The following is a 227,122-nucleotide window of genomic DNA, read 5'->3' on the forward strand; positions in this document are numbered from 1 at the left end:
CGATACGTGACCTCGGCGCCGGGGAACACGCCCCCGGAGGCGGCGAAGTCGGCCCGCACGGTGTAGCCGCGGTCCAGGACCTCGTCCACCAGGCCCGTGTACTCGGCGCCGACGTACGACACACCCACGGCGGTGAGGGTGGCGAAGGCGATCAGTTGCGCCTTGACCGTACGGGTGATCACGGCTGGACCCCCTTCAGCATCAGCTCGGCGAGTTCGAGGTTGATCCCCTCCGGCCAGTCGCCCCCGGTGCGGTAGCCGCTGGAGCCGTGGCCGGCGGTGCACACCGGCGGGCACAGCGGGTCGCCGGCGCCGTCGGGGGCCGACGGGGACGACGGCACGCTCGGACCGCTCGGCAGCGCGGTGGGCTTCGGCACGCGCGGCACGTCCGGGAGGTCCGGCGCGTCCGGGAGGTCCGGTACGTCAGGCAGGTCCGGGGTCTCGGGAAGCCCGGGCCCGGTGTCCCCGCCGTTCCCGCCGCCCGGCTCGTCCGTCAGGTTGCCGTAGATCCCGGCCAGATCGAGGTCCGCCGTGATGTGCAGGTTGACGTAGTCGCCCTTGATGGCGTCCACCACGTTGCGCGGGAACGGGTACGTCGTCAGCAGTTCGAGGGAGTTGGGCAGGTCGCTGCCCGCCTTGTTGAGCTGTTGCAGGATCGGCCGCAGCTGCTTGAGGTTGGCGACCGTGTCGTCGTGCGAGGCGTTGACCACCTTGGTGCCGGTCTTGCCCAGCTTGGACAGGGCGGTGAGCATCTTGGTCAGGTCACGGCGCTGGTCGGCCAGGACCTTGAGGGCGGGCGGCATCGCGTCGACGGCCTCGGCGATCGTCCTCTTCTCCTTGCCCAGCCGTTTGGCCAGCCGGTCCACGGCCTTCAGCGCGCGGACGATGTCCTGGCGCTGGTCGTCCAGGCCGCCGATGAAGGTGTCGAGTTCCTTGAGCAAGGATCTGACCCGGTTCTCCCGGCCCTCCAAGGCCTTGTTCAGCTCGGTGGTGATCGTCTTGAGCTGGGCCACGCCGCCGCCGTTGAGCAGGGCGGACAGCGCGGACAGCACCTCCTCGACCTCCGGGTTGCGGCCGCTGCGGGACAGGGGGATCACATCACCGTCGCGGAGCCGCCCGACCGGTGTGCTTTCCGGCGGCCTGGACAGCGCCACGTACTTCTCGCCGAGCATGCTGGTCTGCCGCAGTTCGGCGATGGCGTTGGCGGGCAGCTTCACCGAGTCGGCGACCCGGAGGCGGACCCTCGCGTGCCAGCCCTCCAGCTCGACCTTCTCCACCGCGCCCACGGTGACGTTGTCGACCTTGACCGCCGACTGCGGAACCAGGTCGAGGACGTCGCGGAACTCGACAGTGACGTGGTAGGCGTGGCCGTCGGCGGCGGCTCCGCCGGGGAGCGGCACGTCGTACCAGCCGTTGACCTCGCAGCCGGACAGGAACAGCGTCCCTACGGCCGCCCATGCGACGGCCCCGCCCTTGCGCAGTGGCCTCATGCGCTCGCCCCCAGGATTCCGCCGAGGGTGCGGTCGACCGTGCCGGTGACCGCGGTGCCCCGGGGCACTTGAGGCAGGGAGTCGAAGAGGTCCCTCAGGTCCCCGCAGTCGGTCTTCTCCCCGGTCGTCTTCAGGATCGAGCACAGCAGTGAGGCCGGATCCTGCGGATGGCCGGGGTTGTTGCGGGTGTCGAGGGTGCCGGCGGAGGGGTTGTAGGCGTTGTTCAGGTTCGACATGCCCGTGGGCGCGACCTCCAGCAGCTCCTCCAGTGCGGCCCGTTGAGTGACGAGCACCTTGGTCACCTTGCTCAGGCCCTCCACGTTCGACGTCAGCGACTTCTTGTTCTTCTTCACGAAGGCGGACACGTCACCGAGCGCCGTGCCGAGGTGTTTCAACGCGACCGCCAGGTCCTTGCGTTCGCCCGCGAGTTGCTCGGCGACCTTGGCGAGGCTGCTGTTGAACGACCGCACGCTCTTGTCGTCCGCCGCCAGCGCCGCCGTGAACACCTGGAGGTTGCGGACCGTGCCGAACAGGTCCGTGCGGCCGTCGGAGAGAGTCGTGACCGCCTCCGAGAGGTCCTCGACCGTCCGGTGGAGGTTCCCGCCCTGGCCGTCGAGGTTGTCGGCGCTGACGCCGAGCAGCCGTGACAGGGCGCCGTCCTTGTTGGCGCCCTCGGGGCCGAGCGCCTCGGCCGTGGTGTGCAGGCTGTCGAAGACGCGGTCCAGTTCGACGGGTACGGCCGTACGCGACTCGGGGATCTCGTCCCCGTCCCGCAGCACCGGACCGCTCCGGTACACCGGCAGCAGCTGCACGTAACGGTCGCTGACCACCGAGGAGTTGATGATCGCGGCCTGCGCGTCCGCCGGGACCTTGCGGTCCGCGTCGTACTCCAGCTCCACCCGCACCCGGCCGCCCTCCGGCGTGATCTTCTTGACCTCACCGATCCGCACGCCCAGCACGCGGACGTCCGAGCCGGGGTAGATGCCGACGGTGCGGGGGAAGTACGCCGTGACGCGGGCCGGCTCGGTCCGCGGCCACAGGACGTAGGTGAGCGCGGCGACCAGGGCCAGGGCGGTCAGCAGGGCCGCGCCCTTCTTCCAACGGTTGCTCACTGCGCGCCTCCCGTCCGCGTCCGCGGCACCACCGGGGCGGCGACCAGGTTCTGGACGTAGGAGTCGAACCAGCGGCCGTTGCCGAGAGTGTTGGTGAAGACCCGCACGTAGGGGGCAAGGAGCTTGATGCTCCGGTCCAGGCTTGATTGGTTCCGTTCGAGCATCTTCACCACGGTGTTGAGGCCCTTGAGCGCGGGCCCGACCTCCTTCTCGTTGTCCTGGACCAGGCCGGAGAGCTGGATGCCGAGCGCGGCCGAGGTCTTCAGGAGCTTGTGGATCGCCGCACGCCGCTTGCTGATCTCCTTGAACAGCTTGTCGCCGTCCTCGACCAGGGCGGTGAAGTCGCCCGACCGGTCGGCGAGTACGCCCGTCACGCCGTTCGCATGGTCGAGGAGCTCCCTGAGGGCCTTGTCGCGCGAGGCCACCGTCCGGGAGATCTTCGACAGGCCCTTGATGGACGCCCGTACCTCTTCCGGTGAGTCCTCGAAGGTCGTCGAGACGGTGTCCAGCGCCTTCGCCAGCTGGTCGGTGTCGACCTTCTCCGTCGTGGTGGTGAGATCGCTGAACGCCTGTACGACGTCGTACGCGGGGACGGTCCGCCGCAGCGGGATCTCGCTGCCGGGCTCCAACCGGCCCCGGCCTTTGGGGTGCAGGGCGAGGTACTTGGCGCCGAGGATCGTCTTGACCCGGATCGACGCGCCGGTCTCGGTGCCGACCCCCGGCTCGCCCTTGATCTTGAAGGTGACCTTGACGTGGTCGCCGTCCAGGTCGACCTCCTCGACCTTGCCGACCTTGACCCCGGCGATCCGCACCTCGTCGCCCGGCTTGAGACCGCCCGCCTCCGCGAAGGCGGCGCTGTACGTCTCGCCGTCGCCGATCACCGGCAGGCGGTCGGCGTTGAACGCGGCCACGGTCAGCAGCGCGAGGACGGTGAGTCCGACGGCGCCGATGACGATCGGGTTCCGCTCGCGGAAGGGGCCGAGGCGCGGACGGCGGAGCCGTATCCTCGGCAGCTTCGGCGGCTCGACACGGACCTTGATCAGCGGCTGCGGACGCGGCTTGCGGCGCGGCAGGAGCCGCACCTTCGGCAGTCGCACGCGAGGCAGCTTCGGCGGCTCCACGCGCACCTTGACCAGCGGCTCCGGGCGGCGCTTGCGGCTCATGCCCCACACCTCGCCCTCGCCACGTGCGTCTCGGGCGTGAGCACCTGCTTCGTCTTCGGCAGTACGATCCGGCCGTCGAAGTCGCACAGGTAGAAGTTGAACCACGAGCCGTAGGACGCCGTCCCCGTCAGCTCGCCCAGCTTGTTCGGCAGCCGCTTCAGCACGCCCTCCACGGTCTTCTCGTTGTCGTTCAGCGTCCCGGTGAGGTCGGTCAGTTCCGCGATGTCGTCCTTCAGCGGCGGACGCGCGTCCTTCACCAGGCCCGACGTGGCCTCCGTCAGATCGCCGATGCTCACCAGCGACTTCCCGATGGGCTTGCGGTCGGCGGACAGGCCCGAGATGACCCGGCGCAGTTGCTTGAGCAGTCCGGAGAAGCGGGCGCCGCGCTTGTCGAGCGTCTCCAGCACGGTGTTGAGGTTGTCGATCACCGAGCCGATCAGCTTGTCGCGGCCGGCCAGCGTCGTGGTGAGCGACGCGGTGTGCGTCAGCAGGCTGTTGACGGTGCCGCCCTCGCCCTGGAGGGTCTTGATGATCTCGGTGGCGAGCTGGTTGACGTCCTTCGGGCTGAGCGCGGCGAACAGCGGCTTGAAGCCGTTCAGCAGCGCGTTCAGGTCGAGGGCGGGCTGGGTGCGCGCGAGCGGGATGGTGCCGCCGGGGCGCAGCCGGGTGCCGTCGCCGGCGCCCTCGGTCAGCGCGACGTACCGCTGCCCGACCAGGTTGCGGTAGCGGATCACGGCGCCCGTGCTGGTGAGCAGCGGCCGGTCCTGGCCGGCCGTGAAGGTGACCTCGGCCAGCGTCCGGTCCTTGATCCGGATGCCCTCGACCTCGCCGACCCGCACACCGGCAACCCGGATGTCGTCGCCCTCCTCCAGGCCGGTGACGTCGCTGAAGACCGCGCGGTACTCGTGCTCGGGGGTGAAGGAGATGTTCACGATGGTGGCGGCGAGCAGGGCCGTCGCCACCACCGTCACCAGCGCGAAGAGACTGAACTTGATCAGCGGGGCGGCGGTCTGCCGGGCTCCTGTGGTGCTCATGCGACGCTCACCGCCGTCCCGCGCGCCATCGGCCCGAACAGCAGGGTCGCGACCGGCGGCACCTCGTCCGCGGGCACGCCCAGCACCGGCGCCACGAGCGAGCCGACGGCCCGCTGCTCTGCCCGGGTGGCGGAGGCGCCGAGCGGACCGCCCGAGGACGGACCCGCCTCCTTGGAACCGTCGTTGAGATGGGCGCCGGGCGCCGGCACCGGAGGATGCGGCAGATCACGGCAGTTCGGTCCCGACCGCTCGCCGTAGCGCGGTTCCTCACCCGGTTCGTAGGCACCCTGCGCCCGTACGACCTCCAGCGTGATGTGCATCTTGCCGCCCCGGAACGCCTCCTCGGACGCCTTCTCCTGCCGGACCAGGCCGGCCAGCAGGCAGGGGTACTGGGGTGAGTAGCGGGCGAACAGCTCCAGCGTGGGGCGGGAGACCCGGCCGAGGGTGATCAGCCGGTCGCCGTTGGCGTCGAGGAAGTCCTCGGCGGTGCCCGCGACGGTGGCCGTGGACTTCAGCGCCGCGGCCAGCCGGTCCTTCTCCACGACGATCGTGCGGCTGGTGGTGACGGTGTTGCGCAGGATCTCCATCAGGTCGGGCGCCGCGTCGCCGTAGACCTCGGCGACGTCGGCGAAGCGTGCGATGTCCTCTTTCAGGGACGGCAGGTGGGGATTGAGGCGGCGCAGGTAGGCCTCCACTCGCGTGAGGTTGTCGCCGATCCGGTCGCCGCGGCCGTCGAGGGCGGTGGCGAACGCGGAGAGCGTGGCGTTGAGCTTGCCGGGCTGGACCGTCCGCAGCAGCGGCAGCAGGTCGTTCATCAGCTGCTGGACCTCGATGCCGACGCGGGTGCGGTCCTGGGTGATGACGTCACCGGCACGGATGGGCCGGGCCGAGGAGCGCTCGGGCGGCACCAGGTCGATGTACTTCTCGCCGAACAGCGTCTTGGGCAGCAGGCGCGCGTGCACGTCGGACGGGATGTGGGCGACGTGCTCCGGCTTGAGCGCGATGCCGAGCGTCGCCTTCGTCCCGTCGGCCCGCACCTCGCGCACCTCGCCGACCAGCAGCCCGCGCAGCTTGACGTCGGCGCGCGGATCGAGCTGGTTGCCGAGGCTGTCGGCCTCCAGCGTGATCCGCACGACCGGCGTGAACGCCTGCCGGTAGACGGCGACGGACAGGGACAGCAGCAACGCGAGCACGGCGATGAAGACGACGCCGTACAACCGCAGTCTCAGCACCCTCATACGGCGGCTCACCCCGCGATCCGTACGGTCGTGCTGGCACCCCAGATCGCCAGCGACAGGAAGAAGTCCAGGACGTTGATCGCCACGATCGAGGTCCGCACCGCACGGCCGACGGCGACGCCGACGCCCGCCGGGCCGCCGCTCGCGTAGTAGCCGTAGAAGCAGTGCACCAGGATGATCAGGACGGCGAAGACCAGCACCTTCCCGAAGGACCACAGGACGTCCACCGGGGGCAGGTACTGCTGGAAGTAGTGGTCGTAGGTGCCCGTGGACTGCCCGTAGTACCCGGTGGTGATGGTGCGGGCGGCCAGGTACGAGGACAGCAGGCCGATCACGTACAGCGGGATGACGGCCACGAACCCGGCGATCATCCGCGTCGTCACGAGAAACGGCAGCGAGGGCACGCCCATGACCTCCAGCGCGTCGGTCTCCTCGCTGATCCGCATCGCGCCCAGCTGGGCGGTGAACCCGGCGCCGACGGTCGCCGAGAGCGCGAGCCCGGCCACCAGCGGGGCGATCTCACGGGTGTTGAAGTACGCCGAGAGGAACGCCACGAAGTTGGAGGTGCCGAGCTGGTTGAGCGCGGCGTACCCCTGCAACCCCACTTCCGTGCCGGTGAAGAACGACAGGAAGGCGATCACGCCGACCGTGCCGCCCACGACGGCGAGCGCGCCCCGGCCGAAGCTCACCTCGGCGAGCAGCCGCAGGATCTCTTTCTTGTAGCGGCGCACGGTACGGCCGGTCCAGGCCAACGACCGCCCGTAGAAGGACAGCTGGGCTCCCAGTTCCTCCAGGCCTTTCAACAGCGCCATGCCTCAGCCCCTCTGGGGAACGACTTGGAAGTACACGGCGGTCATCACGAAGTTCGTCACGAACAGCAACATGAAGGTGATCACCACCGACTGGTTCACGGCGTCGCCAACCCCCTTGGGACCGCCCTTGGCCGTAAGCCCCTTGTACGAGGCGACGATCGCCGCGATCGCTCCAAAAACCAGCGCCTTGATCTCCGCGGCCCACAGGTCGGAGAGCTGGGCGAGCGTGGTGAAGGAGGCCAGATAGGCGCCCGGGGTGCCGTTCTGGAGAACGACGTTGAAGAAGTAGCCGCCCGCCACGCCGACCACCGACACCAGGCCGTTGAGCAGCACCGCCACCAGCATCGACGCCAGCACGCGGGGGACGACGAGGCGGTGGATGGGGTCGATGCCCAGCACCTGCATCGCGTCGATCTCGTCGCGGATCTTCCGCGCCCCGAGGTCGGCGCAGATCGCCGTGCCGCCGGCACCCGCGATCAGCAGCGCGGTGACGATCGGCGAGGCCTCGCGCAGCACGGCGAGCACGGAGGCGGCCCCGGCGAAGGACTGGGCGCCGAGCTGCCGGGTCAGGCTGCCGATCTGCAGCGCGATCACCGCTCCGAAGGGGATCGACACCAGGGCCGTCGGCAGGATGGTGACGCTCGCGACGAACCACGTCTGCTGGATGAACTCCCGCGCCTGGAAGGGCCGTCGGGGGATCGTGCGGACGACGTCCAGCGCCATCGCGAAGAGGCTGCCCGAGTGCCGCAACGCTCCCACCGGTGACAGGCTCACGCGCCGGCCACCTCCTTCTGGTGCAGCGCGGCCTCGCGCCGGGCGATGGCCTCCCAGCGGGGTGGCCGGGCGATGCCCGGCCCCGGCAGCAGGCGGGGAGCCGGCTCCTGAACGCGCCCGCTGTCGTCGATCTGCGCGAGCTCCTGCTCGACCTGCGCCGCGTCCTTCTCCTCCGCCATGCCGATCGGGCCCTGCATCCGGCCGTTCAGGAACTGCCGTACGACGGGCTCGTCGCTGGCCAGCAGCTCTTCGCGCGGCCCGAACATCACCAGCTCGCGGCGGAACAGCAGCCCGATGTTGTCCGGCACCTGGCGGGCCGAGGCGATGTCGTGCGTAACGATGAGGAAGGTCGCGTCGATCTGGGCGTTGAGGTCGACGATGAGCTGGTTGAGGTAGGCGACGCGGACCGGGTCGAGGCCGGAGTCGGGTTCGTCGAAGAGGATGATCTCCGGGTCGAGGACGAGCGCCCGGGCGAGCCCGGCCCTCTTCCGCATCCCGCCGGAGATCTCACCGGGCAGCTTCCCCTCCGCGCCGATCAGCCCGACCATGTCCATCTTCTCCAGCACGATGCGCCGGATCTCGCTCTCGGACTTACGGGTGTGCTCGCGCAGCGGGAAGGCGATGTTGTCGTACAGGTTCATCGAGCCGAACAGCGCGCCGTCCTGGAACAGCACGCCGAAGAGCTTGCGCACCTCGTACAGGTCGTGCTCGCGGAGCTTGGTGATGTCCCGGCCCTGGATCGTGATGGAGCCGCGCTCCGGCTTGAGCAGGCCGACGAGCGTCTTGAGGAACACCGACTTGCCCGTACCCGAGGGCCCGAGCATGACCGAGACCTCCCCGGCGGGCAGCGTCAGCGAGACGTCCTGCCAGATGACCTGGTGACCGAAGGACTTGGTCAGCCCTTCCACACAGATCTCGACACCCATCCGGTCCACCCTTCAGCCCGTGGAGCAGCTCTGACATCTGCTCTACGGGGAGGGGCGGGGGGTCCGTCGCTCGAGTGGCGGATTTTTTTCGAGCGGGTTTCCGGACAGGTCTCCGGTCGGGTTTCCGGGCGCTACGGAAGCGGGCTCGGCGTGGGCACGGGGAGTGAGGGGGACGGTGTGGCGGGTGCCTCCGGAGCTTCCGGGACCGCAGGGACCTCTGTGCCGGTCGGCACGGCGAGGGGCTCCACCGGCAAGTCGGGGACGTCGGGCACCTGCGGGACCTCCGGCGCGGACAACGCGGGCAGCGGCGACACCGGGACCTCAGGAACGTCCGGGACCTCCGGCAGTGACGGCACCGACGGCACCGACGGCACCGACGGCACCGACGGCACCGACGGCACCGACGGCACGGACAGCGGCAGGAACGATTCGCCCACGGGAGACTCGGCCGCTCCGCGCTCGGCTGCCGCAGCCGTGGGCCCATTCCCCCGAGGCGTACGATCCCCTCCACCGCTGTCCGGCCGGACCGCCTCGGCATCCGGAGAGGCAACGGCGGGCCGAGGCGGCCTACCACCCCCGCCCCCGTCTCCGCTGCCGTCGAGGGCGTACGGCAGCACGAACCCCGCCACCGCCAGGGACGCCGCCGTCGAGGCGACCGCCACCGTCTGCGCCCTGCCGACTCCGCGCGGCCGTCCCCACCCGATCAGGAACAGCGCGAACCCGAGCGTGGCGGACAGCGACTGCCGCAGCGTCCGCCGGGCCCGGGCCAGCAGCGACTCGACGGTCCGGTAGCTCAGCCCCATCCGGACGGCGACCTGGCCGACGTCCAGGTCCTCCGACTTCAGCCGCAGCGCCTCGGCCTGCCGCGCGGGCAGCTCCCCACTGCGCACCGCCAGCCACTTCGCCTCGGCACGGTCGCACACCGCCTCCTCGACGGGCACCGGACCGGGGGCGATGAGCGTCGGGCTGGTACGCACCTCGGCCTCGCGGTTCACCTGCCGGTACCGGTCGACGCACAGCCGCATCGTCACCGTCGTCAGCCAGGCCGCGAGCCGCTCCTCGTCCAGGTCGGGCCGCTCGGCGGCGCGCAGCATCGCCTCGTGCACCGCGTCCTCGGCGTCCTCCGGGCTCATCGACCTGCGCCGGGCCACCTTGAGCAGGTGCTCACGGTGGCTCCACATGCGCCGCCATCGCTCGTCGGCCGCGGTCACCTCCGCAGGTGTCTCTGCGGGCATGTCCGCAGGCGTGTCCGTCGCCATGAGGGCCCCTTCGCGCTCACCCACCGGTCTCGTGCTGTCCGGCGGTGGGCGACATTACCGCCCAGTATCGGCGGTTGTGGAGGGGGCGGCGGTCATCGAGTCCGCGTTGTTACTGGTCAGTGGGGCGGCGCTGGGCAGCAGGTCGTCGACGGGGCGCTCCATGTCCGGGTCGGGGACGGTGAGTTGCGGCTCCTCCGTCTCCGGGGGCTCGGCGGCCGGACGGGACGAGGTGGGGACCGGTGAGGCGGGGGCCGACGACGGGCGGGACGGGATGGCGGTCGGACGGCCGGAAGGGGTGGATGCGGCTCGTTCCGGCTTCGAGGGCGATCGTGACGGCTCGGAGCGCGCGGAGGCGGACCCGGCGGAGCGGTCCGGCACCACCCGGTGCCCTTCCAGGAAGTACGCGTACCAGGCCCGGACCGTGCGCAAATATGCCGCCGAGTGGTTGTAGCCCAGGATCGCCCGGTCCAGCGCGGCGGGAACGGAAAGATCCCGCCCGCCCGCACACAGATACCGTCCGGCGGCGAGTGCCGCGTCGAAGACGTTGTTCGGATCCGTACGCCCGTCGCCGTTGCCGTCCGCGCCCCAGCGGGCCCAGGTCGACGGGATGAACTGCATCGGCCCGACCGCGCGGTCGTAGGCCGTGTCCCCGTCATGAGCGCCGCCGTCGGTGTCCCGGATCAGCGCGAAGGCCACGCCGTCCAGCCGCGGCCCGAGGATCGGCGCCAAGGTCGTACCGTCCGACGCCACCCTGCCGCCCCGCGCCTGTCCCGACTCCACCTGCCCGATCGCCGCCAGCAGCTGCCACCGCAGCCGGCAGCCGGGCGCCTCGCGCGCGAGCCGGTCCTCGGCCCGCAGATAGGCGGCGAACACGCTCGCCGGCAGCGCACCACCCACCTCCACCGCCGCCCCGCCGCCTGTGGGCTTCCCGGTCCGCAGCGGCGGCAGCTCGGTCCTGTACGGCGCGTCACCGGACATGCTCGGTCCGTCCTGGGCAGGTGCCTGACCGCGCGCCGCTGCGGCTGCCCGCGCCGGGACGGCCCCCGGCGCCTGTGACGCGGTGAGCGCCACCATCGCCGCCACTGCGACCGCCGCACCTCTGACGCGTCCGCCCCTGTGCCCTGCCACGTCCTGCTCCCCTCCCTTTGAGCTCTTCTCGTCGTCTGCTCTACGGGGGAGGGCGGGGGGTCCGTCGCGGGGTTTGCGCACGTTTCCGCCACGGCGGTTCCCGAGGTCGGATCGGTGGCCATCGGCGACAGCGACACCCGCATCGTGCTCGCCGAGGGGCAGGACCGGCCCGTGGACGTAGCTTCGACGCGCACGGGCGCTGTCACGTCAGCGACGAGCGGCTCGGCGCGGTGCTGCGGCTCGAGGAGGACGGGGAAGCGGGGGCGTCGTGGACGGGCTCGGAGGGCCTCAGGGGCTTGCGGTCGGGCCGGACGGTGCGCTGCTGCGCAGAGTTCACCCCCACGTCGTCCGTCGTCCCAGTGGAGCCACCCCTGCCCCCGCACCAGCAGCGGCAGACGAGTGACTTGTGTGGCTACCTTGATGGCTGCGTAAAGAGACCCACCGCCCTGGAGCCGTCCTGGACGGGGGCGTCGTCACTTCCTGCCGCGGAGTCCGGCTGGGCATTTCCAGGGCCGTGGTCCCTCCGTGTCTCTCGACGCGTTGGCCGACGCCTGGGTGGGTGAAGCCATGCTGCTGTACGTCGGCAAGGCAGCCACAGGCAGGAGCGGTCGGCGCGGACTCCGGAAGCGGCTCGATGAGTACCGGTGCCACGGCGCCGGGGAAGCGGTTGGCCACTGGGGACTCAGACTCGCTGCTGGTCGGATGGCTGCCGACGCCGGACCGAGACCCTGGCGAACCTGAAGCTCAGCTGCTCACCGAGTTCATCGGACTCTACGGGAAGCGGCCCTTCGCGAACCGCAACAGGGGCCGCCGCCTCACGTAGCTTCCCGAGTGGTTGCGTGGCTGCCGCCGTTACACCGCTCGGGGTGCCTCCGGCGAACGCCGGAGGCACCCCGAGCGGAGTCAGCCCATACTGAGGGCGAACTGCTCGCGCAGGAGCGCCGTTCCCCATGCTCAGGCCCTCGACGCCGATCCTAGTGGCTGCCTGTGGCGAGAAGAGGCTGTGAAGGACGGGACTACCGGACATACGGACTCGCATGGCCAGGAAGCTGGTACGCCACGCCACGGAAGGTGCCGTAGAGCGACGAGCCACCACGACGGCGATCACGGTGGCCGAAATTGGCTACCGACATTTTGGTGCTGCACTACGTTGTTTCCCGCTGCGCACCTTCCCGGAGGGTACGTCGGCGGCGTTCAGGCGCCGGTCCTCGGCTGTGACTGACGAGTGGTTTCCACCGCGTGCTGCACGTGGTGTGAGTGCGGATGCCCGGTAGGGCCGTCCCTGCCATTCCCAGCTCACGCCAAGGAGTGGTTACCCATGAACCCCGTTGAGTACAAGCCTGCACGTCGTAACCGGCTTCGCGAGATTCTGGTCGACGTCGCCGTAGGTGTCATCGCCAATCTCGTGGTGGCGGCCCTGACCGCGGCAGCGCGCCTGGTCCTCTGACCAGACATGTGGCGGGCCCGGAGAGCCCGCCACTCCGCGTCAGTGCCGGCACCCGTCAGAACAGACGCAGATCGGATCCCTCCGAGCCCGGCGTGTTCCGGTTCCTGCGGCGGCTCTTTCCTCTCCGGGGCCGGGGCAGGTGCGGTACGCGCGCTTCCCTCGGCAGGTTCTCCCAGGTGGGGCGCAGTCCGTGGATCTGGACCTCGCCGACGAGTTCCTTCAGGTAGGTCCGGGTCTCCTCGTCCGTGGAGTAGAGCACCGTCGCACGGCTCGCCCGAGTCATCAGCACGTGGTAGGCATGCCGGACCAGTCGGGCGAATTCCCCGTCGTCCACACTGCCGGCCTTCACTTTCGGGTCGAACGACCCCGGCGTGGCGACGCGCTTGATTCCCGTTTCCGGCTCCTCGTGCTCCTTGCCCCGCCGGAACACCCACTGGCCGTCGCGGCGCATCATGTCCTCACCCATGATCACGCCGCACCAGTCCCATTCGAGACCCTGCGCCGTATACACACAGCCGATCTGGTCGAGACCGTTCTTGTGCACGGACCAGATCTTCGACGGTGGCGCGTCGTTCTCGCAGAAGCTGTCGCTGTCCGCGTTCCACGGCCTGTGCCAGTCGCCGATGCGGACGTCGGCCTCCAGTCGCTTCTCCTCGCCGAGAGGCTTCGTCCAGGGCCAGCAGTAGCCGCCGACCATGCGCGCGGAGGCGCCGGCCAAAGCTTCGCTGCGGATGATGCGTTCGAGTTCATCCGGGGTGTCCGCCACCTCCACGTGCATCAGTCCGTCCGGTGTCCACCGCCCCGGTGCGTCGTCCGTCACCCCGAGCACAGCGCGCACCCAGCGGATGTAGGCGTCGCTGCCACCACATCGGAACTGCTCCCGAAGGCCGTAGCGCACGAGTTGGGCGTTGCGTCGCCTGGCCGCGTCCTCGATCAGGCCGACGGTGCCGACCTCGTTCGGTCGCACGGACTGCCCCTCGTCCAGGAAGAAAACCGTCAGCCGGGACGCGTCGAGCAACTCGTCCACCTGGGGCTGGGTGCCCTGCTGCTCGGGCTTCCAGAAACGGTTCGTCGAACGGTCCCGGATGCGGTGCGCCTCGTCGCAGATCAGCACGTCCAGAGGCGGATCCGGCGGGGTGACGAAGCTGCTGAAGTAGGTGAAGGTTTCGCGGAACTCCCGCTCTCCATAGCCGACATGCTCCTGGATGGCGCCATTGAAGGCCCTGCTGCCGCTGGCGTACTTGACCGTCTGGCCTCGAGCTTCCAACTCCGCCTTGATCTGCAGTCCGATGGCGCTCTTGCCGGTCCCGGCGCCACCTGTCACCAGGAAGACCACGCGCCGCTCGTCGGGGACGAGGGCTGGATTCAAGGGGTCGGGGAGGACCTTGGAGGCCGTGTCCAGGATCTGGTCGGCGACCTCCTTCTGCCGCCCGCGCAAGGTGAACACAGTGTCCTCTCCGCGCGACCAGATCATGGCGTCGAGCAACGGCGTGTTGCGTAACCCCATGCTCCGCATGAGTACTTCGGCCGCAGAGGCGCCACCTTCCTCGGCGAAGTTCTCGCGGAGGTCGGTCAGCAGCTTCCCTCGCCCGTCATTGGTGTACACACGGGCGTAGGAGCCGGTCGGCATGTCGATGTCTATCAAGGGCCGTACGGACTCGTCCGTGGCGTTGTGCAGGTAGGCGAAGCCGCCGCATTCGAAGTCGAGTCCGCTCAGCGGCCCGCCGGTGCCCGTGAAAGCCTCGTAGTACTCGCGCAACTGCAGTGCCGGGTGCTTCTTCCTGCCCATCCCCGGTACGTGCACGAGGTCAGCGGTTGCCTGCTCCACCCTGGTCACCATCGACCAGCGCTTCAGTTCGACGAGTTGCACGGACAGCTGACGCCGGTGTGGATGATGGCCCACGAGAACGACATCGATGAGCCGGGGGCCATCCGGGCGGTCACTCTCGCTGAGGGTGGCAGCACACTCGACGATCATCTCCACGTTCCCGCGACCGGCGGCGACCAGGTCGTTGGCGAGGCTCACCAGGCTTTCCGCCCAAGCGGAACGCTCCGTCAGCGACGCATCCGCTCCCCGGAAATGCCGCCACCTGGCGGCTAGATGCGGCACCATGCGGCGTCTGGCGTTCAAGGTGAGCAGATCCTGCGCTGCCAGCTTCAGCAGGAGCATGGACACGAGGTGGTTCCCCCAGGGCACGAATGACTCGTGCGGATGGGGGCGTGTCCTCGTGAGGAAGCCCGTCGGGCCGCAATTGGTACCGATGATCTTAAGGAGGCGATGGCCTACAGGGGGGCGACAGAGCGGCTGTCGGCCTGAACCGCAAGGACCGTGGCCGGATCACGCTGTCAGTGCCGTGGGCACGAGATCGCGAAAGCGGCAGAGAGGATGGGCTATCCGTTCCGCCTGCCGCTCCCGCCGGGCTTCCCGCTGCCCCGTCAGACCGTGGCGGGTTCCCGGTCCCGGTGTCCGCCCGCCAGCTCCCGTAGCTTCTCCCGTGTCTCCGGGTCCGTCGAGTACACGATCGTGCCGACCATGCCCCGGGTCAGCAGCACCTTGTATGTGTTACGGATCAGGCGGTCCACGTCCGTGTCGGGCGTGGACTTCTTGAAGACCGGGTCCTTCGATGCCGTGCGGTCCGTGATCCAGCGGTCGCCGCGCCAGACCAGGTCGGGACCGATGATGACGCCGGACCAGTCGTACTCGAAGCCCTGCGCGGTGTAGACGCAGCCGACCTGTCCGAAGCCCGCCGGGTCGGTGGCCCAGAGCGCGGCCGGGGGCGCGCCGGAGACGGAGCGGTCGCCGCGCAGGTTCCACGGGCGGGCCCAGTCGCCGATGACGACATCGGTCGCGAGCGGCTCGCCTGGCTTGGGTTCCGGGGACCAGCGCCAGCAGTAGCCTGCGGACATACGGGCCCCGTAGCCCCGGGACCGACGGGCTTCGAGGAAGGCCTCCATCTCCTGCGGGCTGTCGGCCACCAACAACTGCATACGGTCGTCGGGCTCCCAGACGACCGGCCCGCCCGGCTCCAAACCGAGGAGGCATACCACCCAGCGCAGGTAGGCATCACTGCCACCGCAGCGGAACTGACTGTCGAGCGGGACGACGTGGCACGGGATGTCCCGCTTCGCTGCCGCCGCCTTGATCTCCGCCACGGTGCCCATCTCGCCTGGGCGCACGACCTGATGCTCGTCGAGGAAGAACACGGGCACGTAGGCGACGTCGATGAGCTCGTCGATCTGTGCCCTGCCAGTGCGGAGTGCTGCACGGGTGTAGCGGTTGGCCGAGGTCTCCCGGATGCGGTGCGCCTCGTCGCAGATCAGCGCACCCAAACTGTTCTTCTCAGCGGTCATGAAACTGTTGAAGTACTTGAACAGGTCTTGGACTTCCCGCTTGCGAGCTCCGGCGACCTTCCTCATTGTCTTCGTGAACGACTGCGAGCCGGTCGCGTGCAACGTGGGAACTCCGCGGCGGTACAGGTCACCGAGCAGTTGGAGCGCGATCACGCTCTTACCGGTACCGGGGCCGCCCGTGACGATGACGACCTCTTTGCGGTCGGCCTGCTTCGCCTTCTCCACCGCGTTGAGCACCATGCGGTACGCCACCTGCTGCTCGTCGAGGAGGATGAACTGCTGGCGTTCGCGCACCTCCTCGGCGGCCACGGACATCAACTGCTTCGACGGCACGGTGGCTCCTGCCCGCAGTTGGTCCGCCGCCTGGGCCCCCGAGTGTTCGTCGCTCAGCCTCGTACGGAGATGGTCGAGGAAGGCGCCCCGCCGTTCCGCGGTGAAGAGCAGTCCGTGGCCATCGCGCTCGATCTCCCGCAGCCCGGTCACGCCGAACTCGGTGGCGTTGTGCAGATATGCCGCTCCGGCCACCCGATGCCGGTGTTCGGCTACCGCCCCGTTGAAATTGACGAGGTACTCGCAGTAGCGGCGCACCTGCTCGATGGGGTTGAGGACCGGGTGGGCATAGGCGTCGACGTGGCACAGGGTGGGGTCGTCCTCGTGGGGCAGTGCCTGGCTCCACTGCTTCAGCTCCACCACGACGTAGGACGGCTCTCCCGTGACCGGGTGTACTCCGGCGAGGACGACGTCGACGCGCTTGCTGTTCAGCGGGAGCGAGTACTCCAGCATGACCTCCACGTCGCCCAGGCCGGCGTCGTTGAGGGCGGCGGCCAGGACGGGGATGCTGCGCTCCCAGGAACGCACCTCCGAGGCGCCGGGCCGATAGCCGTGCATGTGGACGAAGTTGTCGGTGAGGTGCAGGAACAGCGAACCGTCGAGTGCCATGACGGCGACCGTTTTCGCGGACGCGCGGAACAGCAAGGACTTCCCCCAGGCAGCACGAAAAGACTCGTGCGGGTGGGGGCATGTCCTTCGAGACTCCACCGGAGTGGAGCGGAAGCCCGTCGGGCCGCGATGACGATGGGTTTGAGGGTACCTGGCGGTACTCACAGTCGTACCGGTGGTCACAGTGGCGGCAGCGAATGGGGTGTCCGATCTCTCCTATCGAGGTCCGGATACCGGGTGCTTCCGGCGAATGCGGCCGTGTCAATCAGGAACCCTCGGCCGGCATCAGGCCGGGCCTCCGGCTCGATCACGTCTCCTGCAGCGATCAACGCGTCGATGTCGCCGGTCAGCGCGTCCCGAATATCGGCGCCGATCCGCGCCCACGCTCAGGCTCGAAGTACCCGGCGAGTGCCTCGCCCTGAAGCTCAAGTCACCGGCGCGAGCCGCGATCGGGCCGCGTCATCCCTCCGAGCCAAGACCAACCCCACCGCCAGCAGCTCCAGCACCATGCTCTGACGGCTGCCGCGAACGGCCAGCGCAGAGACCTTGCCCTCTAAATCTGCGCCAGGGAACGTTTCAGGGCATCCAGCCCTGCCCGAGGGACTTCCGCCGCGTAACGCGGCAAGCCCCCGAAAGATCGAAGAGGACTTCCGTCCCAGATCAGATGCCTTTCCCAAGGCAAGCCGCCAGCAGCGGCAGACGAGTCGGGCTGTACGCCGGGTTCTGTTCCCGGAGCTCCTCGCGGAGCCCCGGGCGACGGCCATCCATCTAGGGCCGGCGTTGCCACCGGCCTCGTGCGGTCTACCCGCGGACTCGGGCGGGCAGCCCTCGAGCGTCCGCGCAGGGACACCTTCGAAAAGGCGGCCCCTCTTGACCTTGCTCCGGGTGGGGTTTACCTAGCTGCCTGAGTCACCCCAGGCACTGGTGGTCTCTTACACCACCGTTTCACCCTTACCCAGTGCCGAAGCGCTGGGCGGTTTGCTTTCTGTGGCACTGTCCCGCGGGTCACCCCGGGTGGCCGTTAGCCACCACCCTGCCCTGTGGAGCCCGGACGTTCCTCGGGAAGCTCCCCGTCAGGGGGACTCCACGCGGCCGTCCGCCCGGCTCGTCTGCCGTGTCGACCATGGTACCGGGCGTGAGCGGGGGCGCGGACCGGCGGCGGTGGCGAGGACCGAGCCCGCGAGGATCAACGTGAACGCCGCCACGATGGACGCCGTCAGCTGCTCGTCCAGGAAGATCGCGCCCGCCGCCACCGCGACCGCCGGATTGACGTAGGTGAAGACCGTCGCCCTGGTCGGGCCCGCCTCCTTGATCAGCTCCAGGAAGGCCACGAAGGCGATCGCCGTGCAGACGACGCCCAGGGCCGCCAGCGCGGCCAAGACCGAGGGGGAGGGCATGGCCGACGGCCAGGTCATCGCCGCCGCCGGGGCATAGACCAGCGCCGCCAGGGCCAGGCAGGGGGCGATGAGCTGGAGGGTCGGGACGTTCTTCAGATGGCGGGCCGCTATCAGGGGCGCCGTCGCGTAGCCCACCACCGTCACCAGTACCTCGGCCAGCGACTTCGCGTCGCCGCCCGTCAGGTGCGGGACCGTGAGGACCCCTACCCCGGCCAGGCCCAGGCCGAGTCCGGTCATCCGCCTCACACCCAGCCTCTCCGTCTCGCCGAAGAAGCGGGCCAGGGCCACGCCCACGATTGGGACGCCGGCGATCAGCAGGCCCGCCGTAGAGCTGGAGAGGTGGCGTTCCGCATCGGTCAGGGTCCACCAAGGGCCGATGATCTCGATGCACGCGAAGGCCAGCATCGGGCGCCAGTGGGTCCGCACGATGCCGGGCAGGCCGCCCTGGCGTATCGCGAAGGGGAGCAGGAGTACGGCGCCCAGCGCGCAGCGCGTGAACACCACCATGGACGGGGACACGGCGTCCACCGCCACCTTGATCATCAGGTAGGGGACGCCCCAGATCACTCCCATCAGGGAGAACAGGAACCAGCCGCGTGCAGTCATGCGGCGAGTCTCGGCCGCCTCACCCCGCCGTGTCTTGAACGCTGTTGCGGTATGCCGCCGGGGTCACCCCCAGGACCCTGCGGAACCAGCGGGTGAGGTGCGCCTGGTCGGCGAAGCCGACGAGTCCGGCGACCTCGGCGGGGCGCAGGCCGGACTCCAGGAGTCCACGGGCCCTGGCGACCCGGTGCTGGGCGAGCCAGGCGTACGGCGGTACGCCCATGGTCGTGCGGAAGGCGCGCAGGAGCTGATAGCGGGAGAGGCCGAGGTCGGTGGCGAGGGCGGCCAGGGAGGGAGGGTCCAGCAGTTCGTCGGCGAGGCGGTCGCGTACGGACCTGGCGATGTGGTCGGCGCCGGGCACCGTGTCGCTCGCCGCCCGGAACGTGGAGTGGCGGCGGGCCAGTGCCGTGAGCAGCCAGGGCAGCCGGGACTCGGCCTCCAGGGGGTCGGGGCAGGCGCTGATGTCGGTGTGGGCGGCGCGCAGGGCCATCGCCAGTTCCGGGTCGTGGAGGACGGGGTCGCGGAAGTGCGGGAGACCGCCGAGGGTGCCGTCGGTGAGGAGAGCCGGTTCGGCGTAGAGGGCCTGGTAGGCGTAGCCGTCGCAGGCGGCCGGGCCACCAGTGTGCATCTCGCCGGGCTCCAGGACGACGATCGAGCCGGGGTAGGAGTGGATGTGACCACCCCGGTACGCGATGACCTCCGAGCCGCCGACCGTGACGCCGATGGTGAATTCGTCGTGGGCGTGGGGCGCGTAGACGTGGCTGTCGAAGTGGGCGGTGAGGAGGTCGAGGGGCGGGCCGGCACGGCCCAGGCGTGCCCTGGTCCAGCTGGTCTGTTCGCGCATCCCCATATCGCCCCCCCGCCCACAGGGGATCAGAGGAGGTCGGCCGTGTCCAGGTCGAAGGCGAACGGTTCCGGAAGAGCGATGGGCTTGCCGAAGGGGCGGGCGCAGTGCTCGCGGTAGTCGTCGTCCTTCGGCTCGCTGAATACCGTGACTTGGGCCGTGTCCCGGTCCACGAGCAGATAGAGCGGGATGCCCGCGCGGGCATAGCAGCGGCGTTTGGCCTCGCGGTCGGCCTGCGGCTTGGTGGAGGTCACCTCCATCACCATGGCGACGCCGTCGCAGGGCATCCAGGAGTCGGCCCCCCGGTACAGGCGCAGTTCCATGGGAGCGAACGTGCCGTCGGGGACCAAGTGGTTCTTCGGGCAGCCGCCTCCGCTGCGCAGTTTCAACCCCTTGTTGCCCGAGAACTGCATGTCAGTCCGGGAGCGTCTGATCACCTGGTTCACGATCAGTCCGATGTAGTCCTCGTGATCCCCGTCCGGCGGCGGCGTCACAACGATCTCCCCCTCGATCAACTCCGCCCGGAAACCCTCCGGGGTGTCCAGGGCGAGGAAGCCCTCCAGCAGAACCCCTTCCTGCGAGAGCGGCTCATGGGCCATGGCAGTCATGTCACGCCCCTCCTTCTGTCGCCCGTCAGACTGGGACATCGGAAGATCACCTGTCCGGTAGATCGGGAATCGCCCCTCGATCGTGGCACATGAGCGACGCCGCCGTCAGGCGGCAAGCCGGTCGCTTGACCTTGCCGCAACGTCAACGTCTTCACTGGTCCCATGCGGATCGGAGAACTCGCCGTCGCCGTGGGAGTCACCACGCGGGCTGTGCGGCACTATCACCAGCTGGGCCTGCTGCCCGAACCGGAGCGGCGGGCGAACGGGTATCGGGAGTACGGCCTGCGGCACGCTGTCGTGCTGGCGCGGATCCGGCGGCTTACCGAGCTGGGGCTCGGGCTCGCCGAGGTGCGGGATGTGCTGGCGGACGAGGCCGGGAAGGACCTGGTCGAGGTGCTGACCGAGCTGGACGAGGATCTGGCGCGGCAGGAGGAGGCCATCCGGGAGCGGCGGGGGCGGTTGCGGATCCTGCTGGAGGCGGAGGGTGGGTTGCCGGTTGAAGGGCCGGTGTCGCCCGAGCTGGCCGCGCTGTTCGCCGGGTCGGCGCAGCTGTCGGACTCGCCCATGGCCGCCAAGGACCGCGAGATCATGGCCTTCTTGGAGACGGCCATGCCGGACGAGGCACGGGAGCAGCTCGTGTCGTCGTTGGGTGAGGCCCTGGGGAATCCCGAGGCCGTGGCGCAGGCCAACGAGACGTACGCGCTGCTCGACGCGCTCGCCGAGGCGGAGCCGGACGATCCGCGCGTCGCCGAGGCCGCCCGGGCCCTGGCCGACTGCATTCCCCCGGGGCTGTTCCCGGAGGTCGGGGATCTCGACCACGACGACAGTGTCCTGCGCGCCTTCTACGCCGACCTGGCCCCGGCCCAGGCGGAGGCGATCCGCCGGACGCTGCGGCTTCTCACCGAGGAGCGACGATGAGCATCCCGTGGCTGCTGGTCCGGCCCGAGGTGTGGGCGCTGGCGCGTCTCGCCACCGAGGAGCGGCGATGAGGATCGCGCAGCTGCTCATCCGGCACGAGGTGCGTGTGCTCGTGAGTCTCGCGCTGTGGGTGGCGCGGCGTACGCACGGGGCCAGGGGTGGTCAGGCGTTCGGGTACGCGCGCGGGCAGGGCGCGATGATGTTCGGGTTCGCGTTCGTGTGTGTCGTCGAGACCGTGGCGATGTCCGTGCTGCTGCGGGACTGGCCGGCCGTGCACGCCGTCTTCCTCTTCCTGGACGTGTACAGCGTCGTCTTCGTCGTCGGGCTGCACGCCTCGTCCGTCGTACGTCCGCACGTACTGGATCCGGTCGGTGGTGAGCTGCGGATCCGGCGGTACGTCCATGTCGATCTGCGGGTGCCGCTGGAGCGGATCGCCTCGGTGCGACGCGAGCTGCGGATGACGCACGAGCCGGCTGACGGGGAGCTCAATGTCGAGGTGGGGTCCCAGACGACCGTCACGATCGAACTGACCGAACCCGTCACTCATTTCACCTTCTTCGGGCGTCGGCGGGCGGTCCGTGTCGTCCGTTTTCACGCCGACGACGCCGACGACCTCGTCCGCGCCCTCGGCCGGGCGCGAGTCTGAGGTCGAGTCTGAGGTCGGTGCAGGTCCCCGTACGCTGTCGGCGGAGTTCGATCGAAGGAGTACGCGTGCTTGTCCTGCTGCCGCCGTCCGAAGGCAAGGCCTCCTCCGGCCGCGGTGCCCCGCTGAAGCCGGAGTCCCTGTCGCTGCCGGGGCTGACCGCCGCCCGGGAGGCCGTCCTCACCGAGCTGGTCGAGCTGTGCGCCGCCGACGAGGACAAGGCGCGCGAGGTGCTCGGGCTCAGCGAGGGGCTGCGGGGCGAGGTCGCGAAGAACGCGGAGCTGCGGACGGCGGGAGCGCGGCCGGCCGGGGAGATCTACACCGGCGTGCTCTACGACGCCCTCGGCCTGGCGACCCTGGACACCTCCGCCAAGCGGCGCGCGGCGCGCTCGCTGCTCGTGTTCTCCGGGTTGTGGGGTGCCGTGCGGGTGACGGACCGGATTCCGTCCTACCGGTGCTCGATGGGAGTGAAGCTGCCGGGGCTCGGGGCGCTGGGCGCGCACTGGCGTACGCCGATGACGTCGGTGCTTCCCGAGGCGGCCGGGGACGGGCTGGTGCTGGATCTGCGGTCCGCCGCGTACGCCGCCGCCTGGAAGCCGAAGGGCGAGGTCGCCGGGCGGACGGCGTCGGTACGGGTGCTGCACGCGCCGACGCGGAAGGTGGTCAGCCACTTCAACAAGGCGACCAAGGGGCGGATCGTGCGCGGCCTGCTGACCGCCGGGGCCGATCCGAAGGGCCCGGCCGAGCTGGTCACGGCCTTGCGGGATCTCGGGTACGTCGTGGAGGCCGAGGCGCCGGCCAAGGCGGGGCAGGCGTGGGCGCTGGACGTGCTGGTGGACGAGGTGCACTGACCCAGCCGACAGCGCCTGTTGCAGCATGCGCAATGGGCTTTGCGCATGCTGCTGGGTCGGCGGCAGGATACCGCCATGGCCTCTCCCCTGCCCGCCTCCGTGCTGGACCTCGCGCCCGTCATCCCTGTCGTCGTCATCGAGGACGCGAGCGACGCCGTACCGCTGGCGCGGGCGCTGGTGGCCGGCGGGCTGCCCGCGATCGAGGTGACGCTGCGGACGCCCGCGGCGCTGGAGGCGATCCGGGAGATCGCGGGGCAGGTGCCGGGGGCGCTGATCGGTGCCGGGACGGTGATCAGCCCCGGGCAGGTCAAGGAGTCGGTGGCCGCCGGTGCCCGCTTCCTGGTCAGCCCTGGCTGGACGGGCCTGCTGCTGGACGCGATGCAGGCGTCCGGGGTGCCGTTCCTGCCGGGGGTGTCGACCACGTCGGAGGTCGTGGCGCTGCTGGAGCGCGAGGTGCGGGAGATGAAGTTCTTCCCGGCCGAGGCCGCGGGCGGTACGGCGTATCTCAAGTCGCTCGCCGGGCCGCTGCCGCAGGCCCGCTTCTGCCCGACGGGCGGGATCGGTCCGGCCTCCGCGCCGGACTATCTGGCGCTGCCCAACGTCGGGTGCGTGGGCGGGAGTTGGATGCTCCCGCAGGACGCGGTGGCGGCCCGCGACTGGGGCCGTGTCGAGGCGCTGGCCCGTGAGGCGGCGGGGCTCAGCGCAGGTGGGACGTGTCGTTGAGGAGGCGGACGCTGGCGTTGCCGTCCGCGTAGTACGCCACGACCGACAGGGACGCGGCCGAGAGTTCCATGCGGAACAGGGACTCCGGCGGGGCACCGAGGGCGAGCCGGACGAGGGTCTTGATCGGGGTCACGTGCGTGACGAGCAGGACCGTGCGGCCCGCGTACGCCGCGACCAGCTTGTCGCGGGTGGCGGCGAGCCGGGCGCCCGTCGCCGCGAAGCTCTCTCCACCGCCGGTGGGTTCGACGTCCGGGGAGGCCAGCCAGGCGTTCAGGTCGTCGGGGTGGCGCTCGCGCACCTCGGCGAAGGTGAGTCCCTCCCAGGCACCGAAGTCGGTCTCGCGCAGCCCGTCCTCGATGCTCACGTCCAGCCCGAGCCGGTCGGCGACGATCCCGGCGGTCTCGCGGGTGCGGGCGAGGGGCGATGACACGATCGCCTGGATCGTGCCGCGCCGGGCCAGCATCGCGGCGGCCCGCTCGGCCTGGTCCCGCCCGGCGTCGGAGAGGGAGGGGTCGGTGCCGCCGCTGCCGGAGAACCGCTTCTGGGGTGTCAGCGGGGTCTCGCCGTGGCGGAGCAGTACGAAGGTGGCGGGGGCGCCCATGTCGGCGGGGGCCCAGCCGGGGGAGGCGACGGCCTTGGCGGCACGAGTGTCGGCGTCCCCGTGGGCGGACCCGGTGGCGTCCCCGTGGGCGGACCCGGTGGCTTCAGGAGTCCCGGAAGGGGCTGCGTCCAGCTCCGCCGTCGACGTCGACTCCGACCACTGCTCTCCCCTGGCCCCCGCGTCCATCGCCTCGTTGGCCAGCCGGTCCGCGTGCTTGTTCTGTTCCCTCGGCATCCACTCGTAGGTGACCCGCCCCGGCGGGAACACCCGTGCCGCCTGAGCCGCCAGGGGCTTCATGTCGGGGTGCTTGATCTTCCAGCGGCCCGACATCTGCTCGATGACGAGCTTGGAGTCCATCCGGACGTGGACCGTCGCGGCCGGGTCCAGTTCATGGGCGGCACGCAGGCCGGCGAGGAGGCCCCGGTACTCGGCGACGTTGTTCGTGGCGACGCCGATGTACTCGGCCACCTCCCGCAGGGTCTCCCCCGTCGCCGCGTCGCTCACCACGGCCCCGTAGCCCGCGGGCCCCGGGTTGCCCCGCGACCCGCCGTCGGCCTCGACGATGAACTCCCGCACGGCCACCGCCCCTGTCACCTCTTACAGACCCGACTACAGACCCGACTCGGACGTGCGCACCAGGATGCGCCGGCAGTTCTCGCAGCGGATCACCGTGTCGGGCGCCGCCTTGCGGATCTCGGCCAGCTCCGTGAGGGCCAGCTCCTGCCGGCAGCCCTGGCAGCTGCGCGCGTACAGCTTCGCCGCGCCGACGCCGCCCTGCTGCTCGCGCAGCTTGTCGTAGAGCTTGAGCAGATCGGCGGGCACCGAAGCGGCGACGACCTCGCGCTCCTTGGCCGCCGTGGCGGCCTCGCCGTCGAGCTGCTCGAAGGCCGCGTCCCGGCGCGCGGTCGCGTCGTCGATCTTCGACTGGACGGAGGAGACCCGCTCGGTCAGCTCGGCCGTCCGCTCCTGCGCGGACTCCCGGCGCTCCATGACCTCCAGCACGACGTCCTCCAGATCGCCCTGCCGCTTGGCGAGGGAGGCGATCTCGCGCTGGAGGTTCTCCAGGTCCTTGGGGGACGTGACGGCGCCGGAGTCCAGGCGCTGCTGGTCGCGGGTGGCGCGCTGGCGCACCTGGTCCACGTCCTGCTCGGCCTTGGTCTGCTCGCGGGCGGTGTCGCTCTCCTCGGTCTGCGCGGCCACGAGCAGGTCGCGCAGCTGGATGTGGTCCTTGGCGAGCGACTCGATCTCGGCGTGCTCGGGCAGCGACTTCCGCTTGTGCGCGAGCTGCTGGAGGCGGACGTCGAGGTCCTGGACGTCGAGGAGTCGGATCTGGTCGGCGGGCTCGGCGTTCAGTTCGGGGCTCCCAGGGGGTCAGAAGTGGTGGCGGCCGCGTGCGCGGTCCAGGGGTCGGTGACCGTCTTCGAGACGTGGACGCGCAGGTCCCATCCGTGCCGGTCGGAGATCTCGTCGAGCTGGCTCGCGGCCAGCTCGCACCAGGGCCATTCGGTGGCCCAGTGCGCCGCGTCGAGCAGCGCGAGAGGGCTGTGGGCGGCGATGGCCTCGGACACCGGGTGGTGGCGCAGGTCCGCCGTGAGGAAGGCGTCGACACCCGCCGCGTGTACGTGGTCGAAGAGGCTGTCGCCGGAGCCGCCGCTGACGGCGACCGTGCGCAGCAGCGCCTCGGGGTCGCCGGCGACCCGGATGCCCTGCGCGGTGGCGGGCAGCCGCTCGGCGGCGCGGGCGGCGAACTCGCGGACGGTCAGCGGGTGGTCCAGCGCGCAGACGCGGCCCAGTCCCCGGCGGCCCTCGGGGTCGGTGGGGTCCGGGACGAGCGGTCCGGTGACGCGCAGGTCCAGAGCGCCCGCGAGGGCGTCGGAGACGCCCGGGTCGGCGGTGTCGGCGTTGGTGTGGGCGACGTGCAGCGCGATGTCGTTCTTGATGAGGGTGTGGACGACACGGCCCTTGAAGTGGGTGGCCGCGACGGTCGTCGTGCCGCGCAGATAGAGCGGGTGGTGGGTGACGAGCAGGTCGGCGCCCAGCTTCACCGCCTCGTCGACGATCTCCTGGACCGGGTCGACGGCGAACAGGACCCGGCTGACCTCCTGGTCCGGGTCGCCCACGACGGTGCCGACCGCGTCCCAGGACTCGGCCCGCTCGGCGGGCCACAGGTTCTCGAGCGCGGCGATGACTTCAGACAGACGGGGCACGACAGCAAGGCTACCCGCCTGATCTGTGGCGTTGCACCGCCACCGTCACCGCCACCTTCACCGCCCCCGGCACCGCCACCTTCACCGCCCCCGCCCCCGCCACCGCCACCGCCACCGCCACCGCCCCCGTCGGCCACCTGTCGCCCCGCCGAGCACAAATGCACCCTTTCCCTCAGGCGAATCGTTCCTGGAACACCCTTATGCGTGAAGCTGCAGCGTGCGGACTCCCCGCCTGTGCGTGCGAAAACTACGTTCGTCACTGGAGGTGACCGAACGATGACTGCCTGTGCGATCGAGCCTTCGGCGGGACACGAGGACGGGGACGGGGCGGAGCCGGCGCGCTGCGCGCTCTCCGCGGACGGTGCCTACGCCGCACGCCTGGCGTCGGCCGGCGACTCCTGGTTCCCGGAGCGCTGGACCCTGGACGGCCCCGAGCCGTACGCGGTGCCGCTGCCCCGCAACCAGCCGGAGGAGCCGGACACCGAGGTGCAGCCGATGGCCGACGGGCGGGTCCTCATCCACCGTCGGGTGGCCGGGCGGCACGCCTTCTCGCTGCTGTACCCGACCGGGCCCGGCACCGGCGAGGTGCCCCTGGGCGCGGTGGAGTGCCCGGACGTGGCCGCCCGGCTGCGGCTGCTGCCGCCCGCCCCCGGCGGCGAGCGGGCGTATGCCCTGGCGGTGGGCCGGCGCTCGACGACGGTGTGGCTGGTGGCGGGCGGCCCCTTCGGGCCCGAGCAACTGGCCGAGCTGCCGGGCCGCTGCTCGGGCGGGGTCTGGCTGGACCCTGCGGGGCGGCTGCTGGCCCTGGACCGGGAGACCGGCGGGCGCACCAAGGCCGTCGTGGTGGATCTGGAGCGCGGCGGCGAGGTGTCGCCGCTCTTGCAGATCGCCGCCGACAGCGACGACCGGCTGCTGCTCGCCGATCACGACAGCGGACTGCTGATCGTCCGCTCGGACGCGCCGTCGCCGGGCCAGGACCGGCTGGGCTGGGGTGTCCTGGGCAGCACCCTGCCGGTGCGCTTCCCGGAGTGCCTGCGGCTGCGGGACTGCGCGGTCACGCCGTTCGCGATCCAGCCGGGGCAGGTGCTGACCCCGGAGAGCTGTGCGGTGGCGCTGCGCGTGGACGGGCCGGCGGGCAGCTGGGTCGCCGTGTGGCGGCCCGCCGAGCGGCGGGTGCACCATCTCCCGGCGCCCGAGGGGTGGTTGGCGGGCACCGGCCTGTGGACACCGGACGGGGTGCTGCGGCTGCCGTACGCGACGGAGGTCGTGCCGTGCGGCGTGGCGCAGGTGAGCCCGCCCGCGGCGGCGGTCCCGGAGCCCGGCACCGCGCCGCCGCCCGGTCCGCGGCCGGGCACGGATCCGGGGCAGGAGGCAGGGCGGGAGGCGGACGCGCGGACCGCCGGCCCGACGGCCGCACCGGGGCACCCCCCGGAACCGGAACGGGCGGCGGAACCGGCGCCCCCGACCCCCTCCGCCCCGCGTCCGGTGCCGCTGCAGCAAGCGCCGTTGGGACGGCTTGTAACGAACTAGTGCCGGTTGGCGTGGCCGCCTGGATCCCGGGTGCGGGGTGCCGGTTAGACTCACCCGGCTGTAAAAAGATCATGTTGACGGGGTGAATTCCATCCGATGAGCGACGCCAGCACGAACCAGCTGCACGCTGCCGACGTCCAGGAGACCTCCGCCGGCCACGGCCGGCACCGTGGTGAGGTCTCCGCGCACGACGGCGAGACGGCTCCGCGCGGCCGCCACCGCAAGCCGGTGGCGGAGACCGAGCAGACCGAGACGGCGGCCTGACGGAACGTCAGTGACCGGACAGCGAACGGCCCCACCCTCGTATGACGGGCGGGGCCGTTCGGCGTTCCTCAGCCGCGTTTCAGTCCCAGCACCTCGGCCGCCGCGAAGGTCTCCCCGGCCGGCCGGTCCGCGTAGTACGGCCCGAGGGCGGCCTCCAGTTCGTCGTACGTGAAGGTGTCCTGCTTGCTGTCGAACTTGGCGGCGACCCGCGGCCGTTCGACGACGGCGACCATCCCGCCGTGCACCACGAGGAGCTGCCCGTTCACTCGGGCGGCGGCGGGCGAGGCCAGATAGCCGACGAGCGGGGCGACATGCTCGGGGGCGAGCGGGTCGAGGCCGTTGCCGGAAGCGCGCTCGACGCCCGCGAAGACGTCCTCGGTCATCCGGGTGCGGGCGCGGGGGCAGATCGCGTTGGCCGTCACGCCGTACTTGCCGAGGGCGAGGGCGGTGGACGTGGTGAGGCCGACGATCCCGCCTTTGGCAGCCGCGTAGTTGGGCTGCCCGGCGGAACCGGCGAGGAACGCCTCCGAGGAGGTGTTCACGATCCGCCCGAACACCGGCTCCCCGGCCCGCTTGGACCGCTCCCGCCAGTGGGCGGCGGCGAACCGGGTGGTGTTGAAGTGCCCCTTGAGGTGCACACGGAGCACGGCGTCCCACTCCTCCTCTGCCATCGAGAACACCATGCGGTCGCGCAGGATGCCCGCGTTGTTGACGAGGATGTCGAGCTTGCCGAACGCGGCGACGGCCGACTCGACCAGTTCGCCCGCCTGCCGGAAGTCGGAGACGTCACCGGTGTGCGCGAGGGCGGCCCCGCCCGCCGCCCGGATCTCGGCGGCGACCTCCTCGGCGGGCCCCGCGGACGCCTCGCCGCTGCCGTCGCGGCCCGCCTGCCCGTAGTCGTTGACGACCACGGCGGCGCCGAGCCGGGCGAGTTCCAGCGCCTCGGCCCGGCCGAGCCCGCGGCCCGCGCCCGTGACGACGGCGGACAGTCCCTGGAGAGGCAGCGGCATGGTGGGCGTCCTCACATCTCGATGCACGTACGCAGGGCGGTCCCGGTCCGCATCTGGTCCAGGGCCTCGTTGACGTCGGCGAACGGGACCCGGTGGGTGATCAGGCCCGCCAGGTCGACCCGGCCCGCGCGCCACAGGGCGATGGTGCGTTCGTAGGAGCGCAGGACGTCTCCGCCGCCGTACATGGACGGCAGGACGCGCTTCTCGTCGAAGAACAGCTCGAACATGTTGAGCTGGAGGAAGTCGTCCATGGCGCCCGCGCCGACCACGACGAGGGTGCCGCCGCGCCGGGTGGTGTCGTACGCGGTCCGTGCCGTGGCCGATTTGCCGACGACCTCGAAGACGTAGTCGAAGCCCTCGCCGGCGGTGACCTGCTGTTTGGCGTCGGGCAGTTCGTCCGGGGAGACGGCCCTGGTGGCGCCGAACCTGAGCGCGCACTCGCGGCGTGAGGCGATGGGGTCGACGGCGACGATCTCGGCGGCGCCCCGCAGCCGGGAGCCCTGGATCACGGAGATGCCGACTCCCCCGCACCCGATGACCGCCACCGACGAACCGGCCTCCAGATCCGCCGTGTTGAGGGCGGCGCCCAGCCCGGTCGTCACACCGCAGCCGATGAGGGCGGCGATGTCGAAGGGCACGTCGTCGGGTATCGGCACCGCGCACCCGGCGTCGACGACGACCTCCTCGGTGAAGGTGCCGGTGCCGGCGAAACCGAAGACGTCTCCGCCGGGGCGCTTGAAGTTGGGCGTGCCGGCGTTCATGAACCCGGCGAGACACAGTTCGGTCTGCCCGCGCTTGCAGGCGGGACAGGCACCGCAGGCGGGCAGCCAGCACACGACGACCCGGTCACCGGCCTTCAAGTGGCCGACGCCCTCGCCGACTTCGAGGATCTCTCCCGCCCCCTCGTGCCCGGGCACGAACGGCGCGGGCTGCGGCAGCACCCCGCTCATCGCGGAGAGGTCCGAGTGGCACAGCCCCGTGGCGCGCACCCTGATCCGCACCTTGCCGGGTCCGAACCCCACCGCCTCGACGTCGTCGAGGACCTCCAGTTTGTCCTGGCCGATCTCGTGCAGTACGGCTGCGCGCATGGTGCGGCTCCCCTCGTACGGCGTTCTGGACTCAGGTGTGTTCGACGATGGTGTCGGCGAGGACGGGCGCGTCGTCCCGCTCCACGGCGCTGACGGCGACCCTGGTGGACTCCCGCGTCTGCCACATGCGGATCCGCAGCGTCTCCCCCGGGTACACGACCCCGGCGAACCGGGTGGTGTACGACCGCACCCGGGTCACGTCCCCGCCGAGCAGCGTGTCGACGACCGCCTTGAGCGTGATGCCGTAGGTGCACAGCCCGTGCAGGATGGGCCGTTCGAACCCGGCGACCTTGGCGAACTCGGGGTCGGCGTGCAGGGGGTTCCAGTCGCCGGAGAGGCGGTAGAGGAGTGCCTGGTCCTCGCGGACGTGCCGCTCGACGACCCGGTCCGGCTCACCGGCGGGCGGATCGAGCCGGGCGGAGGGACCGCGGTCGCCGCCCCAGCCGCCCTCGCCGCGGATGAAGATCTGGGCGTCGTTGGTCCACAACGGGCCGTCGGCGTCGCCGACCTCGGTACGCAGCACGAGGACGGCCGCCGTGCCCTTGTCGTACACGGCGGCGATGCGGTTGGTCGCGGTGGCGGTGCCCGTCGCCGGGAGGGGCCGGTGGAGGACGAGGCTCTGGCCGCCGTGCAGGACCCGGGCGAGGTCGACCTTGATGCCGGGCATGGACAGCCCGCTGGTCACCCCGGGCTTTCCGGCGCCCGCGACGGTGGCGAAGCTCGGCAGGACGTGCAGCCGGGACTCCAGGGTGTAGCGCAGTTCGTCGGGGTCGGTGGCGGGGGTGCCCGCGCCGATGCCGAGGTGGTAGAGCTGCACGTCCTTGTGGTCCCAGGTGATCTCGCCGGTCCGGGGTTCGGCGGCGAGCGCCTTGGCTGCGTCGATGGGCATGGGGCTCCTGATCGCCGTGGGAAAGACCTCGGCACGGCCGTCCGCACCGTCGGCCGCGCCGAGGCCGTCTGGGACCGGGCCGGAACGGACCGAATCCAACTGGAACGCGTTCCAGTCCCGCGCCCTCTGTATAGCCCAGGCCCCCACACTTGTGAAGCCTCCTGACGCCGTGTCAGATCCCGGCGATCCGGGAGGGTCCGGGAGGGTCCGGGAGGGCGGGCACCGGTGACATTTGTCCTGCCGGACTCCGTACAACCGCCTCTGCCGCCGGGGCCGGCGGATCCGTAGCGTCACTGCCATGGCCCCACGCGGACGCGGCGGGGCGAACCGATCGAAGGCGGGGGCAGCGGGGACATGTCCTGGACACGCGAGGTCAGGTGCCACGTCGTGGCGACCCGGTCGGCCGTCCGGCAGGCCAGGGAGCACCAGCGGTACTACAAGGCCAACAGGGCGCGGCTCAAGGCAGAGTGGCGGGCCGCCCGGAAGTCGGGCGAGCTCCCCGAGAACCCCGGCCCGCCGCCCAGCGGTTTCACGCTGCTGCCGTGGCTGCTGCTGGGGATGGGCGCGTTCTCCAATCTCTTCCAGGACCGGACGACGGACCCGTGGATCGGCGGGCTGGGCCTGCTGACCTTCAACTCGCTGTACATCTACGTGACGTTCCGCGCGTTCGACCGGGAGAAGCGCGAGGCTCTCTCCACCCGGGTGGCGCTCGCCGGGCTGGCGACCGTGACCTGCGCGCTCGCGGCCGGATACGGCGGCACCTGGCTGCTGTTCTTCCCCCTGCTCGGGCTGGCGACGGGCGCGGCCCTGCGGCTGTCGCACCTGCGGCCCGCCGGTACGGCCGTGGCGGTGCTGGCGGGTGCGGTGTCCTGCTTCCACGACGGCTGGGGCGGCCTCGACATCGCGTACGCCACGTGGATCTCGGCGATGGTGACGGCCGCGATCATCCGTCTCTCCGAGGCCGTACGGGAGCTGCGCGCCGCCCGCGAGGAGCTGGCCCGCCGGGCGGTCGAGAAGGAACGGCTCCGCTTCTCCCGTGACCTGCACGACCTGCTCGGGCACACGATGTCGGTGATCGTCGTGAAGTCGGAGGCGGCCCGCCGCCTGGCCGCCCGCGACCTCGACGCGGCGCTGGCCCAGATCACCGACATCGAGGCCGTGGGCCGCCAGGCCCTGACGGAGATCCGCGAGGCCGTCACCGGCTACCGGCAGGGCAGCCTCGGCACGGAACTCGACCGCGCGCACTCGGCCCTGACCGCGGCGGGCATCACCCTCACCGTGACCCGCACCGGCCCTCCGCTCGGGCCGCAGACCGAGGTGCTGCTGGGCTGGGTGATACGGGAGGCGGTCACGAACGTCGTACGGCACAGCGACGCGGACCGCTGCGAGGTCACGCTGGCGGGGGTCGGGGAGCGGGTGCGGGTGACTGTGGCGGATGACGGGGCGGGGGCGGTCGCGGTGGGCGGGGCGGTCGGCATGGGCGAGTTCTGTGCCACTGCCTCCGGTGAGCTCGGCGGCACAGGTCTGACCGGGCTGACGGAACGGCTGGCGGTGGCGGGCGGATCGCTGACGGCGGGGCCGGGGGCGAGGGGCGGATTCGCGGTGACGGCGGAACTCCCGCTCGATGTCGATACGGCGGATACGCGCCCGGCGGTGGTGGAACCGGCGTGACGGTTCGCGGTCCGGCCGCTGGCGGCCGGCGGCACAGCAGCGGGCGGCCGGCCACGTGCCGGCGGCCGCCGGCGGCACGCCCCGGCGGCTTGCGGTCCGCCCCCCCCCGGCTCGCCGGGCCCGAGCCCGGCGAGAAGCGGCCGACCGCCCGCCTCCGTGTCCGACGGCCGGCGGCCGGCGCCCAGCGGCTCGCGGGCCGCGCCCGGGGAGGAGTGGCCCACCGCCCTCCTCCGCCCTCAGGGGGCGGGACCTCTGCGCGGGGACGCCGCCGTGTACGTTGGCCGAGGGTCCGCGCCACACGTCCAGGGCGCCGGCAACGGCTGGGGGAAATGGAGCACATGGCACGCGTCGCCGTCATCACCGCGCCGAACATCGGGTACCGCAACACCGGCATGCTGACCGTCGACTTGGCGTTCGAGTCCCTGCGGCGGCGGATGGCGACCGAGGGCGACGAGGTCGATGCCACCTGGTTCACCCTGCACACGCCGGAGACCGTGCCGCTGCGCGCGTGCGCGCAGGGCACCGACTTCCCGTTCCGCTTCCTTCCGCTGGCCGAACACCTCGACACGCTCCGCGACCATGACGCGGTCGTCTTCTGGGGCGACTTCCTGCACACCCGGCACTATCTGGCGCAGGACGCGACGAACCGTCTGCTCGACTTCGGCATCGCCGCGGACCGTGACGCCGCCCGGAACCTGCTGAACCGGACCCTGCTGTTCGCGGACCAGCCCGACGAGCTCCTCGCGCGGACCCTCAGCTACGGCGGGACCATCCTGCACAACACGCAGTCCGACTACGAGGACAAGGAGTACGGCCCCCTGTTCTCACGCCTGGTGACGCGCGGCCGCCGCACCTGGGTGCGTGACCCGCTCTCCGCGGCGAAGATCGCGCACCTGCGCGGGGACCGTACGACCGACCACTTCGGTTCGGATGCGGCGCTGCTGTCCCGCCCGGGCGACCTCGACCACCTCCCGACCACGGACTGGTCCCGGTCGGTCCCGGACGGCGGTGCGATCGGCGTGTTCCTCGGCGCCCGTACGCCCGTCCCCGCGTGGCTGCCCGCCGCCTGCCAGGACCTGTCCGACCGCCTGGGCGCTCCGCTGGAGTGGCTGCCCTGGTTCGACCGGGACGTCCCCGCTCCGGTCGGCCACATCGCGGCCCGCCCGGGCGACCACACCATCGGCGACCTGGTGCGGGTCCTGCCCCGCTACCGGATGGTCATCACGGACACCTACCACCTGGCGGTCAACGCCTGGGGAGCCGGCACCCCGGCGGTGTGTGTCGGGGCGCCCGAGCCGACCCCCAAGACCCACGACGACTACCTGACGCTGAGCGATGTGAAGAAGCACGTCTTCCACATGGCGTACGACGCGACGGACTTCTATCTGTCCACCCAGGAAGGGCACGGGCAGGACGTCGACCGGATCGTGCGGCTCGTGGAGGGCGGCGGAGCCGACACCGTCGCGACCCGTATACGCGAGCACGCCGACCACTCGGCGAAGGCCTTCACCGAAACACTGACCTCGCTGCTCGGCTTGCCCCGCCCTACCCTGGGCGCGTGACCGACAGACCCATCCGCGTGCTGCTCGCGGAGGACCAGGGCATGATGCGCGGCGCGCTCGCGCTGCTGCTCGGCATGGAGGACGACATCGAGGTCGTCGCCCAGGTGGCGGCCGGTGACGCGATCCTGGACGCGGCGCTGGCCCACCGCCCCGATGTCGCCCTCCTCGACATCGAACTCCCGGGCAGGAGCGGCCTGGACGCCGCCGCCGATCTGCGTGCCCGGGTCCCGGACTGCCGGGTGCTGATCCTCACCACGTTCGGCCGGCCCGGCTATCTGCGCCGTGCGATGGAGGCGGGAGCCACCGGCTTCCTCGTGAAGGACGGCCCGGTGGAGGAACTGGCCGCCGCCATCCGCCGTGTCCTGGCCGGCGAGACCGTGGTGGACCCGGCCCTCGCCACCGCCGCGCTCAGCGCCGGTCCCAACCCGCTGACCAGCCGCGAGAGCGACACCCTCAAGGCCTCCGCGGACGGCGCGACCGTCGCCGACATCGCCGCCCGGCTCCATCTCTCGGAGTCCACCGTCCGCAACTACCTCTCCTCCGCCATCGGCAAGACGGGCACCCGCAACCGCATGGAGGCCCTGCGCGAGGCCCGCAGCCAGGGCTGGCTGTGAGCCCGCGCCCCCGCCTCGCTGAACAAGGCCGTCCACAGAAACCCCTCCCCGAAGCATCCCGACTCCTCCGGCTGGTCCCGCATCCGCCGCAGTTCGACCTCGGTGAGCCCCGAGAAGATCCCCCGCAACGACTCGGGCGTGTACGCGAGCCCGCCCCGCAGTCCGACCGCGTCCCGGTAGAAGTCCGCGTCGGACAGCTCCGACCCCATCCCCCCGGCACCGGCGGCGAAGCACGTGAGGCCGAACAGGCCTCCGGGGGCCAGGACGCTCTCCAGCAGTGCCAGATAGCTGATCCGCCGGTGCGGAGGCAGATGGTGGAAGCATCCGGAGTCGTAGACGAGGTCGTACGGCCCGGTGAGTTCCGTGCCGGCGAGGGCGAACGCGTCACCGCAGTGGAACCGCACGCCCTCGACTCCCGCCTCCCGGGCCCGCTCCCCGGCCCAGTCGACGGCTGCCGGAGCCAGGTCGACCGCGTCCACCTCGAAGCCCCGGGCCGCCAGATACAGCGCGTTGCGCCCCGTACCGCACCCGAGATCCAGCGCACGCCCTTCGCTGATCAGCCCCCGCTCCACCCAACTCACCAGATTCTCGTCCGGCTTCGCCACGAAGAACGGCACCGGCCGTGAGCGGTCGGCGTAGAACCCGTCCCACCAGTCGGCACCCCGGCCCGTCCACCGATCGGTCTCGGGTGCGAACAGCCCGTCGAGCAGGGCGAGTACGTCGTCGACGGTGCGCATGTTCCGGTCCATCCGGCCCCCTTCCGCATCCGCCAACCCTACGCCGGGATCCGACGAAACCCCAGGTCAGAGTGTGTTCTTGGGCATCGGCGAATCGCCGTCAGCGGCTCACCGTGCCACCGGGACGCCCTCCGCCGACGCACCACTTCACCCCCGGCCCGAAACACCGGCGGCACGCCGCCCAAGGGCCACGACGCCCCCACCCCGGCCAGCGCGACGCGCGCTGATTTCCGCCGTCGGCAGGGGTCGGCGGCCCTACCGCTCCCGCGGCATCCGCGGCAGCCAGACCCACATCAGCAGCACGCCCGCGACCAGCACCCCGGTCCCCACCCGGAACGCCAGCGCGTAGCCCTCCGTCAGGGCCGCCGGTGTCGCGCTGCCCGCTGTCCGGGCCGCCGCGAGGGTGGACAGGACGGCAAGGCCCAGTGAACCGCCCATCGTGCGGGAGGTGTTGACGAGGCCGGACACCAGGCCGGCCTCCCCGGGGGCCGCGCCGGAGGTGGCCAGGGAGGCGAGCGGTGTCGACGCGAGGCCCGCGCCGAGCATCATGAGGACGCCGGGGACGAGGATCGCCGTCGCGTAGGAGCCCTCGGCGGTCATCCGGGACTGCCAGGCGAAGCCGGCCACGGCGACCAGCGTGCCCAGCACCGCCACGGTGCGCGGGCCGGCCGCCCGCATCAGCCGGGGCGCGAGCTTGGAGCCGAGGACGACGGCCAGGGAGCTGGGGACCAGGGCCAGTCCGGCCTCCAGGGGCGTGTAGCCGAGGACGTTCTGCGCGTACAGGGTCATGAAGAACCACATGCAGAACATCGCGAAGCCGCACAGGAACATCGAGACGTTCGCCGACGCCACCGACCGCAGGCGCAGCAGCCCGAGCGGCATCAACGGGCTCGCGGTGCGGGCCTCGACCGCGAGGAACAGGGCGATCAGTGCGAGCCCGGCGAGCAGCGGCAGCAGCGTGGCCGCCGCCGTCCAGCCCTCCGCCTCCGTCTGGGAGATGCCGTAGGCGAGCGTGCCGAGCCCGGTCGTCACGAGCAGCGCGCCCGGCAGGTCGAGCCGTCGCCTGTCCCCGGCCCGGCCCTCGACGAGGAACCAGGCGGCAGCGCAGAGCAGCGCGGCCCCCACGGGCACGTTGATCAGCAGCACCCACCGCCAGGACAGCGTCTCCACCAGGAGCCCGCCGGCCAGACCGCCCGCCGCGCCGCCACCGCCTCCGACCGCCGTCCAGGTTCCTATGGCCCGGGCCCGGGCCGCGCCCTCCGGCACCGACGACGTGAGGATGGTCAGCGTCGAGGGCGCCAGCACCGCCGCGCCCAGCCCCTGCACGGCCCGTGCGACCAGCAACTGCCAGTCGTCCTGCGCCAGTCCGCCCGCCAGCGAGGCCAGGGTGAACACACCGAGCCCGACGAGGAACATCCGCTTGCGGCCGTAGAGGTCTCCGGCCCGCCCGCCGAGCAGCATGAACCCGGCGAAGGCGATGGTGTAGGCGTTCACCACCCACTGCAGGCCCTGCTCGCTCAGCCCGAGCCCGGTGCGCATCGAGGGCAGCGCCACGTTGACGACGGACACGTCCAGCACGACGAGAAACTGCCCGGCACACGTGAGCGCCACCACAAGCCAGGTGGGCGGCGCGGTACGGCGCGGCGTACGGGTCCTTTCGGCGGTTTCGAGCATGGGTGTCATGCTCTCAACCAATCCACGCTGCTGGCATCGGGATTTCGGCCTAGGGCCTGGCGGGGACGGACCTAGGCCCCTCCCCCCCCCATATCCCTCCCCCTCCCCCAAGAGAAGGTCAAGAATTCGTTAGAGTGCCAAAGCAACGGAATAGTTGCCTGCACATACAAGTTCAGAGACCACGTAACCCCGTAGCTCCCGCATACTCCCGGCCTGGAGGCCCCTCTCAATGACGCAGACGACGACAGAACGTCCCGCCGGCAGAGCGAGCGGGTCCGTGGTCCCGGTGCTCGCCTTCGCGGGCATCGTTGTCGCGGTGATGCAGACCCTGCTCGTCCCGGTCATCAAGGATCTGCCGCAACTGCTGGACACCGACCCCGGCAACGCGACCTGGGTCCTGACCTCGACCCTTCTCTCGGGTGCCGTGGCCACCCCGATCATGGGCCGCCTCGGCGACCTCTACGGCAAGCGGCGCATGCTGATCCTCAGCCTCGCCGTCATGGTGGCCGGCGCGCTGCTCAGCGCGCTCACCAGCGATCTGCTGCTCATGATCACCGGCCGTACGCTCCAGGGCTTCGCGATGGGCGCGATACCGCTCGGCATCGGCCTGATGCGCGACATGCTGCCCCGGGAACGCCTCGGCTCGGCGATGGCCCTGATGAGCTCCTCCATAGGCGTCGGCGGCGGCCTCGCCCTGCCCGCCGCCGCCCTGGTCGCCCAGCACGCCGACTGGCACGCCCTCTTCTACGGCGCCGCCGGCCTCGGTGTGCTCTCCATCGTCCTCACGCTCCTCGTCGTACCGGAGTCCCCGATGCGCGCCGAGGGCTCCTTCGACCTGCTGGGCGCGCTCGGTCTGTCCGCCGGTCTCGTGCTGTTCCTGCTGCCGATCACCAAGGGCAGCGACTGGGGCTGGGCCTCCGGCACCACGCTCGGCCTGTTCGGCGCCGCCGCGGTCGTCCTGCTCCTGTGGGGCGTGATGGAACTGCGCGTCAAGGCCCCCCTGGTGGACCTGCGCACCACGGCCCGCCCGGCCGTCCTCTTCACCAACCTCGCCTCGATCATGGTCGGCGTCTCCTTCTACGTCGTCTCCCTGGTCCTGCCCCAGCTGCTCCAGCTGCCGAAGTCCACCGGCTACGGCCTCGGCCAGTCGATGGTCGTCGCGGGTCTGCTCGTCGCGCCGCTCGGCCTGACGATGATGTTCACGGCGCCCGTCTACGCCCGGCTGTCCGCGAAGTACGGCCCCAAGGTCACCCTGATCCTCGGCCTGCTGATCATCGCGATCGGCTACGGCGCCGGCCTCGGCCTGATGAGCGCCGCCTGGCAGAGCCTGGTCATCTCGGTGCTGCTGGGCGCGGGCATCGGCCTGGCCTACTCCTCGCTGCCCGCGCTGATCGTGGGCGCGGTCCCGGCCTCGGAGACGGGGGCGGCGAACGGCCTCAACACCCTGATGCGTTCCATCGGTACGTCGGTGTCGAGCGCCGTGATCGGCATGGTGCTGGCCAACACCGCGAACAACGTCGGCGGGGTCGCGATCCCGACCATGCACGGCTTCCGGGTCTCCTTCCTGATCGCGACCGCCGCGGTCGCCGTGGGCCTGGTCCTGGCCCTCTTCCTGCCCGGCCGCCGCCCGGCCGCCCATCCGCAGCTGCGGGCCAGCAGCGAGGAGGACGCCAACCTGGAGCACGCGGAAGCGGTCCTGCGCGGCTTCCGCGGCCGGGTCCTGGACGCGGACGGCGCCCCGGTCGCCCGTGCCAAGGTCACGCTGATCGACCGGCGGGGCCGCCAGGCCGGCGCGACCCTCTCCGCCGAGGACGGCAGCTACGCGCTCACCGTCCCCGACCGGGGCTCCTACGTCGTTGCCGCCCGGGCGCCGGGCCACGCCCCGCTCGCCTCGTCCGCGACCCACGCGGGCGACGACCGCCAGGTCGACCTGGACCTGCCGCTGCCGGGCGCGACGGTCCCCGCCTGACCGCCCCGCCGCTCCCTTACTCACCGGTACCCCCTGTCGCCCGTCGGCAGGGGGTACGGCAGCATGGGCGCCCATAACCGTCGTACGACCGGAAGGAACCCCATGCCGCCCGCGGCCCCGAAGCCCGAGATCCTGGCCGCGTTCGAGGCGGCGAAGGGGTTCATGCCCGTGGACGAGGGCCTGGCCCTGTACGCGGCGGCGGTGGAGGCCGGGCGGCTGGGGCTGCCGCTGCTGGAGGTCGGGACGTACTGCGGCCGGTCCACGATCCTGCTCGCCGACGCGGCCCGCGAGGCCGGGGCCGTCGCGCTGACCGTCGACCACCACCGCGGCAGCGAGGAGCAGCAGCCGGGCTGGGAGTACCACGACCCCGAGACGGTCGACCCCGAGCTCGGCCTGATGGACACGCTGCCCACCTTCCGGCGCACCCTGCGCAAGGCCGGCCTGGAGGACCACGTGGTGGCCCTGGTCGGCCGTTCCCCGCAGATCGCGGCGATCTGGGGCACGCCCGTGGGGCTGGTCTTCATCGACGGCGGCCACACCGACGAGCACGCCAACGCCGACTACGAGGGCTGGGCCCCGCACGTCGCCGAGGGCGGCCTGCTCGTCATCCACGACGTCTTCCCTGACCCGCAGGACGAGTTCACCGGCCAGGCCCCGTACCGCGTCTACCTGCGCGCCCTCGCCTCCGGCGCGTTCACCGAGGTCTCGGCGACGGACTCCCTGCGCGTACTGCGGCGCACGGGGCCGGGCGTCTGAAGCGAGCACCGACAGCGGCCTGCGGGGTGCCTACGCCGACCGGCACCCGGCGACAGTGGCGGGATCGAACGACCGCGACGGCGGGGCGTCGGGTGTCCGCGACGGCCGGCGAACCGGGCGCCGGGCGTCCGTGGAGCTCGACGGCTGGGCGGCCGGCCGGGTGAACCGCGCCCCCTCCGCCCTCTCCCGGTCGGCCCACGGGCGGCGTGGCGAGTCGGCGGGTGGCGGGCGCTGCCCGAGGATCCGGCCGCGTGGCACACACCTTCGCAGAGCTCGTGGAGAAGCAGCGCGCGGCGGACGAGGCGCACGCCCGTATGCGGAAACTGCGGGACGCCTACGGTCCGCCCACCCAGACGAAGTGGAGCGACCAGCAGACCACGACGTGGGAGACCGCCTGGCGCGCCTGGCGTGACCTCGCCCGGGACGTCCAGGCGGCGCTGACCGCGTACGCGAGGCAGGAGGACACACCCCGCCAGGAGATCGAGGCGGAGGTGAAGGAGGCGGTACAGCGCGAGGACCCCGACGGGAACGAGAGGTAGCCGCCACCCGCCCGGCCGTCCTCGGCCCGCGGCCGCCCCGGGACGGCCGCTAGGGTGAGGGACGTGTCGTACGTAGGCCCGGACTTCGAACCTCCCCAGCCCCGCCGCTCCCGCCGCGGCCCCCTGACCGTCGCGCTCGCCGCGCTGGTGCCGGGGGCGCTGCTCGGCTGGCTCGTGTACGAGACCGTGGGCGGCTCGGGGGACGGAGGCGGCTCGGATCAGGCGACCGTACGGTCCTCCCCGCCCGCCGCGTCGAGCCCGCCCGCCGACGACAGCACCGACGACGGCAAGAAGCCGGGCGCCGACCCCACGCCCACCGCGTCGTCGCCCTCCGCACCCGCCGCCTCCGGCCCGCTCAAGGGCAAGGTCGTCGTCATCGACCCCGGGCACAACCCGGACAACTTCCAGCACCCGTCCGAGATCAACCGCAAGGTGAACATCGGGACGAACTGGAAGGAGTGCGACACCACCGGAACATCCACCAACGACGGTTACACCGAGGCCAAGTTCACCCTGGACGTCGCGCACCGGATGCGCACGCTCCTCGAAGAGCAGGGCGCCACGGTGAAGCTGACGCAGGACGGCGACCGGCCGTACGGCCCGTGCGTGGACGAGCGGGCCCGGATCGGCAACGAGGCGAAGGCCGACGCCGTGGTCTCGATCCACGCGGACGGCTCGGGCGCCGGCAACCGCGGCTTCCACGTCATCCTGCCCGGCGCGGTCCACGCGGGCTCCGCCGACACCCGCGCGATCGTCGCCCCCTCCCGCGATCTCGGCGAGCGCGTCGCCGGCCGCTTCGTGGCCGTCACCGGCAGCGCGCCGTCCAACTACATCGGCGACGGCTCCGGCCTCGTCACGCGTAAGGACCTGGGCGGTCTCAATCTGTCAACGGTTCCGAAGGTGTTCATCGAGTGCGGCAACATGCGCGATAGCAAGGACGCGGCATCACTGACCAGTGGCGCGTGGAGGCAGAAAGCGGCGCAAGGGATCTCTGAGGGAATCGTGAGTTTCCTGCACGGGTAGCTCTCGACGGGCGGATCCCGGCGGACACCCTGACAGGGCGGACGATAGTGTCTCCCTACGATGAGGGGCCACCCCCGCGCTTCACACAAGGGCCTGACGGCGACATGGTGACAGCGACGCCTCTACCGACGATGAGACGACCTACGAAGGACCTGAAGTGAATATCCGCTCCCTCACTCGAGGCGATGGCGTGGTGCTCGGAGCAGCGGTGTTGCTCTTCATCGCGTCGTTCCTCGACCTCTACTCGTTCGACAATGTCCCCGACAGCGTCGACCTCCCCATGCTGTGGGGCAGCGGCCCGGTCGTGTTCAGCGTCGTGCTGGCCGGAGTCATCGGTGCCGCGCTCGTCGTCGTGGCCCGGGGCCTGCCGCAGGTCCCGAAGGTCGCGGGGCTCGACCTCGGCCAGTTCGGCGCCGCCTTCACGGTGTTCGCCGCGTGGAGCGCGCTCGGCAACATCGTCGACGTGCCGGGTGGCTTCGACAACATCGGTGACAACGCGAGCGACGGCGCCCCGAGCCCCGGCATCGGCCTGATCCTCGCCCTCGTCGCGACGCTGCTCATGGCCGCCGCCGCCATCGCCACCCCCCTCGTCCCGGCTCTCAAGGGCGCCCTCCTCCCGGCCCCCCGCCCGGCCGCCCCGCAGCCCTACGGCGCCCAGCCCCCCGGTGGTTACGGCTACCCGGGCGCCCAGCAGCCCGGCGGCTACGGTCACCCGCAGCCCGGGCAGCCGGGTCAGCCCGGTCAGCCCCAGCCGGGGCAGCCGTTCGGCGGCCAGCCCCAGCCCCAGCAGGCGCAGGCGCCGCAGGCCCCGGCCGGGGACTTCTCGCCGTTCTGGTTCGCGGTGCCGGTGCCGCGTCCGCTGTTCGCCGAGGACGGTTCGCCGACGCCGATCGCCGAACTCGCGCCGGGCACCTGGTACCTGGCCGTCGAGCAGCGCGGCCCGGCCCTGGTCGCGCAGACGCAGGACGGCCGCCGCGGTGTCCTGCAGGACACGTCGGGCATCCAGCGCGGCTGAGCCCACGCCTCCCTCACGGCCCCTCGCCCTTCCGGGCGGGGGGCCGTTGCCGTACAGTCGTCGCCCCAGTCGGCTGACACACCGTCAGGAGGCAGGCATGCGGCTCGGTCTCGCACTCGGCTACTGGGGCCGCGGCCCCTCCCCCGACCACATACCGCTCGCGCGAGAGGCCGAACGGCTGGGCTACGACTCCGTGTGGACGGCGGAGTCCTGGGGCTCGGACGCGTTCACACCGCTCACCTGGATCGCCGCGCACACTTCAACGATCCGTCTGGGCACGGCGGTTGCGCAGATGGCGGCCCGCTCCGCGACCACGACCGCGATGCACGCGCTCACCCTGGACCATCTCTCCGGCGGCCGCATGATGCTGGGCCTCGGACTGTCCGGCCCGCAGGTGGTCGAGGGCTGGTACGGCCGCCCGTTCCCCGCGTCACCGCTCACCGCCACCCGCGAGTACGTCGACGTCGTACGGCAGGTGCTCCGCCGCGAGGCCCCGGTCGAACTGTCCGGACGCTTCCACTCCCACCCGTACCGGGGCCCGGACGCCACGGGTCTGGGCAAGCCCCTCAAGCCGATCACGCATCCGCTCCGCGCCGACCTGCCGATCCTGCTCGGGGCTGAGGGCCCGAAGAACGTCGCCCAGACGGCCCGGATCGCCGACGGCTGGCTGCCGCTGTACTGGTCGCCGACCCGGCCGGAGGTGTACGGCCCGGCCCTGGCCGACCTGCCCGAGGGCTTCCTGGTCGCGCCGATGGCCCAGGCCCGGGTCTGCGACGACGTCGCCGAGGGCCTGCTGCCCGTCAAGACGATGCTCGGCTTCTACATCGGCGGTATGGGACACGCGGCCCGCAACTTCCACGCCGACCTGATGGCCCGCATGGGCTACGCGGAAGACGCCCGCCGCATCCAGGACTTGTTCCTCACCGGCCGCCGGGAGGAGGCCGTCCTCGCCGTTCCCGACGCCTTCGCCGACGAGATCTCCCTGGTCGGCCCGCGCGAACGGATCGCGGAGCGACTGGAGTCGTGGCGCGAGGGTCCGGTGACGGACCTGCTGGTGCTCAGCCCCGACCGCCACACGCTGCGCGTACTCGCCGAGTTGAACGCCTGAGCGAATCCCCGGGTTTCATCCAGAGTTCAAGGGCAACACGGAGGACATGTCCCCTCGATATCGCAACGGTGCGAATCAGGCCGGCACGATCGTCGCGGTCGTGGCCGACATCATGGCTCTCATCCTGGGTCTGTGGATCCTGATGTACCTGCTGGACGCCAACCAGGCGAACAGCTTCGTCCAGTTCATCCACGACGCGGCCCGCTGGCTCGCCGGCTGGTCCCACGACCTCTTCACCTTCGACGAAGCCTGGGCCCGAGTGGTCTGCGGCTACGGCTTGGCGGCGGTGGTCTACCTGTTCGTGGGCCACGCGATAGCCAATCGCGCACACCGGCACTGAAGACACCGCAAGAAGCTCGCCCTCACGGGCGCGGGGAACTGCGCGATCAACCACGCACAACCCGCGCCCGCAAAACCGGCGAAACCCCCCGATCCCCTAGGCGCAGCAGTCCGAGTCCAGCCCCACGGGCAACTCATCCCCACCGAACACCTGGCACGTGGCCTCATGCCCACCCAACGCGGCCACGGCCAGCAACAACGACCCGGCCGTCCACGTGGTCAACTCCCGCGGCCAGATCGCCTCGTCCTCGAAGACATACCCCGTCCAGTACAGCCCGCTCTCCGCATCCCGCAGATGCTGGATCGACTGCAGCACCTCCAACGCCCGGTCGGACTCGCCCATCGCCCACAACGCGAGGGCGAGTTCGGCGGACTCGCCCCCCGTCACCCACGGGTTGGGGACCACGCACCGCACCCCCAGCCCCGGGACGACGAACCGTTCCCAGTCCTCCTCGATACGGGCCTTCGCCTCGGCCCCGGTCAGCGCACCCCCCAGCACCGGGTAGTACCAGTCCATCGAGTACCGGTTCTTGTCCAGGAACCGCTCCGGATGCCGCCGTATCGCATGCCGCAAGGCACCCGCCGCCAGCTCCCAGTCCGGCTGCGCCTCTTCCCGCTGCTCGGCGATCGCCAGCGCGCACCGCAGCGCGTGGTGGATCGAGGAGCTGCCCGTCAGCAGCGCGTCCGCCGTGTCCGTACCGTCGTCGTCGCGCCGCCAGCCGATCTGCCCGCCCGGCTGCTGCAGACGCAGCACGAACTCCACCGCCGCGTAGACCGCCGGCCACATCCGCTCCAGGAACGTGTCGTCGCCGGTGGAGAGGTAGTGGTGCCAGACGCCCACGGCGATGTAGGCGACGAAGTTGGTCTCCCGGCCCCGGTCGGTGACGTCGCCGAACTCCCCGTCCGCGTAGGCCGCGTACCAGGAGCCGTCCTCGTTCTGGTGCCGGGCCAGCCACAGGTAGGCCCGCTCGGCGGCCTCGTGCTCGCCGGCCGTGTCGAGGGCCATGGCCGCCTCGACGTGGTCCCACGGGTCGAGGTGGTGCCCCCGGAACCACGGGATCGCACCGTCCTCGCGCTGCACGGCGAGGATGCCGGCGACGGTCGCGGCGGCCTGCCCGGCGGTGAGGACCCCGGGCAGGACCAGATGTTCCGTCCGGGGAGTGGTCACTGGGCGTCCGCCCCGGTGCCGGCCAGACGCGGCAGGTGCGGCTTGGTGGCGTACGCCACGAAACTCTTGCCGATGAGCGGGTTCAGCGCCTGCTCGGCGACCCGGGTGGCCAGCGGCTTCTTCATGATGTCCCAGACGAGGAGCTTGTGGTACGCCCGCACCGGCAGCGCCTTGTCGTTGTCGACGCCGAACGCGCACTTCAGCCACCAGTAGGGCGAGTGCAGCGCGTGGGCGTGGTGGGTGCCGTAGGGCTTGAGGCCGGCCTCGCGGATGCGCGCCAGGAGTTCGTCCGCCTTGTAGATGCGGATGTGGCCGCCCTCGACCTCGTGGTAGGCGTCGGACAGGGTCCAGCAGACCTTCTCGGGGCCGTACCGCGGGACCGTGATGGCTATGCGCCCGCCGGGCTTGAGCACCCGCACCATCTCCGCGAGGACGCCCTTGTCGTCCGGGATGTGCTCCATCACCTCGGAGATGATGACGACGTCGAAGGACTCGTCGGGGAAGGGCAGCGCCAGGGCGTCGCCCTCCATGGCCGTCGCCGTGGCGCCCTCGGGGGCCTCACCGGCCTCCTTCATCGCCGCGAACCACTTGGCGACCTCGCGGATCTCCTCGCCGTTCTGGTCCAGCGCCACGACCTGAGCGCCACGCCGGAAGCACTCGAACGCGTGCCGGCCGGCACCACAGCCGAGGTCCAGGACGCGGTCGCCCGGCGCGAGCGGGAACCGGGAGAAGTCGACGGTCAGCACGTGGCCCTGCTTTCGGAGTTGACGCCTTCTACATCTGTGGGGGCCGCGGACACGGCACCCGTGACGGCCGCGGGCTCGGCACCCGCCGAGGGCGTGGAGCGGCCGTCGCCCGCCGTGGAGCGGCCCGTGCCGGCGCCCTCGGACCTGGCGATCGCCTCGCGGTACCTGGCCACCGTTCCTTCCGCGGCCCTGGCCCAGGTGAAGTGCCGCAGCACGCGTTCGCGCCCGGCCGCGCCGAGCCGCGCCCGCAGTTCGGCGTCGCTCAGCAGCCGGCTCAGACCGGCGGCCAGCGCGCCCGCGTCCCCCGGGGGCACCGCCAGGCACGTCTCCCCGTCACGGCCCGCGACCTCGGGTATGGCGCCGCCGGTCGTGGCGAGCAGGGGCGTGCCCGTCGCCATGGCCTCCGCGGCCGGCAGCGAGAAGCCCTCGTACAGGGACGGCACACACGCGACCTGTGCCGAGCGAACCAGGTCGACGAGTTCCGCGTCGGAGATGCCCTTGACGAAGTCGACGGCGCCGGCGAGGTCGTACCGCTCCATCGCCTGGGCGACGGGCCCCTCCGTGGGCCGCTTGCCGACGACGACGAGGTGTGCGCCGGGCTGCTCCGTGCGCACCTTGGCGAGCGCCTCGACGAGATGGACCAGGCCCTTCAGCGGCACGTCGGCGCTGGACGTCGTCACGATCCGGCCCGGCACGACCGGCACCGAGGGATCCGGCGAGAACAGGTCGGTGTCGGCGCCGATGTGGACCACGTGGATCCGGTCCTGGCGTACGCCGAGGTGGTCGACGATCTCCTGGCGGGACGTGCCGGAGACGGTGAGCACGGAGGGGAGCCGGCGGGCTACGCGCTTCTGCATGCGCGTGAAGGCGTACCAGCGGCGCACCGAGAAGCGCCGCTTCCAGCCGTCCGCCGCGTCCAGCTCCAACTGCCGGTCGACGGTGATGGGGTGGTGGATCGTGGTCACCAGGGGCGCGCCCACGTCTCCCAGCAGCCCGTACCCGAGCGTCTGGTTGTCGTGGACGACGTCGAACTCGCCGCGGCGGGCCAGCAGATGGCGGCGGGCGCGCAGCGAGAACGTCAGGGGCTCGGGGAAGCCGCCGGTCCACATGGTCGCCACTTCGAGCGCGTCGATCCAGTCGCGGTACTCGTCGCGCTCGGGGGTGCGGAAAGGATCCGGCTGGCGGTAGAGGTCGAGGCTGGGCAGCTCGGTGAGGCTCTGGCCGTCGTAGCCCTCGTCGAGGACGGGGTAGGGCTGGGCACCGATGACCTCGACGCGGTGGCCGAGGCGGGACAGTTCACGCGAGAGGTGCCGGACGTAGACGCCCTGGCCTCCGCAGAACGGGTTCCCTTTATAGGTGAGGAGCGCGATGTGGAGCGGTCGCAAGCCGTCGGCGGCGGGGTCCTCCGAGGGCCCGGCCTCCCTGGCCTCAGCGGTCACTCTGGCCCCCTTCTCCCTGCACTGTCCCGCGAGATTACGCCGGGACGCTAATCTAGAACAAGTTTCAGACTTGATCGTTCGGAGGCTCTGAATCTACCGGCAGGTAGGGGCGCTGTGACCAGTGGATCAGGTGATTCACGCCACGGCCGGTGCCGTGCCATGCTGTCTGATCACTTGCCCTCACGGACCGTCACGGAACGGGATCCATGCCCGCGGAAGCCAAGGTGAACACAGTGGCCAAGGTGGAAGCCAGAGCCGCAGCCCCCGCCTCCCCTCCCCTCACGGAGCGACAGGAGGCCCGCCGTCGCCGCATCCTGCACGCGAGCGCGCAACTGGCCAGCCGGGGCGGTTTCGACGCCGTGCAGATGCGCGAGGTCGCGGAGTCCTCACAGGTGGCGCTCGGCACCCTCTACCGCTACTTCCCCTCCAAGATCCATCTGCTGGTCGCCACGATGCAGGACCAGTTGGAGCACATGCACGGCACGCTGCGGAAGAAGCCCCCGCAGGGCGAGTCGGCGGCCGAGCGGGTCGCGGAGACGCTGATGCGGGCCTTCCGCGCCCTGCAGCGCGAGCCGCATCTGGCCGACGCGATGGTCCGCGCCCTCACCTTCGCCGACCGCAGCGTGAGCCCGGAGGTCGACCAGGTCTCGCGGCAGACGACGGCGATCATCCTGGACGCGATGGGGCTGGAGGACCCGACCCCGGAGCAGCTCTCGGCGGTCCGGGTCATCGAGCACACCTGGCACTCGGCGCTGATCACCTGGCTGTCGGGCCGCGCCTCGATCGCCCAGGTGCGGATCGACATCGAGACGGTGTGCCGGCTGATCGCCCTGACGAAACCGGAAGGCCAGAAGCCGGAAGGGCAGAAGTAGAACCTACGAGACGGGTTCCCTTCGCCGGTATGGTCCGGATCAGGTACTGGGGGTCGCCTTCCGGTCGCCCGGCCTCTCGGCCTTGCGTCCTTCCGGCCTCTCAGCCCTACCGTCGCAGTCGGCACCGGCGGAAACCAACAACCTCTGGCTTCCTGCCACCGTCGGCTACTCCGGTCGGACTCCCTCACTCGCCTCGTAGGCCACTTCCAGGCTAGAACTTCTGTCCGCAGAAGAAACCCCCCTATGCCATATTTTTTGCGAATTGTACCGATCCTCCCCACGTATCCCGGTTGCGCTCCGGCCGCCGCGACGCGGCCCCGGAACAGAAGGAAGATAGGAGAACAAGAGCGACTGTTGGGACAGAGCGGAAGGTGGCCCTCATGTCGAAGTACCTCTTCAAGGTCAAGCTGACCCCGGACGGGCTGAAGGGTCTGCTCAGCGAAGGCGGCTCCGCGCGGCGTGAGGTCGTCGGACGCATGGTCGAGGGCCTCGGGGGCCGGGTGGAGACGATGTACTGGGCGTTCGGCGACGACGACGTCTACCTCACGGCGGAGCTGCCCGGCAACACCTCCGCCGCCGCCATGAGCATGGTCGTGTCGGCCGCCGGCGGGGTACGCACGAACACGGTCGTGCTGCTGTCGGCCGACGAGGTCGACGAGGCGATCCGGCAGAAGGTGCAGTACCGGGCCCCCGGCGCCTGACACACGCACCGTCCGACGCCACCTAGTCCTCCGGCGGGAAGACCGCTTCACCACCACCCCCCAGCGTGATCACGATCGCCTCCACCGGACAGCTCTCCGCCGCCTCCAGTACCCGCTCGTTCGCGTCCGTGTCCGGGGCGACCGGATGGGACTGGCGGGCCGCGTCCAGGCGGAAGCCGTCCGGGGCGTGGTGAACGCACTGGGCACTGCCGATGCACAGGGAGCGGTCGACCTCGACGTGCCAGCGGTCGCCCATCTCTACGCTTCCGCCGGGAGGTGGATCATCTTGTGCTCCAGGTACTCCCCGTATCCCTCGGGCCCGAACTCCCGCCCCAGGCCGGAGTTCTTGTAGCCGCCGAAGGGTCCCAGCATGTCCAGGCTGAAGGTGTTGACCGAGTACGTGCCCGTGCGGACCTGCCGGGCGATCTCGATGCCGTGCTCGACGTCCGCGGTCCAGACGCTGCCGCTCAGCCCGTAGTCGGAGTCGTTGGCGATCTTCACGGCGTCGGACTCGTCGTCGTAGGGCAGCAGGCAGATGACCGGGCCGAAGATCTCCTCGCGGGCGATGCGCATGGAGTTGTCGACGTCGCCGAAGAGGGTCGGCTCGACGTACCAGCCGCGGTCCAGGCCGGCCGGGCGGCCGCCGCCCGTGAGGATCTTCGCGCCCTCCTCCTGCCCGATGCGGATGTAGTCGAGGTTGCGCTGCTGCTGCCGCCTGGCCACGAGCGGGCCCACCTGGGTGGCGGGGTCCAGCGGATCGCCGACCACGAGCGCACCGGCCGCCGCGGCGAGGGCGCCGGCGAACTCGTCGTAGCGGGAGCGCGGGAGGAGGATGCGGGTCTGGGCGACGCAGGCCTGGCCGTTGTTCATCCAGGCCGCGGGGGCGATGCCCGCCACGGCCGTCTCGACGTCCGCGTCGGGCAGGACGACGGCCGCCGACTTGCCGCCCAGTTCGAGCGTCACACGGGTGAGGTTGCGGGCGGCCACCTCCATCACACGCTTCCCGGCCGCGACCGACCCGGTGAAGGACACCTTGTCGATGCCGGGGTGCCCGACCAGGTACTCGCTCACGTCCCGGTCGGCGGGCAGGATCGACAGCACACCCTCGGGCAGCCCGGCCTCGCGGGCGATCTCGCCGAGCAGATACGCGTCCAGCGGTGACTCGGGCGACGGCTTGAGGACGACCGTGCAGCCGGTGAGCAGCGCGGGGGCGAGCTTGGCGGCGGCGACGAACTGCGGGACGTTCCAGGGCACGACGGCCGCGACGACCCCGACGGGCTCGCGCCGCACGAGGATGCGGCCGAGCACGCCGTCGCGCCGCTCCTCGTAGGTGAAGTTCCGCGCGACGGTGATCGCCGAGTCCCAGACCATCACCGCGCCGAAGGCCTGGGCGAGGACGCTCCAGGAGTACGGCGAGCCGTTCTGGCCGGAGATCACGCGGGCGATCTCCTCGTGCCGGGCGACGATCCCGTCCTTGATCCGGCTCACGACCTCGATCCGCTCGTCGAGGCTCATACGCGGCCAGGGCCCCTGGTCGAAGGCCCGCCGCGCCACCCCCACGGCCCGGTCCACATCCGCGGTCGAGGCGTGCGGGACGCGTCCGATGACCTCTTCCGTGTGCGGCGAGATCACCTCGATGACGTCCTCGCCCAGGGGGTCGGTCAACTCCCCGCCGATGAACAGCTGTCCGTGTTCCACGAGCTCGGTCATGGCACATGCCTCCCGGGGACGGGGCCCGTTCCTGACGGTATTTCAGAACTGATACCAGTTCTAGTTATAGTGGGCAATGGCCGTGGGTCGTGGGGGCGGAGGGCAGATGACGAGCAGCCAGAGCGGGCCCGTGCACGATCACGGCGGAGGTGTCCGCTCCCTCCGGGTCCCCATCCCGGACAACCCCCTCGGCCACACACTCGTGTACGTCGTCGACACCGACCGGGGACCGGTCCTGATCGACACCGGCTGGGACGACCCGGAGTCCTGGGACACCCTCGCGGACGGCCTCACGGCCTGCGGCACCTCGGTGGCCGAGATCCACGGCGTGGTCATCACCCACCACCACCCGGACCACCACGGCCTGTCCGGCCGGGTCCGCGAGGCGTCGGGCGCCTGGATCGCGATGCACGCGGCGGACACCGCGGTCGTACGACGGACCCGGGAAGCCCGGCCCGAGCGCTGGTTCTCGTACATGACGGCCAAGCTCACCGCCGCCGGAGCGCCCGAGGAGCACATCGCCCCGCTGCGTACGCCCCGGCCCCGCGCCCTGCCCGGGCTCTCCCCCGCCCTGCCCGACCGCGACATCGTCCCGGGCGAACTCCTCGACCTCGCCGGACGCCGCCTGCGCGCGATCTGGACCCCGGGGCACACGCCCGGCCACGTCTGCCTCCATCTGGAGGAGACCCATCCCGCCCAGCTCCCGGGCCACGGCCGCCTGTTCTCCGGCGACCACCTGCTGCCCGGGATCACCCCGCACATCGGCCTCTACGAGGATCCGGACGACGCCACGGTCACCGACCCCCTCGGCGACTACCTCGACAGCCTCGAACGCGTGGGCCGCCTCGCCCCCGCCGAGGTGCTCCCGGCCCACCAGCACCCGTTCCCGGACGCCGCCGCCCGTGTGCGCGAGCTGCTCACCCACCACGAGGCCCGCCTCACCGCCCTGCGGGCCCTCCTCGCCGAGCCGCTCACGCCCTGGCAGCTCGCCGAACGCATGGAGTGGAACCGCCCCTGGGAGCAGATCCCGTACGGCTCCCGGAACATCGCGGTCTCGGAGGCCGAGGCCCATCTGCGCCGGCTGGTCAAGCTGGGCCGGGCGGAGGCGGTGCCGGGGAGCGAACCGGTGGCGTACATCGCTCTCTCATGACCGGGTAATTCCGCCGGTGCGCCGACGGCCGGGATGCTAGGACCGAGCCCATGGACCCCATGGAGCACCTCCTCGCCGAACGCGCCTGCGAGCGTCTGATCCTCGACTTCGTCCACCGGCTCGACCTGGGCGACCCCTCCTCCGTCGCCGAGCTGTTCACCGAGGACGGCGTCTGGCAGTGGCCGCGGGACGGGCGGCTCGTCAAGGGCCGTGACGCCCTGCGCGCCTACTTCGGCTCCCGCCCCGCCGACCGGCTCTCCCGCCGCATGATGTCCAACGTCCTGGTCACAGTGGAGTCCCCGGACACCGCCAGGGCGATCTCGTACTTCACGACGTACCGCGTCGACGGCTACGACGGCGGCATGGTCCCGGCCGGGCCGCCGGTCCAGGTCGGGCACTACGAGGATGCCTTCCACCGGGCCGACGGCAGCTGGCTGCTCGCCTCCCGGACTCTTCACCTGCCCTTCGGCGGTCCCACACCGCGCCCGAACTCGCCTTTGGCATAAGCCGGATGGGGTCAGGGCAGGGCCTCTAGGATGAACGAGCCGCGACGCCCCCACGCGTGCGGCGCTGCGTACCACCGCAAGGAGACATGCCCATGGGCACCGAAGAGGCCGCTCGAACGTCGCCCTTCAGCGGAGTCCTGGACGGGAGGTCGGCCGGGCCCATGGTGCCTCGGCTCGCGCTGGGCGCCCGGCTGCGCAGGCTGCGGGACGCGCGAGGCATCGGCAGGGCGGAGGCGGGTCATGTCATCCGCGCCTCCCCCTCCAAGATCAGCCGCATGGAGGCCGGGCGCCACGGGTTCAAACTGCGGGACGTCGCCGACCTGCTCACGTTCTACGGCGTCACGGACGAGGCCGAACGCGCCACGCTGCTGGCGCTGGCCGAACAGGCCAACACCCACGCCTGGTGGCAGTACTACAGCGATGTGGTGCCCTCCTGGACGCAGTCCTACCTCGGCGCCGAACAGGCGGCGAGCGTCATCCGCTGCTTCCAGATACAGCGCGTTCCCGAGCTGCTGCAGACCCCCGACTACGCGCGGGCGGCCGTCCAGCTCGCCCACGTCGACGCCGACGCGCGCGAGATCGACCGCCGGGTGGCGTTGCGGATGACCCGGCAGCGGATCCTGCACCGGCAGCCGGGCACGGCCCAGCTCTGGGCCGTGATCGACGAGGCGGCGCTGCGGCGCCCGGTGGGCGGGCCGGCGGTGATGCGCGCCCAGCTCAGACATCTCATCGAGATCTGCCGGCTGCCGCAGGTGACCGTCCAGATCCTGCCGTTCCTCTCCGGCGGGCATGCCGCGGAGGGCGGTCCGGTCACCATCCTGCGGCTGCCCGGCGGCCAGTTGCCCGACGTGGTCTACCTCGAGCAGCTCACCACCGCGCTCTATCCCGACCGGCCGGCGGACATCGAGCGCTACTGGGATGCCATGAACCGGCTGGTGGTCGAAGCCGAGTCGCCGGACGAGACTCCGACCATCCTGCACCGCATACTTCAGGAGACCTGAGCGAGGCCCCCGGGGTTCAGCCGGGTTCAGCGCTTGAGGGCGACACCGCCGTACTGGTGCACCTCCGCGGGCAGGCCCAGGGCCTCGGCGTCGGGACGCCAGCGCGAGCAGGACGTGACGCCCGGCTCCAGCAGCTCCAGACCGTCGAAGTAGCGGGCGATCTGCTCGGGGCTGCGCAGGATGTACGGGATGGAGCCGCCGTCGTTGTACTGCCCGATGGCCCTGACGTAGTCCTCGCTGGTGTCGGTGCTGTCGTACTGGACGAGGTAGCTGCCGGGAGGCAGGGCCTCCACCAGCTGCGACACGATCGAGCGTGCCTCGTCGTGGTCCTCGATGTGACCGAGGATGCCCATCAGCATGAGCGCGACGGGCTGGTCGAAGTCCAGCGTCTTCCCGGCTTCCCGGACGATCGTGCTCGGCTTGCGCAGGTCGGCGTCGACGTAGTTGGTGACGCCTTCCGGTGTGCTGGTGAGCAGCGCGCGGGCGTGGGCCAGCACCAGCGGGTCGTTGTCGACGTAGACGATCCGGCTCTCCGGAGCCACCCGCTGGGCGATCTGGTGGGTGTTGTCCACGTTGGGCAGCCCGGTGCCGATGTCCAGGAACTGCCGGATGCCCTCTTCGGCGGCGAGATGGCGGACGGCGCGGGCGAGGAAGTAGCGGGCGGCGCGGGCCCCGGTCTCGATACCGGGGAAGATCTCACGGAACGCGTCACCGGCCACACGGTCGACTTCGTAGTTGTCCTTCCCGCCCAGCCAGTAGTTCCAGATCCGGGCCGAGTGCGGAACCGAGGTATCGATCTTGGAGAGCGGCTCCTGCTCGGAGTTCTCCACCTGATCAGTCATGGACGCTCCTGCGTGTGGTCGTGGAGCTTCACGTTAACCGGTTTGCCCCACGGACAGGATCAACTCCTCGGCCGTGTCCAGCAGTTCAACCTCTCCACGCGTCATGGTCGGACTTGCGGCCCGGCGGCGCAGGGCCTCCGTCAGGGCGGGCCGGGTGAGCGGGGACGGGTCGGCGAGGAGGGCGGACAGCACGGCGCGGGCGGGGGTGGCGAGGGCGTCACCGGAGACGGCGGCCTGGGCGAGGACCACGGTTCCCGGTGGTGTGGTCGGCATGGGGCGAAGCTACCCTCGGGCGTTTTCCTACGTGCGGGTACAGTAGGCGGGTCGTCATCACCCGTACGGGGAGAAGCCGGTGCAATTCCGGCGCTGACCCGCAACCGTGAACCGCCCGCCGAGGCAGGCGGTGAGCCGGATCGCCCCGTACGGATCGTGACCGGCTCACGTGCCCGGCGCCCGCCGGCGCACGGCACCGTCGAGGTATACGGAGCCGAGCCGCCGGGGTGTCCCGTGCTGCCCGGCTCCCTCACAGGGAGAGGCACCCGCCGATCATGAACGTCCGCCGCAGCGCAGCGGTCCTGGCCGCCGTCACCGTGATCGGCGCCGCCACGCCGGCCGCCGCCGCTCCGTCCCCTTCGCCGTCCCAGGCGTTCCCCTCCGCCCTGTACGGAGACAAGGACCCCAAGTTCGACGGCGTCTGGCGCCAGTCGCTCGCCCTGCTGGCCCAGGACACGGTGGGTGAGAAGCCGGCCGCCAAGTCCGTGCAGTGGCTGGTCCGGCAGCAGTGCGAGGACGGCGGGTTCGCCGCGTACCGCCCGGACCCCACCGCCGCGTGCGACGCCAAGACCATGCTCGACACCAACGCCACGGCCGCCGCCGTCCAGGCCCTCGCCGCGCTCGGCGGACAGGACGCCGTCGCCGACAAGGCCGTCGGCTGGCTGAAGTCCGTCCAGAACGAGGACGGCGGCTGGGGCTACGCGCCCGGCGGCGCCAGCGACACCAACTCGACGTCCGTCGTCATCGGCGCGCTGACCGCCGCGGGCGAGAAGCCGGACCAGGTCGACAAGGGCGGAAAATCGCCCGACGACGCCCTGCTGAAGCTCGCCCTCCCCTGCGGCGGGGACGACGACGGCGCCTTCGCGTTCCAGCCGGACAAGAAGGGCGAGCTGACCGCCAACGCGGACGCCACGGCGGCCGGTGTGCTCGGCGCCCTGGGCCAGGGCATGGTGGTGAAGGCCGGCAAGAAGTCCGACGCCGGCTGCGCGGATCCCCGTACGCCGCAGCAGGCCGCGGCCAACGGCGCCGCCTATCTCACGCAGACCCTCGCCAAGGACGACGACCACCTCACCTCCGCCCTCGCCGGCTCGGACCCCCAGCCCGACCACGGCAACACCGCCGACGCGGTCGTGGCGCTCGCCGCGCAGGGCGAGACCGCGCAGGCCGGGAAGTCCGTGCGGTGGCTGGAGAAGAACTCCGCCGGCTGGGCCGAGCAGGGCGGCCCCGCCGCCTACGCCCAACTGATCTTCGCCGCGCACGCGACGGGCACGAACCCGCGTGACTTCGGCGGCACGGACCTGGTGAAGCAGCTCAACGCGACGGGCCCGGCCCCGCAGGCCCCCGAACAGCCCTCGGCGGCCGACAAGAAGGACGACTCGGACTCGACGTCGGACTTCTTCGGCGTCTGGTGGTACGTCGGGGTCTGCCTCGTCGCCGGTATCGGCATCGGCTTCCTCTTCACCGGCCGCAGGAAGAGCCGGCAGTCGTGATCCGCCGCGCCGTTCTCCTCCTCCTGGCCTCGCTCCTGCTGATCGCGGGCGCGGGCCAGGCCCAGGCCGCCGGCTACCGGTACTGGTCGTTCTGGGACCGCGACGGCGACCGCTGGGTCTACGCCACCCAGGGCCCGTCCATGGCCCGCCCCTCGGACGGCGACGTCCAGGGCTTCCGCTTCACGGTGAGCGAGGACTCCTCCGAGGCGGCCCGGCCGCGCGGCACGGCCGACTTCGGGACCATCTGCGCGAAGACGCCCGCGCGGGACGGCGAGAAGCGGGTGGCTCTCGTCATCGACTCCGGCACGACGGCGGACGCCCCCCAGGGCGAGACCCCGCCCCCCGCCCGGACGGCCTGCGCCCGGGTCTCCCCCGACGCCACCACGGCGGAGGCCCTCGCGACGGTCGCCAAGCCCCTGCGCTACGACACCGACGCCCTGCTGTGCGCGATCGCGGGGTACCCGGAGAAGGGCTGTGGAGAGCAGGTGTCCGGCTCCCGGAAGTCGTCACCGGCGGCGAAGAAGGACACCTCCGACGACAACGGCCCGTCCCTGGGCCTGCTGGCGGGCATCGCCGTGGTGACGGCACTGGGTGCGGCGGCGATCTGGCAGGTACGGCGGCGTGACCAGGCTTAGCAGCGTGGACCGGCTCAGCCACGGGCCGGCCCGCCCCCAGCGCCCGCGCCGAGCATCCCTGCACCCCGGCGCCTGGTGGCTCTGGTCCCTCTCCCTCGGCACCGCGGCCACCCGCACCACCAACCCCCTGCTCCTCTCCCTCCTCATCGCGGTCTCCGCCTACGTCGTGGCGACCTGCCGCCCCCCGACCCCCTGGTCCCGGTCCTACGGCGCCTTCGTCAAACTCGCCCTCGCCGTCCTGCTCATCCGGCTCCTCTTCGCGATCGTCCTCGGCTCCCCCATCCCCGGCACGCACACCCTCGCCACCCTCCCCGAGGTGCCCCTCCCCGACTGGGCCCAGGGCATCCGCCTCGGCGGCGAGGTCACGGCCGAGGCCCTGACCTTCGCGTTGTACGACGGTCTGAGACTGGCCACCCTCCTCGTCTGCGTCGGCGCCGCGAACGCCCTCGCCAACCCCTCACGCCTCCTCAAGTCCCTCCCGGGCGCCCTGTACGAGATGGGTGTCGCGGTCGTCGTCGCCCTCACCTTCGCGCCGAACCTCATCGCCGACGTCCAGCGCCTGCGCTCCGCCCGCCGGCTGCGCGGCCGACCGGACAAGGGCGTCCGGGGCCTGCTGCAGGTGGGCCTCCCGGTCCTGGAGGGCGCGTTGGAGCGCTCGGTGTCCCTGGCCGCCGCGATGGACGCCCGCGGCTACGGCCGTACCGCCCAGGTCCCGGCCGCGGTCCGCCGTACCACCGCCGCCCTCACCCTCGGCGGCCTGCTCGGCGTCTGCGCCGGAACGTACGGGCTGCTCACCGCCGAGGGCGCCACCTACGGCTTCCCGGTCCTGCTCGTCGGCCTCGCCGCCGCCCTCGCGGGTCTCAGGCTCGGCGGCCGGCGGTCGCTGCGCACCCGGTACCGCCCGGACCGCTGGGACGTGCGCGCCCTGCTGGTCGTCGCCTCCGGCGTGGCGGTCGCCGCGCTGCTCGTGCTCGCCGCCGTCCGTGACCCCGCGGCCCTGCACCCCGGCGTGGTGCCGCTCGTGGCCCCCACGCTCCCCGTCTGGCCCGCGGGGGCGATCCTCCTCGGCCTGCTGCCCGCGTTCGTCGCCCCCGAGCCCAAGGAATCGTCGTGATCCGCTTCGAAGATGTCTCCGTGACGTACGACGGTGCCTCCGAACCCACCGTCCAGGGCGTCGACTTCGAGGTCCCGGAGGGCGAACTCGTCCTCCTGGCCGGCCCGTCCGGCGTCGGCAAGTCCACCGTCCTGGGCGCGGTCAGCGGGCTCGTGCCGCACTTCACCGGAGGCACCCTGCGCGGCAGGGTCACGGTGGCCGGACGCGACACCCGCACACACAAGCCACGCGAACTCGCCGACGTCGTCGGCACGGTGGGCCAGGACCCGCTCGCCCACTTCGTCACCGACACCGTCGAGGACGAACTCGCCTACGGCATGGAGTCGCTGGGCCTCGCCCCGGATGTGATGCGCCGCCGCGTCGAGGAGACGCTCGACCTCCTCGGCCTCGCCGACCTGCGCAACCGTCCGATCGCCACACTCTCCGGCGGCCAGCAACAGCGCGTCGCCATCGGCTCGGTCCTCACCCCGCACCCGAGCGTCCTCGTCCTGGACGAACCGACCTCCGCCCTCGACCCCGCAGCCGCCGAGGAGGTCCTGGCGGTCCTCCAGCGCCTCGTCCACGACCTCGGCACGACGGTCCTCATGGCCGAACACCGCCTGGAACGCGTCATCCAGTACGCCGACCAGGTCGCCCTGCTCCCGGCCCCGGGCGCGTCCCCGATCCTGGGCACCCCGGCCGAGGTGATGGCCGTGTCGCCGGTGTATCCCCCGGTGGTGGCCCTGGGCCGCCTGGCGGGCTGGACGCCCTTGCCGCTGACGGTCCGTGACGCGCGACGAAGGGCAGCGGATCTACGCCGACAGCTGGACATCGCCCCTGAGGGGCGCGGGGAACTGCGCGCTCAGCCACAGACCACCCGAACCCGCGAACACTCCACGGCCGAAGTCCAAGCCCTCTCGGTAACCCGCGCCCGCATCCAAGCCCTGACCCATATCGACCTCACCATCACCCCCGGCGAAACCATCGCCCTCATGGGCCGCAACGGCGCCGGAAAATCCACCCTCCTCAACGCACTCGTCGGCCTGGTCACCCCCACCTCCGGAACCGTCCGACTCGGCGAAGCCACACCCCATCGCACCGCCCCCAAGGACCTCGTCCGCAAGGTCGGCCTCGTCCCCCAGGAACCCCGCGACCTGCTCTACGCCGACACCGTCGCCGCCGAGTGCACGGCGGCCGACCAGGACGCGGGAGCAGAACCCGGCACCTGCCGTGCCCTGGTCACGGAGCTGGTCCCGGGCGTCACCGACGACATCCACCCCCGGGACCTCTCGGAGGGCCAGCGCCTCGCCCTCGCCCTGGCCGTCGTGCTGACCGCCCGGCCGCCACTGCTCCTGCTGGACGAGCCGACCCGCGGCCTGGACTACGCGGCGAAGGCCCGGCTGGTCGGTGTGCTGCGCGGTCTGGCAGCCGAGGGGCACGCCATCGTGCTGGCCACGCACGATGTCGAGCTGGCCGCCGAGATCGCCCACCGGGTGGTGCTGCTGGCCGAGGGCGAGGTGATCGCCGACGGCCCGACGGCGGAGGTCGTGGTCTCCTCCCCGTCCTTCGCCCCGCAGGTCACCAAGATCCTGGCCCCGCAGCACTGGCTCACGGTCTCCCAGGTCCGCGAGGCCCTGCACCCCGGGGGCGGGTCATGAGCACCCAGCGCCAGGCCCGCGCCGTCCGCCTCGGCCCCCGCTCCCTCGCCTCCCTGTTCCTGGTCAGCGCGGTGGGCGTGGTCGGCTTCACCTGGCCCTTCCTCGCTCCGCCCACCTCCCGGCTCAGCGCGCACGCACAGGACGCGCCCTGGCTCTTCGCGGGCCTGCTGGTGCTGCTCGTGGCGGTGGTCGCCGCGGCGATCTCCGAGTCCGGTCTGGGCCCGAAGGCGGTCGCGATGCTCGGCGTGCTGGCCGCCACGGGGGCCGCCCTGCGGCCGATCGGCGCCGGTACCGCCGGGATCGAGCCGATGTTCTTCCTGATGGTGCTGAGCGGCCGGGTCCTCGGCCCGGGCTTCGGGTTCGTCCTCGGCTCGGTGACGATGTTCGCGTCCGCGCTGCTCACGGGCGGGGTGGGCCCGTGGCTGCCGTTCCAGATGCTGGCGATGGGCTGGTTCGCGATGGGCGCGGGCCTGCTGCCGGGCCCGGACCGGCTGCGCGGCCGTACCGAGCTGGTGATGCTCGCCGGCTACGGCTTCCTCGCCGCCTTCGCCTACGGCACGGTGATGAACATGGCGGGCTGGCCCTTCATGAGCGCGCTCGCCTCGAACGTCGCCTTCGACCCGCACGCGGCGGTCCCCGCCAACCTGGCCCGTTTCCTGGCGTACTGCCTGGCCACCTCGCTCGGCTGGGACCTGGGCCGGGCCGTCGTCACGGTCGTCCTGACGCTCACCCTCGGTCCGGCGGTGCTCAGGGCGCTGCGCCGCGCCACACGCCGGGCGGCGTTCGAGACGCCGGTCACGTTCGACACCCCGCCGACCGTGAGGCGCCCCACGTGACTCAGGTCACATACGAAGCGAGGCCGTAGGGACTACCCCCGGTCACGGGCCGGACCGTCACCCCGGGTGCGGCCACACCTAGTAAAAGGGGGCATTGCGGGCATCCGAGAAGACTGTTTCTGTGGGCGGCTGCCCCGTCCACGACGAAAGGTCACGCGTGCCCGCCGCTTCCGTCCTCCGCCGTGCCGCCACCCCGAAGAACGCTCTCGCCGGTACCGCCCTGGCCGCGGCCACCTGTGGCACCCTGATCGCCGCCGCACCCGCCCAGGGCGCGACGGCACAGGCATCCTCGGCCAAGGCGGTCGCGAAGAAGATGATCGGCGACGACGCCCAGTACGAGTGCTTCTCCAAGATCGTCGAGCACGAGAGCGACTGGGACGTGAACGCCCGGAACGCCTCCAGCGGCGCCTACGGCCTGGTCCAGGCCCTGCCGGGCGCCAAGATGGCCTCGGCCGGCTCCGACTGGAAGACCAACGCGGCCACCCAGATCGAGTGGGGTCTGGACTACATGAAGGACCGCTACGGCAGCGCCTGCGGCGCCTGGGACCACTGGCAGTCCAACCACTCCTACTGAGCCGGACCCGCCCCCCAAGACCGAAGGCGGCGGCCCCCTGATCCCCGGGGCCGTCGCCTTCGCCCTGCCCGCCGAGCCTCGTCAGCCCGTGCTCACCCGGAGTTCCTTCACGCCGTTGATCCACGCCGACCGCAGCCGACGCGGATCGTCGACCAGTTTCAGGCCCGGCATGGCGTCGGCGATGGCGTTGAAGATGAGGTCGATCTCCAGCACCGCGAGGGACTTGCCCAGGCAGTAGTGCGGCCCGCCCCCGCCGAAACCGAGGTGCGGGTTGGGATCGCGGCTGATGTCGAAGTCGTCCGGCTCGTCGAAGACCTCGGGGTCGTGGTTGGCGGAGGCGTAGAAGAGGCCGACGCGGTCGCCCTTGCGGATCCGCTTGCCGCCCAGCTCGGTGTCCTGGGTGGCGGTGCGCTGGAAGGCGGCGACCGGGGTCGCCCAGCGCACGATCTCCTCCGCCGTCGTCGACGGCCGGTCCCTCTTGTACAGCTCCCACTGTTCGGGGTGGGTGAGGAAGGCGTGCATGCCGTGGGTGATGGCGTTGCGGGTGGTCTCGTTGCCCGCGACGGCCAGCATCAGCACGAAGAAGCCGAACTCGTCCGAGTTGAGGTTGCCCTCGTTCTCCGCCGCGACCAGTTGCGTGACGATGTCGTGGGCGGGGCACTGCTTGCGGTCGGCGGCCATGTTCATCGCGTAGGCGATGATCTCCGTGGCCGACTCCGCTCCGACCTCCTCGGTGATGGCGTACTCGGGATCGTCGTACGCGATCATCTTGTTGGACCAGTCGAAGATCTTGTCCCGGTCCTCCTGCGGCACGCCCATCAGCTCGGCTATGGCCTGGAGGGGCAGTTCACAGGCGACCTGGGTGACGAAGTCGAACGGCCCGGTGTGCGTGCGGGCGTTCGCGACGATCCCCAGGGCCCGGGCCCGCAGCCGCTCCTCCAGCGCTCGGATCGCCCGGGGCGTGAACCCGCGCTGCACGATCTGCCGGACCCGGGTGTGCTCCGGCGGGTCCATGTTGAGCAGGATGAACCGCTGGGCGTCGATGGAGTCCCGGTCGATGTGCTCGTTGAAGCGGATGATCGCCGTGTTGAGGTACGACGAGAACAACTCCGGGTGCGTGGAGACGTACTTGACGTCGGCGTGCCGGGTGACGGCCCAGTACCCCTCGTCCTGGAAACCGGCGAGACCGGCCGGCTGCGGCACCCAGCAGACCGGTTCGACCCGGCGCAGCTCGGCGAACTCCGGCAGGGGCACGCGTTGATGCAGCAGGTCCGGGTCGGTGAAGTCGAACCCGTCGGGCAGCGCGGGACAGGGCATGGGCGGCTCCCACCACTCGTACCGACTCTTGTTCTGACGGCCCATCAGCTGTGCGGAGTTGCGGTGACGGTAGTAACGGGTTCTACAACTAGCAAGAGGCATGGACCCCCCAATTACCCGCACGACCCTTGCGGTCACCGAGTGGCGCTCAGCACACTGCTGACAGAACTAGAACGCGTACTAGTTCCGCGTAGCCTCCCGGAGAGGACCCGCACCCATGGCTGCCGAACCCGTGATCGTCGAAGCCGTACGCACCCCGATCGGCAAGCGCGGCGGCGCGCTCGCCCATCTGCACCCCTCCTACCTGCTGGGCGAGACCTACCGAGAACTCCTCGGCCGCACCGGCATCCCCGCCGACTGCGTCGAACAGATCGTCGGCGGTACGGTCACGCACGCCGGCGAGCAGTCCATGAACCCCGCGCGCACGGCCTGGCTGACGATGGGGCTGCCGTACGAGACGGCCGCGACGACCGTCGACGCGCAGTGCGGGTCGTCGCAGCAGGCCTCGCACATGCTGGCCAACATGGTCGCCACCGGCGTGATCGACGTCGGCATCTCCTGCGGCGTGGAGTCGATGTCCCGGGTGCCGCTGGGGTCGGGCTCCAAGCACGGACCCGGGAAGCCGTTCCCCGACGAGTGGAACGTGGACCTCCCGAACCAGTTCGAGGCGGCCGAGCGCATCGCCCGCCACCGTGGCCTCACCCGCGAGAACGTCGACGCCCTCGGACTCGCCTCCCAGGAACGGGCCGCCCACGCCTGGGCGGAGGAGCGCTTCAAACGAGAGACCTTCGCCGTCCAGGTCCCCACGACCGAGGAGGAGCAGCACGCCGGGCAGGGCATGTGGCGCCTGGTCGACAAGGACGAGGGCCTGCGCGACACATCGCCGGAAGCCCTGGCTTCCCTGAAGCCGATCATGCCTACGGCGGTGCATACGGCCGGCAACTCGTCGCAGATCTCCGACGGGGCGGCGGCGATCATGTGGGCGTCGAAGCGGATGGCCCGGGCCCTGAAGCTGAGGCCCCGGGCCCGGATCGTGGCTCAGGCGCTGGTGGGAGCCGACCCCCACTTCCACCTGGACGGACCGATCGACGCGACCAAGGCCGTGCTGGGCAAGGCCGGGATGTCCCTGAAGGACATCGACCTCGTCGAGATCAACGAGGCGTTCGCGTCCGTCGTACTGAGCTGGGCGCAGGTCTTCGAGCAGGACCTGGAGAAAGTGAACGTGAACGGCGGCGCGATCGCGCTCGGGCACCCGGTGGGAGCCACCGGGGCCCGGCTCATCACGACGGCGCTTCATGAACTGGAGCGCGCGGACAAGGAGTTCGCGCTGATCACCATGTGTGCGGGGGGCGGTTTGGCCACCGGCACGATCATTCAGCGGTTGTAGACGCCCAGTTGACGAAAGTGGCGAACGCGGCGGGATCGAGGCTCAGTATCGGTCCCGCCGGGTTCTTGGAGTCGCGTATTGCGATGGTGGTGTGCGGGGTTTCGGCGACCTCCAGGCATTGGCCGCCCTGGTCGCTGCTGTACGACGACTTATGCCACTGGATCCCCATAGCGTTCCTCCATCACGCGCCGGATGAGCTTCGCCGAGTCCTTGAGGGAGAGCGCGGCAGCTCGAAGGTGATCGTAACGGAGCGAGCAGTTCTTGACGGTGTCCGGATTCGCAGTTGGATGGCCGCTGCCGTAGCTCTCCGTGTAGACGATGGTCGGATCGCTCACAAAGTGGTAGACGTCGAATGAGCCTGTCAGCCCTGCGTGCGCACCCACCGAAAGCGGCAACACCTGGATGTTGATCCGAGGGTCGTGCTCGAAGGACAACAGGTGGGCCAGTTGCTCCCGCATGACCTCCGGGCTCCCGATCTCCAAGTACAGCGCGGCCTCGCTCAGGACCGCCCAGAAGACCGGCGGTTCCGCCTTATCGAAGACCCGCTGACGAGCCAGCCGTACCGCCGTGCGGTCTTCGAGGTCGGTCTGATCCAGCGCCCCGAGCACGGCCCCGGCGTACCCCTGGGTCTGCAGCAGTCCGAGGACCATGTGCGTCTGGAAGGAGCAGATCTCGGCGGCCCGCATCTCCAGCTCGGCCACCTGCTGGAACCAGGCCGGGAGCCGACTCCGCAGCACCAGCTCGACCAGCCGGGAGAACATCCCGTCCGTACCCAGCGCCGCATCCGCCCGTTCGCTGAACTCCGGCGTCGGAACCTTGCGCGCCGTCTCGATCTGGCCCACCAGCGAGCCGGTGTAGTTGAGGATTCCCCCGAGCTGCTTCAGCGTCAGTCCCGCCGCCTCCCTGTGCCGCCGTAGCTCGAAGCCGTAGTAGTCCAGCGGCGAGGCACCCGGGTCAAGGGCGTTGATGTTGGTCACGCAGAGCCCCTCTCACGCAACTCCGTCCACCACGGGACGGGTTGTATCCGTTCCGTAGCCGAGGGTAGTCACCGCACGTCAGCCTCGTCTCGTGAACGAATACTTTCCCGCCCAGTACACGATCCGGCTCACCGTCGGTGAACACGCCGCCCGGCACATCCGCCGTATCGTCCGCTCGTTCCTCGAAGAGTGGCGCACGCCCGAGCTGTCCGACGCCGTCGAACTGGGCGTGACCGAGCTGCTCGCGAACGTCGTACGGCATGTCCCGGACCGGCGCTGCACGCTGCTGTTGCTGCGTCAGCCGCACGGCGTGCGGGTGGAGGTGTCGGACGGCAGCGACCGGCTGCCCGTCCCCCCGCCTCGGCAGGACCCTGACGCCGAGGGCGGACGTGGGCTGCTCCTGCTCGACGCGATGGCCGACAAGTGGGGCGTGTCGGTGTGGCGTGAGGGCGGGAAGACGGTGTGGTTCGAATGCGGGGCCGAGCCGGCCACTCTAGAGTGAAGGGTCCTGCTGAACTCGGGGGACGGGTGCGATGGCGCGGATCGTTGGTGTGCACGGAGTGGGGAAGCAGCGGCTGGGAAGCAAGACGCTGCTGAAGGACTGGGAGCCGGCGCTCGCCGACGGGCTCGACCTGGCGGGCGGCCCGGAACTCACCCCCGGTGACCTGCGGATGGCGTTCTACGGCGATCTGTTCCGGCCCCCCGGGCACACTCTGGCCGTCGGCGACCCGATGTTCACGGCGGAGGACGTGGAGGACGGGTTCGAGTCGGAGCTGCTGCTGGAGTGGTGGGCGGAGGCGGCACGGGTCGATCCGGGCGTGCCGCCGCCCGGTGGGGACACCCTGGCCCGCTCCCCACGTGCCGTGCAGACGGCCCTGCGGGTCCTCCAGCACTCGCGCTTCTTCGGCGATGTGACCCTACGGGCGCTGGTCTTCGACCTGAAGCAGGTCCGCCGCTATCTGCTGGACGGGGAGTTGCGGGAGGCGGCCCGGAGCCGGGTCGAGGAGGCGATAGGCCCCGACACGCGGGTGGTGGTGGCGCACTCGCTCGGCTCGGTCGTCGCGTACGAGGCCTTGTGCGCACTGGACGGGCACGGAGTGCGCGCGCTGGTGACGCTGGGGTCGCCGCTGGGGATGCGGATGGTGGTCGACCGGCTGCGACCCGGGCCTGAGACGTGGCCGGGGACGGCGTCGTGGACGAACGTCGTCGACCAGGGCGATGTCGTGGCAGCGGTGCGGGACCTGTCGCTGTTCTTCGGGACGGGCGTGGCCGGACGGGTCGTCCACAACGGCTCGCACGCGCACGACGCCACGCTCTATCTGACGGCGAAGGAGACGGGCGAAGCGGTGGCGGAGGGCCTGGCGTGAGCGGGACCGAGCCACGGCGTTTCCTCATCGCGACCGCTGTCAGCCACTACCCGAACGCGCCTGCGGAGCTGGAGTGGGACCGGCCGGGTTTGGTGGAGGCCCGTCGCAGGGTGGTGGAGCTGTTCACCGGCGAGCTCGGCTACACGCACGTGTCCGACCTCGGCCTGAACCCCAGCAAGCACCAACTGCTGCGCGAGTTGCGCGAGTTCTGCCGTGCTCCAGAGCGGCGTCCGGACGATGTCGTCGCCGTGTACGTCGCGGGGCACGGGGAGGTCCTCGACAACGGCGACTATGTCCTGCTCACCGCGGACACCGAGCCGGACGATCTGTACGACGCGCTGTTGCCCGGCACGCTGGCGCGCAAGATCCTCGCCGGCACGAAGGTGCGGCGGCTGCTGCTGATGCTCGACACCTGCTTCTCCGGCCAGGGCGGCAACGAACTGCTGGCCGCCATGGCCCGGTTGAAGAACGACTGGCGCGAGGACGAGGCCGGTCTGGCGGTGATCACCTCGGCGCAGCCGCGGGAACTCGCCCAGACGGGTGCCTTCCCGGAGCTGCTGGCGGAGGCGGTGACCAGCCTGGCCACGGCCGGTTACACCCCGCCGCTGCTGGCCCTGGACGCGGTCGTGAACGCCACGCGCACCAACCCGAAGCGCCCGGACTTCCAGCACATCGGCCTGGAGATCATCGGCCTGACGGGCCAGATCCCGCCGTTCCTGCCCAACGCGAAGCACAGCCACCGTCTTTCCCACACCGACATGGCGCTGCAACAGGCGGCGGAGTGGGACGAGCAGGACAAGCGCCGGGACGTGGAGTTCCGGACGCGGCTGCTGCGGCGGGCGATGGGGCACAGCGACCCCAGCCGGGTGGGCTGGTGGTTCTCGGGCCGCCATCAAGCTCTCCACGACATCACCGCGTGGCTCGGCGACCCGGCGGCCGAGGCGTGCCCGGCGCTGGTGGTCACCGGGGCTCCCGGCTCGGGCAAGACGGCCGTACTGGGTCTGCTGGCGGCGGTGAGCGATCCCGAGTACCGGCGTACGGTGCCGCTGGCGTCGATCGGGCTGCGCCACACGCAGCTTCCGCCCGCGCAGGCCATCGGCACGACCGTGTACGCGCAGAGCCTCACCGACCAGCAGATCGTGCGGGCCATCTGCGCGGCGCTTCGGCTGCCGCCGGCGGAGGCGGTGGCGGACCTGCTCAACCATCTCGGCGTCCGCCCCGAACCGGACCGTCCGCAGGTCGTCCTGATCGACGGTCTGGACGAGGCGGCGACGCCGACGACCCTGTGCGGCCAGGTGTTACGCCCTCTGATGGAGCTGGCTGCCCCTCATCTGCGTCTCCTCCTCGGCACCCGCCCCCACCTCTTCGCTCCCCTCGGTCTGTCTCCGGACGGCCACATCGACCTCGACTCGCCCCTGTACGCCGACCCGGCCGCCGTACTGGTCTACACGCTCCGCAACCTCCTGGACGCCCACCGGGACTCCCCCTATCTCGAATGCGGGCACGACGTGCGGATGGGGGTGGCGAAGGCGGTCGCCGCCGCGGCCGGGCACTGCTTCCTGGTCGCCCGCATCACGGCTGGCACGCTCGCCGCGACCCCAGCCCTGCCCGACCCGGACGACCCCGTCTGGCGCCGCTCCCTGCCCAGCGCCGCGGCCGACGCCATGCACCGCGACCTGCACCAGCGTTTCGCCGAGGACGCCGACCGCATCCTCGACCTCCTCCGCCCCCTCGCCTACGCCGAGGGCCAGGGCCTGCCCTGGGAGGACATCTGGGCCCCGCTCGCCTCGGAACTCGCCGGCCGGCCGTACACCAACCACGACCTTCACCAACTCCGGCGAGACGCCGGGGCGTACGTCGTCGAAGCAGTGGAGGACGGGCGGTCGGTGTACCGGCTGTACCACGAATCGATGGCGGAGTATCTGCGACAGGGGCAGGACCCGGGGCGGGCGCACCGGGCGTTCACGGTGGTGCTGCGGGAGGCGGTGCCGTATCACCTGGACGGAACACGCGACTGGGGGCGGGCACATCCGTACGCCCTGCGGCACCTGGCCACCCACGCGGTCGCCGCCGGTTTGCTCGACACGCTGCTGGCCGACACCGAGTACCTGGTCCACGCGGACTGTGACACCCTCGCCCTCCACCTGCTGCGGGCCGAGAGCGACCTCGCGCGCCTGCACGCGGCGATCTATCTCCTCGCCCTCAACGTCCATCGCGAGCTGGACGTGGCGAGCCGGCGCCAGGTCCTGGCGGTGAACGCCGCTCGTTTCAACGTGCCGACGGTGCTGGAGGCGTTCAACAGCCGGTCGGCCAAGCGTGCGTGGAAACCCGCCACCGCGTCCGGCTGGCAGGTGTCGGCCAACATGCGGGGCGCGTTGGTCGGTCACACGGCCCCGGTGGGCGGGGTGGCTTGCACGGAGCTGAACGGCCGGCCGGTCGCCGTCACCGCTGCCCGGGACAACACCGTGCGGATCTGGGATCTGACCACCGCACGGCCGCTCGGAGAACCGCTGTCCGGGCACACCGACGCGGTCCAGGCGGTGGTGTGCACGGAGCTGGACGGCCGCCCCGTCGCCGTCACCGGCTCGAAGGACAACACGGTCCGGATCTGGGACCTGACCACCGGCCGCCCCGTGGGAGAGCCCCTGACCGGCCACACCAAGTCGGTGGAGAAGCTGGTGTGCACGGAGCTGGACGGCTGCCCGGTCGCCGTCACCGGAGCGGAGGACAACACGGTCCGGATCCGGGACCTGGCCACCGGCCGCCCCGTGGGAGTGCCGCTGACCGTGAAGGGCCATGTGATCTCCCTCTCGTGTGCGGTGGTGCGTGGCCGGCCCGTCGTCGCCGTCAGCGCGATCGGAGAAGATCTGTTTGTCTGGGACCTGGCGTCCCAGCGCAAGCTGCGCGCTCTGCAGGGCACCAGGGACCTCTGGATCCTGGCCGTGGGATGTACACGGCTGGACGACCGCCCGGTCGCGGTCGGCCACGCACGGGACGGTTCCATGCACCTCTGGGACCTGGAGACCGGCCAGTACCTGGCCGAGTGGCCAGGCCACGCCGACTGGGCGTTCTCGCTGGTGTGCGCGGAGCTCGACGGCCGGCCGGTCGCGCTCGTCAGCCATCAGGACGCGACCGTCCGGACCTGGGACCTGACCACGCGGCAGCAGGTGGGGCCGCCGCTGAAGGGGCACAACTCCGGTGTTCTGTCGGTGACATGCTCGTCACTGTCCGGGCAGTCGGTCGCCGTCACCGGATCGTTCGACGGCACGGCGCGGGTCTGGGACCTGTCGCCTCGCCAGGTCGCCGGCGAACCCGTGATCGGTCACACCAACGTGGTCACGAGCCTCGACCTGTCGTCCCTCGACGAACGACCCGTCCTGGTCACCGCCTCCGAGGACAGAACCGTGCGGGTGTGGGATCTTGCCACCGGACTGCCCGTGGGCGAGCCCATGGCCGGCCACGCGGAAGGTGTGGTCTCCATGGTCTGCACGATGCTGGCCGGTCGCCCGGTCGCGGTCAGCAGTGGCGACCTGGACTACACCGTGCGGACATGGGACCTCTTGTCGGGCGAGCCCGTGGGGGCGCCCATCCTGCTCGACTTCGAATCCGTCGAGCGGGTGGCGTGCACCGCCCTGAAGGGACGCCCGGTCGTGGTCGGCACGACGTTGAAGGCCAACGTACGGGTGTGGGATCTCGCCACGGGCGAAGGGGTGTATCCGCCCCTCAAGGGCCACAGCAGATGGGCCTCGGTCGTCGCGTGCACGGTACTGGACCGCCGCCCGGTCGCCGTCACGGCGTCCTCGGCCGACAAGACCGTGAGGGTCTGGGATCTGGCCAAGGGCCGAGCCCTGGGGGCTCCCGCACCGGGCTATTCGCAGGGGCCGATCGCCTGTACGACGCTGGGCGACCGCCCAGTGGTCCTGTTCGCCTCGGAAGACCACGCGATCCGGGTGCGGGACCTGCGCACACACCAGGACGTCGGGCCCGCGATGACCGGCCACACCCGATTCGTGACCGCCCTGGTGTGCGCCGAGTTGGACGGCCGCCCGGTCGCCGTCACCGGCTCGACCGACCACTCGGTCCGGATCTGGGATCTCCACGCCTTCAGCCTCATCGATGTCATCCACGTACCCGGAACGTGCCAAGCGGTGGCCCTGCACGAAGGCGGCCTCCTGGCCTGTGCCTTCGGTAGTGACATAGCCGTCTTCAGCAGAGAGGGCCGTCAGCTGTCCTGATGCGCCAGCCGCGGATGGACCTGGCGATCAGGGAGTAGTCGCCCGCGTCCAGGTCGGTGAAGGCGTAGGCGCCGTCCGCGCCGGTGATGGCGGTGCCCACGACGTTCCCGGCCGCGTCGACGAGGGTGACCCGCGCGTCGGATACGGGGGTGCGGCCGTTGCCCGCCGGTACAACGCCCTGCAACCGCGCGCCGGGTCGGAGCAGCACCTCGAGGCCGGTGGCCGGGGCGCCGGACATCTCAGGGAGCGCGGCCGGGCGGTAGCCGGTGGCGTTCACGCACGACCGTGAGGTCACGGGCGGGCAGGTCGCCGAAGCCGAACGCGCCGGTCACGTCGTACGGCATGTCCCGGACCGGCCCCGCCCCGGCAGGACCCTGACGCCGAGAACGGCCGTGGACTGCTCCTGCTCGACGCGATGGCCGACAAGTGGGGCGTGTCGGTGTGGCGTGAGGGCGGGAAGACGGTGTGGTTCGAGTGCGGACGGCCTCGGGAAGCTCTGGAAAGCTGATTCCCGCTCGGGCGTGGTGCGCGGACCTCACCCCGGGTCAGACCGGGGTCCCCGCCGTGCACACCCACGGCAGCCGTGAGATCAGCCAGCCGTCGCCCAGGGGGGCTCCCTCGGCGGTGAGCAGGGTTCCCGAGCGGACTCGTACGGCATCCGTCAGTGCCGTACCGCGTAGTGCGGGAGCCTCGGACAGTGCCTGCGCGAGTGGCGTGACGGCGGCTCTGACCCGGCGTCCCGCGCACATCTGGGGGTGGACGGCCCACACTTCACGGTCCGATGCCGCCTGGCGCAGCCGAGCGAAGGAGGTCAGTCCGCAGTCAGTCGGGGTGAGGACGGGACCCGCGCCCTGTGCGAAGCGCGCGAACCGGTCCTGCGGTGCCAGCACCGCCAGCGCGCCACCGGGGCCCGGCGCGAGCCCCGCCCGCCCGGCCTCCTCGCCGACCGCGAGCCCGAGCGCGGCCCAGCCGGGCTCCTCGTCCTGGGCGACGGCGAGCGCGTTCACCCCCAGGGCCAGCGCTCCCTCGACGATCCTGCGGGCCAGCGCGTCCCCGTCGGGTGCCCAGCTCAGTGCGGGCGCCCCGGCCCGTACGAAGGGCAGCAGACAGGGCAGCCCCGCGGCCTGGTACACCGGCAGGGCTCGGCGGGCCCCCTCCGCGTCGGTGTGGCCGACGACCGCCGCGTAACCGGCAGCGGCGACCGTGCGGGCGACATCCGGCGCCTCGTCGTACACATGCCACTCAGCGGCGTCCGGGCGGGCTGCTCTGACCCGTTCCAGATGGCCGAGAAGGGCCGCTCCCCAGTCCGTACGCGGACCGGTCAGCGGTGCGACGACGGCGACTCTCGGACCGGCCATCGGCTCATCCCCAGATCAGCGAGTCGCTGCTCGTGGCCACGGCCACGGCCTCGGTGCCGTTCGCCGTGGTGCTCGGCGCGCCGCCGAGGACCAGGGTCGTGACGAGCACCGCGAACAGGCCACTGAGCAGGCGAGAAGAAGCAGACATGAGGGTCCCCCTGGATTGTCGTCCGACAGGTCGTCGTTCGACGGTCGCCGAGTGTGTGGTCAGCGGCGAACGCCGGGGGCTCAGCATGGTGTGGCGAGGCCGTTCGCGCCTATGGCGGCGGGAGTTCCGGGACCGGCCATGGCCAGGGGCGGACGACGGCCGAGGGCACGGCGTGGCGGCCGTCCGGCTGTCCGTATAGCGGACTGCGGCTTTTCCGATGGAGGAAACCGTTTCTAAGATCCCTCGACGGAGCGTCAGGGGGACGGCGCTCGTGAATCTGTAGGGGGACGATTCCACGTGGACGCACGCGCCCGAGCACAGGAGCTCTACCGGCTCGCTCTCGACAACGCGGCCTGGCACCCGGAGACCCTCACCGAGAACCGCGGCTGGAGCGGGACGGAACTCGCCGAGGCGCTCCGGCTGCTCGGCGAACTCGGCCTGTTCGTACCGTCCTCGGACAACCGCAACGGCTGGACGGCGCTCGCCCCGGACACCGCGCTGCGCAAGCTGCTCCTCGACGAGGAACAGCACACGAACGCCCTGCTGAACACCGTCCGGCAGACACGCTCCTCGCTCGCCCGGGTCCTGGCGGACTTCCAGCCGGTGCACGCCCGCGACCTGGCCTCCGTACAGATGGAGGTGGTGAATGGTATGGCCAATGTATCGGCGGTTTTAGAGGACGCCTCGCGGCGGGCGGAGGAGGAGGTTCTCTCGCTGCACCCCGGCCGCGCGCTGCCCGCGGGGATCATCGAGGCGGGACTCGAACGCGACCGGATCGTGCTGGGCCGCGGCGTACGGATGCGTACGATCCATCTGAGCTCGGCGGCCACCGCCCCGCACATGACGGCCTATCTGCGGCGGCTGAACGGCGCGGGCGCCCATGTCCGCACCGCGCACACCCTGCCGCTGCGGCTGATCGTGGTGGACCACTCGCTGGCGATCGTGCCCGCGTCCCAGACATCGGACGGGGAGATCGCCGCCGTCGTGCTGCGCGGCGAGACGCTGGTCGGGGTGTTCCGGGGGATCTTCGAACACTGCTGGGCCAGTGCCACCGTGCTGACCGAGTCCGCGACCGACAGCCCCGAGGGCGACTGGCACCCGACCGGCCGCCACCGCGAGCTGGTGCGGATGCTCGCGGGCGGACTCACCGACGAGGCGATGGCCCGCAAGCTCGGGGTCTCCGAGCGCACGGTCCGCCGCCTCGTCTCCGAACTGACCGAACGGCTAGGAACGGCCAGCCGATTCCAGGCCGGTGTCTGCGCCGTCCGGCTCGGCTGGCTCGACGACTGACGTCCGCCGCGGGGCGGCCGCGCTACGGCCCCATGCCGTGCCCGCGAGCACGAGGAGCGCGCCCAGCAACCCCAGCCATCCCGGCCGGTCCCCGGCGAGCGCGATTCCGACGACGGCGGCCCACACCGGCTCGGTGCCGAGCAGCAGGCTGACCCGGGAGGGCGACGTCCGGCGTACGGCCCACATCTGCACGAAGAACGCGAACAGGGTGCAGAACGCCGACAGGTAGAGCAGTCCGAGCCAGTCCCCGGCGTCGAAGCCCGCCGTGGCCGCCCACGGGGTGCTGCCGGTACCGGGCGCCGCGAACAACAGCGCGAACACCACGACCGCGCTGCCCAGTTGAACCGTGGTCATCGACAGCGCGTCCGCGCCCTGCACCGACCGCATGCGCGACATCGCCAGGACGTGCACGGTACGGGCCACGGCCGCGCCCAGCATCAGCAGATCACCGAGGGACGGTGCGCTGAACCCGGCGCCCTGGGTGAGGAGCAGGACACCCAGCACCGAGAGTCCCGCGGCCGCGGCGAACGACCGGGAGGGCCGGGTGCCGGTGAGCCGGCTCTCCGCGAGCGGCGTGAAGATCATGGTGAGGCTGATGATGAGCCCGGCGTTGGTCGCGGAGGTGTGCACGACGCCGTACGTCTCCAGGAGGAAGATCCCCGACAGGATCAGCCCGAGGACGCCGGCGCCCCGTATCTGTGTTCCGTCGAGCGCCCGCAGCTTGCGCCACCCGGTGACGACCAGGACCGGCAGCACCACCCCGAACCGCAGGACGAGCACGGCCAGGACGGTTTGGGTCGTGGTGATGTCCTTGGCGGCGAGATAGCTGGAGCCCCACACCACCGCGACCAGCAGGACGGGCAGATCGGTCAGCCAGGCGCGGCGGGCCGCGTTGACGGTCATGAGGGGCTCCTAGGGCGGCGGACGATGAGGTGTGGGGCTGGAGCGGCGGCTCAGCGCGCGGTGTAGGCGATCACCAGGACGTCGCGATGAGCGGCGAGTTCGGAGTCCACCGGCCGCACCGGGGTCACCGAGTGCAGCGTGCGGCGGTCGTCGCCCAGCAGCAGGTCACCGGGCTCGGACAGGGTAACCGTGAGCAGCTGCTCACCCTCGTCGGAGTAGACGCCGCTCTCACCGCCGGTGACATTGGTGCGGCCGATCAGCAGCGAGGTGATGAAGGTGACGCCGTCCCGGTGCCGGCCCTCGGGCGCCGGCTGGCCCTGCTGGTCCGAGGAGGCGCTGATGCGGTACGGGTGCAGTTTCACGTTCCACGACGCGGTGCCGTCGACGGCGGTGAAGATCCGGCCGAGTTCGACGAGGACGGAACGCAGCAGCGGGTCACCGGTGAAGGACTCGGTCAGCGGGTCGAATACCCGCTCGACGCCGCCGTTGAGCGGATTGATGTCCGACTCCTGACGGTACGGCGCGTGCGGAAGCAGGGTGAGTGCGCCCTCGGCCGGGTCGAGCTCGAACTGTCCGTAGCGACGGAACCGGTACGTGCCTCCGTCGGCCATGTACGTGTCGAGGGTGAGCTCGTCCCAGTGGGCGGCGAAGCGCGCCCAGTCGGCGGCGCCGACACCGGCCAGCGCGGAGAGCTGCGCGGCGGGCATCAGATGACCGCCGGGCCCGGCAAGGGCGTTGACTGCGTCGACGGCGGCGGGGTGATGGACGGCGGCAGTGGTCATGGCGTGCTCCATGGGAGAAGAGAGGACGAGGGGAGACGATGAGAAGGGCGGGAGGGAAGACTCAGACGGTGGCGAGAACGGTCTCCGCCGCAGGGACGAACGGCGCCGACTCCGCGCTGATCGCCCGCTCCTCCCACTTCTCCCGGTCACGCAGATACAGCGGCGATCCGACGGCGATGGAGCGCGTGTCGGCGCCACCGGTGCGCAGTCGCCAGGTCACGGACCCGGTGGTGCGGGCGGCGCAGGCGTCGATGAACACCTGGGCGGCGAGCCGCAGTTCGCCGAACCAGCGGCCCTCGAGGGCCTCCCGCGTCCAGACCTGTTCCAGATGCCGCTTCTCACGGATGAGTTCGGCGTCCAGGCAGGCGCTCTCGATGTGCCGGTAGCCGCTGAGCAGGAGCCAGGCGGCGGGCATCTCACGGATCTCGAGGACCTTCTCGCCGTGATCGAGGTGCTCCAGGCCGGAGTAGCGGCCGAGTCCGTACGCGCCGACCCGCCGGTTGAGCCGCTCGACCAGCCCGGTCAGCGGCAGCGGTTCTCCGTCGAGAGCGACGGGCACCCCGTGTTCGAAGGTGACGGTCAGGGTGTCGGTGTCGCCGGGGCGGGCGGTCGGCCGGCTCCAGGTGTACATCTCCTCGGGGACCTCGTGGAGTTCGGGGTCGTCGAGGATGCCCGACTCGAACTCGCGGCACCACAGGTTGGAGTCGCCGCTGACGATCCGCCCGGCGAGCAGATCGATGCCGGCGGCGCGCAGTTCGACGAGCTTGTCGTCGCGAGTGACGGGATCGAGGTCGTACGGGCTGCCGAACGCGCCCTCGTAACCGAGCAGCGCCAGCGCTCCGTTGAGACGGCGCAGGGTGTTCTGGGAGCGGTTGGCGGTGTGCAGCACGGCCTGCGCGCCGAGCGCACGGGCCAGTCCGACCGCACTGTGGGCGATCAGTGGGCGGCTCAGCGTGGAGCTGACGGGGTGGATATTGAGGTAGACGGCCTGAGCGGCGATCGCTGGAGCCACGTACCGGTCGGCGAACTCGGCACGACGATCGAGGATGTGGATCGTCGCGCCGAGCGCTTCGGCCACCTGGCGTTTGTAGGTGCTGGACTCGTCCTCGCCGATGTCGACGCTCACGGCGTGCACCTCGCGGATGCCCATCCGCCGCAGCCGCAGCAGCAGATACGAACTGTCGAGTCCGCCGCTGAACAGGGTCACGACGGGGCGGTCCGGGTCCAGGGAGCCGAGCTGCGAGAAGGAACGTACGAGCGGGGGACGCATGGCCTCTTCAACCTCTGCACTGGTCACAGGGAAGGAGACTTCCGTGCCGGGAAGCGCACGACAACGGATTCCGGCGTCCGTGCCCGGCCATGACCGGACCCGGAAACGCCGCGGCGACAGCCCAGGATCCTGAAGAGTTGCGCAGACGCCGTCAGCTGTCCTGATGAGCCAGCTGCGGATGGACGTCGTTCGGGCTCCGGCCGTCCACGGTGACGGTCGTGGCCACGGGCGCGTATCCGCTGGCGATCAGGGAGTAGTCGCCCGCGTCCAGGTCGGTGAAGGCGTAGGCGCCGTCCGTGCCGGTGATGGCGGTGCCCACGACGTTCCCGGCGGCGTCGACGAGGGTGACGCGGGCGTCGGCCACGGGGTTGCGGCCGTCGCCCGCGCGGACGACGCCCTGCAACCGTGCGCCGGGTCGCAGCAGTATCTCGAGGCCGGTGGTCGGGGCGCCGGACGTCACGGGGAGCGCGGCCGGGCGGTGGCCGGGGGCGTTCACGGCGATCGTGAGGTCACCGGCGGGCAGATGGCCGAAGCCGAACGCGCCGGTCATGTCCGTCATGCCCGTGGCCAGGACGTCGCCGCGGATGTCCGTCACGACGACCGTCGCGCCCTCCACCGGCAGCCTGTCGTCGGCCGTGGCCACCGTGCCCGCGAGGCCGCTGCCGCCGGACAGGACCACGTCGTGGGGCAGCGGTTCCTCGCCGAGCACGAGCGTGGCGGCCTGGGGCTGGTGGCCGTCCGCCGCCGCGATCAGGACGTACGAACCGGCCCCGGGGGCGGTCAGCCGGTAGCGGCCGGCGTCGTGGGCCACGGCCCGGCCGACCTGGCGCCCGGCCAGGGAGATCAGGGTGAGCGTGGCGCCTGCCATGGCGTTTCCGGTGCCGTCGCTCACCCGGCCGGTGACGCCGGGGCCGGTCGCGGCGGCAGGCTCGGGCGCGGACCCGGAACCGGGCGCGGACCGGGACGTGAGCGCACCCCCGGACGCGGGCTCAGGCGCGGACCCGGACGCGCGCTCGGGCGCGGGCTCGCGCTCGGCCCCGGGCTCGGACACCGGCTTCGGCTTGCGCAGCAGCACCGCCCCCACCACCGCCGCCACCAGCGCCAGCGACGCCGCCACGATCAGGCAGAGCTGGAGGCCGTCGAGGAAGGACTCGGACAGGGCGCCCAGGGCGCGGCCGGTGTCGGCTCCCAGGTCCAGGCGGGACACGGCTCCCAGTCCGGCGGTGTCGACAGCGGCGGTGACCTGATGGGCCGTCGCCCCGTTCACGCCGGCGTCGGCGAGGTGACCGGGCAGGGCGTCGGCGGCCTTGGTGGTCAGCAACGTGCCCAGGACGGCGGGGCCGAGGGCGCCGCCGACCTGCCGGAAGGCGTTGTTGCCCGCCGCCGCCATACCGGCCAGGTGGTGCGGCACGGACGCGACGGCGGTGGCGGTCATCGGGGTGATGACCAGGCCCATGCCGAGGCCGAGCAGGGCCAGGCGCCAGGCCAGCGGCCCGAACGCGGTGTGCGCGTCGAGGGCGGTGAGGGACAGCAGCGCGGCCGTGGTGGCGAGCAGGCCGGTGGTGATCAGGGCGCGGGCCGGGATGCGCCGCATCAGCGGTCCGACGACGACTCCGAGGAGCAGGCTCACCGCCGTCACCATCAGCATGCGGTAGCCCGCGTCGAGGGTGTCGAGCCGCTGCACCATGCCGAAGTAGAGGCTGAGGACGAAGAAGAAGCCGATCAGGCCCAGGAAGCTGATCATCGCGATGAGCGTGGTCGCGCTGAAGGCGGCGCTGCGGAACAGCGTCAGGTCCAGCATGGGGCTGGGGCTGCGCCGTTCGGCCAGGACGAAGGCGAGGGCGCCGACGGCCGCGAGGGCCAGGGCGACGACGACCTCGGGCTCGGAGAAGGACTGTGCGCCGCCCTCGATCACGCCGTAGACGAGCGCGACGATGGTCAGCGCGGCGGTGAACTGGCCGGGCCAGTCCAGCTTGCGCGAACCGGGGGCGCGCGAGTCGGCGACCAGCGGCACGGCGACCGCCATGGTGAGGAGGGCCACGGGTATGGCGGGCAGGTAGATCCAGTGCCAGGCGGTGTGCTGGAGGATCACGCCCGCCATGAGGGGGCCGACGGCCAGCGCCAGCGACAGGGCGGCGGCCCACAGTCCGACGAACTTGGCGCGTTCGTGGGGGTTGGGCACGGCGTGGCTGATCAGCGCCAGTGTCGTGGGCAGCAGGGCCGCCGCGCCCGTCCCGGCCAGCGCCTGCCCGGCCCACAGCACCTGGACCGACTGCGCGCTCATCGCGACGGCGGCCCCGGCGGCCGAGAACAGCAGCCCGGCCTGGAAGACCTTCTTGCGGCCGTGCACGTCTCCGACGACCCCGGCCGTCAGGATGAGCGCGGCCATGGGCAGGACGAACGCGTCCGAGACCCAGGACAGTTGGGAGGTCGAGGCGTGCAGGTCCCGCTGGATCGCGGGGAGACTGACGGAGACGGTGGTGACCGGCAGGTAGGCGACGAACACCCCGATGCAGGCCATCAGGAGTGTGGCTTTCGGACTCCGCCGAGGTCCGTCAGCCGTCGTTGCCACGTTCACAGAACCCTCCATGTCGACGTTCGGGTGGACAGCGAGGCACACCTTTCAGCCACACGCGGCCGAGAGCCAGCCAGAGCCCGCCCGGGTGCGGAAAACCGACATGCGGAGGGCGCTTTCGACGGTTTTCCGACACCCTGATCCGGCCGGTGTGGAACGTCAGCCGACGGAGCTCGTCGACCGGCCGGTGCTCGGATCGGCCGCCCGGGACACCCGGCGCACGGCGGTGGCCGCCCGGGGCCCGGACAGCAGATACGTGAGCGCGAAGCCCGCCCCGACCACCACCGCTCCCCCGGCCGCGTCCAGCACCCAGTGGTTGGCCGTCACGACGATCGCGGAGCCGGTGAGCAGCGGATGCAGCAGTCCGAGCGCCTTCGTCCACCATCGGCGCGCCAGGACGGCGATCACGACGCCGCACCACAGCGACCAGCCGAAGTGCAGGGACGGCATGGCCGCGTACTGGTTGGTGACGTCCGTGAGGGTGCCGTAGTCGGGCTGGGAGAAGTCCTGGACGCCGTGGACGGTGTCGACGTAGCCGAGGCCCGGCATCAGCCGGGGAGGGGCCAGCGGGTAGAGCCAGAAGCCGACCAGGGCGAGCAGGGTGGCGAAGCCGATGGCGGAGCGGGCCCAGCGGTACTCGGCGGGGCGGCGCCAGTACAGGACGGCCAGGACGGCCAGCGGGACGACGAAGTGGAACGACTCGTAGTAGAAGTCGAAGAAGGCCCGCAGCCAGTCGGTCCGCACCACGGCGTGGTTGGCCCAGTGCTCGATGTCGAGGCGCAGGGCGCGTTCCAGGCCGAGGATCTGCCAGGCGTGCTCCTCGGCCTCGGCCCGGCCGGCCGAGATGCTGCCGCCGGTGGCGGCGAGCCGGACCTGGGAGTAGGCGGCGTAGGCGACCCGGAGGAGGAGAAGCTCCAGAAGGAGGTTCGGCCGGGTGAGGACCCGGCGCAGGAAGGGCACCAGCGGCACGTTCCGGAAGCGGGCCGGGACGGTCGGCGCGTACTCGGTCGGCAGGGGCGACTGGTAGTACGGCGAGGCGCGGGACAGGAACGGGACGGCCACGGCGGCGGCGAGGGCGGCCAGCAGGACGAGGTCGGTGCGCAGCGGGTCCAGCGCCGCCATGTCCGGCAGCAGCATCCTGCTCGGCAGGGTCATGACCAGGACGACGGCGACCGGCCATACGTAGCGGTCACGGGCGCGTCTGCCGGCCCGGCCGACGACCGCGAGCAGCACCCACAGCAGCTGGTGCTGCCAGGCCGTGGGTGAGACGGCGATCGCGGCGCAGCCGGTGATCGCGACGGCGAGGAGCAGCTGGCCGTCGGCGAAGAACCGCACGGCGCGGCGCAGGGCCAGGACGGCGACGGCCGCGCCGAGGGCCAGGAAGAGCGCGATCTCCAGGGGGCCGTTCAGGCCGAGCCGCAGCAGGGCGCCGTGCAGGGACTGGTTGCCGAGGTCGTCGGCCCGGCCGCCGAGGCCGGCACCGGCCAGGTGGTGGACCCAGTAGGTGGTGGAGTCGTGCGGCATCGCCGCCCAGGCGAGCGCGGTGCAGGCGGCGAAGGTGACGCCGCCGGAGAGGGCGGCGCGCCTGCGGCCGGTGCACCACAGCAGGGGCGTGAAGAGCAGCAGGGTGGGCTGGAGCGCCGCCGCGACACCGATGAGCAGACCGCTGGTCCGCTGGCCGTGGGCGACGAAGCAGCCCAGCAGGACGAGCAGGACCGGGATGATGCTGGACTGGCCGAGCCACAGGGTGTTGCGGACCGGCAGGGACAGCATGAGCAGGCCGATGACGACGGGGGCGGCGAGCAGTGCGGTGCGGCGGCCGATGGGCTGGGGCAGGGCACGGGCGGCGATCAGGCCGAGGGCGGCGACCAGCAGCAGCGTGCCGAAGGTCCAGCCCCAGCCGAGGGCCTCTTCGGCCGAACGGGTGAGGGGCTTGAGGACGAGCCCGTTGAACGGGGTGCCGGTGAAGCGGGTCGAGTCGTAGAGCGAGCCGTTCACATGCAGGACGCCGTTCGGCCCGACCCAGGTCTCCAGGTCCGTCAGCCGCTCCCCGCGCGGGGTGCCGAGGACGACGGCCACCTGCCGTGCGGCGAGGACGGCGACGATCAGCCACAGCCCGAGGCAGGCCATGCGCAGGCGTGCGTGAGGCCTGCCGACGGCTGTCGCTCCGAAGGCTTCCGTCGGTCGTCCGCTGCGCTCCGCATTCGTCACGCCTCGTCGGCCTTCTGACTGTTTGCACCCTTCGTCCGGTTGACGATAGTGCGCGAGGCCCGCGGTTGCCTCTCGTGGACGCGAGAAGGATCACATCAAGATCACGTGGGGACCGCCCCCAGCTGGGCATACGTGCCTGCATACACGGCATTTAGATGCACCCTGCAACGAAAGGCGTACCGCCCGTGAGCGGGCATTCTCCGCCTATCGTCGCTTTTTCGGCCCGTTCGACAGCGCCGCCGCGCGGACCGCGTCCCTGTCCCCGATGAAAGGTAGGCGAGCGAGTCTTGTGACTGCCTCAGTCATTGCTCCCACGTCCGCGCTCAAGAGCCGCACGGCGAAGGCCCACGACACCACCGTCACCGACCCCGCGCTCGTCAAGCGCGCCGTGAAGGCGGCCGCGCTGGGCAACGCGATGGAATGGTTCGACTTCGGTGTCTACAGCTACATCGCGGTCACCCTGGGCAAGGTCTTCTTCCCGTCGGGCAACCCCACCGCGCAGCTGCTCTCCACGTTCGGCGCCTTCGCCGCGGCCTTCCTGGTCCGCCCCCTCGGCGGCATGGTCTTCGGCCCGCTCGGCGACCGCGTCGGCCGTCAGAAGGTCCTCGCGCTCACCATGATCATGATGGCCGCGGGCACCTTCGCGATCGGCCTGATCCCGTCGTACGCGACGATCGGTGTCGGCGCCCCGATCCTGCTCCTCGTGGCCCGCCTCGTGCAGGGCTTCTCCACCGGCGGCGAGTACGCGGGCGCCTCCACCTTCATCGCCGAGTACGCCCCCGACAAGCGGCGCGGCTTCCTCGGCAGCTGGCTGGAGTTCGGCACCCTCGCCGGCTACATCGGCGGCGCGGGCCTGGTCACCCTGATGACCGCCCTGCTCTCCGCCGACGACCTGACCTCCTGGGGCTGGCGCATCCCGTTCCTGATCGCGGGCCCGATGGGCATCATCGGCCTCTATCTGCGGATGCGCCTGGAGGAGACCCCGGCGTTCGCGGCCGAGGTCGAGAAGGCCGAGACGAACCGGCCCAAGGTGCCGCTGCGCGAGATGATCACCGGCCAGTGGCGCGCGCTGCTGCTCTGCGTCGGCCTGGTGCTGGTCTTCAACGTCACCGACTACATGCTGCTGTCGTACATGCCGAGCTACCTGACCAGCGAGCTCCACTACGACGAGACGCACGGTCTGCTCGTCGTCCTCGGTGTGATGGCGCTGATGATGATCGCCCAGCCGTTCATGGGCGCGCTGACCGACCGCGTCGGCCGCCGCCCGGTGATCGCCGCCGGCTGTGCGGGCTTCCTGCTGCTGTCCGTCCCGGCCCTGCTGCTGATCCGCGAGGGCAGCCTGCTCGCGGTCGGGCTCGGCATGGGCGCGCTGGGCATGCTGCTGGTGTGCTTCACGGCGGCGATGCCCTCGGCACTCCCGGCGCTGTTCCCGACCCGGGTCCGCTACGGCTCGCTCTCCATCGGCTTCAACGTCTCCGTGTCGCTGTTCGGCGGCACGACCCCGCTGGTGGTGACGGCCCTGATCGGCGCGACCGGGAACATGATGATGCCCGCGTACTACATGATGGCCGCGGCCGTGATCGGCGGTTTCGCGGTGTGGCGCATGACGGAGTCGGCGGGACGCCCCCTGCCTGGCTCGGCACCGTCCGTGGCGGAATGAGACACGCCGGGTGAAATCCCCCTGACAGCGGACCGCCGCACCAACTATCTTCGACAGCGTCAGTAGTTAGGGAAGCTAACTATGCGTACGAAAGGTAGAGGCGCATGAGCGAGTCGCACGTCTGGGACGAGGTCGACGCCTACTTCACCGCCCACCTCGCACCGGACGACGAAGACCTGGCGGCGGCGCTGCGCGACAGCGACGCCGCCGGGCTTCCGCACATCAACGTCGCGGGGAACCAGGGCAAGCTCCTCCAGCTCCTCGCCCAGATCCAGGGCGCCCGCCACATCCTGGAGATCGGCACGCTCGGCGGCTACAGCACCATCTGGCTGGGCCGCGCCCTGCCCGCCGACGGGCGGCTGGTCTCCCTGGAGTACGACCCCGTGCACGCCGAGGTCGCCGTCCGCAACATCGCCCGCGCCGGTCTGGACAAGCTGGTCGAGGTACGGGTCGGCCCGGCCCTGGAGTCGCTGCCCAAGCTGGCCGACGAGAACCCGCCCCCGTTCGACCTGGTCTTCATCGACGCCGACAAGGCCAACAACCCGCACTACGTCGAGTGGGCCGTGAAGCTCAGCAGCACGGGCAGCCTGATCGTCCTCGACAACGTCGTACGCGGCGGCCGCGTGACCGACGCCGGCAGCACGGCCTCGGACGTGGTGGGCACCCGCGCCGCGATCGAACTGATCGGCAGCCATCCGAGGCTGAGCGGGACGGCGATCCAGACCGTCGGCACGAAGGGCTACGACGGGTTCGCGGTGGCGCGGGTGCTGGCCTGAGACCGGCGGGTCGGGATCAGACCTCGTGGTAGAAGCCCACGTTGACGCTGCGCGGGGCGGTGCGGTCCTGGATGATGATCTCGCCGCTGCCGCCCCGGGGGAGCGGGACGGTGCCGCCGTAGGCGAGGGGCTGGGCGTACTCCCCGACCGTCAGCCGGACTTCGGAGGACGGGTCGGGCTGGGAGCCGCGCAGCCAGGTGAGCTGCCAGGTCCCCTCGGGCCCGCACAGGAACTCCAGGTGGACGCGGGAGACGAACAGCCAGTCGTCCGGTGTCGAGAGCCGGCACACCGACTTGTCGCGGCCCACCCGCAGCACGGCACCCGGCTCGCTGGGCGCGTCGGCCATGAGCATGCCGGCCGTGGCACCCTCCTCCGCCGGGGACACGGCGGCCATGGTGAGTTCGAGCACGTGCGCTCCTCCTGAGACGTCCTGGTGGGTCTGTCAGGGCCTGTGTGTCAGACAGGTCCTGAGCCCGCCGCATGATAGAACGCCCGACTGCACGCTGTCCGGCACAATGGCCTCATGACCGAGCGAAAGCCACCCGGCGTCGACTTCGAGTCCTGGGTCGACAAGCAGATCCGTGACGCTGAGACCCGCGGCGAGTTCGAACGGTTGCCGGGGGCGGGCAAGCCGCTGCCGGCCGACGTGGACACCGCCTACGACGAACTGTGGTGGATCAAGCGGAAGATGGCCCGCGAGGGCCTTTCCGTCCTGCCGCCGGCGCTGGCGCTGCGCAAGGAGGCCGAGGACGCGCTGCCCGCGGCCCTCGCGGCGCCCTCGGAACGGATCGCCCGGAAGATCATCACGGAGATCAACGACAAGATCCGCGAGATGATGTTCAAGCCGCCGCCCGGCCCCCCGCTGGGAAAGAAGCCGTACGACGTCGAGGACGTCGTACGGCAGTGGCGGGAGCGCCGGGCGGACCGGTGAACGCCTCTCACACGTGCAGGAGCCGCTCCGCCAGCTCGCGGTAGTCCTTCAGGGCCAGCCTGAGCTGCTCGGTGTCGGCGCTCGACACCGGCTTGCCCTCGCCGCTCTCGACGGACTGCCAGGAGTGGCGCAGGGTGCGGCGGCGCTGCGCCACGGCCTCGGTGAACCGGGCCGCGATCTCCTCCAGCACGTGGTCGGCCTCCTCGACGGAGGCCCGGGGCCCGTCGACGAACCCGGCGACGGCGTGCTGCAACTGCAGGCCGAGCTTGTCGGACTCGTCGTGGGGGAAGAGGTGGGCGTGCGCGCCCTCGCGGGCGGTGCCGGGGGTGCCGGTGCCCTTGCGGGCGGTGCTTGTGCCCGTAGTGCTGGTGCCGGTCGCGCGCTCGGCGCCGACGCCGGGCGCGTCACCGCGGTCCGTTTCGATGCGGTCCGTGCGCGGGGTCGTGCCGTGGACCGTGTCGGTGCGGTCCGTTTCGATGCGGTCCGTGCGCGGGGTCGTGCCGTGGCCGGTTCCCAGGGCGCTCTCGCCTCGGGCGTCGGGGGCGGCGGCGGTGTTCTCGCCGGGCGGTCGGGTCACGTCGGACATTGCCTCAACTCTCCTTCGCCTGACGTCGGTTGATCGCCCACGGCATGTGCCCGCCGCGGGTGGTCGCGGCCTTGCGGCCGCCGTTCAGTCCGGCACGACGGTGTCCGTCCTCGTGGCGTCCGTCCTCGTGCCGTCCGGCTCCGCCGTCGTGGCGGGCCGGCCGTACCAGTTCCTCGAACAGGGCGCGGGCCGCCACCATGGCCTCCCGCATGTCTTCCGTACCGGTGCCGCCGTCGCGGGCGTCCTCCGCGCGCAGATGTGCCGCACGGTGCACGCGCCGGTAGCCGTCGACGTGATGGGCGTGGTGCACGGACAGCGCGGCGAGCTGTTCCTCGTACTGGCCGCCGTCCGGGAAGCCCCGGGCGCCGGCGAGCTCGGCGAGCAGCCGGTCCGCCTCGGCGACCGCCTCACGCGGCGAGTCGACGAACCGCTCCTGGGCGGCCGTCCAGCGCGCCTCGTACCGCTCGCGCTGCGCCGGCTCCAACGCCCGCTCGCGCAGGTCGCCGTGGCGGTGCACACGTTCGGTGAGTTCGCGCTCGGCGGCCTTGGCGTCGCCGTCGTGGCGGGCGACGACCCGGTCGTACTCGGGTCCGAAGCGCCGCTTCAGGCTCGGGCCGCGACGAGGCCCGCGGGCGCGCAGGGTCATGGCTGCCGCGATGATGACGACGACCGCCGCGATCACGATCAGAGCAATGATCAGGCCAGTGGACATGGATGCCTTCCGGGTTCTCGGCCCAACCGGCCTTCCTCGCGAGCCGGTTCGCCGACCGGGTAGCCCGGAAACCCGCCCCCAAACGGCACACGGCGGTCACACATATCCGGTTGCGGGCACGGTGCGGCACTGGCCGAGAATGCGCTCATGAACTGGACCGTGGCCCCGGAACCGTACGACTCCCCCGTCGCCGCCGCTCTGTGGCGGGCGTACTACACCGAGGTCAGCGACCGCTGGTACCTGCTGCACGAGGGCCGCCGGACCGACCCGGAGGAGCTGGAGCGGGAGATCGCCGCCCAGCCGGGTGCCGACCTCGCGCCACCGTGCGGGCAGTTGCTGGTCGCCCGGTACGGCGGTGAGCCGGCCGGCACCGCGGGCGTACGGCTGTACGACGGCACGACCGCCGAGCTCAAGCGGGTGTTCCTGCACCGGTCGAAGCGCGGCAGAGGCGGTGCCCCGCTCCTGGTCCGGGCCGCCGAGGACGCCGCCCGCACGCTCGGCGCCGCACGGCTGATCCTCGACACCCGCGGCGACCTCGTCGAGGCCCGCGCCCTCTACGCCCGGCTCGGCTACACGGAGACCGAGCGGTACAACGACGACAAATACGCCGAGCACTGGTTCGCCAAGTCCCTCATCTGAACCACCGGACGTACGGCCCCGTTCAGCCCATCCGCTCCACCCGCCGCTCCTCGTAGGGCCGTTCGTCGTACGGCCGCTCGCGCCGCGACCCGCACAGTTCGCCGTTCAACTCCCGTACGAGTTGGACCAGATCGGTCGGCCGGCCGGGCCCCCACCAGTCGCCGAGCAGCTCGGCGAGGGAGTCCTCGCGGGCCTGGGCCAGCCGCTCGGCGACCTCGCGCCCCCGGTCGGTGAGGACCAGGCCGAGGCCCTCGCGCACGGCCAGCTGCCGCTCCTCGACCTGGCGGGCGGCCTCGATGATCACGGTCAGCGGCACGGGCATGCTCTCGGCCAGCATGGCCGGCTCCACCTCGCCGTACCTCCGGATCCGCAGCAGCAGCCAGCTCGCCGCGGGCTGCAGGTCGTAGCCCGCCCGGTCGGTGATCTTCCGGTAGATCTCGCGCCGCCCCGCGCGGGTGCCGAGCACCGACAGCGCGCGGCACACCTCGTCGTACGAGGTCCGCTCGACGGGGTTGCTGGCCAGGGTCTCGGTGACGTCGGGCGCGGTGACCGAGCCGCGCAGCCGGTCCTCCTTGAGGAACCAGGCCAGCACGAAGCCGAGGAGCGCGACCGGGGCGGCGTAGAGGAAGACGTCCGTGATGGAGACGGCGTAGGCGTGCAGGGCCGGTGGGCGCAGGCCGGGCGGCAGGGCGGCGATGCCGCGCGGGTCGGCCTCCAGCGCGTCCACGGAGACGCCGGGCGGCAGCCGAGCGCCCCGGAAGGCGTCGGTGAGCTGGCCGCCGAGCCGGCTCGCGAAGATCGTGCCGAAGACGGCGACGCCGAACGAGGCGCCGATCGAGCGGAAGAAGGTCGCACCGGAGGTGGCGACGCCCAGGTCCTCGTACGGGACGGCGTTCTGCACGATGAGCACGAGGACCTGCATGACCAGGCCGAGGCCCAGCCCGAAGACGAGGAAGAAGCCGCTCAGCTCGAGGGTGGAGCTGTCCTCGTCGAGCTGGTGGAGCAGGAGCAGCCCGAGCGTGGTGACGCCGGTGCCGGCGATCGGGAACACCTTCCAGCGGCCGGTACGGCTGACGATCTGCCCGGAGGCCGTCGAGGCCACCAGCAGGCCCGCCACCATGGGCAGCATGTGCACGCCGGACATGGTCGGGCTGACGCCCTGCACCACCTGGAGGAAGGTCGGCAGGTAGGTCATCGCGCCGAACATGGCGAAGCCCACGACGAAACTGATCACGGCGGCGAGGGTGAAGGTGCGGACGCGGAAGAGTTTCAGCGGCAGCACGGGTTCGGCGGCGCGTCGCTCGACGGCCACGAAGACGACGGCGAGGACGACGCCCAGCACGGCGAGCCCGACGAGCTGCGCGGACCCCCATCCCCAGGTCGTGCCGCCGAGGGAGGCGACCAGCACCAGGCAGGTGGCGACGGCCGCGATGAGGAAGGTGCCGAGGTAGTCGATGACGTGCCGTCGCGACCGGCGCGGGATGTGCAGGACCGCCGCGATCACGGCGAGCGCGACGACGCCGACGGGCAGATTGACGTAGAACACCCAACGCCAGCTCAGATGCTGTGTGAACAGCCCGCCGAGCAGCGGCCCGAGCACACTGGTCGCGCCGAACACGGCCCCGAACAGCCCCTGGTACCGCCCGCGTTCGCGAGGCGGCACGAGATCCCCGACGATCGCCATCGACAACACCATCAGCCCGCCCCCGCCGAGTCCCTGCAGGGCCCGGAAGGCGATGAGCTGGGTCATGTCCTGCGCCGTGCCGCACAGCGCGGAGCCGATGAGAAAGATCACGATCGCCGTCTGGAACAGCCTCTTGCGGCCGTACTGGTCGCCGAGCTTGCCCCACAGGGGGGTCGCGGCGGTGGCGGCCAGCAGATAGGCGGTGACGACCCAGGACAGGTGGTCCATGCCGCCGAGGTCGCTGACGATGGTGGGCAGCGCGGTCGACACGATGGTCTGGTCCAGTGCGGCGAGCAGCATGCCGAGGAGCAGGGCGCCGATGGAGACCAGCACATTCCCCGGCACCTGTTCTGGGGCGAGGGTTTCCGCAGGTGACGGTGCGGGTGACGGTGTTGCGTCGTGCACATCCCCGGCCATGAGACCTCCCGAGGGTCCTGTGACATTTTCCATCGTGACCGGTGTGACGGGGTATGGCCTGCCGAGTCCTTTTGGAAGCGTTCATTCCGGGGGCTCCTCGACCGCACTGTGGAGAAGATCTGGATAATCTCTGGAGTTCGCGAGGGGAGGGAGGAACGCGTGGAACCGCCTAATGGCCACCCGTGCCCGGAGTGCGGCGCGCCCAGACAGCAGGACAAGTCCCCTTCCTGCGCCTGCACCCACCGAGCCGCCGAGGCCCTGCGCGACACCCGCACGGCCCAGGCGGCGGCAGCGGAGGACTTCGACCCGCTGCGGATCCGCCCGTACGTCGAACTCGACGACGGGGCGGGGCCCTCGGGGCCCGAGGGCCCGGCGGCGCAGGACGCGACGGCGACGACTCCCCAGCCAGAAGGCACCCCGCGAGGGCGTGTGACGGACCCTGCGGGGGTTCCGGGCGCGAGGGCTTCACGTACAGGGGTTCCGGGCACGGAAGCCTCACGCACCGCGGGAGCGGCACAACCGGCCTCGCCGGACACCCCGCGCACGCAGACCCCGCACACCGGAAACCCCGCGCAGGCGCCCGACGCAGCCAAGCGACACGCCCGGACGGACCCGGCGAAGGCCTCGCACACCGCAGGGGCCGCGCAACCGCCCCCGTCGACCACCCCGACCGTCCGCCCGCTCGCCCAGGCCTCGCACCCCGGAGGCCCCGCGCAGGCACCCGACGGGGCCCCGCGACAGCCCGGGACGGACCCGGCAGAGGCCGCACACACCGCAGGGGCCGCACAACCGCCCCCGTCGACCACCCCGACCGTCCGCCCGCTCGCCCAGGCCTCGCACCCCGGAGGCCCCGCGCAGGCACCCGCCGGCGCCTCGCGACAGCCACTCACGGCCCCTGTGGGAGCTTCGCAGCCGCCCTCCCCTGACACGACCGCGCCCTCGCACGCCGGCGGCGACCCCGCGCAGGCGCCCGACAGGGCCCCGCGACGGCCCCGGACGAACCCGGTGGAGGCCTCGCGCACCGCAGGCGCCGCGCAAACGCCCTCGCCCGCCGCCCCGACCATGCCCCCGCATGCCGGAGCCCCCGCCCAGGCACCCGACGGCGCCCCGCGGCAGCGGCTCACGGACCCTGCGGGAGCCGCCCCGCAACCGCCCGCGCCCGGCACCTCGACCGCCCGCCCGCACGCTCAGGCCCCGCGCTCCGGGGGTGTCGCGCCGCCGCCCTCCCCCGCTGACACGACCATGCCCCTGCGCCCGGTGGACCCGGACGCGACCACCGTGCTGCCGGTCACCCCGGCCTCGGACGCGACCACCGTGCTGCCGACCACCCCGGCCTCGGGCGCCGCCACCCCGGATGCGGACGCGACCACCGTGCTGCCCGCCGTCGCAGCCACCCCCGCCCCGGACGCCACCTCCGTGCTCCCGACGCCCCTGGCCCCCGACGGGGCCAAGCCGAGCGTCACCGATCTGCGGCTGTTCGACAGTGCCGGGACGGCGGCCGTGGCACCGGGCAGGCCGGAGCCGGCCGAGTCCGAGTCCGGCGGCAGGCCGCGCCGGCGGCGTCGTATCGCCCTCCTCGCCGCGGCCGGGGCGTGCGTCGCCGTGGTGACGGCGGCGGGGTACGCGAGCGGACTGTTCTTCTACGAGGGGCCCTCCCGGAATACCGCGCTGCCGGACGACATCCGGGCGAGCGTGCCGGACGCCCCGTCGAGCAGCGCGGCGCCCTCGTCGCCGGAGGAGAGCGCCCCGGCCACGCCGTCGACCCCCGTGGCACCGCCACCGGCCCCGTCCCGCACCGAGAGCCCGTCGTCCTCCCCGTCACCGTCCGCGTCGAGCGCCTCGCCGAGCCCGTCGCAGACGGCCTCCCCGTCGGCGCCCGAGACGTCAGCGACGGCGACCAGCCCCGGGAAGAAGCCGGACAACTCCCGCCAGAACGGCAATCCCACCGTCCTGCGCCTCGGCGACCGCGGCCCGGAGGTCACCGAACTCCAGTCGCGCCTGCGCCAGTTGTTCCTCTACGACGACGACACCGACGGCACCTTCGACGACCGGCTCCAGGACGCGGTCCGCAACTACCAGTACTCACGCGGCATCCAGACCGACGACCTCGGCGTCTACGACCGGGACACAAGGACGAAGCTGGAGTCCGAAACCCAGGAGCCGTAGACCACCCCCGCACCGTACGTTGACGCCGTGAATACTCAGGTGATCGTCCTCAACGGCGGCTCCAGCTCCGGCAAGTCCGGACTCGTACGGTGCCTGCAAGAGGTGCTGCCCGATCCATGGCCGGCCTTCGGTGTGGACTCGTTCGTCGAGGCGCTGCCCGCGAGGATGAAGGACTCGGACGGCGGGATCAGCTTCACGCCCGACGGCGGCGTGCACGTGGGCGCGGATTTCCGGGCCCTGGACGCCGCCTGGACCGAGGGCATCGCCGCCATGGCCCGCGCCGGCGCCAAGGTCATCGTCGACGACGTCTTCCTCGGCGGACCGGCGTCCCAGCAGCGATGGCAGAAGGCCCTGGCCGGACTCGACGTGCTGTGGGTCGGCGTCAGGTGTGACAGCGCGGTCGCCGCGGCCCGTGAGATCGCCCGGGGAGACCGGGTCAAGGGCATGGCCGCGGCACAGGCACAGCTCGTCCACGAGGGCGTGAGCTACGACCTGGAGGTGGACACGACCCACACCGAGTCCCTGGAGTGCGCCCGCACCATCGCCGCCCGCGTCGGCTGACCTGCCGGCCGGAGGTCGGCTCCTCGCGCAGGGTCTGCGAGCGCGGTCAGAACCAGTGCAGGCAGTGCGGGGAGCGCTCGGCGCGGAAGAGGGCGTCGGCGAGGGTGGCCGCGCCCGGGCGGTGGGCCCGGATGTGTCCGGCACGCACGAGCGTGCTCGGGGCGGTGCCGCCGAGGTAGACCGAGCCCAGGTCGCGCACGTCCAGGGACAGGTCGGGCTCCCGGCCCGTCGGGACGCAGTCGGCCTTGCCGTCCCGGACGGTCAGCAGGTAGCGGCCGTGCTCGCCGAGGAACGGGTCCTCGACGTCGAGGACGAGCTCGCCGTCCGTGAACCAGCCGCGCGCGGTCAGCGCACCGGGGACGTCCAGGAGCCGCACATAGAGCCAGTCCATGTCGCCGCTCACCTCACCGGCGCGGAAGTCCGCGAGCTGCCAGCGCAGCGGGTGCCCGGGCGGGACGTGCTTGAACACGACCCGAGAGACCAGGTCGTGTCCGAGTACGAACCGGGCCAGGGCCGTGAAGACGGCGTCGTCGGTGGTGATGGTCTCGTCGACCGTCAGGGTGCCGGAATCGATCGAGTAGCTGGCGTACCCGTCCGGGAGGCCGTCGTTGTCACGGTGCACGGCGACGTAGCGCGGCGCCGGCGAGATCGGGGGCTGTCCCGCGCGCAAGGTCCACCAGCGGTGCGGCCGGGACAGCGCGCCGGGCTGGGCGCGGCGATACCGGTCGTAGACCTCTTCCAGAATCTCGCCGCACTCGGCACGCCGCAGCACCTCGACCGAGCCGGTCGCCCGGGCGTCGGCCGTTCCGCGCCCCCGGGGGAGGGCGAGGGCGCCCTTGTGGCGCTCCACCGTCAGCTGCGCCGTGTAGGTCGCCGGTCCGTAGCCGAACCTGCCGTAGATCGGGGCCTCGGAGGCCAGCAGCACGGAGAGGAAATCCCCGCCGGCCCGCAGCTCGGCGAGCTGATGCCGCATCATCGCGCTGAGCACGCCCTGGCGCCGGTGCGAGGGCAGGACGCCGACGGCGGTCACCCCGGCGGCCGGGACGAGGGTCTCACCGGGCAGGGTGAGCTCGAAGGAGTGCGTGGCGGCGGTGCCGACGGGCCGCCCGTCCGCCGTCAGGGCGAGCAGGCAGCGGTCCGTTTCGAGCGCCGACCACCAGAGCCCGCCGCCCTCGACGGGGGTTTCCGGGAAGAGCCCGAACGCGGCATGGAGGGTGTCGACGAAGACGTCGAGATCCTCATCGGTCGTGGAACGGATCTCCATTGCCGCGCTGCCTCCTCGAAAGACCGGCACCACGGCTCGTGGTGTCTGGCCACAGTGCAGCGTTGACCCGCGACAAGGGCAAGCGAATTACGGGTGGCCACGACCTCGGAGGCTCAGCGGGGCGCAGGGGAACCCACAGGCTGTCGCGGCTAACCGACGTACAGTCGCAACTAACCGACGTACAGACGAATCGTCCCGTCGCCGACCGCCTCCACACGCACCCGCGTGAGGTCCTCCACGACCACGTCGGGCTCGTGGACCGCGGCCCGGGGCCCGACGCCCACCACGGTCATCCCGGCCGCGCGCCCCGCCGCGATCCCGGCCCCGGAGTCCTCGAACACCACACAGTCCCCGGGCGCCACGCCCAGCTCGGCGGCGCCCTTCAGGAAGCCCTCGGGGTCGGGCTTGCTCGCCCCGACGGACTCCGCCGTCACCCGCACCTCGGGCCGCTCAAGCCCGGCCGCGGCCATCCGCGCCGTCGAGAGCGGCACATCGGCCGAGGTCACGAGCGCGTGCGGCAGCCCGCGCAGCGAGGCGAGGAACTCCGGCGCCCCGGGGATCGCGACGACACCGTCGGTGTCCGCCGTCTCGTCGGCGAGCATCCGGGCGTTGTCGGCGTAGTTCTGCTCCATCGGCCGGCCGGGCAGCAGCAGCGCCATCGACGCGTAGCCCTGCCGCCCGTGGACGACCTTCATGACCTCGTCCCCGTCGAGCCCGTGCTGCTCGGCCCAGCGCCGCCAGACGCGTTCGACCGAGGCGTCGGAGTTGACGAGGGTGCCGTCCATGTCCAGCAGGAGGGCACGGGCGGTGAGCACGGCGGTGGCCGTCATCGGCTGCTCCAAGGCTCAGGGCGCGGTTCCAGCGCCGGAAGGGGCGGACGGCGGGTTCACCTCGCACCCCGGAGGGACAAGGCGGCCCCGCCCGCCGGTCAGGGAAAACGGGCGAGGGCCACTTTGTTCCCTCACGGTACAAAACAATCCCCGCTTCGCGCCAGACCCCCCGGCAGACGTTCACCCACCGTTCAGCACGCCCCCGCTCACCCGGCCACGGCCTCCCACAGGCTCCACACCCCGAGCGCCAGCATCACCAGCGCCGCGATCTGTGTGATCAGCCGCAGCGGCACCTTCTTCATCAGCGCCTTTCCGCCGACGATGCCGATCCCGGCCACCGCCCACAGCGCGAGCACCGCGCCCAGGCCGACGGAGAGCGGGTCGTCGTAGCGGGCGGCCAGATTCGCCGTCATGATCTGGGTGAGATCGCCGAACTCGGCGACCAGGATGAGCATGAAGCCCGCGCCCGAGACCTTCCAGAAGGACTGGTTCTCCGGCTTGCGGACCTCTTCCTCGTCCTCGCCCTTCCTCAGGAGCAGCACGGCGGCCCCGCCCAGGAAGAGCACGCCCGTCAGCGCCTGCACGAGCTGCTGCGGCAGCAGCGTGAGCACACTGCCCGCCGCGACGGCGAGCACGACGTGCAGCGCGAAGGCGGCGGCGACACCGGCGAAGACGTAGGAGGCGCGGTAGCGGGTGCCGAGGACGAGGCCGGCGAGGGCCGTCTTGTCCGGCAGTTCGGCGAGGAAGACGACGCCGAAGACGACGGCCGTCACGGTCAGGCTGATCAAGGGTTCCTCAATCGGTCGGGGCTGCCCCACCGAGAGTGCTGAACCTTCACGCGACACACCTCGGCACGGCAGCGCACACGGCACCCGCACCGGAAGGCACGGGCGTGCACTGCTTGCCGAAGGTCTCGCTGGCGGGTCCGTGAAAGGACCGCCTCCGGGCGCCGGCTCAGGCGAGCTGAGCAGTATGTCGACGGTCCGGCGAAGAGCTACTCCCCTTCTGCGCCGTCCATCGTACGCGACGTCCCCGAACCGACAGTTCCGCCTCGAACACTTGTCATGTCATGAACTCGTCACTACCTTCTCACCTCACGCACATCTCCCCGCAACACGGCGCGGCGAGCATTCTCCCGCTCGCCGCCCAACACCCCCACCCCACAAGGGAGTTCGTATGCCGAAGTTCTACGCGCGTCGACGGCTCAGCATACTCGCGGGCCTCACCGGCCTCATAGCCTCGGCCGGACTGATCAACGGTCCGGCCGCCTCCGCCGCCCTCCCCACTCCCGTGAGCGCCGCCACCGCCCGCACCTACCTCGCCTCGCTCACCGTGGCCACCGAGGACCGCACCGGCTACGACCGGGACCTCTTCCCGCACTGGATCACTCAGTCCGGCGCCTGCAACACCCGTGAGGTCGTCCTCAAGCGCGACGGCTCGAACGTCCAGCAGGACTCCTCCTGCGCCGCCACCAGCGGCAGCTGGTACTCCGTCTACGACGGCGCCACCTGGTCCGCCGCCTCCGACGTCGACATCGACCACCTGGTCCCGCTGGCCGAGGCCTGGGACTCCGGCGCCGACTCCTGGACGACGTCCCGCCGCCAGTCCTTCGCCAACGACCTGACCCGCCCGCAGCTCATCGCGGTCACCGACAACGTCAACCAGGCCAAGGGCGACCAGGACCCGGCCACCTGGATGCCCTCCCGGACGGCGTACCGCTGCACCTACGTCCGCGCCTGGGTCCAGGTGAAGTACTACTACGGCCTCTCGGTCGACTCCGCCGAGAAGTCCGCGCTGACGAACTATCTCGCGAGCTGCTGACACCCAGGTATTTCCGGCCGGGATCTCCCCGCTGACCTCAGTCGTTCCGTACCGTACGGGGCGACGGAGAGGGGACCACCATGGCCGGACTGCGCCTCGGACCACTGCTGAGGTACACCGACGGCTCGTCCGCGACCGTATGGGTCGAGACGAGCCGTCCGTGCGCCGCCGAGGTGCGCTGCGCCGACGGCGCCGGAGGCTCGGCCCCCACCTTCCAGATCGCGGGCCACCACTACGCGCTGATCCCGGTGACCGGCCTCACCGCCGGTACGACCACGACGTACGAGGTCCTTCTCGACGGCACCCGCGTGTGGCCGCTGCCCGGCTCCCCCTTCCCGCCCTCGGCGATCCACGCGCCGGGCCCGCAGGACGGCCTGCGCGTCGCCTTCGGCTCCTGCCGCTGGGCCGCGCCGCCCGCGGGCGGGCACGACCCCGTCGGCCCGGACGCCCTGGACGCGCTCGCCACCCGCCTCGCGGCCGACCCGGAGGGCGAGCGGCCCGACGTCCTGCTGCTGCTCGGCGACCAGGTGTACGCCGACGAGACCTCCGACCGCACCGAGCGCTGGCTGGCGGCCCGCCGCGACCTGAACGAACCGCCGGGCAACGGGGTCGCGGACTACGAGGAATACACGCACCTCTACTACGAGTCGTGGCTCGATCCGCGCATCCGCTGGCTGCTGTCCACCGTGCCCAGTTTCATGATCTTCGACGACCACGACGTGATCGATGACTGGAACACCTCCGCCGCCTGGCTCACCGACATGCGGGCCACCGACTGGTGGCAGGAGCGGCTGCTGAGCGGCCTGATGTCGTACTGGGTCCACCAGCACCTGGGCAACCTCTCCCTGGAGGAACTGGCGGCCGACCCGGTGTACGAGGGCGTCCGTGAGGTCCCCGACGGCACCGACGTGCTGCGCGCCTTCGCCGCCCGGGCCGACGAGGACGCGGCCACGGCCCGCTGGAGCTACCGGCGCGACTTCGGGCGCGTACGCATCCTGATGGTGGACAGCCGGGCGGCCCGCGTCCTCGCCGAGGACAGCCGCGCGATGCTCGACCCGGGCGAGGAGGCCTGGCTGCGCGAGCAGGTCCGGGACACACCCGCGGCCTACGACCACCTCCTCATCGGCACCTCGCTGCCCTGGCTGCTGCCGCATCTGGTGCACGACGCCGAGGGGTGGAACGCGGCGCTGTGCCGGGGTGAACGGGGCGAGCGCTGGGCGCGGTTCGGGGAGAAGGTGCGGCGGGCCGCCGATCTGGAGCACTGGTCGGCGTTCCCCGAGTCCTTCGCCGGGCTGGCGGAGCTGATCGCCGAGGCCGGCTCGGGGCCGGACGCGCCGGCGACGGTGTGCGTGCTGTCCGGGGATGTGCACCACGCCTACGTCGCCGAGCCCTCGTGGCCCGGCCCCGGGCCCGACGCCCGGGTGGTGCAGCTCGTCTGTTCCCCCGTCCACAACTCCGTCCCGCTGTCGATCCGGATGGGCTTCCGCATCGGCTGGACCGCGGTGGCGCGCACCATCGGACGCTCCCTCGCCCTGCACGGCCGGCTCCCCCGTCCGCCGGTCACCTGGCGCAAGACGGGCGGCCCCTGGTTCGGCAACCAGCTGATGACCCTGACCCTGCGCGGCCGTTCGGCCCGGCTGCGCCTGGAGCAGGCCAAGGCACGGCAGGGGACGGGCCCACGTCTGACGACGCTCCAGGACTCCGAACTTGCCCCGTAACACACCTGTTCCACCCCTTTGCGACCCGCGTGTCCCGCGATGTCAGTGACGCATCCCACAGGGAGCGTCAATCCTTCCCCACGAGCCTCGGTTCCCGCTCCCGGCGACGGCATGATGAGGCGGACCGTCCGCTTCCCGCCCGGCGGACCGCCGACACGCGCCCCACACGCCCGGGAGTACCACCCTTGTCTGCGTCGACCGAGGAACCCGTACCGGCCGAGACACCCCCACCGGTCTCCGTCGCCCTGGTCGGGGCCGGGCCACGGGGCACCAGCGTCCTGGAACGCCTCTGCGCCTCCGCCCCGGAACTCCTCCCTCCCGGTGCCCGGCTGACGGTCCACGTGATCGACCCGGACCCGCCGGGCCCCGGCCGCGTCTGGCGCACCGCCCAGTCGTCCGAGCTGCTGATGAACACCGTGGCCTGCCAGGTGACCCTGTTCACCGACGACAGCGTGGACTGCTCGGGCCCGATCCGCCCGGGGCCCAGCCTGTACGAGTGGGCGCGCGGCACGCTGGACCCGGACGAGTACCCGACCCGGGCCGACTACGGCCGCTATCTGGAGTGGGTGTTCGCCAGGACCGTACGGGACGCGCCGCCGAACGTGCGCGTCGAGACGCACCGGGCCCGCGCGGTCCGGCTCGACGACACCCCGGGCGGCCACCAGGCCCTCACCCTCGACGACGGCCGCACCCTGACCGGCCTCTCCGCGGTGGTCCTGGCGCAGGGCCACCTGCCCGCGACCGCGGACCCGGCCGGGCGGCGCCTCGCGGCCCACGCCGCCCGGCACGGCCTGCGCCACATCCCGCCCGCCAACCCGGCCGACGTCGACCTGTCGTCCGTCCCCGCCGGCGAGCCCGTCCTGCTGCGCGGGCTCGGCCTCAACTTCTTCGACCACACGGCTCTGCTGACGACCGGCCGCGGCGGCCGTTTCGTCCGGGACACCCGGGGCGGCGGCCTGCGCTACCTCCCCTCCGGCCGGGAACCACGGCTGTACGCCGGTTCGCGGCGCGGCATCCCGTACCAGGCGCGCGGCGACAACGCGAAGGGGCCGTACGGCCGGCACGTCCCGCTCGTCCTCACGCCGGAGACGATCGCGGGCTTCCGCAAGCGCGCGGACTCCGGGGAGGCGCCCGACTTCCTCGCGGAGATATGGCCGTTGGTGGCGAAGGAGGTCGAGACGGTCTACTACTCCGCGCTGCTCCGGCGGGCAGGAGACCCCGCGGACTCCGCGGGGCGGTGCCAGGAGTTCACCGATCTCTTCCTGGCGGTGCCGCACGGCGACCCCCGAGAGGCGGTGCTGCTGGACGAGTTCGGGGTGCCCGGTGCCGAACGCTGGAGCTGGGAACGGGTGTCCCGCCCGCACGCCGGACGGGATTTCGCGCACCTCGGCGAGTGGCGCGACTGGCTGCTGTCGTATCTGCGCGAGGACGCGGCGCAGGCCGCCCTGGGCAATGTCCGGGGCCCGCTGAAGGCGGCCCTCGACGTGCTGCGCGACCTGCGCAACGAACTCCGGCTGATCGTCGACCACGGGGGCCTCGCCGGCGCCTCCCGGCGGGACCACCTGGACCGCTGGTACACCCCGCTCAACGCCTTTCTGTCCATCGGCCCGCCCCGGCGCCGTATCGAGGAGCTCGCGGCCCTGATGGAGGCGGGTGTGGTGCAGGTGCTCGGGCCGCGCCTGGAGGTGGCGGAGGAGGACGGCGCCTGGGCGGCGCGCTCACCCGATGTGCCGGGATCGGTCGTCCGTGTGACAACCCTCATAGAGGCCCGCCTGCCGGAAGCCGACTTGCGGAGTACGGCCGACGGGCTCCTCGCCGGGCTGCTGCGGACGGGCCAGTGCCGTCCGCACACCGCCGATGGTTACGAGACAGGGGGGTTGGACGTCACGGAACGCCCTTACCATCTGATCGACCGTCAAGGAGTTGCACACACAAGGCGGTTCGCGTTCGGAGTGCCGACAGAAGGCGTGCACTGGGTGACCGCGGCGGGGGCCCGACCAGGTGTGGATTCGGTCACGCTTTCGGACGCGGATGCGGTGGCGAGAGCCGCTCTACGTGCGGTTGTGGCCGAGGAAGTCACCCAAGCAGAGGTAAACCAGTGGCCAAATGTTGAACTTGCAAGCATCAATTAGGCGCACCTAACGTGGGTTACTCATCGGTTCTGTCCCCCGACCGGCCTTCCCCTGGCCGGCCGCCCGAAGGAGTCCCCCACATGACCGCACGCCTCAACGGCGCTCAGCCGTACGCTCTCGGACTGTTCCGGATCGTCATCGGCCTGCTGTTCGCCTGCCACGGAGCCGTCGCGCTCTTCGGTGTCCTCGGAGGAGTGGACGGCAAGGGCGGTACCGCGGCGACCGGCGCCTGGCCGAACTGGTACGCGGCCGTCATCGAACTCGTCGGCGGCATCCTGGTGCTGCTGGGCCTGGGCACCCGCGCCGCGGCCTTCATATCCTCCGGCGCGATGGCCTACGCGTACTTCAAGGTCCACCAGCCCCAGGGCCTGTGGCCGATCGAGAACAGCGGCGAGGGCGCGGCCATGTACTGCTGGTCCATGTTCCTGCTGATCTTCACGGGCTCCGGCGCGTTCGGCGTGGACCGGCTGCTGGCGCGGCGCACCTCCGCGCAGGGGCAGCGGTCCACGGAGCAGACGCCGGTGGCTGCCTGAGCCGCCCGGACACCACCAAGGAGAACGGCGCCTTCCCAGCTTCGGGAGGGCGCCGTTCCGCTGCCCGGCGCGCGGTGGGCGCCTAATCACCCCCGCCCACCGGCCCGAACGGCACCGTGAAGCAGGCCGCCCGCACCCCCGCGCCGCCCGGCACGTCGTGGATCACGACCGAGGCCGCCTCGCCCGGCCGGAAGCCCCAGTCGTGCCGGGCACTCGCCGCGCCCGCGCCGCGCCGGTCGGCCGTGAAGTCCAGCCAGACCTCGTTGTCCGGGCCGACATGGTGCGGATCGCTCGACGGCCGGTGCTGATAGTGCCCGCCGGCGGCCTCCGGGTCGGCACCGCAGGGCTTCTGGTGCACATGGACCCCGTAGGCGTGGCCGGGCTTCATGCCGGCCACCTTCAGCCGTACGGTCGTCGGGCCGCCGGGCGCGGTGTGCTGACGCACCTCGATCCACGAGCCCTCCGGAACGAGACTCCTGTCGTACGTCAGCGCCGCCGACCGGTCCGCCGCCCCGGGCACGTCGAAACGGGCCTCCGCCCGCACCGAGTGGCCCTCGACAGCCTCGACACCGCCCGGACCACCGGCGAACAAAGCCGTCGCGACGGCGCTCGCGCATACCCCTGCCAGCAGCATGGTGTGTACCGTTCCTCACCTTGTGTCCGACTTAGCCCCTTCTTGTTGCTACGGGACACCCGCGCCCGGCGCCCTCCGGGACACGCAGCCGGGTGACGACTCGGGGGCGATGTGACGACTCGGGACGAGAGGAGACGAGCTGAGACACGACGTGAACAGTCGGTACCGAACGTACGAGCCCCCCGTGAACCGCCCGTCACACCCCAGGCGTACGCTGTATGGCTGTCATGGCCACTCCTGCCGTCCCCGCGCGACATCGCGGCACGGTCTGGCCCACGGGGGACTCACGGGGAGTTGCGGTGCTGGAGCAGGTGGGGTCGCTGATCGGCAGCCCATGGATCTACGCGGTGGTGGCCCTGTCCATCCTGCTCGACGTGTTTCTGCCGGTGCTGCCCAGCGGCGTCCTGGTGATCACGGTGGCCACGGCGGCTGCCGCGGGCTCGGCCACCGATGTGCCCGACATCCTGGCGCTGACCCTCTGCGCGGCCACCGCCTCCGTCCTGGGTGACCTGGTCGCCTATCGTCTCGCCTGGCGCGGCGGCGCCCGTCTGGACCGGGCGATCTCCCGCTCGCGGCGCCTGACCGCCGCGCAGGAACGTCTCGGCGCGGCGCTGGCGCGGGGCGGCGGCGCGCTCGTCGTCCTCGCCCGCTTCGCTCCCGCCGGCCGCTCGGTCGTCTCCCTCGGCGCGGGCGCCGCCCACCGCCGCGCCCGCGACTTCCTCCCCTGGTCGGCCCTGGCCGGCCTGACCTGGGCCGCGTACAGCGTCGCCCTCGGTTACTTCGGCGCCCACTGGCTGGGCGCGAGCTGGCTGGCCACGGCCGTGTCGGTGGGAGCGTTGTTCGGGGCGGGGGCGGGGGCGGCGTACGTCATGCGCAGGGAGCCGCAGGCGTCGGAGGCGTCGTAGGCCTCACGGGTTCGGGGGCGTCGCAGGAGCCATGCCGTAGGAGCTGTGGAGCCTCAGCTCGCGCGGCGCGTGGCGGCTCCCCGGATCTCCAGCCCGTCCAGCAACTCCTCCGTGGCCTGCGCGACGGCCTCCACGGCGCGGTCGAACACCTCCTGGTTGTGAGCGGCGGGGGCACGGAATCCCGAAACCTTCCGCACGTACTGCAACGCGGCAGCCCGAATGTCGTCCGCCGTGGCCTCCTCGGCCATCGCAGGGGGACGAAGCGTCTTGATACTCCGGCACATGCCCCCAGTCTCACCCTTTCGGCCCCCGTACGACAGCGCCGACTGCCATGATCTCCGCGAGGCGGCCACCACGGTGGGGCCGACCGACGAGAGGAACCCGACATGGGGAACGAACTCAGCGTGGCCGTCCTGGGCCCCGGCGGCGTGGGCGGGCTGCTCGCCGCGCTGCTCTCCCGAGCCGGCCACCGCGTGATCTGCCTGTCAGGCGAGGAGACGGCCCGGACCCTGCGCGCGGACGGCATCCGGGTCCGCAGCACGCACTTCGGCGACTTCACGGCCCCGGTCGAGGCCGACACGCGGCTGCGCGAGCCGGTCGACGCGTGCCTGGTGACCGTCAAGCACACCTCCCTCGACGCCGCCCTGGCGCGCATCCCCGCACCCGCGCTGGCCGACGGCCTGCTCGTGCCGTTCCTGAACGGCGTCGAACACCCGGCGACCCTGCGCGCCCGCTACCGTCCCGACCGCGTCGCCCCGGGCGTCATCCGCGTGGAGTCGACCCGCGTGACCCCGGGCGTCATCGAACACGGCAGCCCCTTCGCGGAGATCGACCTGACCGGTACGGCGGTGCCCCGCGCCCGCCTCGACGCCCTCGCCGAGGCCCTCACCGCCGCCGGCCCGGCCGTCCGCGTCCAGGACGACGAGGCGGCGGCCCTGTGGGCGAAGATGTCGTTCCTGGCCCCCTTCGCCCTGCTCACCACGCACTACTCCCTCCCCCTCGGCGAGGTCCGCACGCGCCACCGCGACGAACTGACGGCCCTGGTGGAGGAGACGGCCGCGATCAGCCGCGCGTGCGGCGGCCCGGCCGACCCGGCCCAGGCCCTCGCCCGCTACGACGCGTTCCCGCCGCGGACGAAGTCGTCGATGCAACGCGACGCCGAGGCGGGCCGCCCCCTCGAACTGGACGCCATCGGCGGCGCGTTGCTCCGCGCGGCCGAGCGGCACGGCGTTCCGGCCCCGGTGACGGCCCGGGTGGTGGGGGAACTTGCCGCCGGGCCGGGCGCGGAGGGCCCGGGGAGACACTGATCCGGCGTCGGGCCCGGCACACCCACGCGCCGCCGCTGTCGGACGAACGCGTGCGTCACATCACCTGCGAACGCCGACCACGAGCACGAGCAGTTATCCCACCTGACTGACAGTGCTGTCCGGGTCTCGATATGGTGCGAGCGGCGCGAAGGGGGATGGGCATGCGCAAGTTTTTGTCGGCGTTGCTCAGGACGGCTCATGCGCGCCCCGGCTCGGCGCTCGGGCCGGATGGCGCGCCCAGCGGTGACATGCCCGACACCGGCGAGCCAAAAGCGGCGAGCCCCATGACCGTACTGACGCCGATCCTGGCCGCTGCCGTCTGCCTGCTCGGCATTTTCTACGGCGCGCTCAGCGACCGCGGCGTCGACGGTGTCATGCTCGTTCTCGCCTGCACGATCGTGCTGGTTCTCGTCGTGCGCCAGGGCATCCTCCTGTTCGGCAACTTCAGACTCACCCGGGAACTGGCGCAGAAGGAGAACCACTTCCGCTCCCTGGTACAGGGCTCCAGCGACGTCATCATGATCGCCGCCCCCACCGGCGTCCTGCGCTACGTCTCCCCGTCCGCCGCCGTGGTGTACGGCCGCCCGGCGGAGGACCTGGTGGGTACGCAGCTGGCCGACCTCATCCATCCGGAGGACCTGGGCGGCGTCGTGCACGAGGTGCGGCGTTTCCTCGCCGCCGACCCGGTCGAGGAACCCACCACGCGCATCGGGTGCCGTTTCCGGTCGGGCGACGGAGGCTGGCTGAACGTCGAGTCGACCGTCAACCGTTATCAAGGCGGCCTCATCTTCAACAGCAGGGACGTGACCGAAAGGGTGCGGCTGCAGGCGCAGTTGCAGTACAACGCCGAGCACGACCCGCTCACGGACCTGCCCAACCGCGCCCTGTTCACCAAGCGTGTCGAGCAGGCCTTGTCCCGCCGCCGTGCCTCCGACCAGGGCGTGGTTCTGCCGGCCGTGCTGTGCATCGATCTCGACGGCTTCAAGGCCGTCAACGACGCGTTCGGGCACCAGGCCGGGGACGAGCTGCTCATTCAGGTCGCCCTCCGGCTCCAGGAGGTGGTCCGGCAGGGGGACACCGCCGCCCGGCTCGGCGGGGACGAGTTCGCCGCCCTGATCGTCGGGGACGACACCCGCGACCGGGCCGCCCGGGAACGGCACATCCTGGAGCTCGCCGACCGCCTCAGGGCGACGCTGTCGCAGCCCTACTTCATCGACGGCAACAACGTCCGGGTCAACGCCTCCATCGGTGTGGCCCTCGCTGAGGCGGGTCTGAGGGCGGGCGAGCTGCTGCGCAACGCCGATCTGGCGATGGGCCGGGCCAAGGCCGGCGGCAAGGGCCGCGTCGAGCTGTACGAGCCGCAGATGCAGCAGGACCTCGTCCGCAAGGCAGAGCTCGCCAGGCGTCTGCGGGCCGCGCTGCACGACGGCGAGTTCACGCTGCTGCACCAGCCGGTGGTGTCCCTGGAGGACGGCCGGATCACGTCGGTCTCCGCGCAGGCGCGCTGGCGCTCCGCCCAAGGGGTGCTGTACACCCCCGCGGAAATCTCGCACGTGGCGGAGGACAGCGACGGGATCCACGATCTGGGCCGCCGGACACTGGAGGAGGCAACCGAGCAGGCCGCCGAGCGACGCGCTGCGGGCCTGGCAGTGCCGGTGGCCGTCCGGATGAGCTCCCGCCGGTTGCTGGACCGGTCGACGTCCGTCGGTGCGATCGAGGCGCTGCTCACCGAACACGGCCTGCCGACCGGGTCACTGATCATCGAACTGTCCCACGCCGACCCGAGCATCTCCCTGGACGAGCTGCAACACCGTCTGGGCGCCCTCAGGCAGGTCGGCGTGCGGATCGCGCTCGACGCTTTCGGCAGCGGCCAAGCGGCGATCACGGCCCTCAGACTGCTCCCCGTCGACATACTCAAGCTAAGCCGTGATCTGGTCGAGGGCGTCGTCGAGTCCCCACGGCTGCAGAAGACCACCAGTGGGCTGCTGCGGATCGCCACCGACCTCGGACTGCAGTCCGTGGCCGACGGGGTGGACCTGCCCGAGCAGGTCGTCGCCCTGCGCGCGATGGGCTGCACACACGGGCAGGGCATGGCGTTCTCCGGGCCACTGGACGAGTACCGGCTACGCAGAGCGCTGGCCTCCGCTTACTTCCCGGTGCCACACGGCCGGCCCGGGACCGCTGTCGAGGGCAGCGACGTGCGGGGTGCGACATCGAGCGGCGACGCCTTTGCCGGACCGGGGCTTGCGGCCGCCGAGTTGCTGCGCGAGTACGCGCCGCACGACTGGGACGAGGCCGAGACGGTAGCCAGAGCAGCGGGTGATTTCGAGCATGCCCTCGCCCGGCTCTTCGTACGTCTCGGACCGCCTCCCGAACCGACGGCACTCGAGTACGACCCAGCAGGAAGCGGTGACGGAGGCGCGCGGCAGTGAGTGTGGAAGAAAGCAGCGGCGCTCCGCCCGTCCCTCCGGACGACCTCGTCGTCTCGGTAGGTTTGGAGATCGCCATGAAGTGGGGTGCCGCCCTCGGCGGACCGGAGCAGCTCAAGGTCGCGTTGGCGGCCCTGGAACCACAGTTGAAGCGGGATCACCAAGTTCGGCTCAGGCACCTGGACATGCAGCGGGACGCGGCCGCACGCAAGGACGAGAACGCCAGGGCCGCCGCAGAGCGCGAGCTGCGGCTGGCGCGAGAGAAGCGTCAGCACGCGCTCCGGATGACGGGCTTGTACATGGGCGCCGTGATCAGCATCGCCATGCTCGGCGCCGGTATCTACGTCGCCAGGGACGTCTGGTGGCTTGCGATCATGCTGTGCGGACCCAGCCTGATAGCCATGGGCAAGCTTTACGTGCTGCGGCGCAGCGACCGTGAGGACATGAGGGCGGTGGCGCGGAGCGCCCGGAGCGCGATGAACGCGGCCGGTCAGGCGCAGCCTCCGCCCGTTCCGTGACGAGAGCGAGGAAAGGACACCCGGTTCGTGTGAACCGCGAGAAGACACTCGCACCCCAAATTCGAACAGGCGTATCATTGAGGCGTGGCTACGACCTATGACTTTCCGAGTGACCTCCTCGCCGGTCAGGAGGAACTCCATCAGGTCCGCGCCGAGCTGTCGGTCCTGCTGAAGCGGCTGCCCTGGTCGGTGGAGCCGGTGGACGGCTTCAGCGACGACAACGGCTGGCGCAAGGTCGAGCGCCCCGCCTCCCCCGGCTGGAGCGCCGACGAACAGGCCGAGGTGGAGAAGCTCCGCCGGCGCGAGCACGAACTCGCGGTGTTCGTCAGCACCCACCGCTACTGGTCCGAACTCACCGGCCCCGAGCGGGTGACGGCCCGTTCCCAGCTGAAGCACGCGCACGAGGCTCCGCCGGAGGGGACCGACGGAGCCTCGTAGCCACGGAGTCGTCAGCCGCGGCTCTTGCCCAGGAGCTTGTTCATCTCGCGGATCTCGGCGTTCTGCGCGGTGACGATGTCACCGGCCATGGCCTTGGCGGGGCCGTAACGGCCCTTGCTCTTCTCTACGGCGGCCATCTTCACGGCACCCTCGTGGTGCTCGACCATCAGGGTCAGGAACTGCGTGTCGAAGGCCTTGCCCGTCAGCTTCTCCAGGCCGGCCATGTCCTCGCCGCCCATCATCCCGGGCATGCCGGAGTGGTCCATGGAGTCCGCCGGCTCGGGGGCGTCCTCACCCCACTGCTTCAGCCAGCCGGTCATGGCCCTGATCTCCGGGTCCTGGGCCTTCTCGACCCGCGCCGCCAGGTCCTTGACCGCACCGGAGACGGCCCGGCCGTCGGCCAGCCGCGCCATCTCCAGCGCCTGCCGGTGGTGCGGGATCATGCCCTGCGCGAAGGACACGTCCTGGGCGTTGTGGGCTCCGCGCGTGGCCTCGGCGCCGGCGGACTCGGAGGCGGAGGCGGAAGCGTGCGCGTCGTGCCCGCTGCCGCTGTTGCCGCCACCGTCGCCGCCGCACGCGGCGAGGACGAACGTCGCGGAACCGGCCGCCGCCACGAGGGCGGCCCGGCGCGTCAGATTACGGATGCTGTACGTGCTGTTCATGCGTGAACTCCTGCTTCCGCAAGGAGGGGGGAATGGGATTCGGACACGTCGACGCACCACACCGGCAAGGGCGTTGGCCCCCGGCGCGATGCGTACGCGGTGTCTAAATCCGCAGAAGCTGGAGTTCGGCGAGGGAGGGCGGGGCACGCGCACCTTCCGCCTCCCCGCCCGCGAACGCCCGTACGACGTCCGCCGCTACGCCCCCGGGGACCGGGTCGGGAACAAGCGGGGGCAGCACCGGCCCACCGCTCAGCGCCGCCGAAGCACAGGTCGCGTCGGCATGATGGACGGACCCGCCACCGCAGTGCGCGAAGGGCATGGCCGGGGAGTGCGTCTGAGGTGCGTGACTGTTCGGCACGTGCGACCCCTGCGGGACGCCACCCCCGGGCGCCAGCCCGTGCATCCCCAGCAACCCGGCCAACAGCCCCAGCACACACAGCACACGCCACCGCCGGACGACGGGGCGCGGGGCGCGCTGGACGGGGCTGTTCACGGTGACCATCGTAGAGAAGCCCCCGGCGCCCCGAAGCACTGCGGCAGTCTCGGACGCACATACGAACCACCATCAGGCGTGCGACCGCACATGCCCCGATCAGGCGAACTCGGTCAGTCGCCTACAACCGCCCTGCCCCTCCCCAGGTCATGCACCCGCACGACACGAATGACCCCGAGGGGAAACCATGAGCCAGCAGTACCCGCAGCAGCCCTACCCGCCCCAGCAGCCGGGGGTCGGTGCCCCGGCGCCCCAGCCACCGAAGAAGCGCAGTGCCGGCAAGATCGCGGGCCTCGGGTGCGCGGGCATCATCGCCCTCTTCGTCATCGTCGCCGTCGCCACGGGCGGCGGAAGCAGCGAGAGCAAGCACACCTCGAACAAGGACAGGGCCGTCGCCGCCGACGGCAAGCCCGGGGGCGGCGGGGACAGCGGGGCCGAACCGGCCGACGAGAAGTCCCAGGCCGAGCAGTTCCGGAACTGCGTCGCCAAGAACGGCACGGACACCGAGAAGGCCGCGGTCGAGCACGTCACCAAGGTGACCGGTGCCGACAAGCTGCTGACCTACCTGGGCCTCACCGAGGACATCGCCCCGGACGCCGTGTACGAGATCACCTACGAGATCCGCGGGGGCGAGTCCGGCCCGGTCATCGAGACAGCTCAGCTGTCAGACCGAACGAGCCTTAACTTCACACCCACTGTGATCAGCACCCCTTCAGCGGGCTCGAAAGTATCGGTGGAGATCACCGACGTGCTTACTCAAGGGCCGTAGGGCACCCGACGCCCATTCGAGTCACAAGAACGTCACTCTGCACCCACATTTCCTTCACTCATCGCATGATGCTCCATCAATACCAGCAACACATACGGGGGACACCATGACCAAGCGCACCACCGCAGCGGCACTCATCGCGGCCGCCCTGCTCACGGTCACTGCCTGCGAAGGCACCGACACCGACAGCGGCACCAACTCAAAGCCCAGCCAGGGCAGCAACGACAAGGCCGACACCAGCAACGACACGACGAAGGCCGAGAACGCCTCGCTGCCCGACATGACCGGCAAGGGCCTCCAGTCCGCTCAGGACCAGGCCCAAGACGCCGGGTTCTACAGCCTCACCTCGCACGACGCCCTCGGCCGCGGACGCATGCAGGCCTTCGACCGGAACTGGAAGGTGTGCTCCCAGACCCCGAAGGCCGGCAAGCACCCCACGGACACCAAAGTCGACTTCGCGACGGTCAAGCTCGAAGAGGACTGCCCAGCGAAGGACGCGGGCGCCGCTCCAGAGGCCGCCGGCGGCACGATGCCCGACTTCAAGGGAAAAGCCGTGAAGGCCGCCCGCCAGGCGCTTGACACGTCTACGAGCATCACAGTCAACGACGCCTCCGGGCAGGACCGGATGGTGCTGATGGAGTCGAACTGGCAGGTGTGCACCCAGGAGCCGGCCGCGGGAGCGAAGCTCGACGGTCAGCCCGTGAAGCTCACCGCGGTGAAGTTCGAGGAGTCCTGCTGACTCAGCGCCGCCGGGGCCTGGGCCGCAACGCCATTCCGCCGCCGGGGCCGAGCGGTTCGCCCGGGCGGTCAGGCGAAGATGGCGCTGAAGGGACTTCGCCGACCGGGGCCCCTGGCGCGCCCGGCGGGCCGGGGCCGGCCGGGAGCCCGGGTGCGCCTGGTCCGGCTGGCGACGCTGGAGCTGCTGGCCCTGCAGGGGCTCAGGGTGAGCCGGGCCCACAGGGTGAGCGTGGCGAGAAAGGCGAACAGGGGCCTGCGGGGTCGCCGCCGTCGTCGTGGACGTTCACCTGTCGCGGCGTGACGTACACCTGCACGCCCGCCGGGAGCGGGTCGACCGCCTACACATGCGAGCCGACCGGAGGCTCGGACGATCCTGGTCTGCCTGGCCCGCTCGCGGCCGGGCTGGATCCGAGCCGCCGCCAGTACCCCTGAGACTTCTTGCCCCCTCTCGCCTCCGGGCGGGAGGGGGCGATTCGTCGTGCCTAGGCTCAGCGCGCGTGCAGCCCGCGGCGGACCCGGCCGATCACATTCTGTGCGTCTGCGCCGTAGACCGCGGACTCGCTCAAGGTGTCCCACACGCGTTGGTAGAAGGCCACCGCCTCATCGTCGTCGAGCCACAGCTCGGCGTGCCAGTCCTCGGCGATGACGAGGCTGTCGTCAAGGATCCAGAACCCGTTCGCGGTGGGGATCCTCAAGGACGCACTGAGGGGAATGATCCCGAGTTCGATCGTGTCCATCCCAACCTGACCCGCCAGCCGGTCCAGCTGCGCAGCGAGGACAGACGGCGGGCAGACGAGCGCGTGAAGCGCGGCCTCCCACACGAGCGCATGGAACCGCCGCCCGCCCTGGTACAGCCACGTCTGCCGCTCCATCCGGGAACGAACGGCCTCCTCCGTGTCCCGCACCGTGCCTTGCATGTCGGCGTACCGCAGGAAGATGTGCCGGGCATAGTCGGCGGTCTGAAGCATGCCCGGGACGACGGCCTCTTCCCACGCGCGGATGACCCGGGCTCGGTCGACAGCAACGTTCCAGGTGTCCTGTACGGGCCGGTGCCCGGCAGCGAGCTGGCGGCGCCACGACCGGATGTGAGACTCGAAGCCCTTGAGGCGGGCGTCCAGTTCACCAACCACGTCAGGCTGCCCAACGGCGTGGCTCCAGGCACGGAGGTCCTCGCTCGTGGCGGTCTGCCGGCCACCCTCCAGCTTGTAGACCTTGGAGTGCGGCCAGCCGAGCCGCTCGGCAAGCACGGTGCCGGTGAGACGTCCCCCAGGAGCGGACAGGCGTAGCTCCCTCAGCCGACGGCCGAGGGCCTCCCGGGCCTGCTGGTAGTCCGTGCTCACCGGCGGGGGCTACTACTTCGTGCCGAGCTGCGCCGCGAACTTGTCGTACGGGCGGGACGCGTGGACCGCGGCGTCGCGCACCTGGCAATACCGCAGCACCTCCGCGGGCTCGGTGATGATCTCGACGTCGTGGAAGACATCCTCGTCGTCGAAGCGGAGGATCGCCACGAGACGGCTGTCGAAGAGCCAGAAGTCCTCGGCGGGCAGATGCACCCGCTCCGCGTCCTCCCGCCAGATGTTGCGCGCGTCTTCGCCGGTGGCCGCGTTACAGCGGGCGTAGGAGAGAAGGAACCGCTGCCCTTCAGTCGGCGGGTTGTCCACAACGCGCACGCGACCGACGTATTTACCCGCCTGCGTCTGCCGGTGGATGTTCTGACACCAGTCGCTGTCGAGGTCCGCCGGGGCGTGGCCGGTGGCGAGGAACTCGGCGTACCCCTCGTCGTCGCGGTCGGAGGCGTAGCCGCGTCGGGTCTCCAGGTGCCATGCCGAATGCTCGAAGTGATGGAACAGCCGGCCGAACTCCTCGAGGCCGATCAGCTTGGGCACGCGGTCCATCTCCTTCGGGCCGTGGTTGACGAGCAGCTCGCGGGGGACGACCACCGCGGCATCGTCCAGTCCGAAGTGCTGCAACTGCCGCAGGTCCGCAGGGTCGGTGAGGGGCCGCCCCTGGACGATGATCTCACCGCTGTCGAGGTCCTCGTGCACTGCTGGGCAGCCGCCGTTCTTGCTGTCTGTGCCGTTGAATCGCAGCCGTCGCGCCATGGTCGTCTCCTTCGTGCCGGGTCGTGTCGTCTTCAGCATCACCAGGCTCCAGGCCTCGTACTACCGTGCACGCGTCTCGTTGTGAGACCACACGAGAACATTTGGCCAGGCTGCGAGAACATTCGAGAACATCGCATGGCGTGTGTCAACACCGCCTCCCTACGGTCCTGTTCATGGCCGAAGCACCCGCACAGAACGTCGACCCGTTCACCGCCATGGAGTCCCTCCGGGCGGCCCTGGACCAGGTCGGCATCGTGCTGCCGTCGCTTGCGGTGGATCCAGCAGCGCCGAACCTTCGCCTCGTAGATCTGGGGCGCGTGCGCGCGGATGTGGCCATGCGGCTGGCACGCGCACTCCAGCAAGGGAGCCCCATGACATGAGCGCGAAGCGACAGAGCCCACCCCCGCCCGACCTCGAGACAATGCGCGACACCGCGCACCAGGTGTTGGACCCGGACTCCGGCCCGGACGCCCTGCCACCGGCCGCCGACGAGCTGGCCACACTCACCACCACGCTGCGCGGCCACCTCCAACTGCTCGCTCCCGAGGTCGAGCATGCGGCCGCCCTCCTGTCGGAGAACAGCCCCACCCGCTCCGCAGCGATGGCCTGCGCCGAGGAGGCGGGAGGCAAGCTCCGCGCCCCCGAGTTGGGGTTCGCCGCGCTGACTGGCCGCGTCATGTACGCCCGGCGGCTTGCCCGCGTCTTGGCCGCCCTGTGCGACCACTACGAGATCGTCAGCGCGGGGATCGAAGTGACGTCCGAGCAGAGGGCGTTCGTGCGCCTGGCGAACCACTGCGTGAATTGCAAGAAGTGCCGGGCCAGGGACGGCCAGGGCATGAACGCCGGACTCGCCTGTGAGGAAGAGAGCAGGCTGTACGAGGTGTACCGGGTAGCGCGCGCCCGCGCCTCCGCGGCTCGACTCGCTGGCCGCAACGCGGCGGGGGCCTCGGCGTGACCACCACCGAACCCGAGACCGAGACCCCCACCGAGGACGATGAGCTCCAGGCCCTCGGCGAGCAGCTGCTGCACACCGCGAGGACATCCCCCGTCCGGACCGTCGTCCAGGCCTTGGTCGAGGAACAGACGATCCTGTCGGCGCCGGCCGTTCGCCAGGCCCTGATCCTCCACACCGACGACGGCGAGATGGCCCACCTCGAGGGCCTGGCGGGTCACGTATTCAGCCTGGGTCTCGACAAGGGGCAACGCTCGTTCCTCTGCCTCGTGCTGTCGATGGTCGGCATCGGAATGACTGCCATCGCTGCCGTGCGGGAGCTGGACGAACGCCAGCTTCAGATCCTGCTGCGGGCGATTCTGCGGCTCGCAGGCAACGACACGATCGCTGTCGGTACCCGCCTCCCCCTTCGACGCAACCGCAGGACCGACGTTGAGGGAAACGACCAGTGAACTGCAAGAGCACGGCCCACCAGACCGCGCCCAGCGGATCCCGAGCCCCCGCTATCGGCCGACGCCGATAGCGGGACGAGCGGCCACCCCGACGCCCCGTTACGGGCGGCCGCAGGCCCGCCGCCGGACCGTCCCAGTCACCGGCGGCGGGCCCCCTACGCTGCACGGTCGTTGAAACAACCGCAGCGACCAGCGATCGGAGACCCATGGCAGGCATCGAGTTCGAAGCGAAGACCCTCGACATCGACCCCGCGAAGATCGAGAGGCTCATCACCGAGGCCGGCGGCACCTGCACGACCACGACCCGTCTCATGCGGCGGTACGTGTACGACACGATTCCGGCCGTCCCCGGCCGATGGGTGCGTCTGCGCGACACGGGAGGCGACGTCACCCTGTGCGTGAAGCAGATCGTCACGGACGCCGTCGATGGGACCCACGAGACCGAGGTGACCGTCGACGATTTCGAGGAAGCTGCTGCGCTGCTGCAGCTGACCGGCCTGACGCCACGCAGCTACCAGGAGAACCGGCGCACCTCCTACGCCCTCGGCGCCGTCCGCCTCGAGGTCGACGAGTGGCCGCGCATCCCGCCGTACCTGGAGATCGAGGCCGACGACGAGGCGCAGGTGTGGGCGGCCGCCGCCGCGCTGGGCATCGACCACGACCAGCTCACATCGATCAACACCACGAAGGTCTACGGCCTGTACGGCATCGACCTGGACTCCATCGCCGACCTGCGTTTCGAGTAGGCCGGCGCCTGCTACTCCGGCTGGGGCACCGCGCCCCGGCCCGCCCGCAGAGGGGGGCACCATGCACGACCTGAGCGACGTGCCGGTGGAAGTGAAACCGGACCGCACCCTGCGCGTGAAAATCATCGACGCGTGCGGCCTCGCCTGCTCGTTCTGCCACAACGAGGGGACACCCGTCGCCGCACCGGGCAACACCGGACGCGTCTCCATCTACCTCCGCACCAACGGCGCGGGCTTCCTCCCCGCCCGGATCGCCGCCGACGCCGACTTCGCCCTGGCCCTCGCCGCCGTGCGTGGCAGCCTGCCGACGAACGAAGTGCACTTCACCGGCGGCGAGCCGACGCTGCACCCCGACCTGCCGGGCCTGATCACCATCGCCCGGCGCCTCGGACTCACGGTCGGCCTCACCTCGAACGGCGAAAACGGCGCCGCGGTCCTGCCCGCCGCCGCGGCCGCCGGCCTCGACCGCATCAACCTGTCCGTGTTCGGCACCACCCCGGCCGAACTCGCCGCCGTACAGGCTCCGCGTCTTGCCTCGCCGAAGCTCGCCGAGCGCAAGCTGGCCGCCCTCGACGCGACGATCGAGACCGCGACCGCCCACGGCATCAAGGTCTCCGCCAACATCGTGATCCCCGACCGTGGCCACGTCGACCGCGTGCTCCGCATCATCGAGCGACACGGCCGTTCCGTCGTGGTCCGCATGCTCGTCTCCCTGGAGGAAGGGGGCGCGTCCCTCGATGCGATGCGGGATGTCGTCGACCACCTGGGCGCCGTGCCGGTCCGCCGCATCATCACAGCAGGGGCCTCCGATCAGCGGATGCGGTACCGCCTGCCGGACGGACGCACCCTGTACGCGAAGAGCATCCGGCCCGTGCGCCTGCCCGAGACCTGCGCCGACTGCCGGTTCAACAACCCGGACGACTGCCAGGAGGGGTACTACGGAGTCCGGCTGTACCGCGCCGCGGACGGCCCGTTCATGGTCGGCGTCTGCATCCAGCGCATGGACCTGTGCCTGCCGCTCGGCGAGTTCGTGATGAGCCAGCGCTGCCACGAGGTAGCGACCTTCCGCGACGACGAGGCAGCGCGACTGACCCGGCTGCACGCCACGGCGGCAGCGACCGACCCGGGATGAATATCGGCTAGCGCCTCTCCGACGTCGGCCGGGCCGCCCCGTCATTCTCCGCCGGGGCGGCGGGCCGCTCAACGCACGAGGTCGGCGAGCGGCACGCTGAGGGCGTCGGCGATGAGGAGCAACTCGGTGAGGCTGGGGGCGCGCTGGGCGGTCTCGTACCGGTGGATCGTCTTGTGGTCGAGGCCGACGCGCTCAGCTAACTGAACCTGCGAGAGGCCCGCGCGCCGGCGGACTTCTCTTATGCGGTCCCCGATGACCCGGCGGCGGGCGAGTACCCAGTCGGGCAGGGGGTCGAGAGGCACCCGATAAAGCTGTAACGATCATGACGCCATGTCTTTACCCGCCTGGGTAAATATCGTGGAGCTACTGGGGAACACGTGCTGTGGGCACATGCCACCCCCCAGTGCATACGCCCGCACCGGCATGTCCGGAGTGGGCGGGATGACGCGCGGGTGTGCCTGTGTCCGCCTGCGGCCGGTCATCCTCTGCTCTGACACGGTCAGAGCAAGCCGCCCCACCCCCTGCACGGGGTGGGGCGGTCTAGGTTTGTACGCGCGACCCCCGCCGATGCGTTCGGCGGGGGTCGCCGCCTACGGGCCGATCCTCCCCAGGCCGGTTCCCGCAGGTGACGACGAGCCTGTGTCTGGCGCGCGGTGGGGAGCCGCGCCGTCCTCGTCTTGTCTGGAAAGCGTAAGAGCCACGCCCCGACGATCAAGTCCCCCAAATGGGTGATGAAGAAACATGATCGTTTGGGGATGTGGACTCTTTGTGGACTTCGATCACAGGAGAGGCCCCCCAGGGTGATCCATGGGGGGCCTCTGACCTGCTACTTAATCCGGTGGGCGCGGACGGTTTCGAACCGCCGACATCCTGCTTGTAAGGCAGGCGCTCTACCCCTGAGCTACGCACCCGGCTTCCCAGGCCAAGCGCCCAGGACGAGTCGACAGCCTACATTGCCCGGGGCACGGACCGGCAATCCGTTTGGCGTGGGGCGGGGCCGGGGGTTATCCCCCCTTCGGATCCGGGAGTGGCCCGGATCCCCCGGCGGGCCCCGGATCCATACGGTCGTAGAGCGCTCGGAGAGCGCCCGTCGTCCGCCCAGGGGGAGATCGTCATGGCCCGCACCATCCGCACCACCGGCACCACCCGCACCGCTTCCGCCCGCGCGATCGCCGTCGCCGGTGCCGTGGCCGTTCTCGTCGCCGGGCTCAGCGCCTGCGGGGCGTCCGCCGGGGACGACACCGACCCCGACCACCGGTCCTTCGGCCTCCAGGGCCGCACCCTGACCGTCGACTCCGACGACTCCGCCCTCGAGATCGTCGCGGCCGACCGGAACCCGGCGGGCAAGATCGAGGTCACCCGGTGGTTCCAGGGCTCGGTCGTCGTCGGCAAGGAGCCCAAGGTCACCTGGTCGATGCGGGACGACCGGCTGGTGCTGCGACTGAAGTGCTCCGGCGTCGTCGCCGACTGCGCGGCCAAGCACCGCGTCGAGGTACCCCGGGGCATCACCGTGAAGGTCCAGGACGGCGACGGCAGCGTGCGCGCCCGGGGCTTCCGGGACCCCCTGAGCATCCGCACGAGTGACGGCTCCGTCCGCGTCACCGACACCACCGGACCCCTGGAGCTGCGCACCGGCGACGGATCCATCCGGGCGGACGTCTCCTCCCGCGACGTGCGCACCCACACCGGCGACGGCTCGGCCCGCATCGAGCTCGGCGTCGTTCCGGACCGCGTGGAGTCCCGCAGCGGCGACGGTTCCGTGACCATCGCGCTGCCCGAGGCGGCCTACCGCGTGACTACCGAGACCGGCGACGGTGGCGTGGACGTGTCCGTGCCCCGCGACGAGAGCAGCTCCCATGTGGTGTCCGCCCGGAGCGGCGACGGCAAAGTGACGGTCCGAACAGCGAACTGACCGGCCCGTGTGTTCGTCCTTAACCGGTGGGAGAATGACACCGGGCAGGGTGGACAACAGCACGGGAGAGGGATGTGACGGCGACACCAGGGCAGCCGTACTCGCCGTCGGTGCCGCGCGCACACAGCCCGCGCCGCACCCTCCCCCGCACCCCGAGCGGTCCGCTGCGGGACGTTCTCACTCTGATGGCGCTGCCGCTGGTGGCCGCGCTGGCGCTGCCCGCCGCCTTCGCGGGCGGCGGCACCCGGCGCTGGTTCGGCGGCCGTGCCGAGAGCCAGCGGGCCGAGGCCCAGGCCGCCAAGGACGCCGCGGCGGCCGCCTTCTACGAGCTGGACACCGCCCAGCGCGACCTGCGCATCTCGATAGAGACGATCAACGCCGTCGACGACTCCCCCGCCGCCCGGCGCGCCGTCGCCGATTTCGCCGCCCTGGGCAGCCGCATCGACGAGGCCAGCCACCGGTACATCAACGCCGTCGACGCCCACGACCTCGACCGCGACGACCTCGAGGCGTCGACCGCCTCCCGTGCCCGCACCGAGCTGACCGCCGCCAAGGAGGAACTGGACCGGGTCAAGCAGGAGCTGGACCGCTTCGCCGACGGCCTCGGCCCCCTGCTCGGCAAGGCCGAGACCCAGCTGGCCCGTCTCGCGCCCGCCGTCGAGCGCGCCCGCCAGGCCCTGCTCGGCGCTTCCAACGCCCTCGACGCCGTCCGAGCGTCGCACCTGAAGGCGGACGACCTCGCCGCCCGGCTCGCCGTCCTCTCCCCGGAGCTGACCAAGCTGAACCAGGGCGCCGGCCGGCACGGCGTGCCGGAGACCCTGGAGCGGGCCGAGCGGGTCACCCGCGAGGCCGAGGCGATCCGCGTGGAGGCCGAGCGGCTGCCGGACCGCGCCGCCGAGATCGACCACCGGCTCGTCTCCCTGCGCACCCGCGCCCAGGCCCTGACCACCCGCTCCGAGCAGGTGGACCCGATCCTGAGCGAACTGCGCCGCCGCTTCACCGCGGCCTGCTGGCAGGACCTCCAGCGCGTCCCCGACGACGCCGCCGCGCACGTCCGCCAGGCCGAGAGCAGGCTGGCCGAGGCCCGGTCAGCCCGCGCCGAGCAGCGCTGGGCCGACGCGACGGCCCTGCTGTCGACCGTGCGGGCCCTGCTGAACAGCACCGACGAGGCCGTCTCGGCCGCCGGCGACCGCCTGCACCGCCTGAACGCGGTGCAGAAGGACCCCCAGCAGGAGATCGAACGCACCCGCTTCGCCATCCGCGACGCCCAGCGCCTCGCCATGGCCGGCCGCAACACCCCCGACCCGCAGCACGCCCGCCCCCTGGACGACGCCGTGTCCCGCCTGGAACGCGCCATCGCCACCCTCGACGGCCGCCACCCCGACTACTGGCACTTCCTCACGGAGACGGAGGCGGTCCGGCAGGCGGTGGCCCGTGTGGTGGGCCGGATCCGCGAGGAGCGAGGGACCGGGCACTGAGCCCGGCCCCGTCCGGCCTCAGGTGCGGTAGGCGTAGTAGTACGCGTTCGGTTCCGACGCGACGAGGCTCGCCACCGACCTGCGGAGGGTGTTGGTGGAGTGGTAGGTCACGTACGGCACGCCGCCGCTCTTGGACGTGACGATCATCGTGTGGTCCTTGGACCCGTCCTTGTCGAAGTCCATCTGGAGGACGTCACCGACCTCGAGCTGGTAGACGTTGGCGAGCGGCTTGGTCCGCTGGGAGTTCTGGGCGAACCAGGACCACTCGTTGACGCCGACGAACGAGTCCGACTGGATGTCGGCGTTCCCGAACCACTTGGTGTAGTCGTAGACGTAGCCGGGGACGTGCTTCCAGCCGCCCGCCTTGAGGGACTGGCTGACGAAGTTGGTGCAGTCGCCGCCCGCGCCGTGGCCGCTGAAGTCCGGGTAGTCCTTGTTGTAGACGTTCCAGTACTTCTCGGCATAGGCCGCCATGGCCTTGTAGTCGTACGTCGTGCCGGTCTTCGGGACGGCGGCCGGGTTGCGGGTGGTCGCCGCGCGCGGGGCGTTCGGCATGGTGTCGTCTGCGGTGGTCGCCTTGACGGGGGCCGGTTTGGAGAGCGTGTTCACCGCGAGACCGCCCTGGTCGGTGTCGCGGATGCCGGTCAGCTGCCAGTCGCCCTGCCGATCGGCCTTGAAGGTCAGCTCGTGCCGGGCCTGGAAGCCGGTGGTCTTCGGCGCGTCACCACGGGCCTGGGCGTAGGTCAGGGTCGTGGTCTCGGTGACCGCCGCCCTGGCCGTACGGCCCGTCACCCGCGTGGCGTCCAGGGTGACGGTGGTGCGGGCCTTGCCGTACTTCTCGCCCGCCTTCGCGAGGCTCTCCTTGCGCTGCCCCAGCGCGGACAAGGTGGCGTCCTCGGAGCGGGCCTGTCCGGAGGACAGCTCGACGTCGCCGGAGAAGCCGTCGGTCAGCGGCTTCTCGTGATCACCCTGCCCGCCGTCGACCAGGGCGTTGGTGCGATCGGTGAAGACCGCGTCCGCCAGCCGCTGGAAGGTGGCCTTGGTCCGCGCGTCCACCGACGGGTCGTCCAGGACCGCCGCGCCGGCGCTCCAGTTGGGCAGCAGGGCGACTCCGGCGACGACCGAGGTCGCCGCGGCCCCGAGTATCGTGACGCGGCGTCGTGCCCCGTTCAACTTCCTTGATTTCACTGGTGTTTTCCCCTCTTGCCCCGGCCAAGGGTTGCCGGGGTAGGAGATCTTCGCATGAAGTGTGTGGTTTCCGTGAAGAGGGTTGCTCCTGTTACTTCACGACGGTCGACCAGTCAGGCGACTGCGCCGGGTCCAGGCCGCGCAGCCGCTGCAGCGTCTCGGGCTTCTGCACGTCGAGCCAGTCGGCCAGCTCCCTGAAGGACACGCACTTGACGTCCTTCTTCGTGCACACGCTCTTGATGACCTCGTCGACGGCCCTCATGTAGATGCCGCCGTTCCAGTCCTCGAAGTGGTTGCCGATGAACAGCGGGGCCCGGCTGCCGTAGTACACGCGGTTGAAGCCGGACATGTAGGAGGCGACGGTCTGCTGTTCCCACCGGGGGTAGTTCGCCGGGTCGCCCTCGGTCTGGCCCTCGGACTGGTTGTAGAGGAAGTTGAAGTCCATCGAGAGGCCCTGGTACGTGCCGCCCTCGTACGGGAGCATCTGCAGCGGGAAGTCCCAGACGCCGTTCTTCTTGCCGGGCCATATCTGGAAGTCGCCCGCGGAGCTGGCGTCGTAGCGCCAGTGATAGCCCTTGGCGGCCTTCAGCAGGTTCCCCTGGCCCTCCAGGCAGGGCGCACGGCCGCCGGTGACCTCCTTGCGGATGTCGAACGGCAGCGGGTCGACGTCCTGGAAGCCGGTGTTGGTCTTCCACTTCTCGACGAACGCGTAGAACTGGTCGATCTCGCTCCGCCACTCCGCGACGCTCCAGTCGCCGCCGCCCTTAGTGCCGCAGAAGTGGCCGTTGAAGTGGGTGCCGATCTCGTTCCCGCCCTGCCACGCCTCGCCGAGCTGCTCCAGCGTGGTGCGGATGTGCTCGTCGGTGGCGTAGCTGATCGCCGCCGAGCCCTGGGCGTGCTGGGGCGGGGAGTAGAGGTCCTTCCTGCTCTTGGGCAGCAGGTAGATGCCCGTGAGGAAGAAGGTCATGTGGGCGTCGTACTGCTCGGCCAGCTCCCGGTAGTGCGAGAAGAGCCCGTCGTCGCCCTGCAGCGCGCCGTCCCAGGAGAAGACCACGAACTGGGGCGGCTTCTCGCCCGGCTTGAGCGGCACCGGCTTCAACTGCCCCTTCTGCGGGCCGGTGTAGGAGGTGGAGCCGTCCCCGAGGACCTTCGTCCTGCCGTCCCACCGGGGTTCCTGGCGCGCCCGTGCGGAGGCTGCCTCGCGCGTCTTGGAGGAGGCCGTCGGCGTGGTGGTGTCCGAGCGGGTCAGGACCAGATAGCCCGAGACCAGGGATGCGACGACCAGCAGGGCCGCCAGGGTCAGTATCCCCGGGGGTGTGGTGCGGCGGGGTGCGCGGGGTCGGCGGCGGCGGCCGGACGGTGACTTCATGCGCGGCTCATTCTGCGAGGGGGGTGGGGGGTATGGGTGCGGTACCGGGCTCGGGGGTCAGCCGAGGCCCCGGGCACCGGACCAGACGGTGTACGGGACGCTGTCGCCGGAGGTGCCCGCGATCCCGCTCAACGGCAGTGGTTCGAGGCTCTTGCCGAGGTCGATGCGGTAGGCCACGACGGCCGTCGACACGGAGTGGGCCGTGCCGACGTACCAGGACGCGGTGTCGTTCTGCGCGGTGCCGGCCTTCCCGGCCACCTCGATGGCCGGGTCCGCCCCGGGATGGGCGGTGCGGAAGGCGTCCGTGAGGGCGGACTGGACGGCCTCGGCCACGCTCGCCTTCACCGCACGGCGGGACGCGGGCTTCGTCAGTGTGACCTCGGAGCCGTTGCGGGTGATCCGGGCCACCGAGTACGGCTCGACATGCGTGCCGGCGGCGGCGAACGTGGCGTATCCGCTCGCCATACGGATCGCGCTGGGCGTGGCGCTGCCCAGGGACATCGCGGGCACCTGCGGGCCGAAGCTGGAGGAGAGCAGGCCCGCCGCCTGAGCGGTGTCCCGCACCTCGTCCAGGCCGGTGTCCATGCCGAGCTGCATGAACGGCGTGTTCACCGACAGGGCGAGCGCCCGGCTCAGGCTGATCCGCCCGTAGGACCTCCTGCCGTCGTTGTGGGCGGTGACCTGCTTGCCGCCGCGGTCCCAGTAGGGCCCCTCGGGTGTCCTGACGGGGATGCCGTCGTCCCCGTCGTACAGCGTCCGCGGGGTGACCTCGGTCGCGGCGCCGTCACGGGTCCTGTGCACGCCCTTCTCCAGGGCGGCGGCGTAGACGAACGGCAGGAAGGCCGAACCGGCGGGCACGGTGGTCGCGTTCGACTCGTTGTAACCCTGCGTCCGGTGGTCGGGACCGCCGTGGACGGCGAGGATCCGCCCGTCGGTGGCCACCGAGGCGGCGCCGAAGTGCAGGGACTTCGCCTTGGCCGCGTCGGCCTTCCGCGCCCGCTCGCGGGCCTGGGTCACGGCGTCGGTCAGCGCGGTCTCCTGCTTGTGGTCGAAGGTCGTGTAGATCTGGTAGCCGCCGAGGTCGAACTCCCTGGCCGAGATGTGCGCGGCCTTCTTCGCGTACTGGGCGGCCAGCTCCACGAGGTAGTCGCTCTGCTTGCCGGTGTCGTACCCCGGCGCCCGCTTCAGCGGCTCGGGGAACTTCCTGTACCGGGCCCGCTCGGACTTCGACAGCGTGCCGTTCTCGACCATGCGGTCGAGGATCCATGACCAACGCTCCACCGCCCGGGCGTGGTTGGCCTTGCTCAGGGCCGGGTCGTAGAGCGCCGCACCCTTGAGGAGGGAGGCCAGGAAGGCGGCCTCGCCGGCGTCGAGTTCGCCGACGTCCTTGCCGTAGTAGGCCTGGGAGGCCCGCTGGATGCCGTAGGTGCCGCGGCCGAACCAGCTCGTGTTGAGGTAGCCCTCGAGGATGTCGTCCTTGCTCATCCCGTTGTCGAGCTTGAGGGCGAGCATGGCCTCGGTGAACTTGCGGCCGACCGAGCGGTCCTGGTTGAGGTAGACGTTCTTGACGTACTGCTGGGTGATGGTGGAGCCGCCCTGGGTGTCTCCCTGGCCGACGGTGCGCCACAGGGCGCGGGTGAGGCCGCTGAAGGAGATGCCGGGGTCGCTGTAGAAGCTCGCGTTCTCCGCCGCCAGCACCGCGTCGCGGACGTCCTCGGGGATGTCCTTCAGTGGCATCGCCTGCCGCCGCACCCAGCCGGTGCGTGCCATGGGCGTCCCGTCGGACCAGAAGTAGACGTTGTCCTGCTGGGTGGCGTACGAGTTGAGGTTCTCCGGGATGTCGGTGGCGGCGTAGGCGACACCCAGGAAACCGACGGTCAGGCCGGTGAACGTCAGCGCGACGCCGAGCCACTGACGCCGGGAGGGCGCCCAGCGACGCCAGCCGGTGCGGCCGGTGTGCGGGTACCGGGGCGCGACGCGGGCGACGAACGGGATCAGCCGGGGGCCTGCGGCGGCCCGTAGACGGGCCAGAGGGGAAGGCCGGGGGGCCCTGCGCCGACGGCGCGATGTGCCCGGTCCGCTCCCGCCCGAGGGCGTAGGCGATGGCACGGCCTCATCCGCACACTCCGCATTTTCCGCATATTCCACATATAAAGAAGCGGGAGCCTTCAACTGCATGGTCTCGTCCGGCTCCCACCCAGCCTTGGTCACGGCTGCGTCTCCCCTCCCCGCTCATTGTGGTGCTCGCGCGGAAGGGCATGACTGCCGCGGTCAACGGCAGCGCGCCCCGCATTCCCCCGGCCTCACGGCTCCTCGCGACGATCGAAAGTTACCAGCGGCCTTTACAAGTTCTCCACACCGGTTCGGGCAAGAACGATCTCAAAGAATCCCAACGGGCGGTATTTCCGTTGCCTGGGATTAATCTGTCCCCATGCCTCGCTACGAGTACCGCTGCCGGACCTGCGGCGACACCTTCGAACTGAGCCGTCCCATGGCGGAGTCCTCCGCTCCCGCGGCGTGCCCGTCGGGTCACGGCGACACGGTGAAGCTCCTCTCCACGGTCGCGGTGGCCGGCTCGGCCTCCGCCCCGGCACCGGCGCCCCGCGCGGGCGGTGGCGGCGGTTGCTGCGGGGGCGGCTGCTGCGGCTGACCCCTTTCCTCAGGAGCCCTTCAGCTTCGTTTCTCTAGCGTGGCCGGCATGACAGCCATCGCGGCGGACGCCGGACCACAGTGGGTCAACGACCTCATGGACGCGCTGGGCGCACCGGGTGCGGGTCTCGCCATCGCCCTGGAGAACCTGTTCCCCCCGCTGCCCAGCGAGGTGATCCTGCCTCTCGCCGGGTTCGCCGCGAGCAGCGGGCGGATGAGTCTGCTCGCCGTCCTGCTGTGGACGACGGCCGGCTCGGTGATCGGCGCGCTCGCGCTGTACGGGATCGGTGCGCTGCTCGGCCGTGACCGGACGGTGGCGATAGCGGGCCGGCTGCCGCTGGTGAAGATCTCGGACATCGAGCGGACCGAGGCGTGGTTCCTGCGGCACGGCACGAAGGCGGTGTTCTTCGGCCGGATGATCCCGATCTTCCGCAGCCTGATCTCCGTACCCGCGGGTGTCGAGCGCATGCGGCTGCCGGTGTTCCTGGGGCTGACCACCCTGGGCAGCGCGATCTGGAACACGGTGTTCGTACTCGCGGGCTACCTGCTCGGCGCGAACTGGCACCAGGTCACGGACATCGTCTCCACCTACTCGAAGGTGGTCCTCGCCGTGGCGGCGCTGGCGGTGCTGGTCTTCGCCGGAGCACGACTCCTACGACGCCCCAAGGGAACACGCCCCCAAGGGGCGCGGGGAACCGCGCGATCGGCCACGACGAAGCCGCACCCGCACGACGACCAGGACACCCGAGTCCTCAGGCGCCCCGTACTACCTCCAGAAACTCCCGCAGGATCCGCTCCCCGGCAAGGACGCCCCGGTCGGGCAGCACCCTGATCGAGGGCGCCGTGAAGCCGGTGTCGGCCAACTCCCCGTGGCCGGGCCGCCAGCCCTGGTCCGCCGCGAGGAGCAGGTCGGCGTCGAGCAGGGAGTCACCCGCGGCGAGGGTGAGATCGGCACCGGTCCGCCGGGCGACCTCACGCAGCGCCGCGCTCTTGGTGAGCGGCTTGGGCACCGCGTAGATCTTGCGGCCCTGCAGCGACACGGTCCAGCCGCGGTTCTCGGCCCACACCGCGAGTTCCTTCACCCAGTCCTCGTCGAGCAGGTCCCGCTCGACGACGAGGTAGGCGAACAGGTCGTCGGCGACGCGGTGCTTGCGCACCCAGACCGGGTCGGCGGCCCTCAGCAGGTGTTCCTGCACCTCGGCGAGGGGCGCGCACTGGTCGGCCAGCCGTGCGGTCACCCGGGCGTGCCAGTCGGGGTCGGAGACGCCGTCCACCAGGAGGTGGCCGCCGTTCGCGCAGATCGCGTACGTGGGTGCGGGGCCCGGCAGGTTGATGCGCTGGTACTGCTTGCGCGTCCGGGTCGTCGTCGGCACGAACACGGCCGCGTCGCCCAGGTCGGTGAGGAGCTGGGCCGCCGTCTCCGTCATGTACGACAGCGGCTTGCTCTCGTGCACCTCCACGCACAGCAGCCGGGGCGCCCGGGCGTCCGGCATGGTGAGCGCCAGGGCGGCGGCGGAGTAGATCAGGGTGCGATCGAGATCGCTCGCGACGAGTACGGGCATCAGACCGACACCGCCTTGCCGTCGGCGCCGGTCGCGCCCCGGGTGTACTTGGGGTGGATCAACCCGACGCAGGTGTAGGGCAGTTCGGCGGCCTCCTCGACCGGCACGCCGCGTTGCTCGGCCAGCAGGCGTACATGGTCGAGGTCGCTGCCCGCTCCGGCACGGGCCAGGATCTTCCAGGGCACGCGGCGCAGCAGCACCCGGGTGGTCTCGCCGACGCCGGGCTTGACGAGGTTCACGTCGTGGATGCCGTACTCCTCACAGATGCGCTCGACGGCGGCCCAGCCCTCCCAGGTGGGCGAGCGGTCGGCGGCGAGCATGTCCTTGGCCTGGGCGCAGGCGGCGTCCTCGACCTCGGGGAAGCGGGCGGACACGGCGTCCAGGAAGGTCACCGAGACGTCGGTGCCGGCGAGTTCGCGGTAGAACTTCGCGCCGTGGAAGTCGTGCGGACCGACCAGGTCGGCCCGCAGCACGGTCCGCGAGATCAGGCCGGACACGGTGGAGTTGAGACAGGCGGAGGGGATGAGGAAGTCCTCGCGGGTGCCGTAGGTCCGTACGCAGGAGCCCGGGTCGGCCAGCACCGCGATCTCGGGGCTGAAGCCGGTGATGCCGTCGGACTTCTCGAACTCCTCCAGGGCCTGGGCGAGTTCGCGGGTGATGGCGCCCTTGCCGGTCCAGCCGTCGACGAAGACGACGTCCCGCGGGTCGTGGTGCGCGGCGAGCCAGCGCAGCGCGTTGGCGTCGATGCCCCGGCCGCGGACGATCGACACGGCGTAGTGGGGCAGGTCGAGGCCGTGCCGGTGCTGGGCCCAGCGGCGCATGAGGATGCCGACGGGTGTTCCCGCGCGGGCCAGGGAGACCAGGACGGGGCGCGGCCCGCGCTCGGCGAGGACCGTCTCCGTGACCACGCCGACGGCCTGGGCGATACGGGCCGCCGAGTCGTCCAGCGCGGCGTGGAACAGCTCCTGGTACCGCTCGCTCGGCTGGTACTCCACGGGCAGCGACTCCGCGTAGTGCGCGCCGCCGCTCTGGATGGCCTCCTCGCGCTCCTCGGTCGGCGCCTCCAGTGTCACGTCCGAGAGGTCCCGGAGCAGCCAGCCGACCTCCTCGGGCGCGTACGAGGAGAAGGCGGGGCCGCGCAGGGGCTCGGGCAGCATGGAGGGCCTTTCGGGGGCGTACGACGGTATGACGGCGAGCAGGACCCGCGGCGTGTGCGCGGCGAGCCGGGCCAGCAGACCGTCGGGCGCGTGCAGTGCGGGGGTGTCCCCGGCCGAGTCGACCACCGCGACGACGGCGTCGAATCCGGCGCCGGCGACGTTGTAGGCGTACCGCTCGCCCGGGCCGTCGGCGGGGTCGTCGTGGGCGGGGAAGGCGAGGCGGGTGCGTATCGCGTAGCCGGGGTCGTCGACGGCCAGGACGGGTGAGCGGGTGGTGGTCGAGTAACGGACCTCGACCCCGGCGGTCCGCTCCAGCTCGTGGGCGAGCCTGAGGGGGGCGTACATCAGCTCTTCGAAGCCGAGGATGTGCACGCGGCGGGCGTTCTGGGGCAGCGCCTCTGCGAGCCGGGCGGCCATGGCGGGCAGGGCGTCCTCGAGGCGCTCTCGCTGCGCGGGGGTGAAGCCGTGTCGGCCGCCGTCGGGCAGGCCGGCGGGCCAGTGCAGGTCTATCCGGGTGACGTGGGGGTCGGTGCGCTCGTCTTCCGGGTGCGGGCCGGTGGGGGTTGTTCGCGCAGTTCCCCGCGCCCCTGGGGGCATGCCCTCAAGGGGCGCGGGGAACTGCGCGACCGGCCACGACGGCGCCGCACCCGCCGACGACCCCTCCGACTCGTACCGCGCCACCAGCTCCTGCCCCCTCTCCAACACCCCCTCAGGCAGCCGCACGGTCCCAGAAGCCGCAGCCACGAGATCCACCCGCGCCCCGATCTCCCGCGCGAACCCCTCCAGCCGCCCCGCATCCTCCGCCGACCGCATGTCCACCAGCGCCACCACGACATACCTCCGCCGCGGATACCGCCCATGCAGATCCCGCACGGTGTTCAACACCGTGTTCCCCGTGGAGAACTCGTCGTCGACCAGGACCAGCGGCCCGTCCCCGGTCAGCAGCGCGGGATCCTCCGGCAGGAGCAGATGCGAGGTCGCGTGCGAGTGGGCCTCCTCGAAGCCGCCGGCCGCCGCGAGACCGGCGACGGGGCGGCGCGTGGAGTGCAGGTAGGGCGCGAGGCCCAGCCCGTCGGCGACGGAGTGGCCGAGGCCGGTCGCGGTCTCCGCGTAGCCGAGGACGACGGCCCGGCCCGCCTCCTCCTCGCCCAGCAGCTCCCGCACCCGGCGGCCGAGCTCGACGCCATGGCCGTAGACGACGGACGGCGACTGCGGCACATGCTTGCCCAGCACGTTCGACACCAGCAGATGGGCCCGCTTGGGGTTGCGCCGCAGCGCCAGCCCCAGCAGGTCGGTCAGCCGGTCCTCGCCGACGAGCTCGACGCCGAGCCGCTCCGCGACCCAGCTGCCGGACCAGACACCGCCGGCTTCGTCGCGCACCTCGCCGTGCACCCCCTCGTTCACTGCTTTCTCCACCAACCGTTGGAATTCTTCGGATGCCGTGCGTTCAGCCGGGCAGGCCGGCGGCGAGCAGTTCCACGAAGCCGATGTCCTCGTTCGCCACGCCGAAAACCTCGGCACGCAGCAGGGTCCGCTCGGCCCAGGCCCGATGCGGCTTCACCTCGTTCATCTTGTTCGTGTACGCCGATCGAAGCACACCCCCGCCGCCGCGCTCGGGGCGCAGGATGTCCTGGGCGTCCGAGAACTCCTCGTGGCTGACGACCGACAGGGCGTGCACCGGAAGCACGTGGGAGGGGTGGATGCAGGTCTTGCCCAGCAGGCCGTTGGCGTGGTCCAGGGAGATCTCCCTCAGCAGGCCGTCCATCGCGTGCTCAATCAGCTTCTCGCGCAGTTCCGCGGCCTGCACCTCAAGGAAGGGGCTCTGCCGCAGCTGCGGCTTGAACATGCGCTCCTGGACGCGGAAGTACTCCCACACCGGCCCGGTCACGGTGAAGCCGGTGCCGTCGGCGCGGCCCAGCATGTTCACCACGTCGGCGATCACGGAGGCGACGATCTGCACGTCGTACGCCGTCATGTCGGGGCCTCGGCGCAGCCCGTAGGAGGAGCAGAAGTCCGTCACGCCGAGGCGCAGGGCGAGCACGCGGTCGCGGTACTTGTCGACGGCCCGGGAGATGCCCTCCAGGGTCTCCACGCGGGACTCGCGGTAGAGCAGCTCCGGCGACTCCAGCACCGGCATGGCGAAAAGGCGACGGCCGCTTTCGGCCTCGGCGGTCGCCAGCGCCTCGAGGAAGGGGATGCCCCGCTCCTCGGTGAACTTGGGCAGTACGAATCCGGACAGCAGCCGGGCGGACGGGCCGAGCCGTCGCACGAGGTCGGGGATCTGCTCCGGGACCCGGATCCGGATGAACAGCAGGGGCAGGTCCGCGTCCGGCAGGTCGGCGAGGGTCCTGAACTGGCGGACGAGGTTCTCCTCGCCCGGACCGACGTCCGCGTCGTCGATCGAGTCCTCGAGGCACAGCACCATCGAGACGACACCGCGCCCGGCCTGCTTGAGGACGTCGTCGGCGAGGCGGGGCCGGGTGGCCGGACTGTAGAGCGTGGCGCCCAGGGCCGCCGCGAGCAGCCGGGCCGGGGAGCCCGGTGTGAACACGCACGGCTCGCGGTGGAAGAGACGCTTCCGCGTCTCAGGGGCGATGTGCCCGAAATGACGCATGGAACTCCCCCGTGGTGGTCGTGCGGCCTGCGAATCGTCGAAAGGTGGCCGGTAATAGTACGTAGAAGTCCATGTCAAAGGTTCCCATCAGGCATGAATTTCAGGTAACGCGGGCAAGCACAGCCAGGCCCGGCCATGACGACGGTAGTCCGCGACGGCCGTCGGCGCCGCTCGTGGCGCCCGGCCCCCGCGTTGTCGTGAGCAGGACCGAGAAGGCAGGATGACCGCATGACGCACGCGATGCTGAAGGGGTCGAACGTCCCGCTGGAAGCCACCACGGTGCGCGCCGTGCTGCGCTGGACACCCGGACAGGGGGTTCCGGACGTCGATGCCTCCGCGCTGCTCCTCGGCCCCGACGGTCGTGTGCGCTCCGACGAGGACTTCGTCTTCTACAACCAGCCCCGGCACCCCTCGGGGAAGGTGTGGCGGCTCGGCAAGAAGCGGGTCGCCGAGGGCCTGACCGACACGATCCAGACAGAACTCACCGGTGTCGAGTCGGGAGTCAGCCGGATTCTGCTGGTCGCATCGGCGGACGGCGTCCCGTTCGACCGCGTACAGGCGCTGCGCATCCTGCTGTACGACGCGGCGGGCACCGAGGCGGAAGCTCTGGCGTACTTCGACGTCAAGCCGGAGACGGGCGAGGAGACCGCCCTGATCTGCGGCGAGCTGTACCGGCGCGGCGAGGGCTGGAAGTTCCGCGCCCTGGGCGAGGGCTATTCGAACGGGCTGCAGGGGCTCGCGACCGACTACGGCATCTCGGTGGACGAGTCGGAGGCCGCGCAGGAGACGACGGGCCTGCCCACCACGGCCGCGACCACACAGCAGCCCGCCCCCGAGGTGTCGCGGCCGCTGCCTCCGGAGCAGCCGACCGTCGTCCCCGCGCAGCCCGCGTACGGGTATCCGCCCCAGCAGCCCGCGACGACCCAGCCGGCGTACGGCTATCCGCAGCCCGCGGGCCAGCCCGCGTACGGCTATCCCCAGGCCCCGGCCGCGGCGGGCGTCGCGGGGGCGCAGACCGGCTACGGCTACCCGCCGCCGGTCACCGCGGCCCCCGACCCGGACTTCCGCCTGCCTCCGCAGGGCCCGCAGTTCATCGGACGCTGAGCGGGCCCGGGCCGAGTACCGCGCCCGCACCCGCCGGGGCCCTCAGCGCTCGACCTTCGTCTTGTAGCCCCGGCCCCACTGCAGGCCCCACCCGTACAGCCGGTCCAGCTCGGCCTGGAACCCGTAGACGAACTTCGCTTCGCGGCGCACGATGATCTCGTCGTTCTTGATCTTTTCGATCATGACGACGGCGCAGGAGCGCGCCTGCGGCTGGCGTTCGTCGAGGTGGATCTCGATGCGCGGGCCGCTGCTCGGGTAGAGGGTGACGCTGGCGTGGGTGCGGTCGAAGGCCGGTGTCTGGTCGTAGATGTAGACGAAGACCAGGAGCCGCTTGATGTTGTCGCGGTGGTCGAGGTTGATGTACATCGTCTCGCCGGACCCGGAGCCGAAGCGGTCGTCGCCGCTGAGCTTGACGTACGGCGGGGCGTTGACGTCGCCGAAGTAGCCGCCGAGGGGCTGGACGACGCCCTTGGTGCCGTCCTGCAGCTCGTAGAGGCAGCCCAGGTCGAGGTCGACGTTGACCATGCTCTGGCTGTGGCCGACGACCTCGGGTGGTTTGAGGGCCCGGAAGGGGTGCCGCAGCAGGCTCTCGCGCTGGGGGCCGCCGATGTCGGACGTGCGCATCCGCCAGCTCAGGTTGACGCGCAGATGGCCGTTGGCCGCGTCCTGCTTGGTGAGTGATATCTGTGCGCGCCGCTTGGTCAGTTCGATCGCGTTCGTTGCCGCGTGGCCCGAGTCGAACTGCACATCGCGCCCGCGCCCTAGTCCGTCGAACAGGCCCATTCCGCCCCCCACGTTCACTTGGAGACCGCAGGTCATCGCATTGCCCACGGCCTTGACGACCGACGGGGCGGCTCCGAGGACTCGCCTCGGCAGCCGCCCCGCACAGAGCGTTCCTCACCCGGAGGGGTGTCACACCCCGGACGAGACCTCAGTCTTCTCGTCCGAGCCGGCCTTCCCCTCGGCCGCCGCGATGGCGCGGTTGCGGCGCACGGAGGACCAGAAGGAGGCGCCGATCAGGACGACACCGATGAGACCGGTGACGATCTCGTTGATCTCGTACTGGATGGTGACGAGCAGGATCGCGGCGAGCGCGCCGATGGCGTAGTGCGCGCCGTGCTCCAGGTAGACGTAGTCGTCGAGGGTGCCCTGGCGGACCAGGTAGACCGTGAGCGACCGGACGTACATGGCGCCGATGCCGAGGCCGAGGGCCATCAGGACGATGTCGTTGGTGATGGCGAAGGCGCCGATCACGCCGTCGAAGGAGAAGGAGGCGTCCAGGACCTCGAGGTAGAGGAACATGAAGAACGCGGCCTTGCCGGCCAGCTTGACGGCCGATTTGGGCTTGCCCTCGCGGACGGCCTTCTCCTCGGCCTCGTGCTCGCGTTCCTCCTCCTCTTCGAGCTTGTCCTCGAAGTAGCCGGAGAGGCCGCCGACGATCATGTAGGTGATCAGGCCCGCGATACCGGAGAGCAGGACGGTCTCCGCCTTGTCGGCGTGTGTGCCGCCGTGCTGGTGGGCGTGGGCGCCGAAGGTGATCGAGGAGATCAGCAGGACGATCAGGGCGATGCAGACCGACAGCATGTCGACCTTGCCGAGCTTGGCCAGCGGGCGCTCCAGCCAGCCGAGCCACTTGATGTCACGGTCCTCGAAGACGAAGTCGAGGAAGATCATCAGCAGGAACATGCCACCGAAGGCGGCGATCGACGGGTGGGCGTCGGTCACCAGCTGCTGGTACTTGTCCTTGTCCGTGAGCGCGAGGTCCACGGCCTCGATCGGGCCCAGCTGGGCGCTGATCGCGACGATCACGACAGGGAAGACCAGCCGCATACCGAAGACGGCGATCAGGATGCCGACCGTGAGGAAGATCTTCTGCCAGAAGGCATTCATCTTCTTCAGGATCCCGGCGTTGACCACCGCGTTGTCGAAGGACAGCGAGATCTCGAGGACGGACAGGATCGCTACGACACCGAACGCGGTCCACCCTCCGTAGAGAACCGCTGCGACCAGGCCGAGCGCGGTGACCGCGAACGACCACCCGAAGGTTTTCAGAACCACTGGCTACCCAATCGTGTGTGTACGGGGCTCCCCCGCGCCGTACCCGGCTTTACGAACTTTTGAAGCCGAAGTCTAGTCCGGCCCCCTCCATACCCCACCGGGCCCCGGATTTTGCTCATATCGCGTTATGAGACGTTGACCCCGAAGTCCAGCGCGATGCCCCGCAGCCCCGACGCGTACCCCTGTCCCACCGCCCTGAACTTCCATTCGCCCTGGTAGCGATATACCTCACCGAAGATCATCGCGGTCTCCGTGGAGGCGTCCTCGCTCAGGTCGTAGCGGGCGAGTTCCTGGCCGTCCGCCTGGTTCACGACGCGGATGAAGGCGTTGCTGACCTGGCCGAAGGTCTGGCCGCGCTCGTCGGCCATGTGGATGGAGACCGGGAACACGATCTTGTCGCACTGCGGCGGCACCTTGGAGAGGTCGATCAGGAGCGACTCGTCGTCGCCGTCGCCCTCACCGGTGAGGTTGTCACCGGTGTGCTCCACCGAGCCGTCCGGGCTCTTGAGCTGGTTGTAGAACACGAACCACTCGTCCCCGAGCACACGCCCGCCGCTGCACATCAGGGCGCTGGCGTCGAGGTCGAAGGGGGCTCCGGTGGTGGAGCGCGCGTCCCAGCCGAGCCCGATCATCACCTGCGTGAGGTTCGGTGCGGCTTTGGACAGGGAGACATTGCCTCCCTTGGCGAGCGTGACGCCCATGATTCCCTCCCCTGTGGTGTTTCTGAGGTGGTCCTGCACGTCCGGCGCCGCACGTAAACCGTGCGGCGCCGGATGGTCAGACCTTGAAAGTGGGCTCAGACGTTCACGCCGAAGTCCTGCGCGATGCCGCGCAGGCCCGAGGCGTAGCCCTGGCCGATGGCGCGGAACTTCCACTCCGCGCCGTGCCGGTAGAGCTCACCGAAGACCATGGCGGTCTCGGTGGAGGCGTCCTCGCTCAGGTCGTACCGGGCGATCTCGGCGCCGCCGGCCTGGTTCACCACGCGGATGAACGCGTTGCGCACCTGGCCGAAGGACTGCTGGCGGGTCTCGGCGTCGTAGATCGAGACCGGGAAGACGATCTTCTCTACGTCGGCCGGGACGCCGGCGAGGTCGACCTTGATCTGCTCGTCGTCGCCCTCGCCCTCACCGGTGAGGTTGTCGCCGGTGTGCTCCACGGAGCCGTCCGGCGTCTTGAGGTTGTTGAAGAAGATGAAGTGCTGGTCGTTGCCGACCTTGCCGGAGTTGTTCAGCAGCAGCGCGCTGGCGTCCAGGTCGAAGTCGGTGCCGGTCGTGGTGCGGACGTCCCACCCCAGACCGATGATGACCGCGGTCAGGCCCGGCGCCTCCTTGGTCAGCGATACGTTGCCGCCCTTGCTGAGGCTGACTCCCACGAGTCCTCCAGTTGGTGTTCTGGGGCGGGATGCCCCGTTGTGCTCGGATGTCGGATCAACGAGTCGATCCTAGTGACGGGTTCCCGCCCCACCCAGGCCCTGAAGCCGGGAATTCAGCGGGTGTCGGGCGTATGACGCCCGACCGGCGTCACAGGGTGTCGAGCGCCTTCACGTAGTCGTTCAGGTCGCGGGCGTCCGGCAGGCCGTTGACGACGGTCCACCGCACGACGCCCTCCTTGTCGATGACGAAGGTGCCGCGCACGGCGCAGCCCTTGTCCTCGTCGAAGACGCCGTAGGCCCGCGAGACGTTGCCGTGCGGCCAGAAGTCCGACAGCAGCGGGTACTCCAGACCCTCCTGCTCGGCGAAGACACGCAGCGTGTGGATGGAGTCGTTGGAGACGGCGAGCAGCTGGGTGTCGCGGTCGGAGAACTGCGGCAGGTTGTCGCGCAGCTCGCACAGCTCGCCGGTGCACACGCCGGTGAAGGCGAAGGGGTAGAAGAGCAGCACGACGTTCTTCTCGCCGCGGAAGTCGGACAGCTTCACGCTCGCGCCGTGGTTGTCCTTGAGCTCGAAGTCGGGGGCCTTCTCGCCGACCTGGATCGCCATCGTGGTGGGTGTCCCTTCGTGCGGCTTCTCGGGTGGAACCACCCTACGCAGGCACCGGGACAGGCCGATGGGCGGGCCGACAGCGTCGACCCGCCCCGTCCGAACGACTAACGCTTGGACTTGGCGGCCTTCGGCGTGGCCAGCCGGCTGCCGCTCCAGTCCTTTCCGACGCTGACGCTCTTGGACGCCGTCAGACCCGCCGTAGTGGCGGCCTCCGAGATGTCGCTCGGCTCCACATAGCCCGAACGGCCGGTCTTCGGCGTGAGGAGCAGGATCGCGCCGCCCTCTTCGATGTACGTGGTGGCATCGACCAGCGAGTCCGTCAGGTCGCCGTCGTCGTCACGGAACCACAGCACAACGGCGTCGGCCACGTCGTCGTAGTCCTCGTCCACCAGGTCGCTCTCCACAATGCCTTCGATGGCCTCGCGGAGTTCCTGGTCCACGTCGTCGTCGTAGCCGATCTCCTGGACCACCTGCCCGGGCTGGAACCCCAGCCTGGCGGCAGGGTTCGTCCGCTCCTCCGCGTGGTCCGCGGTCGCGCTCACGGGTTGCCTCCTGATCATGTTTTGGGAATGTCTCAGCCACGCGCGTGCGCGAAGCATTGGCCGTAGTCCACACGGGCGGGGCGGATCGCGCAAGTACCCGGCCGTTCAGACCGCCGAAACGGTGACGATCCTGGCCGTGTCACCGCAACTCCAGGCACACCATCATGGTCCGAGGTGACGTACACCACACCTTTCTGCCCTGTTTGGGCGTTTGGGAATCGTCTGTGGGTACGAGACTCGAATGTATTCACCCCATACGTCACAGAGCCGAGCTCCCGCCCGGGTTACCGATCGGTAGAGATGACGTTTACGGCCCCGAGGTAGACCATGGGTGGCGGCGCAGCCCAGCGACATCGCCCAGCGACCCCAGCGAAGCAGCGGCCCCGGCACGGCCCTCCGACAGGTAAGGAACAGCGTGGCTTCCGCATCCGATCGCAACCCGATCATCATTGGCGGCCTTCCGAGTCAGGTTCCTGACTTCGACCCCGAAGAGACGCAGGAGTGGCTCGACTCCCTCGACGCCGCTGTGGACGAGCGCGGCCGGGAACGCGCCCGCTATCTGATGCTGCGGCTGATCGAGCGGGCCCGCGAGAAGCGCGTGGCCGTGCCGGAGATGCGCAGCACGGACTACGTGAACACCATCCCGACCAAGAGCGAGCCGTTCTTCCCGGGCAACGAGGAGATCGAGCGGAAGATCCTCAACGCGACCCGCTGGAACGCGGCCGTGATGGTGTCCAGGGCCCAGCGCCCCGGCATCGGCGTCGGCGGCCACATCGCCACGTTCGCGTCCTCCGCCTCCCTCTACGACGTCGGCTTCAACCACTTCTTCCGCGGCAAGGACGAGGGCGACGGCGGCGACCAGGTCTTCTTCCAGGGCCACGCCTCGCCGGGCATCTACGCCCGCGCCTTCATGCTGGACCGGCTCAGCGAGCAGCACCTGGACGGCTTCCGCCAGGAGAAGTCCAAGGCGCCGTACGGCCTGTCGTCGTACCCGCACCCGCGCCTGATGCCGGACTTCTGGGAGTTCCCGACGGTGTCGATGGGCCTCGGCCCGATCGGCGCGATCTACCAGGCGCGGATGAACCGCTACATGCACGCGCGCGGGATCGCCGACACCTCGAAGTCGCAGGTGTGGGCGTTCCTCGGCGACGGCGAGATGGACGAGCCGGAGTCGCTGGGCCAGCTGTCCATCGCCGCCCGCGAGGGCCTGGACAACCTCACGTTCGTCGTCAACTGCAACCTGCAGCGCCTCGACGGCCCGGTGCGCGGCAACGGCAAGATCATCCAGGAGCTGGAGTCGATCTTCCGCGGCGCCGGCTGGAACGTGATCAAGCTGGTGTGGGACCGCAGCTGGGACCCGCTGCTCGCCCAGGACCGCGACGGCGTGCTGGTCAACCGGATGAACACCACGCCCGACGGACAGTTCCAGACGTACGCAACGGAGACCGGCGCGTACATCCGCGACCACTTCTTCGGCGACGACCACCGGCTGCGCGCCATGGTCGAGGGCATGACCGACGACCAGGTCCTGCACCTGGGACGCGGCGGTCACGACCACAAGAAGATCTTCGCGGCGTACAAGGCGGCGGCGGAGCACAAGGGCCAGCCGACGGTGATCCTCGCCAAGACGATCAAGGGCTGGACGCTGGGCCCGAACTTCGAGGGCCGCAACGCCACGCACCAGATGAAGAAGCTCACGGTCGACGACCTCAAGCGCTTCCGCGACCGCCTCCACCTGCCGATCTCGGACCGGGAGCTGGAGTCCGGCGTCCCGCCCTACTACCACCCGGGCCGGGACTCGGAGGAGATCCAGTACATGCACGACCGCCGCAAGGGACTCGGCGGTTACGTCCCGACGCGTGTCGTACGGTCCAAGCCTCTGCCTCTCCCCGAGGACAAGACGTACGCGACCGTGAAGAAGGGCTCGGGCCAGCAGTCCATCGCGACGACGATGGCCTTTGTCCGGCTCCTCAAGGACCTCATGCGGGACAAGGAGATCGGCAAGCGGTTCGTGCTGATCGCCCCGGACGAGTACCGCACGTTCGGAATGGACTCGTTCTTCCCGAGTGCGAAGATCTACAACCCGCTCGGCCAGCAGTACGAGTCGGTCGACCGTGATCTGCTGCTCGCCTACAAGGAGTCGCCGAACGGCCAGATGCTGCACGACGGCATCTCGGAGGCGGGCTGCACGGCCTCGCTGATCGCGGCCGGCTCGGCCTACGCCACCCACGGCGAGCCGCTGATCCCGGTCTACGTCTTCTACTCGATGTTCGGTTTCCAGCGCACCGGCGACCAGTTCTGGCAGATGGCCGACCAGCTGGCGCGCGGTTTCGTCCTGGGCGCGACCGCCGGCCGTACGACCCTGACCGGTGAGGGCCTCCAGCACGCCGACGGCCACTCCCAGCTGCTGGCGTCCACGAACCCCGGCTGTGTGGCGTACGACCCGGCGTTCGGCTTCGAGATCGCCCACATCGTGCAGGACGGCCTGCGCCGGATGTACGGCGGCTCCGAGGAGCACCCGCACGGCGAGGACGTCTTCTACTACCTGACCGTCTACAACGAGCCGATCCAGCACCCGGCCGAGCCGGAGAACGTGGACGTCGAGGGCATCCTCAAGGGCGTCCACCGCTTCAGCGAGGGCACGGGCGGCTCGATCCCGGCGCAGATCATGGCGTCCGGTGTCGCGGTGCCGTGGGCGGTCGAGGCGCAGCAGATCCTGGCCGCGGACTGGAACGTCAAGGCCGACGTCTGGTCGGCGACCTCCTGGAACGAGCTGCGGCGCGAGGCCGTGGACTGCGAGCGGCACAACCTGCTGCACCCCGAGGAGGAGCAGCGGGTGCCGTATGTGACGCGGAAGCTGGCCGACGCGCAGGGGCCGGTCGTGGCCGTGTCCGACTGGATGCGATCGGTTCCGGACCAGATCGCGCGCTGGGTGCCGCAGACGTACCAGTCGCTCGGCGCGGACGGCTTCGGCTTCGCCGACACGCGTGGCGCGGCCCGCCGGTTCTTCCACATCGACGCGCAGTCGATCGTGGTGGCGGTGCTGACCGAGCTGGCCCGCGCGGGCAAGGTCGACCGGTCGGTGCTCAAGCAGGCCATCGACCGGTACCAGCTGCTCGACGTGGCGGCGGCCGACCCGGGGGCCGCGGGCGGCGACGCGTAGCACCCGGAAACCTGTCGCACCCTGTCAAGGGGTGGTGCGCATCACGGGTACACCGTGGGCACACCACCCCTTCACGTTTCCTACGATGCGGCCATGCAGCAGCAGTCGGCCCAACTCCGTTGGGAACAGCACACCCAGCGGCCCCTCTTCGGCCTGGCCCTGGCCTTCGCCGTCGCCTACGCCGTGCCGATCGTCCGGCCGGACGCGAGCCGGGACGTGGTGGAGGTGTGCACCGCGGTGGAGTGGGTGGTGTGGGGCGCGTTCGCGCTCGACTACCTGATCCGGCTGGCGCTCACGGAGCAGCGGCTGAGGTTCGTACGGACCCACTGGCTCGACCTGGGCGCGGTGCTGCTGCCGGTGATTCAGCCGCTGCGGCTGCTGCGGCTGGTGTCGACCCTGCTGCTGGTCGGGCAGCGGGCGCGGATGGCCTCGCAGATACGGCTCACGACGTATGTCGCCGGCGCGGTGGTCGGGCTGCTGATGTTCGGATCACTGGCGGTGCTGTCGGTGGAGCGGGACTCGCCGGACGGGAACATCAGGACGCTGGGTGACGCGGTGTGGTGGTCCTTCACGACGATGACGACCGTGGGGTACGGGGATCACGCGCCGACCACCGGCCTGGGCCGGATGCTGGCGGTGGGATTGATGCTCTCCGGAATCGCGCTGCTGGGTGTGGTGACGGCCAACATCGCGGCGTGGTTCATAGCGCGGTTCGAGAAGGACGACGTGGAGGAGCGCCGGCAGACGGAGGCGATACGGGAGCTGACGGAGGAGGTGCGGGCACTGCGGGGGGAGTTGGCGGCGCTGAAGAGGACGCCGGTCGAGTAGTGCCGATACGTGAAGGAGGCCTCCGGCTTGAGCGCCGGAGGCCCTTCCCTCACTCCACCCGGGTCAGAACATGCCCACGCCCGGTGTGGCCGCTCCTGACAGCCAGATGATGGCCAGGAGCGTGTCGATGGCACCCAGAACCAGTGCCACCACGGCCGTTACCGGGCGGGAACCCGCCCATGTGCGGCCCATGGCGAGCCAGCCGCAGACGATCGCCACGGGGCCGAGGATGATCCCCAGCACGAAGAATCCGGCGACCGCGCAGATGACTCCGATGATTCCGAGCGTCGCGCGATCCGGCCCGGTCCGTGACCACGTCCGGCCACGTGAGCGGGGGTGCCTGCGCGTACCGTGTCCGAAGCTCGCCATCTCAACTCCCGTAAACCCTCGATCGGTTGGGGTTCGGTTCGGATACGGCTTGGCGAGTACCCCCTGTACGGCTTTCAATCACGCTGCCTGCGCGCTGCCCCCCTCCGGCAGCGCGCCGCAGCGTCCGTCCCCCATGCCCTGCGGAGGACTTGACCCACTGTGACCTGCGAGGCCCGCCGGAGGGGAGGGGTCAGCGGTCTTGTTCACCCTGATAGGCGAACGCCCCGTCAGGGGGCGTCAGATGTGCGCCGCTCCCGCGCCGGCCTCCGCGTTCTCACCGCGCTTGGTGAGGAACGCCACCAGCACCGCGACCACGGCGACCCCGGCGGCCACGAGGGACGCCGCGCTCATGCCGGAGATGAACGTGTCGTGCGCGACGCCCGTGATCTTCGCGGCGATCGCGTCCGGCGTACCCGGCGCCAGCGGCGGGACACCGACCTGGACCGCCTCGGACGCCTGATGCTCCTGCTCCGGCGTCAGCGGCGGAAGCCCCGCCTTCGTCCAGTTGTCCGCGAGGTCGCTGTTGACCTTGGAGGCCATCACCGCACCCAGCACGGCCGTACCGAGGCTGCCGCCGATCTGCATGGCGGCCTGCTGAAGACCGCCCGCCACGCCCGAGAGCTCCATCGGGGCGTTGCCGACGATGACCTCCGTGGCGCCGACCATGACCGGCGCGAGGCCGAAGCCCAGCAGGGCGAACCAGAGCGACATGATGCCGCTGCCGGTGTCCGTCTCCAGGGTCGACATCCCGTACATGGCGATCGCGGTGAACGCCATACCGCCGGCGAGCGGGACACGGGGACCGAACTTGGTGATCATCGCGCCGGCGAGCGGCGAGCCGACGATCATCATGCCGGTGAGCGGCAGCAGATGCAGACCCGCGTCGATCGGGCTCATGCCGTGCACGTTCTGGAGGTAGAACGTCACGAAGAACAGGCCGCCCATGAAGGCGATGGCCATCAGGACCATCAGCACGACACCCGCGGACAGCGCCACGGAGCGGAACAGCGCGAGCGGGATCAGCGGCTCCTTCACCTTCGTCTCCCAGAAGGCGAAGAGCACGAAGCACAGCACGGAGGCACCGAGGAACGACAGCGTCTTGACGTCGCCCCAGCCCCACTCGGACGGCGGGGCCTTGATGAGCGCCCACACCAGGCAGAACACGGCCGACGACAGCAGGGCGATGCCCAGGATGTCGAAGGAGCGCGGGGCGTTCTCGGCGCGGTGGTCGAGCAGGATCACCACGCCGAGGACGACGGCGAGGACACCGACCGGCACGTTGATGAAGAACACCGACTGCCAGTTGACGTGCTCGACGAGCACTCCGCCGAGGATCGGGCCGCCCGCGGTGGACGCGCCGATGACCATGCCCCAGATGCCGATCGCCATGTTCAGCTTCTCGGCCGGGAAGGAGGCCCGCAGCAGGCCGAGCGCGGCCGGCATCAGCAGCGCGCCGAACAGGCCCTGAAGGACGCGGAAGACGACGACGAACGCGATGCTGTCGGACAGGCCGATCGCGCCCGAGGCGGCGGCGAAGCCGACGACGCCGATGAGGAAGGTCTGCCGGTGGCCGAAGCGGTCACCGAGCTTGCCCGCGGTGATCAGGGAGACCGCGAGGGCGAGGAAGTATCCGTTGGTGATCCACTGGACCTCGGCGAAGGTGGCGCCGAGGTCCTTCTGTATGGCCGGGTTGGCTATGGCCACGATGGTGCCGTCGAGGGCCACCATCATGACCCCCACAGCGACGGTGATGAGGGTGAGCCAGGGGTGTCCCCGCAGCCCCTTGCCCGGCGTCGCGTCCGACGGCGCCGCCGGCGCCTTGCCCCCCGACCCCGTCGTGTCGATGGTGGTCTGACTAGTCATGCGCCGAGGCTAATGACAGCCACTGACAATTGACAAACCAATTCACAAGCCGGTAACTGACAGGACACCCTCATATAGCCTGAACTGCGAAAACAGTTCGAAGGAGAGCCGGAGGAGAGAGAGCCGCTTGAACCTGCGTGAACGCAAGAAGCAGCGCACCCGGGACGCGCTGCTGCGCGCCGCCCTCGAACTGTTCGCCACGCGCGGGTACGACGAGACCACCGTCGACGACATCGCAGCCGCCGTCGACGTCTCGCAGCGCACCTTCTTCCGCTACTTCGCCGGCAAGGAGGAGACGGCGTTCTTCGTGCCGCGGCTCGCGGAGGGCCTCGTCGTCCAGGCCCTGCAGGTGCGCCCGCCGGAGGAGGCCCCGCTGGAGGCGCTGCGCCGGGCCGTGCTGGAGAGCTGGGACACGATCAACGAGGCCGTCGAGGAGATCGTGCCGATCGACCTCCATCTGCGCGTCTACCGGGTGATCGAGTCGACGCCCGCGCTGTTCGCCGCCCATCTGCGGCGGTCGGCGGAACTGGAGGAGCAGCTCGCGCGCATCATCGCCGAGCGCGAGGGGCTGGACGTGGACGCGGATCCGCGGCCGAGGATCGTCGTGGCCCTCTTCGGCGGCGTGATTCGTGTCACCGAGCGGCTGTGGTCCGCGGGGGACGAACTCAGCCTCGCGGGAATGCGCCAACTGACCACGACATACCTGGATCAGGTGGGTCCGGCGCTGGCCGGGAACTGGCGTACAGGACAGTCCCCTTAGCCCCTCCACCGAAACGTGATCCCGGTCACTTGGTTAACGCGAGACCCTCTCGTTCTCCTAGTGTGTCCTTTCAGTGACTTCCTTCGACACCTCCCCGCAATTGAACGTCTGGCGCGCACTGCTCGCTCTGGCCGTCGTGTTCGTGATGCTGGCGACCACCGGCTGGACGGCCCTGCGCAACCAGCGGGGCGACACGCCGCTCCAGGCCTCGCTCTCCGCTTGGGAGCACGGCCGGATCGGCGGTCACGGACTGCCGGACCCCGAGTCCCAGCCGACGAAGCTGGCCCGCTTCTTCGCCTCCCTCACCGCGCAGGACCGCGCGAGCCTGGTCCGCAAGTACCCGCTCGCGGTCGGCAACATGAACGGCGCCCCGGTCGAGCTGCGCTATCGCGCCAACCGCGTCGCGCTCGACCAGGCACGCAAGGTCGAGCGGGAACGCATGCACGACAGCCGCCTCACCGCGGCCGGCAAGCAAGAGGCCGGCCGAAGGATGCACCGCTTCGAGGACCTCATGGAGCAGGGCCGCCACATCCTCGCCTTCGACCCGGAGGGCTCGGGCCGGGTGGCGGAGGTCTTCGGCAATCTGCGCAGGGCGGACCGGGTCTCGGTCGTCGTGCCCGGCGTGGACACCGACCTGCTCACCTTCCAGCGCACCCAGCGCAAGTACTCGGCGCCCGTCGGCATGGCGAAGTCGCTGCACGCGGCCGAGCAAGAGGCGAACCCCTCGACCCGTACGGCCGTGATCGCCTGGGCCGACTACACGGCCCCCAGCGGACTCGGCATCGACTCGGCCACGGCGATGCGCGCCGCGGAAGGTTCCGTACGACTGAACGCGCTGGTGCGGGCGCTGCCCGGCGACAAGCCGGTCTCGCTGTTCTGCCACAGCTACGGCTCCGTGGTGTGCGGGGTCGCGGCGCGTTCGCTGCCGGCCCGGGTGTCCGACATCGCGGTGGCCGGCAGCCCGGGCATGCGCGTCGAGAAGGCCGCCCAACTGCACACCACCGCCCGGGTGTGGGCCATGCGGGACGCCGACGACTGGATCCAGGACGTGCCGTACCTGGAGGTCGGCGGGCTCGGCCACGGGGCCGACCCGGTGTCCGCCGGGTTCGGTGCGCGGGTGCTGTCGGCGCAGGGTGCGAAGGGTCACGCCGGCTACTTCGAGCCGGGCACGGCAAGTCTGATGAATTTCGCAGAGATCGGCGTTGGCGCATACCGCTCGGTGCACTGCGCGCACGAAGACGGCGTCTGCCGGACCGGTTTGTCCGGCACGGCGGCCGCCTGACGCGCGTAGAGGCGAAGAAATTGCGGTCTGCTCGGGAGGGGGACGGAGGAGCGCGTGCCGCATACGATGAGCCGCATGGGTGACGTACTGGCCGGATTTCATGCCGCCTGGGAGTTCGAGTCCGACTCCGTGCTCATCCGCTACGAACGGGGGATTCGAACACCTAAGCTCTTTCAGGCACTCGGGGAACGCCGTGTCCCCCTGGACGCGATCGCCGGGGTGACCCTGACCCGCGGGAAGCGCGGCACGGTCGTGCTGCGCGTCGAGCCGCGGCCCGGCGCGGACCCTCTGATGGAGGCGGCCGCCGGGCAGCTGAAGGAGAGCGGCGATCCCTACCGGCTGGTGCTGCCCGCCGAGCGCGAGGTGCTCGCGGAGTACTACGCCGACGAACTGCGGGCGCTGCTGACGGAGTCCGGGCCGGCGGAGCGGTTCCTCGTGGAGCCGCCGAAGGGGCCGCTGTCGTTCAAGGCGTACGACGGGAAGGCCTCGTTCGACGGGCGGACCGTCAACTTCCGTTGGTTCTGGACGGGGGCGTCGTCGGCGAAGTGGAAGGCCGGGGACCAGAACTTCCCCGTCGGGGAGCTGAACGGGGTCGAGTGGCGCTCCCCCGAGGTGTTCGAAGGGCATCTGCGGCTGCTGCACCGGGACACGGGCGGGTCGGCCGCGCAGGCCGACCAGGATCCGGCCGCGGTGGTGTTCGGGCTGGGGTACGGGCCGGTGCATGAGTCACTGCCGTTCGCTGCGGCGGTCCTGGCCGCGGTGCGGACGTCCAGTCCGGTGACGGCGGCCGTGTCGGCGGCTGGGCCGCGTCGGGATCCTGCGGATATCGCCGAGCGGATTCGGCACCTTGGGGAGTTGCATCAGGCCGGGCTGGTGACAGATGAGGAGTTTTCGGTCAAAAAGGCGGAGTTGTTGGCGGAGCTCTAGCGTCTGCCGGGTTCGGAGCGTTGGCGGGCGCGGGTAGTGCGTGGTTGTTCGCGCAGTTCCCCGCGCCCCCAAGAGCAGGTCCCTCTACTCGCGGCCTGCTGACGTGAACGCCATGTCCGCGTAGCGGTTGCCTGCCACCTTGGCCGCGATCGGGTCCAGGAGGGCCAGCTCGTCGTCGGTGAGGACGATCCTGGTTGCCGCCGTGTTCTCCTCCACCCTGGACGGCTTGCGGGTGCCCGGGATCGGGATGACCGGCAGGCCGTGGAGGGATGCCTGCTGGTAGGCCCAGGCCAGGGCGATCTGGCCGACGGACGCGCCGTGGGCGTCGGCGACCGCGCGGATGGGCTCCAGCAGGGCCCCGTTGGCCGCCGCGTTGTCCCCCGTGAAGCGGGGCTGCTGGCGGCGGAAGTCGTCGGACGACAGGTCCTCGGCCGTGGCGAAGGAGCCCGTGAGGAAGCCGCGGCCCAGCGGCGAGTACGCGACGAGGGTCACACCGAGGTCGCGGGCCGCCGGGACGACGTTCGTCTCGATGTCGCGGCTGAAGAGCGACCACTCCGACTGCACGGCGGCGATGGGGTGGACGGCGTGGGCGGCGCGGAGTTCGTCGGCCGTGACCTCGCTCAGGCCGAGGTGCTTGACCTTGCCCTCGCGGACCAGTTCGGCCATGGTGCCGACGCTCTCCTCGATCGGCACGTTCACATCGCGCCGGTGCATGTAGTAGAGGTCGATGACGTCGACGTCCAGGCGCTTCAGGCTCGCCTCGACGGCCTGGCGGATGTAGGGCGGGTCGTTGCGGATGACGCGGCGCGTCGGGTCGTCCGGGGGGATCGACAGGGCGAACTTCGTCGCGATGACGAGTTCGTCGCGGTGGGCCTTGAAGAACGGCGACAGGAACCGCTCGTTCTCGCCGGCCCCGTAGGCGTCGGCCGTGTCGTAGAGGGTGACGCCGAGTTCGAGCGCCCGTTCCAGGGTCGCCCGGGAGGCGTCCGCGTCCGAGGGGCCGTAGCCGAAGTTCATGCCCATGCAGCCGAGGCCCTGGACGCCCACCTCGGGGCCGTCGTCGCCCAGCTTCGCCGTCGTGATCCTGCCGTCCGTCATCGGGACCTCTCCGACGCCAGGGCACGCCCGGCGTCCGCGTAGAAACTGATCTTCCGGTCGAGCACGGCGAGCGTGTCGCGGAGTTCGTCGATCCTGGCCAGGACGTCCTCGCGGGTCGTCTTGAGCAGTTCGAAGCGCTCGCCGTAGGTGTGGTCGCCCTCGCGCACCAGTTCCGCGTACCTGACCATGTCGGCGACCGGCATGCCCGTCAGTCGGAGCTTGCCGACGAGGTCGAGCCAGTCGAGGTCGCGGTTGGTGTAGCGGCGCTGGCCGGTGTGGGACCGGTCGATGTGCGGCATCAGGCCGATGCGCTCGTACCAGCGCAAGGTGTGCGCGGTCAGGCCGGTGAAGGCGACGACCTCGCTGATCGTGTACCTGTCCTCACCGTCCGGGCGCCGGTCGTACTGCGGAGGGCCGGCGCAGGTGTCGGTCCTGGTCCCCGTGGTTTCCATCACCGTCATGGCCCCAACGCTAGAACCTTGGAGTGCACTCCAAGCAAGCTCGGACGGTAAGAAATGGGCAGGACGTTTCTTGATCCGTCTGGTTAGCGTACGGAGTCATGAGTTCTGTACGCCGTGCCCTGCCCGAGGACGCCGAGGAAGTCCTGCGGCTGCGCCAAATCATGATCGACTCGCTGTTCGCAAGCGACCCGTCCACCCGCTGGCACGGAGAGTCCCTGCCCACGCTGAAGACCAAACTCGGCGAGCCGGCGGCGGACTTCGTGGCGTTCGTCGTGGACCACCCGGAGCGGCCCGGGGCACTGGCGTCGCTGGTGGCCGGGACGATCGACTACCGCATCGGGAAGTCGGGCGACCCGCAGGGCAAGGTGGGCTTCGTGTTCAGCGTCGCCACCGACCCGGACGCCCGGCGCCGCGGGTACGCACGCGCGTGCATGCAGACCCTGCTGGAGTGGTTCCGTACACGCGGCGCCCGGCGCGTACAGCTCACCGCCTCACCGGAGGCCGAGCCGCTGTACGTCTCGCTGGGCTTCCGGCCCAAGCCCGACCCGTTGCTGGAGCTCACGCTCTGAGCGCATAGGCTCGAACGCATGTCGCTCAAGAGCCTCGCGTTGATCGAGAACTGGCCGGTTCCCACTGCCGCGGCGGGTGTCGTACGGGCGGACGGCACCGTCCTCGGCACCCATGGACCGGCCGGGCGGCGGTTCCCGCTCGCCTCGGTGACCAAGCCGCTCGCGGCGTACGCGGTGCTCGTCGCGTACGAGGAGGGGGCGGTCGAGCTCGACGAGCCCGCAGGTCCGGCCGGGTCGACGGTCCGGCATCTGCTCGCGCACACCTCGGGCCTCGCCTTCGACGAGCACAAGGTCACGGCGGCGCCCGGGGAGCGGCGGCTGTACTCGAACGCCGGTTTCGAGCAGTTGGGCGACCACCTCGCGAAGGCGACCGACATCCCCTTCGGGGAGTACCTGCGGCAGGCCGTGCTGGAGCCGCTGGGGATGACCTCGACGACCCTGGAGGGCTCTCCGGCCAAGGACGGGGTGTCCACGGTCGAGGACCTGCTGCGGTTCGCGGCCGAGGTGCAGGTTCCGCGACTGCTGGATCCCCGTACGGTCGCCGAGGTGATGACCGTGCACTACCCGGGCACGAAGGGCGTCCTGCCGGGGTACGGCCACCAGAACCCCAACGACTGGGGGCTCGGCTTCGAGATCCGCGACTCCAAGTCGCCGCACTGGACGGGGTCCTCGTCCTCACCGCGCACGTTCGGGCATTTCGGGCAGTCCGGTACGTTCCTGTGGGTCGACCCCGACGCGCGTGCCGCGTGCGTCGCGCTGACGGACCGGGCGTTCGGGCCGTGGGCGGTCGAGGCGTGGCCGGCGTTCACCGACGCCGTGCTCGCGGAGCTCTAGGCCATCTCCCAGATCAGCAGCTCCGCCTCCGTCACGCCTTCCGCCTCGAGGCCCTTGGCGTCCGTGACGCGGGCCGCGTCGCCCGCGCCCAGTTCCTCGCCGTCGAGACGTACGTCACCCCGTACGACATGCACGTACGCGTGCGCCCCGTCCGGCACCGCCGTCCGCTCCCCCGCCCCGAGGCGCCGCACGTGCAGCATCGCGCCGGCCTCCGGGACGGCGTAGGGCGTCGAGTCGGCGATGCCGTGGACGACCTCGTAGTACGGGTCGCCGCCGGGCCGGAGCGGGGCCAGCCACATCTGCACGAAGGTCAGCGGGCCGGGGCCGTCGTTGCGCTCCACGTGACGTACCCCACCCGCGGAGCTGAGCCGCTGCACGTCCCCGTGGCGCACCACCGACTCGTGCCCGGTGGAGTCCCGGTGCGTCAGCTCGCCCTCCACGACCCACGTCACGATCTCGGTGTGGCTGTGCGGATGCTCGTCGAAGCCGGCCCCCGGGGCCAACCGCTCCTCGTTGCAGGCGATCACGGCGCCGAAGCGGAGGTTGTCCGGGTCGTAGTGGGGCCCGAAGGAGAAGGCGTGCCAGGTCTCGATCCCCGCGGCGGGTTCCCCACCGGGGTAGCGCTCGTGAGCGCGCCGTACGTCCATCACGCTGTCCACCGTAGGCCCTGACCCGGCGGGTCAGGTCAGAGTGAAGACGCAGCGGCCGATCGACGCAGGTGAGCGGGGTCTGGCGTGTCCAGCCGCAAGGCGGAGGAAGGAGTCGACGCGATGGGGGCACCGCCCGCGCGAGCGAAGCCGGGCGTGGGGGCTCGGGGACTGACGACAACGCGGCAGACGGGCGTGCCGGACCCCGCGTCTGCGACCTGCCCCGCCGGGTAGGGCCTGACCCGCCGACGCACCTTCCCGTCCGGATAAGGCAGTCTTGTCCCCGTGCCCGAACCCGAAACCAGCAAGAACGCAGCCCCAGCACACGACGCCCACCCGCATGCCGCGACGCTGAAGCGGCTGGTGGAGTCGTCCGGATCGCTCGCCGCGCAGGCCATCGCGCGGATGGACGAGACGCTGCCCTGGTACCGGGCCATGCCCCCGGAGAACCGTTCCTGGATCGGCCTGGTCGCGCAGGCGGGTATCGCCGCCTTCACCGAGTGGTTCCGGCATCCGGACGCCCCGCAGGCCATCTCCACCGACGTGTTCGGAACCGCGCCGCGCGAGCTGACCCGGGCGATCACGCTGCGGCAGACCGTGGAGATGGTGCGCACCACGATCGAGGTCATGGAGAGCGCGATCGACGAGGTCGCGGCCCCCGGCGACGAGCGGGTGCTGCGCGAGGCGCTGCTCGTCTACGCCCGGGAGATCGCCTTCGCCACCGCCCAGGTGTACGCGCAGGCCGCCGAGGCACGCGGTGCCTGGGACGCCCGGCTGGAGTCCCTGGTCGTGAACGCCGTGCTCAGCGGCGAGGCCGACGAGGGCGCCGTGTCCCGCGCCGCCGCCCTCGGCTGGAACTCGCCCGAGCACGTGTGCGTGGTGCTCGGCACCGCGCCCGACGGCGACTCCGAACTGACCGTGGAGGCGATCCGGCGGGCCGCCCGGCACGCCAAGCTCCAGGTGCTGACCGGTGTGCTCGGGGACCGGCTCGTCGTCATCGCGGGCGGCAGCGACAACCCGCTGGCCGTCGCCAAGTCGCTCATCGGCCCGTACGCGGCCGGGCCGGTCGTGGCGGGCCCGGTGGTGCCGGACCTGCTGGCCGCGACCCGGTCCGCGCAGGCCGCGGCGGCGGGGCTGAAGGCGGGTTCCGCCTGGCAGGACGCCCCGCGCCCGGTGCTGGCGGACGACCTGCTCCCGGAGCGCGCGATCGCCGGTGACCCCTCGGCCCGTGAGCAACTGGTGGAGGAGATCTACAGACCACTGGAGGAGGCCGGGGCCGCGCTCCTGGAGACCCTCAGTGTGTATCTCGAACAGGCGAGCAGTCTCGAGGGCGCCGCCCGCATGCTGTTCGTCCATCCCAACACCGTCCGCTACCGGCTTCGACGTGTGACTGACGTCACCGGCTGGTCACCCTCCGATGTACGCTCTGCCTTCACGCTGCGGATCGCTCTGATCCTGGGGCGTCTGGTCGATGGAGATCTCCAGCCCTAAGGTTTTGTCGGAGCCCGACAAAACCCCCTCGTGTTCTTCGTCCCTGTCCCCACGGGCGGCCGTGCCCGTCCCCAAGAGAGAGTGTGAGAGTGCTCGTACTCGTCGCTCCCGGCCAGGGCGCCCAGACGCCCGGCTTCCTGTCCGCATGGCTCGACTTCCCCGGTGTCCGCGGTGCCCTCGAGGCATGGTCCGACGCCGCGGGCCTCGACCTGATCCGTTACGGCACCGAGGCAGACGCGGACGAGATCCGCGACACCGCGGTGGCGCAGCCGCTGCTGGTCGCGGCCGGACTGGCGTCCACGTACACGCTGTTCGACGACCCCGCCGAGCTGCCGCGCAAGGTCGGCGCCATCGCCGGGCACAGCGTCGGCGAGTTCACCGCGGCCTCGCTCGCCGGTGTGCTCCCGCACGAGGAGGCCGTCCGCCTCGTCCGCACTCGCGGGCTCGCCATGGCCGAGGCCGCCGCCGTCACCGAGACCGGCATGGCGGCCCTGCTGGGCGGCGACCCGGAAGTGACGGTTCCGCACCTGGAGAAGCTGGGCCTGACCCCGGCGAACATCAACGGCGCGGGCCAGATCGTCGCGGCCGGTACGAAGGAGCAGCTCGCCGCGCTGGAGGCGGACAAGCCCGAGGGCGTGCGCAAGGTCGTCGCGCTGAAGGTCGCCGGCGCCTTCCACACCCACCACATGGCCCCCGCGGTCGACACGCTGGCGAAGGCCGCCGAGGCCCTGACGCCCGGCGACCCGCAGGTCACCTACGTCTCGAACAAGGACGGGCGGTCTGTCGCCGCCGGCACCGAGGTGCTGGACCGTCTGGTCGGTCAGGTCGCCAACCCGGTCCGCTGGGACCGGTGCATGGAGACCTTCAAGGAGCTCGGCGTCACGGCCCTGATCGAGGTGTGCCCCGGCGGTACCCTCACCGGTCTCGCCAAGCGTGCTCTGCCCGGTGTGAAGACGCTGGCCCTGAAGTCCCCCGCCGACCTCGACGCGGCTCGCGAGCTCATCGCCGAGCACGCCTGACCGCCGCCCCCAAGGAGCCGTCCGCATGGCGAAGATCAAGCCCAGCAAGGGCGCCCCGTACGCGCGCATCCTCGGTGTCGGCGGGTACCGCCCGACCCGGGTCGTGCCGAACGAGGTGATCCTCGAGACGATCGACTCGTCCGACGAGTGGATCCGCTCGCGCTCCGGCATCGAGACCCGGCACTGGGCGAACGACGAGGAGACCGTCGCCGCGATGTCCATCGAGGCGTCCGGCAAGGCGATCGCCGACGCCGGGATCTCCGCCGAGCAGATCGGCGGCGTGATCGTCTCGACCGTCTCGCACTTCAAGCAGACCCCGGCCGTCGCCACCGAGATCGCCGACAAGCTCGGCACCGCCAAGGCCGCCGCCTTCGACATCTCGGCCGGCTGCGCGGGCTTCGGCTACGGCCTCACGCTCGCCAAGGGCATGATCGTCGAGGGCTCCGCCGAGTACGTCCTGGTGATCGGCGTGGAGCGGCTGAGCGACCTGACCGACCTGGAGGACCGCGCGACGGCCTTCCTGTTCGGCGACGGCGCCGGCGCGGTCGTCGTGGGCCCGGCCCAGGAGCCCGCCATCGGCCCCACGGTCTGGGGCTCCGAGGGCGACAAGTCCGAGACGATCAAGCAGACCGTGCCGTGGACGGACTACCGTTCCGGCGAGGTCGCCAAGTTCCCCGCCATCACGCAGGAGGGCCAGGCGGTGTTCCGCTGGGCCGTGTTCGAGATGGCGAAGGTCGCCAAGGAGGCGCTGGACGCCGCCGGCATCTCCGCGGACGACCTGGACGTCTTCATTCCGCACCAGGCCAACGAGCGGATCATCGACTCGATGGTGAAGACACTCAAGCTGCCGGAGTCCGTCACGGTCGCACGTGACGTACGCACCACCGGCAACACCTCGGCCGCCTCGATCCCGCTCGCGATGGAGCGGCTTCTGGCGACCGGCGAGGCGAAGAGCGGCGACACCGCGCTCGTCATCGGCTTCGGGGCGGGTCTCGTCTACGCCGCGACTGTCGTTACCCTCCCCTAGGCACTCCGTGCCGGATCAAGCGTCCGGCACGGGAGGAAACACCTGCCACACCCTCTGGATATCTACGAAGGAGCGCCAACATGGCCGCCACTCAGGAAGAGATCGTCGCCGGTCTCGCCGAGATCGTGAACGAGATCGCCGGCATCCCGGTTGAGGACGTCCAGCTGGACAAGTCCTTCACCGACGACCTGGACGTCGACTCGCTGTCCATGGTCGAGGTCGTCGTCGCCGCCGAAGAGCGCTTCGACGTCAAGATCCCGGACGAGGACGTCAAGAACCTCAAGACCGTCGGCGACGCGACCGACTACATCCTCAAGCACCAGGGCTGATCGACCGACCAGGCCCTGGGCCGACTGCCCCGCCACCCGGCGGTGGCGCCGCTTAATCCTCGTATCCGTTGGAGAAAGAATTCCCGTGAGCCCGACCAATCGCACCGTGGTCGTCACCGGTATCGGCGCAACCACACCGCTGGGTGGCGACGCAGCCTCTACCTGGGAGGGCCTGATCGCCGGACGTTCCGGCGTCAAGCCCCTGGAGCAGGAGTGGGCCGCCGAACAGGCGGTCCGTATCGCGGCCCCGGTCGCCGTTGAGCCGACCGAGGTCATCCCCCGGCCGCAGGCCCGCCGTCTGGACCGCTCGGCGCAGTTCGCGCTGATCGCGGCCAAGGAGGCCTGGGCCGACGCCGGTTTCGAAGCGAGCGCCGACGAGGACCCGAACGTCGACCCGGACCGGCTCGGCGCGGTCATCGCCTCCGGCATCGGCGGCGTGACGACTCTGCTCGACCAGTACGACGTGCTGAAGGAGAAGGGCGTTCGCCGCGTCTCCCCGCACACCGTGCCCATGCTGATGCCCAACAGCCCGTCGGCCAACGTGGGGTTGGCCGTGGGTGCCCGGGCGGGCGTGCACACGCCGGTCTCCGCCTGCGCCTCGGGCGCCGAGGCCATCGGCTACGCCATCGAGATGATCCGCACGGGCCGCGCCGACGTCGTCGTCGCGGGCGGCACGGAGGCGGCGATCCACCCGCTGCCGATCGCCGCGTTCGGCAACATGATGGCGATGTCCAAGAACAACGACAATCCGCAGGGTGCGTCGCGTCCCTACGACGTGGCCCGCGACGGCTTCGTCCTCGGTGAGGGCGCCGGTGTCGTCGTCCTGGAGTCCGCCGAGCACGCCGCGAAGCGCGGTGCGCGGGTGTACGCCGAGGCGGTCGGCCAGGGCATCTCGGCCGACAGCCACGACATCGTGCAGCCGGAGCCGGAGGGGCGTGGCATCTCGCAGGCCCTGCAGCACCTGCTGGAGCGCAACGAGCTGGACCCGGCGGAGATCGTGCACGTCAACGCGCACGCCACGTCGACGCCGGCCGGTGACATCGCCGAGTTGAAGGCGCTGCGGAAGGTGTTCGGTGACGACGCCGACCACTTCGCGGTGTCCGCGACGAAGTCCATGACCGGGCATCTGCTCGGTGGCGCGGGTGGTGTCGAGACGGTCGCGACCGTGCTCGCGCTGTACCACCGGGTGGCTCCGCCGACCATCAACGTCGAGAACCTGGACCCGGAGGCCGAGGCGAATGCCGATGTCGTCCGTGGTGAGGCTCGGAAGCTGCCGGTCGATGGGCGTATCGCCGCGTTGAACGACTCGTTCGGGTTCGGTGGGCACAACGTGGTGCTGGCGTTCCGGACGGTTTGATTCGTCTTTACGGCGATTGGCCCGGACTCCCTGAGGGGGTTCGGGCCAATCGCCGTTTGTGTTGCGTTGTGGGCCGGGTGCGGGGCAGTTGGGGGGTGTTCGCGCAGTTCCCCGCGCCCCTGAAAATCGCGTTGTGTGCCGGGTGCGGGGCGGTGGGGGGTGTTCGCGCCCACGCGGCGGAGCCGCAAATCGAAACAGCCCCGCGCCCCTAAGAGAATGGCGTCATACCACCTGGTGGAGCCAGCGGACCGGGGCGCCTTCGCCGGCGTACCGGAACGGCTCCAACTCGTCGTCCCAGGGCTTGCCCAGGAGTTTGTTGAGTTCGGCTTCCAGGTCGGTCTCCCCTCGCTGGGAGCGCTGCAGGGCCGCGCGGAGGCGGTCCTCGGGGATGAGGATGTCGCCGTGGATGCCGGTGACGGCGTGGAAGATGCCCAGGTCGGGGGTGCAGCTGTAGCGCTCGCCCTCGGCGGTGGCGCAGGGCTCGGCCGTCACCTCGAAGCGCAGCAGCTGCCAGCCCCGCAGGGCCGACGCCAGTTTCGACGCCGTGCCGGGCTGGCCCTGCCAGGAGAACTCAGAGCGCCAGGTGCCCGGTGCGGCCGGCTGGCGGATCCAGTCCAGGCTGACGCGTGTGCCGAGCACCCCGGCGATGGCCCACTCGACGTGCGGGCACAGCGCGCGCGGCGCGGAGTGCATGTACAGAACTCCACGTGTCGTCACCGGAACCTCCGGGCAGAGCGGACCATCTTTGAACGGGCGGAACGGCTGTGACCGGGCGGGTCACGTTGATGGCGAGGCTACCGTGCGGTGGGGCGAGGAGTGTGACGTACGGTCGGTCCCGGTGCCGGGAATCGCTCGTCATTCACCCAGGGGGACGCTTGTACGGGTGTGAGCCGTTGCACCTGATCGGTCGGGAACCCTCGTGCGTTGTTATGGGATGGGGAGACAGTCACGGCGCGGCGAGGGGATGAGACAGGCATGCGGAAGCGAAGCCACCGCTCACGGGTCGTTGTCGCCGTGGCCGTGGCGACTGCCCTGGGCGTCGCCGGATGTGACGCCGTGGGGGACAACTCCCCCGCCCCGTCCGCCAGCGCCAAGCCCTCGCCCAGGCCCACGCCCCTGTGGGACCGCAGCCCGAGCTCCGTCGCGGCCGTGGGTGACTCCATCACGCGTGGTTTTGACGCCTGTGACGTGCTGTCGGACTGTCCGGAGGCGTCCTGGGCGACCGGCGCCAGCCCCGAGGTGGACTCGCTGGCCGTCCGGCTGCTGGGGCGGCCCAGGGCCGCCGAGCGGAGCTGGAACTACGCCGTGACCGGGGCCCGGATGGCCGATCTGCCCGGGCAGATGACCCAGGCGGTGCGGCGGAAACCGCAGCTGGTGACGGTGATGGCCGGGGCGAACGACGCCTGCCGGGCCTCTACGGCGGCGATGACCCCGGTCTCCGGATTCCGCAGCGACTTCGAGGACGCGCTGCGCACCCTGCGCGAAGCCCTGCCCAAGGCACAGGTGTTCGTGGCGAGCGTGCCGAACCTGAAGCGGCTGTGGTCGCAGGGCCGTAACAGCCCGTTGGGCAAGCAGGTGTGGCAGCTGGGCATCTGCCCGTCGATGCTGGGCGACGCGGACGCCCTGGACTCGGCGGCGACCCTGCGGCGGGACACGGTGCAGAAGCGGGTGGAGGACTACAACAAGGTCCTGAAGGAGGTCTGCGCCCAGGACAAGCGGTGCCGGTACGACGGGGGCGCGGTGTACGACTACCGCTTCGGCACGGCTCAGTTGAGCCGCTGGGACTACTTCCACCCCAGCGTGAACGGACAGGCCCGGTTGGCGGAGATCGCGTACCGCACCGTCACCGCGAAGGGCCGCTGACTTAGAGTTCCGCACATGAACGAACTCTTCGGCACACTTTCCGACGGCACGCCGGTGCACCGCTGGACCTTGGAGCGGGCGGGCGTACGGGTGCGGGTGCTGTCGTACGGCGGGATCGTGCAGTCCGTCGAGGTGCCGGACCGGGAGGGCCGGGCCGGGGATGTGGTGCTGGGGTTCCCGGATCTCGAGGGCTATCTGACTCACCCGGGTCCCTATCTCGGAGCCCTGGTCGGGCGGTACGCCAACCGGATCGCCGGCGGCCGTTTCCCGCTGGACGGTCGGACGTACGCTCTGGAACCGAACAACGCGCCGAACTCGCTGCACGGCGGGGTGCACGGCTTCGACAAGCGGGTGTGGGACGCGGCCCCGGTCGAGCACGGGGTACGGCTCACCCGGGTCAGTCCGCACGGCGAGGAGGGCTTCCCGGGGCGGCTGGAGGTCTCGGCGACGTACACGCTCCAGGAGGGCGGGGCGCTGCGGATCGCCTACGAGGCCGTGACGGACGCGCCGACCGTGGTGAACCTGACCAACCACAGCTACTTCAACCTGGGCGGTTCCGGCGACGCGGGCGGCCACGAACTGCGGCTCGCCGCCTCCCGGTACACGCCAGTCGACGCGGACCTGATCCCGACCGGTGGCCCGGAGGACGTGACCGGCACGCGCTTCGACTTCCGCGAGGCCCGCAAGGTCGGCTCCGGCTACGACCACAACTTCGTGCTCGACAAGGGCGTGGCGGACGTCCCCGTGGAGGTCGCCGAGCTGCACGACCCGGCGTCCGGGCGGGTGCTGACGGTGGCGACGACCGAGCCCGGACTCCAGCTGTACACCGCCGACCACCTGGGCGAGCCCTTCGCGCCCGGCGACGGCATCGCGCTGGAGACCCAGCACTTCCCCGACTCCCCGAACCGGCCGGACTTCCCGACCACGGTGCTGCGCCCGGGCGAGGTGTTCCGCTCGGAGACGGTCTACGGGTTCGGCACCCGCTGAGCCGGGGGCCCGGAAACCCACGAGCCCCGGTCCAGGGGTCAGGTCCCGGACCGGGGCTGCTCAGTGGGGAACTTGTCCCGGATCAGACGTTAATCGTCGCGGTGATCCTTCGGTCGCTGATCGAGCGCGCCACCTGGATCTCGTACGAACCCTTCACAAACGACCACGAGGCGTTCGTCTCGTCCCAGCTCTCGAAGGCGCGGCGCGGCAGTTCGACGGTCGCCTCGGCGGTCTCGCCGGGTGCGGCCTCGACGCTCGCGAAGCCGGCCAGCCAGCGCGCCGGGCGGCTGGGGTCGGGCTCGCTCGGGGCGAGGTAGAGCTGGACGACCTCGCGGCCGGGGCGGTCGCCGGTGTTGCGGAGGCGGACCTTCGCGGTGGTCCCTTCGCCGCTCCCGGCGACCTCGACCGACTCGTAGGTCCAGTCGGTGTAGCCGAGGCCGTGACCGAAGGGGTAGGCGGGGGTGCGGCCCTGCTTCTCCCAGGCACGGTAGCCGATGAAGACGCCCTCCTCGTAGGGGAGTTCGCCGCCCTCCGGGACGACCTGGGTGACCGGGGCGTCGGTCAGGGAGCCCCAGGTGGTGGGGAGACGGCCGCCGGGCTCCTGGGCGCCGGTGAGCACGTCCGCGAGGGCCGCGCCGCCCTCCTGGCCGGGGAACCAGCTGAGGAGCACGGCGGCGACGTCGTCGCGCCACGGCAGTTCCACCGGGGAACCGGAGTTGACCACCACGACCGTGCGGGGGTTGGCGGCGGCGACGGCGCGGACCAGGTCGTCCTGGCGGCCGGGCAGGCGCAGGTCGGTGCGGTCGAAGCCCTCGGACTCGACGCGGTCGGTGGTGGCGACCACGACGACGGCCGTGTCGGCGGCGCGGGCGGCAGCGGCGGCCTCGGCGATCAGCTCGTCGGCATCGCGCTGCGGGTCCTGGTGGGCGAGGGTGAAGCCGATGACCCGCATGGGGTGGCCGTCGGGCGGCGGGACGGTGTAGGTGAGGGAGACCTCGACCGGTTCGCCCGCGGTGAGTTCGACGCGGGCGTGGGGCACCGGGGCGCCGAAGAAGGCGGCGAACGGGTCGCCGTCCTCGGCGGGGCGCTGGACGTCGTCGAAGTACGTGGTGCCCGCGACGGTCAGCTTGAAGGGGCCGAGCCCCTTGAAGCCGAAGGTGTGCGTGCCGGTCTCGCGCGGGGTGAGGGTGCCGGTCAGTTCGACGCTGTGCAGGGTGTCGTGGGTGACGCCGTCGGGCAGGTCGCCGCCCATCCACTGGATGTGGCCGCTGGGGGCCGAGCGGGTGCCGAGGACGTTGCCGTCGCCGTCGCGGCAGACGGCGCGCAGCGCGAAGCCCGCGTCGGCGACGGGGAGTTCGGTGTTCGGGTCGGCGCCGAGGGCGTAGGTGAGGCTGCCGTCGGGCAGGGCGGCGGTGAGGCCGTCGAGCGGGGAGACGGTCCGGGCGGGGAAGACCGTGGCGGAGCCGCCGCCGAGGACGCGGGCGTCGCGGGCGGCGGCGCCGATCAGCGCGACCCGGCCGGGCTTCAGCGGCAGCGCGCCGTTCTCGTTGCGGACGAGGACGAAGGAGCGGCGGGCGATCTCACGGGCGAGCGCCTCGCCGTCGACGGTCGCGGGCGGTTCGGTGACGACCGGTTCGGCGCCGTCCAGGATGCCGACCCGGGCGGCGAGGCGCAGGACGCGGCGGACGGCCTCGTCGACCTGGGCCTCGTCGGCCTCGCCGTCCCGGACGGCGCGGGCGAGGGCCTCGCCGTAGACGGTCCGCGGGCCGGGCATCGCGATGTCCAGGCCGCCGGCGAGGGCGCCGGTGGTGGAGCGGGCGGCGGTCCAGTCGGAGACGTTGATCCCGTCGAAGCCCCACTCGCCGCGCAGGACCTCGTTGACCAGGTGGTGATGCTCGGTCATCGTCGTGCCGTTGACGGTGTTGTAGGCGGTCATGATGCCCCAGGGGTGGGCGTTCTCGACGATGGCCTCGAAGGGGGCCAGGTACAGTTCGCGCAGCGCGCGTTCGCTCACCAGGTTGTTCACGGTGAGGCGGTCGGTCTCGGCGTCGTTGGCGACGAAGTGCTTGACGGTGGTGCCGACGCCGCCGGACTGGACGCCCCGGACGTACTCCGTGCCGATCCGGCCCGTGAGGTACGGGTCCTCGCTGTAGGCCTCGAAGTGGCGGCCGCCGAGCGGGGAGCGGTGCAGGTTGACCGTGGGGGCGAGCAGGACGTGGACGCCCTTGCGGCGGGCCTCCTGGGCCAGCAGCGCGCCTGCCCGGCGGGCGAGTCCGGGGTCCCAGGTGGCGGCGAGGGCGGTCGGTGAGGGCAGGGCGACGGAGGGGTCGTCGGCGCTCCACTGCACCCCGCGGACGCCGATCGGGCCGTCGGACATGACCAGCGAGCCCAGGCCGGCCTGCGGCAGCGCGGGCAGGCTCCACATGTCCTGCCCGGCCAGCAGCCGTGCCTTGGCGTCCAGGTCGAGCTTGCCGAGGGCGGCCTCGACCGCCGCCTCACGCCGTACTTCCGCTGTCTCCGTCACGTCGGCACCTCCACGTCGAAAGCCGCTGGATGCCGACATCGTGCCCGCGTTACCTGTAATGCGGTAGGTTTTGTTATCTTCTCGAAACAATCGGTCGTTCGTCATGTCGTACGGTGACGCCATGACGGCCAGGGCGAGAAGCGAGGAACGGCGCGCGGAGATCGTGCGGGCCGCCCTGGAGGTGATCGCCGAGCGCGGCTACCGGGGAGCGAGTCTGACGTCGGTCGCCGAGCGGGTGGGGCTCACCCAGCAGGGGCTGCTGCACCACTTCCCGACGAAGGAGGCGCTGCTGGTCGCGGTGCTCCAGGAGCGGGACCGCTGGGACGCCATGCCCGCCGGACGGCTGCGGCTGGACCTGCTGGCCTCGCTGGTCGAGTACAACGCGATGCGGCCCGCCATCATCCAGACCTTCTCGGCGCTGCTCGGCGAGAGCGTCACGGAGGACCATCCGGCCCGCGCGTACTTCACCGAGCGCTACGTAGGGGTCCGCGCCGGCATGGCCGAGGTGCTGCGCGCCGAGTACGGCGACCGCCTGCCGAGCGGCCTCACCCCCGAGCGGGCCGCACCCCTGCTGGTGGCGATCCTGGACGGCCTGCAGTACCAGTGGCTGCTGGACCCGGAGTCGGTGGACATGCCGTCTGCGTTCCGGGACTTCCTGACGCTGCTGGGCGAGAGCACCGACTGAACACCCATGGCGTAGATCACTCCTGTCACGCGATACTGCCGCCGTCCGGCACCACGCCACCGCAGCACCCCCACCGTGACGGAAGGCCTGAACCCTCTTGAACTCCCTACGCGTGCGCCTCGGCGTCCTCGGTCTCGCCCTGCTGACCGGCCTCACCACCCCCACGACCGCGAGCGCCGCGAGCGCCGCCGAGAAGGCCCCCTCCCCCACCGTCGAGGAGCAGCGGCTCGGCAAAGCGGTCCCGCAGGAGATCCTGCGCCGCTCCGGGTTCGACACCGTGGCCCCGCGGCTGGCCCGGGCGCTGTACGCGGCCCGTTCCTACGGGGAGGCCCGCCGGGCCGTCGCGCACGAGGGGGAGCGGCTGTGGCGGCGTGCGGTGGACCGGGCGCAGGGGCGTGGACCGGCGGTCGGTGACCTCAGCCGGGACGACGACCGGCCGCTGTACTGGGCCCGGCTGGGCATGACGCGTGAAGTGCGCACCTGGGAGCCGGAGTTCGGCCTGACGGACGGGCAGCGAGCCGCGCTGCTGGACGAACTGGAGCGCACCTCGCGCGGCCAGACCGCCATCGGCTACCCGCACGGCAAGGGCCTGAAGCGGATCCTGCTCACCGGCTTCGACCCGTTCACCCTGGACCGGGACATCCGGATCTCCAACCCGTCCGGCGCCACCGCGCTCGCCCTCGACGGCACGGTGATCGAGACGGCGGACGGCCCGGCCCGGATCGAGACGGCCGTGTTCCCGGTGCGCTGGCAGGACTTCACGGAGGGCACGGTGGAGCGCACGCTCCGGCCGCATCTGCCGAAGGTCGACCTGTTCACCACGGTCAGTCAGGGCCGGGTCGGGCGGTTCGACATCGAGCGGACCAACGGGGCCTGGCGGGGCGGCTTCGGGGACAACGACAACATCGGCCGCACCGAGACCGTCCCCGTCACCGACCCGGCCTCCCAGCCGCAGTGGACGACGACCACGCTGCCGTACCGGGCGATCGTCGCCGCGGACACCGGCCGTTTCCCCGTGTACGACAACACCGGCGTCACCGAGATCCCGGCGGGCGGCACCGAGCCCGTCGTGCGCCCGGAAGGACCGACCCCCGGCTCGACCGCGCGGCAGGGCGGCGGCGGGGACTACCTCTCCAACGAGATCGCCTACCGGGCGACGCTGCTGCGGGACCGGCTGGGGCTGCACGACCGGCTGCCGGGCGGGCATGTGCACACGCCCGTGCTCCAGTTCGGCACCGGGAACAGCACCGAGGTCACCGACCCGGAGTTCGTGCGGAACCGGCTGGACATCATCGCCCAGGTGAGGGCGATCCTGAAGGCGGCTGCGGCAGAGAGCTGACGCCCCCGTCGCCCTCCACGGCGGAGCCACCCGCGCGGCCCTCATCGATCTCCTCACCGAGCAGTTCACGCGCCATGAGGGTGGCGCCCGCGACCGCGCCCGGCATCAGGAACACCGCGACGACCGGCACCAGGAAGGCCACGGCCAGCGGCGTGCCGAAGCCCCACACCAGGGTCTTGCGGGAGCGGAGCAGGGACAGGCGGGTGCGCAGGTCGACGCCGCGGCGCTGAAGGGCGACGGCGGTCAGCTCCTCGGTCAGGAAGAACCCGGTGACGAAGAACCCGAGCACCGGGACGGCCGTCTGGCCGACGACCGGGATGAAGCCGCACGCGAACAGCAGCACGCCCCACAGGGCGGCGCGCACCACGATGCGGAGGCTGTCGCGGGCGGAGATCCACAGTTCGCGCCAGAGCGGCAGGCCCGACTCGGGGGCGTGGCCGTCCGGGGACACGTCCCGGTCGACCTTCTCGGAGAGGTTCTCGTAGAAGGGCTGCCCGACCAGCAGCGTCACCGCGGTGAACGTCACGACGGCGAGGAGCAGGGCGAGGGCGAACAGCACGGCGGTCAGGAAGCCGCGGAAGAGCCCGAGCCACGGGCTCGACCAGTCGTCGGCGAACGGTGTCGCCCAGGTGACGGCGTCCTCGCCCCACAGCGCCAGCGCGACCAGCGCCGCCGCGTACAGGACCAGGGTGATCAGGCCCGGGACGAGCCCGAAGCCGTACTGCTTGCCGTGCCGGGCCACCCACCGCTGGCCCTTCAGCAGGTACTGGAAGCCCACCCCGAGATCGCGCATGGGAAAACCCTATCGGTGCAGGCCCGGACGCACTCCGCAGGGGCCATCCGGGTCACCGGTGACACCAACGCGCTCTTGTTGCCGTTGAGTCGAACCGGTACACCTCGCCGTACCGATCTCAGGAAGCCCGAGGAGGTACGCGTGCGCACCACGAGAACCGTTCCCGCGAGACCTGTACTGATCGTCACCCTCAGCCTCGCGACGGCGGGCTTACTCCTGCTCACCCCCCACACCGCCGGCGCGGACCCGAAGCCCGTCACCCGGGAGGGCGCCGCCGTCGACGACCGCGCGGCCCGGGCACCCGCCGACGCGGCCAGGCGCGCCCTCACCGCCGAGACCTCCACCGGCCCCACGACCACCACCCGCGGCTACCCCCGCCGCCAGGTCCTCTCCCCCGACCCGCGCAACCCCGGCGACAAGTCCCTGAAGCTGGGTCTCACCCCGTACCACGCGATCGCCCCGAAGCTGAACGCCCTGCAACGCCTCGGCGACCGCGTCAGTGTGGAGGTGACCGGCCGCTCGGCCGGCGGCCACCGCCTCTACCTGGTCACCGTCACCGCCCCGGAGACCACCCGCCAGGCCCGCGCCCAGGAGCGGATGCGCGAACTGATCGAGAACGCGCCCGCGTCCGCCGCGAAGTCCCGCGAGATCAAGCGGACGTACAAGGCCCCGGTCTTCGTCAACAGCAACATCCACGGCAACGAGTGGGAGGGCACGGACGCCTCCCTGAAGGTCATCGAGCAGCTCGCGACGGCCAAGGACACCAAGACCAGGGACCTCCTCGCGCACAGCCGCCTGTACTTCAACGTCACCGCCAACCCGGACGGCCGTATCGCCGGCACCCGCGCCAACGCGAACGGCTTCGACCTGAACCGCGACTTCGTCACGGCCTCCCAGCCCGAGAGCCGTGCGATGCGGCAGATCGAGCTGGACAAGCAGCCGGCCGTCCTGCTCGATCTGCACGGCTACGTCAACGGCACGCTCATCGAGCCGACCACTCCCCCGCACGGCGAGAACTACGAGTACGACCTCTTCCTGAAGAACTCCTACGCCAACGCCCTCGGCATGGAGTCCGCCGTCAACGCCCTCGGCTACACGCCCGCGAAGGACGGTGTGGAGCCGGCCCAGATCCCGTTCCGGGACCAGGAGGAGGGCTGGGACGACTGGCCGCCGATCTTCACCCCGCAGTACGCGGCCTTCCACGGCACGGTGGCCGCCCACACGGTGGAGATCCCGCTGGCGGTGAACAACGAGGAGTACGACACGCTCCCCGTCCCGGAGCTGCGCCGCCGCTCGGCGATCAACACGGCCGTGGCGGGCGCCGCCGTCCGCGCGACCCTGAACCACGTCCGCGAGCACCGCACCACCCTCGTCGCCGACCAGATCGAGACCTTCCGCCGCGGTGCGGCCGGCGCCCCGCAGGTGCCGGTCTCACCGAAGACGGTCCCCGGCGTCCCCGGCATCGGCCCGGAGGACGTCTACACGACCGACTTCCCGCGCGCCTACGTCATCCCGCCCGGCGACTCCCGCACCCAGCGCTCGGCCCCGGCCGCCGCCCGCCTCGTCGACCACCTCCTCGCCAACGACGTCCGCGTCACCCGCGCCACCCGCCCCTTCCGCCTCGGCGGACGGACCTACCCCGAGGGCTCGTACGTCGTCGACCTGCACCAGCCCAAGCGCGGCATGGCGAACGTCCTGCTGGCCGACGGCCGGGACATCAGCGACAAGGTGTCGGTGATGTACGACATCTCCGGCTGGAGCCTGGGCCGGCTGTGGGGCGCCACGGTCGAGCGGGTGACCTCGGGCAGCCTGCGGGGCGCGCCCCTGCGCCCGGTCGCCGAGGCCGCACCCGTCGCCCACGTGCCCGCGCACGGCACCCTGCGCCTGCGTCTGACCGACCCGCGCGAGATCGCGGCCCTCAACTCCCTCCTCCGGCAGGGGGTCCCGGTCCGGCAGGCACCGGACGGCAGCGCGATCGTCCCGGCGTCGGCACGCCGCGAGGCGCTCACCGCCGCCCGCACGCACGACGTCGCCTTCACGGCCACGCGGCTCAAGGGCGGAACGCCCCTGCACCGCCTGCGCGTCGCCGCCGCCGTCACCCCGGGTGAGCTGTTCGCCCTGCGGGAGATGGGCTTCGACGTCACACCGGTCTCGACGGCCGTCCTGAACGCGGGCTTCGACTGGTCCGGCACGGACGTGCTGTTCGTCTCCGCCGGCCTGGACCACGCCTTGCTCACCGCCCCCGCCCGCAAGGCCCTGGACGCCTTCCTCGACGGTCACGGCCTGGTCGGCCGGGGCGCGACGGGAGCGGCCCTGAACGGGGCGGCGGACCTGCTGGCCGTCAAGCCGGTCGAGGGCAACCCGGACGCCAACGGCGTCGTACGCACGGTGAACTCGGGCCGTCTCACGCACGACGCTCCCGCTCACGCCTTCGTCTACGCCCCGCTGTGGTTCACCGACCTCGGACCCGGTGTGCGCGAGGAGCAGTCGTACGCGATCGGGAACCCGCTCGTCTCCGGACACTGGCGCCCGCTCCCGGACGGCACCGGCGGCCCCGCGGCGGCAGCGGGACAGGCGTCGGTGGTCAGCGGCGGCAGGACGGTCCTGTTCGGCACCGAACCCCTCTTCAGGGACCACCCGAAGGGGGAATTCCCGCAGGTGGCGAGGGCATTGTTCACAGTGGCACACAGCGGTTCAGATGAGGAGAACGGATGACGCAAGAGATCCACGGCACCGTAGCCGACGGCTTCGAGGGGGTGCGCGAGGAGTTCGCCGCGTTCGTGGCCGGGGAACAGCCCGACTACGAGGGCCAGCTGTGCGCCTACGTGCGGGGCCGGAAGGTCGTGGACCTGTGGGCGGGGACCGAGGCGGACGCCCTCTACGGCGTGTTCTCGTCCACCAAGGGCGCCGGCTACCTGGTCGTGGCTCTCCTCGTCCAGGACGGCACGCTCGAGCCGGACCGCAAAGTGACGTACTACTGGCCGGAGTTCGGGGCCGAGGGCAAGGGAGAGCTGACCCTGCGTGATCTGCTCGCGCACCGGGCGGGCGTGGTCGGCACGGACACCGGCTTCAGCCTGGCGGAGCTGGCCGACGACCGGCAGCTCGCCGAACGCCTCGCCGACCAGCGGCCGTTCTGGCGCCCCGGCACGGCGTTCGGCTATCACGCCTTGGTCGCCGGCGCCCTGACCGGCGAGGTCGTACGCCGCGCCACGGGCCGCACGCTCCAGGAGATCTACCAGGAGCGCGTCCGGACCCCGTACGGCCTGGACTTCCACCTCGGCCTGCCGGCGCCCCAGGAACCCCGCTTCCGCACCACCCAGCCGATGATCCCGACCCCGGACCAGCAGGCCCTCCTCGACGCCACCCCGACCGGCCCGCACACACTCACCTCGATCGCCTTCAACCGCAACGCGAGCGAACCGACCGACCTGGCCTCGCTCCCCAACATGCCGCTGATCCGTGCCAAGGGCCCGGCGTCGGTGGGCGGAGTGGCGTCCGCGCGGGGCCTGGCCGGGATGTACGCGGCGGCGATCAGCGGGGTCGGCGAGCAGGCGGCGCTGCTGAAGCCGGACACGGTGGCGGAGTTCGGCCAGCTCCACTCGGTCGGCTACGACCTGGTGGCACGTGCCCACAAGTCGTTCGGCCTCGGCTTCCAGACGACGGCTGACACGTGGCACCCGTTCCTCGGCGCCGGGACGATCGGGCACAGCGGCGCGAGCGGCTCGCAGTCCTTCGCGGACCCGTGGAGCGGCCTGGCCTACGGCTACACACGGCGCCGGTTCGCGTTCCCCGGCGGGGCGGCCCCGGAGAACAACCGCCTGGCGCTCGCGATCCACAGGGCGGCGCTCGCCCACTGACCCCGGGCACGGGCGGAGGCCGCACCCCACGTCCAAGGGTGCGGCCTCCGCGTACGCAACGACTGAGTCAGACCAGCGTCACGGTGATGTTCCCGCGGGTCGCCTTCGAGTACGGGCACACCTCGTGCGCCTTCTCGACGAGCGACCGTGCGGCACCCCGGTCCACCTTCGGCAGGTCGGCGGAGATCTCGACGATGATCCCGAACCCGTCCCCGTTCTTCCCGAGGCCGACCTTGGCGGTGACGGTCGACCCGGTGAGGTCGGCACCCGTCTCACGGGCGACGACACCCAGGGCCCCCTGGAAGCAGGCGCTGTAGCCGGCGGCGAACAACTGCTCGGGATTGGTTCCGGCGCCACTGCCACCCATGACCTGCGGCGGATTGACGACGACGTCGAGCCGGCCGTCATCGGTGGCCACCCGCCCGTCGCGCCCACCCTCGGCGGTGGCGACGGCGGTGTACAGGACGTCGGACTGCTGGATCGGCATGAGGTTGTGTTCCTTCATTTCGTCCGCCGCGGCTCGCGCCCGGGCCGAGCGGATTCGGAAAAAACTTACCGCATGCCGAAAACCAACAGAAGGCGTCAGAGCTTGACGATCATCTTCCCGGTGTTGTCACCGCGCAGCACGCCCAGGAACGCCTCGAGGTTGTTCTCGATGCCCTCGACGACCGTCTCGCGGTACTTCAGCTCACCGGAGGCGACCCAGGGGGCGACCTCGCGCACGAACTCCGGCTGAAGGTCGTAGTGATCGCTCACGAGGAAGCCCTCCATACGGCCGCGGGTCGCGATCAGCCGGGCGAGGTTCTTCGGACCGGCGACGGGCTCGGTGGTGTTGTAGACGGAGATCATCCCGCAGATGGCGATCCGCCCGCCCTCGTTGAGGGATCCCAGGGCGGCCTCCAGGTGGTCACCGCCCACGTTGTCGAAGTACACGTCGATCCCGTCCGGGGCGGCCTCGCGCAGCTGCCGGCCCACGGGCCCGTCCTTGTAGTTGAAGGCGGCGTCGAAGCCGTACTCCTCGACGAGGAGCTTCACCTTCTCGTCGGACCCGGCGGACCCGATGACCCGCGAGGCACCCTTCAGCTTGGCGATCTGCCCGACCTGGCCGCCCACGGCACCGGCGGCGCCGGACACGAAGACGGTGTCGCCCTCCTTGAAGGAGGCGGTGCGCAGCAGGCCCGCGTAGGCGGTGAGACCGGTCATGCCCAGCACACCCAGGTACGTCGACAGCGGCGCGGCGTCCGGGTCCACCTTGACGGCGTTCTTCGCGGCCACGACGGCGTACTCACGCCACCCCAGGAAGTGCAGTACGTGATCCCCGACGGCCAGCCCCTCGACATTGGAGGCCACGACCTCGCCGACGGCACCGCCCTGCATGACCTTGCCCAGCTCGAACGGGGCGACGTAGGACTTCGCGTCACTCATGCGGCCACGCATGTACGGGTCCACGGAGAGGTACTTGTTCCGCACGAGGACCTGCCCCTCGCCCGGCTGCGGAACCTCCGCCTCGACGAAGGCGAAGTCCTCGGGCTTCGGCCAGCCGACGGGGCGGCTCGCCAGGTGCCACTCGCGGCTGACGGCGGGGAGGGTGGGGGTGTCGGTCATGATGCGCCTGTCCTCACTGGCTCGAGCAGATGTTTCAGTAACTGAAACAACCATGCTCCTGAATATTTCAGGTTGTCAAACAACCGGGTACCCTCGATCCCATGGTTTCCACCACACCGACCCCGGACTCCCGCCACCCCGATCCGCTGACCCTCGAGGTCGTCGAGCTCATCGGGGAGGTCGTGGCCCGGTTCCACGAGGACTACGAGGAGGCGGCGGCGGAACACTCCCTCACCGGTGCGCAGGCACGCCTGCTGAGCCTGCTGTGCCTCGAGCCGCTGCCCATGCGGAGGCTTGCCCAGCGGTTGAAGTGCGAGCCGTCCAACGTCACGGGGATCGTGGACCGGCTGGAGGCGCGGGGGCTGGTGGAGCGGCAGCCTGATCCCGCGGACCGGAGGGTGAAGGTGGCGGCGGCGACGGGTGAGGGGCGGCGGGTGGCTCGGAGTCTGCGGGAGTCCCTGCGGTTCGCCCGGGAGCCGCTGGCCGGGCTCTCCGAGGGGGAGAGGGTGGCGTTGCGGGATGCGCTGAGGGGGATGCTGGGGGCTGTGTGACGGGCGGCCGGAGTTCAGTACTCGGCGTCGCTGCTGAGGCTGGCTGGGTGCGCAGCCCGGCGTAGCGGGGTGCCGCTGCGCCCACCCGTGCCGCCCCTAGCGGCACGCATGCCCGCAGCGGCGGGGGGGGACTACGCAAGGGGACGTGTCGGGGGGTGTCCGCCCGCAGCTGGTTGGCGCGTCAACGCCAGTCAGTCGGCGTCCAACCCCATCGCGCCGTTCCGAGGACGGACACCCCCCGACACGGCCCCGACCCACCACCACCGCGCAGACGACTACGCACACCACCACAGGAAGCGGTTGCACGTCTTCGTCGGCGACGGTTCCGGCGTCGGAGCCGGGGTCGTCGGATCCGCGGTTCGTGTCGGTGCCGGTGCCGGAGGGGCGGCCGTAGGGGCCGAGGCCGGGCGGCTCGGAGACGCCTCCGCCGCGGGAGACCGGGTCGGCTCAGGAACCTTCGACTTCTCGTCCTTCGGGGATGTGGAAGCCGACGGCGAGTCGGACGCCCCCGAGGAAGGGGACCTCGACGCTCCCTCGACCCCAGGCGTGTCGCCCGCAGGGCGGACCGTCTCGCCCGCCTCCGCCGGCTCACCCTCGGCCTCCGCCGGCTTCGACGTCGACTTCGGTGCGTCCATGCCCAGCTCCGCGAGGCTCAGCCCACCCGCCGCGAGCACGAACCCCGCCGCGACGAACAGGGCCCGGCGCCGCCGGCGGCGATGTGCCGCGGCCTTCCGGTCCCGCCTGCTCGACCCACCCGGACCTTCGGCCACCGGCCCGTGCCCACCCCCGCGTCCACGCCGGCGAGCAGCACGCCCCACCGGCTCATCGACCTCTTCATGGTCGTCGCGTTCATCGCCGCCGTGAACGCCTTCGTCCCCCTCGGACACAGCGTCATACTCTCGCTCACTCCAGCGCAGCGCATCCGCCGAGGTGCCACACCCCGGGCACGCCAGCGCGCCGTTGAGGTGCCGTCGGCACGGGTCGCAGTAGTCCATGACGCGGGAAGATTAAGTTCCGCGCCGGTCACGTTCCTAGATCCAGCTGTGAAGGTTCTGCACGGACACGCCTCACCCCTGGTTTCGAAACTGTCGAAACCGTTATGCGCGCGACCCATTGACACTCCGACCACCCCGTCCTTACTGTCACGCCAGCATTTCGAACGTGTGCCGAAATCTCGAACACGTCGAACTGAACTGAATGACTGACGGAACTGAGCCGACGAAGCTGCGAGGGACAACCGCCGTGCGCATCACCGGAATCAGCACACACGTGGTCGGGACGCCGTGGCGCAACCTGACATACGTCCAGGTGCACACCGACGAGGGAATCACCGGAGTCGGCGAGACCCGGATGCTGGGACACACCGACGCCCTTCTCGGCTACCTGAGGGAGGCCGAGGCCAACCACATTCTCGGCTCCGACCCCTTCGCTGTCGAGGACCTCGTCAAGCGGATGAAGTACGGCGACTACGGCCGCGCGGGCGAGATCGTGATGTCCGGTATCGCCGTGATCGAGATGGCGTGCTGGGACATCAAGGGCAAGGCCCTCGGCGTCCCCGTCTGGCAGCTGCTGGGCGGCAAGGTCACCGACAAGGTCAAGGCGTACGCCAACGGCTGGTACACCACGGAGCGGACACCCGAGGCCTACCACAAGGCCGCCCAGGGCGTGATGGAGCGCGGCTACCGGGCGCTCAAGATCGACCCCTTCGGCACGGGCCACTTCGAGCTGGACCACCAGCAGACCCTGTACGCCGTCTCCCTGATCGAGGCCGTCCGGGACGCCATCGGCCCCGAGGCCGAGCTGATGCTGGAGATGCACGGCCGCTTCTCCCCCGCCACGGCCGTACGCCTGGCCAGGGAGCTGGCCCCGTTCAACCCGGCATGGCTGGAGGAGCCGGTCCCGCCGGAGAACCTCAAGGCGCTGGAGAAGGTCGCGGCCAAGGTCGACATGCCCGTCGCCACCGGTGAGCGCATCCACGACCGGATCGAGTTCCGCGAGCTGTTCGAGAGCCAGGCCGTCGACATCATCCAGCCGGACGTCGGCCATATCGGTGGAATCTGGGAGACCAGGAAGCTCGCGGCGACGGCCGAGACGCACTACGTGCTGGTGGCTCCGCACAACGTCGGCGGCCCGGTCCTGACCGCCGCCTCCCTCCAGGTCGGCTTCACCTCCCCGAACTTCAAGATCCTGGAGCACTTCAACGACTTCGCGGACGCGGAGATCAAGAAGGTCGTCAAGGGCGCCCCGCAGGTGAACCCGGAGGACGGCTGCTTCCACCTCTCCGACGCCCCCGGACTGGGTGTCGAGCTGGACGTGGACGCCGCTGCCGAGTTCCCGCAGCAGCAGGCCCGTTTCGACCTCTGGGCGGAGGGCTGGGAGCAGCGCAAGCCCAAGGGCAGCCAGTGACCGTCCGGCCCCCGGAAACCCGGAACCGGCAACCGAAACCTTCGAAAACCGGAGGAGCCACGTGAGCACCGCGGTAGTCATCGACGCCCCGGGCGAGCACCGCCTCGTCCCGCACGAGCCCCGGCGGCCCGAGGCCGGCGAGGCGCTGGTCCGGGTCCACGCGTCCGGCATCTGCGGCAGCGACCGCGAGGTCTACCAGGGCAACCGCCCCGAGGGCTACGTCCGCTACCCGCTCACCCCGGGCCACGAGTGGTCCGGGACGGTGGAGGCGGTGGGCGCGGGCGTCCCCGCGTCGCTCGTCGGCCGCAAGGTCGTGGGCGAGGGCTTCCGCAACTGCCAGGTCTGCGACCGCTGCCACGCGGGCGACACGACGCTGTGCACGGCCGGTTACGAGGAGACGGGGTTCACCCAACCGGGCGCGATGGCGGCCACGCTGACGCTTCCGGCCCGTCTCCTGCACGCCCTCCCGGACGACTGCGACCTCACCGCCGCGGCCCTCCTGGAGCCCGCCGCCTGTATCGCGGCCGCCGCGCTGAAGGCGAACGCCCAGCCGGGCGAGCGGGTCGCCGTGGTCGGCACCGGCACCCTCGGCATGTTCGCCGTGCAGTTCCTGAAGGCGAACTCGCCCGCCGAGCTCCTGGTCGTCGGCACCCGCCGGGACCGCGAGGCGCTGTCGCGGCAGTACGGCGCGACGGACTTCCGGACGAAGGACCAGGAACTCCCGGACGACATCGACGTGGTGATCGAGACGGCCGGGTCCGCGGACGCCGCCCGGATCTCCGCCGCCCTGCTCCGGCGGGGCGGCCGGCTGGTCCTGACGGGTATCCCGGCGTCGGGTGCCGACGGCCTCGACCCGACCGACCTCGTCGTGAAGCAGCTGGAGGTGCACACCGTCTTCGGTGCTCCGCCGGACGCCTGGTCGCACACGGTGCGGGTGTTCGCCGCCGGTCTGCTCGATCCGCTGCCGCTGGTGACGCACGAGCTGCCGCTCACCGAGTTCTCGCAGGCCATCGAGCTGGTGGGAGCCGGCGATCCGAAGGTGGGCAAGGTGTTGCTCCGCCCGTAGACGTACGCCGGTACGGGGGCAACCTGACGGCTCCCGTACCGGCGTACCCCACCTCGACCTCGCCTTGCCGTACCCAGAGCCGCGAACCTCGTCCGAAATATCGAACCGAAGGACTTTCCTGTGACCGACGCTTCCGCCACGGCAGCCCGCAGGCCCGGTGAGCAGGCGCTCGCCGGCCTCGGCCTGAAGGCGCCCGCCCTCGACCCCGCCGATGCCTCGCCGCACTCCTTCCCCGGCGGCGGCCGCTGGCGCACCGAGATCCCCTCCTGTGAGGGTCCCGAGGCGCTGGCGGTGGTCCTGAAGGAGGCCTCGCGACTGGACGTGCCGATCCACCGGATCAGCCAGGGCAGCGGCATCTGGATGCTGACCGACGCCGAGATCACCGAGATGGTCGAGTCGACGGCCGAACGCGACATCGAGCTCTGCCTGTTCACCGGCCCGCGCGGCACCTGGGACATCGGCGGCTCGACCCGGACCGACTCGCGCGGCGCGGGCCTCAGAGCCCGCGGCCACGACGCCGTCGCCGGATGTGTCGAAGACGCCGTCCGGGCCACGGAGTTGGGCGTCAAGTGCCTGCTCGTCGCCGACGAGGGCGTGCTGTGGACCCTGCATCGGGCGCGCGCGGCCGGCATCATCCCGGCCGACACGACCCTCAAGGTGAGTGCGCTCATCGGGCCGGTCAACCCGGCGGCGTACGCGGTGTACGAGAAGCTGGGCGCCGACTCGGTCAACGTGCCCAGCGACCTGACGCTCGATCACCTCACCGAGATCCGCCGGGTGTCCGGCGCTCCGATGGACATGTACATCGAGGCTCCCGACGACCTCGGCGGCTACATCCGGATGTACGAGGTCGCCGAACTCATCCGGCGCGGCGCCCCGTTGTACCTGAAGTTCGGCCTCTCGAAGGCGCCCGGGATCTACCCCTACGGGCACCACATGCGGGAGTTGACCCTGGCCACCGCCAAGGAACGCGTGCGGCGCGGCCGGCTCGCCCTGGACCTCCTGGCGCGCCACGGGGCGGACGGCGACATGGCGCCGCTCGGCTCCCGACTGCCGGGCGATCTACAACGGTTCGAAATCTCGGCATAACGTTCCGGAAACTCGGCTTCACAAAAGAAGACACAGCCGACCACAATCCGACACATCTCTTCTCGGTCTTTCCGGCACGACCACCCGGAGCGACTTCGCGCCTCCCAGACCGAGCCCTGCACACAGATCAAGGATGATCAATATGCGTAACCGCAGAGCCGCTCTCGCCGCCATAGCCGGAGCCGCGTCCCTCGCCCTGACCCTGTCCGCCTGTGGCCAGAACAGCGAGGGCGGCGCCAAGGAGAGCGAAGGAGACGCCAAGGGAGGCACCGTCGGCATCGCGATGCCGACCAAGTCCTCCGAGCGCTGGATCGCCGACGGCAAGAACGTCGTCACGGAACTGGAGTCCAAGGGCTACAAGACCAAGCTGGTCTACGGCGAGGACGACCCGGACCAGCAGGTCTCACAGGTCGAGAACCTGATCACGCAGGGCGTCAAGGCGCTGATCATCGCCGCCATCGACAACAAGTCGATGAACAACGTGCTCCAGCAGGCCAAGGACGCGAACATCCCGGTCATCTCCTACGACCGCCTGATGCTCGGCTCGAAGAACGTCGACTACTACGCGTCGTTCGACAACGAGAAGGTGGGCGAGCTCCAGGGCAGCTACATCGTCGAGAAGCTCGGCCTGAAGGACGGCTCCAAGAAGGGCCCCTTCAACATCGAGCTGTTCGCCGGCTCCAACGACGACAACAACACCCGCTACTTCTTCGGCGGCGCGATGAAGGTCCTCCAGCCCTACATCGACAAGAAGCAGCTCGTCGTCCGCTCTGGCCAGACCAAGCTCAACCAGGTCACCACCCTGCGCTGGGACGGCGGCACCGCCCAGAAGCGCATGGACGACATCCTGACCTCGGCCTACAAGAGCGAGCGCGTCGACGCGGTCCTCTCCCCGTACGACGGCATCTCCATCGGCATCCTGTCGGCGCTGAAGTCCGACGACTACGGCTCCAAGGCCAAGCCGCTGCCGATCGTCACCGGCCAGGACGCCGAGGTCGCCTCGGTGAAGTCGATCATCGCCGGCCAGCAGTCGATGAGCGTCTTCAAGGACCTCCGCAAGCTCGCCAAGGTGTCCTCGAACATGGTCGACGCGCTGCTCAACAAGAAGAAGCCCGAGGTCAACGACACCAAGACCTACGACAACGGCGCGAAGGTCGTCCCGGCCTACCTGCTGGAGCCGGTCGCCGTCGACAAGAGCAACTACCAGAAGGAGCTCATCGACTCCGGCTACCTCAAGGAGAGCGACGTCAAGTAGTCCCCGCCACCGACCGACGATTCACCACTGATTGGAAGGCACGACCATGGCGGGACCCGTCCTGGAAATGCGCTCGATCGTCAAGACCTTTCCCGGCGTCAAGGCGCTCTCGGACGTCACGCTGAACGTCCGGCAGGGCGAGGTCCACGCCATCTGCGGGGAGAACGGCGCCGGCAAGTCGACCCTGATGAAGGTCCTCTCCGGCGTCCACCCGCACGGCACCTACGAGGGCGACATCCTCTTCGAGGGAGAGGTCTGCCAGTTCAAGGACATCCGGGCCAGCGAAGAGCGCGGCATCGTGATCATCCACCAGGAACTGGCCCTGGTGCCCTACCTCTCCCTCGCGGAGAACATCTTCCTCGGCAACGAGCACGCCACCCGCGGGATCATCAGCTGGACCGAGACCCTGCGGCACGCCACCGAACTGCTGCGCCGGGTCGGTCTCTCCGACCACCCGGACACCCGCGTCGCCGACATCGGCGTGGGCAAGCAGCAGCTCGTGGAGATCGCGAAGGCCCTGTCGAAGAAGGTGAAGCTGCTCATCCTGGATGAGCCGACCGCCGCGCTGAACGACGAGGACAGCGGCAAACTCCTGGATCTCATCCTGGAGTTGAAGAAGCAGGGCATCACCTCGATCATCATCTCCCACAAGCTCAACGAGATCCGCAAGGTCGCCGACTCGGTGACGATCATCCGCGACGGCCAGACCATCGAGACCCTCGATGTGAAGGCGGCGGAGACGAGCGAGGACCGGATCATCAGCGGCATGGTCGGGCGCGACCTGGAGAACCGCTTCCCGGAGCGGTCGCCGCACCAGCCCGAGGAGGGCGTGGCGCCCGCCCTGGAGATCCGGGACTGGACCGTGCACCACCCGATCGACCAGCAGCGCAAGGTCGTCGACGACGTGTCGCTCCAGGTGCGGCGCGGCGAGATCGTCGGCATCGCGGGCCTGATGGGCGCCGGCCGCACCGAACTGGCGATGAGCGTCTTCGGGCGGACGTACGGCCGGTACGCGGCCGGCACGGTCCTCAAGGACGGCACCGAGATCCGTACCAAGACCGTCCCCGAGGCGATCAAGCACGGCATCGCGTATGTCACCGAGGACCGCAAGCACTACGGCCTGAACCTCATCGACACCATCAACCGGAACATCTCGCTGAGCGCCCTGGGCAAGGTCGCCAAGCGCGGTGTGGTCGACGAGCACGAGGAACGCCAGGTCGCCGAGGGCTTCCGCAAGTCCATGAACATCAAGGCGCCGACCGTCTTCGAGCCGGTGGGCAAGCTGTCCGGCGGCAACCAGCAGAAGGTCGTCCTCAGCAAGTGGATCTTCTCGGGTCCGGACGTGCTGATCCTGGACGAGCCGACCCGCGGTATCGACGTCGGTGCCAAGTACGAGATCTACACGGTCATCGACCAGCTGGCCGCCCAGGGCAAGGCGGTCGTCTTCATCTCCTCCGAGCTGCCCGAACTGCTCGGCATGTGCGACCGCATCTACACGATGGCCGCGGGGCGGCTGACCGGTGAGTTCTCGAAGGCCGAGGCCTCCCAGGAATCGCTGATGCGTCAGATGACGAAGGACAAAGAGGTATCCCGATGAGCACGGACGTGACCGCCAAGACGCCGGCCCCGGCGCCGACCGGCAAGGGAGGGGAGGCCACGGGCACCGGACTGCTGCAGCTGATGCTGGACGGTATGCGCCGCAACATGCGGCAGTACGGCATGCTGTTCGCCCTCGGCCTGATCGTGGTCCTGTTCGCCGTGTGGACCGACGGCGACCTGCTGCTGCCGCGCAACGTCTCCAACCTGGTGCTGCAGAACAGCTACATCCTGATCCTCGCGATCGGCATGATGCTGGTCATCATCGCGGGCCATATCGACCTCTCGGTCGGCTCGCTGACGGCGTTCGTCGGCTCGATGGCCGCCGTGTTCATGGTCAAACACGACATACCGTGGCTGCTCGCCGTGGTGCTGTGCCTGGCCGTGGGCGCGGTCGCGGGTGCCATCCAGGGGTTCTTCATCGCGTACGGCGGCATACCGTCGTTCATCGTGACCCTGGCGGGCATGCTGATCTTCCGCGGTCTGACCGAGATCTTCCTGGAGGGCCAGACGCTCGGCCCGTTCCCGGAGGGCCTGCAGAAGGTCGCCAACGGGTTCCTGCCCGAGGTCGGTCCGACGACCAACTACCACAACCTGACCCTGCTGCTGGGCTTCGCGATGATCGCCTTCGTGATCTTCCAGGAGGTCCGTGACCGCAAGCGGCAGCAGGAGTTCAACCTGGACGTCCCGCCCGCCAAGCTGTTCCTGCTGAAGCTGGTCGCGATCGGCGCCGCCGTGCTGACGCTGACGATGCTGCTGGCCAGCTACAAGGGCGCCCCGATCGTGCTGCTCATCCTGGGCGTGCTGCTCGTCGGCTTCGGCTACGTGATGCGCAACGCGATCATCGGCCGTCACATCTACGCCATCGGCGGCAACCTGCCCGCGGCCAAGCTGTCGGGTGTGAAGGACAAGAAGGTCACCTTCCTGGTCTTCCTGAACATGGGCATGCTCGCGGCCCTGGCGGGTCTGGTCTTCGCCGCCCGCTTCAACGCGGCCTCTCCCAAGGCCGGCCTCAACTTCGAGCTGGAGGCGATCGCGGCCTCGTTCATCGGCGGTGCGTCGATGAGCGGCGGTGTCGGCACGGTGCTCGGCGCGATCATCGGCGGCCTGGTCCTGGGCGTGCTGAACAACGGTATGAACCTCGTCGGCATCGGCACCGACTGGCAGCAGGTCATCAAGGGCCTGGTCCTGCTGGCGGCGGTCGGGTTCGACGTGTGGAACAAGCGCAAGGTCGGTTCGTAAGTCAGATCGGGGCCCCGCCGGGAAGGCGGGGCCCTCTCCTTATACGGGAGCCGCACGCATGGAACTGAACAGACGCACGGTCATCGCCGGAGCAGCGGCGGCGGGCATAGCCGCCACCACCCTCGGCGGCACGGCGCACGCCACGGGAGGCAGGAAGCCGGTGAAGACGCTCTTCGGCAAGCTCGCCGACGGCACCAAGATCTACAGCTGGTCCCTCGAGAACGGCGGCACCCGCCTGAAGGTCCTCTCCTACGGCGGCATCGTCCAGTCGCTGGAGATCCCCGACCGCCGCGGCCGCTACGCCAACGTCTCCGCGGGCTTCGACAACGTCGAGGACTACGTCGCCAAGAGCCCGTACTTCGGCGCCCTGATCGGCCGCTACGGCAACCGCATCGGCAAGGGCAAGTTCACCCTCGACGGCAAGGACTACCAGCTTTCCGTCAACGACGGTGAGCAGAGCCTGCACGGCGGTGCCAAGGGCTTCGACAAGCGCGTGTGGGACATCGAGCCGTTCACCAAGGGCTCCGACGTCGGTCTGCACCTGTACTACACGAGCGTCGACGGCGAGATGGGCTACCCGGGCACGCTCAAGACGAAGGTGACGTACACGCTCACCCGGCACGGCGACTGGCGCATCGACTACGAGGCCACCACCGACAAGGCCACCGTCGTCAACCTCACCAGCCACGTCTACTGGAACCTCGCCGGCGCGGGCAGCGGCACGATCGAGGACCACGAGCTCCAGATCGCCGCCTCCCGCTACACGCCCACCGACGCGGGCCTGATCCCCACGGGCGAGCTGGCCAAGGTCGCCGGCACGCCCTTCGACTTCGGCCGTGCCAAGCCGATCGGCCGGGACATCCGCGTCGCGCACCCCCAGCTGGTGACCGCCAAGGGCTTCGACCACAACTGGGTCCTCGACAAGGGCCTCACCGCCCGGCCCGAGCACGTCGCCACCCTGCGCGACCCGGCCTCCGGCCGCACCCTGAAGATCGCCACGAACGAGCCGGGCCTGCAGTTCTACTCCGGCAACTTCCTCGACGGCACGCTGACCGGCCCGTCCGGCCGCACCTACCGGCAGGGCGACGCGCTCTGCCTGGAGACGCAGCACTTCCCGGACTCGCCGAACAAGCCGAAGTTCCCGTCGACGGTGCTGCGGCCCGGGCAGACGTACCGGACGACGACGGTCCACACGTTCGGCTGCTGATGTCTGTGGTGCCACTGACAAGCCTTCACAGGTAGGACACAAGTTCTGCCCGTATTCCCAACGGTTGAACAGTGTCACCACAGCCTCCGTATCTATGGGCGGCCCGCGCTCCCCCGCGCGGGCCGCCCTTAAACGTCGGGTCCGGCCGTCCCCAACGGACCCGCCTCATACGGAGGTTCCATGGCCGACAACGTCACGTCGCTGTTCCGCAGCACCGCGGCGCACAGCCCGTCGATGGCGGCGTTGACACGTGAGGGCGGCGAAGGCGCCGGGCCGGTGGACTTCTGTATCCCCTGCAACCCGTACTTCCCCACCCCGGCCATGTTCGACGACATGTCGGCCAGACTGCGCGACATCATCACGTACTACCCGAGCGGCGCCGACACCATCACGGCCGAACTGTGCAGCCTGCTCCAGCTGCCGCCGCAGTGCGTGGCCATGGGCAACGGCTCCACCGAGCTCATCACCTGGATCGACCACCTGCTGGTCCGCGAGTCCCTCGCCATCCCCGTCCCCACCTTCGGCCGCTGGACCGACCAGCCCATGGAGACCGGCAAGCGGGTCGACATGTTCCCGCTCCAGGAGTCCAGCGGCTTCGCCCTCGACCTCGCGCAGTACGCCGAGTTCATCCGCGCCCGGGGCACGCGCGTCGCGGTGATCTGCAACCCCAACAACCCCGACGGCGGCTTCCTGCACAAGCACGCCATCGTGCAGTTCATGGACGCCATGGCCGACCTCGACCTGGTCGTCATCGACGAGTCGTTCCTGGAGTTCGCGGACGCCGAGGCCGAGCCGTCCGTCGTCCAGGAGGCCATGCTGCGGCCCAACGTCATCGTGCTGCGCAGCCTCGGCAAGAACTTCGGCCTGCACGGCATCCGCTTCGGCTACCTCGTCGCCAACCCGGCGCTCGCGGGCCGCGTCCGGTCGATGCTGCCGAAGTGGAACCTCAACTCCTTCGCCGAGCATGTGGTGTTCATGCTCAAGGAGCACGGCGCCGAGTACGCGCAGAGTCTCCAGCAGGTGCGCCGCGACCGGCTCGACATGGCCAGCCAGCTTTCCTCCCTGCCCGGGCTGACGGTCTACCCGTCGCAGGGCAACTTCCTCTTCGTGCGCCTCCCCGTGGGCGCCGAGGGCACCGTGGTCCGGGACAGGATGCTCACCGAGCACCGGATCCTGGTCCGCGAGTGCGGCAACAAGATCGGTTCGTCCAGCCGCTTCCTGCGTCTCGTGGTGCGCCCCCAGGTGGACGTGCGTCGCCTGGTGTCCGGCCTGGAACAGGTGCTCTACGGGACGTCCAGGAGGGGAGCCGCCGTACCGGAGCTGGGCAACGGGACCAGCTACAGCTCGGGTACGGCGGCCGTGGACCGCCTGGTGAGCGAGACCAACGGGTCGGGCATGCGGGGGCTCGCCGCTCAGGCCACCGGTTTCGGTGGTCCGGGGCCCGCCGCGGCCCCGGCTGCCGCCGGCACCGGCATGCCGCTCCCCGCCGCCGCGTCCGCCATGCCGGCGGGCGTGGGCGGCGGGATGCCGATGCCGGCGGCGGCGCAGATGGGCCAGATGACGCAGATGGGCCAGATGGGGCAGCAGCAGATGCCGCAGCCCGTGCCTCAGCCGGTGCCGCAGCCCGCTCCGCAGCCCATGGCCGCACCGCTCCAGCAGCCACTGGCACCCGTCGCCCAAGCCCCGACCCCGGCTCCGGCTCCGGTCCCTGCTCCGGCTCCGGTCCCTGCTCCGGCGCCGGTCCCTGCTCCGGCGCCGGTCCCTGCTCCGGCTCCCATACCGGCCGCCGCCGGACCCACCCCGCCGGGCGTTCCCGCCCGGGGCGGCCTGACCGCCGCTCAGGTCAGGGGAACGAACGGCTTGTCACCCGCCCCGGCCACGGGCTGGCCGGGCACCCAGGCGTGGCCCAACGCGGCGGGGATGGGGCAGGCCGGGTAGCACCGCACACGTCGGATCAGCACTCCGGTTCACGGCCCAGGGGTCCGCTCACATACTCGACGCGCACCGAGTCGCTCTCACGCACCACCCACAAGGTCCCCTGGGAAGGGCGCCACTTCCGGTCCACGAGATACACCCGGTCGCCGGAGACGTAGAACAGCCGGAGGCCCGAGTACCGGAAGGCGTATGCGCTGTTCTCGGCCTTCACGCGCTGGTAGCAGGCGCCGCCCCCGCGAATCATCAGGTCCTTCTCACTGAAGACCACGACGCTGGGGAAGGCGGGCGTGTTCACCGCCCGCGCGGCTTCCTCGGCGCGGCCTCGGCCGACGATTCCCGCGTACGAGGAGACGGCCCAGAAGAGGGAGAGCAGGCACAGGACGAGGGCCAGCGCCCAGATGTTGAGGCGTAGCCGCCGTTGGGCGGTGTCGCTCGCGGCCGGCTGGGCGGGCCGGGTGAGGGCGTAGGCGGCTGCCAGAAGCCCAGGGATGGCGACGAGGGGGAGGACCAGCTCGAAGAGGGCCGGGTGCAGAACGTAGAAGGGCGCCAGGGCGACGGGAGGCAGCCACCCCCAGCGCATACGGCGTACGGCGGTCTCGGCCCGCCCGGGGGAGCTCGTGACCCAGCGCTGGAGCCCGATGGCGGCGAGCAGGGCTCCGACGGCCAGGAAGGCGGGCAGGAAGAGGGCCTCGACGCTGCGCAGCAGGTACTCGCTGGTGGAGAGACGGAAGATGCTGTCGCGCAGGCCGAGGGCGCGGGTCTCCGCGTCGGTGCTGGCCCAGCCGAAGTAGAAGAGCACGGCCGCGAGCAGGGACACGAGTGAGCCGATGGTGCCGAGGAGTTCCATCCATCCAGGCCGTTGAGGACCGTCCGGCGCGGACCCGGGTTCCGGTGTGCTCGGTGGACGGACGGGGGGCGTCGGGGTCGGTGGTGATGCGGGACCAGGACCGGGCGCGGGATCAGGTACCGGTTCGGGTACGGGATCAGGGCCGGACGCAGGGGGCGGCACGCGCCGCAGGCGGGCGGTCAGCGATCTGAGCCAGGATCCGTCGGTGGGGGCGGCCATGGTCAGGGGGCGGTGACCGTGAGTTCACCGGCGTCCAACTCGACGCTCCGGGTCTTCAGAGTGATCCGCACGGCGCCCGCGGGCGCGTCGGCGGGGACCTCGAACGTCACGGTGGCGTTGAGGCAGCAGACGGGGTGCATGCGGTTGGCGTTGTCGACGAGGCGGACTTCACGGCCGTCCGCGTACACCGTCGCCGCGCTGGGCCAGGTCCCCTTGACCTCCACCGTGGCTCCGGGCGCCGCCTGCCTCGGGGACATGCCGGTGATGACCGACGGGCAGGCCTGGACTCCGTTGCCGGCCGGGCGAATTCGAATTCCGGCGTCGGGATGCGCGGCCCTGAATTCGGCGAGTTGCCCGAGGGTGCGGCGCGCCGCCGTGTACTTGCAGTCTCCCGACGGCTGGTTCTTGACGACGGCGTACGCGTCGATCGCCTTCTGCCATTCGCCTTCTTCTCCGCCGACGGCGTAGCAAGCGGCGATCAGCCCTTCCAGTACCTTCCAGGCAGCGGGTCGCGCCTGCCAATTCCTCGGGCCCGCGTTGTCGTACCAGCGCTTGGCCTCGGGGCAGTTCCTCGCCTGTACCAAGTCGTAGACGTGGTCCGTGTTGATTCCGTCCCACTCCGGTGAACTGGGCCCGAACGGGGCCCAGGAGAACTCCCGGTCGGGAGCCGGGTCGGTGGACTTCTCGCGTTCTTCGCCGGAGCCGCCGTTGCCACGGCCCCCGCTGGTCCGGCCGGGCTTCCACGTGGAGCTCCCCTTGTCACCACCGGTCCAGGTCTCGCCCCCGCTGCCCGAGCCGCCCGAACTCGAGGAGGAGCCGCCCGCTCCGCCGCCCGTCGAGCCACCGCCCGTCGAGCCACCGCTGGCGGAACCGCCGCCCGAGCCGTCCCAGGAACCGCCGGAGGAGTCCGTGCCCTCGCCCGTGTCATCCGCACCGGGCGCACCCGTCGTGCCGGTCGGACCGGCGGGGACACCGGCCCGGGGCTCCTCCGACGATCCACACCCCGCGGTCACCAGAACGCCTGCGAATGCGACTGCGGCGAGGGTCGACATCGACCTCCGCCGAGTCGAATCGGCACGCCTCGACAATCCGTCGAGAAACACGTTCACCATCCGCCCCCCACCCCATGGCACAACGCACCTGACGATTCAGGCCGCATATTATCCGCCTGGAGAGATCGACAAACCGGGGGGAAAGAAAAGGAAAGAAATGGGACTCTACCGGACCAGTTCAGTCTCCACTGTTGGCAATTGTCAGTAGGCGACGGGCCAGCCGCTGCTCCAGTTCAGGAGGTTGATGCCCAGCTTGGGTGTGCCGTTGTCGTTGCCGTCGTAGTAGTGGTAGACGATCAGGTCCCCGTCGACGTCCTTCAGGATCGACTGTCCGCCGGGGCCGATGACGTTGCCGTGCGACTCCAGGACGGGTGTGCCACCGTTGTTCATCAGGTCGACGCCGTTCTTGTCGCGGTACGGGCCGGTGATGGCGGAGGCGCGCCCGACCTTGACCTTGTAGGTCGAGCCGGTCCCGTTGCAGCAGGTGTCGTACGAGGCGAAGAGGTAGTAGTACCCGCCCCGTTTGACGATGAAGGGCGCCTCGACGGCCTTGGTCCCGGTGGGGCGGGAGGCGAGCGAGTAGCGGGTGGTGTTGGAGGACAGCTGCTTCCCGGTGGACGGGTTGATCTGGATCATCTTGATCCCGGTCCACCAACTGCCGAAGGACAGCCACCACTTGCCGTCGTCGTTCACGAAGAGGTTCGGGTCGATGGCGTTGAAGTCGCTCGCGGAGTTCGAGGTGTAGACGGTTCCCTGGTCGGTCCAGCTGCCCGGCTGGCCGGTGCTGGAGGTCGCGAGGCCGAGCGCGGACGTGTTCGAGCCGAACTTCGAGACGGAGTAGTACATCAGGTACTTGCCGCCGTGGTACGAGATGTCCGGCGCCCAGGCCTCCGGCACGGAGGAGTAGTTCCGCCACCAGCTCGGCCTGCTGGAGAAGGCGTCGCCGCCGTTCCTGAAGGCGGTGCGGTCGCCGGACGTCTTGTTGCTGACGCCGCCGCCGGTGGCGTAGAGCAGGTACTGGCCGGACGAGGTGCGGATCATCGACGGGTCGTGGGTGACGATGTCGCCGGTGACGCGCCCGGGGTTGGGGTACGCGGACGCCGTGCCCGGGATCAGGGTGAGCAGGAACGCGGCGGGGAGGGCGAGCAGGGCGGTTCTCTTGCGCAGGGTGGAGCGGCTCATGCGGGTCCTCCTTGCGGTGGGGGCTTGCGGTGGGGGTGACAGCACTGACCGATATCTCGAACAGCGATCGCAAGTTCGAACGGACCGTAGAATCGAACCCCTTGCGCGTCAATGGTCCGCGCACGAGGGCGCGGCGTCCTCCCCCCTGCCCGGCCCCGGCGAGGGCGGCCGCCCATTGATCCTGCAAGTCAGTGCCCGCGTCTGCGGCCTGACGCAAGCGACGGGCCCTAGTCGTCCCCGCCACTCTGCTGTGAGCGGGAATTCCGGCTCACGCTGCGGGTCAGTTCACTGCCGAGCAGCGTCGCCTTGGCCACACCACGTGCCCAGCGCGGGGCGTCGCCCCGGGCCGCCCAGAAGACGCAGACGCAGCCGCCGATGACGAGCAGAACGACGACCGACAGTATGAGCACGAGCATGCTCGACCCCTATTTCGTGTGATGGTCCGCGCCATTCTCTCAGGCGGACACCTCGCAAACCCCCTGTCCGACAAGGCACTTGACGTCCCATCACTTTGCCGAACTCACAGCTCACCAACAGACTCCCCTCCTAATCTGCCGTGCTCATGACAGACAAAAACTCGGGCACCAACGCATCGGCACGCACCCCCATCGGCCGCCGTACCGTACTGCTCGCCACCGGCGCCACCGCCGCCACTCTGGCAGTCGGCGCGGCCGCAGCGACCGACACCGCGACACCCGACACGACGGCCACCGCCCCCGTCGCCGCAGCAGCCGTCTGCACCCTCACCAAGGAGATGACCGAAGGCCCGTACTACCTCGACGGACAGTACGTCCGCTCGGACATCAGCGAGGACAAGACGGGCATCCCCCTGAACCTGACGCTCACGGTCGTGGACGACGACACCTGCGTCCCGCTCAAGAACGCCCTGGTCGAGATCTGGCACTCGGACGCGCTCGGCGAGTACTCCGGCTTCGTGGGCAACAACGGCCACGACGAGCCGGACAACGGCACGTTCCTGCGCGGCGGCGTCCTCACCGACTCCAACGGCGTCGCGAAGATCACCTCGGTCTACCCGGGCTGGTACCGAGGCCGCTGCGTCCACATCCACATCAAGGTCCACACGGACGTCACCCTGACCCCCGACGGCTCCTTCACCGGCGGCGAGGAACTCCACACCGGCCAGCTCTTCTTCAGCGAAACCATCACGACCAGGGTCGCGTCCCTCTCCCAGTACGCGGTCAACAAGGTCCCCCGCACCACCCTGGCCCAGGACTCCATCTACGACGAGGGAGGCGCGGCCTCAGGCCTCCTCACCCTCACCCCCCTCGGCAGCACGACCTCCGCCGGCTACGCGGGCACGCTGACCCTGGGAGTGGAACAGGGCTGACACCGACCAGGCACCACAGGGGCCGCTCGCACAGCGGGCGGCCCCTGTCACAGGGCGAAGGCACACAGGCCCTTGACTCCGTCGAGCGCCACCGGCGGGCCCGCCCGTCACCGACGCCCCCCGAACTCCCAAGCACGCACCTCGATATCGGCATACCGTCCCGCCGTCAGTACGCCACCCGCGGCCTCCGCATCCGAGGCCCGCACCAGCGCAGCCGTACCCACCCACACCTCACCGTCGTCCGACAGCAGCGGCCCGTACGCGATCAGCTCGTCCCGGGGTACCGCAGAAGGCACTTCGAGGTCGACGGCCGAGCCCGAGCCGAGGCCGATCACGAGGTAGCGGTCACCGGCCGTCGGGCCTCCGGGGAAGTCCCACATGGTGCGACCCAGCAGGTTGCGCCAGCGGCGCAGCAGGACGTCCCGGTACGCCCCGGCCTGGTAGTTGGGCTCGTCGAAGGCGAAGGCCCGGGCCGCGGCGGAATCGGGGAGGTCGACGATGTGCACGCTGCCGGTGGGCGTCTCCCCGTCATCCGCGAAGGTCGGCCCACGGGCGATCAACTCGGCCTCGTACCGGTCCATATAGGCCCAGTGCGCCTCCCCCAGTTCCTCACGCAGCCGCAGGGAGCCGACCCGATCACGGTGATAGCAGAAGAACTCCATGACCCCAGACCCTTCCATCCCAACCACTGGCTACTCTCGTCTCTCCACCGATTCGTGACCGCAGGAGAACACACCGTGCGCAGCGCCGCCGTAACGCCCGAGGGCGATCACATCCGCTGGGTCGAGCTGCCGGGGCAGGAGCCGCCGCGCGTGTACGTGCACGGGCTGGGTGCCACATCGCCCGCCTACTTCACGGAGGTCGCGGTCGATCCCCGGCTGGCCGGGCGCCGGTCGCTGCTGATCGACCTGCTGGGGCACGGCATCAGCGATCGGCCGACCACCTTCGACTACACGCTGGAAGCGCATGCCGATGCCCTTGCCGGCGCGCTGACCCAGGCCGGTGTCGAGGGCGCCGAGTTGATCGCGCACAGCATGGGCGGCTCCGTGGCGATCGTCCTGGCCGCCCGCCATCCCCGCCTGGTCTCCCGGCTGGTCCTGATCGACGCCAACCTCGACCCCATTCCGCGTGCGCCCGGTTCGTCCGGCAGCAGCGGTATCGCCTCCTACACCGAGGAGGAGTTCGCGCGGGGCGGGGGCTGGGCGGAGGTCCGCGACCGGGTCGGTCCGCACTGGTGGTCCACGATGCGGCTGGCCGGCCGGGAGGCACTGCATCGCAGCGCGTTGCATCTCACCCGCGGCACCGTCCCCACCATGCGGGAACTCCTGCTCGACCTGAAGATCCCGCGCGCCTTCCTGCTCCCCGAGGCCGACGGTCCGCTCCCCGGTACCGACGCCCTCATCGAGTCGGGCGTGTCCGTCGTCGCGATTCCCGACTGCGGTCACAACATCATGCTGGACAACCCGGAGGCCTTCGTGAAAGCCACAGCCGCGGCACTGGCTGCGCCCGCGTGATGCGGGCGCAGCGCGTTGCGAGGTGACGTCAGTTGCAGGATCCCACGGTGAGGATGTTGTCGACGACGACCTTGCTGCCGACCTTCATGTAGGAGTAGGCCTCGCCGCAGTAGCCGCGGTTCTGGTAGACCGGCCCGGCGTAGGTGCTGAAGGTGCCGAAGTCCTCCTTGTGAGGAGTATCGGTGTAGTTGTCCTTCAGCCGGATGCCCATGTAGTGCGCCGAGCCGGTGTCGTTGAAGAACACAGCGCAGATCGGCTTGTCGTAGTACCGGTCACCCGTGGTCTTGCCGTTGGTCCACGTGTAGGTGGTGCCGTAGGTCCCGTAGCGGGCAGCCCCGGTGGAGATGGTGTAGCCGGATCCGCACACGTTGGCGGCGGCTGCGGCAACTCCCGCGTTGGCCTCGATGATCTGCTTGGTCTCGGCCGACGCCGTCTTGGCGACCTTGACGCCCTTGATGTCCACGGTCTGGTCGGCCGCCGACGCCGACGCGGTAGGAGCGATCACCGTCGCGGCCAGCAGGACGGCACAGACGCCGCCCAGACGCATCCCAGTCTTCACAATTTCCCCCAGTAAGTGACAGTCGGATGATCGTGTCGCACAGACCGTAGCGCATCGAACATCCAAACGGGCAGGGGGTTTTACCAGGTCGGACCGGAGGGGCGGAAACCAGCCAACGTTCCGAATCTCCCTACCGGGCATCCCGTTCGGGCTCCTCAGGAAGTTCACAGATCAGCAGACGGCAGCTCCTGGTCGGGACGCCGCCCGGACATGACCTTCTTTTTGCCATGTCCCCAGTCGGTGCTTATTTCTTACGGTTCCGTGCGTCTACAGTGACCTCGCACTCAGGCGACCTGGTCTCATCACCCGGTCTTCGGGTGTCGCTCGGGGGGGCCGGTGCTGTTGACACAGCACCCGTATGACCACTTCCTCCCGTCGCGTCGAAACGGGGGAGGAACAGGAATGCCTGACATCTGCTGCGAGGGTCGTCAATTCGGCCTGCGCGGTCTCGGCCGTCGAGCCCGCCGCGCACAGCGCTTCTGAGCCGCGGAGAGCCCGGCTGATTCTCCGACCGAGCACCACGACGGTCGTCAACTCCCGCTGACACACGGCAGAGCGACGCGCACGACGATGTGCCGTCCTCCTCTGCCGTCGCGGTCCCCTTCACCCCCTGTCGACGCAACCATCCGCGTGCCGAGGCCCCGTTGTGCCCGCGCACGAGCATTCCCCCACCTCTCACTCATGGAGATGTTCTTTGAGACGGGCCAGATACACGTACGCGCGTGTTCCCATCAGTTGCGCCATCGCCACGGCGATCGCGTTCGGAACCGCGACCCAGGCGCAAGCCGCCCCTGCGGAGGCACCGACGCCGCCCTCGAACGCGGCCGAAGGATGGTCCGACCCCGCCGCGCCCCGTGTGAAGGCGGACGAGAACGGCGACAAGGACCGCGTTCCGGCCAAGAAGCGCAAGAAGGTGCTCGGCAGCGGCTACGCCAAGTCCTCCGACACCTCGTGGACCACCATCGGTGACGCCACCGGCTTCCACCTCATGACCGCCGACGAGGCCGACGGCTACCGCTGGAAGACCGCCGCGACCCTCGTCGAACCCGGGTTCAGCGACACCGACACCTGGATCGGCAACGCCTGCGTCACCGCCTCCGGCGACCGCGCCCTGGTCGCCTACGCGCCGCGCACCTTCACCAACAAGCCCGACCTGATGGCCCGGGGCGCGTTCGCGGCCGCCGTGGATCTCAACTCGGGCGAGGTCACGAAGCTGCCGTTCCAGGCGAGCCTCGCGTACTTCTCGCCCGGCTGCGGCGACGGCGAGCAGGCGGTGCTGTCGCAGTTCACCGACGAGAACATGTCGGACCGGAACGAGACCCGCCTGATCACCGTCGACGCCCGTACGGGAAAGACGAAGAACAAGATCACGGTCAAGGGCCAGGTCACCTCCGCGGTCCCGACCCGAGGCGGCATCGTCGCCGCGCAGGGCAACGCGATCGTCCGGGTCACCGCCGGCGGGAAGACAGAGCTGGTCACGCGCACGGACAACGCGCCCTACAGCCTGTCCGTCACCAAGGACGGCGGCATCGCCTTCCTGGACCGCACCTACAGCGCCCGGGCCGCGAAGGACGTGCGGACCCGGGCCGCGAAGGCGAAGCCCGCCGAGGCCGCGTCGGCCGGCACCACCTCCGAGGTCAAGTACCTGACCGTCGGGCAGCTCAAGGGCAAGGCCGTCAAGGCCCGTACGGTCGCCGAGGGCAACCTGACCGGCATGGACCTCACCCGCGCCGCCGACGGGACCGCGATCGTCACCGGTGCGGCGAAGAACGTCGGCACCCTGCCCAAGGACGTGCGCAACCCGGGCGGGATCGACAAGGACGCCACCGTCTCCACCAAGGCCCGCGCCGTCGTGAACTCCGCGTGGGCCGACGGCAAGGACACCCGTATCCGCCCCTCCGAATACGAGACGGCGCGCACGGCCCGCATCGAGATGAAGCATCTGCCGACCGGCAGCAAGCCCGTGTTCGAGGCCAACCCGGCCGCGTCCCCGGTCAGTTCGGACCCGGCCGAGGGCGAGAACCGCTCTCCGGCCCTCGGCGCCGCGCCCGTCGGAAGCGGTGGCACCGTGGGCGGCAAGAAGACGGCGCTGCTGAACATCGCCGAGCCGGAGTCGGAGCGCACCTGCGCCGTGGAGCGGGGCAACCCGCAGAAGCAGGCCTTCCAGCCGAAGCCGCGGCAGATCGAGTGGGCTGTCAACCGGGCCATCGAAGGCACGATGGACCAGCACGTGAAGCGGGCCGCCAACTGGAAGAACATGGGCATGGGCGCCTACTCGCCGCAGGCCCTCATCGGCGGCCTCACCCCGCTGTCCGGCGGCGGGCGCATCCCGGCCCAGGTGTTCCTCGGCATCACCGCCCAGGAATCCAACATGTGGCAGGCCACCCGCTTCGCCGCACCGGGCACCACCGCCAACAGCCTCATCGGCAACTACTACGGCCTCGTCCACGACGAGCACGGCCAGGTCGACGACCCTTGGGCCATCAACTGGCGTGCCGCGGACTGCGGTTACGGCATCACCCAGGTCACCGACGGCATGCGTCTGCCCGGCAAGCCGTACCAGAACGGCGAGGTCCGGCCGTCCAAGCCGCGCGCCTACCAGGACGCCGTCGCGCTGGACTACACCGCGAACGTCGCGGCCGGCGTGAACATCCTCGCCGAGAAGTGGAACACGACCCGCAACGCCGGCCTCACCGTGAACAACGGTGACCCGAAGGCCATCGAGAACTGGTTCTTCGCCCTGTGGGCCTACAACTCCGGGTTCTACCCGCAGGCGGACGCGGGCAAGAACGAGGGCAAGTGGGGCGTGGGCTGGGCCAACAACCCGGCCAACCCCACCTACAAGCCCAACCGGACCCCGTTCCTGGAGAACGAGAGCGGCGGTGACGACTACTCCCACGCCGCCAAGCCGCAGTTCTGGCCGTACCCGGAGAAGGTCATCGGCTGGGCCGCGCGCCCGCTGGAGGCCCTGGAGGCGCCGGGCACCCTCGTCCACGGTTTCCGGCCGGCCTGGTGGACCGAGCCCGTGTTCCGCACCCTGGCCAAGCCGCCGGTCGCGCTGTTCTGTGACGGCTCCAACGAGTGCGACCCGGACAAGATCAAGGAAGGCGCGTCGAACGACTCGCCCGCGTCGGGTCCCTGCCAGCGTTCGGACTTCCGGTGCTGGTGGTACAAGAAGGTGGAGTGGAAGAACTGCGGAGCCGGTTCCTGCGGCAACGAGATCTTCCGCTTCAACAACACCTATCCGGAGGAGGCGGACGGCAATTCCCACCCGCCCCGCTGCGATTCCGGTCTCCCGAGCGGCACGTACATCGTCGACAACGTGAACTCCGGTCAGCGGATCGCGGGCAAGGACGGCAGACGCTGCTTCGACACCGGCCAGTCGGCCGGATCGTTCAAGTTCGACTTCGCCACACCCTCGGCGAAGATGGACACCCATCAGCTCGGTGTCGGATACGGGAACCACATCTGGTTCTCCACCACCCGTAAGGCCAGTTCACCGGGTACGGATCAGCGGCTGAAGGCCACCGGCACCTGGACCGGCCCCAGCGCCGTCAAGGGCTGGACCCGGGTCCTGGTCCACATGCCGAACGTGGCCGCACGGTCCCAGCAGGCGAAGTACTCGGTGTCGGGCACCGACTCCAAGTCTCCGTACCGTGTCGCCCCGCAGCGGATCCGCAGCAACGAGTGGCGTTCGCTCGGCGTCTTCAACTTCACCGGAACCCCGTCGGTGGCCCTGTCCAACATCACCGATGAGGCTCCGGGCGTCGACATCGCCTGGGACGCCGTCGCCTTCCAGACGCTCGGCGCCAACCCCACGCATGTGGTCGGCATGGGCGACTCCTTCGCCTCCGGCGAGGGCGCCGACAACGAGGGCGGCAAGGACTACTTCCGGGAGACGGACTACAAGGAGGACCTCGGCGACAGCGAGATCGTCAACAAGTGCCACCGCTCCAAGCAGGCCTGGATCCGGCAGGCGACCCTGCCCGGCAGGTCCCAGTCCATCGGCAAGATCTCCGACGACTACGGCAATGTCGACCTGAGCTTCATCGCCTGCTCGGGCGCCCGCACCTACAACGTCTGGTCGGGCGGCAAGGGGCAGCAGAACTCGCTGCCGCAGATGGACCTCGGTTACCTCGACCAGAACACGGACATCGTGACCATCGCCATCGGCGGTAACGACTCCCTGTTCACGGACGTGTTCCAGGAATGCGTCTGGAAGGCCGGACTGAGCCTCTGCCAGAACGCCGAGATCGAGAAGCGGAACCCGGACACGGGCGACAAGACCGGCGAGATGACCGGTCCGCTCAAGGACTTCATGCCCACCTGGCTCGCCAACCAGGTCAAGCCGAGGATCGTCAAGGTCCTCAACGAGATCAAGGCCCGTGCGCCGCAGGCCAAGATCTACCTCGTGGGCTACCCGCCGCTGCTGTCCGGGAACGGTCAGTGCATCCCGGGTATCGGAACCGAGGAGGCGCCCTGGCTGAACGACGAGGTCGCTCCGAAGCTGAGCCAGGAGATGAAGGCCGCAGCGACGTCGGTGGGAGCCACGTTCGTGGACCCCGCGTCCGACTTCAAGGACAAGGCGATCTGCGGTGACCCCGAATCCATCCACGGTATCGTCATGGACGGCCGGTCCGAAGCGGACAACGACTCGCCCCAGCCGTCGATGAAGTCGTTCCACCCGAAGATCGCCGGCGCCCGGCTCTACGCCAATGCCCTGGAGCGCGCCCTGTAGCACCTGAGGGACCGACCACACCATGGTCGCCGTCCGCATACATCCGTGGGCCCCAACACACCTCGTGTTGGGGCCCATCGGCCTGCGAAGAGCGAGGAGTTCCGTCATTCGGTACGTACGATTCGTCAAGGGCGCCGTCACCGTCGCCGTCTCCACCGCGGCCTGCCACTCCCTCATGTACGCCGGCTTTTCGGGGGCACGCGAAAGCGCGGCCGCGAGCGAGGACGATATGTGGGCCGGCGCCTTCGAGTTCCTGCTCACCACGGCCGCTTCCTGGGTTCTCATGCCCCTTCTGCTGTGGGCCGGCATGCGGGTGCTGCGGGAGACCGGCAACACCGTGCTCGTCCTCGTCGGCGGGCTGGTCTGGGCGGGAGTCTCGGGGTACTTCACCGACGACATCGACCGCGCGGGCGGGCACATACCGGTCCTGGCCCTCGCCGCATTCGTTCTTCTCGGTACGGCGCTGGCCGGGGCCGACACAGGCCGCCGCGACTGAGGCTCCGGGGGCGGCCCGCCAGGCCGGAAGGCCGCCCCCTCACACCGTCAGGACTACGGGCACTCCTTCCACGCCAGGTGGTACACCGTGCTGATGTCCCCGTCCGTCGAGTCCATCGTCATGAAGCTGACCTTGTCGGCCGACTGGCTGCCGGCGTTGACCCGGAGTTCGGTGTTGATGTTGAAGTTGCGCTGGACTCCGCAGGGTGCGTAGACCAGTTGGGCCCAGTCCGTCTCGTCGGTGGCCTGCCAGTTGTCGTTGAGAGGGCCGCTGAAGGGGTGGTTCTTGTACACCGTGCTGGGCGAGCCCTGGAAGTAGTACGAGGCCCGCTGGGACGCGCTCGCGCCGCGCTGGAGGGCGGCGAAGCCTCGGTAGTCCGCGCTCGCGATGGCGTAGGTGAAGCCGCCGGGGACGTGGACCTTCAGGTTGAGCTGGCAGTTCCTGCGGAACGCGGTCGGGTCGGAGTTCCCGCCTGCCTGGGCGAGGTAGTCGCTGTAGGTCACCGTGAAGGCGGTGTTGTCCTCGGAGACGGCGACCGCTGCCGTGCCCTGCGGACAGCCGGAGCCGTTCACCGTGGCGACCTGGATGATGATCTTGTCCGGGGGCGGGTCGTCGAACCCGGAGGACGGGGATTGTGCGGGGAGTGCGCTGGTGAGGAGCGCGGCTACCGCGCCGCTCAGGAGCAGGCCACCGGCCATGGTTCTCCCATCCGTTCGTGGGGGGTGGATCATGAAATGGGCATGCGCATGTCAAGATCACAGCACGTGACCGCGCATGCACCCCCGGCCTGTGACCATTCCATGAAGGAGCTGTGAAGGTCGGGAGCGGTCGCATCGTACGCAGGGCGGGAGAGGTCGGCCAGGGCGCACTCCGGCCATTCACAGTGGCGGGATTTCGCACCGGGCGTCGGCGGACGCATAGGGTGCGGTACCAGTGCGTCAGACCGAGGACACCCCGAGGACGCGATGAGGATCACGCACGGAACCGCCCACCGGACCACGCACCGCCCCGCCCGCCGGACCACCCGCGGCCGCGGCCCGTCAGGGGTTCTCCCAGGCCGCCGGTTCCGCCGCCAGCCGCTCCACCTGCTCGGGCAGCGCGCCGGCCGCGAGGTCGGCGACCGTCACGCCCTCCAGGATCCTGCGCACATTGGCCCGCAGGGCGATCCACAGCGGCAGCAGCGGCTCGGCGGTGCCGCTGTAGGCGAGGCCGGTCGGCCGCTCGCCGCGCACCGAGACGATCGGTCCGTCCACGGCCCGGATCACGTCGGCGACCGTGATCTCCGCGGCCTCCCGGGCCAGCCGGTAGCCACCGCCCCCGCCCCGCCGGCTGTCGACGACTCCCCCGCGCCGCAGATCGCCGAGGATCCCCTCCAGGAACTTGTGGGGGATGTCCTGCGCGGTGGCGACGGCCTCCGCCTTGACGGGCCCTTCCTCCTGCCGGGCGGCCAGCTCCACGACCGCTCGTACCGCGTAGTCCGCACGTGCCGAGATCCTCATAGGACCATTGTCGCGGTCGGGCTGTGGACAATGACGCACAGGCACCACCCAGGCACCACGTAAGCACCACGCACACGTAAGCACCACGCACGGCACGGCAGCACAACAGGAGGCGCTCCCTTGGAGCTCAGCAGGCGTACCTTCCACGCTCTCGCCGGCACGGCGGCGCTCGGCTTCGCGCTGACCGGCAGCGGGTCGCCGACCTCCGCCCATACGGCACGGACCGCGCCCACGGGCCCGCCGCCACCGGTGCCGAGCGCGGACGGCCGGCGGCACCGGATCGGCTTCGACCGGTACTCGCTGCTGGTCGACGGCCGCCGCCTGGTGCTCTGGTCGGGCGAGATGCACCCCTTCCGGCTGCCGAGCCCGTCCCTGTGGCGGGACGTGCTGGAGAAGATGCGTGCTCATGGCTACAACGCCGTCAGCGTGTACGTCGCCTGGAACTATCATTCCGCCGCTCCCGGCCGGTACGACTTCACCGGGGTGCGCGATCTGGACCTGTTCCTGCGGATGGCCGCCGAGACCGGCCTGTACGTGATCCTGCGGCCCGGCCCGTACATCAACGCGGAGGTCGACGCCGGCGGCTTCCCCGGCTGGCTGACCGCCACCGAGGGCACGGCCCGGACCTCCGACCCGACGTATCTGAAGTACGTCGACGAGTGGCTGACCGCCGTCAACGCCATCGTGGCGAAGCGGCTGTTCACCCGGGGCACGGGCACGGTCCTGCTGTACCAGATCGAGAACGAGTACGACGCGCACGTCGACGAGCCGGCCGGGCGCGCCTACATGTCGTACCTGTACGAGAAGGTCCGCTCCGACGGCATCGACGTACCGCTGTTCCACAACGACAAGGGCCGCAACGGCCACTGGGCGCCCGGGTCGTTCGGCACCGGCGGTGAGAAGGGGCGCTGGCTGTACGGGTTCGACGGGTACCCGGAGCCGGACGAAGTGCCGCCCGACTGGGGGCACTTCGGGCCCGGCGGGGCGAAGGGCGGGGCCACGGCCAGTCCTCGGACGCCCGGGTTCGTGCCCGAGTTCGGCGGGGGCTGGTTCGACCCGTGGGGCGGGTCCTGGTTCGGCGGGAAGGGGTACGCCGAGTCGCGCCGGACCCGGGACGCGGCGTACGAGCGGCGCTTCTACCTGACCAACCTCGCCAACGGCATCACGCTGCACAACGTCTACATGACGTTCGGCGGCACCTCCTGGGGCTGGCTGCCCGCGCCGGCCGTCTACACGTCGTACGACTACGGCGCGGCCTTCGACGAGGCCCGCAACGCCACCCCCAAGCTCGCCTCGATGCACCAGATCGGGCAGCTGGTGCGCCACCTGCCCGACCTCGCCAAGCTGAACCGGGCGAAGGCCGTGCGCGCCACCGACAAGCGGATCAAGGTCTACCACCTGACCAACCCCGACACCGGCGCCCACTTCTACGTCCTGCGCAACGACTCCGCCGAGGCGGTCTCAGTGACGCTGCCGGACGCCGGGATCGACGTGCCGGTCCTGGTCCCGGCGCGGGACGCCAAGCTGATCGCCGCCGATCTGAAGCTCGGGAAGCGGACGCTGGTGCACGCCACCGCGCAGCCGATGCTGAGCCTGACCGCCGGGCGGCAGGAGATCGCCGTGTTCGCGGGCCGGCGGGGCGACCTCGCGCAGGTCGTGCTGGACTGCCCCGACGAGCCGACACCCATGCGGCTGGACGCGGAGCCCGCGTGGTCCTGGAACCTCAACAAGCTGAACATCACCGCTCCGCTCGGCGCCGGCGGGCTGAGCCGGGTGCGGGTCGAGGGCGACGGTGTGGACACGCCGATGCTGGTGCTGTTCGCCGACGACGCGACCGCCCTGCGGCTGTGGCCGTACGAGACGCCGTCCGGCGCGCTCCTCGTCTACGGCCCCGCCCTGCTGCGATCGGCCACGCTGCGCGGCTCCACGGTCCACCTCACCGGCGACACCACCGGCGCGACCGGCCTCGAGGTGTGGGGGCCGCGCGGGATCACCCACGTCACCTGGAACGGACGCCCGGTGCCCGTCCGGCTCAGCGCCTCCGGCAGCCTGCTCGCGCTCCGGCCGCTCCCCGGCGTGACCCGGCCGGCCCTGCCCGCGCTCGACGGCTGGCGGCGGCGGACCGAGAACCCGGAGGCCGAACCCGGATTCGACGACTCCGGCTGGACGGCGGCCGACAAGACGACGTCCTTCAGCACGACACCCGTCCCCGACGGGCAGCCCGTCCTCTTCGCCGACGACTACGGCTTCCACTACGGCGACGTCTGGTACCGGGGCGAGTGGAGCGACGAGAACGGCCTGGAGTCCGTCTCCCTCGCCTACAGCACGGGCACGCAGGGCCTGTTGATGGCCTGGCTGGACGGCGAGCCGCTGGGCACGCACCGGATGCCCGTACCGGACAAGAGCCGGGCCCGGCAGGGGACGTGGACGGCGAAGGCCACCTTCGCCCTGCCCGAGGAGTTGCGGGAGAGGTTCCGTGAGGCGCGGGACGGGAAGCGTGACCGGCACGTGCTGTCCGTGCTCGTGCGGCCGATGCAGCACGACATGGACGGCAAGGCGCTCGACACGCACAAGGCGGCGCGCGGACTGACCGCCGTCACCTTCGAGGGCGCCTCGCCCGAGGTGAAGTGGCGTATCCAGGGCGCGTCCACGCCCGACCCCGTGCGCGGGCCGATGAACAACGGCGGGCTGCACGGGGAGCGTGAGGGCTGGCATCTGCCCGAGCACGACGACGAGGACTGGAAGGACGCCGAGCTCCCCCGGGCCGACCGGCGGCAGGGCGTCACCTGGTACCGGACGGACTTCCGGCTGGACGTCGACCCGGGCGTCGACGCCTCGGTCGGGCTCGTCCTCGACGACGACCCGGGCCGGGCCTACCGCGTGCAGATCTTCCTCAACGGCTGGAACATGGGCCAGTACATCAACGACGTAGGACCGCAGCACACCTTCGTGCTGCCGAACGGGATCCTCCGCACACGTGGGGCCAACACACTGGCGTTGGCGGTGCTGTCGGACGGCAGCACGCCTTCCGGGCCGAAGGACGTCCGGTTGACCCTGCTGGGCGCGGCGGCGGGTGGGGTGCCGGTCAAGCCCGTGTGACCGGACCGACCGGTGTATCCGGATCGAGCCGTCCCCGTGCATTGCCTTCTCCGGTGGGCTGGGCCACCGTGTTGCTCCGCAAGCCGCGGACAGGGGAGGGAACCTCGTGCGAAGACGGCGTTTCATCAGCGGATTAGTCGGTGCCGGGGTGGGTCTCGGACTCGCCCCGGCCGCGGTCGCCCGGGACACCGGCGCACCTCGTGCGTGGCAGGCTGTGCCCACACCGGCGGGCACACCGGCCGCCCAGTTGCGGGATGTCGCCGCCGCCGGGGACGGCCTGGCGTGGGCCGTGGGCGAGGAGGGCCGCACCGGAAGCACGCTCGGCTCGCCGCTGGCCCTGGTGTGGGACGGCACGGCATGGGCGCGGACCGGCCTCGGCCACCTGGGCTTCCGCGGCTACCTGCACTCCGTGGCCGGCACATGCGCCCGCTCGGCGTGGGCGATCGGCACCGACACGGCCGGGGCCACGCACCTGCTCGCCTGGGACGGAGGAACCTGGCGGGAGACCGATTTCCCCGGCCGGGGCCTGTCCGGCACCTCCCTCACCGGTGTCGCGGTCGACCCGGGTGGCGGAGCCTGGTTCTCCGGACGCACCTCGGACGGCCGGCTGCTCCTGCACCGGGACGGCGGCACTTGGACGTGGCTGCCCGCACCCCCGAGCGCGCCCTCGGCCACACCCTCGGGCGTCCAGCTCACACCGCGCGGCGACGTCTGGCTCCACGGCGTCGGCATCGTCGCTCGCTGGAACGGTTCCGCCTGGACCGAACTGCCCGCCTACCAGGGCATCCGCGCGAGCATCACCGGGCTGCTGCCGGTCGCCGACGACGACCTGTGGCTCGTCGGCTACGACTACGGTGTGGGCGGCCCGATCGGCAAACCCCCCGGCGTCCTGCTGCTGCACGGCGACGGCAGCACCTGGCAGGGCGTGACCGGGCCGTTCGGAGTCGGCATGCTGAGCGGGATCGTCGCCGACGCGCAGGGACAGCCGGACCGCATCGCGGGCTGGGACTTCTGGGACCAGACCCGGGCCCACTATCTGCGGTGGGACGGCGCGGCCTGGGCGAGCGAGCGCGGACCGGTGGCCACGACCCCCGTCGTCATGAACGCCCTGGCCTCCGTGCCGGGTTCGGCGGACGGCTACTGGGCGGTCGGGACGACGTCGACCTCGGCGTCCTCGGCCGCCCAGCTGCGCATCGAGCGCTGATCCGCCCGTCGGTCGTCACGCCAGCCGGATCACGTTCCACGACAGCGGCTCCAGGACGGCGCTCAGCGTGCCGTTCTGGAGAGCCGTGCCCTCGACCGGGTGCGGGGTGACCCGCTCGGGGTCGTCGAGGGTGTTGCGGGCGTCGGGGTCGGCGTCCGCGAGGGCGCTGTGCTCGACGACGGACGACAGGCCGAGACCGCTCAGGGCGACCTCGAGCGGCAGCGCCTCGGTGCGGCTGCGGTTGACGGCGAACACGGTGACCGTGCCGTCCTCGGCACGTACGGCGGTGGCGTGCAGCAGGTCGGCCTCGCCGTACTTCTTCGTCTCGTACGTCGGTGAGTCGACGCGGACGTCGAGGACCTGGCCGCGGCCGTACTTGCTCGCCTGCGCGAACGGGAAGAACGTGGTCTGCCGCCAGGCCGGGCCGCCCGGCTCGGTCATGATCGGGGCGATCACGTTGACCAGCTGGGCGAGGCAGGCGACGGTGACGCGGTCGGCGTGGCGGAGCAGGGCGATGAGGAGCGAGCCGAAGACGACCGCGTCCATGACGCTGTAGTTGTCCTCCAGGAGCCGGGGGGCCTGCGCCCAGTCCCGCGCGCCGGAGTTCTCGATCTCGTGCCATTCCGAGATGTACCAGACGTTCCACTCGTCGAAGGAGAGGTTGATCTTCTTCTTCGACTTCAGCTTCGCGCCGATGTGGTCGGCGGTGGCGACCACGTTCTCGATGAAGGACTCCATGTCAACGGCGGAGGCCAGGAAGGAATCGAGGTCGCCGTTCTCGGGCTGGTAGTAGGCGTGCAGGGAGATGTGGTCGACGAGGTCGTACGTCTCCTCCAGGACCGTCGCCTCCCAGGCGGCGAAGGTCGGCATGGACTGGCTGGAGGAGCCGCAGGCGACGAGTTCGACGCCCGGGTCGATCTGGCGCATGGCGCGGGCGGTCTCGGCGGCGATCCGGCCGTACTCCTGAGCGGTCTTGTGGCCGGTCTGCCAGGGGCCGTCCATCTCGTTGCCCAGGCACCACAGCTTGATGCCGAAGGGGTCCTTGTCGCCGTGCGCGGCACGGAGGTCGGACAGGGCCGTGCCGGCGGGGTGGTTGGCGTACTCCTGGAGTTCGAGGGCCTCGGCGACGCCCCGGGTGCCGAGGTTGAGGGCCATCATGGGCTCCGCCTGGGGGCCGATCTTCTTCAGGAAGGCGATGTACTCGGAGAGGCCGAAGCGGTTGGTCTCGGTGGAGCGCCAGGCGAGGTCGAGGCGTCGGGGGCGGTCCTCGGCCGGGCCCACCGAGTCCTCCCACTTGTAGCCGGAGACGAAGTTGCCGCCGGGGTAGCGGATGGCGGTGACGCCGAGTTCGCGGACGAGGTCCAGGACGTCCTGGCGGAGGCCTTCGGCGTCTGCGGTGGGGTGGTCGGGTTCGAAGATGCCGGTGTAGACGCAGCGGCCGAGGTGTTCTACGAAGCTGCCGAAGAGGCGGGGGTTTACCTCGCCGACCGTGAAGGCGGGGTCGAGGGTGAAGCGGGCCTTTTGCATTTTCGCCTTTCGGGGTGGGTGGTTCTGTTGTGTGGCGGCTGCGGGCTTGTGGGGGTTGTTCGCGCAGTTCCCCGCGCCCCTGAAAAGGGGCGATTGTCTACTGGCCCGCCAAGCCCGTGTGCGCGACGCCCGCCACTATCTGGCGTTGGAAGAACACGAAGACGATGATCAGGGGCAGGCCCGCCATCAGGCCGCCGGCCATGAGCTGGGCCCATTGGATGCCGTAGGAGTTCATGACGGTCGCGATGCCGTTCGGCATGGTCATCAGGTCGGGGTTGTTGGTCACCATGTAGGGCCAGAGGAAGTTGTTCCACGAGGCGATGAAGGTGAAGATGCCGACTGCCGCGAGGGACGGGCGGGAGAGCGGGAGGACGATGGTGAAGAAGACCCGCCAGCGGCCCGCGCCGTCGATGAACGCGGCCTCCTCCAGTTCGCGCGGGATGCCCTGGAAGAACTTGTAGAGGATGTAGACCATCGCGGCGGGTGCGCACTGCGGCAGGATCATGCCCCAGTAGGTGTCCACCATGCCCATCTGCTGGACGGTGGTGAACAGCGGCACGCCGAGGACCGCCGGGGAGATCATCAGGCCCGCCATGACCAGTCCCATCAGGGCGTTCTTGCCGCGGAACTCGGTGCGGGCGAAGCCGTATCCGGCGAGGGCGCTCACCAGCAGGACGACGGACGTCACGCAGACCGAGACGACCAGGGAGTTCACGAACCAGTTGGTGATGTTGCCGGTCTCGAAGAGGGCCTTCCAGGCCTGGCCCGTCCAGTCTCTCGGGAGCCAGTGCGGGGGGACCTCCACCGCCTCGGTCTCCGACTTGAGCGAGGTGAACAGGCCCCAGGCGAAGGGGGCCAGGAAGAGCGCGGAGACGGCGGTGCCGAGGAGGGTGAGCACGATCTGGCTGGGCGTCCACGGCTTGCGGGGGTGCGCGACTGTGCTCATCGGGCGGCCTCCTCACGGTTGCGCAGCAGCCACATCCGGGCGAGGGCGACGGCCGCGATGATCACGAAGAAGATGACGGAGATCGCGGAGGCGTAGCCCACGCGGTAGCTCGTGAAGCCCTCTTCGAGGGTGTACTGCACGAAGGTGCGGGTCGATCCCTCGGGTCCGGGCAGGAAGTCCATCATCACGACGGCCTGGTCGAAGACCTGGAGCGAGGCCAGGATCTGCAGGGCGATGACGAGCCCGGTGATGTTGCGCAGCATCGGCAGGGTGATGTGGACCATGCGGTGCCAGGCGTTCGCGCCGTCCAGTCTGGCGGCCTCGTAGAGGTGGCCGGGGATGCCCTGGAGGGCGGCGAGGTAGAGCAGGAAGCTGAAGCCGACCGTCCACCACAGGGTCTGGATGACGATGGCGAGCATCGCGTAGGACTTGTCGGTCAGCCAGGGCGTCTCGATGCCGAAGACGTGGTTGATCATTCCGGTGCCGGGGTTGAACAGCCACTGCCACAGGTTGGCGGCGACGGTGGACGGCAGCAGGAACGGGGCGAAGAAGCACAGCCGCCACAGCCACTTGCCGCGTTCGATGTGGTGGGCGAGCATCGCGAGGAGGAAGGCGAGGACCGTGATGCAGGGGACGACCAGGAGCGTGAAGTACGCGCTGTGGCCCAGGGAGTCCCACATCAGCGGGTCCTCGAGGGCCTCGCGGTAGTTGTCGAGGCCGATGAAGCTCGCGCCCTCGCCGGAGATGTTGGCGTCGGTGAAGCTGAGGTAGACGCCGCGCAGCAGCGGCCAGATCACGAACAGGGCGAAGAGCGCCAGGAACGGGGCGACGAACCAGCCGCCGTGCTGGAAGCCCTGGCCGCGGCGGAGGCGGGCGCTGTCGGCGGCGGTCCTCACGCGTGCGGGTGCGGCGATGGTCTGGGCGCTGGTCGCCGTCATGCGGCCGCACCTCCCTCTGCGGCGGTGTGGCCGTCCATGGGGTTCTTCATGGCGAGCAGCTGGGTGAGCGCGCTGTTCATCCGGCGGGCGGCGGTCGCCGGCTCGGCGGAGCCCACCGTGGCGGAGACGACGATCGGGCCGACGCGCTGGGCGAGGATGCCGGTGGAGCCCGCGAACCAGACCTTCGGTTCGGTGGCCTGGTGGTCCATGGCCGACACGTACTCGCTCTGCGGGTTCAGCTCCTTGTACGCGGCCGTGGACAGGGTCGGCGTGTACGCCGGGATGTGGCCGCCGGCCGCCCACTGCCGGGCGTGCTGGACGACGTAGGCGGCGAGTCGGTGGGCGGCCTCGTTCGTGGCGCCGCCTCGGTCGGACTGGTGCGGCAGGACGAAGGCGTGCGACTCGGCGTGGGTCGCCTGCTTGCCGAAGACGGGCGGCAGCGGGGTCGCGCCGTAGTCGAGCTTCGCTCCGGAGTAGACCGGGACCGACCAGTTGCCCTCCCAGGCGAAGGGCGCGCCGTTGACGAACTGTTCGGCGCCGACGGAGCCCCTGGCCGGATCGGCGTAGCCGTCGGCGGTGTGGCGGCGCAGGAACTCCAGGACCTGGGTGGCCTTGTCCGTGTCGAAGGTGACCTCGGTGTTCGCGGCGTTGAACCAGGTGCCGCCGAGCTGGGTGTAGAAGGCGACGAAGAACCACCACTGGAAGTTCTGGTCGTTGGCCCACATACCGATGGTCTGGAGGCCCTTCTTGGTGGCCTTCCTGGCTTCCTTGAGGACGTCGAACCACTCGTCGGGGGAGGTGACCGGCACGATCCGGCCGTCGTCGCCGAGCAGCCCCGCCTTCTTCAGCACGTCCTTGCGGTAGAAGCAGAGCTGGACGTGGATGTCGAGCGGGAGGGCGTAGAGCTTGCCGTCGATGACGGCGCGCTTCCACAGGGCGGGGTTGAAGTCCTCCTCCCGTACGCCGTATTCGGCGAGCAGGCCGACGTCCCAGGGGTCAAGGAAGCGGCCGGGCGAGAAGCCGGTGACCCGGCCCAGGTGCATGACGCCGAGGTCGGGGGCGCGGTTGCCCGCGGCGGCCATGGCGAGCTTGGTGTAGAAGGGGCTGCCCCACTGGAGCGTGGAGTCCTTCACCGCGATGTCCGGGTTGTCCTGACGGAAGGCGTCCAGCATGGCGATCATGTTGGAGCCGTCGCCGCCGCTGAAGAGGTTCCAGTACCGGACGCGGGTGTTCGCGCCGGAGGCGAGGGCGTCGGCGCCGGTGCCGAGTGCGGCGAAGCCGAAGCCGCCCGCGACGGAGAGTCCTCCGAGCCCGCCCAGAAGCTGCCTGCGATTCAGGCCAGGTCTTCCCATTCCCTGTCCTTACTGTCGATGTCCGGCGTTCGGCATGTGCGGCGTGCGTGTTCGGTAGCGCGTGTTCGGTAGCGCGTGTTCGGTAGCGTGTGTTCGATATTTCGAAAGATGCTCGTCACTTCGAACGGGACCGTAAATTCGAAGCGCTTGCGCGTCAATGGTGCGGCCGGACTCTGGACATGACGTTCCGCGCAAGAACGGTCGTTCTCCGTTGAACTACGGGCGTCGGATCGCATGACGTGAACACTTTCGGGCGCGTAGTCTCGGACCCGCTGCCAAGCCGTCGGCCGGCGGTGAGAAGGGGGAGCGATGGACATGGCGGGCGCGCGGATCGGGGCCCGGGTCACCGCCGCGCTCAGGCGCTCGCGCAGGGGTTCCGCCATGCGCGGCCTGGCCGCCGGGCTCGCCACCGCGGTCCGGGCGAGAGAGCAGTCCCCCACCGACATACGGTCGTTGTGCCGGGCGCTGTGCGAGGAGATGAGCGCGCGGCGCGGAGGGCGTCCCGTCGAGCTGCGTTTCGAGCGCTTTCCCGACGAGATCGAAGTGACCGGGCTGTGGGTCGAGTTCCAGGACTTCGACCTCGTCATCGTCGAGGAGCGGGCCGAGGCGGTGCAGCAACTGGTCATCCTCGGGCATGAGCTGTGGCATCTGCACGCCGGGCACGGACATCACCATGTCGCCGGTACGGCGGCCGTCCGGGCCATGGACCGCGAGCCCGGCTGGACGTCCGCGGCCCTGGCCGTGGCGGCCCGCGACGGTTCACGCGAGCGGGACGAGGCGGACGCCGACGAGTTCGGGCACCGACTGGCCACGGTCTTCCGCGGCTTCGCGAACGGCTCCTTCGCCGACGGTTCCTTCGCGAGCGGTTCCTTCGCGGACGGGCCGGGCGCGGACGCCGCACTCGATCCGGTGCGGCGGTCGATGGGCTACCGGGGACGCGGAGGCAGCGCCCGATGATGCACGCCCGGGACGTCCTCGACGGCTTCTCCGTCTCCTTCTGGCTGCCGATCGGGGCGCTGACCGTCGCCCTGGTCATCAAGCTGCCCAGCCTGGTGAAGATGTGGCGGGACCCCATGCTGCGGGCCGTCGGCGGACTGCTGCTGTTCGCCTGCGCCGTGTTCGTCTTCGCCTCCCCGGCCGTCATCGGCTGGACCAACCGTGTCACCGGCGTGCCGAACATCGCGGCGCCGCTGGTGTACTCGCTGCTCACCGCGCTGTGCGCGTCCTGGCTGCTGCTGATCGTCGCCTGGCGCAACGGCCTGTCCGACCGCTCGGCCTCGACGCGCCGCGCCGCCCGGTGGGTCGTCTTCGCCTACGCGGGTGTGGTCGTCGCCCTGTGGGTGCTCTTCTGGCTCGCGGACGTCCCCGTGGAACGCCGGCAGGACCTGGACACGTACTACGCCAACACGCCCTTCATGCGCGAGGAGATCCTGCTCTACCTCCTCGCGCACACCGTGGCCTGCTCGGTCACGGCCCGGCTGATCTGGAACTGGGTCCGCACCGACGGCCTGGACGCCTGGCTGCGCTGGGGCCTGAGGTTCCTCGGCGTCGGCTACGCGACGAACCTGCTCTTCGACGCCGCCAAACTCACCGCCGTCATCGCCCGGTTGACCGGCAACGACCTGGACTGGCTGAGCACCTACCTGGCACCCTCGGCCGCCTGTCTGTCGGCCACCATGGTCGCGATCGGCTTCATCATTCCGCACGGCGGCCAGTACCTGCACGAACGGTGGCGCATCCGGCTCGCCCACTGGCAGCTGCGCCCTCTCTACCTGCTGCTGCGCACCGTCAACGGCGGCGGCGCCCCCTTCGCCCCGCGCGCCACCGGCGAACTGCGCCTGATCCGCCGCGAGACGTACATCCGCGACGTGCTCCTCCAGCTCTCCCGGCACCTCGACGAGGAGCTGCGGGAACGGTCGTACGACGCGGCCCTGGAGCTCGATCTCGAGCCCGGCCGGGCGAAGGCGCTGGCCGCGGCCGTCACGATCCTGGACGCCGTCGCCGCCCGCGAACGGGCCCCGCAGAGCGACAGCGCCGCCTCCCCCTCCGGCCCCGACACCACCTATCTGCTGCAGGAGATCCAGGCCGTGTCCCGAGCCCTGCGCCACCGCGACCACATCGAGGCGGTACGCTCGCGCGCGGCCGCCCCCGGGAGAGAGAACGCCCGCGCATGACTGACAGCTCCACCCCCGCCAGAACCGCCGTCGTCCTGGGGGGATCCCACTCCGGCATGCTCGCGGCACGCGCGCTGGCCGATGTCGCCGACCGGGTCGTCGTCGTGGAGCGCGACGCGCTGCCCGCCGCTCCCGGCCCCCGCAAGGGACTGCCGCAGGCACGGCACGCCCACATGCTCTGGTCGGGCGGGGTGCGGGCCATGGAGGAACTGCTGCCCGGGATCACCGGGGCGCTCAGGGAGGCCGGGGCGAACCGGCGGCCGGTCACGACGGACATCGTCGCCCTGGGCACACGGGGCTGGTTCCGGCGCTGGCCCGAGTCCCACCACGTGATCCTGGCCGGCCGGGACCTGCTGGACGCGACGGTCCGCGCGCGGGTCCTGGCCGACGCGCGGATCGAGGTCGTCGAGCGCGCGGAGGCGGTGGGCCTGACCGGCACGGACGCCGCGGTCACGGGCGTACGGATCCGGCCCCACGACGGCCCCGAGCGGACGCTCGAAGCCGACCTGGTCGTCGACGCCTCGGGCCGCGGCTCCCAGGCCGCCCACTGGCTGGCCGCCCTCGGCCTGCCCCTGGCGGAGCGACGCGAGGTCGACGCGGGCCTGGCGTACGCCAGCCGCCTGTATCTCGCCCCCGCGGCGGCCCGCGACGGCTTCCCGGTCGTCAACGTCCAGCCCGACCGGCGGGACGGCGGGCCCGGCCGGGCGGGGTTCCTGCTGCCCATCGAGGAGGGCCGGTGGATCGTCACCCTGTGCGGCACGCGCGGCGGCCGGCCGTCCCGGGAGAACGGCGACTTCGTCCGCTTCGCCCGTGAGGACCTGCGGCACCCGCTGATCGGCGACCTGCTCGAACAGGCCGAGCCGCTGTCCGACGTGTCCTTCACCCGCACCACCGTCAACCGCCGGCACTTCTACGAGCGGATGCCGGCGTGGCCCGGGAACTTCGCCGTCCTCGGCGACGCGCTCGCCGCGTTCAACCCGGTCTACGGGCACGGCCTGGCGGTCGCCGCGCAGAGTGCCCTGCTGCTGCGGGACACGGTACGGCGGCACGGCTGGGCCGCGCCCGGGCTGTCCCGGCGGATCCAGAAGGCCGCCTCCCGGCCGGTCGGCGCGGCCTGGGACCTGGCCATCGGCCAGGACGTCTTCTACCCGGGCGCGACGGAACAGGGCCCCACCCTCCGGGACCGGCTCGTGACCGCGTACGTGGACCGGCTGATGTACACGGCCACGGGCAACGGCCGGATCGCCCGCCGCGTGACCGATGTGACGTCGCTGGAGCGGGGGGCGGGGGTGTTGCTGACTCCGTCGGTGGTGGCGGCGGCGGTGGTGGGGCCGCTCAAGCCGTCGTTGAGCGGGCCGCCGCTGACGGCCGCGGAGCGGAAAGCGGCCGGGTTGGAGCCCTAGCCGTCCAGCGGGACTAGCCGGCGAACGCGGGCTGTGCCACGCCCTTCCCCGCCTCCGGCACCACGAACACCGACCCCGCCAGCGCGGGCGGCTCCGTCAGGCCCACGCGAGCCGTCGTGATGTACAGGTCGCTCAGCCCGGCCCCGCCGAACGCGCACGCCGTCACCAACGGCACCGGCAGCTCGATCACCCGGTCCAGCTCACCGTCGGGTGTGTAGCGCCGTACCGCCGAGCCCTGCCAGAGGGCGACCCACACGCACCCGTCGGCATCCACGGTCAGCCCGTCGGGAAAGCCCGCGCCGTCCTCGATCTCGGCGAGGGTCCGCCGGCCGGACACCCGCCCGTCCGCGTAGTCGAAGACGTCGACCCGCCGGGTCGGGGAGTCGATGTAGTACATGAGCCGTCCGTCGGGGCTCCACCCCGTGCCGTTGCTGACGGCCACGTCGTCCAGGACGACGTCGACCGTGCCGTCACCGCCGACGCGGGACAGCGTGCCGCCGCCCGGGGCCTCGTCGTACCGCATGGTGCCCGCCCACAACGCACCGTCGGGCGCGACGGCGGCGTCGTTGGCACGGCGGCCGGGAACCGGCTCGTGGTGCAGCCAGCGGAACCCGCCGTCGCGGTCGCCGTCGGGATCGAGGAGGCCGACCCCGTCACGCAGGTTCAGGACCAGTCCGCCCCCGGCGCGCGGCTTGACCGCGCCCACGTGCTGTTCGGTGCGGCGGACCGTGCGACGCCCGGTGACCGGGTCGTAGGTGTGCAGCCGGGAGCCGAGGATGTCGATCCAGATCAGCCGGCCGGCCGGCGCGTCCCAGGTCGGCCCCTCGCCGAGCTCGGCCTCGGCCCGTACGGCGACCTCGTACGGCCTCGTCGTCATGCCATGCTCCGGTGGCCGAGGTGCTCGGACAGCTCGGCGGCGCCCTTCGCGGCGAGCTGCTCCAGCTCGGCGCGGCGCTCCTCGCTCCAGCGGATCATGGGCACGGAGATCGACAGGGCGGCGACGACCTGGCCGGTGCGGTCGCGGACCGGCGCGGCCACGCAGCTCACGTCCGGGTTGGACTCGCGGTTCTCCACGGCGAGGCCCCGCTCGCGGATCTCGGTCAGGGCCTCGCGCAGGGCGGCCGGGTCGGTGATGCTGTTGGGGGTCATCGCGACCAGCCCGGCGTTGTCGGGAATCCGCGTGGCGAGTTCGTGCTCGGGAAGGGAGGCCAGCAGCATCTTGCCGACGGAGGTGCAGTGGGCGGGCAGCCGGCGGCCGGCCGCCGACACCATCCGCACGGCGTGTGTGGAGTCCACCTTGGCGATGTAGATGACGTCCGTGTCCTCGAGGATCGCCACGTGTACCGTCTCGTCGCAGGTCTCGGCGACGGACCGGGCGACCAGCTGCCCCTCGGCGGCGAGGTCGAGCTGCTCGGCGTAACGGGCACCGAGCTGGTACGGGCGTACGCCGAGCCGGTAGCGTCCCGGCTGGCCGGGCACCGGGACGATGTACTTCCGGGCGGCGAGCGTGGTCACCAGCTCGTGCACGGTGGTACGCGGCAGCTGCAGCTTGCGCACGATGTCGGGGGCGGAGAGCGTCCCGTCCCCGTCGAGGAAGAGCTCGAGAATGTCGAGAGCCCGGGTCACGGCTGGTACGAGTCGTCCCACGACCGGCCCCTCCCTATGTGTCTCAGGCGCCTGTGTTCGAGATTTCAACAGGCGATCGGCATGACGAACACAGGCTAGCCATAGAGGTTTGGCCGGGCAATGGGCAGAGGCAGAGCGGGCGGAAACCGACGAGCCCATTACGGGCACGCCGGTGATCACCGGGTGGGCGGTCGGAGGCTCACCGTCGCCCGTGCATCGCCCCCAACTGCCCCCGCAGCCGTTGCGCTCGCAGTACCAGTTCCAGTTCGAAGCGGCGGTCGGGGTCGTCGATCTCGTCGCCCCACAGTTCCCGGATCTGGCGCAGGCGGTAGCGGACGGTCTGGGGGTGGACGCCCAGGCGGGTCGCGACCTCCGGGGCTCCGCCTCTGGTCTCCAGCCAGGCCAGGAGTGTTTCCGCGAGGCGACGGCCGTGGGTGGGGCCGCAGTGGGTCAGGGGGGACAGGCATCTCAGGGCCAGGTCGTCGATGAGTTCCTCCGGCTGGAGGAGGACCAGCGCCTCGGTGTGCTCGGTGCAGTAGAGGACCTCGCCCATGGGGAGCAGCTCCCGTTCCATCAGGCGTACCGCCGCCTCGGCCCAGCGCAGCGACTTCGCCGCGTCGGCGAGCGGTACCGGAGGTCCGATCGCGCCGGACCAGCCGGCCAGGGCACGGTGCAGCAGCTCGGGGCGGCCTGCCGCACCCGGGTCGGGCACGACCATGCGGGGCTGCTCGTACTCCATGTCGAGCAGCACGCCCTGGCCGACCGCGGGGGCCATGGCCTCCCGGGCGGGGCGCAGCAGGACGCCGACCGCGACCTTCGCAGGTAAGGGCCAGCCGATGCGGGCGGCGCGTTCGGTCAGGGCCTCGGCGGGGTCGCCGCGGTGGTGTTCGGCGAGGAGCAGTTCCATCAACCGGCGCTGCAGGCGCAGGCGTTCACCGGCCTGGCGGGCCGCCGCCTCGGCGTAGCCGCGTACGGACTGGTCGACGAGGCCGTCCAGGTACTCGTAGCCCGCGTCGACGAGTTCGTACATCGCCGGGGGCGGGATCTCCACGCGCTGGCCGATGTCGGCGAAGCGGCGCCAGGCCAGGCGTACGCCCATGCGGTAGATGGCCTGGAGGGAGTCGAGCGAGCGGCCGTTCAGGCCCTCGCCGCGGCCGAAGTCCTGGAAGACGCCCGGCGGGACGGTTGGCCGGCCCTCCGAGTGCTCCAGGTGCTGCACGAAGACCTCGATGGCGCGGCGGATGCCGACCAGGGCCATGGGCTCGCCGGAGTCGTCGAGGACGACGGGCAGATGGGGGTACTCGCGCTGTATCTCGCAGAGGATCTCCTCGGCGAGGGCGGGTGCCTCGGCCATGGCGATCGCCGCGAACCGGCGCACCTGGAAGCGCGGTACGTCGTGCCAGGCCGAGCGTGCGGTGACGGTTCCGGTGCGGGCGGCTGTCACCGTCAACTCCCCTGGTCCGCTTGTTCGTACGTGATCAGGGGGGTGTTCGGCTGGTCGGGTGTGGCCTGGAGCAGCGCGACCACACCCAGCGCGGCGCCCACGGCAAGGGCGGCGGCGAGCGCGACGGTCAGCGCGGCAGCGAGCAGTCTCGACATCGCAGGGTCAGCCTCTCTGTCCGGATTCGTCCGGAGATCATCCGGAGGTTTCCCCACCCCGGCGTCCCGTCCCTGCCTGTCGCGCCCAGTCTCGACAAGCATTGACACCCCGTCAAGAGCGGCCTACGGTTCCCGGCCCAACCGCACGCGCACTGTTCCCCGCCGTGCCGGTCTTCTCGTACGTCGAGCCGTCCCAAGCCACTGGAGTGCCCGGATGCGCCGTACAACCTCTCCGTTTTCCCTGGTCCTGCTGGGTCTCGGCACGTTCCTGCTGGTGCTGGCGCCCCTGCTCGCCTGGTATGTGCAGCCGCGTGCCGCGGTGAATCCGATCGACATCGACACGACCGCCGTCTACACCGGCCGGGGCAGCGTCTTCGACACTGACCGGATCGAGACGGTGCCCGACCGGAAGATCACCGTCACCCAGCGGGTCCGCGGCAACGTCGAGGACAGCGAACGCAGCGGCAGGGCCGTCTGGGACGTGATCACCACGGTCGACACGGACAAGTCGCTGCCGGCCGCCGATCCGCACGACGCGCTGGACTTCACGCCGCACCGCTGGGTGATGGACCGCAAGACCACCCGGCCGGTGCACTGCTGCGGGGAGAAGCCGTACATCGAGGGCGAGGCCTATCTGAAGTTCCCCTTCGACGTGCAGAAACGCTCGTACCAGTGGTGGGACAACACCCTCGGCGACACGGTCGTCCTGCGCTACCGGGGCACCGAGAAGGTCCAGGGCTACACGGGCTACAAGTTCACCGGCTCGGTGCCGCCGACCAGGACCGGCACGCGCATGGTGCCCGGCAGCATCGTCGACCAGCCGAACCGGCCGCAGGTGCTGGCCGAGGAGTGGTACTCCAACCACGGGTTCGAGCTGGTCGTCGACCAGGCCACCGGCCGGGTGATCTACGCGCAGACCGGGCCCAGGCGGACCCTGCGGGCGCCGGGCGGGAAGAAGGACGCGGCGGTGCTGCTGGACAGCCCGAAGGTCTCGTTCACGACCGCGACACAGAAGGAAGCGGTGCGGCAGGCGAAGCGGGACAGCGGCCAACTGCGGCTCGTGGGCGAGACGTTGCCGATCGGGGCGGCCGTGACCGGTTTTGTGCTCGCGGTGGTGGGTGGTGTTCTCGTGGCGCGTGGGCGGAAGGAGCCGGAGCAGCCTGTTCCATCCGAAACGCCCGATACACCCCAGCCCACCCTCACGATGTGATGTGACGTCAGCTCTAACAAAGCCCGAAATTGTCACGCCGGTGAGTAGCCGTGGCGAACGTCCGGGCGAAAACTATCCAACCCCACCCCGAGCACAACCCGTCCACAACCCCCTCCCAGGAAGAGCTCAGGCCCCCCACAGGCCGACTCCCCAAGACTCCCCTTCCGGAACGAACCCCCCACGTTCTCCCACGTTGAGTTCCGCACCCCGAGACGAGTTGGAGCACCCATGCCCCAGCACGTACCGTCCCCGCTGCGTGCCGCGTCCCAGGGCGCGCAGCGACCCCTTCCGGCGCTCCCCCCACATCCGCGCCGGATCGTCTTCCTCGCCCATCGTGATCTGGACAACCCCTCCGCCGGCGGCTCCGAGCTGCTGGTGGACAAGCTCGCCGACGGGCTGACCCGGCTGGGCCACCAGGTGACCCTGCTGTGCGGAGGCCCCGCGGCCTTCCGCGACTACCGGGTCGTGTCGGCGGGCGGCCCGTACGGGCACTATCTGCGCGCCCGTTCCGCCTTCGCCCGCCAGATCGGCGACTGCGATCTGCTGGTCGAGGTGTGCAACGGCATGCCGTATCTGGCGCCCCTGTGGCATCGCGGCCCCACGCTGTGTCTGGTCAACCACGTCCACACGGATCTGTGGAAGATGCGCTTCGGCGGGCCGCTGGCCCCGGCGGCGCGGATCGGCCGAAGACTCGAACACTGGGCGCTGACCGGCGCGCAGCAGGGCAGCCTGATGGTCGCCGTGTCCTCCTCGACGGCCCACGCGCTGCGGGCGATCGGGGTCGAGCGGGACCGGATCCGGGTCGTGCACAACGGGGTCGAGGAGCCGGGGCCCAGAGCCGAGCGCTCGGCCGAGCCGTTGTTCGTCGCCGTCGGGCGGCTCGTCGAGTACAAGCGGATCGATCTGCTGCTGCGGTTGTGGGAGCGGGTGCGGCCGGTGACCGGCGGGCGGCTGGTGATCGTCGGGGACGGGCCGGAGCGCGAGCGGCTGGAGCGGCTCGCCGGGCCCGGTGTGGAGTTCACCGGGTATGTCTCCGAGGCCGAGAAGCACCGGCTGCTGTGTGCGGCCTGGTTGTTGCTGCATCCCTCCGCCGTGGAGGGGTGGGGCCTGGTCGTCACGGAGGCCGCGGCCCGGGAGACGCCGAGTGTGGCCTTCGATGTGCCCGGGCTCAAGGACTCCGTCGTGGACGGTGAGACCGGGGTGCTCGCACAGGGCGAGTCCTCGTTCGCCGCGGCGTGGTGTGCGCTTGCCCTGGCCGGGCGGGAGCGGGAGTCGATGGGGAAGGCGGCTCGGGATCGGGCCGCGCAGTTTCGGTGGGATCGGACGGTGCGGCGGTTTCGGGTTGTTGCCGCGGAGGCGGTGAGGGGCTGGGGGCCGTGAAAGACCCCTCGTTTCGACGATCTCTTGCCCTGTTCCGTGCCTTCCTCCGCGAACAGGACGATCCCGAATTCTGCTACTCGCTGCTCGCCCGTGACGCCGTCGACCAGGTCGAGGCCTACGACGGGCCTGTCGCCGGGCGTACGGTCCTGGACATCGGCGGGGGCAGCGGCTACTTCACCGAGGAGTTCCGGCGTCGCGATGCCCATGCCTATCTGTTCGAGCCGGACATGGCCGAGTTGGGTGAGAAGCCGCCCGACAGCGCTGTGGTCGCCGACGGGTATCTGCTGCCTCTCCGGGACGGCATCGCGGACGTCACCTTCTCCTCCAACGTGCTGGAGCACGTGGCCGATCCGGAGACCTTCCTCAGTGAGCTGGCCCGGGTGACGCGCCCGGGCGGGCTGATCTATGTGTCGTTCACCAACTGGCTGTCGCCGTGGGGCGGGCACGAGTGGGCCCCGTGGCACTACTTCGGTGCCGAGCGGGCCCGCGCCCGCTATCTGCGGCGGACCGGCCGGCCCGCCAAGCACACGCTCGGCGAGAACCTGTTCGCGGTGCACATCGGCTCCACCCTGCGGCAGGTGCGTGCCCGCGACGACGTCACGGTCGTCTCGGCGCGCTCCCGCTACTGGCCCTTCCTCGCGGAGACCGTCGTCAAGGCGCCCGGGATCCGCGAGTTCGCCACCTGGAACCTCCTCCTCATTCTGCGGCGGTGTCCTACATGACAACCACGGTCCAGGCTCCTCCCCCGGCAGCCGTTCCCACCACCGCGACCGCGGCGGGTCCCCCCGAGGGCCCGCGGTCGCGGCGCTGGCTGCTGGGTTTCTGGGCTGTGGTGTTCGTGTTGTTCCTGGTGGTGCAACCCGGGCGGCAGACCTTCGACACCAAGCTGGGCGTCACCGTCGATCCGGGGCAGTTCCTCGCCGACCTGGGCCAGTTGTGGCACGACCGGGCCGGGTTCGGCGGGATCCAGGACCAGTACGTCGGCTATCTCTGGCCGATGCTGCCGTTCTACTGGCTGTGCGACCTCGTGCGGCTGCCGGTGTGGCTGGCCGAGCGGCTGTGGCTGTCGCTGATCGTGTCCGTCGCCTTCTGGGGTGCGTTGCGGCTGGCCGAGCGGCTGCGGGTGGGCAGTGGCACCTCCCGGCTGCTGGGGGCCGTGGCGTACGCGCTGTGGCCGGTGTTCACGACCGTCATCGGGTCGACGTCGGCCGCCGCGCTGCCCGGCGCGTTCCTGCCGTGGGTGCTGCTGCCGCTGACCAACGAGCGGTACGCCGCCCGGGTCGCCGCGCTGCGCTCGGCGCTGCTCGTGCCGTTCATGGGCGGGGTGAACGCCTCGGCGACCCTGGCCTCACTGCTGCCGGTCGGGCTCTATCTGCTGTCCCGGCCGCCCGGGCCCCGGCAGCGCAAGCTGATCGCCTGGTGGACCCCGGCCGTGATCGTCGTGACGGCCTGGTGGTGGGTGCCGCTGCTGCTGCTCGGGGTCTACGGCGAGAACTTCCTGCCGTACATCGAGACGGCGCGGACCACGACGGACACCATGTCGGCGACCGAGGCGCTGCGCGGCGCCGGGAACTGGGTCGCCTATCTGCACTTCGGTGAGGCGTGGCTGCCCGCGGGGTGGGCCGTGGCCTCGTCGGTCGTCGTGATCGTGTGCTCGGCGCTGGCGGCCGGGCTGGGGCTCGCCGGACTGGCCCGGCGGGACCTGCCCGAGCGGCGGTGGCTCGTGCTGACCGTGCTCGTGGCGGCGCTGGTGCTGCTCGCCGGGTACGGCGGGGCGTTCGGGGCGCCGTTCCACGGGGTCGTGCAGGGCTGGCTGGACGGGTGGCTGTCGCCGTTCCGGAACATCTACAAGTTCCAGGCGGGGCTGGCGCTGGCGCTGGTGCTGGGCCTGGTCCATCTGGTGGGTGTGGCCGCCGAGCCGCGCGGGGCCCGCCCGGTGCGCGGCCGGCGCCTCGCCCCGCTGGTCGCGGCGGTGCTGATCCTGCCGGGGCTGCTGCTGCCGTACCTCAACGGCTCGATCCTCAACCCGGGTTCCTTCCAGAAGCTCCCCACCTACTGGCAGGCCACGGCCGACTGGCTGGAGAAGTACTCCCCCGACTCCCGTGCCCTGGTCGTCCCGGCCACCGCGCACGGCATGTACACCTGGGGCTCCCCCATCGACCAGCCGCTCGACGTGCTCGCCGAGTCGCGCTGGGCGCAGCGCGACTACGTTCCCTTCGGCACGCCCGGCAACCGGCGCGCCATGGACGCCGTCGAGCAGGCGCTGCTGACGGGAGGCGAAGTCCCCGGTCTCGCCGACTACTTGAGCCGGGCGGGGCTGTACTACGTCGTCGTACGGAACGATCTCGATCCCGATCAGATCGGCGCGGTGCCGACCGCTACGGTCAAGCGGACGCTGGAGCAGTCCGGGTACGAGCGGGTGACGGGGCTCGGTCCTGTGATGACCGGCGGGCGGATCGCGCAGGACGCGCCGCTCCAGGTCGAGGGGCTGTACGCGCGGCAGCGGGCGGTGGAGATCTACCGGCCGGCCGGGGACGACGTGCTCCGGCCCGGCCAGGCCGGGCTCACCCCGGTCTCCGACACGGCCGTGGTGTCCGGCGGCCCGGAGGCGCTGCTGCCGCTGGCGTCCCGGCTGCGCGGGCGGGCGGCCGTCCTGACCGGCGACAACCATCCCGGGCTCGGCACCCCCGCCGTGCAGGTGGTGGGCGACGGGATGCGGCGCGCCGACACCCGGTTCGGCCTGGTCAACGCCGGTACGTCGTACACGTACACGCGGGACGAGCGCAACGCGCCCGACGCCCAGCAGGACCCGGACGAAAAGCCGCGCCAGATCCTGCCCGCCGAGGGCACCGACCACCAGACCGTGGCCGAACTGCGCGGCGCCCACTCGGTGACGGCGTCCTCGTACGGCAACTGGCTCTTCCACCTGCCGCAGTACGACCCGGTGAACGCCTTCGACGGCAACCCGGACACCGCGTGGGCGGAGGGCGCGCCGGACACGCCGGACGGGCAGTGGCTGCGCGTCGGCTTCACCGGCCCGTACGACATGCCGTCGTCCTTCAAGGTCACGCCGTTGCCGCAGGAGAGCGTGCGGGCGGCCGCGACGAAGGTACGGGTGGAGACGGAGAAGGGCTCCAGGACGAGCTTCCTCCAGCCGAACGGCAAGACGCAGCGGATCAAGGCGCCCGAGGGCACGAGCCGGTGGATGAAGCTGACGATCGTGGACTCGGTGGAGCGCCGGGCCGGTCTGACGGGCGCGGGCTTCTCCGAGATCGACCTGCCGGACATCCAGGTGACCCGGCTGCTGCGGCTGCCGACGGACGCGGACAACGCCACCGCGCCCGCCACCCTTGTCTCCCTGCACCGCGCCTCCGACCCGACCGGCCTGTCCGCGAGCGGCACGGAGGCCGGCCTGCACCGCCGCTTCACGACACCGGCCGCCGGAACCTACGAGGTGAAGGCGAACGCGGTACCGGTGCCGGGCGAGGAACTCGACCGGCTGCTCTACGAGGTCGCACCCGAACAGCAGACCCGGATCGTCGCCACCGCCGACTCCACGGCGAGCCTCGGCGCGGGCCTGACGGCACGCAACCTCACCGACGGCGACCTGACGACGGCCTGGATCGCGGGCGACCGGCCGACGATCCACCTGAGCTGGGAGGGCAAGCAGCCGGTCGGCGAACTCGTCCTGGCCCCCGCGGGCGGCCTGTCCACCCGTGCCTCCCAGGTGCACATCAGCTCACCCGACGGCGCGACGATCGCGGGCGTCGACGAGAACGGCTGGGTCCGCTTCCCGCCGATCACCACGGACCGGCTCGACATCACGGTCACCGAGACCGCCCCGCTGACCCTGCACAACCCGGTCGCCGACGAGGACCTGCGCCTCCCGGTGGGCCTGACGGAGGCGTACCTCCCGGCCCTCGACCAGTACCGCACCCCGCAGCCGGACGGCACCCGGAAGTTCTCCCTGCCGTGCGGGAAGGGGCCGGACGTGGCGCTGGACGGGGAGCTGTACCGGACGAGCGTGAAGGGAACGGTGCGGGACCTGGTGGAGCGGCGGGGCGTCGAGGTGACGCTCTGCCAGGAGGGCCGGGGCGACGCGGAGGTGCGGCTCCCCGCCGGCGAACACCGGCTGGAGGGCGGTGACGCGGGCCCGCTCGCGCTCACGGACGTGACCCTGACCCGCGGGACGGTCCCGGAGGCCGCGGCCGCCGGGCGTGAGCTGAAGGTCCGGGACTGGCTGGGCGACCGGCGCGAGGTGACGGCCGGCTCGGGTGCGGCCTCGTACCTCACGACGTACGAGAACTTCAACGACGGCTGGAAGGCCACCCTGAACGGCAAGGAGCTGACCCCGGTGCGGCTGGACGGCTGGCAGCAGGGCTGGCGGATCCCGGCCGGGGCGGGCGGCGCCGTCAAGCTGTCGTACGAACCGGCCACCACGTACGACGCCGGGCTGATCGGCAGCGGCGCCGGCATCGCGGTGCTGCTGGGCCTCGCCCTGTGGCGCCGCCGCGCCCCCAACCCCGACGCGCCTCAGCCGGTCCCGCCGCTGCCCGGGCTGTGGCTCGGCACGGTGGCGCTGACGCTGGTCGGAGCGGTGATCGCGGGCTGGCTCGCGCTGCTGGTCCCGGCACTGGCGCTGCTGGCCTCGCGGCGGCACGCCCTGCTGGTGCCGATCGCGTTCACGGCGCTGGCGGGAGCGGGGATCGCCGCCGCGATCGGGGCCGGGGAGCCGGTGGGGTCGGGTACGGGCGCGTTCGGACATGTGGCCCAACTACTGGCGTTGATCGGCCTGTTCGCGGGACTCGTGAGCCTGCGCGAGCCCGCCCCGGAGAGGACCGAGCCCGCATGACCCCGACCCGCATCCCGTTCCCGGTGGTGGACGAGGTGTCCCGGCACTGCCTCCAGGAGGAGGAGCCGGAGACGGTCCACATCGAGGTCCACCTCCCGGGCCCCCTCGACGAGCCCCGCCTGCGCAAGGCCTTCACGGAGGCCCTGCACCGGCATCCCCGGATCCTGATGCGCGAGGCGGCGGGATCGCGGTTCCGCCGCCGCTACGAATGGGAGCTGACGGGCGAACCGGACACGGAGGTGGTGACCTTCACGCCCGCGGGCCCGAGGGCGTTGCGGGACGCCAGAACCCGGGCTCTGGCAGAGGCACCATCCCTGTCGATGTCCCCACCGATCCGACTCGAAGCCGTGGCCCTAGCTGCGGGCATGCGTGCCGCTAGGGGCGGCACGGGTGGGCGCAGCAACACCCCGCCACGCCGGGCTGCGCACCCACCCGACCCCAGCCCCAACGCCGGCACCGTCCTCGTCCTCACCATCAACCACACCGCCCTCGACGGCCCAGCCTGCCTCCGCATACTCGCCACCGCAGCGGAGCTCTACGGCGGCAGAGACAACAACCCCGCCGCACCCCCGACCCGCCCCGCAGCACCACCTCAACAAGCCCCGGACACCCCGACTACCTGGTCACCCCCCGCCCGGGTGGCGCAAGGCACCCCCGACCCCTCCCCCGGCAACGGCATGCTCGTCACGGAACTCCCCCTCCCGCACCGCCCCAAGGGCTCCCCCTACACCGTCAACGACCAGCTCATGGTCACCACGGCCCTGACCATCGCCCACTGGAACCGGGAACACGGCGCCCGCCCCCGCCCCCTGCGCATCACCATGCCCGTGGACGACCGCCCCCGCGACACCACGATGCCCATCGGCAACGGCACCCGCCTGGTCGAAGTACCTTTCGCACCTGTGGAGTTGAAGGCCGAGATGCCCACCCTGCTCCGCCGGACCGCGGAGCGCACCTGCGCGCTGAAAGCCCTGACCCGCCCCCAACTGGGCCACGGGGCCGCGCTCCTCACCACCCCCTGGGCCCCGGTCGCCGCCCGCGCCGCCCTCACCCGCGGCCTGCGCAGGGCCGCCGCGCCCTGGACGTCGACGACCCTGCTCAGCAACATCGGCCGCATCCCGTACCCGCTGGACTTCGGCGAGGAGGCGGGCCGCGTGCACGCGGTCTGGTTCTCGGCCCCGGCCCGGATGCCGCGCGGCCTGACCGTCACCACCGCCTCCACCGCCGGCCGCCTCCACCTCGCCCTGCGCTGGTCCCGGGCCCTGCTCAGCCACGGCGACGGCGCCCACCTCCGCGACCTCTTCGAGCACTATCTGCACACCACGGAGGTCGCCCCATGACACCGACACCGACACCGACCACCACCGGACGACGCCCGCCCCGCGATCTGCGCGACTTCTACGAGAACCCCGCCGTGCCCGTCGCCTCCGGCACCCCGCGCAGCCTCCGCCAGGCCCGCATGCTGGCCCGGGCCCTCGGACCGGCCACCGACCGCCCCCGCACGGTCCTCGACATCGGCTGCGGCGACGGCACCGCCGCCGCCACCGCCGCGCCCCTCCTGCCCGGCCATCGCGTCATCGGCGTCGACTGGTCCCAGGACGCCCTCAGACGCGCCCGCACCCGCATCCCGTACGCGGTCCGCGGTGAACTCACGGGCGGCGGGCTGCCGTTCGCCTCCGAGTCGGCGGACGCCGTGCTGTTCAGCGAGGTGATCGAGCACCTCGTCGATCCGGACGCCGCGCTCGACGAGATCCGCAGGATCCTGCGGCCCGGCGGGCATCTGATGCTGTCCACCCCGAACCTGGCCGCCTGGTACAACCGCGCCCTGCTGCTCGCCGGTGTGCAGCCGGTCTTCTCGGAGGTCAGCCTGCGCGGCATCCACGGCCGCCCGGGGAAGGAGGTCGTGGGGCACCTGCGCCTCTACACCGCCCGCGCGCTCAGGGAGTTCGTCGCCGCGTCCGGATTCACGGTCGCAGGGCTCGAAGGCGCTCCCTTCCACGGCGTACCGCGCCCGCTGCGGCCGCTGGACCGGCTCGCCTGTGCCCGGCCGCGGCTGGCGTCGATCCTGCTGCTGCACGCCAGGAGGACGTAGCCCATGTGGTGGGGAGTGGCCGCGGCCCTGCTGGCGAACGTCCTGTACAGCACCGGATTCGTCCTGGAGAAACGTGCGCTCGCCGCCCTGCCGGAAGTGACGATCCGGCAGCCCGCCCGGCTGCTGCGCCTGGTGCTGGGCAGCCCGCTGTGGATCGGCGGTTCGCTCTCGCTCGCGGCCGGGTTCGCCGCCCAGCTCGCCGTGTACCGGACGCTGCCGATCGCCGCCGCGCAGGGCATCTTCGTCTCCGGCCTGGTGCTGCTCGTGCTGCTGTCGGCGCGGCTTCTCGGCGAGGAGACGACCGGCCGGGAGCGGTACGCCCTGGGCGCGATCCTGCTCGCGCTGCTCATGGTGGTGCTGTCCCTGCGCGAGGGCTCGGACTCCGTCAGCCAGGAGGCGCCCTACCCGCTGATCCTGCTGGTGTGCGTGCCGTCGCTGGCGGCCGGGGTGTGGCTGTACGGCTCCGCCGAGCGGCGCGCCCGCAACCGGCACCGGCGCCCGACGACCGGCGTCGAGTACGGCGTGGCGGTGGGCCTGCTGTACGGCGTCAGCTCGCTGGCCATCAAGGGGGTGTCGAGCCATCTGACGACCAGCGGGATCGGCGGCGCTGTCCTGGACGTGCTGGGCTCCCCGTATCCGTATCTGCTGCTGTTCACCGGTGTGTTCGGCCTGGTGATGTCGCAGGCGGCGCTGCAGCGCTGCCGGGCCTCGCTGATCGTGCCGGTGTGCACGACCGTGACCTGCCTGTTCACGGCGGTGCTCGGCACGCTGTCGTTCGGCGAGGCCCTCCCCGACGATCCGCTGCGGCTCGCGTTGCGGGTGGCGGGCACGACCCTGGCCGTCGCCGTACTGCTGACCATGCCCAAACACGACTCCGCTCCCCAAGAGCCCGCCCCAGCCAAGGAGTTGGCATCCCCATGAAGCCCGACGACCCGCTGCTGAAGATCCTGGCGTGCCCGCTCGACAAGGGCCCGCTGCATCTGCTGGCCGAGGAGGCCGGGCAGGACGAGTCCCTGTACAACCCGCGGCTGCGCCGCCGCTATCCGATCCTCGACGGCATTCCGCAGCTGCTGCCGTCCTCGGGCGAGCAGGTGCCGGACGACGAGCACGAGGAACTCCTCAAGAGGATGGCACCGTGACCAGCCTGGCGGCCCGCCTCGCTCCCTTCCTGCCCACCCGTCTGGTGGCCGCGACGGCCCGGGCCCTGTACCCCCGGTTCGAACCGGAGCTGGCCCGGCTCGCCGAGCTGTGCCCGCCGGACTGCGGTACGGCGGTGGACGTCGGCGGCTGGTACGGCCCCTGGACACACCGTCTGGCCGGCCGCGCCGAGCAGGTCGTGACGATCGAGCCGGTGCCCCATCTGGCCCGGCTGCTGGCCGCCGCCGTCCCGCCGAACGTACGGGTGGTCCGCGCGGCGGCCTCGGACCGCCCGGGCCTGGCCCGCCTGTGGCTGCCGTCGGACGACTCGGGCGACCGGGGCGTGTCCTCGCTGGTCCGCCGTGACATCCACGGCCGGGCGCTGGACGTCCCCTGCGTCACGCTGGACGAACTGGGGCTGCGCGACGTCGGCTTCATCAAGATCGACGTGGACGGCAACGAGCCGGCGGTCCTGCGCGGGGCGACGGGTCTGCTGGCCCGCGACCGCCCGGCCCTGTTCGTGGAGCTGGAGTCCCGCATCCAGCCGATCGCCCCGGTGGTGACCTATCTGGCCCTGCTGGGCTACGACGGCTGGGTGCTGCCGGGCGACACCTGGGTGCCGCTGGCCAAGTTCCCACTGGAGGAGCACCAGGCCGACGCCTCCTATGTCGTCTCCCACGGCCTGCTCCGCCGCGTCCTGCCCTCCCCCCTCCTCAGGGGTCCGCGCTACGTCAACTCGGTGCTGTTCCTGCCCGACGGTCGCCGTCCCGGTACGGCCCCGGTGGGCGACGATGGATCCCATGCCTTCCGGAAAGCGCCCCGCTAGCCCCTTCACCCCGCTCGATTTCCAGCTGGTGCTGCTGCGCCGCATGGCCGATCACAATCCCGGCCTGGTGGAGGACGCCCGGCACGAGCTGGGAGTCTCCCTGGCGGACATGCGCGAGGCGAACAAGCGCTGGCAGGCGATGATCCGCTCCCCGCGCCCGGCCTTGTCCCGCTATCGCTCGGTCCTCGGCGCCCCGGAGTCCCGTACGCCCCGCCGCATCGGCGACCTGGACTGCGAGGCCTGGCTGTGGCCCGTCCCGCTCTGGCCCGGCCTGCGCTTCGAGGTCCTGACCGCCCCGAACGGCGCCGTGTGGAACGAGTGGCTGGTCCGCGCCCCGGGCGCCGAGGGCCCCGACCTGCACACCCTCGACGATCTCGCCCCCTGGTCCTGCACGGTCGACGAGGCGGCCCGCGCCTTCGCCCCGGCCCGTCCCCTGGAGGGCACGGCACCGACCCGGTGGGGGCTGGCGTTCGCCGCGCCGGATACGGCGGGGGTGCGGCGGGAGGTCGTCGCGGAGTTCACGTGGGGGCTGCTGCAGCGGGTGGCCGTCACCGGCCGTCAGGGCTGAGGGGCTCCGGCCCCGGGGCCGCGCCTTTCGCGGGCACGCACCGCCACGCGAGGAACGCTGCGGCCAGATAGGCCAGCGCGCCGATGAACATGCTGGTGCGGATCCCGGTGCCGTAGTCGCCGGCCGAGGCGAGCAGGCTGCCGCCGAGTGCCACGCCCGTGGCGCTGCCGACCTGACGGGTGGTGTTGAACAGGGCGGAGGCGGCCCCCGAGTACGCCTCGGGGGCGGCGCCCATCACGGTGGCGGTCGAGCCGGTGAGGGCGAAGGACGTGCCGAATCCCGCGGCCATCATCGGGAGCACCAGCAGCGCGTAGGCGGGGTCGGCGCCGGCCGCGGCCCAGCCGGCCAGCCCGAGCCCGGCCAGGAGCATGCCCGAGACCACCAGCGGACGATCGCCGGTACGGCGCGACAGCCGGCCGGACAGGACGGAGGCGAACATGGTCATCGCCACCGCCGGGAACAGCGCGAGCCCGGTGCCCAGGGCGCTGAAGCCGCGCTGGTGCTGGAACTCCAGGCTGGCGGTGAACACCATGCCGTAGAAACCGAAGTTGAACAGCAGGCCGATGACGGCTCCGCCGCTCATGGCGCGGGAGCGCAGCAGGCCGAGGGGCAGCACCGGGGAGCGGGCCAGCCGCTCGCGCAGCGCGAAGGCCGCGGCGGCCAGTACGGCCAGGCCCAGCCCGGCGAGCACGGCAGGGTCGGACCAGCCGCGCCGTCCGGCCTCGTTGAGCGCCGCCGTCAGCAGGGCCACCGCCGCCACGACCGCGCACTGCGCCGGCCAGTCCAGGGGCCGGTCGGCGCGCCGGGGCGAGCGGCCGACGTGCCGCAGCGTCAATGCCAGGCAGGCCGCGCCGACCGGCAGGTTGATGAGGAACACCCAGCGCCAGCCCACCGTGGAGACGAGGAGCCCGCCCAGCAGCGGCCCGGCGGAGGCCGCGATGCCCGCCATCGAGCCCCACAGCCCGAAGGCGCGCGAGCGTACGGCCTTCTCGGGATAGGCCTGCTGGAGCAGCGCCAGGGAACCGGGCACGATCAGCGCCGCCCCGAGCCCCTCCACCAGCCGGGCCACCACCAGGAACGGGGCGTTCGGCGCCAGCGCGCACGCGGCCGAGGACACGGTGAACACCGCCACGCCCGTGCAGAACACCCGCCGGTTGCCCAGCCGGTCCCCCAGCGCACCGCCCGTCAGCAGGAACCCGGCGAAGACCAGGGTGTATCCGTCGGTGATCCACTGGATTCCGGTCAGCGAGGCCGACAGCTCCCGCCCGATCACCGGCACGGCGACGTTGATGACCGTCACGTCCAGGATCACCATGAAGTACCCGGCACACACCGCCAGCAGTGGTGCCCAGGACCGTCGCTCGGAGGGCATGGCCCTACCAGTACACCAAAAGCCTCACTGAGGGACGTATGCCCCACGCGTCGCGATCAGCCCGCCGCGGCGAGAACCGCCTCCACCACCCTGGGCACGGAGTCCGGGTGGAGCCAGAGGAACAGATTCGGCTCGATCAGCTCCAGTTCCATCACGCACGGCTCCCCGTCCGGCCCGGTGACGAGGTCCACGCGCGCGTACAGCAGCTCCTGATCACCGGGCACGGCGGCCACGGCCCGCTCGGCGACGGCCCGTTCGGCGGGGGTCGGCTCCCAGGGCTGAAGATCCGGGTGGGCGATCTTGTCGGCGTCGTACGGGGTGCCCGGCGCGAGGACGGCGCCCTTGCGGCTGGCGTGCAGCAGTCGTCCGCCGTAGAACTGCAGGGCCCGCTCGCCGTATGTGTCGATGCTGGTCAGATAGGGCTGGAGCATGACGGTGAGGCCCTCGGCGTGCATCCGCTCGACCTGGCGCAGGGCGGCGTCCCGCTCACCGGCCGGGTAGCGGGCGGCGTACCGGGCGCCGGCGCCGGAGGTGGGCTTCACGACGTACTCGTGGTCGTCGGGCAGCTCGATGGGGTCGCCGGGCGCGAAGTAGCGGGTGGGCACGGCCGGCACCCCGGCCTCCGCGAGGCGGCCCAGGTACCTCTTGTCGGCGTTCCACCGCACGATGTCCACCGGGTTGGCGAGCCGCGTGGCCTTCCCGCACCGCTCGGCCCACGCCGTGAACTCCTCGGCCCGCCAGCTGTAGTCCCAGGTGGACCGTATGACGACGAGGTCGAACCCGGCCCAGTCGACGTCAGGGTCGTCCCAGAAAACGACGGCGGTCCCGGCCCCGGCCTCCCGCAGCGCGTCCGCCAGCACCGGCAGGTCCCGGTCCTTGCTCACCTCGCCGCCGGGGTCGTAGGTGACGAGCGCGATGCGCGGGGTGCGAGCCACGGCGACTCCATTCTCGTACGAACGTCTCGCACGAACGATCGAAACCCGGTCCGGCGCAGGCTAACAATCCTCGAAGGAACCGGGACACCCTGTTTGACCTTCACCTTTGGTGAAGCCCCAGCATCGGTGGCGGAACCGACGAGCGCGAGGAAGGCGGGGGGACGCATGGGCATGCTGACGATCGGCGCGTTCGCGAAGGCGTGCCGGCTCTCGCCGAAGGCACTGCGCCTGTACGACGAGCTGGACCTGCTGCGGCCCGCCCGGGTGGACCCGGACACGGGATACCGCTACTACGCGGTGGCCCAGCTGGAGCAGGCCCGGCTGGTGGCGTGGCTGCGGCGGCTGGGCATGCCGCTGGCCGAGATCCGCCAGGTCGGCGGGCTGTGCGCGCTCGACTCGACGGCCGCCGCCCGCGAGATCCGCGCCTACTGGGCACGGGTCGAGGCGGAGACGTCGGTACGGCGGGACCTCGCCGCGTTCCTGGTCGATCACCTGACGACGGACTCGCAAGAGCCAGGAAAGGACACCGCCATGCTGGAACTGCGTTACTCCGCCCACTCGGACACCGGACGCGTCCGCCCCGCCAACCAGGACACCGCCTACGCGGGCACCCGGCTGCTCGCCGTCGCCGACGGCTTCGGACCGGCGGGCGCGCCCGCGAGCAGCGCCGCCGTGGAGGCACTGCGCTCCCTGGACACGGACGAGATCCCGGCCGGCGGGGTCCTCAACCTCCTGGAGGACGCGGTACGGGGCGCGGCCCAGGCCGTCCAGGACGTGGCCGACGGCGCCGAGGACATCGGCACGACCCTCACCGCCCTGCTGTGGACGGGCTCGCGGCTGGCCCTGGTGCACATCGGCGACTCCCGCGCCTATCTGCTGCGCGACGGCGAACTGTTCCTCATCACCCACGACCACACGGTCGTCCAGTCGATGATCGACGAGGGACGTCTGACCGCCGAGGAGGCCGTCTCCCACCCACAGCGCGCCTTCCTCCTGAAGGCCCTGACGGGAGGCGGCGCCACGGTGGTCCCGGACCTCCGCCTGCACGACGCAAACCCGGGCGACCGCTACCTGCTGTGCTCCGACGGCCTGTCGAGCGTGATCCCCGAGGACCGCATACACGACCTGCTCACCTCGCCGATCACCCCGGACGAGACGGTCAAGGCCCTGGTCGGCGCGGCGAACAAGGCCGGCGGCCCGGACAACGTCAGCTGTGTGGTGGCGGACGTGGTGGAGCGGGCGGCCGCCTGACCCCGGGCCGCTACTCCTCTTCCCCCGGCTCCCAGTCCAGCAACCGCACCTTCGCCACCGTGCGGACATGGCGGCGCATGGCCGTGGCCGCCTGGCGGGGCTGTTCCGCGGCGATCGCGTCGAGGATGGCCTGGTGCTGGGAGAGGGAGCGGGAGGGGCGGCCGGGCTGGCGGAGGGACTCGGTGCGGCTCTCGGCGATCTGCTCGGCGATGGAGCGCATGAACTCGGCGAGCAGACTGCTGTGGGCCGCCGCCGTCACGGCCGCGTGGAACAGGCGGTCGCCCTCCACGCCGTGACCGTCCGCCTCGATCTCCTCCGCCATGTGCGCGAGCGCCGAGCGCATCGCCGCCAGATCGTCCTCCGTGCGCCGCTCGGCTGCCAGTTCGGCGAGCTTCGTCTCCAGCGCCTCCCGGGCCTCCAGCACATCCGGGAGGCGCCTGCGGCGTTCGACCATCCGCTCGACGGGCTCGGTGTCGAGACTGTCCCGCACGAGATACGTACCGCCCCCGTGCCGGGCCTCCACCAGGCCCTGGACCTCCAGCACCACGATCGCCTGCTTCACCGAGGCCCGGCTGACCCCGAGCCGCTGGGCGAGATCACGCTCGGGCGGCAGCCGGTCGCCGGCGCGCAGCCCGCCCTCGGCGACGTACTGGCGCAGCCGCTCCAGCACCTGTTCGTAGAGGCGCTGTTTCGTCATGGGGCGCAGGGCGTCGGTCACGGAGTCCCCCTCTCGCCCGGAGCGTAACACCGGCCTGCCCGGTGGCCGAGTGGCTGAACCAATTCTCGCGCGACCCCTTGACGGGCGCCCGGACCGCACCCACTCTTTCAGCCAACGCACCTCAAGTGGCTCAGCCACTCGGCCACTCCCAGGTGCTCCCAGCCGCTCCGGGGCCCAACGACGGGAGCCCGTATGTCCCCCGAACTCATCTCGATCCTCGTCCTCGTCGTGGTGTTCGTCATCGCCACCACCCGTTCCGTCAACATGGGCGCACTCGCCTTCGCCGCGGCCTTCGCGGTCGGCGGGCTCGTCGCCGGCCTCGACGCGGACGGCATCTTCGCCGGTTTCCCCGGTGACCTGTTCGTCGTCCTGGTCGGCGTCACGTACCTCTTCGCGATCGCCCGCGCCAACGGCACCACCGACTGGCTGGTGCACGCCGCCGTCCGGCTCGTGCGGGGGCGGGTGGCGCTCATCCCCTGGGTGATGTTCGCGCTGACCGGCGCGCTCACGGCGATCGGCGCGGTCAGCCCGGCCGCGGTCGCGATCGTCGCCCCGATCGCACTGAGCTTCGCGACGCGCTACGGGATCAGCCCGCTGCTGATGGGCGCGATGGTCGTCCACGGCGCCCAGGCCGGCGGCTTCTCCCCGATCAGCATCTACGGCTCGATCGTCAACGGCATCGTCGAACGCGAGAAGCTCCCCGGCAACGAACTCGTCCTCTTCTTGGCGTCCCTCGCCGCCAACCTGGTCATCGCCGGTGTGGTGTTCGTCCTCTTCGGGGGGCTGAAGCTGTGGGCGCAGGGGGCGGTGGACGAGCGCGGCGAGGACAGCCCGGAGGACGCCGGGGGCACCGGCGCGGGAGGCGCCGGCAAGCCGGAGGCGTCCCCCGGCGGTACCGCGACCGCCACTGGCGTGACCACCCGGCCCGGCACCGAAGCGGTCGCCGACTCCACACGCCTCACCCCATCCCGCACAGCCACCCTCACCTCCCTCCTGGCCCTGGTCGTCGCCGTCCTGGTCTTCGACCTCGACGCGGGCCTCACCGCCATCACCCTCGCCGTCATCCTGAGCACCGCCTGGCCGGAGGACAGCCGCAAGGCCACAGGCCAGATCGCCTGGCCGACCGTCCTCCTCATCTGCGGCGTACTGACCTACGTAGGCGTCCTGGACGAAATGGGCACCATCACCTGGGCCGGCGAGGGCGTGGGCGGCATCGGAATCCCGCTCCTCGCCGCCCTCCTGCTCTGCTACATCGGCGCACTGGTCTCCGCCTTCGCCTCCTCCGTGGGAATCATGGGCGCACTGATCCCCCTGGCCGTCCCCTTCCTGGAGCGAGGCGAGATCGGCGCGATCGGCATGGTGGCCGCACTCGCCGTATCGGCGACCGTCGTGGACGTGAGCCCGTTCTCCACGAACGGCGCCCTGGTCCTGGCCGCCGCGCCGGACGTCGACCGCGAGCGTTTCTTCCGGCAGCTGATGGTGTACGGAGGAGTCGTGGTGGCGGTCGTACCGGCGGCGGCATGGCTGGTGATGGTCGTCCCCGGCTGGGGATAGCCGGCCGATGCCCCAGGAACAGACAGACAGGCAAAACAGCTAAGGAGCGGACGCGTGACCCCTCTCTTCCCGGCCCTGACCGAAGCCCCGGCCGACCGGCCCGCTCTCCGGTTCGGCGAGCGCTCACTGACGTACGGAGAACTCGCCGCCGCGGCCGGAGCGCTCACGGGCCGCATCGGCGAGGCCAGGCGGGTCGCCGTCTGGGCGACGCCCACGATGGAGACCGCCGTCGCCGTCGTCGCCGCCCTGCTGGCCGGCATCCCCGCCGTACCGCTCAACCCCAAGTCGGGCGAGAAGGAGCTCGGCCACATCCTGTCCGACAGCGCCCCCGACCTGCTGCTCACCGCCCCGGAGGACCAACTCCCCTCCCCCGTACGGGATCTGCCCCGCCTCGACGTCGATGTGCACGGCAGCGGCCCCGCCCCCGAGGAGCACGCCGACGACGCCGACCCGGCCCTGATCGTCTACACCTCCGGCACCACCGGCCCGCCCAAGGGCGCCGTCATCCCGCGCCGGGCCATCTCCTCGACCCTGGACGCGCTGGCCGACGCCTGGCAGTGGAGCGGCGACGACGTCCTCGTCCACGGACTGCCGCTGTTCCACGTACACGGCCTGGTCCTGGGCACGCTCGGCCCGCTGCGGCGCGGCGGTTCGGTCCGGCACCTGGGCCGGTTCAGCACCCAGGGCGTGGCCCGCGAGCTGACCGGCGGCGCGACCATGCTGTTCGGCGTGCCGACGATGTACCACCGGATCGCGGAGGCGGTGACCAGTGACCCGGAGCTGGTGAAGGCACTGACCGGGGCGCGGCTGCTGGTCTCCGGTTCGGCCGCGCTGCCCGTGCACGACCACGGGCGGATCGCGACGGCGACGGGACGGCGGGTGATCGAGCGCTACGGCATGACGGAGACGCTGATGAACACCAGCGTCCGCGCCGACGGCGAGGCCCGCCCGGGCACGGTCGGCGTGCCGCTGCCGGGCGTGGAGCTGCGGCTGGTCGAGGAGGACGGCTCGGAGGTCGGCGCGTACGACGGGGAGACCGTCGGCGAGATCCAGGTGCGCGGCCCGAACCTGTTCACCGAGTACCTCAACCGGCCCGACGCCACCGCCGCCGCCTTCACCGCCGACGGCTGGTTCCGCACCGGCGACATGGCGGTGCGCGACCCCGACGGCTATGTGCGGATCGTCGGCCGCAAGGCCACCGACCTGATCAAGAGCGGCGGTTACAAGATCGGGGCCGGTGAGATCGAGAACGCGCTCCTCGAACACCCCGGGGTGCGGGAGGCCGCGGTCACCGGGGAGCCGGACCCCGACCTGGGCGAGCGGATCGTGGCGTGGATCGTGCCCGCGGATCCCCAGTCACCGCCCCCACTGGCGGAGTTGGCCGATCATGTGGCCCAGCGCCTCGCGCCGCACAAGCGCCCACGGGTCGTCCACCACCTGAACGCGCTGCCCCGCAACGACATGGGGAAGATCATGAAGCGGGCGCTGACCCATGAGTGACCGGCACTCGGCTCGCGAGATCGTCGCCCTCGTCGCCGACGACTCCACCTTCGCCGAACTCCCCGCGTCCATAAGGGACCCCAGGCCGGACGGCCCCCTCGCGTGGCCGGGCTACGACGCCTCCCGCGCCCGCGCCGCCGAACGCACCGGCGAGCAGGAGTCCGTGGTCTGCGGCACCGCCCGGATCGGCGGCGCCCGGGCCGTGCTGATCGCGTTCGAGTTCGGCTTCCTCGGCGGCTCCCTGGGGCAGCGCACCGGCGACCTGCTGGAGGCGGCGTACACATACGCCCGTGAGCACCGTCTCCCGGTCGTGCCGCTGGTCGCCACCGGCGGCAGCCGGATGCAGGAGGGCATGCTCGCGCTCACCCAGCTCCAGCGGGTGGCCCGGCAGTCAGCGCTCACCCGGGAGGCCGGGCTGGCCCAGGTCGCCGTGGTGCGCGACCCGACGACCGGGGGCGGCTGGGCCACCCTCGGCGCGGGCGCGGACGTAGTCCTCGCGCTGCCCGGGGCGCAGATCGGCTTCGCCGGCTCGCGAGTGCGGCCGGCGGACGCGGACCCGGCGGCGTACACGGCCGAGGCCCAGCTGGCGGCGGGCGCGGTGGACGCGGTCGTGCCGCCGGAGGAGCTGCGCGAGGTGCTGGGGCGGTGGCTGCCTCTGCTGACGTCCCCGTCCGGCGCGCCCGCCCCGCCGCCGGACCCGCTCGGCGGCAGCGCGGGCCTGCCCGGCACCGGCTGGGACGCCGTACGGCGTGCCCGCTCGCCCCGGCGCCCGCGCGCCGCCGCCCATCTGGACGCCTACTTCACCCACCGGGTCGCGATCAGCGGCGACCGCTGCGGCGGCACCGACCCGGACGGCATGCTGTGCGGGTTCGGCGAGCACCAGGGCCGTACGGTCGCGTACGCGGCGCAGACCGGGACCGCGACCCGGCCCGCCGGCTACCGCACCGCCGCCCGGCTGATCCGGCTCGCGGACCGGCTCGGCATTCCGGTGCTGACCCTCGTCGACACCCCCGGTGCGGCCAACGACGCGGAGGCGGAGCGGCAGGGCGCGGGCGCGGCGATCGCCGACCTGTTCGGCGCGGTGGCGGGCGCGCGTACGCCGGTGACGACGCTGGTGATCGGCGAGGGCGGCTCCGGCGGCGCGCTGGCCCTGGCCGCGCCCGGCAACACCTGGGCCACTGCCGACAGTTACTTCTCGGTGATCGCCCCGGAGCTCGCGGCGGCCATCCTCAAGCGGCCGCCGCGCGAGGTGGAACCGACGGCGGACCAGCTCCGCATCCGGCCGCAGGATCTGGTGGAGCTGGGGGTGATCCGCGGGACGGTGGGTCCGTGAGTCCGGTGGATGCCCCACGCAACATCAAGTACCTTCCGTAACAATGGAAATGCTCAGTGCAGTGGGACGACGGGGGCGCCGTGGACGGGTTGGTCGAGTTCAGGACCGGTGACGGTGCCGTGGTCGCGGTCGAGGGCGTGGAGGAGCGGTCCGGCTCCCGCCTGGTCTCCCGCGGCGACGGTGCGGTCCAGGCGACCCGTACGTTCGAGGGCGCCCTGGACGGCGTGCGGGCCGCCGCCGAGTCCGCGCTGCGCGTCTTCCGGGACGGCTCGCTGAAGCCCGACGGCGTGGAGATCGAGTTCGGGGTGAAACTGTCCGCCGAGGCGGGCGCGTTCATCGCCAAGGGGACCGCCGAGG

At 71.1% G+C, this 227,122-nt stretch carries 206 protein-coding genes, 1 tRNA gene, 1 other RNA gene, 4 pseudogenes and 1 riboswitch (2 of these 213 only partly in view); of the genes and pseudogenes, 112 read left to right on the forward strand and 100 right to left on the reverse strand.

Annotation, left to right across the window (positions count from 1 at the left end; all coding sequences use genetic code 11):
• From OHU35_RS12425 to OHU35_RS12475, 11 genes are all read right to left on the reverse strand, one after another.
• A protein-coding gene (locus OHU35_RS12425; protein ID WP_405505312.1) for an MCE family protein crosses the window boundary here: on the reverse strand, nt 1-182 show its start. The gene continues 1,096 nt to the left of window position 1, outside the view; 182 of the gene's 1,278 nt are visible here — the first part of the coding sequence; its start codon is at nt 180-182; the stop codon falls past the left edge of the window.
• Nucleotides 179-1,489, reverse strand: coding sequence for an MCE family protein (locus OHU35_RS12430; RefSeq protein ID WP_405505313.1), 1,311 nt, complete (start codon nt 1,487-1,489; stop codon nt 179-181). Before OHU35_RS12430 ends, OHU35_RS12425 begins: the two co-directional genes overlap by 4 nt.
• Nucleotides 1,486-2,601: an MCE family protein gene (locus OHU35_RS12435; RefSeq protein WP_405505314.1), complete on the reverse strand. Its 1,116-nt coding sequence runs from the start codon at nt 2,599-2,601 to the stop codon at nt 1,486-1,488. Before OHU35_RS12435 ends, OHU35_RS12430 begins: the two co-directional genes overlap by 4 nt.
• Nucleotides 2,598-3,764 carry an MCE family protein gene (locus OHU35_RS12440; protein WP_405505315.1) on the reverse strand — a complete coding sequence of 389 codons (1,167 nt, stop codon included), beginning with the start codon at nt 3,762-3,764 and terminating at the stop codon, nt 2,598-2,600. Before OHU35_RS12440 ends, OHU35_RS12435 begins: the two co-directional genes overlap by 4 nt.
• Nucleotides 3,761-4,798 carry an MCE family protein gene (locus OHU35_RS12445; protein WP_189724736.1) on the reverse strand — a complete coding sequence of 346 codons (1,038 nt, stop codon included), beginning with the start codon at nt 4,796-4,798 and terminating at the stop codon, nt 3,761-3,763. Before OHU35_RS12445 ends, OHU35_RS12440 begins: the two co-directional genes overlap by 4 nt.
• Nucleotides 4,795-6,036: an MCE family protein gene (locus OHU35_RS12450; RefSeq protein ID WP_405505316.1), complete on the reverse strand. Its 1,242-nt coding sequence runs from the start codon at nt 6,034-6,036 to the stop codon at nt 4,795-4,797. Before OHU35_RS12450 ends, OHU35_RS12445 begins: the two co-directional genes overlap by 4 nt.
• Nucleotides 6,037-6,044: 8 nt before the next feature.
• Nucleotides 6,045-6,848: an ABC transporter permease gene (locus OHU35_RS12455; RefSeq protein WP_086842861.1), complete on the reverse strand. Its 804-nt coding sequence runs from the start codon at nt 6,846-6,848 to the stop codon at nt 6,045-6,047.
• 3 nt (nt 6,849-6,851) lie between these two features.
• Nucleotides 6,852-7,622, reverse strand: coding sequence for an ABC transporter permease (locus OHU35_RS12460; RefSeq protein ID WP_184592005.1), 771 nt, complete (start codon nt 7,620-7,622; stop codon nt 6,852-6,854).
• Nucleotides 7,619-8,548, reverse strand: coding sequence for an ABC transporter ATP-binding protein (locus OHU35_RS12465; protein ID WP_184592007.1), 930 nt, complete (start codon nt 8,546-8,548; stop codon nt 7,619-7,621). The genes OHU35_RS12460 and OHU35_RS12465 overlap by 4 nt, the downstream gene beginning before the upstream one ends.
• A 131-nt stretch (nt 8,549-8,679) precedes the next feature.
• Complete coding sequence (locus tag OHU35_RS12470) at nt 8,680-9,807, reverse strand: sigma-70 family RNA polymerase sigma factor (protein WP_405505317.1); 1,128 nt, start codon at nt 9,805-9,807, stop codon at nt 8,680-8,682.
• 54 nt (nt 9,808-9,861) lie between these two features.
• On the reverse strand, nt 9,862-10,881 hold the full coding sequence (locus OHU35_RS12475) for a lytic murein transglycosylase (RefSeq protein WP_405509211.1): 1,020 nt from the start codon (nt 10,879-10,881) through the stop codon (nt 9,862-9,864).
• Nucleotides 10,882-12,253: 1,372 nt separating this feature from the next.
• Here OHU35_RS12475 and OHU35_RS12480 point away from each other — a divergent pair.
• The gene (locus tag OHU35_RS12480) at nt 12,254-12,382 is read left to right on the forward strand and encodes a DUF6408 family protein (protein WP_359896357.1); all 129 of its coding nucleotides are present in this window, start codon (nt 12,254-12,256) and stop codon (nt 12,380-12,382) included.
• 55 nt (nt 12,383-12,437) lie between these two features.
• On the opposite strand, the gene OHU35_RS12485 is transcribed toward OHU35_RS12480, so the two are convergent.
• From OHU35_RS12485 to OHU35_RS12510, 6 genes and pseudogenes are all read right to left on the reverse strand, one after another.
• On the reverse strand, nt 12,438-14,408 hold the full coding sequence (locus OHU35_RS12485; protein ID WP_405505318.1) for a DUF2075 domain-containing protein: 1,971 nt from the start codon (nt 14,406-14,408) through the stop codon (nt 12,438-12,440).
• Nucleotides 14,409-14,818: 410 nt separating this feature from the next.
• Complete coding sequence (locus OHU35_RS12490; RefSeq protein ID WP_359896355.1) at nt 14,819-16,708, reverse strand: DUF2075 domain-containing protein; 1,890 nt, start codon at nt 16,706-16,708, stop codon at nt 14,819-14,821.
• Nucleotides 16,709-17,368: 660 nt separating this feature from the next.
• An RNA gene (rnpB, locus tag OHU35_RS12495) (RNase P RNA component class A) lies at nt 17,369-17,780 on the reverse strand.
• Nucleotides 17,781-17,895: 115 nt separating this feature from the next.
• A pseudogene (locus tag OHU35_RS12500) lies at nt 17,896-18,675 on the reverse strand (DMT family transporter); the annotation flags it as partial.
• Nucleotides 18,676-18,694: 19 nt separating this feature from the next.
• Nucleotides 18,695-19,522 carry an AraC family ligand binding domain-containing protein gene (locus OHU35_RS12505; protein ID WP_405505319.1) on the reverse strand — a complete coding sequence of 276 codons (828 nt, stop codon included), beginning with the start codon at nt 19,520-19,522 and terminating at the stop codon, nt 18,695-18,697.
• Between the two features lie 23 nt (nt 19,523-19,545).
• Nucleotides 19,546-20,124, reverse strand: a complete 579-nt coding sequence (locus OHU35_RS12510) for a Uma2 family endonuclease (protein WP_405505320.1) — start codon at nt 20,122-20,124, stop codon at nt 19,546-19,548.
• 162 nt (nt 20,125-20,286) lie between these two features.
• On the opposite strand from OHU35_RS12510, the gene OHU35_RS12515 reads away from it, so the two are divergent.
• The 4 genes from OHU35_RS12515 to OHU35_RS12530 all read left to right on the forward strand — a co-directional run bounded on the left by OHU35_RS12515 (nt 20,287) and on the right by OHU35_RS12530 (nt 23,259).
• The gene (locus tag OHU35_RS12515) at nt 20,287-21,042 is read left to right on the forward strand and encodes a MerR family transcriptional regulator (RefSeq protein ID WP_189724751.1); all 756 of its coding nucleotides are present in this window, start codon (nt 20,287-20,289) and stop codon (nt 21,040-21,042) included.
• Nucleotides 21,043-21,109: 67 nt separating this feature from the next.
• The gene (locus tag OHU35_RS12520; protein ID WP_405505321.1) at nt 21,110-21,688 is read left to right on the forward strand and encodes a hypothetical protein; all 579 of its coding nucleotides are present in this window, start codon (nt 21,110-21,112) and stop codon (nt 21,686-21,688) included.
• A 65-nt stretch (nt 21,689-21,753) separates the two neighbouring features.
• Nucleotides 21,754-22,536, forward strand: coding sequence for a peroxide stress protein YaaA (gene yaaA, locus OHU35_RS12525; protein WP_359896352.1), 783 nt, complete (start codon nt 21,754-21,756; stop codon nt 22,534-22,536).
• Nucleotides 22,537-22,611: 75 nt separating this feature from the next.
• A complete protein-coding gene (locus tag OHU35_RS12530) occupies nt 22,612-23,259 on the forward strand; it encodes a bifunctional 4-hydroxy-2-oxoglutarate aldolase/2-dehydro-3-deoxy-phosphogluconate aldolase (RefSeq protein WP_405505322.1) in 648 nt (215 codons plus the stop codon).
• On the opposite strand, the gene OHU35_RS12535 is transcribed toward OHU35_RS12530, so the two are convergent.
• Genes OHU35_RS12535 through OHU35_RS12545 form a run of 3 tightly spaced genes read right to left on the reverse strand, consistent with a single transcriptional unit; the run spans nt 23,234 to nt 26,067 of the window.
• A complete protein-coding gene (locus tag OHU35_RS12535) occupies nt 23,234-24,436 on the reverse strand; it encodes a bifunctional RNase H/acid phosphatase (protein WP_405509213.1) in 1,203 nt (400 codons plus the stop codon). The two genes, OHU35_RS12530 and OHU35_RS12535, sit on opposite strands and share 26 nt — an antisense overlap.
• 33 nt (nt 24,437-24,469) lie before the next feature.
• Nucleotides 24,470-25,213, reverse strand: a complete 744-nt coding sequence (locus OHU35_RS12540) for a zinc ribbon domain-containing protein (protein ID WP_189725048.1) — start codon at nt 25,211-25,213, stop codon at nt 24,470-24,472.
• The gene (locus OHU35_RS12545; RefSeq protein WP_405505323.1) at nt 25,210-26,067 is read right to left on the reverse strand and encodes a Nif3-like dinuclear metal center hexameric protein; all 858 of its coding nucleotides are present in this window, start codon (nt 26,065-26,067) and stop codon (nt 25,210-25,212) included. Before OHU35_RS12545 ends, OHU35_RS12540 begins: the two co-directional genes overlap by 4 nt.
• Before the next feature lie 276 nt (nt 26,068-26,343).
• Here OHU35_RS12545 and OHU35_RS12550 point away from each other — a divergent pair, with 276 nt between their 5' ends.
• Complete coding sequence (locus tag OHU35_RS12550) at nt 26,344-27,597, forward strand: hypothetical protein (RefSeq protein ID WP_405505324.1); 1,254 nt, start codon at nt 26,344-26,346, stop codon at nt 27,595-27,597.
• Nucleotides 27,598-27,693: 96 nt separating this feature from the next.
• Nucleotides 27,694-27,861, forward strand: coding sequence for a hypothetical protein (locus OHU35_RS12555; protein WP_359896348.1), 168 nt, complete (start codon nt 27,694-27,696; stop codon nt 27,859-27,861).
• A 68-nt stretch (nt 27,862-27,929) separates the two neighbouring features.
• Here the strand turns inward: OHU35_RS12555 and OHU35_RS12560 are convergent, their stop codons facing one another.
• Genes OHU35_RS12560 through OHU35_RS12570 form a run of 3 tightly spaced genes read right to left on the reverse strand, consistent with a single transcriptional unit; the run spans nt 27,930 to nt 30,848 of the window.
• A complete protein-coding gene (locus tag OHU35_RS12560; protein WP_405505325.1) occupies nt 27,930-28,871 on the reverse strand; it encodes a 3-oxoacyl-ACP reductase in 942 nt (313 codons plus the stop codon).
• 11 nt (nt 28,872-28,882) lie between these two features.
• Complete coding sequence (locus OHU35_RS12565) at nt 28,883-29,959, reverse strand: Zn-dependent alcohol dehydrogenase (protein WP_405505326.1); 1,077 nt, start codon at nt 29,957-29,959, stop codon at nt 28,883-28,885.
• A gap of 31 nt (nt 29,960-29,990) precedes the next feature.
• Nucleotides 29,991-30,848: a MaoC/PaaZ C-terminal domain-containing protein gene (locus tag OHU35_RS12570; RefSeq protein WP_405505327.1), complete on the reverse strand. Its 858-nt coding sequence runs from the start codon at nt 30,846-30,848 to the stop codon at nt 29,991-29,993.
• 354 nt (nt 30,849-31,202) lie between these two features.
• Between OHU35_RS12570 and OHU35_RS12575 the strand changes: the two genes are divergently transcribed.
• The 3 genes from OHU35_RS12575 to OHU35_RS12585 all read left to right on the forward strand — a co-directional run bounded on the left by OHU35_RS12575 (nt 31,203) and on the right by OHU35_RS12585 (nt 34,695).
• Nucleotides 31,203-32,519, forward strand: a complete 1,317-nt coding sequence (locus OHU35_RS12575) for a sensor histidine kinase (RefSeq protein WP_405505328.1) — start codon at nt 31,203-31,205, stop codon at nt 32,517-32,519.
• A 338-nt stretch (nt 32,520-32,857) separates the two neighbouring features.
• Nucleotides 32,858-34,081 (forward strand): hypothetical protein, encoded by a 1,224-nt coding sequence (locus tag OHU35_RS12580; protein ID WP_189724762.1) that lies wholly within the window; start codon nt 32,858-32,860, stop codon nt 34,079-34,081.
• Nucleotides 34,078-34,695: a response regulator transcription factor gene (locus tag OHU35_RS12585; protein ID WP_189724763.1), complete on the forward strand. Its 618-nt coding sequence runs from the start codon at nt 34,078-34,080 to the stop codon at nt 34,693-34,695. The genes OHU35_RS12580 and OHU35_RS12585 overlap by 4 nt, the downstream gene beginning before the upstream one ends.
• On the opposite strand, the gene OHU35_RS12590 is transcribed toward OHU35_RS12585, so the two are convergent.
• Nucleotides 34,611-35,444: a class I SAM-dependent methyltransferase gene (locus OHU35_RS12590; protein WP_189724764.1), complete on the reverse strand. Its 834-nt coding sequence runs from the start codon at nt 35,442-35,444 to the stop codon at nt 34,611-34,613. The two genes, OHU35_RS12585 and OHU35_RS12590, sit on opposite strands and share 85 nt — an antisense overlap.
• A 243-nt stretch (nt 35,445-35,687) precedes the next feature.
• Nucleotides 35,688-37,115: an MFS transporter gene (locus tag OHU35_RS12595; protein WP_189724765.1), complete on the reverse strand. Its 1,428-nt coding sequence runs from the start codon at nt 37,113-37,115 to the stop codon at nt 35,688-35,690.
• Between the two features lie 220 nt (nt 37,116-37,335).
• Here OHU35_RS12595 and OHU35_RS12600 point away from each other — a divergent pair, with 220 nt between their 5' ends.
• From OHU35_RS12600 to OHU35_RS12630, 7 genes are all read left to right on the forward strand, one after another.
• Nucleotides 37,336-39,075, forward strand: coding sequence for an MFS transporter (locus OHU35_RS12600; protein WP_189724766.1), 1,740 nt, complete (start codon nt 37,336-37,338; stop codon nt 39,073-39,075).
• 102 nt (nt 39,076-39,177) lie between these two features.
• Nucleotides 39,178-39,831 (forward strand): class I SAM-dependent methyltransferase, encoded by a 654-nt coding sequence (locus OHU35_RS12605; protein WP_359896342.1) that lies wholly within the window; start codon nt 39,178-39,180, stop codon nt 39,829-39,831.
• Nucleotides 39,832-40,082: 251 nt separating this feature from the next.
• Nucleotides 40,083-40,370: a hypothetical protein gene (locus OHU35_RS12610; protein ID WP_189724768.1), complete on the forward strand. Its 288-nt coding sequence runs from the start codon at nt 40,083-40,085 to the stop codon at nt 40,368-40,370.
• A 63-nt stretch (nt 40,371-40,433) separates the two neighbouring features.
• On the forward strand, nt 40,434-41,393 hold the full coding sequence (locus OHU35_RS12615) for an N-acetylmuramoyl-L-alanine amidase (RefSeq protein ID WP_189724769.1): 960 nt from the start codon (nt 40,434-40,436) through the stop codon (nt 41,391-41,393).
• A gap of 157 nt (nt 41,394-41,550) precedes the next feature.
• On the forward strand, nt 41,551-42,408 hold the full coding sequence (locus OHU35_RS12620) for a hypothetical protein (protein WP_405505329.1): 858 nt from the start codon (nt 41,551-41,553) through the stop codon (nt 42,406-42,408).
• Between the two features lie 97 nt (nt 42,409-42,505).
• On the forward strand, nt 42,506-43,516 hold the full coding sequence (locus OHU35_RS12625; protein ID WP_405505330.1) for an LLM class F420-dependent oxidoreductase: 1,011 nt from the start codon (nt 42,506-42,508) through the stop codon (nt 43,514-43,516).
• Nucleotides 43,517-43,562: 46 nt separating this feature from the next.
• A complete protein-coding gene (locus OHU35_RS12630) occupies nt 43,563-43,856 on the forward strand; it encodes a hypothetical protein (protein WP_003989869.1) in 294 nt (97 codons plus the stop codon).
• 96 nt (nt 43,857-43,952) lie between these two features.
• Here OHU35_RS12630 and OHU35_RS12635 read toward each other — a convergent pair whose 3' ends face one another.
• Genes OHU35_RS12635 through OHU35_RS12645 form a run of 3 tightly spaced genes read right to left on the reverse strand, consistent with a single transcriptional unit; the run spans nt 43,953 to nt 47,208 of the window.
• Nucleotides 43,953-45,023, reverse strand: a complete 1,071-nt coding sequence (locus OHU35_RS12635; RefSeq protein WP_189724772.1) for a prenyltransferase — start codon at nt 45,021-45,023, stop codon at nt 43,953-43,955.
• On the reverse strand, nt 45,020-45,769 hold the full coding sequence (locus tag OHU35_RS12640) for a class I SAM-dependent methyltransferase (protein ID WP_189724773.1): 750 nt from the start codon (nt 45,767-45,769) through the stop codon (nt 45,020-45,022). The genes OHU35_RS12635 and OHU35_RS12640 overlap by 4 nt, the downstream gene beginning before the upstream one ends.
• Nucleotides 45,763-47,208, reverse strand: a complete 1,446-nt coding sequence (locus OHU35_RS12645) for a glycosyltransferase family 4 protein (RefSeq protein WP_189724774.1) — start codon at nt 47,206-47,208, stop codon at nt 45,763-45,765. Before OHU35_RS12645 ends, OHU35_RS12640 begins: the two co-directional genes overlap by 7 nt.
• 206 nt (nt 47,209-47,414) lie before the next feature.
• Here OHU35_RS12645 and OHU35_RS12650 point away from each other — a divergent pair, with 206 nt between their 5' ends.
• Both OHU35_RS12650 and OHU35_RS12655 read left to right on the forward strand, forming a co-directional pair.
• Complete coding sequence (locus tag OHU35_RS12650; RefSeq protein ID WP_189724775.1) at nt 47,415-48,080, forward strand: TetR family transcriptional regulator; 666 nt, start codon at nt 47,415-47,417, stop codon at nt 48,078-48,080.
• A 380-nt stretch (nt 48,081-48,460) separates the two neighbouring features.
• Nucleotides 48,461-48,781, forward strand: a complete 321-nt coding sequence (locus tag OHU35_RS12655; RefSeq protein ID WP_189724776.1) for a GYD domain-containing protein — start codon at nt 48,461-48,463, stop codon at nt 48,779-48,781.
• A 22-nt stretch (nt 48,782-48,803) separates the two neighbouring features.
• On the opposite strand, the gene OHU35_RS12660 is transcribed toward OHU35_RS12655, so the two are convergent.
• Both OHU35_RS12660 and OHU35_RS12665 read right to left on the reverse strand, forming a co-directional pair.
• Nucleotides 48,804-49,037 carry a ferredoxin gene (locus tag OHU35_RS12660; protein WP_189724777.1) on the reverse strand — a complete coding sequence of 78 codons (234 nt, stop codon included), beginning with the start codon at nt 49,035-49,037 and terminating at the stop codon, nt 48,804-48,806.
• Between the two features lie 2 nt (nt 49,038-49,039).
• On the reverse strand, nt 49,040-50,491 hold the full coding sequence (locus tag OHU35_RS12665) for an aldehyde dehydrogenase (RefSeq protein ID WP_189724778.1): 1,452 nt from the start codon (nt 50,489-50,491) through the stop codon (nt 49,040-49,042).
• Between the two features lie 106 nt (nt 50,492-50,597).
• On the opposite strand from OHU35_RS12665, the gene OHU35_RS12670 reads away from it, so the two are divergent.
• The 3 genes from OHU35_RS12670 (at nt 50,598) to OHU35_RS12680 (ending at nt 53,148) form a co-directional block, all read left to right on the forward strand.
• The gene (locus OHU35_RS12670) at nt 50,598-51,641 is read left to right on the forward strand and encodes an MBL fold metallo-hydrolase (protein ID WP_189724779.1); all 1,044 of its coding nucleotides are present in this window, start codon (nt 50,598-50,600) and stop codon (nt 51,639-51,641) included.
• A 50-nt stretch (nt 51,642-51,691) separates the two neighbouring features.
• Entirely contained in the window at nt 51,692-52,147 is a 456-nt protein-coding gene (locus tag OHU35_RS12675) for a nuclear transport factor 2 family protein (RefSeq protein WP_189724780.1), read from the forward strand.
• Between the two features lie 92 nt (nt 52,148-52,239).
• Nucleotides 52,240-53,148 carry a helix-turn-helix transcriptional regulator gene (locus OHU35_RS12680; RefSeq protein WP_189724781.1) on the forward strand — a complete coding sequence of 303 codons (909 nt, stop codon included), beginning with the start codon at nt 52,240-52,242 and terminating at the stop codon, nt 53,146-53,148.
• A gap of 26 nt (nt 53,149-53,174) precedes the next feature.
• Here OHU35_RS12680 and OHU35_RS12685 read toward each other — a convergent pair whose 3' ends face one another.
• Nucleotides 53,175-53,990, reverse strand: coding sequence for an SAM-dependent methyltransferase (locus OHU35_RS12685; protein WP_189724782.1), 816 nt, complete (start codon nt 53,988-53,990; stop codon nt 53,175-53,177).
• 33 nt (nt 53,991-54,023) lie between these two features.
• A complete protein-coding gene (locus tag OHU35_RS12690) occupies nt 54,024-54,263 on the reverse strand; it encodes a hypothetical protein (RefSeq protein ID WP_189724783.1) in 240 nt (79 codons plus the stop codon).
• Nucleotides 54,264-54,294: 31 nt separating this feature from the next.
• A riboswitch (cobalamin riboswitch) is annotated at nt 54,295-54,427 on the forward strand.
• 111 nt (nt 54,428-54,538) lie between these two features.
• On the opposite strand from OHU35_RS12690, the gene OHU35_RS12695 reads away from it, so the two are divergent.
• The 6 genes from OHU35_RS12695 to OHU35_RS12720 all read left to right on the forward strand — a co-directional run bounded on the left by OHU35_RS12695 (nt 54,539) and on the right by OHU35_RS12720 (nt 60,549).
• Nucleotides 54,539-55,753: a prenyltransferase/squalene oxidase repeat-containing protein gene (locus tag OHU35_RS12695; RefSeq protein WP_189724784.1), complete on the forward strand. Its 1,215-nt coding sequence runs from the start codon at nt 54,539-54,541 to the stop codon at nt 55,751-55,753.
• Nucleotides 55,750-56,388 (forward strand): SCO2322 family protein, encoded by a 639-nt coding sequence (locus OHU35_RS12700; protein ID WP_189724785.1) that lies wholly within the window; start codon nt 55,750-55,752, stop codon nt 56,386-56,388. Before OHU35_RS12695 ends, OHU35_RS12700 begins: the two co-directional genes overlap by 4 nt.
• Nucleotides 56,375-57,502: an energy-coupling factor transporter transmembrane component T gene (locus OHU35_RS12705; RefSeq protein ID WP_189724786.1), complete on the forward strand. Its 1,128-nt coding sequence runs from the start codon at nt 56,375-56,377 to the stop codon at nt 57,500-57,502. The genes OHU35_RS12700 and OHU35_RS12705 overlap by 14 nt, the downstream gene beginning before the upstream one ends.
• Complete coding sequence (locus tag OHU35_RS12710) at nt 57,499-59,139, forward strand: ABC transporter ATP-binding protein (protein WP_189724787.1); 1,641 nt, start codon at nt 57,499-57,501, stop codon at nt 59,137-59,139. The genes OHU35_RS12705 and OHU35_RS12710 overlap by 4 nt, the downstream gene beginning before the upstream one ends.
• A complete protein-coding gene (locus OHU35_RS12715; RefSeq protein WP_189724788.1) occupies nt 59,136-59,975 on the forward strand; it encodes an ECF transporter S component in 840 nt (279 codons plus the stop codon). Before OHU35_RS12710 ends, OHU35_RS12715 begins: the two co-directional genes overlap by 4 nt.
• A 157-nt stretch (nt 59,976-60,132) precedes the next feature.
• On the forward strand, nt 60,133-60,549 hold the full coding sequence (locus tag OHU35_RS12720; protein ID WP_189724789.1) for a transglycosylase SLT domain-containing protein: 417 nt from the start codon (nt 60,133-60,135) through the stop codon (nt 60,547-60,549).
• 81 nt (nt 60,550-60,630) lie between these two features.
• Here OHU35_RS12720 and OHU35_RS12725 read toward each other — a convergent pair whose 3' ends face one another.
• Nucleotides 60,631-61,866, reverse strand: coding sequence for a cytochrome P450 (locus tag OHU35_RS12725; RefSeq protein ID WP_189724790.1), 1,236 nt, complete (start codon nt 61,864-61,866; stop codon nt 60,631-60,633).
• Between the two features lie 217 nt (nt 61,867-62,083).
• On the opposite strand from OHU35_RS12725, the gene OHU35_RS12730 reads away from it, so the two are divergent.
• Nucleotides 62,084-63,253: a steroid 3-ketoacyl-CoA thiolase gene (locus OHU35_RS12730; RefSeq protein WP_189724791.1), complete on the forward strand. Its 1,170-nt coding sequence runs from the start codon at nt 62,084-62,086 to the stop codon at nt 63,251-63,253.
• Here the strand turns inward: OHU35_RS12730 and OHU35_RS12735 are convergent.
• Nucleotides 63,237-63,422 carry a DUF397 domain-containing protein gene (locus OHU35_RS12735; RefSeq protein WP_031107990.1) on the reverse strand — a complete coding sequence of 62 codons (186 nt, stop codon included), beginning with the start codon at nt 63,420-63,422 and terminating at the stop codon, nt 63,237-63,239. The genes OHU35_RS12730 and OHU35_RS12735 overlap by 17 nt on opposite strands.
• Nucleotides 63,403-64,230 carry a helix-turn-helix domain-containing protein gene (locus OHU35_RS12740; protein ID WP_405505331.1) on the reverse strand — a complete coding sequence of 276 codons (828 nt, stop codon included), beginning with the start codon at nt 64,228-64,230 and terminating at the stop codon, nt 63,403-63,405. Before OHU35_RS12740 ends, OHU35_RS12735 begins: the two co-directional genes overlap by 20 nt.
• A 91-nt stretch (nt 64,231-64,321) precedes the next feature.
• Here OHU35_RS12740 and OHU35_RS12745 point away from each other — a divergent pair, with 91 nt between their 5' ends.
• From OHU35_RS12745 to OHU35_RS12755, 3 genes are read left to right on the forward strand one after another with little or no spacing between them, the layout of a single operon-like run.
• Complete coding sequence (locus OHU35_RS12745; RefSeq protein WP_189724793.1) at nt 64,322-64,732, forward strand: ATP-binding protein; 411 nt, start codon at nt 64,322-64,324, stop codon at nt 64,730-64,732.
• Between the two features lie 31 nt (nt 64,733-64,763).
• A complete protein-coding gene (locus OHU35_RS12750; protein WP_189724794.1) occupies nt 64,764-65,597 on the forward strand; it encodes a hypothetical protein in 834 nt (277 codons plus the stop codon).
• A complete protein-coding gene (locus OHU35_RS12755; protein ID WP_189724795.1) occupies nt 65,594-69,832 on the forward strand; it encodes an AAA family ATPase in 4,239 nt (1,412 codons plus the stop codon). Before OHU35_RS12750 ends, OHU35_RS12755 begins: the two co-directional genes overlap by 4 nt.
• Here the strand turns inward: OHU35_RS12755 and OHU35_RS12760 are convergent.
• Nucleotides 69,804-70,070: a carboxypeptidase regulatory-like domain-containing protein gene (locus tag OHU35_RS12760; protein WP_189724796.1), complete on the reverse strand. Its 267-nt coding sequence runs from the start codon at nt 70,068-70,070 to the stop codon at nt 69,804-69,806. The genes OHU35_RS12755 and OHU35_RS12760 overlap by 29 nt on opposite strands.
• Nucleotides 70,071-70,205: 135 nt before the next feature.
• Between OHU35_RS12760 and OHU35_RS12765 the strand changes: the two are divergent.
• A pseudogene (locus OHU35_RS12765) lies at nt 70,206-70,340 on the forward strand (ATP-binding protein); the annotation flags it as partial.
• Nucleotides 70,341-70,377: 37 nt separating this feature from the next.
• Here OHU35_RS12765 and OHU35_RS12770 read toward each other — a convergent pair.
• Nucleotides 70,378-71,190 carry a hypothetical protein gene (locus OHU35_RS12770; RefSeq protein WP_189724797.1) on the reverse strand — a complete coding sequence of 271 codons (813 nt, stop codon included), beginning with the start codon at nt 71,188-71,190 and terminating at the stop codon, nt 70,378-70,380.
• 4 nt (nt 71,191-71,194) lie between these two features.
• Nucleotides 71,195-71,338 (reverse strand): hypothetical protein, encoded by a 144-nt coding sequence (locus OHU35_RS12775; protein ID WP_189724798.1) that lies wholly within the window; start codon nt 71,336-71,338, stop codon nt 71,195-71,197.
• Between the two features lie 297 nt (nt 71,339-71,635).
• Between OHU35_RS12775 and OHU35_RS12780 the strand changes: the two genes are divergently transcribed.
• Nucleotides 71,636-72,628 carry a LuxR C-terminal-related transcriptional regulator gene (locus tag OHU35_RS12780; RefSeq protein WP_189724799.1) on the forward strand — a complete coding sequence of 331 codons (993 nt, stop codon included), beginning with the start codon at nt 71,636-71,638 and terminating at the stop codon, nt 72,626-72,628.
• Here the strand turns inward: OHU35_RS12780 and OHU35_RS12785 are convergent.
• The 6 genes and pseudogenes from OHU35_RS12785 to OHU35_RS12810 all read right to left on the reverse strand — a co-directional run bounded on the left by OHU35_RS12785 (nt 72,563) and on the right by OHU35_RS12810 (nt 80,369).
• Nucleotides 72,563-73,531: a DMT family transporter gene (locus OHU35_RS12785; RefSeq protein WP_189724800.1), complete on the reverse strand. Its 969-nt coding sequence runs from the start codon at nt 73,529-73,531 to the stop codon at nt 72,563-72,565. The two genes, OHU35_RS12780 and OHU35_RS12785, sit on opposite strands and share 66 nt — an antisense overlap.
• A gap of 50 nt (nt 73,532-73,581) precedes the next feature.
• The gene (locus OHU35_RS12790; RefSeq protein ID WP_189724801.1) at nt 73,582-74,313 is read right to left on the reverse strand and encodes a 2OG-Fe dioxygenase family protein; all 732 of its coding nucleotides are present in this window, start codon (nt 74,311-74,313) and stop codon (nt 73,582-73,584) included.
• A gap of 61 nt (nt 74,314-74,374) precedes the next feature.
• Nucleotides 74,375-75,583 carry an argininosuccinate synthase-related protein gene (locus tag OHU35_RS12795; RefSeq protein ID WP_189724802.1) on the reverse strand — a complete coding sequence of 403 codons (1,209 nt, stop codon included), beginning with the start codon at nt 75,581-75,583 and terminating at the stop codon, nt 74,375-74,377.
• 151 nt (nt 75,584-75,734) lie between these two features.
• The gene (locus tag OHU35_RS12800) at nt 75,735-76,292 is read right to left on the reverse strand and encodes a collagen binding domain-containing protein (protein WP_372498788.1); all 558 of its coding nucleotides are present in this window, start codon (nt 76,290-76,292) and stop codon (nt 75,735-75,737) included.
• Nucleotides 76,272-78,161: pseudogene (locus OHU35_RS12805) on the reverse strand (MFS transporter); the annotation flags it as partial. The pseudogene OHU35_RS12805 and the gene OHU35_RS12800, both read right to left, overlap by 21 nt.
• Nucleotides 78,162-78,317: 156 nt before the next feature.
• On the reverse strand, nt 78,318-80,369 hold the full coding sequence (locus OHU35_RS12810; RefSeq protein ID WP_189724804.1) for a phosphatase PAP2 family protein: 2,052 nt from the start codon (nt 80,367-80,369) through the stop codon (nt 78,318-78,320).
• A 265-nt stretch (nt 80,370-80,634) separates the two neighbouring features.
• On the opposite strand from OHU35_RS12810, the gene proP reads away from it, so the two are divergent.
• Together proP and OHU35_RS12820 are read left to right on the forward strand one after the other, a co-directional pair.
• On the forward strand, nt 80,635-82,029 hold the full coding sequence (gene proP, locus OHU35_RS12815) for a glycine betaine/L-proline transporter ProP (RefSeq protein ID WP_189724805.1): 1,395 nt from the start codon (nt 80,635-80,637) through the stop codon (nt 82,027-82,029).
• Nucleotides 82,030-82,133: 104 nt separating this feature from the next.
• Nucleotides 82,134-82,805 (forward strand): O-methyltransferase, encoded by a 672-nt coding sequence (locus OHU35_RS12820; RefSeq protein ID WP_189724806.1) that lies wholly within the window; start codon nt 82,134-82,136, stop codon nt 82,803-82,805.
• Nucleotides 82,806-82,821: 16 nt separating this feature from the next.
• On the opposite strand, the gene OHU35_RS12825 is transcribed toward OHU35_RS12820, so the two are convergent.
• Nucleotides 82,822-83,214 carry an FHA domain-containing protein gene (locus OHU35_RS12825; RefSeq protein ID WP_189724807.1) on the reverse strand — a complete coding sequence of 131 codons (393 nt, stop codon included), beginning with the start codon at nt 83,212-83,214 and terminating at the stop codon, nt 82,822-82,824.
• A 114-nt stretch (nt 83,215-83,328) separates the two neighbouring features.
• Between OHU35_RS12825 and OHU35_RS12830 the strand changes: the two genes are divergently transcribed.
• The gene (locus tag OHU35_RS12830) at nt 83,329-83,736 is read left to right on the forward strand and encodes a DUF1992 domain-containing protein (RefSeq protein WP_189724808.1); all 408 of its coding nucleotides are present in this window, start codon (nt 83,329-83,331) and stop codon (nt 83,734-83,736) included.
• Between the two features lie 7 nt (nt 83,737-83,743).
• Here the strand turns inward: OHU35_RS12830 and OHU35_RS12835 are convergent, their stop codons facing one another.
• Both OHU35_RS12835 and OHU35_RS12840 read right to left on the reverse strand, forming a co-directional pair.
• Nucleotides 83,744-84,322, reverse strand: a complete 579-nt coding sequence (locus tag OHU35_RS12835) for a hypothetical protein (protein WP_189724809.1) — start codon at nt 84,320-84,322, stop codon at nt 83,744-83,746.
• Between the two features lie 4 nt (nt 84,323-84,326).
• On the reverse strand, nt 84,327-85,034 hold the full coding sequence (locus OHU35_RS12840; RefSeq protein ID WP_189724810.1) for a hypothetical protein: 708 nt from the start codon (nt 85,032-85,034) through the stop codon (nt 84,327-84,329).
• Between the two features lie 147 nt (nt 85,035-85,181).
• Here OHU35_RS12840 and OHU35_RS12845 point away from each other — a divergent pair, with 147 nt between their 5' ends.
• On the forward strand, nt 85,182-85,673 hold the full coding sequence (locus OHU35_RS12845; protein ID WP_405505332.1) for a GNAT family N-acetyltransferase: 492 nt from the start codon (nt 85,182-85,184) through the stop codon (nt 85,671-85,673).
• Nucleotides 85,674-85,695: 22 nt separating this feature from the next.
• Here OHU35_RS12845 and OHU35_RS12850 read toward each other — a convergent pair whose 3' ends face one another.
• Nucleotides 85,696-87,774, reverse strand: coding sequence for a DHA2 family efflux MFS transporter permease subunit (locus OHU35_RS12850; RefSeq protein WP_405505333.1), 2,079 nt, complete (start codon nt 87,772-87,774; stop codon nt 85,696-85,698).
• A gap of 1,242 nt (nt 87,775-89,016) precedes the next feature.
• Here OHU35_RS12850 and OHU35_RS12855 point away from each other — a divergent pair.
• Complete coding sequence (locus OHU35_RS12855) at nt 89,017-89,940, forward strand: peptidoglycan-binding protein (RefSeq protein ID WP_405505334.1); 924 nt, start codon at nt 89,017-89,019, stop codon at nt 89,938-89,940.
• Nucleotides 89,941-89,967: 27 nt separating this feature from the next.
• Complete coding sequence (gene cpt, locus OHU35_RS12860) at nt 89,968-90,501, forward strand: chloramphenicol phosphotransferase CPT (protein ID WP_405505335.1); 534 nt, start codon at nt 89,968-89,970, stop codon at nt 90,499-90,501.
• A gap of 46 nt (nt 90,502-90,547) precedes the next feature.
• Here the strand turns inward: cpt and OHU35_RS12865 are convergent, their stop codons facing one another.
• From OHU35_RS12865 to OHU35_RS12875, 3 genes are all read right to left on the reverse strand, one after another.
• Nucleotides 90,548-91,765: a GNAT family N-acetyltransferase gene (locus OHU35_RS12865; protein WP_405505336.1), complete on the reverse strand. Its 1,218-nt coding sequence runs from the start codon at nt 91,763-91,765 to the stop codon at nt 90,548-90,550.
• A gap of 170 nt (nt 91,766-91,935) precedes the next feature.
• A complete protein-coding gene (locus OHU35_RS12870; RefSeq protein WP_359896318.1) occupies nt 91,936-92,595 on the reverse strand; it encodes an HAD-IA family hydrolase in 660 nt (219 codons plus the stop codon).
• Between the two features lie 206 nt (nt 92,596-92,801).
• The gene (locus tag OHU35_RS12875; RefSeq protein WP_189724817.1) at nt 92,802-93,383 is read right to left on the reverse strand and encodes a TMEM165/GDT1 family protein; all 582 of its coding nucleotides are present in this window, start codon (nt 93,381-93,383) and stop codon (nt 92,802-92,804) included.
• A gap of 388 nt (nt 93,384-93,771) precedes the next feature.
• On the opposite strand from OHU35_RS12875, the gene OHU35_RS12880 reads away from it, so the two are divergent.
• From OHU35_RS12880 to OHU35_RS12895, 4 genes are all read left to right on the forward strand, one after another.
• The gene (locus tag OHU35_RS12880) at nt 93,772-94,416 is read left to right on the forward strand and encodes an HNH endonuclease family protein (protein ID WP_189724818.1); all 645 of its coding nucleotides are present in this window, start codon (nt 93,772-93,774) and stop codon (nt 94,414-94,416) included.
• Nucleotides 94,417-94,496: 80 nt separating this feature from the next.
• Complete coding sequence (locus OHU35_RS12885; RefSeq protein WP_189724819.1) at nt 94,497-96,134, forward strand: alkaline phosphatase D family protein; 1,638 nt, start codon at nt 94,497-94,499, stop codon at nt 96,132-96,134.
• Nucleotides 96,135-96,319: 185 nt separating this feature from the next.
• Complete coding sequence (locus OHU35_RS12890; RefSeq protein WP_189724820.1) at nt 96,320-98,266, forward strand: FAD/NAD(P)-binding protein; 1,947 nt, start codon at nt 96,320-96,322, stop codon at nt 98,264-98,266.
• 80 nt (nt 98,267-98,346) lie between these two features.
• Complete coding sequence (locus tag OHU35_RS12895) at nt 98,347-98,799, forward strand: DoxX family protein (RefSeq protein ID WP_189724821.1); 453 nt, start codon at nt 98,347-98,349, stop codon at nt 98,797-98,799.
• 82 nt (nt 98,800-98,881) lie between these two features.
• Here the strand turns inward: OHU35_RS12895 and OHU35_RS12900 are convergent, their stop codons facing one another.
• Entirely contained in the window at nt 98,882-99,433 is a 552-nt protein-coding gene (locus OHU35_RS12900) for a superoxide dismutase family protein (RefSeq protein WP_189724822.1), read from the reverse strand.
• 299 nt (nt 99,434-99,732) lie between these two features.
• Here OHU35_RS12900 and OHU35_RS12905 point away from each other — a divergent pair, with 299 nt between their 5' ends.
• Entirely contained in the window at nt 99,733-100,338 is a 606-nt protein-coding gene (locus OHU35_RS12905) for a DedA family protein (RefSeq protein ID WP_189724823.1), read from the forward strand.
• A gap of 53 nt (nt 100,339-100,391) precedes the next feature.
• On the opposite strand, the gene OHU35_RS12910 is transcribed toward OHU35_RS12905, so the two are convergent.
• Entirely contained in the window at nt 100,392-100,622 is a 231-nt protein-coding gene (locus OHU35_RS12910; protein WP_189724824.1) for a DUF2277 domain-containing protein, read from the reverse strand.
• A gap of 102 nt (nt 100,623-100,724) precedes the next feature.
• On the opposite strand from OHU35_RS12910, the gene OHU35_RS12915 reads away from it, so the two are divergent.
• The 4 genes and pseudogenes from OHU35_RS12915 (at nt 100,725) to OHU35_RS12930 (ending at nt 105,030) form a co-directional block, all read left to right on the forward strand.
• Nucleotides 100,725-101,645: a ketopantoate reductase family protein gene (locus tag OHU35_RS12915; protein ID WP_405505337.1), complete on the forward strand. Its 921-nt coding sequence runs from the start codon at nt 100,725-100,727 to the stop codon at nt 101,643-101,645.
• 206 nt (nt 101,646-101,851) lie between these two features.
• Nucleotides 101,852-104,077 (forward strand): annotated as a pseudogene (locus OHU35_RS12920) (putative bifunctional diguanylate cyclase/phosphodiesterase); the annotation flags it as partial.
• A complete protein-coding gene (locus tag OHU35_RS12925; protein WP_189724826.1) occupies nt 104,074-104,592 on the forward strand; it encodes a hypothetical protein in 519 nt (172 codons plus the stop codon). The pseudogene OHU35_RS12920 and the gene OHU35_RS12925, both read left to right, overlap by 4 nt.
• 84 nt (nt 104,593-104,676) lie before the next feature.
• Complete coding sequence (locus OHU35_RS12930) at nt 104,677-105,030, forward strand: hypothetical protein (RefSeq protein ID WP_189724827.1); 354 nt, start codon at nt 104,677-104,679, stop codon at nt 105,028-105,030.
• A gap of 11 nt (nt 105,031-105,041) precedes the next feature.
• On the opposite strand, the gene OHU35_RS12935 is transcribed toward OHU35_RS12930, so the two are convergent.
• Both OHU35_RS12935 and OHU35_RS12940 read right to left on the reverse strand, forming a co-directional pair.
• Entirely contained in the window at nt 105,042-105,692 is a 651-nt protein-coding gene (locus OHU35_RS12935; protein ID WP_189724828.1) for a DUF305 domain-containing protein, read from the reverse strand.
• A 103-nt stretch (nt 105,693-105,795) separates the two neighbouring features.
• Nucleotides 105,796-106,194: a DUF6153 family protein gene (locus OHU35_RS12940; protein ID WP_189724829.1), complete on the reverse strand. Its 399-nt coding sequence runs from the start codon at nt 106,192-106,194 to the stop codon at nt 105,796-105,798.
• A 178-nt stretch (nt 106,195-106,372) separates the two neighbouring features.
• On the opposite strand from OHU35_RS12940, the gene OHU35_RS12945 reads away from it, so the two are divergent.
• Nucleotides 106,373-106,954 (forward strand): hypothetical protein, encoded by a 582-nt coding sequence (locus OHU35_RS12945; RefSeq protein ID WP_405505338.1) that lies wholly within the window; start codon nt 106,373-106,375, stop codon nt 106,952-106,954.
• 106 nt (nt 106,955-107,060) lie between these two features.
• Nucleotides 107,061-107,693: a PASTA domain-containing protein gene (locus tag OHU35_RS12950; protein ID WP_189724831.1), complete on the forward strand. Its 633-nt coding sequence runs from the start codon at nt 107,061-107,063 to the stop codon at nt 107,691-107,693.
• A 487-nt stretch (nt 107,694-108,180) separates the two neighbouring features.
• Here OHU35_RS12950 and OHU35_RS12955 read toward each other — a convergent pair whose 3' ends face one another.
• Nucleotides 108,181-109,032, reverse strand: coding sequence for a DUF5753 domain-containing protein (locus OHU35_RS12955; protein ID WP_189724902.1), 852 nt, complete (start codon nt 109,030-109,032; stop codon nt 108,181-108,183).
• Between the two features lie 12 nt (nt 109,033-109,044).
• On the reverse strand, nt 109,045-109,794 hold the full coding sequence (locus tag OHU35_RS12960; RefSeq protein WP_405509215.1) for a DUF6879 family protein: 750 nt from the start codon (nt 109,792-109,794) through the stop codon (nt 109,045-109,047).
• Nucleotides 109,795-109,967: 173 nt separating this feature from the next.
• Here OHU35_RS12960 and OHU35_RS12965 point away from each other — a divergent pair, with 173 nt between their 5' ends.
• The 5 genes from OHU35_RS12965 to OHU35_RS12985 all read left to right on the forward strand — a co-directional run bounded on the left by OHU35_RS12965 (nt 109,968) and on the right by OHU35_RS12985 (nt 113,076).
• A complete protein-coding gene (locus OHU35_RS12965) occupies nt 109,968-110,174 on the forward strand; it encodes a hypothetical protein (RefSeq protein WP_189724903.1) in 207 nt (68 codons plus the stop codon).
• The gene (locus OHU35_RS12970) at nt 110,171-110,749 is read left to right on the forward strand and encodes a DUF6415 family natural product biosynthesis protein (protein WP_405505339.1); all 579 of its coding nucleotides are present in this window, start codon (nt 110,171-110,173) and stop codon (nt 110,747-110,749) included. Before OHU35_RS12965 ends, OHU35_RS12970 begins: the two co-directional genes overlap by 4 nt.
• Nucleotides 110,746-111,198 (forward strand): hypothetical protein, encoded by a 453-nt coding sequence (locus OHU35_RS12975; RefSeq protein ID WP_189724905.1) that lies wholly within the window; start codon nt 110,746-110,748, stop codon nt 111,196-111,198. The genes OHU35_RS12970 and OHU35_RS12975 overlap by 4 nt, the downstream gene beginning before the upstream one ends.
• Nucleotides 111,199-111,404: 206 nt before the next feature.
• Nucleotides 111,405-111,944: a class IV adenylate cyclase gene (locus OHU35_RS12980; protein ID WP_405505340.1), complete on the forward strand. Its 540-nt coding sequence runs from the start codon at nt 111,405-111,407 to the stop codon at nt 111,942-111,944.
• A 61-nt stretch (nt 111,945-112,005) separates the two neighbouring features.
• A complete protein-coding gene (locus OHU35_RS12985; protein WP_405505341.1) occupies nt 112,006-113,076 on the forward strand; it encodes a radical SAM protein in 1,071 nt (356 codons plus the stop codon).
• A gap of 68 nt (nt 113,077-113,144) precedes the next feature.
• Here OHU35_RS12985 and OHU35_RS12990 read toward each other — a convergent pair whose 3' ends face one another.
• Both OHU35_RS12990 and OHU35_RS12995 read right to left on the reverse strand, forming a co-directional pair.
• Entirely contained in the window at nt 113,145-113,378 is a 234-nt protein-coding gene (locus OHU35_RS12990) for a helix-turn-helix domain-containing protein (RefSeq protein WP_189724908.1), read from the reverse strand.
• A 537-nt stretch (nt 113,379-113,915) separates the two neighbouring features.
• Nucleotides 113,916-113,987, reverse strand: a tRNA-Val gene (locus tag OHU35_RS12995).
• 203 nt (nt 113,988-114,190) lie between these two features.
• On the opposite strand from OHU35_RS12995, the gene OHU35_RS13000 reads away from it, so the two are divergent.
• Nucleotides 114,191-114,988 (forward strand): DUF4097 family beta strand repeat-containing protein, encoded by a 798-nt coding sequence (locus tag OHU35_RS13000; protein WP_405505342.1) that lies wholly within the window; start codon nt 114,191-114,193, stop codon nt 114,986-114,988.
• Nucleotides 114,989-115,062: 74 nt separating this feature from the next.
• Nucleotides 115,063-116,466 carry a hypothetical protein gene (locus OHU35_RS13005; RefSeq protein WP_359896312.1) on the forward strand — a complete coding sequence of 468 codons (1,404 nt, stop codon included), beginning with the start codon at nt 115,063-115,065 and terminating at the stop codon, nt 116,464-116,466.
• An 18-nt stretch (nt 116,467-116,484) separates the two neighbouring features.
• On the opposite strand, the gene OHU35_RS13010 is transcribed toward OHU35_RS13005, so the two are convergent.
• The 3 genes from OHU35_RS13010 to OHU35_RS13020 all read right to left on the reverse strand — a co-directional run bounded on the left by OHU35_RS13010 (nt 116,485) and on the right by OHU35_RS13020 (nt 121,201).
• Nucleotides 116,485-117,639, reverse strand: coding sequence for an amidase domain-containing protein (locus OHU35_RS13010; RefSeq protein ID WP_229872985.1), 1,155 nt, complete (start codon nt 117,637-117,639; stop codon nt 116,485-116,487).
• 106 nt (nt 117,640-117,745) lie between these two features.
• Entirely contained in the window at nt 117,746-119,023 is a 1,278-nt protein-coding gene (locus tag OHU35_RS13015) for a hypothetical protein (RefSeq protein WP_189724912.1), read from the reverse strand.
• A 57-nt stretch (nt 119,024-119,080) separates the two neighbouring features.
• The gene (locus OHU35_RS13020; protein WP_405509217.1) at nt 119,081-121,201 is read right to left on the reverse strand and encodes a transglycosylase domain-containing protein; all 2,121 of its coding nucleotides are present in this window, start codon (nt 121,199-121,201) and stop codon (nt 119,081-119,083) included.
• Between the two features lie 253 nt (nt 121,202-121,454).
• Here OHU35_RS13020 and OHU35_RS13025 point away from each other — a divergent pair, with 253 nt between their 5' ends.
• On the forward strand, nt 121,455-121,673 hold the full coding sequence (locus OHU35_RS13025; RefSeq protein ID WP_189724913.1) for a zinc ribbon domain-containing protein: 219 nt from the start codon (nt 121,455-121,457) through the stop codon (nt 121,671-121,673).
• 48 nt (nt 121,674-121,721) lie between these two features.
• Entirely contained in the window at nt 121,722-122,504 is a 783-nt protein-coding gene (locus OHU35_RS13030; protein WP_189724914.1) for a DedA family protein, read from the forward strand.
• Here OHU35_RS13030 and OHU35_RS13035 read toward each other — a convergent pair.
• The 3 genes from OHU35_RS13035 to OHU35_RS13045 are packed head-to-tail and all read right to left on the reverse strand — an operon-like array spanning nt 122,425 to nt 127,005.
• Nucleotides 122,425-123,234, reverse strand: a complete 810-nt coding sequence (locus OHU35_RS13035; protein ID WP_189724915.1) for an HAD family hydrolase — start codon at nt 123,232-123,234, stop codon at nt 122,425-122,427. The genes OHU35_RS13030 and OHU35_RS13035 overlap by 80 nt on opposite strands.
• Nucleotides 123,234-125,807 (reverse strand): phosphoribosyltransferase, encoded by a 2,574-nt coding sequence (locus OHU35_RS13040; RefSeq protein ID WP_405505343.1) that lies wholly within the window; start codon nt 125,805-125,807, stop codon nt 123,234-123,236. Before OHU35_RS13040 ends, OHU35_RS13035 begins: the two co-directional genes overlap by 1 nt.
• 31 nt (nt 125,808-125,838) lie before the next feature.
• Nucleotides 125,839-127,005, reverse strand: coding sequence for an HpcH/HpaI aldolase/citrate lyase family protein (locus tag OHU35_RS13045; RefSeq protein ID WP_405505344.1), 1,167 nt, complete (start codon nt 127,003-127,005; stop codon nt 125,839-125,841).
• A 228-nt stretch (nt 127,006-127,233) separates the two neighbouring features.
• Here OHU35_RS13045 and OHU35_RS13050 point away from each other — a divergent pair, with 228 nt between their 5' ends.
• Complete coding sequence (locus OHU35_RS13050; RefSeq protein WP_189724918.1) at nt 127,234-128,109, forward strand: TerD family protein; 876 nt, start codon at nt 127,234-127,236, stop codon at nt 128,107-128,109.
• A 42-nt stretch (nt 128,110-128,151) separates the two neighbouring features.
• Here the strand turns inward: OHU35_RS13050 and OHU35_RS13055 are convergent, their stop codons facing one another.
• The 6 genes from OHU35_RS13055 to OHU35_RS13080 form a co-directional block, all read right to left on the reverse strand.
• Complete coding sequence (locus OHU35_RS13055) at nt 128,152-128,892, reverse strand: Tellurium resistance (protein ID WP_359896304.1); 741 nt, start codon at nt 128,890-128,892, stop codon at nt 128,152-128,154.
• 129 nt (nt 128,893-129,021) lie between these two features.
• Nucleotides 129,022-130,167, reverse strand: coding sequence for a DUF475 domain-containing protein (locus tag OHU35_RS13060; RefSeq protein ID WP_189724920.1), 1,146 nt, complete (start codon nt 130,165-130,167; stop codon nt 129,022-129,024).
• Between the two features lie 125 nt (nt 130,168-130,292).
• On the reverse strand, nt 130,293-130,868 hold the full coding sequence (locus OHU35_RS13065) for a TerD family protein (protein WP_094058093.1): 576 nt from the start codon (nt 130,866-130,868) through the stop codon (nt 130,293-130,295).
• A gap of 95 nt (nt 130,869-130,963) precedes the next feature.
• Nucleotides 130,964-131,539, reverse strand: a complete 576-nt coding sequence (locus OHU35_RS13070; protein WP_189724921.1) for a TerD family protein — start codon at nt 131,537-131,539, stop codon at nt 130,964-130,966.
• Nucleotides 131,540-131,687: 148 nt separating this feature from the next.
• Complete coding sequence (locus OHU35_RS13075) at nt 131,688-132,146, reverse strand: peroxiredoxin (RefSeq protein ID WP_189724922.1); 459 nt, start codon at nt 132,144-132,146, stop codon at nt 131,688-131,690.
• A 107-nt stretch (nt 132,147-132,253) separates the two neighbouring features.
• Nucleotides 132,254-132,691: a DUF3052 domain-containing protein gene (locus tag OHU35_RS13080; protein ID WP_039932421.1), complete on the reverse strand. Its 438-nt coding sequence runs from the start codon at nt 132,689-132,691 to the stop codon at nt 132,254-132,256.
• A gap of 415 nt (nt 132,692-133,106) precedes the next feature.
• Here OHU35_RS13080 and aceE point away from each other — a divergent pair, with 415 nt between their 5' ends.
• Nucleotides 133,107-135,854 carry a pyruvate dehydrogenase (acetyl-transferring), homodimeric type gene (gene aceE / locus OHU35_RS13085; RefSeq protein WP_189724923.1) on the forward strand — a complete coding sequence of 916 codons (2,748 nt, stop codon included), beginning with the start codon at nt 133,107-133,109 and terminating at the stop codon, nt 135,852-135,854.
• 93 nt (nt 135,855-135,947) lie between these two features.
• A complete protein-coding gene (locus OHU35_RS13090; protein ID WP_189724924.1) occupies nt 135,948-136,682 on the forward strand; it encodes a potassium channel family protein in 735 nt (244 codons plus the stop codon).
• Between the two features lie 63 nt (nt 136,683-136,745).
• On the opposite strand, the gene OHU35_RS13095 is transcribed toward OHU35_RS13090, so the two are convergent.
• Complete coding sequence (locus OHU35_RS13095) at nt 136,746-137,051, reverse strand: hypothetical protein (protein ID WP_031105952.1); 306 nt, start codon at nt 137,049-137,051, stop codon at nt 136,746-136,748.
• A gap of 237 nt (nt 137,052-137,288) precedes the next feature.
• Nucleotides 137,289-138,914, reverse strand: coding sequence for an MFS transporter (locus OHU35_RS13100; RefSeq protein ID WP_189724925.1), 1,626 nt, complete (start codon nt 138,912-138,914; stop codon nt 137,289-137,291).
• Between the two features lie 127 nt (nt 138,915-139,041).
• Between OHU35_RS13100 and OHU35_RS13105 the strand changes: the two genes are divergently transcribed.
• From OHU35_RS13105 to OHU35_RS13115, 3 genes are all read left to right on the forward strand, one after another.
• Complete coding sequence (locus OHU35_RS13105) at nt 139,042-139,674, forward strand: TetR family transcriptional regulator (RefSeq protein ID WP_189724926.1); 633 nt, start codon at nt 139,042-139,044, stop codon at nt 139,672-139,674.
• Between the two features lie 73 nt (nt 139,675-139,747).
• Nucleotides 139,748-140,956, forward strand: a complete 1,209-nt coding sequence (locus OHU35_RS13110) for an alpha/beta hydrolase (protein WP_189724927.1) — start codon at nt 139,748-139,750, stop codon at nt 140,954-140,956.
• A 66-nt stretch (nt 140,957-141,022) separates the two neighbouring features.
• Nucleotides 141,023-141,883 (forward strand): DUF4429 domain-containing protein, encoded by an 861-nt coding sequence (locus OHU35_RS13115; RefSeq protein WP_189725057.1) that lies wholly within the window; start codon nt 141,023-141,025, stop codon nt 141,881-141,883.
• Nucleotides 141,884-141,967: 84 nt separating this feature from the next.
• Here the strand turns inward: OHU35_RS13115 and OHU35_RS13120 are convergent, their stop codons facing one another.
• On the reverse strand, nt 141,968-142,981 hold the full coding sequence (locus tag OHU35_RS13120) for an aldo/keto reductase (protein ID WP_405505345.1): 1,014 nt from the start codon (nt 142,979-142,981) through the stop codon (nt 141,968-141,970).
• Nucleotides 142,978-143,442, reverse strand: coding sequence for a MerR family transcriptional regulator (locus OHU35_RS13125; protein ID WP_184592190.1), 465 nt, complete (start codon nt 143,440-143,442; stop codon nt 142,978-142,980). Before OHU35_RS13125 ends, OHU35_RS13120 begins: the two co-directional genes overlap by 4 nt.
• A gap of 98 nt (nt 143,443-143,540) precedes the next feature.
• Between OHU35_RS13125 and OHU35_RS13130 the strand changes: the two genes are divergently transcribed.
• Both OHU35_RS13130 and OHU35_RS13135 read left to right on the forward strand, forming a co-directional pair.
• Nucleotides 143,541-144,011 (forward strand): GNAT family N-acetyltransferase, encoded by a 471-nt coding sequence (locus OHU35_RS13130; protein ID WP_189724929.1) that lies wholly within the window; start codon nt 143,541-143,543, stop codon nt 144,009-144,011.
• Between the two features lie 18 nt (nt 144,012-144,029).
• A complete protein-coding gene (locus OHU35_RS13135; protein ID WP_405505346.1) occupies nt 144,030-144,845 on the forward strand; it encodes a serine hydrolase domain-containing protein in 816 nt (271 codons plus the stop codon).
• Here OHU35_RS13135 and OHU35_RS13140 read toward each other — a convergent pair.
• Nucleotides 144,842-145,492 carry a pirin family protein gene (locus tag OHU35_RS13140; protein ID WP_189725058.1) on the reverse strand — a complete coding sequence of 217 codons (651 nt, stop codon included), beginning with the start codon at nt 145,490-145,492 and terminating at the stop codon, nt 144,842-144,844. The two genes, OHU35_RS13135 and OHU35_RS13140, sit on opposite strands and share 4 nt — an antisense overlap.
• Before the next feature lie 285 nt (nt 145,493-145,777).
• Between OHU35_RS13140 and fasR the strand changes: the two genes are divergently transcribed.
• From fasR to fabF, 5 genes are all read left to right on the forward strand, one after another.
• Nucleotides 145,778-146,983 (forward strand): fatty acid biosynthesis transcriptional regulator FasR, encoded by a 1,206-nt coding sequence (gene fasR, locus OHU35_RS13145; protein ID WP_189724931.1) that lies wholly within the window; start codon nt 145,778-145,780, stop codon nt 146,981-146,983.
• Nucleotides 146,984-147,072: 89 nt separating this feature from the next.
• A complete protein-coding gene (locus tag OHU35_RS13150) occupies nt 147,073-148,002 on the forward strand; it encodes an ACP S-malonyltransferase (RefSeq protein ID WP_189724932.1) in 930 nt (309 codons plus the stop codon).
• A gap of 25 nt (nt 148,003-148,027) precedes the next feature.
• Entirely contained in the window at nt 148,028-149,029 is a 1,002-nt protein-coding gene (locus OHU35_RS13155; RefSeq protein ID WP_189724933.1) for a ketoacyl-ACP synthase III, read from the forward strand.
• 80 nt (nt 149,030-149,109) lie between these two features.
• Complete coding sequence (locus tag OHU35_RS13160; protein WP_003989952.1) at nt 149,110-149,358, forward strand: acyl carrier protein; 249 nt, start codon at nt 149,110-149,112, stop codon at nt 149,356-149,358.
• 85 nt (nt 149,359-149,443) lie between these two features.
• Nucleotides 149,444-150,715 carry a beta-ketoacyl-ACP synthase II gene (fabF, locus tag OHU35_RS13165; RefSeq protein ID WP_189724934.1) on the forward strand — a complete coding sequence of 424 codons (1,272 nt, stop codon included), beginning with the start codon at nt 149,444-149,446 and terminating at the stop codon, nt 150,713-150,715.
• 222 nt (nt 150,716-150,937) lie between these two features.
• On the opposite strand, the gene OHU35_RS13170 is transcribed toward fabF, so the two are convergent.
• Nucleotides 150,938-151,432: a DUF3145 domain-containing protein gene (locus OHU35_RS13170; RefSeq protein ID WP_189724935.1), complete on the reverse strand. Its 495-nt coding sequence runs from the start codon at nt 151,430-151,432 to the stop codon at nt 150,938-150,940.
• A 258-nt stretch (nt 151,433-151,690) separates the two neighbouring features.
• Here OHU35_RS13170 and OHU35_RS13175 point away from each other — a divergent pair, with 258 nt between their 5' ends.
• On the forward strand, nt 151,691-152,578 hold the full coding sequence (locus OHU35_RS13175; RefSeq protein WP_405505347.1) for an SGNH/GDSL hydrolase family protein: 888 nt from the start codon (nt 151,691-151,693) through the stop codon (nt 152,576-152,578).
• Nucleotides 152,579-152,593: 15 nt separating this feature from the next.
• Entirely contained in the window at nt 152,594-153,565 is a 972-nt protein-coding gene (locus OHU35_RS13180) for an aldose epimerase family protein (protein ID WP_359896296.1), read from the forward strand.
• An 82-nt stretch (nt 153,566-153,647) separates the two neighbouring features.
• Here OHU35_RS13180 and OHU35_RS13185 read toward each other — a convergent pair whose 3' ends face one another.
• Nucleotides 153,648-156,128 (reverse strand): beta-glucosidase H, encoded by a 2,481-nt coding sequence (locus OHU35_RS13185; protein ID WP_405505348.1) that lies wholly within the window; start codon nt 156,126-156,128, stop codon nt 153,648-153,650.
• A 64-nt stretch (nt 156,129-156,192) separates the two neighbouring features.
• On the opposite strand from OHU35_RS13185, the gene OHU35_RS13190 reads away from it, so the two are divergent.
• Nucleotides 156,193-156,774 carry a TetR/AcrR family transcriptional regulator gene (locus OHU35_RS13190; RefSeq protein ID WP_189724939.1) on the forward strand — a complete coding sequence of 194 codons (582 nt, stop codon included), beginning with the start codon at nt 156,193-156,195 and terminating at the stop codon, nt 156,772-156,774.
• 97 nt (nt 156,775-156,871) lie between these two features.
• Nucleotides 156,872-158,113: a pyroglutamyl peptidase gene (locus tag OHU35_RS13195; protein WP_405505349.1), complete on the forward strand. Its 1,242-nt coding sequence runs from the start codon at nt 156,872-156,874 to the stop codon at nt 158,111-158,113.
• On the opposite strand, the gene OHU35_RS13200 is transcribed toward OHU35_RS13195, so the two are convergent.
• Nucleotides 158,064-158,906, reverse strand: a complete 843-nt coding sequence (locus OHU35_RS13200) for an EI24 domain-containing protein (RefSeq protein WP_405505350.1) — start codon at nt 158,904-158,906, stop codon at nt 158,064-158,066. The two genes, OHU35_RS13195 and OHU35_RS13200, sit on opposite strands and share 50 nt — an antisense overlap.
• A gap of 141 nt (nt 158,907-159,047) precedes the next feature.
• On the opposite strand from OHU35_RS13200, the gene OHU35_RS13205 reads away from it, so the two are divergent.
• Together OHU35_RS13205 and OHU35_RS13210 are read left to right on the forward strand one after the other, a co-directional pair.
• Entirely contained in the window at nt 159,048-161,621 is a 2,574-nt protein-coding gene (locus tag OHU35_RS13205) for a M14 family zinc carboxypeptidase (protein ID WP_405505351.1), read from the forward strand.
• On the forward strand, nt 161,618-162,763 hold the full coding sequence (locus OHU35_RS13210) for a serine hydrolase domain-containing protein (protein ID WP_405505352.1): 1,146 nt from the start codon (nt 161,618-161,620) through the stop codon (nt 162,761-162,763). The genes OHU35_RS13205 and OHU35_RS13210 overlap by 4 nt, the downstream gene beginning before the upstream one ends.
• Before the next feature lie 67 nt (nt 162,764-162,830).
• Here OHU35_RS13210 and OHU35_RS13215 read toward each other — a convergent pair whose 3' ends face one another.
• Nucleotides 162,831-163,250 (reverse strand): organic hydroperoxide resistance protein, encoded by a 420-nt coding sequence (locus tag OHU35_RS13215; RefSeq protein ID WP_189724944.1) that lies wholly within the window; start codon nt 163,248-163,250, stop codon nt 162,831-162,833.
• Between the two features lie 95 nt (nt 163,251-163,345).
• Nucleotides 163,346-164,368 (reverse strand): NADP-dependent oxidoreductase, encoded by a 1,023-nt coding sequence (locus tag OHU35_RS13220; RefSeq protein WP_189724945.1) that lies wholly within the window; start codon nt 164,366-164,368, stop codon nt 163,346-163,348.
• A 101-nt stretch (nt 164,369-164,469) separates the two neighbouring features.
• On the opposite strand from OHU35_RS13220, the gene OHU35_RS13225 reads away from it, so the two are divergent.
• The 9 genes from OHU35_RS13225 (at nt 164,470) to OHU35_RS13265 (ending at nt 176,718) form a co-directional block, all read left to right on the forward strand.
• Nucleotides 164,470-164,919 (forward strand): MarR family transcriptional regulator, encoded by a 450-nt coding sequence (locus OHU35_RS13225; RefSeq protein ID WP_359896289.1) that lies wholly within the window; start codon nt 164,470-164,472, stop codon nt 164,917-164,919.
• Between the two features lie 1,242 nt (nt 164,920-166,161).
• Nucleotides 166,162-167,325 (forward strand): mandelate racemase/muconate lactonizing enzyme family protein, encoded by a 1,164-nt coding sequence (locus tag OHU35_RS13230; protein WP_184592226.1) that lies wholly within the window; start codon nt 166,162-166,164, stop codon nt 167,323-167,325.
• 61 nt (nt 167,326-167,386) lie between these two features.
• Nucleotides 167,387-168,391 (forward strand): zinc-binding dehydrogenase, encoded by a 1,005-nt coding sequence (locus tag OHU35_RS13235; protein WP_405505353.1) that lies wholly within the window; start codon nt 167,387-167,389, stop codon nt 168,389-168,391.
• 120 nt (nt 168,392-168,511) lie between these two features.
• Entirely contained in the window at nt 168,512-169,480 is a 969-nt protein-coding gene (locus OHU35_RS13240; RefSeq protein ID WP_405505354.1) for a hypothetical protein, read from the forward strand.
• A gap of 142 nt (nt 169,481-169,622) precedes the next feature.
• Nucleotides 169,623-170,735: a multiple monosaccharide ABC transporter substrate-binding protein gene (chvE, locus tag OHU35_RS13245; protein WP_359896083.1), complete on the forward strand. Its 1,113-nt coding sequence runs from the start codon at nt 169,623-169,625 to the stop codon at nt 170,733-170,735.
• A 46-nt stretch (nt 170,736-170,781) separates the two neighbouring features.
• Entirely contained in the window at nt 170,782-172,332 is a 1,551-nt protein-coding gene (gene mmsA, locus OHU35_RS13250) for a multiple monosaccharide ABC transporter ATP-binding protein (protein WP_189724950.1), read from the forward strand.
• Nucleotides 172,329-173,573: a multiple monosaccharide ABC transporter permease gene (gene mmsB / locus OHU35_RS13255; RefSeq protein ID WP_189724951.1), complete on the forward strand. Its 1,245-nt coding sequence runs from the start codon at nt 172,329-172,331 to the stop codon at nt 173,571-173,573. The genes mmsA and mmsB overlap by 4 nt, the downstream gene beginning before the upstream one ends.
• Before the next feature lie 58 nt (nt 173,574-173,631).
• Nucleotides 173,632-174,780 carry an aldose epimerase family protein gene (locus OHU35_RS13260; protein WP_189724952.1) on the forward strand — a complete coding sequence of 383 codons (1,149 nt, stop codon included), beginning with the start codon at nt 173,632-173,634 and terminating at the stop codon, nt 174,778-174,780.
• Between the two features lie 180 nt (nt 174,781-174,960).
• Nucleotides 174,961-176,718 (forward strand): pyridoxal phosphate-dependent aminotransferase, encoded by a 1,758-nt coding sequence (locus OHU35_RS13265; RefSeq protein ID WP_405505355.1) that lies wholly within the window; start codon nt 174,961-174,963, stop codon nt 176,716-176,718.
• Between the two features lie 16 nt (nt 176,719-176,734).
• Here OHU35_RS13265 and OHU35_RS13270 read toward each other — a convergent pair whose 3' ends face one another.
• The 4 genes from OHU35_RS13270 to OHU35_RS13285 form a co-directional block, all read right to left on the reverse strand.
• Nucleotides 176,735-177,562, reverse strand: coding sequence for a hypothetical protein (locus tag OHU35_RS13270; RefSeq protein ID WP_189724954.1), 828 nt, complete (start codon nt 177,560-177,562; stop codon nt 176,735-176,737).
• A gap of 221 nt (nt 177,563-177,783) precedes the next feature.
• On the reverse strand, nt 177,784-178,833 hold the full coding sequence (locus OHU35_RS13275; RefSeq protein WP_359896085.1) for a hypothetical protein: 1,050 nt from the start codon (nt 178,831-178,833) through the stop codon (nt 177,784-177,786).
• A 201-nt stretch (nt 178,834-179,034) separates the two neighbouring features.
• Nucleotides 179,035-180,015, reverse strand: a complete 981-nt coding sequence (locus OHU35_RS13280) for an arabinan endo-1,5-alpha-L-arabinosidase (RefSeq protein WP_405505356.1) — start codon at nt 180,013-180,015, stop codon at nt 179,035-179,037.
• Between the two features lie 227 nt (nt 180,016-180,242).
• Nucleotides 180,243-180,431 (reverse strand): hypothetical protein, encoded by a 189-nt coding sequence (locus OHU35_RS13285; protein WP_189724957.1) that lies wholly within the window; start codon nt 180,429-180,431, stop codon nt 180,243-180,245.
• Between the two features lie 146 nt (nt 180,432-180,577).
• On the opposite strand from OHU35_RS13285, the gene OHU35_RS13290 reads away from it, so the two are divergent.
• Nucleotides 180,578-181,363: an intradiol ring-cleavage dioxygenase gene (locus OHU35_RS13290; RefSeq protein ID WP_405505357.1), complete on the forward strand. Its 786-nt coding sequence runs from the start codon at nt 180,578-180,580 to the stop codon at nt 181,361-181,363.
• Nucleotides 181,364-181,470: 107 nt separating this feature from the next.
• Here the strand turns inward: OHU35_RS13290 and OHU35_RS13295 are convergent, their stop codons facing one another.
• On the reverse strand, nt 181,471-182,025 hold the full coding sequence (locus OHU35_RS13295) for a YciI family protein (protein ID WP_189724959.1): 555 nt from the start codon (nt 182,023-182,025) through the stop codon (nt 181,471-181,473).
• A gap of 75 nt (nt 182,026-182,100) precedes the next feature.
• On the opposite strand from OHU35_RS13295, the gene OHU35_RS13300 reads away from it, so the two are divergent.
• Entirely contained in the window at nt 182,101-182,877 is a 777-nt protein-coding gene (locus OHU35_RS13300) for an alpha/beta fold hydrolase (protein ID WP_189724960.1), read from the forward strand.
• 28 nt (nt 182,878-182,905) lie between these two features.
• Here the strand turns inward: OHU35_RS13300 and OHU35_RS13305 are convergent, their stop codons facing one another.
• On the reverse strand, nt 182,906-183,424 hold the full coding sequence (locus OHU35_RS13305; protein WP_229872987.1) for a hypothetical protein: 519 nt from the start codon (nt 183,422-183,424) through the stop codon (nt 182,906-182,908).
• A 706-nt stretch (nt 183,425-184,130) separates the two neighbouring features.
• On the opposite strand from OHU35_RS13305, the gene OHU35_RS13310 reads away from it, so the two are divergent.
• Nucleotides 184,131-188,174 carry a GDSL-type esterase/lipase family protein gene (locus OHU35_RS13310; RefSeq protein ID WP_189724961.1) on the forward strand — a complete coding sequence of 1,348 codons (4,044 nt, stop codon included), beginning with the start codon at nt 184,131-184,133 and terminating at the stop codon, nt 188,172-188,174.
• A 229-nt stretch (nt 188,175-188,403) separates the two neighbouring features.
• Entirely contained in the window at nt 188,404-188,670 is a 267-nt protein-coding gene (locus tag OHU35_RS13315) for a hypothetical protein (RefSeq protein WP_405505358.1), read from the forward strand.
• A 53-nt stretch (nt 188,671-188,723) separates the two neighbouring features.
• Here OHU35_RS13315 and OHU35_RS13320 read toward each other — a convergent pair whose 3' ends face one another.
• Nucleotides 188,724-189,368 (reverse strand): DUF4360 domain-containing protein, encoded by a 645-nt coding sequence (locus OHU35_RS13320; RefSeq protein ID WP_189724962.1) that lies wholly within the window; start codon nt 189,366-189,368, stop codon nt 188,724-188,726.
• A gap of 342 nt (nt 189,369-189,710) precedes the next feature.
• Nucleotides 189,711-190,169: an Rrf2 family transcriptional regulator gene (locus OHU35_RS13325; RefSeq protein ID WP_189724963.1), complete on the reverse strand. Its 459-nt coding sequence runs from the start codon at nt 190,167-190,169 to the stop codon at nt 189,711-189,713.
• A gap of 120 nt (nt 190,170-190,289) precedes the next feature.
• Between OHU35_RS13325 and OHU35_RS13330 the strand changes: the two genes are divergently transcribed.
• Both OHU35_RS13330 and OHU35_RS13335 read left to right on the forward strand, forming a co-directional pair.
• Nucleotides 190,290-193,268, forward strand: a complete 2,979-nt coding sequence (locus OHU35_RS13330; RefSeq protein WP_405505359.1) for a glycoside hydrolase family 35 protein — start codon at nt 190,290-190,292, stop codon at nt 193,266-193,268.
• 148 nt (nt 193,269-193,416) lie between these two features.
• Entirely contained in the window at nt 193,417-194,472 is a 1,056-nt protein-coding gene (locus OHU35_RS13335) for a hypothetical protein (RefSeq protein ID WP_229872989.1), read from the forward strand.
• A 15-nt stretch (nt 194,473-194,487) separates the two neighbouring features.
• On the opposite strand, the gene OHU35_RS13340 is transcribed toward OHU35_RS13335, so the two are convergent.
• The 4 genes from OHU35_RS13340 to OHU35_RS13355 all read right to left on the reverse strand — a co-directional run bounded on the left by OHU35_RS13340 (nt 194,488) and on the right by OHU35_RS13355 (nt 199,235).
• Nucleotides 194,488-195,999: an alpha-N-arabinofuranosidase gene (locus OHU35_RS13340; protein WP_405505360.1), complete on the reverse strand. Its 1,512-nt coding sequence runs from the start codon at nt 195,997-195,999 to the stop codon at nt 194,488-194,490.
• A gap of 97 nt (nt 196,000-196,096) precedes the next feature.
• Nucleotides 196,097-196,945, reverse strand: coding sequence for a carbohydrate ABC transporter permease (locus OHU35_RS13345; protein WP_405505361.1), 849 nt, complete (start codon nt 196,943-196,945; stop codon nt 196,097-196,099).
• A complete protein-coding gene (locus OHU35_RS13350; protein ID WP_189724968.1) occupies nt 196,942-197,883 on the reverse strand; it encodes a carbohydrate ABC transporter permease in 942 nt (313 codons plus the stop codon). The genes OHU35_RS13345 and OHU35_RS13350 overlap by 4 nt, the downstream gene beginning before the upstream one ends.
• Nucleotides 197,880-199,235 (reverse strand): extracellular solute-binding protein, encoded by a 1,356-nt coding sequence (locus OHU35_RS13355; RefSeq protein ID WP_405505362.1) that lies wholly within the window; start codon nt 199,233-199,235, stop codon nt 197,880-197,882. Before OHU35_RS13355 ends, OHU35_RS13350 begins: the two co-directional genes overlap by 4 nt.
• Nucleotides 199,236-199,544: 309 nt before the next feature.
• On the opposite strand from OHU35_RS13355, the gene OHU35_RS13360 reads away from it, so the two are divergent.
• Genes OHU35_RS13360 through OHU35_RS13370 form a run of 3 tightly spaced genes read left to right on the forward strand, consistent with a single transcriptional unit; the run spans nt 199,545 to nt 202,812 of the window.
• Nucleotides 199,545-200,192, forward strand: coding sequence for a toxin-antitoxin system, toxin component family protein (locus OHU35_RS13360; RefSeq protein WP_189724970.1), 648 nt, complete (start codon nt 199,545-199,547; stop codon nt 200,190-200,192).
• Nucleotides 200,189-201,409 carry an MAB_1171c family putative transporter gene (locus OHU35_RS13365; RefSeq protein WP_189724971.1) on the forward strand — a complete coding sequence of 407 codons (1,221 nt, stop codon included), beginning with the start codon at nt 200,189-200,191 and terminating at the stop codon, nt 201,407-201,409. The genes OHU35_RS13360 and OHU35_RS13365 overlap by 4 nt, the downstream gene beginning before the upstream one ends.
• A complete protein-coding gene (locus OHU35_RS13370; protein WP_405505363.1) occupies nt 201,406-202,812 on the forward strand; it encodes an NAD(P)/FAD-dependent oxidoreductase in 1,407 nt (468 codons plus the stop codon). Before OHU35_RS13365 ends, OHU35_RS13370 begins: the two co-directional genes overlap by 4 nt.
• Before the next feature lie 13 nt (nt 202,813-202,825).
• On the opposite strand, the gene OHU35_RS13375 is transcribed toward OHU35_RS13370, so the two are convergent.
• The 4 genes from OHU35_RS13375 to OHU35_RS13390 all read right to left on the reverse strand — a co-directional run bounded on the left by OHU35_RS13375 (nt 202,826) and on the right by OHU35_RS13390 (nt 206,037).
• Nucleotides 202,826-203,689, reverse strand: coding sequence for an SMP-30/gluconolactonase/LRE family protein (locus OHU35_RS13375; RefSeq protein ID WP_405505364.1), 864 nt, complete (start codon nt 203,687-203,689; stop codon nt 202,826-202,828).
• Nucleotides 203,686-204,459, reverse strand: coding sequence for an IclR family transcriptional regulator (locus OHU35_RS13380; protein ID WP_189724974.1), 774 nt, complete (start codon nt 204,457-204,459; stop codon nt 203,686-203,688). Before OHU35_RS13380 ends, OHU35_RS13375 begins: the two co-directional genes overlap by 4 nt.
• Nucleotides 204,460-204,637: 178 nt before the next feature.
• Complete coding sequence (locus tag OHU35_RS13385) at nt 204,638-205,882, reverse strand: PucR family transcriptional regulator (protein WP_405505365.1); 1,245 nt, start codon at nt 205,880-205,882, stop codon at nt 204,638-204,640.
• A 2-nt stretch (nt 205,883-205,884) separates the two neighbouring features.
• Entirely contained in the window at nt 205,885-206,037 is a 153-nt protein-coding gene (locus OHU35_RS13390) for a hypothetical protein (RefSeq protein WP_184592273.1), read from the reverse strand.
• A 214-nt stretch (nt 206,038-206,251) separates the two neighbouring features.
• Here OHU35_RS13390 and OHU35_RS13395 point away from each other — a divergent pair, with 214 nt between their 5' ends.
• The 10 genes from OHU35_RS13395 (at nt 206,252) to OHU35_RS13440 (ending at nt 218,102) form a co-directional block, all read left to right on the forward strand.
• A complete protein-coding gene (locus OHU35_RS13395) occupies nt 206,252-207,247 on the forward strand; it encodes a DUF3068 domain-containing protein (RefSeq protein WP_189724976.1) in 996 nt (331 codons plus the stop codon).
• Between the two features lie 228 nt (nt 207,248-207,475).
• Entirely contained in the window at nt 207,476-208,627 is a 1,152-nt protein-coding gene (locus OHU35_RS13400; protein WP_189724977.1) for a glycosyltransferase family 4 protein, read from the forward strand.
• The gene (locus OHU35_RS13405; RefSeq protein ID WP_189724978.1) at nt 208,624-209,349 is read left to right on the forward strand and encodes a bifunctional 2-polyprenyl-6-hydroxyphenol methylase/3-demethylubiquinol 3-O-methyltransferase UbiG; all 726 of its coding nucleotides are present in this window, start codon (nt 208,624-208,626) and stop codon (nt 209,347-209,349) included. The genes OHU35_RS13400 and OHU35_RS13405 overlap by 4 nt, the downstream gene beginning before the upstream one ends.
• Complete coding sequence (locus OHU35_RS13410; protein WP_405505366.1) at nt 209,346-213,479, forward strand: alpha-(1->3)-arabinofuranosyltransferase family protein; 4,134 nt, start codon at nt 209,346-209,348, stop codon at nt 213,477-213,479. Before OHU35_RS13405 ends, OHU35_RS13410 begins: the two co-directional genes overlap by 4 nt.
• Entirely contained in the window at nt 213,476-214,819 is a 1,344-nt protein-coding gene (locus tag OHU35_RS13415; RefSeq protein ID WP_405505367.1) for a condensation protein, read from the forward strand. Before OHU35_RS13410 ends, OHU35_RS13415 begins: the two co-directional genes overlap by 4 nt.
• Complete coding sequence (locus OHU35_RS13420) at nt 214,816-215,571, forward strand: methyltransferase domain-containing protein (protein ID WP_405505368.1); 756 nt, start codon at nt 214,816-214,818, stop codon at nt 215,569-215,571. The genes OHU35_RS13415 and OHU35_RS13420 overlap by 4 nt, the downstream gene beginning before the upstream one ends.
• Nucleotides 215,572-215,586: 15 nt before the next feature.
• Nucleotides 215,587-216,492: a hypothetical protein gene (locus OHU35_RS13425; protein WP_405509220.1), complete on the forward strand. Its 906-nt coding sequence runs from the start codon at nt 215,587-215,589 to the stop codon at nt 216,490-216,492.
• Nucleotides 216,489-216,710 (forward strand): Trm112 family protein, encoded by a 222-nt coding sequence (locus OHU35_RS13430; RefSeq protein ID WP_189724982.1) that lies wholly within the window; start codon nt 216,489-216,491, stop codon nt 216,708-216,710. Before OHU35_RS13425 ends, OHU35_RS13430 begins: the two co-directional genes overlap by 4 nt.
• A complete protein-coding gene (locus OHU35_RS13435; RefSeq protein WP_405505369.1) occupies nt 216,707-217,534 on the forward strand; it encodes an FkbM family methyltransferase in 828 nt (275 codons plus the stop codon). The genes OHU35_RS13430 and OHU35_RS13435 overlap by 4 nt, the downstream gene beginning before the upstream one ends.
• Entirely contained in the window at nt 217,500-218,102 is a 603-nt protein-coding gene (locus OHU35_RS13440; RefSeq protein ID WP_405505370.1) for a hypothetical protein, read from the forward strand. Before OHU35_RS13435 ends, OHU35_RS13440 begins: the two co-directional genes overlap by 35 nt.
• Here OHU35_RS13440 and OHU35_RS13445 read toward each other — a convergent pair.
• Nucleotides 218,083-219,474: an MFS transporter gene (locus tag OHU35_RS13445; RefSeq protein ID WP_189724985.1), complete on the reverse strand. Its 1,392-nt coding sequence runs from the start codon at nt 219,472-219,474 to the stop codon at nt 218,083-218,085. The two genes, OHU35_RS13440 and OHU35_RS13445, sit on opposite strands and share 20 nt — an antisense overlap.
• A gap of 56 nt (nt 219,475-219,530) precedes the next feature.
• Complete coding sequence (locus OHU35_RS13450; protein WP_189724986.1) at nt 219,531-220,409, reverse strand: RimK family alpha-L-glutamate ligase; 879 nt, start codon at nt 220,407-220,409, stop codon at nt 219,531-219,533.
• Nucleotides 220,410-220,574: 165 nt separating this feature from the next.
• On the opposite strand from OHU35_RS13450, the gene OHU35_RS13455 reads away from it, so the two are divergent.
• Complete coding sequence (locus OHU35_RS13455) at nt 220,575-221,660, forward strand: MerR family transcriptional regulator (protein WP_189724987.1); 1,086 nt, start codon at nt 220,575-220,577, stop codon at nt 221,658-221,660.
• Nucleotides 221,661-221,670: 10 nt separating this feature from the next.
• Here the strand turns inward: OHU35_RS13455 and OHU35_RS13460 are convergent, their stop codons facing one another.
• Nucleotides 221,671-222,378: a FadR/GntR family transcriptional regulator gene (locus OHU35_RS13460; protein ID WP_189724988.1), complete on the reverse strand. Its 708-nt coding sequence runs from the start codon at nt 222,376-222,378 to the stop codon at nt 221,671-221,673.
• A 192-nt stretch (nt 222,379-222,570) separates the two neighbouring features.
• Here OHU35_RS13460 and OHU35_RS13465 point away from each other — a divergent pair, with 192 nt between their 5' ends.
• From OHU35_RS13465 to OHU35_RS13480, 4 genes are all read left to right on the forward strand, one after another.
• The gene (locus tag OHU35_RS13465; RefSeq protein ID WP_189724989.1) at nt 222,571-223,932 is read left to right on the forward strand and encodes an SLC13 family permease; all 1,362 of its coding nucleotides are present in this window, start codon (nt 222,571-222,573) and stop codon (nt 223,930-223,932) included.
• Between the two features lie 54 nt (nt 223,933-223,986).
• Nucleotides 223,987-225,432, forward strand: coding sequence for an acyl-CoA synthetase (locus OHU35_RS13470; RefSeq protein WP_189724990.1), 1,446 nt, complete (start codon nt 223,987-223,989; stop codon nt 225,430-225,432).
• A complete protein-coding gene (locus OHU35_RS13475) occupies nt 225,425-226,765 on the forward strand; it encodes a carboxyl transferase domain-containing protein (protein ID WP_233878787.1) in 1,341 nt (446 codons plus the stop codon). The genes OHU35_RS13470 and OHU35_RS13475 overlap by 8 nt, the downstream gene beginning before the upstream one ends.
• A gap of 80 nt (nt 226,766-226,845) precedes the next feature.
• On the forward strand, nt 226,846-227,122 hold the 5' portion of the coding sequence (locus tag OHU35_RS13480; RefSeq protein ID WP_189725062.1) for a CU044_2847 family protein. 77 nt of this gene lie beyond the right edge of the window; 277 of the gene's 354 nt are visible here — the first part of the coding sequence; its start codon is at nt 226,846-226,848; its stop codon lies off the right edge, out of view.

Origin of the sequence: Streptomyces purpurascens, assembly GCF_045040895.1 — a bacterium.
GTDB classification, from domain to species: Bacteria; Actinomycetota; Actinomycetes; order Streptomycetales; family Streptomycetaceae; genus Streptomyces; species Streptomyces purpurascens.

Excerpts from the sequence above, each read along its gene's own strand:
- OHU35_RS12430 (WP_405505313.1), bottom strand. The coding sequence starts at position 1,489 with ATGAGGCCACTGCGCAAGGGCGGGGCCGTCGCATGGGCGGCCGTAGGG.
- OHU35_RS12440 (WP_405505315.1), bottom strand. The coding sequence starts at position 3,764 with ATGAGCCGCAAGCGCCGCCCGGAGCCGCTGGTCAAGGTGCGCGTGGAG.
- OHU35_RS12445 (WP_189724736.1), bottom strand. The coding sequence starts at position 4,798 with ATGAGCACCACAGGAGCCCGGCAGACCGCCGCCCCGCTGATCAAGTTC.
- OHU35_RS12450 (WP_405505316.1), bottom strand. The coding sequence starts at position 6,036 with ATGAGGGTGCTGAGACTGCGGTTGTACGGCGTCGTCTTCATCGCCGTG.
- OHU35_RS12455 (WP_086842861.1), bottom strand. The coding sequence starts at position 6,848 with ATGGCGCTGTTGAAAGGCCTGGAGGAACTGGGAGCCCAGCTGTCCTTC.
- OHU35_RS12465 (WP_184592007.1), bottom strand. The coding sequence starts at position 8,548 with ATGGGTGTCGAGATCTGTGTGGAAGGGCTGACCAAGTCCTTCGGTCAC.
- OHU35_RS12470 (WP_405505317.1), bottom strand. The coding sequence starts at position 9,807 with ATGGCGACGGACACGCCTGCGGACATGCCCGCAGAGACACCTGCGGAG.
- OHU35_RS12475 (WP_405509211.1), bottom strand. The coding sequence starts at position 10,881 with ATGGTGGCGCTCACCGCGTCACAGGCGCCGGGGGCCGTCCCGGCGCGG.
- OHU35_RS12480 (WP_359896357.1), top strand. The coding sequence starts at position 12,254 with ATGAACCCCGTTGAGTACAAGCCTGCACGTCGTAACCGGCTTCGCGAG.
- OHU35_RS12505 (WP_405505319.1), bottom strand. The coding sequence starts at position 19,522 with ATGGGGATGCGCGAACAGACCAGCTGGACCAGGGCACGCCTGGGCCGT.
- OHU35_RS12510 (WP_405505320.1), bottom strand. The coding sequence starts at position 20,124 with ATGACTGCCATGGCCCATGAGCCGCTCTCGCAGGAAGGGGTTCTGCTG.
- OHU35_RS12515 (WP_189724751.1), top strand. The coding sequence starts at position 20,287 with ATGCGGATCGGAGAACTCGCCGTCGCCGTGGGAGTCACCACGCGGGCT.
- OHU35_RS12520 (WP_405505321.1), top strand. The coding sequence starts at position 21,110 with ATGAGGATCGCGCAGCTGCTCATCCGGCACGAGGTGCGTGTGCTCGTG.
- OHU35_RS12530 (WP_405505322.1), top strand. The coding sequence starts at position 22,612 with ATGGCCTCTCCCCTGCCCGCCTCCGTGCTGGACCTCGCGCCCGTCATC.
- OHU35_RS12550 (WP_405505324.1), top strand. The coding sequence starts at position 26,344 with ATGACTGCCTGTGCGATCGAGCCTTCGGCGGGACACGAGGACGGGGAC.
- OHU35_RS12555 (WP_359896348.1), top strand. The coding sequence starts at position 27,694 with ATGAGCGACGCCAGCACGAACCAGCTGCACGCTGCCGACGTCCAGGAG.
- OHU35_RS12560 (WP_405505325.1), bottom strand. The coding sequence starts at position 28,871 with ATGCCGCTGCCTCTCCAGGGACTGTCCGCCGTCGTCACGGGCGCGGGC.
- OHU35_RS12565 (WP_405505326.1), bottom strand. The coding sequence starts at position 29,959 with ATGCGCGCAGCCGTACTGCACGAGATCGGCCAGGACAAACTGGAGGTC.
- OHU35_RS12570 (WP_405505327.1), bottom strand. The coding sequence starts at position 30,848 with ATGCCCATCGACGCAGCCAAGGCGCTCGCCGCCGAACCCCGGACCGGC.
- OHU35_RS12575 (WP_405505328.1), top strand. The coding sequence starts at position 31,203 with ATGTCCTGGACACGCGAGGTCAGGTGCCACGTCGTGGCGACCCGGTCG.
- OHU35_RS12580 (WP_189724762.1), top strand. The coding sequence starts at position 32,858 with ATGGCACGCGTCGCCGTCATCACCGCGCCGAACATCGGGTACCGCAAC.
- OHU35_RS12590 (WP_189724764.1), bottom strand. The coding sequence starts at position 35,444 with ATGGACCGGAACATGCGCACCGTCGACGACGTACTCGCCCTGCTCGAC.
- OHU35_RS12595 (WP_189724765.1), bottom strand. The coding sequence starts at position 37,115 with ATGACACCCATGCTCGAAACCGCCGAAAGGACCCGTACGCCGCGCCGT.
- OHU35_RS12600 (WP_189724766.1), top strand. The coding sequence starts at position 37,336 with ATGACGCAGACGACGACAGAACGTCCCGCCGGCAGAGCGAGCGGGTCC.
- OHU35_RS12605 (WP_359896342.1), top strand. The coding sequence starts at position 39,178 with ATGCCGCCCGCGGCCCCGAAGCCCGAGATCCTGGCCGCGTTCGAGGCG.
- OHU35_RS12625 (WP_405505330.1), top strand. The coding sequence starts at position 42,506 with ATGCGGCTCGGTCTCGCACTCGGCTACTGGGGCCGCGGCCCCTCCCCC.
- OHU35_RS12630 (WP_003989869.1), top strand. The coding sequence starts at position 43,563 with ATGTCCCCTCGATATCGCAACGGTGCGAATCAGGCCGGCACGATCGTC.
- OHU35_RS12650 (WP_189724775.1), top strand. The coding sequence starts at position 47,415 with ATGCCCGCGGAAGCCAAGGTGAACACAGTGGCCAAGGTGGAAGCCAGA.
- OHU35_RS12655 (WP_189724776.1), top strand. The coding sequence starts at position 48,461 with ATGTCGAAGTACCTCTTCAAGGTCAAGCTGACCCCGGACGGGCTGAAG.
- OHU35_RS12660 (WP_189724777.1), bottom strand. The coding sequence starts at position 49,037 with ATGGGCGACCGCTGGCACGTCGAGGTCGACCGCTCCCTGTGCATCGGC.
- OHU35_RS12665 (WP_189724778.1), bottom strand. The coding sequence starts at position 50,491 with ATGACCGAGCTCGTGGAACACGGACAGCTGTTCATCGGCGGGGAGTTG.
- OHU35_RS12670 (WP_189724779.1), top strand. The coding sequence starts at position 50,598 with ATGACGAGCAGCCAGAGCGGGCCCGTGCACGATCACGGCGGAGGTGTC.
- OHU35_RS12675 (WP_189724780.1), top strand. The coding sequence starts at position 51,692 with ATGGACCCCATGGAGCACCTCCTCGCCGAACGCGCCTGCGAGCGTCTG.
- OHU35_RS12680 (WP_189724781.1), top strand. The coding sequence starts at position 52,240 with ATGGGCACCGAAGAGGCCGCTCGAACGTCGCCCTTCAGCGGAGTCCTG.
- OHU35_RS12685 (WP_189724782.1), bottom strand. The coding sequence starts at position 53,990 with ATGACTGATCAGGTGGAGAACTCCGAGCAGGAGCCGCTCTCCAAGATC.
- OHU35_RS12690 (WP_189724783.1), bottom strand. The coding sequence starts at position 54,263 with ATGCCGACCACACCACCGGGAACCGTGGTCCTCGCCCAGGCCGCCGTC.
- OHU35_RS12695 (WP_189724784.1), top strand. The coding sequence starts at position 54,539 with ATGAACGTCCGCCGCAGCGCAGCGGTCCTGGCCGCCGTCACCGTGATC.
- OHU35_RS12715 (WP_189724788.1), top strand. The coding sequence starts at position 59,136 with ATGAGCACCCAGCGCCAGGCCCGCGCCGTCCGCCTCGGCCCCCGCTCC.
- OHU35_RS12725 (WP_189724790.1), bottom strand. The coding sequence starts at position 61,866 with ATGCCCTGTCCCGCGCTGCCCGACGGGTTCGACTTCACCGACCCGGAC.
- OHU35_RS12730 (WP_189724791.1), top strand. The coding sequence starts at position 62,084 with ATGGCTGCCGAACCCGTGATCGTCGAAGCCGTACGCACCCCGATCGGC.
- OHU35_RS12735 (WP_031107990.1), bottom strand. The coding sequence starts at position 63,422 with ATGGGGATCCAGTGGCATAAGTCGTCGTACAGCAGCGACCAGGGCGGC.
- OHU35_RS12750 (WP_189724794.1), top strand. The coding sequence starts at position 64,764 with ATGGCGCGGATCGTTGGTGTGCACGGAGTGGGGAAGCAGCGGCTGGGA.
- OHU35_RS12760 (WP_189724796.1), bottom strand. The coding sequence starts at position 70,070 with ATGTCCGGCGCCCCGGCCACCGGCCTCGAGGTGCTGCTCCGACCCGGC.
- OHU35_RS12770 (WP_189724797.1), bottom strand. The coding sequence starts at position 71,190 with ATGGCCGGTCCGAGAGTCGCCGTCGTCGCACCGCTGACCGGTCCGCGT.
- OHU35_RS12775 (WP_189724798.1), bottom strand. The coding sequence starts at position 71,338 with ATGTCTGCTTCTTCTCGCCTGCTCAGTGGCCTGTTCGCGGTGCTCGTC.
- OHU35_RS12785 (WP_189724800.1), bottom strand. The coding sequence starts at position 73,531 with ATGACCGTCAACGCGGCCCGCCGCGCCTGGCTGACCGATCTGCCCGTC.
- OHU35_RS12790 (WP_189724801.1), bottom strand. The coding sequence starts at position 74,313 with ATGACCACTGCCGCCGTCCATCACCCCGCCGCCGTCGACGCAGTCAAC.
- OHU35_RS12795 (WP_189724802.1), bottom strand. The coding sequence starts at position 75,583 with ATGCGTCCCCCGCTCGTACGTTCCTTCTCGCAGCTCGGCTCCCTGGAC.
- proP (WP_189724805.1), top strand. The coding sequence starts at position 80,635 with ATGAAAGGTAGGCGAGCGAGTCTTGTGACTGCCTCAGTCATTGCTCCC.
- OHU35_RS12820 (WP_189724806.1), top strand. The coding sequence starts at position 82,134 with ATGAGCGAGTCGCACGTCTGGGACGAGGTCGACGCCTACTTCACCGCC.
- OHU35_RS12830 (WP_189724808.1), top strand. The coding sequence starts at position 83,329 with ATGACCGAGCGAAAGCCACCCGGCGTCGACTTCGAGTCCTGGGTCGAC.
- OHU35_RS12835 (WP_189724809.1), bottom strand. The coding sequence starts at position 84,322 with ATGTCCGACGTGACCCGACCGCCCGGCGAGAACACCGCCGCCGCCCCC.
- OHU35_RS12840 (WP_189724810.1), bottom strand. The coding sequence starts at position 85,034 with ATGTCCACTGGCCTGATCATTGCTCTGATCGTGATCGCGGCGGTCGTC.
- OHU35_RS12845 (WP_405505332.1), top strand. The coding sequence starts at position 85,182 with ATGAACTGGACCGTGGCCCCGGAACCGTACGACTCCCCCGTCGCCGCC.
- OHU35_RS12850 (WP_405505333.1), bottom strand. The coding sequence starts at position 87,774 with ATGGCCGGGGATGTGCACGACGCAACACCGTCACCCGCACCGTCACCT.
- OHU35_RS12855 (WP_405505334.1), top strand. The coding sequence starts at position 89,017 with ATGCCCCTGCGCCCGGTGGACCCGGACGCGACCACCGTGCTGCCGGTC.
- OHU35_RS12865 (WP_405505336.1), bottom strand. The coding sequence starts at position 91,765 with ATGGAGATCCGTTCCACGACCGATGAGGATCTCGACGTCTTCGTCGAC.
- OHU35_RS12870 (WP_359896318.1), bottom strand. The coding sequence starts at position 92,595 with ATGACGGCCACCGCCGTGCTCACCGCCCGTGCCCTCCTGCTGGACATG.
- OHU35_RS12880 (WP_189724818.1), top strand. The coding sequence starts at position 93,772 with ATGCCGAAGTTCTACGCGCGTCGACGGCTCAGCATACTCGCGGGCCTC.
- OHU35_RS12885 (WP_189724819.1), top strand. The coding sequence starts at position 94,497 with ATGGCCGGACTGCGCCTCGGACCACTGCTGAGGTACACCGACGGCTCG.
- OHU35_RS12895 (WP_189724821.1), top strand. The coding sequence starts at position 98,347 with ATGACCGCACGCCTCAACGGCGCTCAGCCGTACGCTCTCGGACTGTTC.
- OHU35_RS12900 (WP_189724822.1), bottom strand. The coding sequence starts at position 99,433 with ATGCTGCTGGCAGGGGTATGCGCGAGCGCCGTCGCGACGGCTTTGTTC.
- OHU35_RS12910 (WP_189724824.1), bottom strand. The coding sequence starts at position 100,622 with ATGTGCCGGAGTATCAAGACGCTTCGTCCCCCTGCGATGGCCGAGGAG.
- OHU35_RS12915 (WP_405505337.1), top strand. The coding sequence starts at position 100,725 with ATGGGGAACGAACTCAGCGTGGCCGTCCTGGGCCCCGGCGGCGTGGGC.
- OHU35_RS12935 (WP_189724828.1), bottom strand. The coding sequence starts at position 105,692 with ATGAACAGCACGTACAGCATCCGTAATCTGACGCGCCGGGCCGCCCTC.
- OHU35_RS12940 (WP_189724829.1), bottom strand. The coding sequence starts at position 106,194 with ATGGTCACCGTGAACAGCCCCGTCCAGCGCGCCCCGCGCCCCGTCGTC.
- OHU35_RS12945 (WP_405505338.1), top strand. The coding sequence starts at position 106,373 with ATGAGCCAGCAGTACCCGCAGCAGCCCTACCCGCCCCAGCAGCCGGGG.
- OHU35_RS12950 (WP_189724831.1), top strand. The coding sequence starts at position 107,061 with ATGACCAAGCGCACCACCGCAGCGGCACTCATCGCGGCCGCCCTGCTC.
- OHU35_RS12960 (WP_405509215.1), bottom strand. The coding sequence starts at position 109,794 with ATGGCGCGACGGCTGCGATTCAACGGCACAGACAGCAAGAACGGCGGC.
- OHU35_RS12965 (WP_189724903.1), top strand. The coding sequence starts at position 109,968 with ATGGCCGAAGCACCCGCACAGAACGTCGACCCGTTCACCGCCATGGAG.
- OHU35_RS12970 (WP_405505339.1), top strand. The coding sequence starts at position 110,171 with ATGAGCGCGAAGCGACAGAGCCCACCCCCGCCCGACCTCGAGACAATG.
- OHU35_RS12980 (WP_405505340.1), top strand. The coding sequence starts at position 111,405 with ATGGCAGGCATCGAGTTCGAAGCGAAGACCCTCGACATCGACCCCGCG.
- OHU35_RS12985 (WP_405505341.1), top strand. The coding sequence starts at position 112,006 with ATGCACGACCTGAGCGACGTGCCGGTGGAAGTGAAACCGGACCGCACC.
- OHU35_RS13000 (WP_405505342.1), top strand. The coding sequence starts at position 114,191 with ATGGCCCGCACCATCCGCACCACCGGCACCACCCGCACCGCTTCCGCC.
- OHU35_RS13015 (WP_189724912.1), bottom strand. The coding sequence starts at position 119,023 with ATGAAGTCACCGTCCGGCCGCCGCCGCCGACCCCGCGCACCCCGCCGC.
- OHU35_RS13020 (WP_405509217.1), bottom strand. The coding sequence starts at position 121,201 with ATGCAGTTGAAGGCTCCCGCTTCTTTATATGTGGAATATGCGGAAAAT.
- OHU35_RS13025 (WP_189724913.1), top strand. The coding sequence starts at position 121,455 with ATGCCTCGCTACGAGTACCGCTGCCGGACCTGCGGCGACACCTTCGAA.
- OHU35_RS13030 (WP_189724914.1), top strand. The coding sequence starts at position 121,722 with ATGACAGCCATCGCGGCGGACGCCGGACCACAGTGGGTCAACGACCTC.
- OHU35_RS13035 (WP_189724915.1), bottom strand. The coding sequence starts at position 123,234 with ATGCCCGTACTCGTCGCGAGCGATCTCGATCGCACCCTGATCTACTCC.
- OHU35_RS13045 (WP_405505344.1), bottom strand. The coding sequence starts at position 127,005 with ATGCGTCATTTCGGGCACATCGCCCCTGAGACGCGGAAGCGTCTCTTC.
- OHU35_RS13050 (WP_189724918.1), top strand. The coding sequence starts at position 127,234 with ATGACGCACGCGATGCTGAAGGGGTCGAACGTCCCGCTGGAAGCCACC.
- OHU35_RS13055 (WP_359896304.1), bottom strand. The coding sequence starts at position 128,892 with ATGGGCCTGTTCGACGGACTAGGGCGCGGGCGCGATGTGCAGTTCGAC.
- OHU35_RS13065 (WP_094058093.1), bottom strand. The coding sequence starts at position 130,868 with ATGGGCGTCACGCTCGCCAAGGGAGGCAATGTCTCCCTGTCCAAAGCC.
- OHU35_RS13075 (WP_189724922.1), bottom strand. The coding sequence starts at position 132,146 with ATGGCGATCCAGGTCGGCGAGAAGGCCCCCGACTTCGAGCTCAAGGAC.
- OHU35_RS13090 (WP_189724924.1), top strand. The coding sequence starts at position 135,948 with ATGCAGCAGCAGTCGGCCCAACTCCGTTGGGAACAGCACACCCAGCGG.
- OHU35_RS13095 (WP_031105952.1), bottom strand. The coding sequence starts at position 137,051 with ATGGCGAGCTTCGGACACGGTACGCGCAGGCACCCCCGCTCACGTGGC.
- OHU35_RS13100 (WP_189724925.1), bottom strand. The coding sequence starts at position 138,914 with ATGACTAGTCAGACCACCATCGACACGACGGGGTCGGGGGGCAAGGCG.
- OHU35_RS13115 (WP_189725057.1), top strand. The coding sequence starts at position 141,023 with ATGAGCCGCATGGGTGACGTACTGGCCGGATTTCATGCCGCCTGGGAG.
- OHU35_RS13120 (WP_405505345.1), bottom strand. The coding sequence starts at position 142,981 with ATGACGGACGGCAGGATCACGACGGCGAAGCTGGGCGACGACGGCCCC.
- OHU35_RS13125 (WP_184592190.1), bottom strand. The coding sequence starts at position 143,442 with ATGACGGTGATGGAAACCACGGGGACCAGGACCGACACCTGCGCCGGC.
- OHU35_RS13130 (WP_189724929.1), top strand. The coding sequence starts at position 143,541 with ATGAGTTCTGTACGCCGTGCCCTGCCCGAGGACGCCGAGGAAGTCCTG.
- OHU35_RS13135 (WP_405505346.1), top strand. The coding sequence starts at position 144,030 with ATGTCGCTCAAGAGCCTCGCGTTGATCGAGAACTGGCCGGTTCCCACT.
- OHU35_RS13140 (WP_189725058.1), bottom strand. The coding sequence starts at position 145,492 with ATGGACGTACGGCGCGCTCACGAGCGCTACCCCGGTGGGGAACCCGCC.
- OHU35_RS13155 (WP_189724933.1), top strand. The coding sequence starts at position 148,028 with ATGGCGAAGATCAAGCCCAGCAAGGGCGCCCCGTACGCGCGCATCCTC.
- OHU35_RS13160 (WP_003989952.1), top strand. The coding sequence starts at position 149,110 with ATGGCCGCCACTCAGGAAGAGATCGTCGCCGGTCTCGCCGAGATCGTG.
- OHU35_RS13175 (WP_405505347.1), top strand. The coding sequence starts at position 151,691 with ATGCGGAAGCGAAGCCACCGCTCACGGGTCGTTGTCGCCGTGGCCGTG.
- OHU35_RS13180 (WP_359896296.1), top strand. The coding sequence starts at position 152,594 with ATGAACGAACTCTTCGGCACACTTTCCGACGGCACGCCGGTGCACCGC.
- OHU35_RS13185 (WP_405505348.1), bottom strand. The coding sequence starts at position 156,128 with ATGTCGGCATCCAGCGGCTTTCGACGTGGAGGTGCCGACGTGACGGAG.
- OHU35_RS13190 (WP_189724939.1), top strand. The coding sequence starts at position 156,193 with ATGTCGTACGGTGACGCCATGACGGCCAGGGCGAGAAGCGAGGAACGG.
- OHU35_RS13200 (WP_405505350.1), bottom strand. The coding sequence starts at position 158,906 with ATGCGCGATCTCGGGGTGGGCTTCCAGTACCTGCTGAAGGGCCAGCGG.
- OHU35_RS13210 (WP_405505352.1), top strand. The coding sequence starts at position 161,618 with ATGACGCAAGAGATCCACGGCACCGTAGCCGACGGCTTCGAGGGGGTG.
- OHU35_RS13215 (WP_189724944.1), bottom strand. The coding sequence starts at position 163,250 with ATGCCGATCCAGCAGTCCGACGTCCTGTACACCGCCGTCGCCACCGCC.
- OHU35_RS13220 (WP_189724945.1), bottom strand. The coding sequence starts at position 164,368 with ATGACCGACACCCCCACCCTCCCCGCCGTCAGCCGCGAGTGGCACCTG.
- OHU35_RS13225 (WP_359896289.1), top strand. The coding sequence starts at position 164,470 with ATGGTTTCCACCACACCGACCCCGGACTCCCGCCACCCCGATCCGCTG.
- chvE (WP_359896083.1), top strand. The coding sequence starts at position 169,623 with ATGCGTAACCGCAGAGCCGCTCTCGCCGCCATAGCCGGAGCCGCGTCC.
- mmsA (WP_189724950.1), top strand. The coding sequence starts at position 170,782 with ATGGCGGGACCCGTCCTGGAAATGCGCTCGATCGTCAAGACCTTTCCC.
- mmsB (WP_189724951.1), top strand. The coding sequence starts at position 172,329 with ATGAGCACGGACGTGACCGCCAAGACGCCGGCCCCGGCGCCGACCGGC.
- OHU35_RS13260 (WP_189724952.1), top strand. The coding sequence starts at position 173,632 with ATGGAACTGAACAGACGCACGGTCATCGCCGGAGCAGCGGCGGCGGGC.
- OHU35_RS13265 (WP_405505355.1), top strand. The coding sequence starts at position 174,961 with ATGGCCGACAACGTCACGTCGCTGTTCCGCAGCACCGCGGCGCACAGC.
- OHU35_RS13270 (WP_189724954.1), bottom strand. The coding sequence starts at position 177,562 with ATGGAACTCCTCGGCACCATCGGCTCACTCGTGTCCCTGCTCGCGGCC.
- OHU35_RS13275 (WP_359896085.1), bottom strand. The coding sequence starts at position 178,833 with ATGTCGACCCTCGCCGCAGTCGCATTCGCAGGCGTTCTGGTGACCGCG.
- OHU35_RS13280 (WP_405505356.1), bottom strand. The coding sequence starts at position 180,015 with ATGAGCCGCTCCACCCTGCGCAAGAGAACCGCCCTGCTCGCCCTCCCC.
- OHU35_RS13285 (WP_189724957.1), bottom strand. The coding sequence starts at position 180,431 with ATGCTCGTGCTCATACTGTCGGTCGTCGTTCTGCTCGTCATCGGCGGC.
- OHU35_RS13290 (WP_405505357.1), top strand. The coding sequence starts at position 180,578 with ATGACAGACAAAAACTCGGGCACCAACGCATCGGCACGCACCCCCATC.
- OHU35_RS13295 (WP_189724959.1), bottom strand. The coding sequence starts at position 182,025 with ATGGAGTTCTTCTGCTATCACCGTGATCGGGTCGGCTCCCTGCGGCTG.
- OHU35_RS13305 (WP_229872987.1), bottom strand. The coding sequence starts at position 183,424 with ATGCGTCTGGGCGGCGTCTGTGCCGTCCTGCTGGCCGCGACGGTGATC.
- OHU35_RS13315 (WP_405505358.1), top strand. The coding sequence starts at position 188,404 with ATGTGGGCCGGCGCCTTCGAGTTCCTGCTCACCACGGCCGCTTCCTGG.
- OHU35_RS13320 (WP_189724962.1), bottom strand. The coding sequence starts at position 189,368 with ATGGCCGGTGGCCTGCTCCTGAGCGGCGCGGTAGCCGCGCTCCTCACC.
- OHU35_RS13325 (WP_189724963.1), bottom strand. The coding sequence starts at position 190,169 with ATGAGGATCTCGGCACGTGCGGACTACGCGGTACGAGCGGTCGTGGAG.
- OHU35_RS13340 (WP_405505360.1), bottom strand. The coding sequence starts at position 195,999 with ATGCAAAAGGCCCGCTTCACCCTCGACCCCGCCTTCACGGTCGGCGAG.
- OHU35_RS13345 (WP_405505361.1), bottom strand. The coding sequence starts at position 196,945 with ATGAGCACAGTCGCGCACCCCCGCAAGCCGTGGACGCCCAGCCAGATC.
- OHU35_RS13350 (WP_189724968.1), bottom strand. The coding sequence starts at position 197,883 with ATGACGGCGACCAGCGCCCAGACCATCGCCGCACCCGCACGCGTGAGG.
- OHU35_RS13355 (WP_405505362.1), bottom strand. The coding sequence starts at position 199,235 with ATGGGAAGACCTGGCCTGAATCGCAGGCAGCTTCTGGGCGGGCTCGGA.
- OHU35_RS13360 (WP_189724970.1), top strand. The coding sequence starts at position 199,545 with ATGGACATGGCGGGCGCGCGGATCGGGGCCCGGGTCACCGCCGCGCTC.
- OHU35_RS13365 (WP_189724971.1), top strand. The coding sequence starts at position 200,189 with ATGATGCACGCCCGGGACGTCCTCGACGGCTTCTCCGTCTCCTTCTGG.
- OHU35_RS13370 (WP_405505363.1), top strand. The coding sequence starts at position 201,406 with ATGACTGACAGCTCCACCCCCGCCAGAACCGCCGTCGTCCTGGGGGGA.
- OHU35_RS13375 (WP_405505364.1), bottom strand. The coding sequence starts at position 203,689 with ATGACGACGAGGCCGTACGAGGTCGCCGTACGGGCCGAGGCCGAGCTC.
- OHU35_RS13390 (WP_184592273.1), bottom strand. The coding sequence starts at position 206,037 with ATGTCGAGACTGCTCGCTGCCGCGCTGACCGTCGCGCTCGCCGCCGCC.
- OHU35_RS13395 (WP_189724976.1), top strand. The coding sequence starts at position 206,252 with ATGCGCCGTACAACCTCTCCGTTTTCCCTGGTCCTGCTGGGTCTCGGC.
- OHU35_RS13400 (WP_189724977.1), top strand. The coding sequence starts at position 207,476 with ATGCCCCAGCACGTACCGTCCCCGCTGCGTGCCGCGTCCCAGGGCGCG.
- OHU35_RS13410 (WP_405505366.1), top strand. The coding sequence starts at position 209,346 with ATGACAACCACGGTCCAGGCTCCTCCCCCGGCAGCCGTTCCCACCACC.
- OHU35_RS13415 (WP_405505367.1), top strand. The coding sequence starts at position 213,476 with ATGACCCCGACCCGCATCCCGTTCCCGGTGGTGGACGAGGTGTCCCGG.
- OHU35_RS13420 (WP_405505368.1), top strand. The coding sequence starts at position 214,816 with ATGACACCGACACCGACACCGACCACCACCGGACGACGCCCGCCCCGC.
- OHU35_RS13430 (WP_189724982.1), top strand. The coding sequence starts at position 216,489 with ATGAAGCCCGACGACCCGCTGCTGAAGATCCTGGCGTGCCCGCTCGAC.
- OHU35_RS13440 (WP_405505370.1), top strand. The coding sequence starts at position 217,500 with ATGGATCCCATGCCTTCCGGAAAGCGCCCCGCTAGCCCCTTCACCCCG.
- OHU35_RS13445 (WP_189724985.1), bottom strand. The coding sequence starts at position 219,474 with ATGCCCTCCGAGCGACGGTCCTGGGCACCACTGCTGGCGGTGTGTGCC.
- OHU35_RS13455 (WP_189724987.1), top strand. The coding sequence starts at position 220,575 with ATGGGCATGCTGACGATCGGCGCGTTCGCGAAGGCGTGCCGGCTCTCG.
- OHU35_RS13465 (WP_189724989.1), top strand. The coding sequence starts at position 222,571 with ATGTCCCCCGAACTCATCTCGATCCTCGTCCTCGTCGTGGTGTTCGTC.
- OHU35_RS13475 (WP_233878787.1), top strand. The coding sequence starts at position 225,425 with ATGAGTGACCGGCACTCGGCTCGCGAGATCGTCGCCCTCGTCGCCGAC.